Source organism: Flavobacterium pallidum, assembly GCF_003097535.1.
Taxonomy (GTDB): Bacteria; Bacteroidota; Bacteroidia; order Flavobacteriales; family Flavobacteriaceae; genus Flavobacterium; species Flavobacterium pallidum.
Window position 1 is genome coordinate 1,499,458 of record NZ_CP029187.1, and the last position, 230,686, is coordinate 1,730,143.

165 protein-coding genes, 8 tRNA genes, 3 rRNA genes and 1 riboswitch (2 of these 177 running past the window's edge) are annotated in these 230,686 nt (G+C 43.8%); of the genes, 93 read left to right on the forward strand and 83 right to left on the reverse strand.

Annotated elements, in window-relative coordinates; translation table 11 throughout:
• The 6 genes from HYN49_RS05990 to HYN49_RS15305 all read left to right on the forward strand — a co-directional run.
• Positions 1-340, forward strand: partial view of an electron transfer flavoprotein subunit beta/FixA family protein gene (locus tag HYN49_RS05990; RefSeq protein ID WP_108903272.1) — the 3' end only. The gene continues 407 nt to the left of window position 1, outside the view; the window shows 340 of its 747 coding nt (coding positions 408-747); its start codon lies beyond the left edge, outside the window; the stop codon is at positions 338-340.
• 133 nt (positions 341-473) lie between these two features.
• Positions 474-1,442 (forward strand): electron transfer flavoprotein subunit alpha/FixB family protein, encoded by a 969-nt coding sequence (locus tag HYN49_RS05995; protein ID WP_108903273.1) that lies wholly within the window; start codon positions 474-476, stop codon positions 1,440-1,442.
• 112 nt (positions 1,443-1,554) lie between these two features.
• A complete protein-coding gene (locus HYN49_RS06000) occupies positions 1,555-2,178 on the forward strand; it encodes a bifunctional nuclease family protein (protein ID WP_108903274.1) in 624 nt (207 codons plus the stop codon).
• Between the two features lie 41 nt (positions 2,179-2,219).
• Positions 2,220-3,044 (forward strand): thymidylate synthase, encoded by an 825-nt coding sequence (locus HYN49_RS06005; RefSeq protein ID WP_108903275.1) that lies wholly within the window; start codon positions 2,220-2,222, stop codon positions 3,042-3,044.
• Between the two features lie 51 nt (positions 3,045-3,095).
• Entirely contained in the window at positions 3,096-3,821 is a 726-nt protein-coding gene (locus HYN49_RS06010; protein WP_108903276.1) for a glycosyltransferase family 2 protein, read from the forward strand.
• Between the two features lie 461 nt (positions 3,822-4,282).
• Complete coding sequence (locus tag HYN49_RS15305) at positions 4,283-4,828, forward strand: LIC_10190 family membrane protein (protein WP_394336408.1); 546 nt, start codon at positions 4,283-4,285, stop codon at positions 4,826-4,828.
• A gap of 206 nt (positions 4,829-5,034) precedes the next feature.
• Here HYN49_RS15305 and HYN49_RS06025 read toward each other — a convergent pair whose 3' ends face one another.
• Positions 5,035-5,331 carry an isoamylase early set domain-containing protein gene (locus HYN49_RS06025; protein WP_108903279.1) on the reverse strand — a complete coding sequence of 99 codons (297 nt, stop codon included), beginning with the start codon at positions 5,329-5,331 and terminating at the stop codon, positions 5,035-5,037.
• 240 nt (positions 5,332-5,571) lie between these two features.
• Between HYN49_RS06025 and HYN49_RS06030 the strand changes: the two genes are divergently transcribed.
• The 4 genes from HYN49_RS06030 to porT are packed head-to-tail and all read left to right on the forward strand — an operon-like array spanning position 5,572 to position 7,875.
• The gene (locus tag HYN49_RS06030) at positions 5,572-5,901 is read left to right on the forward strand and encodes a 2TM domain-containing protein (RefSeq protein WP_108904976.1); all 330 of its coding nucleotides are present in this window, start codon (positions 5,572-5,574) and stop codon (positions 5,899-5,901) included.
• Between the two features lie 6 nt (positions 5,902-5,907).
• Positions 5,908-6,390: a dihydrofolate reductase gene (locus tag HYN49_RS06035; protein WP_108903280.1), complete on the forward strand. Its 483-nt coding sequence runs from the start codon at positions 5,908-5,910 to the stop codon at positions 6,388-6,390.
• A gap of 47 nt (positions 6,391-6,437) precedes the next feature.
• A complete protein-coding gene (ubiE, locus tag HYN49_RS06040) occupies positions 6,438-7,169 on the forward strand; it encodes a bifunctional demethylmenaquinone methyltransferase/2-methoxy-6-polyprenyl-1,4-benzoquinol methylase UbiE (protein WP_108903281.1) in 732 nt (243 codons plus the stop codon).
• A gap of 1 nt (position 7,170) precedes the next feature.
• The gene (gene porT / locus HYN49_RS06045) at positions 7,171-7,875 is read left to right on the forward strand and encodes a type IX secretion/gliding motility protein PorT/SprT (protein ID WP_108903282.1); all 705 of its coding nucleotides are present in this window, start codon (positions 7,171-7,173) and stop codon (positions 7,873-7,875) included.
• A 26-nt stretch (positions 7,876-7,901) separates the two neighbouring features.
• Here the strand turns inward: porT and HYN49_RS06050 are convergent, their stop codons facing one another.
• The gene (locus HYN49_RS06050) at positions 7,902-8,627 is read right to left on the reverse strand and encodes a TrmH family RNA methyltransferase (RefSeq protein WP_108903283.1); all 726 of its coding nucleotides are present in this window, start codon (positions 8,625-8,627) and stop codon (positions 7,902-7,904) included.
• 37 nt (positions 8,628-8,664) lie between these two features.
• Between HYN49_RS06050 and tamL the strand changes: the two genes are divergently transcribed.
• The 4 genes from tamL (at position 8,665) to HYN49_RS06070 (ending at position 15,147) form a co-directional block, all read left to right on the forward strand.
• Entirely contained in the window at positions 8,665-11,214 is a 2,550-nt protein-coding gene (gene tamL / locus HYN49_RS06055) for a translocation and assembly module lipoprotein TamL (protein WP_317045875.1), read from the forward strand.
• A 48-nt stretch (positions 11,215-11,262) separates the two neighbouring features.
• Entirely contained in the window at positions 11,263-12,330 is a 1,068-nt protein-coding gene (gene fbaA, locus HYN49_RS06060; RefSeq protein WP_108903284.1) for a class II fructose-bisphosphate aldolase, read from the forward strand.
• Positions 12,331-12,402: 72 nt separating this feature from the next.
• Positions 12,403-13,257, forward strand: a complete 855-nt coding sequence (gene accD / locus HYN49_RS06065) for an acetyl-CoA carboxylase, carboxyltransferase subunit beta (RefSeq protein ID WP_108903285.1) — start codon at positions 12,403-12,405, stop codon at positions 13,255-13,257.
• Between the two features lie 303 nt (positions 13,258-13,560).
• A complete protein-coding gene (locus tag HYN49_RS06070) occupies positions 13,561-15,147 on the forward strand; it encodes a beta-N-acetylhexosaminidase (RefSeq protein WP_245892270.1) in 1,587 nt (528 codons plus the stop codon).
• Here HYN49_RS06070 and HYN49_RS06075 read toward each other — a convergent pair.
• The gene (locus tag HYN49_RS06075; RefSeq protein WP_108903286.1) at positions 15,144-15,758 is read right to left on the reverse strand and encodes a deoxynucleoside kinase; all 615 of its coding nucleotides are present in this window, start codon (positions 15,756-15,758) and stop codon (positions 15,144-15,146) included. The genes HYN49_RS06070 and HYN49_RS06075 overlap by 4 nt on opposite strands.
• Positions 15,758-16,543 (reverse strand): hypothetical protein, encoded by a 786-nt coding sequence (locus tag HYN49_RS06080; protein WP_108903287.1) that lies wholly within the window; start codon positions 16,541-16,543, stop codon positions 15,758-15,760. Before HYN49_RS06080 ends, HYN49_RS06075 begins: the two co-directional genes overlap by 1 nt.
• 112 nt (positions 16,544-16,655) lie before the next feature.
• On the opposite strand from HYN49_RS06080, the gene HYN49_RS06085 reads away from it, so the two are divergent.
• The 3 genes from HYN49_RS06085 (at position 16,656) to HYN49_RS06095 (ending at position 22,650) form a co-directional block, all read left to right on the forward strand.
• Positions 16,656-17,558 carry a GLPGLI family protein gene (locus HYN49_RS06085; RefSeq protein WP_108903288.1) on the forward strand — a complete coding sequence of 301 codons (903 nt, stop codon included), beginning with the start codon at positions 16,656-16,658 and terminating at the stop codon, positions 17,556-17,558.
• Between the two features lie 25 nt (positions 17,559-17,583).
• The gene (locus HYN49_RS06090; RefSeq protein WP_108903289.1) at positions 17,584-20,256 is read left to right on the forward strand and encodes a TonB-dependent receptor; all 2,673 of its coding nucleotides are present in this window, start codon (positions 17,584-17,586) and stop codon (positions 20,254-20,256) included.
• A 102-nt stretch (positions 20,257-20,358) separates the two neighbouring features.
• Entirely contained in the window at positions 20,359-22,650 is a 2,292-nt protein-coding gene (locus HYN49_RS06095; RefSeq protein ID WP_146185057.1) for a tetratricopeptide repeat protein, read from the forward strand.
• Here HYN49_RS06095 and HYN49_RS06100 read toward each other — a convergent pair whose 3' ends face one another.
• Positions 22,651-24,024: a hypothetical protein gene (locus tag HYN49_RS06100; RefSeq protein WP_108903291.1), complete on the reverse strand. Its 1,374-nt coding sequence runs from the start codon at positions 24,022-24,024 to the stop codon at positions 22,651-22,653.
• 73 nt (positions 24,025-24,097) lie between these two features.
• A complete protein-coding gene (metK, locus tag HYN49_RS06105; protein WP_108903292.1) occupies positions 24,098-25,348 on the reverse strand; it encodes a methionine adenosyltransferase in 1,251 nt (416 codons plus the stop codon).
• A 238-nt stretch (positions 25,349-25,586) separates the two neighbouring features.
• Here metK and HYN49_RS06110 point away from each other — a divergent pair, with 238 nt between their 5' ends.
• From HYN49_RS06110 to metF, 4 genes are all read left to right on the forward strand, one after another.
• Positions 25,587-27,107, forward strand: coding sequence for a T9SS type A sorting domain-containing protein (locus tag HYN49_RS06110; protein WP_108903293.1), 1,521 nt, complete (start codon positions 25,587-25,589; stop codon positions 27,105-27,107).
• 143 nt (positions 27,108-27,250) lie between these two features.
• Positions 27,251-27,352: riboswitch (SAM riboswitch) on the forward strand.
• Positions 27,353-27,413: 61 nt separating this feature from the next.
• The gene (locus HYN49_RS06115; RefSeq protein ID WP_108903294.1) at positions 27,414-28,415 is read left to right on the forward strand and encodes a homocysteine S-methyltransferase family protein; all 1,002 of its coding nucleotides are present in this window, start codon (positions 27,414-27,416) and stop codon (positions 28,413-28,415) included.
• Complete coding sequence (metH, locus tag HYN49_RS06120; RefSeq protein ID WP_108903295.1) at positions 28,415-31,087, forward strand: methionine synthase; 2,673 nt, start codon at positions 28,415-28,417, stop codon at positions 31,085-31,087. Before HYN49_RS06115 ends, metH begins: the two co-directional genes overlap by 1 nt.
• 159 nt (positions 31,088-31,246) lie before the next feature.
• Positions 31,247-32,203: a methylenetetrahydrofolate reductase [NAD(P)H] gene (gene metF / locus HYN49_RS06125; RefSeq protein ID WP_108903296.1), complete on the forward strand. Its 957-nt coding sequence runs from the start codon at positions 31,247-31,249 to the stop codon at positions 32,201-32,203.
• 14 nt (positions 32,204-32,217) lie between these two features.
• Here metF and gldA read toward each other — a convergent pair whose 3' ends face one another.
• Positions 32,218-33,114, reverse strand: a complete 897-nt coding sequence (gene gldA, locus HYN49_RS06130; RefSeq protein ID WP_108903297.1) for a gliding motility-associated ABC transporter ATP-binding subunit GldA — start codon at positions 33,112-33,114, stop codon at positions 32,218-32,220.
• Between the two features lie 307 nt (positions 33,115-33,421).
• Between gldA and HYN49_RS06135 the strand changes: the two genes are divergently transcribed.
• From HYN49_RS06135 to kynU, 18 genes are all read left to right on the forward strand, one after another.
• Entirely contained in the window at positions 33,422-34,504 is a 1,083-nt protein-coding gene (locus HYN49_RS06135; RefSeq protein ID WP_108903298.1) for a bifunctional 3-deoxy-7-phosphoheptulonate synthase/chorismate mutase type II, read from the forward strand.
• A gap of 164 nt (positions 34,505-34,668) precedes the next feature.
• Positions 34,669-36,324, forward strand: a complete 1,656-nt coding sequence (locus HYN49_RS06140; RefSeq protein ID WP_108903299.1) for a hypothetical protein — start codon at positions 34,669-34,671, stop codon at positions 36,322-36,324.
• A 97-nt stretch (positions 36,325-36,421) separates the two neighbouring features.
• A complete protein-coding gene (locus tag HYN49_RS06145) occupies positions 36,422-36,622 on the forward strand; it encodes a hypothetical protein (protein ID WP_108903300.1) in 201 nt (66 codons plus the stop codon).
• 280 nt (positions 36,623-36,902) lie between these two features.
• On the forward strand, positions 36,903-38,855 hold the full coding sequence (locus HYN49_RS06150) for a T9SS type A sorting domain-containing protein (protein ID WP_108904979.1): 1,953 nt from the start codon (positions 36,903-36,905) through the stop codon (positions 38,853-38,855).
• 25 nt (positions 38,856-38,880) lie between these two features.
• Positions 38,881-46,020, forward strand: a complete 7,140-nt coding sequence (locus HYN49_RS06155) for a DUF6443 domain-containing protein (protein ID WP_108903301.1) — start codon at positions 38,881-38,883, stop codon at positions 46,018-46,020.
• Between the two features lie 21 nt (positions 46,021-46,041).
• Positions 46,042-46,644: a hypothetical protein gene (locus tag HYN49_RS15085; protein ID WP_146185058.1), complete on the forward strand. Its 603-nt coding sequence runs from the start codon at positions 46,042-46,044 to the stop codon at positions 46,642-46,644.
• A gap of 182 nt (positions 46,645-46,826) precedes the next feature.
• Positions 46,827-47,102, forward strand: coding sequence for a hypothetical protein (locus tag HYN49_RS15235; RefSeq protein WP_245892272.1), 276 nt, complete (start codon positions 46,827-46,829; stop codon positions 47,100-47,102).
• Complete coding sequence (locus HYN49_RS06165; protein WP_245892274.1) at positions 47,044-47,517, forward strand: RHS repeat domain-containing protein; 474 nt, start codon at positions 47,044-47,046, stop codon at positions 47,515-47,517. The genes HYN49_RS15235 and HYN49_RS06165 overlap by 59 nt, the downstream gene beginning before the upstream one ends.
• A 64-nt stretch (positions 47,518-47,581) precedes the next feature.
• Positions 47,582-47,983, forward strand: a complete 402-nt coding sequence (locus HYN49_RS06170) for a hypothetical protein (RefSeq protein ID WP_108903303.1) — start codon at positions 47,582-47,584, stop codon at positions 47,981-47,983.
• Between the two features lie 724 nt (positions 47,984-48,707).
• A complete protein-coding gene (gene rsgA / locus HYN49_RS06180) occupies positions 48,708-49,688 on the forward strand; it encodes a ribosome small subunit-dependent GTPase A (RefSeq protein WP_108903305.1) in 981 nt (326 codons plus the stop codon).
• Positions 49,685-50,137 (forward strand): D-aminoacyl-tRNA deacylase, encoded by a 453-nt coding sequence (gene dtd, locus HYN49_RS06185; RefSeq protein WP_108903306.1) that lies wholly within the window; start codon positions 49,685-49,687, stop codon positions 50,135-50,137. Before rsgA ends, dtd begins: the two co-directional genes overlap by 4 nt.
• 48 nt (positions 50,138-50,185) lie before the next feature.
• Positions 50,186-52,096 carry a DUF3857 domain-containing protein gene (locus tag HYN49_RS06190; RefSeq protein WP_108903307.1) on the forward strand — a complete coding sequence of 637 codons (1,911 nt, stop codon included), beginning with the start codon at positions 50,186-50,188 and terminating at the stop codon, positions 52,094-52,096.
• A 1-nt stretch (position 52,097) separates the two neighbouring features.
• A complete protein-coding gene (locus tag HYN49_RS06195; protein WP_108903308.1) occupies positions 52,098-54,113 on the forward strand; it encodes a DUF3857 and transglutaminase domain-containing protein in 2,016 nt (671 codons plus the stop codon).
• A gap of 1 nt (position 54,114) precedes the next feature.
• Positions 54,115-56,103 (forward strand): DUF3857 domain-containing protein, encoded by a 1,989-nt coding sequence (locus tag HYN49_RS06200; RefSeq protein ID WP_108903309.1) that lies wholly within the window; start codon positions 54,115-54,117, stop codon positions 56,101-56,103.
• A 3-nt stretch (positions 56,104-56,106) separates the two neighbouring features.
• Positions 56,107-56,433, forward strand: a complete 327-nt coding sequence (locus tag HYN49_RS06205) for a nucleotide pyrophosphohydrolase (protein WP_108903310.1) — start codon at positions 56,107-56,109, stop codon at positions 56,431-56,433.
• A 21-nt stretch (positions 56,434-56,454) separates the two neighbouring features.
• Positions 56,455-57,687: a 3-phosphoshikimate 1-carboxyvinyltransferase gene (locus HYN49_RS06210; protein WP_108903311.1), complete on the forward strand. Its 1,233-nt coding sequence runs from the start codon at positions 56,455-56,457 to the stop codon at positions 57,685-57,687.
• A gap of 130 nt (positions 57,688-57,817) precedes the next feature.
• A complete protein-coding gene (queA, locus tag HYN49_RS06215) occupies positions 57,818-58,867 on the forward strand; it encodes a tRNA preQ1(34) S-adenosylmethionine ribosyltransferase-isomerase QueA (protein WP_108903312.1) in 1,050 nt (349 codons plus the stop codon).
• A gap of 271 nt (positions 58,868-59,138) precedes the next feature.
• Complete coding sequence (kynU, locus tag HYN49_RS06220; RefSeq protein WP_108903313.1) at positions 59,139-60,413, forward strand: kynureninase; 1,275 nt, start codon at positions 59,139-59,141, stop codon at positions 60,411-60,413.
• 61 nt (positions 60,414-60,474) lie between these two features.
• Here kynU and HYN49_RS06225 read toward each other — a convergent pair whose 3' ends face one another.
• Positions 60,475-62,142 carry a T9SS type A sorting domain-containing protein gene (locus HYN49_RS06225; RefSeq protein WP_108903314.1) on the reverse strand — a complete coding sequence of 556 codons (1,668 nt, stop codon included), beginning with the start codon at positions 62,140-62,142 and terminating at the stop codon, positions 60,475-60,477.
• Between the two features lie 272 nt (positions 62,143-62,414).
• On the opposite strand from HYN49_RS06225, the gene HYN49_RS06230 reads away from it, so the two are divergent.
• A complete protein-coding gene (locus HYN49_RS06230) occupies positions 62,415-63,755 on the forward strand; it encodes an FAD-dependent oxidoreductase (protein ID WP_108903315.1) in 1,341 nt (446 codons plus the stop codon).
• Here HYN49_RS06230 and HYN49_RS06235 read toward each other — a convergent pair whose 3' ends face one another.
• Positions 63,756-64,118: a cupin domain-containing protein gene (locus HYN49_RS06235; protein WP_108903316.1), complete on the reverse strand. Its 363-nt coding sequence runs from the start codon at positions 64,116-64,118 to the stop codon at positions 63,756-63,758.
• A gap of 4 nt (positions 64,119-64,122) precedes the next feature.
• Positions 64,123-64,491, reverse strand: a complete 369-nt coding sequence (locus HYN49_RS06240) for a DMT family protein (RefSeq protein WP_108903317.1) — start codon at positions 64,489-64,491, stop codon at positions 64,123-64,125.
• Between the two features lie 396 nt (positions 64,492-64,887).
• Here HYN49_RS06240 and HYN49_RS06245 point away from each other — a divergent pair, with 396 nt between their 5' ends.
• The 8 genes from HYN49_RS06245 (at position 64,888) to HYN49_RS06285 (ending at position 72,568) form a co-directional block, all read left to right on the forward strand.
• The gene (locus HYN49_RS06245) at positions 64,888-65,742 is read left to right on the forward strand and encodes a MotA/TolQ/ExbB proton channel family protein (RefSeq protein ID WP_108903318.1); all 855 of its coding nucleotides are present in this window, start codon (positions 64,888-64,890) and stop codon (positions 65,740-65,742) included.
• Between the two features lie 37 nt (positions 65,743-65,779).
• A complete protein-coding gene (locus HYN49_RS06250) occupies positions 65,780-66,397 on the forward strand; it encodes an ExbD/TolR family protein (protein WP_108903319.1) in 618 nt (205 codons plus the stop codon).
• Between the two features lie 12 nt (positions 66,398-66,409).
• Complete coding sequence (locus tag HYN49_RS06255; protein WP_108903320.1) at positions 66,410-66,940, forward strand: ExbD/TolR family protein; 531 nt, start codon at positions 66,410-66,412, stop codon at positions 66,938-66,940.
• 33 nt (positions 66,941-66,973) lie between these two features.
• A complete protein-coding gene (locus tag HYN49_RS06260) occupies positions 66,974-67,771 on the forward strand; it encodes an energy transducer TonB (protein ID WP_108903321.1) in 798 nt (265 codons plus the stop codon).
• A gap of 220 nt (positions 67,772-67,991) precedes the next feature.
• Positions 67,992-68,930 (forward strand): PstS family phosphate ABC transporter substrate-binding protein, encoded by a 939-nt coding sequence (locus HYN49_RS06270; protein ID WP_108903323.1) that lies wholly within the window; start codon positions 67,992-67,994, stop codon positions 68,928-68,930.
• Between the two features lie 5 nt (positions 68,931-68,935).
• Positions 68,936-70,639 (forward strand): tetratricopeptide repeat protein, encoded by a 1,704-nt coding sequence (locus HYN49_RS06275; RefSeq protein WP_108903324.1) that lies wholly within the window; start codon positions 68,936-68,938, stop codon positions 70,637-70,639.
• A 107-nt stretch (positions 70,640-70,746) separates the two neighbouring features.
• On the forward strand, positions 70,747-71,379 hold the full coding sequence (locus HYN49_RS06280; protein WP_108903325.1) for a 7-carboxy-7-deazaguanine synthase QueE: 633 nt from the start codon (positions 70,747-70,749) through the stop codon (positions 71,377-71,379).
• Between the two features lie 34 nt (positions 71,380-71,413).
• Positions 71,414-72,568 (forward strand): aminotransferase class V-fold PLP-dependent enzyme, encoded by a 1,155-nt coding sequence (locus tag HYN49_RS06285; RefSeq protein ID WP_108903326.1) that lies wholly within the window; start codon positions 71,414-71,416, stop codon positions 72,566-72,568.
• On the opposite strand, the gene HYN49_RS06290 is transcribed toward HYN49_RS06285, so the two are convergent.
• Together HYN49_RS06290 and HYN49_RS06295 are read right to left on the reverse strand one after the other, a co-directional pair.
• A complete protein-coding gene (locus HYN49_RS06290) occupies positions 72,569-73,333 on the reverse strand; it encodes a membrane metalloprotease (RefSeq protein ID WP_108903327.1) in 765 nt (254 codons plus the stop codon).
• Positions 73,334-73,390: 57 nt separating this feature from the next.
• Positions 73,391-74,104 (reverse strand): class I SAM-dependent methyltransferase, encoded by a 714-nt coding sequence (locus tag HYN49_RS06295; protein WP_108903328.1) that lies wholly within the window; start codon positions 74,102-74,104, stop codon positions 73,391-73,393.
• 138 nt (positions 74,105-74,242) lie between these two features.
• On the opposite strand from HYN49_RS06295, the gene HYN49_RS06300 reads away from it, so the two are divergent.
• On the forward strand, positions 74,243-74,731 hold the full coding sequence (locus HYN49_RS06300; protein ID WP_108903329.1) for a YkgJ family cysteine cluster protein: 489 nt from the start codon (positions 74,243-74,245) through the stop codon (positions 74,729-74,731).
• 33 nt (positions 74,732-74,764) lie between these two features.
• Here the strand turns inward: HYN49_RS06300 and HYN49_RS06305 are convergent, their stop codons facing one another.
• Both HYN49_RS06305 and HYN49_RS06310 read right to left on the reverse strand, forming a co-directional pair.
• Positions 74,765-74,989: a hypothetical protein gene (locus HYN49_RS06305; RefSeq protein ID WP_108903330.1), complete on the reverse strand. Its 225-nt coding sequence runs from the start codon at positions 74,987-74,989 to the stop codon at positions 74,765-74,767.
• A gap of 128 nt (positions 74,990-75,117) precedes the next feature.
• Positions 75,118-76,266: an exo-beta-N-acetylmuramidase NamZ family protein gene (locus HYN49_RS06310; RefSeq protein WP_394336402.1), complete on the reverse strand. Its 1,149-nt coding sequence runs from the start codon at positions 76,264-76,266 to the stop codon at positions 75,118-75,120.
• 247 nt (positions 76,267-76,513) lie between these two features.
• On the opposite strand from HYN49_RS06310, the gene HYN49_RS06315 reads away from it, so the two are divergent.
• The 9 genes from HYN49_RS06315 to HYN49_RS06360 all read left to right on the forward strand — a co-directional run bounded on the left by HYN49_RS06315 (position 76,514) and on the right by HYN49_RS06360 (position 89,374).
• Positions 76,514-77,749, forward strand: coding sequence for an ABC transporter permease (locus tag HYN49_RS06315; RefSeq protein ID WP_108903332.1), 1,236 nt, complete (start codon positions 76,514-76,516; stop codon positions 77,747-77,749).
• A 709-nt stretch (positions 77,750-78,458) separates the two neighbouring features.
• Positions 78,459-79,972: ribosomal RNA gene (locus HYN49_RS06325) — 16S ribosomal RNA — on the forward strand.
• A 97-nt stretch (positions 79,973-80,069) separates the two neighbouring features.
• Positions 80,070-80,143, forward strand: a tRNA-Ile gene (locus HYN49_RS06330).
• 108 nt (positions 80,144-80,251) lie between these two features.
• Positions 80,252-80,325 (forward strand) — tRNA-Ala (locus HYN49_RS06335).
• Between the two features lie 101 nt (positions 80,326-80,426).
• A 23S ribosomal RNA gene (locus HYN49_RS06340) occupies positions 80,427-83,306 on the forward strand.
• A 100-nt stretch (positions 83,307-83,406) separates the two neighbouring features.
• Positions 83,407-83,516 (forward strand): 5S ribosomal RNA (gene rrf, locus HYN49_RS06345).
• Together the 16S, 23S and 5S rRNA genes with 2 tRNA genes alongside form the textbook arrangement of a ribosomal RNA operon.
• 405 nt (positions 83,517-83,921) lie before the next feature.
• Entirely contained in the window at positions 83,922-84,677 is a 756-nt protein-coding gene (locus tag HYN49_RS06350; RefSeq protein ID WP_108903334.1) for a hypothetical protein, read from the forward strand.
• 18 nt (positions 84,678-84,695) lie between these two features.
• Positions 84,696-85,934, forward strand: a complete 1,239-nt coding sequence (locus HYN49_RS06355) for a glycosyltransferase (protein ID WP_108904980.1) — start codon at positions 84,696-84,698, stop codon at positions 85,932-85,934.
• Positions 85,935-86,083: 149 nt separating this feature from the next.
• Positions 86,084-89,374: a T9SS type B sorting domain-containing protein gene (locus tag HYN49_RS06360; RefSeq protein ID WP_108903335.1), complete on the forward strand. Its 3,291-nt coding sequence runs from the start codon at positions 86,084-86,086 to the stop codon at positions 89,372-89,374.
• Here the strand turns inward: HYN49_RS06360 and HYN49_RS06365 are convergent.
• The 8 genes from HYN49_RS06365 to HYN49_RS06400 form a co-directional block, all read right to left on the reverse strand.
• A complete protein-coding gene (locus tag HYN49_RS06365) occupies positions 89,371-90,027 on the reverse strand; it encodes a hypothetical protein (RefSeq protein WP_108903336.1) in 657 nt (218 codons plus the stop codon). The two genes, HYN49_RS06360 and HYN49_RS06365, sit on opposite strands and share 4 nt — an antisense overlap.
• Positions 90,028-90,030: 3 nt before the next feature.
• Positions 90,031-91,065 carry an ATP-grasp domain-containing protein gene (locus tag HYN49_RS06370; RefSeq protein WP_108903337.1) on the reverse strand — a complete coding sequence of 345 codons (1,035 nt, stop codon included), beginning with the start codon at positions 91,063-91,065 and terminating at the stop codon, positions 90,031-90,033.
• A gap of 10 nt (positions 91,066-91,075) precedes the next feature.
• Positions 91,076-91,783 carry an NRDE family protein gene (locus tag HYN49_RS06375; protein WP_108903338.1) on the reverse strand — a complete coding sequence of 236 codons (708 nt, stop codon included), beginning with the start codon at positions 91,781-91,783 and terminating at the stop codon, positions 91,076-91,078.
• The gene (locus tag HYN49_RS06380) at positions 91,771-92,259 is read right to left on the reverse strand and encodes a hypothetical protein (protein ID WP_108903339.1); all 489 of its coding nucleotides are present in this window, start codon (positions 92,257-92,259) and stop codon (positions 91,771-91,773) included. Before HYN49_RS06380 ends, HYN49_RS06375 begins: the two co-directional genes overlap by 13 nt.
• A gap of 2 nt (positions 92,260-92,261) precedes the next feature.
• A complete protein-coding gene (locus tag HYN49_RS06385; protein ID WP_108903340.1) occupies positions 92,262-92,651 on the reverse strand; it encodes a DoxX family protein in 390 nt (129 codons plus the stop codon).
• A gap of 4 nt (positions 92,652-92,655) precedes the next feature.
• Positions 92,656-93,159, reverse strand: a complete 504-nt coding sequence (locus tag HYN49_RS06390; RefSeq protein WP_245892276.1) for a YHS domain-containing (seleno)protein — start codon at positions 93,157-93,159, stop codon at positions 92,656-92,658.
• A gap of 80 nt (positions 93,160-93,239) precedes the next feature.
• Positions 93,240-93,926 (reverse strand): Crp/Fnr family transcriptional regulator, encoded by a 687-nt coding sequence (locus HYN49_RS06395; RefSeq protein WP_108903342.1) that lies wholly within the window; start codon positions 93,924-93,926, stop codon positions 93,240-93,242.
• 177 nt (positions 93,927-94,103) lie between these two features.
• A complete protein-coding gene (locus HYN49_RS06400) occupies positions 94,104-95,246 on the reverse strand; it encodes an acyl-CoA dehydrogenase family protein (protein WP_108903343.1) in 1,143 nt (380 codons plus the stop codon).
• 100 nt (positions 95,247-95,346) lie between these two features.
• Here HYN49_RS06400 and HYN49_RS06405 point away from each other — a divergent pair, with 100 nt between their 5' ends.
• A complete protein-coding gene (locus tag HYN49_RS06405; RefSeq protein ID WP_108903344.1) occupies positions 95,347-96,408 on the forward strand; it encodes an anhydro-N-acetylmuramic acid kinase in 1,062 nt (353 codons plus the stop codon).
• A gap of 16 nt (positions 96,409-96,424) precedes the next feature.
• Here HYN49_RS06405 and HYN49_RS06410 read toward each other — a convergent pair whose 3' ends face one another.
• Positions 96,425-98,374 (reverse strand): tetratricopeptide repeat-containing sensor histidine kinase, encoded by a 1,950-nt coding sequence (locus HYN49_RS06410; RefSeq protein ID WP_108903345.1) that lies wholly within the window; start codon positions 98,372-98,374, stop codon positions 96,425-96,427.
• Positions 98,375-98,500: 126 nt separating this feature from the next.
• Here HYN49_RS06410 and HYN49_RS06415 point away from each other — a divergent pair, with 126 nt between their 5' ends.
• The 4 genes from HYN49_RS06415 to HYN49_RS06430 all read left to right on the forward strand — a co-directional run bounded on the left by HYN49_RS06415 (position 98,501) and on the right by HYN49_RS06430 (position 102,067).
• Positions 98,501-99,727: a Glu/Leu/Phe/Val dehydrogenase dimerization domain-containing protein gene (locus tag HYN49_RS06415; RefSeq protein ID WP_108903346.1), complete on the forward strand. Its 1,227-nt coding sequence runs from the start codon at positions 98,501-98,503 to the stop codon at positions 99,725-99,727.
• Between the two features lie 57 nt (positions 99,728-99,784).
• The gene (locus HYN49_RS06420; protein WP_245892278.1) at positions 99,785-100,714 is read left to right on the forward strand and encodes an energy transducer TonB; all 930 of its coding nucleotides are present in this window, start codon (positions 99,785-99,787) and stop codon (positions 100,712-100,714) included.
• Positions 100,714-101,934 (forward strand): bifunctional folylpolyglutamate synthase/dihydrofolate synthase, encoded by a 1,221-nt coding sequence (locus HYN49_RS06425; protein ID WP_108903347.1) that lies wholly within the window; start codon positions 100,714-100,716, stop codon positions 101,932-101,934. The genes HYN49_RS06420 and HYN49_RS06425 overlap by 1 nt, the downstream gene beginning before the upstream one ends.
• A gap of 58 nt (positions 101,935-101,992) precedes the next feature.
• A tRNA-Val gene (locus HYN49_RS06430) sits at positions 101,993-102,067 on the forward strand.
• A gap of 527 nt (positions 102,068-102,594) precedes the next feature.
• Here the strand turns inward: HYN49_RS06430 and HYN49_RS06440 are convergent.
• The 3 genes from HYN49_RS06440 to HYN49_RS06450 all read right to left on the reverse strand — a co-directional run bounded on the left by HYN49_RS06440 (position 102,595) and on the right by HYN49_RS06450 (position 105,720).
• A complete protein-coding gene (locus tag HYN49_RS06440; RefSeq protein ID WP_108903349.1) occupies positions 102,595-103,257 on the reverse strand; it encodes a hypothetical protein in 663 nt (220 codons plus the stop codon).
• 350 nt (positions 103,258-103,607) lie between these two features.
• Positions 103,608-104,519, reverse strand: coding sequence for a pirin family protein (locus tag HYN49_RS06445; RefSeq protein ID WP_108903350.1), 912 nt, complete (start codon positions 104,517-104,519; stop codon positions 103,608-103,610).
• Between the two features lie 142 nt (positions 104,520-104,661).
• Positions 104,662-105,720: an NAD(P)-dependent alcohol dehydrogenase gene (locus HYN49_RS06450; RefSeq protein WP_108903351.1), complete on the reverse strand. Its 1,059-nt coding sequence runs from the start codon at positions 105,718-105,720 to the stop codon at positions 104,662-104,664.
• A gap of 360 nt (positions 105,721-106,080) precedes the next feature.
• Here HYN49_RS06450 and HYN49_RS06455 point away from each other — a divergent pair, with 360 nt between their 5' ends.
• The 4 genes from HYN49_RS06455 (at position 106,081) to HYN49_RS06470 (ending at position 112,607) form a co-directional block, all read left to right on the forward strand.
• Positions 106,081-106,659 carry a TetR/AcrR family transcriptional regulator gene (locus tag HYN49_RS06455; protein ID WP_108903352.1) on the forward strand — a complete coding sequence of 193 codons (579 nt, stop codon included), beginning with the start codon at positions 106,081-106,083 and terminating at the stop codon, positions 106,657-106,659.
• A gap of 188 nt (positions 106,660-106,847) precedes the next feature.
• Positions 106,848-107,978: an efflux RND transporter periplasmic adaptor subunit gene (locus HYN49_RS06460; RefSeq protein ID WP_108903353.1), complete on the forward strand. Its 1,131-nt coding sequence runs from the start codon at positions 106,848-106,850 to the stop codon at positions 107,976-107,978.
• Between the two features lie 24 nt (positions 107,979-108,002).
• On the forward strand, positions 108,003-111,182 hold the full coding sequence (locus HYN49_RS06465; RefSeq protein WP_108903354.1) for an efflux RND transporter permease subunit: 3,180 nt from the start codon (positions 108,003-108,005) through the stop codon (positions 111,180-111,182).
• An 18-nt stretch (positions 111,183-111,200) separates the two neighbouring features.
• The gene (locus HYN49_RS06470; protein ID WP_245892280.1) at positions 111,201-112,607 is read left to right on the forward strand and encodes an efflux transporter outer membrane subunit; all 1,407 of its coding nucleotides are present in this window, start codon (positions 111,201-111,203) and stop codon (positions 112,605-112,607) included.
• 142 nt (positions 112,608-112,749) lie between these two features.
• Here the strand turns inward: HYN49_RS06470 and HYN49_RS06475 are convergent, their stop codons facing one another.
• From HYN49_RS06475 to HYN49_RS06505, 7 genes are all read right to left on the reverse strand, one after another.
• Entirely contained in the window at positions 112,750-113,913 is a 1,164-nt protein-coding gene (locus tag HYN49_RS06475) for a DUF3095 domain-containing protein (protein ID WP_108903356.1), read from the reverse strand.
• A 250-nt stretch (positions 113,914-114,163) separates the two neighbouring features.
• Positions 114,164-114,865, reverse strand: coding sequence for a fibronectin type III domain-containing protein (locus HYN49_RS06480; protein WP_108903357.1), 702 nt, complete (start codon positions 114,863-114,865; stop codon positions 114,164-114,166).
• Positions 114,862-118,137 (reverse strand): carbohydrate-binding protein, encoded by a 3,276-nt coding sequence (locus HYN49_RS06485; protein ID WP_108903358.1) that lies wholly within the window; start codon positions 118,135-118,137, stop codon positions 114,862-114,864. Before HYN49_RS06485 ends, HYN49_RS06480 begins: the two co-directional genes overlap by 4 nt.
• Positions 118,138-118,158: 21 nt before the next feature.
• Positions 118,159-119,619, reverse strand: a complete 1,461-nt coding sequence (locus tag HYN49_RS06490; protein WP_108903359.1) for a glycoside hydrolase family 30 protein — start codon at positions 119,617-119,619, stop codon at positions 118,159-118,161.
• 115 nt (positions 119,620-119,734) lie between these two features.
• Positions 119,735-120,631 (reverse strand): hypothetical protein, encoded by an 897-nt coding sequence (locus HYN49_RS06495; protein WP_146185059.1) that lies wholly within the window; start codon positions 120,629-120,631, stop codon positions 119,735-119,737.
• 18 nt (positions 120,632-120,649) lie between these two features.
• The gene (locus tag HYN49_RS06500; protein ID WP_108903361.1) at positions 120,650-122,155 is read right to left on the reverse strand and encodes a RagB/SusD family nutrient uptake outer membrane protein; all 1,506 of its coding nucleotides are present in this window, start codon (positions 122,153-122,155) and stop codon (positions 120,650-120,652) included.
• 16 nt (positions 122,156-122,171) lie between these two features.
• Complete coding sequence (locus tag HYN49_RS06505; protein WP_245892282.1) at positions 122,172-125,231, reverse strand: SusC/RagA family TonB-linked outer membrane protein; 3,060 nt, start codon at positions 125,229-125,231, stop codon at positions 122,172-122,174.
• Positions 125,232-125,583: 352 nt separating this feature from the next.
• Here HYN49_RS06505 and HYN49_RS06510 point away from each other — a divergent pair, with 352 nt between their 5' ends.
• Positions 125,584-128,454 (forward strand): triple tyrosine motif-containing protein, encoded by a 2,871-nt coding sequence (locus HYN49_RS06510; protein ID WP_108903363.1) that lies wholly within the window; start codon positions 125,584-125,586, stop codon positions 128,452-128,454.
• Here HYN49_RS06510 and HYN49_RS06515 read toward each other — a convergent pair.
• The gene (locus HYN49_RS06515) at positions 128,451-129,740 is read right to left on the reverse strand and encodes a UDP-N-acetylmuramoyl-tripeptide--D-alanyl-D-alanine ligase (protein ID WP_108903364.1); all 1,290 of its coding nucleotides are present in this window, start codon (positions 129,738-129,740) and stop codon (positions 128,451-128,453) included. The genes HYN49_RS06510 and HYN49_RS06515 overlap by 4 nt on opposite strands.
• A gap of 63 nt (positions 129,741-129,803) precedes the next feature.
• Complete coding sequence (gene gldJ, locus HYN49_RS06520; protein WP_108903365.1) at positions 129,804-131,522, reverse strand: gliding motility lipoprotein GldJ; 1,719 nt, start codon at positions 131,520-131,522, stop codon at positions 129,804-129,806.
• A 208-nt stretch (positions 131,523-131,730) separates the two neighbouring features.
• Between gldJ and porU the strand changes: the two genes are divergently transcribed.
• The 5 genes from porU to HYN49_RS06545 all read left to right on the forward strand — a co-directional run bounded on the left by porU (position 131,731) and on the right by HYN49_RS06545 (position 140,225).
• Positions 131,731-135,567, forward strand: a complete 3,837-nt coding sequence (gene porU, locus HYN49_RS06525) for a type IX secretion system sortase PorU (protein WP_108903366.1) — start codon at positions 131,731-131,733, stop codon at positions 135,565-135,567.
• 46 nt (positions 135,568-135,613) lie between these two features.
• The gene (gene porV, locus HYN49_RS06530; protein ID WP_108903367.1) at positions 135,614-136,792 is read left to right on the forward strand and encodes a type IX secretion system outer membrane channel protein PorV; all 1,179 of its coding nucleotides are present in this window, start codon (positions 135,614-135,616) and stop codon (positions 136,790-136,792) included.
• A gap of 72 nt (positions 136,793-136,864) precedes the next feature.
• Positions 136,865-137,347: a cytidine deaminase gene (gene cdd, locus HYN49_RS06535; RefSeq protein ID WP_108903368.1), complete on the forward strand. Its 483-nt coding sequence runs from the start codon at positions 136,865-136,867 to the stop codon at positions 137,345-137,347.
• 182 nt (positions 137,348-137,529) lie between these two features.
• On the forward strand, positions 137,530-138,528 hold the full coding sequence (gene pdhA, locus HYN49_RS06540; RefSeq protein WP_108370295.1) for a pyruvate dehydrogenase (acetyl-transferring) E1 component subunit alpha: 999 nt from the start codon (positions 137,530-137,532) through the stop codon (positions 138,526-138,528).
• Positions 138,529-138,536: 8 nt separating this feature from the next.
• Positions 138,537-140,225, forward strand: coding sequence for a pyruvate dehydrogenase complex dihydrolipoamide acetyltransferase (locus HYN49_RS06545; RefSeq protein ID WP_108903369.1), 1,689 nt, complete (start codon positions 138,537-138,539; stop codon positions 140,223-140,225).
• 279 nt (positions 140,226-140,504) lie between these two features.
• On the opposite strand, the gene HYN49_RS06550 is transcribed toward HYN49_RS06545, so the two are convergent.
• Both HYN49_RS06550 and HYN49_RS06555 read right to left on the reverse strand, forming a co-directional pair.
• On the reverse strand, positions 140,505-141,254 hold the full coding sequence (locus tag HYN49_RS06550; protein ID WP_108903370.1) for a LytR/AlgR family response regulator transcription factor: 750 nt from the start codon (positions 141,252-141,254) through the stop codon (positions 140,505-140,507).
• Positions 141,251-144,193: a sensor histidine kinase gene (locus HYN49_RS06555; protein ID WP_108903371.1), complete on the reverse strand. Its 2,943-nt coding sequence runs from the start codon at positions 144,191-144,193 to the stop codon at positions 141,251-141,253. Before HYN49_RS06555 ends, HYN49_RS06550 begins: the two co-directional genes overlap by 4 nt.
• A gap of 252 nt (positions 144,194-144,445) precedes the next feature.
• Between HYN49_RS06555 and HYN49_RS06560 the strand changes: the two genes are divergently transcribed.
• The 3 genes from HYN49_RS06560 to HYN49_RS06570 all read left to right on the forward strand — a co-directional run bounded on the left by HYN49_RS06560 (position 144,446) and on the right by HYN49_RS06570 (position 146,866).
• Positions 144,446-145,123, forward strand: a complete 678-nt coding sequence (locus HYN49_RS06560) for an SDR family NAD(P)-dependent oxidoreductase (protein WP_108903372.1) — start codon at positions 144,446-144,448, stop codon at positions 145,121-145,123.
• Between the two features lies 1 nt (position 145,124).
• Complete coding sequence (locus HYN49_RS06565; protein ID WP_108903373.1) at positions 145,125-145,724, forward strand: SprT-like domain-containing protein; 600 nt, start codon at positions 145,125-145,127, stop codon at positions 145,722-145,724.
• 77 nt (positions 145,725-145,801) lie between these two features.
• A complete protein-coding gene (locus HYN49_RS06570; RefSeq protein WP_108903374.1) occupies positions 145,802-146,866 on the forward strand; it encodes a mannose-1-phosphate guanylyltransferase in 1,065 nt (354 codons plus the stop codon).
• 49 nt (positions 146,867-146,915) lie between these two features.
• On the opposite strand, the gene HYN49_RS06575 is transcribed toward HYN49_RS06570, so the two are convergent.
• The 7 genes from HYN49_RS06575 to gcvP all read right to left on the reverse strand — a co-directional run bounded on the left by HYN49_RS06575 (position 146,916) and on the right by gcvP (position 154,613).
• Complete coding sequence (locus tag HYN49_RS06575) at positions 146,916-147,689, reverse strand: ABC transporter ATP-binding protein (RefSeq protein WP_108903375.1); 774 nt, start codon at positions 147,687-147,689, stop codon at positions 146,916-146,918.
• The gene (locus HYN49_RS06580; RefSeq protein ID WP_108903376.1) at positions 147,689-148,435 is read right to left on the reverse strand and encodes an MlaE family ABC transporter permease; all 747 of its coding nucleotides are present in this window, start codon (positions 148,433-148,435) and stop codon (positions 147,689-147,691) included. The genes HYN49_RS06575 and HYN49_RS06580 overlap by 1 nt, the downstream gene beginning before the upstream one ends.
• 175 nt (positions 148,436-148,610) lie before the next feature.
• Positions 148,611-149,480 (reverse strand): glycosyltransferase family 2 protein, encoded by an 870-nt coding sequence (locus HYN49_RS06585; protein ID WP_108903377.1) that lies wholly within the window; start codon positions 149,478-149,480, stop codon positions 148,611-148,613.
• On the reverse strand, positions 149,480-150,004 hold the full coding sequence (locus tag HYN49_RS06590; RefSeq protein WP_108903378.1) for a class I SAM-dependent methyltransferase: 525 nt from the start codon (positions 150,002-150,004) through the stop codon (positions 149,480-149,482). Before HYN49_RS06590 ends, HYN49_RS06585 begins: the two co-directional genes overlap by 1 nt.
• A gap of 141 nt (positions 150,005-150,145) precedes the next feature.
• Complete coding sequence (locus HYN49_RS06595) at positions 150,146-151,207, reverse strand: 3-oxoacyl-ACP synthase III family protein (protein ID WP_108903379.1); 1,062 nt, start codon at positions 151,205-151,207, stop codon at positions 150,146-150,148.
• A 151-nt stretch (positions 151,208-151,358) separates the two neighbouring features.
• Positions 151,359-151,724: a group III truncated hemoglobin gene (locus HYN49_RS06600; RefSeq protein WP_108903380.1), complete on the reverse strand. Its 366-nt coding sequence runs from the start codon at positions 151,722-151,724 to the stop codon at positions 151,359-151,361.
• Positions 151,725-151,763: 39 nt separating this feature from the next.
• Positions 151,764-154,613 carry an aminomethyl-transferring glycine dehydrogenase gene (gcvP, locus tag HYN49_RS06605; RefSeq protein WP_108903381.1) on the reverse strand — a complete coding sequence of 950 codons (2,850 nt, stop codon included), beginning with the start codon at positions 154,611-154,613 and terminating at the stop codon, positions 151,764-151,766.
• A 129-nt stretch (positions 154,614-154,742) separates the two neighbouring features.
• On the opposite strand from gcvP, the gene HYN49_RS06610 reads away from it, so the two are divergent.
• On the forward strand, positions 154,743-155,573 hold the full coding sequence (locus HYN49_RS06610) for a UbiA prenyltransferase family protein (protein WP_108903382.1): 831 nt from the start codon (positions 154,743-154,745) through the stop codon (positions 155,571-155,573).
• On the opposite strand, the gene HYN49_RS06615 is transcribed toward HYN49_RS06610, so the two are convergent.
• The 5 genes from HYN49_RS06615 to HYN49_RS06640 all read right to left on the reverse strand — a co-directional run bounded on the left by HYN49_RS06615 (position 155,564) and on the right by HYN49_RS06640 (position 160,613).
• Positions 155,564-155,911 (reverse strand): hypothetical protein, encoded by a 348-nt coding sequence (locus HYN49_RS06615; RefSeq protein ID WP_108903383.1) that lies wholly within the window; start codon positions 155,909-155,911, stop codon positions 155,564-155,566. The genes HYN49_RS06610 and HYN49_RS06615 overlap by 10 nt on opposite strands.
• A 50-nt stretch (positions 155,912-155,961) precedes the next feature.
• On the reverse strand, positions 155,962-156,465 hold the full coding sequence (locus HYN49_RS06620) for a GbsR/MarR family transcriptional regulator (RefSeq protein ID WP_108903384.1): 504 nt from the start codon (positions 156,463-156,465) through the stop codon (positions 155,962-155,964).
• Between the two features lie 227 nt (positions 156,466-156,692).
• On the reverse strand, positions 156,693-158,720 hold the full coding sequence (locus HYN49_RS06630; RefSeq protein ID WP_108903386.1) for a M3 family metallopeptidase: 2,028 nt from the start codon (positions 158,718-158,720) through the stop codon (positions 156,693-156,695).
• A gap of 247 nt (positions 158,721-158,967) precedes the next feature.
• Positions 158,968-159,447 carry a 5-(carboxyamino)imidazole ribonucleotide mutase gene (purE, locus tag HYN49_RS06635; protein WP_108903387.1) on the reverse strand — a complete coding sequence of 160 codons (480 nt, stop codon included), beginning with the start codon at positions 159,445-159,447 and terminating at the stop codon, positions 158,968-158,970.
• Between the two features lie 11 nt (positions 159,448-159,458).
• On the reverse strand, positions 159,459-160,613 hold the full coding sequence (locus HYN49_RS06640; protein ID WP_108903388.1) for a 5-(carboxyamino)imidazole ribonucleotide synthase: 1,155 nt from the start codon (positions 160,611-160,613) through the stop codon (positions 159,459-159,461).
• A gap of 298 nt (positions 160,614-160,911) precedes the next feature.
• On the opposite strand from HYN49_RS06640, the gene HYN49_RS06645 reads away from it, so the two are divergent.
• From HYN49_RS06645 to HYN49_RS06655, 3 genes are all read left to right on the forward strand, one after another.
• Positions 160,912-161,352 carry an SRPBCC family protein gene (locus tag HYN49_RS06645; protein ID WP_108903389.1) on the forward strand — a complete coding sequence of 147 codons (441 nt, stop codon included), beginning with the start codon at positions 160,912-160,914 and terminating at the stop codon, positions 161,350-161,352.
• A 69-nt stretch (positions 161,353-161,421) separates the two neighbouring features.
• Positions 161,422-161,503: transfer RNA gene (locus tag HYN49_RS06650), tRNA-Leu, on the forward strand.
• Positions 161,504-161,860: 357 nt separating this feature from the next.
• Entirely contained in the window at positions 161,861-162,835 is a 975-nt protein-coding gene (locus HYN49_RS06655) for a sugar phosphate isomerase/epimerase family protein (protein WP_108903390.1), read from the forward strand.
• A gap of 240 nt (positions 162,836-163,075) precedes the next feature.
• Here the strand turns inward: HYN49_RS06655 and HYN49_RS06660 are convergent, their stop codons facing one another.
• The 20 genes from HYN49_RS06660 to HYN49_RS06760 form a co-directional block, all read right to left on the reverse strand.
• The gene (locus tag HYN49_RS06660) at positions 163,076-163,387 is read right to left on the reverse strand and encodes a DUF3467 domain-containing protein (protein ID WP_108903391.1); all 312 of its coding nucleotides are present in this window, start codon (positions 163,385-163,387) and stop codon (positions 163,076-163,078) included.
• Positions 163,388-163,390: 3 nt separating this feature from the next.
• Positions 163,391-167,704: a DNA-directed RNA polymerase subunit beta' gene (rpoC, locus tag HYN49_RS06665; RefSeq protein WP_108903392.1), complete on the reverse strand. Its 4,314-nt coding sequence runs from the start codon at positions 167,702-167,704 to the stop codon at positions 163,391-163,393.
• A 223-nt stretch (positions 167,705-167,927) separates the two neighbouring features.
• Complete coding sequence (gene rpoB, locus HYN49_RS06670) at positions 167,928-171,740, reverse strand: DNA-directed RNA polymerase subunit beta (protein ID WP_108903393.1); 3,813 nt, start codon at positions 171,738-171,740, stop codon at positions 167,928-167,930.
• A gap of 246 nt (positions 171,741-171,986) precedes the next feature.
• Entirely contained in the window at positions 171,987-172,376 is a 390-nt protein-coding gene (gene rplL / locus HYN49_RS06675; protein WP_262497635.1) for a 50S ribosomal protein L7/L12, read from the reverse strand.
• 43 nt (positions 172,377-172,419) lie between these two features.
• A complete protein-coding gene (rplJ, locus tag HYN49_RS06680; protein WP_108903395.1) occupies positions 172,420-172,914 on the reverse strand; it encodes a 50S ribosomal protein L10 in 495 nt (164 codons plus the stop codon).
• A gap of 19 nt (positions 172,915-172,933) precedes the next feature.
• Entirely contained in the window at positions 172,934-173,623 is a 690-nt protein-coding gene (rplA, locus tag HYN49_RS06685) for a 50S ribosomal protein L1 (protein ID WP_108903396.1), read from the reverse strand.
• A 3-nt stretch (positions 173,624-173,626) separates the two neighbouring features.
• The gene (rplK, locus tag HYN49_RS06690; RefSeq protein WP_108903397.1) at positions 173,627-174,073 is read right to left on the reverse strand and encodes a 50S ribosomal protein L11; all 447 of its coding nucleotides are present in this window, start codon (positions 174,071-174,073) and stop codon (positions 173,627-173,629) included.
• A gap of 68 nt (positions 174,074-174,141) precedes the next feature.
• A complete protein-coding gene (gene nusG / locus HYN49_RS06695) occupies positions 174,142-174,693 on the reverse strand; it encodes a transcription termination/antitermination protein NusG (protein ID WP_108370319.1) in 552 nt (183 codons plus the stop codon).
• A gap of 15 nt (positions 174,694-174,708) precedes the next feature.
• Positions 174,709-174,903 (reverse strand): preprotein translocase subunit SecE, encoded by a 195-nt coding sequence (gene secE, locus HYN49_RS06700; protein WP_108903398.1) that lies wholly within the window; start codon positions 174,901-174,903, stop codon positions 174,709-174,711.
• Between the two features lie 13 nt (positions 174,904-174,916).
• Positions 174,917-174,987, reverse strand: a tRNA-Trp gene (locus HYN49_RS06705).
• A gap of 59 nt (positions 174,988-175,046) precedes the next feature.
• Positions 175,047-176,240, reverse strand: coding sequence for an elongation factor Tu (gene tuf, locus HYN49_RS06710; RefSeq protein WP_108903399.1), 1,194 nt, complete (start codon positions 176,238-176,240; stop codon positions 175,047-175,049).
• 55 nt (positions 176,241-176,295) lie between these two features.
• Positions 176,296-176,367: transfer RNA gene (locus tag HYN49_RS06715), tRNA-Thr, on the reverse strand.
• A gap of 225 nt (positions 176,368-176,592) precedes the next feature.
• Positions 176,593-176,673 (reverse strand) — tRNA-Tyr (locus tag HYN49_RS06720).
• Between the two features lie 49 nt (positions 176,674-176,722).
• A tRNA-Thr gene (locus tag HYN49_RS06725) sits at positions 176,723-176,799 on the reverse strand.
• A gap of 92 nt (positions 176,800-176,891) precedes the next feature.
• Positions 176,892-177,194: a ribosome hibernation-promoting factor, HPF/YfiA family gene (gene hpf, locus HYN49_RS06730; protein ID WP_108903400.1), complete on the reverse strand. Its 303-nt coding sequence runs from the start codon at positions 177,192-177,194 to the stop codon at positions 176,892-176,894.
• Positions 177,195-177,222: 28 nt separating this feature from the next.
• The gene (locus tag HYN49_RS06735) at positions 177,223-178,125 is read right to left on the reverse strand and encodes a tyrosine-type recombinase/integrase (RefSeq protein WP_108903401.1); all 903 of its coding nucleotides are present in this window, start codon (positions 178,123-178,125) and stop codon (positions 177,223-177,225) included.
• A gap of 71 nt (positions 178,126-178,196) precedes the next feature.
• On the reverse strand, positions 178,197-178,391 hold the full coding sequence (gene rpsU, locus HYN49_RS06740; RefSeq protein ID WP_108903402.1) for a 30S ribosomal protein S21: 195 nt from the start codon (positions 178,389-178,391) through the stop codon (positions 178,197-178,199).
• Positions 178,392-178,691: 300 nt separating this feature from the next.
• On the reverse strand, positions 178,692-179,861 hold the full coding sequence (locus tag HYN49_RS06750) for an acyl-CoA dehydrogenase family protein (protein ID WP_108903404.1): 1,170 nt from the start codon (positions 179,859-179,861) through the stop codon (positions 178,692-178,694).
• Positions 179,862-179,891: 30 nt separating this feature from the next.
• Positions 179,892-180,776: a ComEA family DNA-binding protein gene (locus HYN49_RS06755; RefSeq protein ID WP_245892284.1), complete on the reverse strand. Its 885-nt coding sequence runs from the start codon at positions 180,774-180,776 to the stop codon at positions 179,892-179,894.
• A gap of 17 nt (positions 180,777-180,793) precedes the next feature.
• On the reverse strand, positions 180,794-181,021 hold the full coding sequence (locus tag HYN49_RS06760; protein WP_108903406.1) for a PspC family transcriptional regulator: 228 nt from the start codon (positions 181,019-181,021) through the stop codon (positions 180,794-180,796).
• A 91-nt stretch (positions 181,022-181,112) separates the two neighbouring features.
• Between HYN49_RS06760 and HYN49_RS06765 the strand changes: the two genes are divergently transcribed.
• Positions 181,113-182,300, forward strand: a complete 1,188-nt coding sequence (locus HYN49_RS06765) for a hypothetical protein (RefSeq protein WP_108903407.1) — start codon at positions 181,113-181,115, stop codon at positions 182,298-182,300.
• Between the two features lie 5 nt (positions 182,301-182,305).
• Here HYN49_RS06765 and HYN49_RS06770 read toward each other — a convergent pair whose 3' ends face one another.
• The 11 genes from HYN49_RS06770 to HYN49_RS06820 form a co-directional block, all read right to left on the reverse strand.
• Entirely contained in the window at positions 182,306-183,574 is a 1,269-nt protein-coding gene (locus HYN49_RS06770; RefSeq protein ID WP_108903408.1) for a DUF2851 family protein, read from the reverse strand.
• A gap of 118 nt (positions 183,575-183,692) precedes the next feature.
• The gene (locus HYN49_RS06775; RefSeq protein ID WP_108903409.1) at positions 183,693-185,054 is read right to left on the reverse strand and encodes a pyridoxal-phosphate dependent enzyme; all 1,362 of its coding nucleotides are present in this window, start codon (positions 185,052-185,054) and stop codon (positions 183,693-183,695) included.
• Positions 185,055-185,225: 171 nt separating this feature from the next.
• The gene (locus HYN49_RS06780) at positions 185,226-185,420 is read right to left on the reverse strand and encodes a hypothetical protein (RefSeq protein ID WP_108370329.1); all 195 of its coding nucleotides are present in this window, start codon (positions 185,418-185,420) and stop codon (positions 185,226-185,228) included.
• Between the two features lie 82 nt (positions 185,421-185,502).
• The gene (locus tag HYN49_RS06785) at positions 185,503-187,266 is read right to left on the reverse strand and encodes a T9SS type A sorting domain-containing protein (RefSeq protein WP_108903410.1); all 1,764 of its coding nucleotides are present in this window, start codon (positions 187,264-187,266) and stop codon (positions 185,503-185,505) included.
• A gap of 7 nt (positions 187,267-187,273) precedes the next feature.
• Entirely contained in the window at positions 187,274-188,776 is a 1,503-nt protein-coding gene (locus tag HYN49_RS06790) for a hypothetical protein (RefSeq protein WP_108903411.1), read from the reverse strand.
• Positions 188,777-188,925: 149 nt separating this feature from the next.
• Positions 188,926-190,149: a cation:dicarboxylate symporter family transporter gene (locus HYN49_RS06795; protein WP_108903412.1), complete on the reverse strand. Its 1,224-nt coding sequence runs from the start codon at positions 190,147-190,149 to the stop codon at positions 188,926-188,928.
• 28 nt (positions 190,150-190,177) lie between these two features.
• Positions 190,178-190,738, reverse strand: coding sequence for a hypothetical protein (locus HYN49_RS06800; protein WP_108903413.1), 561 nt, complete (start codon positions 190,736-190,738; stop codon positions 190,178-190,180).
• On the reverse strand, positions 190,731-193,028 hold the full coding sequence (locus HYN49_RS06805) for an ATP-binding protein (RefSeq protein ID WP_245892286.1): 2,298 nt from the start codon (positions 193,026-193,028) through the stop codon (positions 190,731-190,733). Before HYN49_RS06805 ends, HYN49_RS06800 begins: the two co-directional genes overlap by 8 nt.
• Positions 192,991-193,611 (reverse strand): biliverdin-producing heme oxygenase, encoded by a 621-nt coding sequence (locus tag HYN49_RS06810; RefSeq protein WP_108903415.1) that lies wholly within the window; start codon positions 193,609-193,611, stop codon positions 192,991-192,993. Before HYN49_RS06810 ends, HYN49_RS06805 begins: the two co-directional genes overlap by 38 nt.
• A gap of 8 nt (positions 193,612-193,619) precedes the next feature.
• Positions 193,620-194,054, reverse strand: coding sequence for a response regulator (locus HYN49_RS06815; protein WP_108903416.1), 435 nt, complete (start codon positions 194,052-194,054; stop codon positions 193,620-193,622).
• A 141-nt stretch (positions 194,055-194,195) separates the two neighbouring features.
• Entirely contained in the window at positions 194,196-195,464 is a 1,269-nt protein-coding gene (locus HYN49_RS06820) for a PQQ-dependent sugar dehydrogenase (RefSeq protein WP_394336403.1), read from the reverse strand.
• A 363-nt stretch (positions 195,465-195,827) separates the two neighbouring features.
• On the opposite strand from HYN49_RS06820, the gene hpt reads away from it, so the two are divergent.
• From hpt to HYN49_RS06855, 6 genes are all read left to right on the forward strand, one after another.
• Positions 195,828-196,358: a hypoxanthine phosphoribosyltransferase gene (gene hpt, locus HYN49_RS06825; RefSeq protein ID WP_108903418.1), complete on the forward strand. Its 531-nt coding sequence runs from the start codon at positions 195,828-195,830 to the stop codon at positions 196,356-196,358.
• 69 nt (positions 196,359-196,427) lie between these two features.
• Entirely contained in the window at positions 196,428-197,000 is a 573-nt protein-coding gene (locus HYN49_RS06830; protein ID WP_108903419.1) for an adenylate kinase, read from the forward strand.
• Positions 197,001-197,029: 29 nt separating this feature from the next.
• The gene (locus tag HYN49_RS06835) at positions 197,030-198,307 is read left to right on the forward strand and encodes a hemolysin family protein (RefSeq protein WP_108903420.1); all 1,278 of its coding nucleotides are present in this window, start codon (positions 197,030-197,032) and stop codon (positions 198,305-198,307) included.
• A gap of 248 nt (positions 198,308-198,555) precedes the next feature.
• Positions 198,556-198,960, forward strand: coding sequence for a four helix bundle protein (locus tag HYN49_RS06845; protein WP_108903421.1), 405 nt, complete (start codon positions 198,556-198,558; stop codon positions 198,958-198,960).
• Between the two features lie 2 nt (positions 198,961-198,962).
• Positions 198,963-199,964, forward strand: a complete 1,002-nt coding sequence (gene obgE / locus HYN49_RS06850; protein WP_108903422.1) for a GTPase ObgE — start codon at positions 198,963-198,965, stop codon at positions 199,962-199,964.
• A 150-nt stretch (positions 199,965-200,114) separates the two neighbouring features.
• Positions 200,115-200,381 carry a hypothetical protein gene (locus HYN49_RS06855; protein ID WP_108903423.1) on the forward strand — a complete coding sequence of 89 codons (267 nt, stop codon included), beginning with the start codon at positions 200,115-200,117 and terminating at the stop codon, positions 200,379-200,381.
• 7 nt (positions 200,382-200,388) lie between these two features.
• Here the strand turns inward: HYN49_RS06855 and HYN49_RS06860 are convergent, their stop codons facing one another.
• Together HYN49_RS06860 and HYN49_RS06865 are read right to left on the reverse strand one after the other, a co-directional pair.
• Positions 200,389-201,573, reverse strand: a complete 1,185-nt coding sequence (locus HYN49_RS06860) for a hypothetical protein (protein ID WP_108903424.1) — start codon at positions 201,571-201,573, stop codon at positions 200,389-200,391.
• 7 nt (positions 201,574-201,580) lie between these two features.
• Positions 201,581-201,874: a hypothetical protein gene (locus HYN49_RS06865; protein WP_108903425.1), complete on the reverse strand. Its 294-nt coding sequence runs from the start codon at positions 201,872-201,874 to the stop codon at positions 201,581-201,583.
• 217 nt (positions 201,875-202,091) lie between these two features.
• Between HYN49_RS06865 and HYN49_RS06870 the strand changes: the two genes are divergently transcribed.
• Together HYN49_RS06870 and HYN49_RS06875 are read left to right on the forward strand one after the other, a co-directional pair.
• Positions 202,092-202,787, forward strand: coding sequence for a hypothetical protein (locus HYN49_RS06870; protein WP_108903426.1), 696 nt, complete (start codon positions 202,092-202,094; stop codon positions 202,785-202,787).
• A gap of 512 nt (positions 202,788-203,299) precedes the next feature.
• Complete coding sequence (locus HYN49_RS06875) at positions 203,300-205,444, forward strand: S46 family peptidase (protein ID WP_108903427.1); 2,145 nt, start codon at positions 203,300-203,302, stop codon at positions 205,442-205,444.
• A gap of 394 nt (positions 205,445-205,838) precedes the next feature.
• Here HYN49_RS06875 and HYN49_RS06880 read toward each other — a convergent pair whose 3' ends face one another.
• A complete protein-coding gene (locus HYN49_RS06880; RefSeq protein ID WP_108903428.1) occupies positions 205,839-207,632 on the reverse strand; it encodes a T9SS type A sorting domain-containing protein in 1,794 nt (597 codons plus the stop codon).
• Between the two features lie 205 nt (positions 207,633-207,837).
• Here HYN49_RS06880 and HYN49_RS06885 point away from each other — a divergent pair, with 205 nt between their 5' ends.
• The 4 genes from HYN49_RS06885 to HYN49_RS06900 all read left to right on the forward strand — a co-directional run.
• Positions 207,838-209,754, forward strand: a complete 1,917-nt coding sequence (locus tag HYN49_RS06885) for a putative porin (protein WP_245892288.1) — start codon at positions 207,838-207,840, stop codon at positions 209,752-209,754.
• A 68-nt stretch (positions 209,755-209,822) separates the two neighbouring features.
• Complete coding sequence (locus tag HYN49_RS06890; protein WP_108903430.1) at positions 209,823-210,551, forward strand: LytR/AlgR family response regulator transcription factor; 729 nt, start codon at positions 209,823-209,825, stop codon at positions 210,549-210,551.
• Between the two features lie 345 nt (positions 210,552-210,896).
• Entirely contained in the window at positions 210,897-222,773 is an 11,877-nt protein-coding gene (locus HYN49_RS06895) for an Ig-like domain-containing protein (protein ID WP_108903431.1), read from the forward strand.
• Positions 222,774-223,108: 335 nt separating this feature from the next.
• Positions 223,109-230,686 carry the 5' portion of a hypothetical protein gene (locus HYN49_RS06900; protein WP_108903432.1) on the forward strand. Its footprint extends 2,595 nt past the window's final position, so only the first 7,578 of its 10,173 coding nucleotides appear in the window; its start codon is at positions 223,109-223,111; the stop codon falls past the right edge of the window.

The following is a 230,686-nucleotide window of genomic DNA, read 5'->3' on the forward strand; positions in this document are numbered from 1 at the left end:
TTTCCTGAATTCCTGTATCGGGATTACGGTTGATGGAAACGCAGTAAAAGCTTCCCGCGAGATTGACGGCGGAAAAGAAACCGTTTCAACTTCTTTACCTTTAATTATAGGTGGACAAAAAGGTCTGGTGGAAGAAAAAGACCTGCGTATCCCAAACATGCGTGGTATCATGACAGCACGTACAAAAGCACTTACTATACTTGAGCCGGTAACTGCCTCAAGTGAAACCAAAGCGGTAAAATTTGAAAAGCCCGCTCCAAAATCAGCAGTGAAATTATACACGGTAGATCAATTGGACGAGTTGGTAAACGCGCTGCATAACGAGGCAAAGGTCATTTAACGAGATACTGCGTTAGGGATTGCAGCGGCATCCTTTTGCGGAGTTTACGAAGCAAAAGATAGAGCGGAAAGCCCGGGCCGAAGGCAACGCCCAACATTTAAAATTTAAAATATAACATTCAAAATAATTAAAGATGTCAATATTAATATACGCGGAATCAGCCGAAGGGAAATTCAAGAAAGTAGCTTTTGAGCTCGCATCCTACGCGAAAAAAGTAGCCGGAGATTTAGGAACAACCGTCACTGCGGTAACAGTTAACGCCGGAAATATATCGGAATTGTCGAAATACGGCGTGGATAAAGTCCTTAAAGTAAACAGCGATAAATTATCAGGTTTTAATGCTAAAGCTTATGCAGATGTAGTAAAACAGGCGGCAGAAAAAGAAAATGTAAAGCTTGTTTTGTTGTCATCAACTACAGACAGTTTGTATATGGCACCGCTTGTAGCTGTGGCTTTGAAAGCCGGTTATGCATCAAATGTTGTAGGATTGCCGGTAAGTACTTCGCCATTCCAGGTAAAAAGAAACGCGTTTTCTAATAAGGCGTTCAATATCACGGAAATTGCAACAGAAGTGAAGGTTTTAGGTCTTGCGAAAAACTCATATGGCGTTTATGAAAATGCTTCTTCATTGACGGAAGAGGATTTCAATCCATCGTTGAATGATGCAGATTTCAGCGTAAAAGTAGAATCAACTGAAAAAACAACCGGAAAAGTAACGATTGCCGATGCCGATATTGTGGTATCCGGCGGACGCGGACTGAAAGGCCCTGAAAACTGGGGCATGCTGGAAGAAATGGCATCCGTTTTAGGCGCTGCAACCGCTTGTTCTAAACCGGTTTCGGATTTAGGCTGGAGGCCACACAGTGAGCACGTAGGGCAGACCGGAAAACCGGTAGCAACGAATTTATATATTGCGGTTGGAATTTCAGGAGCTATCCAGCATATTGCGGGAATCAACTCTTCAAAAGTAAAGCTGGTTATTAACAGTGATGCGGATGCGCCTTTCTTCAAGGTCGCGGATTACGGAGTGGTTGGCGATGCGTTTGAAATCGTACCAAAACTGACTGAGAAACTGAAGGCTTTTAAAGCGCAGAATTCATAAAATTTTGTAGCATACAGATATAAAGGCTGTCTGGATAAACATTCAGGCAGCTTTTTTATTTTTAGTCAAAATTGTTTTCGGATTATATTATATAGATTGTATTTTTGCAGTTATGAGCTTAGTAAAATTAACCATAAAGGGCATCTCATACAGCCAGACACAAAATGGGGCTTATGCGCTGATCCTTAATGAAGTGGACGGCGACAGGAAATTGCCGATTGTTATAGGTGCTTTTGAGGCACAATCCATTGCCATTGCGCTGGAGAAGGAGATAAAACCACCGCGTCCGCTGACACATGATTTGTTCCGCAATTTTGCTGACCGCTTTGATATCGTGGTAAAACAGGTGATTATCCACAAATTGGTGGATGGTGTTTTTTATTCGAGCATCATCTGCGAAAGGGATAAGATTGAGGAAATCATCGATGCGCGTACCTCTGATGCGATTGCGCTCGCTTTGCGATTCAATGCACCGATATTTACTTATAAAAACATATTGGACAAAGCCGGAATTTACCTGAAAGTGAATCCGCTCGAAAGTGAAAAAACTTCCCATGATATGGACGATGTATTGACCACGCCAGAAACTTTCGGCCTTGAAGAAACCAATCAATCTGGGCAATATACAAAGCATAGTCTTTCCGAATTGCACGAAATGCTTGAAGGAGCAGTTCGTGAGGAGGATTATGAGAAGGCAGCGAAGATCCGGGATGAGATTTCGAAGAGGGAGAGTTAGTCGCAGTTGGCAGTCACAGTAAGCAGTAAAAACAGAACAAGATGAAGCAGTATTTAGACCTGGTAAAACATGTGATGAAGGACGGTGTCCAAAAAGGCGACCGTACCGGAACGGGAACGAAAAGCGTTTTCGGATACCAGATGCGTTTCGACCTGAGTGAAGGTTTTCCAATGGTGACGACAAAAAAACTCCACTTGAAATCCATCATATATGAACTGCTATGGTTTTTGAAAGGAGAAACCAATATTGGTTACTTAAACGAAAACGGCGTAAAGATCTGGGATGAATGGGCTGATGAAAAAGGTAACCTTGGTCCTGTGTATGGTCATCAGTGGCGAAACTGGAACAGTGAGGAAATCGACCAGATTTCTGAATTGATCGACACGCTGAAAACCAACCCAAACAGCCGCCGTATGCTGATTTCTGCGTGGAATCCTTCAGTATTGCCTGATACTTCAAAATCTTTTGCTGAAAACGTGGCGAATGGAAAAGTAGCTTTACCGCCATGCCATGCGTTTTTCCAGTTTTATGTAGCTGAAGGGAAGTTGTCGTGTCAATTGTACCAAAGGAGTGCTGATATCTTTTTAGGTGTTCCTTTTAATATTGCTTCCTATGCCTTGCTAACCATGATGATTGCACAGGTTTGTGATTTGAAGCCGGGTGATTTCATTCATACTTTCGGTGATGCACATATTTATAACAATCATATAGAACAGCTTGAACTGCAATTAAGTCGTGATCCAAGACCCTTGCCAACAATGAAGCTGAATCCTGGAGTGAAAAACATCTTAGATTTTACGTTCGACGATTTTACGCTTGAAAATTACGATCCGCATCCACATATTAAAGGTGCCGTAGCCATATAATAATAACTACGATAAAGCGCTGCATTTACGGTCGCAACAGTAAAATACAATATGATTGTAACTAAATTATCCATCATTATCCCGGCATATAACGAAGAGGCGACAATCCATTTGATATTAGACAAGATCAAAGCCGTAAATCTGACTTCCGGAATTGAGAAAGAAGTCATCATCGTAAATGACTGCTCAAGCGATAATACTGAAAATGCAATACTGCGATATATCTCACAGAATGCGGCGTTAGGAATTAAATACCTGAAACACGAACACAATAAAGGAAAAGGGGCGGCGCTCCATACCGGAATCAACAATGCAACGGGTGAATTTCTAATAATCCAGGATGCCGATCTAGAGTACGATCCTCAGGAATATAAAGATTTATTAGGGCCTGTTTTGAATGGGTATGCTGATGTGGTTTACGGTTCGCGATTTATTGGCGGCAGACCCCATAGGATATTGTTTTTTTGGCATACAATCGGAAATAAGTTCCTTACCCATATGTTAAACCTGTTTACCAACCTGAACCTGACAGACATGGAAACCTGTTATAAACTCTTCAATACAAAATTAATACAATCCATTCATTTAACGGAAAAGCGTTTTGGCTTTGAACCTGAAGTCACTGCGAAGATTTCCCGTGTTGAGAATATCAGGATTTATGAAGTCGGTATTTCATACTATGGGAGGACTTATCAGGAAGGGAAGAAAATAGGCTGGAAAGATGGATTCAGGGCGCTTTGGTGCATATTGAAATTTGGACTTTTCAAAGCAGCATAACAATGACGGCAATCCTGGTATCAGCGTTATTATCATTAGTTCTTTTCGTATCCCTTGGTATTCTTTTTTCCAGACTCATTAAAATCCGTTTCAGCCTCATTGAAACTTTATTGGTTGGATTTGTAGTTTGCAATACTCTTGCCACAAGTCTCTCTTTTTTCTTCCAAATCAACAGTTTTGTTTTAATGTCGTTACTTGGCCTTTGCCTGTTTTTTATACGAACTGTGAGTAAGGACACTAAAGGATATATCGATAGCCAAAAACAAGAAGGCTGTTTTTTACGCACTTCCTTTTATCGCAACCGCGTTTATTATTGCGCTAAATGCTCCCGAAAGTTATGACACCGGCCTATACCACTTACAGGCTGTGAAGTGGATAGAAGCACATCCGGTAGTCCCGGGCTTGGCAAACCTGCACTGCAGATTTGGATTTAATCCTAATGCTTTCAACTTTTTTTCTCACTGACTTCCCTTCATGATGTATTCGGGCAAGAGGTAAATTCATTGAGTTTTCTTTTGTTTTCTTTGTTTACAGTTTACTTTATACATAAAATATATGCTATTTATAAACAGGAAGGAGTTTCAAATTTGTTCGTTTTCTTTTTATTGATGTTCTTAATACTCTTAAGTCTGAATGATCTGTCCTCACCGTCGCCGGATTTTTTAGTGATAACATTTTTGCTTTTCATTTTTTCAAGGATCGTTGACCTTTCCTCACAGAAAGAAGAAGCAAATTTCGGCAATTATATTCCAATTGTAATTTTGAGTGTTTATTTGATAACTGCTAAAATGGCATCAATACCTGTTTTATTGTTATCTGTTTTTGTCTGCATAAAGTTTATAAAGGATTTTAAGAGAACAGTTTGGTTGCTGCCCTTCCTGATTTTGATAGTTATACCTTGGCTAGTGCGGAACATTATCCTTACAGGATTGTTGATTTATCCTTTCCCTTTACTGGACTTATTTGGCTTTGACTGGAAAATGCCATTAGAAAATGTAAATTTATAACTTTCAAAGCCGGCAACGAAGATATATACATTCCTGCTCACGGCGACAGGTGTTATGATCATAATTTATCCTGTGCACCTTACCGTGATACAACGCTGGTGTTGAGGAATGAAAAGATTGCTTCTGGTTTCAGATGTAAACGACCTGGAAGGGAACAATAAAAAAATCCGCTCTAAGGCGGATTTTGATTTTTTAAGCTAAATGAATTACAAAGCCAATACGCTGTTTTCAGCATTGGCGAAGTCATTCCACTGATAAGAATCAGCTTCAGTCTCGTTGATGAAAGTTCCATCAACCAAATACCTGAACTCGTAAGAAGCATCCTTCCCTAAATCGAAAGTACCTTTGAAAGTGCCGTTTTTCAGTTTGCTCAATTCGCCTTCAGCAGGATTCCAATTGTTGAAGTCACCAATTACTGCAGCAGTATTTGCCTCTTTAGCTTCCAGTGAAAAAGTAACTTTTACGACCGGTTTTGTTTTTATAACTTGTTTCTTAATTGCCATAACTTATTCTGTTTTAGAATTATAGCGCAAAGAAAATGAATTCATGTCAAAACGCAATAACACTGGTGCAGATTTGCCGCATTGGCAAAAACTATGTTATAAATAAAGTGTATTCTTAGTTTTTAGCGGTTTAAATTTAACATGTTAAAAACGAAAACCTTTGCACGGTAAATTATTGTCAGCGGCCAATTGTTAATTTTCAAAATTAATTTTACCTTTAAAAGCCAAAAATCGCCAAAAATGGAAAGAGACACGCACGAACAATATGAATATGCGCGAAGCAGGTTACGCCAGAAGAAATACCTGTTCTATCATTTTGTACTGTTTTTAATCGGAAGTTTGTTTATGTTTGTGGCCAATGAACTACTGAAGTTCGGTGAGCCTGAAGAGTGGGATATCTGGGCATCAACCATTTGGTTTTTCATCATTATCCTTCATTTTATAAAAGTATATATCATGGACCGGTTCATGAATAAGGAGTGGGAACGCGCACAAATTGACAGGCTCATGGCAAAACAGCAAAACCGTATACGACAGCTTGAATCCAAAATCGATACTGAGAAAAACTAAGTTCACATGATTATAATGATTGCCGCTGCCGCAGAAAACAATGCGCTGGGAAAAGACAACAACTTATTGTGGCACCTGCCTGACGATTTTAAAAGATTCAAGCAACTTACCTCGGGACATCATATCATCATGGGAAGGAAGACTTTCGAAAGTTTTCCGAAGCCACTTCCAAACCGTACCCATATTGTTATCACAAAACAAAAAGACTATCATCCTGAAGGCTGCATCGTCGTTGGAAGTATGGAAGAAGCGCTTTCCAAAGTTCCGCCAAATGAGGATACTTATATAATTGGAGGAGGACAGATTTATGAATTGGGGATGGCTTTCGCCGATAAACTGGATATTACAAAAGTCCATGCGCGTTTTGAAGCCGATACGTTTTTCCCTGAAATCAATCTGCATCTGTGGAAAATGACTGAAAATGAATTCCATCCGAAAGACGAACGGCACCAATATGATTTCAGTTTTCAGACTTTCGTCAGAAAATAAAAACCGGTTTTCCCGAAATCTCGTTTATCTTTGCAAAAATTTTATCTGTGCCGGAAAATATCACTCCTTACAAAGATTCGCAGCTGGGCAAGAAAGCCCAGGTCACCCAGATGTTTGACAATATCTCCGGCAACTACGACGGACTGAACCGCGTCATCTCGTTCGGGATAGATATCAAATGGCGTAAAAAGGTGTTGAAGATGGTGGCTGCCACAAATCCGGAGAAAATACTTGATATTGCAACAGGTACCGGGGATTTAGCGATACTAATGTCACAGACTGGTGCCAAAAAGATTGTTGGACTGGATATTTCTGCAGGCATGCTGGAAGTCGGGAAAAAGAAAATCAGCGACAAAAAACTCTCGGACAGGATTGAAATGGTCATCGGTGATTCAGAAAACATGGATTTTGCAGACAATACATTTGATGCCATTACAGTCGCTTTCGGTGTCAGGAATTTTGAAAACCTTGAAAAAGGCCTTGCTGAAATCCTTCGGGTATTGAAGCCCGGCGGGATTTTCGTCATTTTAGAAACCTCTCAGCCGCAAAAATCACCGTATAAACAATTTTACCGATTTTACTCTAAAAATATATTGCCGCTCATCGGCAGGATGTTCTCAAAGGACAATTCGGCGTATAAATATTTATCTGATTCCGCTTCCGTTTTTCCTTATGGCGCCGCGCTGAACAATATTTTAACGAAAACCGGGTTTATAGAAGTTCAGTCGCTTCCGCAGACTTTTGGCGTGGCAACGATTTATTCAGCATCGAAAAGTTAATATGAAAAAGTTTTTTTTCTTCCTTATATTGTTGGTAACGACGGTTTCGCAGGCACAGTTTGGCAGCCTCTTTGCGAAAAACCCCATCATCAACCTTGAGAATTTTGACAAGCAGCGTGTGCATTGGGGCTATTTCCTCGGCTTCAATTCCTACGATTTTAAATTCGATTATAAAACGACACCTGATGTAGATGTTTTGGTCGAATCCACGATCGGATTTAATGTCGGTTTGGTAGGAAACCTGCGCTTTAACGATTACTTCGACCTGCGTTTCGAGCCCGGATTGTATTTCAATCAAAGGAACCTGACATTTCCCGGTTTTACAAATGTATATGACGGGTTGCGCGAGGTGAAATCTACTTACCTGCATTTTCCGCTTTTATTGAAAATATCGTCTGTAAGGACCGGAAATATCAAGCCGTACCTGATAGGCGGTGTCGGGACTGCACTAAATCTTTCCAGCAACGCTACCGCTAAGGATGACAATTCGAATAACCGTTTCAGAATGATCAAATGGACGAACTTTTACGAAGTGGGTGTGGGGATTGATATTTATTTCGAGTATTTTAAATTCTCGCCTTCGATACGCGGGGTGTTCAGCCTGAATGACGAACTCGTGCGGGACAATGACCCTAACAGCCCGTGGACCTCGAATATTGAGAAAATGACAACGCGTGCCGTTTTTGTAAACTTTACGTTCCACTAAAAAAATTAGGAATTACGAATTACAAATCAATTCCTCCTGAATTCGCTCAGGATAATTGCGGTTGCCGTGGCTACATTCAGGCTTTCGGTTTGCTGTAGGGTTCCGAATCTCGGGATGGCAATCCGTCGTTTTGTAAGTTTTTCGATTTCTTTTGAAATGCCGTTCGCTTCATTTCCCATCACAATAATCCCTTCTGTGGCCAAATCGGTTTTATAAATGTTGTCGCCATCCATAAAAGTCCCGAAAACAGGAAGTTTTGTTTTGGCTAAAAAATCTCCAAGATTGACATAACCGACTTTCACGCGGGCCATCGAACCCATGGTAGCCTGTACGACTTTCGGATTGTAAAGGTCGGCGGTTTCCTGCGAGCAGACGATTTGCGCAATCCCGAACCAATCGCAAAGGCGGATGATCGTGCCAAGGTTTCCCGGATCGCGGATGTCGTCGAGCGCCACGATCAGGCCTGACGGCGTAATATCTGCGGAAGCGGGAATCTTAAAAACAGCCAGTGCATTGTTGGCAGTGGCGAGCGCACTCATTTTCTTAAGGTCGGTTTCCGAAATCATCGTTTTTCCTGAAACCGGAATTTCAGGGAAAAGAGGTTCTGTGACATACAAATGTTCCAGCTCGAACTGCGAGCCGATCAATTCGCTGATTACCTTTATACCTTCCGCAATGAAGAGGCCATGGACGGCGCGGAATTTTTTTTGGTGCAGCGACGAGATTAATTTTATTTGGTTTTTACTAACCATGGAAAAAATGTACTTTTGGATAAATTTCCGCGACCACTTGAGACACGCATTTGCAAAAATAGCTTTAATTATTATAATCGGGATTATTTATTCCGGATGCAATGCCGTCAAAAGGGTTCCCAACAGGAAAAGCCTGCTCATAGATAATAAAATCACAGTTGATGGTGAGAAGGACGGCGTGCTGAACGACCTTTTGTATCAAAAGCCGAACAGCTCTATATTAGGTTACCGCTTCCGCTTAAATTTGTACAATCTGGCCAAAAAAAATCCGGACTCTTCGTACAAAGCTAAATTTTTAAACAATCCGAAAAAATACAATCGCCAGGTCAAATTGCTTTCGGCGAAACAGGTGGCGCGCAAAGGGCAGTCTTTTTGGTATTTTGGGGTGCATAATTTCCTGAAGAAAATTGGTGAAGCGCCTGTGATTATTGATGAGACCAAAGTAAAGAAGTCCATTGCCAGGGTGAAAGCCTATTATTTCAATAATGGTTATTTCTATGCAGAAGGAACTTATAAAATTGATACGCTAAAAGGGAAAAAGGGGAAAGTCAGCTATGCGTTCACAAAAGGCAACGTTTCCAGGCTCGATTCGATCAGGACCAAAATTTATACGAAGGCGCTTGATTCCTTATACCAAAGCACCAAACAATTGTCGAATCTCAAAAAAGGAGAGGTCTTCAAAACAGAAAACTTTGATGCCGAGCGCAACAGGCTCAATACCTATTTCAGGAACAATGGCGCGTTTTATTTCCAGCAGGGCAATATCAATTTCAACCTCGATACGATCAAATCGACGAGCAGGACCAATGTGGAAATGGTAATCAGCGACCAGAATGTGCGCGTTGGCGATTCGAGCTATACAAAGCCGTTCAAACTGTATAAGATCAGCAAGGTGAACATTATCACCGACAATTCCAATGACGTGGACAAGACCAAGATCAGCGACAGCGTCGCATACAACAACTTTAACCTTTACAGTTACAAAAAACTGAAATACCGCCCGAAAGCCATTACTGATGCAGTCTTTATAGCGCCGGGAACGGTGTATTCCGATTTCCGTACCAACCTCACGGTGCGTTATCTGGGCAATCTGAAGATTTTCAATTATCCGTTGGTACAATATAAGGTGGATGAAAAAGATGAAAATTCGCTTATTGCCAATATCATCCTGACCCCTCGACCGAAATACAGTTTTGGTGCTTCGCTAGATTTTACACATTCAAATATCCAGGATTTCGGAATTGCCGCCACGACTTCGCTTACGATCCGCAATGTATTCAACCGTGCCGAAACGTTGGAAATTGCGGCAAGGGGAAATATAGGGTCTTCCAAAGATCTGGCGAATCCGGACAATACGTTCTTCAATATTTCAGAATATGGATTGGACACGAAACTGAATTTTCCGCGTGTGCTTTTGCCTTTCAATACTGAGAATATCATCCCGAAAAAGATGATTCCATCCACGACGCTGAGTTTTGGTTTTGCGAAACAACGAAACATTGGTCTGGATAAGGAAAATTTTACGGGTTCCATGACTTACAACTGGACACCGAAGCGAAACCACACGGCGCGTTTTGATTTATTTAATATTCAGTATGTCAATAATTTAAAGGTGGATAATTATTTTAAGGTGTACCGGTCTTCCTATGATGCGCTCAATGAATACGGGCAGCAGTACAATGTCAATCCGGCCAACTTAAATGAGGATGGCGATTTGAGCATTCCCGACGGAACCTCAGGCTTTGTGGGCGACGTATTGGGCGGACAAACCAGCCTTAACTCAAATGACAGGGATTTTAAATCCATCAGGAGTATTGAGGAAAGGCGAAAAAGGCTTACCGAAAATAACCTGATCCTGGCCTCAAGCTATAGTTTTTCGAAAACGACAAAGACATCGTTTACGGACAATGATTTTTACATTTTCAGGACCAAACTTGAGTCTGCCGGAAATGTATTGTCGCTTTTCGCCACCGCCACAAAAACCATCGACAACCAGATTTCAAAGAAGCGCGTTTTCGGGATTGAATATTCCCAATATTTTAAAACCGAACTGGAATATATCCGCCATTGGGATTTCAAGCGTGAAAAAGTGCTGGCGATACGCGGCTTTTTTGGGATTGCAATCCCATACGGGAATTCGACCAGCGTGCCTTTTTCGCGAAGCTACTTTGCAGGCGGTTCCAACGACATCCGTGCCTGGCAACCTTACAGCCTCGGTCCGGGACGCAGTGGGGCCATCAACGATTTTAACGAAGCCAACCTGAAGCTTACAACCAGTGCCGAAATGCGTTTCAAGATATTCAACAGTTTTAAAGGAGCATTGTTTGTCGATGCCGGGAACATCTGGAATATCTATGATGACGGGCCTTATGAAGCTGAGGGCGGGAACTTTGAAGGCATTCGTTCGCTGAAGGACATTGCCGTGGGATCAGGATTCGGATTGCGGTATGACCTGAGCTTTTTCGTTGTGCGTGTTGATATGGGTTTCAAGACCTATAATCCGGCGGACACCTCAGGTAAGAAATGGTTCAGGGAGTACAATTTTGGGAACTCGGTTTTAAATATCGGTATTAATTATCCGTTCTAAAATAAGAATTGTTATTTTTGTAGACTTAACTTTAAACAGACACACACTATGGGCCACAATATAAAACCGGGGGTTGCAACAGGCGATCAGGTACAGGAAATTTTCAGGTATGCAAAAGAAAAAGGCTTTGCCCTTCCGGCAGTAAATGTGACAGGTTCCAGTACGATTAATGGTGTTTTGGAAACGGCAGCGAAGTTAAAAGCACCCGTAATTATCCAGTTTTCAAATGGCGGTGCGCAGTTCAATGCAGGAAAAGGACTTTCCAATACTGGCGAGCAATCGGCTATTTTAGGGGCTATTGCCGGAGCGAAACACATCCATACTTTGGCAGAAGCTTATGGCGCTACCGTAATCCTTCATACTGACCATTGTGCCAAGAAATTATTGCCTTGGATTGACGGATTGCTTGATGCCAGCGAAGCATTTTTTGCTGAAACCGGAAAACCACTTTACAGTTCGCATATGCTTGACCTTTCGGAAGAGCCAATGCATGAAAATATTGAGATTTGTAAAAAATACCTCGAAAGAATGAGCAAGATGGGCATGACGCTCGAAATTGAACTTGGCATTACGGGAGGAGAAGAAGATGGCGTTGACAATTCCGGTGTGGATCATTCAGAATTATATTCTACGCCTGAGGATGTGGACTATGCCTATTCCGAATTGCTGAAGGTAAGTCCGCGTTTCACCATTGCTGCCGCTTTCGGTAACGTACACGGTGTTTACAAACCTGGCAATGTGAAGCTTACGCCAACCATTTTAAGGGATTCGCAGGATTATATCCAGAAGAAGCATAATACGGGCAAAAATCCGGTTGATTTTGTGTTCCATGGCGGTTCCGGATCGACGGTTGCCGAAATCAGGGAAGCAATCAGTTATGGTGTCATTAAAATGAATATCGATACGGATTTGCAATTTGCCTTTACGGAAGGGATCCGCGATTATATGACCGGAAAAATCGATTACCTGAAAACACAGATCGGCAACCCGGAAGGAGCTGATGCTCCTAATAAAAAACACTACGATCCAAGAAAATGGGTGCGTGAAGGAGAAGTAACTTTCAACACAAGGCTGGAGCAGGCTTTTGCCGATTTGAACAACGTAAACACTTTATAATTTCAATTACGGATTACGAATTGCGAGTGGTGACCATTCATAATTCCTAATTCAAAATTCATAATTTAAGATATGGCTTGGTTTAAAAGAACAGAAAAAGGAATTACCACCGCAACAGAAGATAAGAAAGATGTGCCAAAAGGCCTTTGGTATAAATCGCCCACAGGTAAAATTATTGATGCGGATGAATTGGCAAGAAATCTTTATGTAAGTCCGGAAGATGGCTTCCATGTAAGGATTGGCAGCAAGGAATATTTCGAAATCCTTTTTGATAACAACGAATTCAAGGAACTCGATGCAAAAATGACCTCGAAGGATCCGCTACACTTTGTCGATACCAAAAAATATTCTGACCGTCTTAAGGATGCCATGGATAAGACCAAGCTCAAAGATGCCGTCCGTACCGGTGTTGGAAAATCTAAAGGACGTGACCTGGTAGTTTGCTGTATGGATTTCGCGTTCATCGGAGGTTCGATGGGAGCAGTAGTGGGTGAAAAAATTGCGCGTGGGATCGATTATTCGATAAAAAATAAAGTGCCCTTTGTAATGATTTCAAAATCAGGTGGTGCCAGGATGATGGAAGCAGCGTATTCCCTGATGCAATTGGCAAAAACCTCTGCAAAATTAGCACAATTGGCAGATGCACAGATTCCTTACATTTCCCTTTGCACGGATCCGACCACAGGTGGGACGACCGCATCTTACGCCATGCTTGGTGATGTCAATATTTCTGAACCAGGTGCTTTGATCGGATTTGCCGGACCGCGCGTTGTGAAGGATACTACTGGTAAGGACCTTCCGGAAGGTTTTCAGACAGCAGAGTTCGTCCTGGAGCATGGATTCCTGGATTTTATCACACCACGTAAGGAATTAAAAAATAAAATAAATCTTTATCTTGATTTGATTTTAAATCAAAAAATAAGATAAATCTTACAAAATTTAAAGAAAGTGCCATAAAAATACCCCCTAGGGGGTATTTTTTTTGTCATATACCTTCGCCATCTTTGTATGTGTTCAAACCACTATAAGATTGTAACTGCGTCACCCGCCGCATAATTTATTTTTTGGGGGACATTGGGTAAATTATTTTCCGTAAAGCCGGTGACCGGTTACAGGTTTGCGTTTTTTATAAGCTTAGGGGGCTTACATTTAGAAAATTATCCCGGTTCATTTCATTCTTGATGAAATAATCGGGATATGTTTTTTTATCTTAGTCCCAAACTTCGAATCATGCTTAGAAAAATAGGCTTCCTTTTGTTTTTTATGCACCTGGCTTCAGCGCAGTCACCTTTGCCCTTAATCCCGCAACCGAAGCAAGCATTGATCGGGAAAGGGGACTTTACATTAGATAACGACACACGCGTTTTTGCTGAGGAAAATTCTTTCGAAGCAAAATTCCTTATTGATTATATTGAAAAACAATATGGGATAAAGCTCAAAAAAACATCAGTGATGCCGAAAGAGGACGTTCCTGTCATTGCTTTTAACCTTCAAATTCCGGATGCCACTAATTTCGACCGTGAATATTATACATTGGAGGTAAACCCAAAGCGGATCGATATATCGGCCGCGGCAACAAACGGACAGTTCTATGCAGTCCAATCCTTAATCGAATTGCTTCCAACGGCAAAATCAAAACCATTCAAAATACCCTGCGTTCAAATATCAGATGCACCAAAATTCAAATGGCGCGGGATGCACCTCGACGTTTGCAGGCATTTCTTCTCCGTTGATTTTGTTAAAAAATATATCGATTGCCTCGCTTTATACAAGTTCAATACATTCCACTGGCACCTGACCGATGACCAGGGTTGGCGTATCGAAATTAAAAAATACCCAAAACTGACCCAAATTGGTGGCTGGCGGAACGGTACGATGGTTGGGCATTATAACGAACAACGTTATGACACGATAAAATACGGCGGATTTTATACACAGCAGCAAATCAAAGAAGTTGTTGATTATGCACAGGAAAGGCACATCACGGTTGTCCCTGAAATTGAAATGCCGGGTCATGCATTGGCAGCACTTTCGGCTTATCCCGAACTGGCATGTACCAGCGGCCCATTTGAAGCGGCAAAAGGCTGGGGTGTGTTTGACGATGTATTTTGTCCAAAGGAAGAAACTTTTTCATTCCTTCAAAATGTGCTGTCAGAAGTGATGGATCTGTTTCCGTCGGCATATATCCACATCGGAGGCGATGAGTGCCCTAAAACACGCTGGAAGGCCTGTGCGCATTGTCAGGGGCTGATTAAGGAATTGGGCTTAAAGGACGAACATGGACTGCAAAGTTATTTCATCACAAGAATTGAAAAATATGTGAACTCCAAAGGCCGTAAGATTATCGGCTGGGACGAAATACTCGAAGGCGGGCTGGCGCCGAATGCCGCTGTGATGAGTTGGCGCGGTACCGAAGGGGGGACTGCAGCGGCGAAATTAAACCACAATGTTGTCATGTCGCCAGGTTCCCATTGCTACTTCGATCAATACCAGGCCGACCCGAAAACACAGCCGCTGGCTATCGGAGGGTTGATTACGCTGGAAAAAGTATATTCGTTTAATCCGGTGCCGGAAGCACTTTCGACCGAAGAATCACAATACATCCTCGGGGCGCAGGCCAATGTCTGGACAGAGTATATGCAAACTGAAGATGATGTGGAATATATGGTTTTTCCAAGGATATCAGCATTAGCTGAAGTGCTTTGGGGAACTGCCGATCCAACAAGATATGATGATTTTACGAACAGGCTTTCGCTACATCTAAGACTACTCGATAAATGGAAAGTGACTTATTGTAAAGTGCCTTTCAAAAACTAAAACAAACCGTTGATTTCAGCATTGATACGGTCCAGGATGCTTCCAAGGTCTTCAGGATTATTCACGAAATCAATATTATCCACGTCGATAATCAACAATTTCCCTTTATTATAAGTCTGGATCCACGCTTCATAACGCTCGTTCAGCCTGCTGAGGTAATCAATTGAAATTGAATTTTCATAATCACGGCCACGCTTATGAATCTGCCCCACAAGGTTTGGGATGGAGCTTCTTAAGTAAATCATCAAATCGGGCGCCTTCACCAGGCTTTCCATCAATTCGAAAAGCGAAGTATAGTTCTGGAAATCACGATTGGTCATCAGTCCCATGGCATGAAGGTTCGGGGCGAAAATATGCGCATCTTCATAAATCGTCCTGTCCTGGATGATTTTTTTACCGCTTTCACGAATTTGCAGGATCTGCCTGAAACGGCTGTTCAGGAAATAAATCTGGAGGTTGAACGACCAACGCTCCATCTGGTGGTAAAAATCATCCAGATATGGATTGTCAACCACATCCTCATAATGGGGTTCCCATTTAAAATGCTTGGCCAGCAAACGTGTAAGGGTGGTTTTTCCGGCGCCGATATTTCCTGCTACTGCTATATGCATTACGGTAAACTGATTTTGTAATTGATTATTTCGGGGCCTGTAAAAATAGATAAAATTTGGTCTTTCAGAAAAAAACTTTTGGGTAACACCCCATTATTTTCAAACAGGTAGCTTTTGGCTGTCCTGGAGTCGAAAATCGATATTTTATTTTTTTTCCGATAGGCAAACAGCGCGTTATCCGATAGCTGCCCATCGTCAAAATCAGGGACTTCTGCCACTGGAGCTATCTTGCCATAAATATTACACTCAAACCAATTGTTATGCTCATCTATCCATTGGAACGTATTGTAATCCGTGCCATAAATCCGGATGTTTCCCTGTAATGGCGGGGCAATATCCTTTAATGTATTGTTGAGGTAATCAAAAAGGATCAATTTTTGTGAAACCGAATCATACACCCAAAGCCGGTTTTGCGACGCAGTACCACAGGCAGCTACCGTTAGCGGTTCGGGCAAAGCTGAAAAACTGATCCGCTGCACTTCATTGAGCTGGTTGTCAAGCAGTACTGCGCTGTTGAAGTTTCCGTAAAACAACAGGATCTTTAGTGGGTTTTGAAGATCTACCCTGGTAATTTTACCCAATGAAACATTTTGGTATTCGGTAAATTTTCCATCCTTAACTTTAAAGAAAGTATTGCCTTGCCGGATTCCGTAATAAAAACCCAAATTATCCGATCCGCAATAAACATCAGCCCAGATCGAAATTTCTGATTCCGTTTCGAATTTCAGTTGTGCGTTGCAAATGTTTCCTGCCAGTAAGATAAAAAGTAAAAAAAAATGTTTCATCGTTGCGCCAAAGTACAAAAAAATAAAACAATCATAATCTGTTATTTAACAAAAAAAGTGTAACGAAAACAGTGCGCTTTCGCCATATTTGCAAACATTTTAAAACATTACCATGAAAATAAATCACGTCAAAAGCATTTTTGCAATCGTTTTATTCCTGGCGTTTAAGCCGGCTTTCGCCCAAAAGGAATTCCAGGGCATGGCGGTGTATGAATCCAAAACCAGCACTGCCGATTTCAAGTCGCGTATCAGTGATAACAAAGAGATCACGCCCGAAATGCAGAAAATGATCGAAGAGCGCATGAAAAAGATGTTCGAAAAGACATTCATCCTCAGTTTTGACAAGAACGCCTCCATTTATAAGGAGGAGGAAAAACTCGAAGCGCCTGGGCAAAACGGCGGGATGCGGATGATGAATTCGATGATGGGCGGCGGCGGAACTTATTACAAAAACATCAAAGAGAAAACCTATACGGTAGATAAGGAATTCATGGGAAAAGAATTCCTTGTAAAAGATTCACTGCCGAAACTGAACTGGAAAATGGAAAGCGAAACCCGCCAGATCGGTGGTTACACCTGTTATAAAGCAACTGCTTTAATGCCGGTGAGCAAGACCGATTTCAAGAATTACAGGCTCAAGAAAAAAGACGAAACCAAGAAGGAAGATGAAGCCAAAAAAGACGAGCCAAAGAAAACCAATTTCATGGATGATGTCGAAATCCCGACCGAAATCCTGATTACGGCCTGGTATGCGCCTGAAATCCCTGTAAGCCAGGGACCTGACAATTACTGGGGTTTGCCGGGATTGATCCTCGAAGTCAATGATGGCAAAACGATCATCCTTTGCTCGAAAATCGTCATCAATCCCAAAGAAAAAGTCGAAATTAAGGCACCCAAAAACGGCAAGGAAGTTTCCCAGAAGGAATATGATGAAACTGTCATGAAAAAGATGGAAGAATTCAAAGACATGGGCGGTCCGGGAGGCAACCGCATGCAATTCAGGATGCGCGATTAATTCCCAATTTCCCAAATACAAACCCATGAGAAAATTCCTGCTGCTGTTTGCGCTCATTTCTTTTAGCGCACAGGCACAAATCATAAAAATGGAAGGTTCTGTCACTGATGCTGCCGCCGTTCCTATGGAAATGGCTAATGTCATGGCCGTGAATTTAGAAACCAAAGCCATGGATTCCTATTCGATTACCAACGACAAGGGAAAGTTCCAGCTTGCCTTGAAACCGAATACCGCTTACAGCATTAAAATCAGCTATATCGGTTTTAAAGCGGTAGAAATGACCGTCAATACCACTACCGAAAACATCGTTAAAAATATCACGCTCGAAGAAGGCGCGGTGCTCGATGAGGTGGAGATTGTTCATGAAATGCCGGTTTCGATCAAGGGAGATACCATCGTTTACAACGCTGATTCTTTTACCAGCGGCACCGAAAAGAAACTGGAAGATGTGCTCAAAAAGCTTCCAGGTGTTGAAGTCAATGCCGATGGAGAAGTGGAAGTGGAAGGCAAGAAAGTCCAGAAACTGATGGTGGAAGGCAAGGATTTTTTTGACGGCGATACCAAACTCGGCGTGAAGAATATCCCGGCCGACGCGATTGACAAAGTGCAGGTTTTACGAAATTACAACGAAATCGGGGCGTTAAAAGGGCTTGAAAACAATGAGGAAAGTGTCGCGATGAACATCAAGCTTAAAGACGGTAAAAAGAATTTCTGGTTTGGGGATTTTACAGCAGCGGCAGGTCCTGACGAGCGTTACCTTGTGAATCCGAAATTGTTTTATTACAATCCGAAATACAGCATCAACCTGATTACCAATTTCAATAATGTCGGGGAACTGCCGCTTACTATGCAGGATTATTTCAAGTTTACGGGCGGTTTTCGGAACATGATGAAAAAAGGGGGCAGTAATTTTAATGTATCGTCAAACGATCTTGGGATTTCATTGCTGCGCAACAACCGCGCCAAGGAAATCGAAACGCGTTTCGGGGCGACGAATTTTTCCTATAATGCAAGTAAAAGCTGGAGTTTGAGCGGTTTCGCTATACTTTCTTCATCAACCACAGAAACGGAAACAAAATCGCAATCCGTTATCCTTGATACGAACGACCAGCAAAAAAGCGACGACAAATCGCTGCAGAAAAGTGACTTGGGATTATTCAAACTCAGCTCAAGCTACAAGCCAAACACCAAATTCCAATTTGATTACGACCTGCTTTCCAAATTGTCAAAACAAAAGGAATATGATGGGCTTTTCAGAGAATCTATTGTTGACAATGCAGCTTCTTCTGAAAATATTTATACCAATAAAAACCAAAGCCCGACATCGGTGAACCAGAACCTGAGCATGTATTACACCCAAAGCGATAAAAACGTTTTTGCGCTCGAAGTGCAGCACCTGTACCAGGATGAAGATCCTTTTTACAATGCGAACCTGCAGACGCAGCCTTTCAACCTGCTAGGGTATGTGTCAGGGCAAAACAGGAACGACATCAATCAGGAGCGATTTGTGAAAACCAATAAGCTCGATGCCAAACTGGATTACTATTACATGCTTACGCCGAAAAGCAACATCAACCTGACTTTTGGCGATACGTATTCGCACCAGGATTTCAACTCGCATATCTTCCAGGTTTTGGATGATAACTCCCGCAATGACCTTGATGAGCCGATCAATAATAACAAAGTGCGTTACAATTTCAACGATGCTTTTGTTGGGCTGCATTATAAGATACTGACCGGGAAATTCACGTTTACCCCGGGTTTCAGCGTGCATTCTTACACGATGAATAATGAGCAGTCAGGCAAGGAATACAAACAGGATTTCTTCAGGGTTTTACCGGATTTCTTTGCTTTGTACCAGATTAAGAAGTCGGAAACACTGACGTATAATTTTTCGGTCTCAAATGATTTTACGGATATCAGCCAGCTTATTGAAGGCAATGTATTTTCGTCCTACAGCGGCTTGTTTCGTGGTAACAGCACGTTGGAAAACGCCACTTCACAGGTGCATTCGCTGCGGTATTTCAAATACAATATGTTCAATTTTGAGAACATCAGCGGTTACCTTCAATATTCGAGGAAAGTCGATGCGGTTAAAACCAATGCGGTTTTTGACGGAATCAACCAGACTTCAAATCCATACAATTCCAATTTCGCTGATGAGAATTTTTCCGCTTTCGGGAATTATGGGCGTTCCTTCCTGAGGAATTATAAGGCCTCAGTCAATGCGAGTTTCAATTGGTCCAAATTCAACAATATCCAGAACGGCGTTTTGCGGGAAACGGAAAGCTTTACGCACAGCTATACGCTGAAGGCGGCTACAATTTATAAAAACCTGCCCAATATTGAAGTCGGGTACAACATCAGTATCAATGATTACAACAACTCGACATTTATTACGGACAGGCCGTTCGTAAACCTTGATTATTTTTTCATGAAAAGTTTTGCTTTTACGGCAGAATATGAATTTTACCATTACCGCAATGATGACAACACCGTCAGCAATGAATATGATTTCCTGACAGCCAGCCTGAGCTACCAAAGGGAAAACAGCAAATGGGAGTTTAAGCTTTCAGGCACAAACCTTTTAAACACCACTTCGCTGAATGATGACGGGTTTACGCAGTTTTCGACCAGGACTTCGCAATATTTTGTCCAGCCCAGATATGTATTATTTGGCATAAAATATGAGTTATAATGCAATAAAAAATCCGTCTTGAAGCGGATTTTTTTATGTGCTGATGTTTTGCCGAAATAAAAAAACAATATCTTTCTGCTTCAAAAAAAAACAATCACAAATATGAAAAAGCTATTGCTTTTAATGCTGCCTCTCTGTGGTGCTTTTGCCCAAACCAAAGATGTCAGGCCCGGCGTGTATGAGTCGAACAGTATGGGGACTAATTTCTTATTGCGTGTCAACGACAACAACACGTATGAACTGGTGTTCCTGCATGGTGATTTTGAAAAGGAGGGCGATACGCTCCGGCTGAAGACAAAAAAATCGACTGAAGGGGATTTTGCCGTCACGCCCGTGGCAACAGCTAAAAATGCCACTGCGCTGACACTTACTTTCCGGGGCATGACATCACGCTATTTTTTACGGAGTGTTTTCATCGGGACACAACACAGCGATTCGCGTCCGCCGGAGTATAAGAGCGCACGTGATTACATCAAGACCGCCAATGCAGAAACGGATGAATATACGAACAGTGAGCCGGTATCGATTAAAATCGACAGGACGAAATATTTGTATCTGCTGAACTACAAAAATTACTTCTCAAGGGGAAATACCGAAAACCCCACCATCATCTCTAAGTTTGAAATCCCTGACGACGTGTCCGAAGTGGATGTAGAGTTTGATGTCAACAAGATGGGCGACATGAATTTCAGGATTTATAAAAATGAAAAAGACCAGTTGGTAATGACGGAAGGTAAATCGCCGCTGGTTTTTGTTTTTAAGGAGGAGAATGGCCAGGCAAAAGCTTCGAATAAATTATCGGCGCAGTTGATTGAAGACAAGGATTTTGCCAAGAATGCCGGATTTGTACCCGATTCTGATGAAATCCTTGAAGGAGTGATTGAAGAAAACACGCCTTCATACACCTTTAAATACACTATCGACAAATCTTTTACAGAGGCGCAGAAAGCGATAGCCAAATCCAAAAACAAATTCCTTGTTGTGGATTTTGATTATGAAAATAAGAACAGCCAGGCGGATTTCGATAAATTCATAAAGCGTGCGGAAACGGAATTGGGCTACGCCATGAACTCAGAATACGTGGAAAGTGAAGACCATTTCAATTTTTACCATGCGTCAGATAAGGATAAAAATCAGCTTTCGAAAAATAAGCTTGACGCTAAAAAACCGCAAATCCTGATTTATAATGCCGATGGGGATCTGATTTACCATACGTCGTCAACCTTGAAAAAATCAGGGTATTTCAGTAGCTATAATTCCATTTACAGCGAATTGAAACAAGCTGATGACTACCTGAAATTCGACCGTGCGGTTTCTAACAAAAAGGCTACTGTGCCTGAATTGGCCAAAATCTTTAGGGCTGGAGTCCATATGGAAAAACCTTATGCCGCTTCAGGTGCGCAAACCACGTATATTGAGAATGAGGCTGTCGTGGAGGCAGTTGACACTACAACTGCCGTTTATGATTATGAGGTGCATGAAAGTGTCATCGGCGACAGGGAAAATCTCTACAAATTAAAAACAACGCCTGAAGCCGTAAAGGCAAAATGGGCACAAATCGTTGCGTTTTACAAGAAATCGAATGCTTACAATCAGGATTATATCGATGCAGGGCTTAATGAAATCAGCAACAATGGTTTGACTTCGAAGCTTTTCAGTGAAAGCAAAAATGAACTTTCCGGAGTCACGTTCGATTTCCTTGATTATGTTTTTGCGCACAGGGCAGAAATTAAGAAAGCAGAAGCGGGCTTCAGCGGAGAAGATGATACAGCATGGCATTATGACGGGAATGATGTCGATAGTTTGCTCAATGCGTTCTTCGGAGCGCAGGCTTATGCAGAATCCGTAGATAAGCCGCAGCAGGATAAATTGCGAGATTATTACAAAAAATATGTTGCGTTGTCAGGCGGGGATCCGCTTTTGCAGCAATCGTATTTTTACTTTGTGCAGAATGGGGTTTCACCCGAAACCGAGCGCGAGTATCTTGATGCTTACGCGAAGTTTTTTAACTCGGTAATCAAGTCGGACAGCAGCATTATTGAAAATCTGGACCGGGCTTTCAGCGATTCATTTTCAGGGAGTAACGACTGGCAGAGTTTTAAATATGAATTTGCCAACACGGCCAACAATCTGGCGTGGTATGTTGTAGAACACAGGCTGGGCCCTGCCGACCTTAAGGAAGCCATCCGTTGGTCCGAGGCAAGTTTGAGGATTGAAATTAAGAATGCCTATTACCTCGATACCTTGGCGCAACTGTATTACCTGAATGGGCAAAAGCAAAAAGCAATTTTTACCGAAGAGCGCGCCGCATCGGCCGCTGGGGAACTTGACGATCCCGAAATCAAATTAAAATATGAGGAGATCCTTCAAAAAATGAAACAGGGCACTTATTAATCACCAAAGGCATTTACAAGAGCCGTTAGGCTGTATTTTCCTGAAATTCAAATAGCGGTACCACCATTTTGTCCTGATAAAATCAGTTTTACTGAGGTCGGCAAACCTGGTGGTATCGCCTTTATAAACGAGGGTGCAGCTTATTTTCCATTTGGGGTGGCTTTTAACCCAATTGGCCGCACGATGACGAAATTCGGTTACAGGCAACATAAATCCTTCGACTTTTTCCTTTTGCAGCCGCTGATCTAATTTGAGGATGAGGAGATTGTCTTCTTCAAAATCAAAAATTTTGGTTTTACGGGTGTCAATCAGCAAATGATTGCTCCTGCTTTTTTCGGTAACCAGGTTGCTGAACATCGTGAGGTTTGCAGAATTTCCAAGACCGATGTAGGTTTTCATCGACCAAACACTAATCAGCAGGCAGCAACAGGCGGGCAATATATATTCTTTTCGGCTCAGCTTGCTGCCTGTGGGTTGATAATTTTTCAGGTAAAATATAAAAAACAATATGGCACCGATATTGAATATGGCACCGTGAATGTGCGGGACATGTTGGGCAACGATGTATTTGTCCAGAAAGGGTTTGAGTAAGTTCGTTGCGATGATGAGGAATAAATAAGTACGGATGTATTTTAATAGCCTGAAATCGAATTTTGCCGCTTCAAAATCAACAAGGCAGCCCAGGATCAGAAAACAGGCCAGCGCTGAAAAATCCCCGAAAACAGTCAGCCCAAGGTAAATATGGAATGACAGTAAAATGATGGCGCTGTATTTTCGGGTTTTTGTCCAAAGCAGGCCAAAAGGAACAATGATTTCTGTAAAAATGGTTGCGTATTGGAAAAAACCGGATATTCCTGAAGAAAGCGCAATCGGTTTTGAAGTGAGTATGGAAAGTGCATAAGTATTGATGTCATTGACGCAGCTCACATTGCTGTTGAAAAAATCGGTATTGAGTTTGTGGAAACCGGTGTAGAAATAGACTGTGATTAGAGAAAACCGGAAAAGCGTAGCTGCCATGTTGGGCGGTATTGAAAAACGCCGGTTTGCTATTTTAGCCAGCAGCAGCACCAGAATGATGATTTCTATGAAGAATTCGAGATTGGAATGGTTGGCCATTCTTGGGAATTTGCCGCCGAAATGCACCATCGTAAAAACACCATTCGCAACAGAGGCCCACCAATACCTGATATTGATCATGGAAATGATTCCAAAGAAAAGCAAGACTATGATAAAGCTGAGGTCTTTCCTGTAGATGGAATGGAAATTCATCAGTAGTGCGCCGTTGAAAAATGCAAGCAACATCAGGTAATTCGGATTGGAGATCAGTCCTGTTGCAGGTTGTATCAGTAAAGGGCGGATGAATTTATCGTACATCGTTGTTTTGTCTGTTGCAAAATAATAAAAAAAGCCCGACTAATGCCGGGCTCCTGTATTTATATTCTTCAGATTACAATCCGAAAACTGATTTTACTTTGTCAACGAAATCCAGTTTTTCCCAGGTGAATAATTCGACCGTTAATGATTTAGTCTCGCCTGTCGGGCTTTTAAAAGTCTTGGTTACGGTTTCCGGTTTCCTTCCCATGTGGCCGTAAGCAGCTGTTTCGCTGTAAATCGGGTTTCTCAATTTCAGCCTTTGTTCGATAAAATAGGGACGCATGTCGAAAATGTCCTCGACTTTTTTAGCAATTTCACCATCGCTCAGGCTTACTTTTGAAGTGCCATAAGTATTGATGTAAATACCCATTGGTTTGGCTACACCGATGGCATAGGAAACCTGTACCAGGATTTCATCTGCAATGCCGGCAGCAACGAGGTTTTTGGCGATATGCCTTGTAGCGTACGCTGCGCTGCGGTCAACTTTACTCGGGTCTTTTCCTGAAAATGCTCCACCACCATGTGCGCCTTTGCCACCATAAGTATCTACGATGATCTTGCGGCCTGTCAAGCCGGTATCGCCATGTGGCCCGCCTATAACGAACTTGCCGGTCGGATTGATATGGTATTCGATTTTGTCGTTGAACAAATGCGCGTATTGTGGATATTTCCCGATAATCCTCGGGATAAGCAGTTCAATAATGTCTTTCTTGATTTTTGAAAGCATCAAAGCTTCCTCGTCAAAATCGTCGTGCTGCGTTGATATTACAATCGCGTCAATACGTGAAGGTTTATTATTGTCGTCGTATTCCAGCGTTACCTGTGATTTTGCATCAGGCCGCAGGTAAGTGATTTCGGAATTTTCACGGCGCATTTCCGCCAGTTCCTGAAGTAATTTATGTGACAGGTCGAGTGCCAATGGCATATAATCTGCAGTTTCATTGGTGGCATAACCAAACATCATCCCCTGGTCTCCGGCCCCTTGATCCTCTTTGTTTGCACGGTCAACACCCTGATTGATATCTTGTGATTGCTCATGGATAGCAGATAAAACGCCGCAGGAATTGGCCTCGAACATATATTCACTCTTGGTGTATCCTATTTTCTTAATGACATCCCTGGCGATCTGCTGTACATCGAGATATGTTTTTGACTTTACTTCTCCGGCGAGGATTACCTGACCGGTTGTCACAAGTGTTTCACAGGCCACTTTTGAATCAGTGTCAAAAGCAAGGAAATTGTCAATTAAAGCGTCAGAAATCTGATCGGCAACTTTGTCGGGATGTCCTTCACTAACAGATTCCGAGGTGAACAAATAAGCCATAAAAATTGATTTTTTTATTTAATTCCGGAGGGTCTTGTCGATTGCGCAGGCTAAAGAAGGGAACTTGCTTTAGCATTTTTTCATGAGGTTGCAATCAGTCAAATTTCTCCTCTTTTTTAATTTTCGCCTGCAAATGTATGAAACCGTTTCTTAAAATTTACAAGGATTTGAAAATAAGTTTTTTTTATTTCAAAAAAGGATTACTTTTACCGTTCATTAAATCAATTAATTAAAAATTATGAAAAAACTATTACTATTATTTGGGATTGCCCTGACTGGTGCCGGTGCTTTTGCACAGGGTGCTTCGTGTGCGGCCGCCACTACAGTAACTTCGGGATCGACTTATGTTATGGCACCGATTGCTTCAGGTACGTATGTTAACGGATGTAATTCGGATACTGCACCTAATGGAAAGTGGTATAAATTTACCGCTCCTTCAGGAGGTATGATTAAGGTTGATGCGACCCTTGCTGTGAACCCTGGTGGAACTACCGGAGTGGATACTGCAGTTCACGTATTTTCAGGAACTTGTGGAACGCTGGCCTGCGTGGCTTTTAATGATGATTCTGCTGCGGCTGATTACAGGTCTTTGATTGCAGATTTAGTGGTTACTGCAGGAACGACTTATTATATCGAATGGGATAACAGATGGCAAGATAACGTAGGATTTTCATGGCAGTTTACTTTTACGCCTGTAAGTTGTTTTGCACCAACAGGATTCACTTATGTACCTCCTGCACCTACAACAACTTCGGTTGCTTTGGGATGGACGGCTCCTGCGCAGGGATTACCTGAAGGATATCAATTTGAATGGGGTCCAATCGGATTCACTCAGGGAACAGGTACTTTGATATCAACTACTGACACAAGCGTTGTCTTGTCTACTTTGAGCCCGAATTCAGTTTATGACTTTTACATCAGGACTGACTGTGGATTGGGTGACTACAGCATTTGGGAAGGGCCTATCTCTTTCTCAACTGAGTTTGACGTTGCTTCCGTACCTTACAACACAAGTTTTGAAGAGGCTAATTTTGGTTTCGTAGGCTGGACACAGGATGCTCCTACGGGCTATGCAGGTCAGGCATGGAGGGTTTATAATGCTGGTCCAAATACGCCATTGACTCAGGAAGGAGAGCGCTCTGCTTTGGTTTTTGCAGGTGCTGCAGCTGACGGAAATAATGATGTATGGTTGCTTTCAAGAGGACTTAACCTTGCTGCCAATTCACCGGTAACAGTTACTTATTATATAAGAAACTATTTGGCAACTGGAAGTACAGGTTCAACAACATATGAATTAAAAGCAGGTACAACACAGGATGTTGCAGGAATGACTATTCCAATCGCTGCTGAGACTGTAACAGACGTAGCTTTTGCACAGAAGACTTTTAACTTCACGCCAACTACAGCTGGAACTTATTTCTTAGGTTTCCACTCTACAAATGTTGTAAATGCAGGTACACAAGCTACTTTCCTTGACAACGTGACAGTTAGTCAGGTATTGGGTACTGAAGATGTTTTTGCATCGCAATTCGCAGTATATCCAAACCCTGCGACTAGCACTGTAAACATCAGCAACACTACTGATGCTTTGATTACCAATGTTAAAGTTACGGACTTGAAAGGACGCACAGTGAAAAACAACAACTTTGTGGCTTCTTCCAATATTCAAATCAATACCTCAGATTTGTCTTCAGGTGTTTACATGCTGAACATCACTTCTGATAAAGGTACTGCTGTAAAGAAAATCGTGAAAAAATAATTTTTTCCTTTCTTATAAACTAAGGCCCGCTATATAGCGGGCTTTTTTTTGGTTCGAACTAAAACGTTTTCGGAATATTTTGCCTGAAATGTTGCGGGAACAGTTTCTTATCACGTACTTTGCAGCGTTCATTACTTTATTGAAAGTTATCACGAAAGGCAGAGGGATTAGACCCGTTGAAGCCTTAGCAACCCTTTACCTATAAAGAAGGTGCTACATTCTACCGGTTTCCGGATAGATAACAACATAAATACTTTATTGTATTTTCTGCTTTCCTGATGACATTCATAAATATAAATTTATTGTATGTCAAGAATTCATGATATTATCCAAAAAAGAATCCTCGTGCTCGACGGCGCTATGGGCACCATGCTGCAACGTTACAATTTCTCTGAAGACGATTTCCGTGGGAGCCGTTTTAAAGATTTTGCATTTCCACTGAAAGGGAACAACGACCTTTTATCACTTACCCAGCCACAAGCTATTCGCGAGGTTCACAGACTTTATTTTGAAGCCGGGGCCGACATCGTTGAGACCAACACTTTTTCGTCAACTACAATTGGAATGGCCGATTATCACCTGGAGGATTTTGTTTACGAACTTAATTTCGAATCTGCTAAAATTGCGCGTGAAGTAGCCAATGAATTCACCGCTGCAAATCCTGATAAGCCTCGTTTTGTAGCAGGATCGATAGGGCCAACGAACAGGACTGCCAGCATGTCGCCTGACGTCAATGATCCGGGATTCCGTGCCATCACTTTCGACGAGCTCAGGGTGGCGTACAGACAGCAAACAGAAGCCTTATTAGACGGTGGCTGTGATCTTTTACTGGTCGAAACCATTTTCGATACGCTGAATGCCAAGGCTGCTTTATTCGCGATTGAAGAGGTCAAAGAAGAACGTCGATCTGACATCCCTGTAATGGTTTCCGGAACAATTACCGACGCTTCCGGAAGGACATTGTCCGGGCAGACCGTGGAAGCATTTCTAATTTCGATTGAACATCTACCTTTATTGAGTATAGGATTTAACTGTGCTTTGGGAGCAGATCAGCTCAAGCCTTATCTTAAAAGGTTGGCCAGGAATACCAGCCTGAATATTTCCGCGCATCCTAACGCCGGACTTCCAAATGCATTCGGGCAATATGATCAGACCCCGGAAGAAATGCAATTGCTTATCAGGGAATATCTGACCGATAATCTCATTAACATCATCGGTGGTTGCTGCGGGACAACGCCGGAGCATATCAAACTGATCGCCGAAGTCGCTGCACAATTTAAGCCAAGACCCATTTTAGAAAACGCCTGATGCCTCAAAACAAATATTTAAGATTATCCGGACTCGAGCCGCTGATTGTTACTCCTGAAACGAATTTTGTCAATATTGGTGAAAGGACCAATGTCACTGGCTCCAGGAAATTCCTGCGCCTCATAAAAGAGGAACGCTATGAAGAAGCACTTGAAATCGCCCGTACGCAGGTTGAAGGTGGCGCACAGATCATCGACATAAACATGGACGAAGGGATGCTTGACGGTGTTTATGCGATGACGGTTTTCCTGAACCTGATTGCGGCCGAGCCTGACATCGCCCGTGTCCCGGTGATGATTGACAGCTCAAAATGGGAAATTATTGAAGCCGGCCTCAAAGTGACCCAGGGGAAAAGTGTGGTAAACTCGATTTCGTTAAAAGAAGGGAAAGACAACTTTATCCGTCAGGCGAAATTGATTAAAAGATACGGCGCCGCAGTCATCGTAATGGCTTTTGACGAAAACGGCCAGGCCGATACTTACGAGCGCCGGATCGAAATCTGTAAAAGGTCTTATGATGTTTTGGTCAACGAAGTGGGTTTTGCTGCTGAAGACATCATTTTCGATCCGAATATTTTTCCAGTGGCCACGGGCATGGAAGAACACAAGCGGAATGCGCTTGATTTTTTCAACGCGACTAAATGGATCCGTGAAAACCTGCCACATGCCCATGTCAGCGGCGGTGTCAGCAACGTGTCTTTTTCCTTCCGGGGTAATGATAAAGTGCGTGAAGCGATGCACTCGGCTTTTCTGTATCATGCGATACAACATGGCATGACGATGGGAATCGTGAATCCGGAAATGCTGGAAGTGTATGATGAGATTCCAAAGGATTTGCTTGAACGCGTAGAGGATGTCTTGCTGAACCGCCGCGAAGATGCTACGGAAAGATTACTCGATTTCGCTGAAAATATTAAAGGAGACACCAAGAACACCGAAAAAGTAGTTCAGGAATGGCGTTCCGGTTCAGTCCAGGAAAGGATCACGCATGCTTTGGTAAAAGGCATTGATGAATTTATTGAAAAGGACGTTGAGGAGGCCCGTTTGTCAGCTGCCAAACCCATTGAAGTAATCGAAATCAACCTGATGACAGGAATGAATGTCGTCGGGGATTTGTTCGGGAGCGGAAAGATGTTTTTGCCGCAGGTGGTCAAATCGGCGCGGGTGATGAAAAAAGCGGTGGCATATCTGCTTCCGTTTATTGAAGCCAGTAAAAACAATGTAAAAAGCACCAACGCCAAAATCCTGATGGCCACTGTAAAAGGAGATGTCCATGATATCGGCAAGAATATCGTTTCAGTGGTTTTAGCCTGCAATAATTATGAAATCATTGACTTGGGTGTGATGGTGCCACCTGAAAAGATTATTGAAGCGGCTGTAAAAGAAAACGTCGATATTATCGGGCTTAGCGGTTTGATCACGCCTTCGCTCGATGAAATGGTGTACCTCGCCAGAGAACTCGAAAGCCGCAACATTAATATTCCTGTTATGATTGGCGGAGCCACGACTTCGCGTGCGCATACGGCGGTAAAAATCGCTCCGGAATACAGCCATACTGTAATCCATGTGAACGATGCTTCACGCGCGGTTACGGTCGCCGGAAATCTTATCAATGCTGCCGGGAAAGCGGAGTATGCCCAAACGTTACGAGCCGAATATGACGAACTCAGGGAAGGATACCTGAGCCGGGCACGCGATAAGCATTTCCTGAAAATTGAAGATGCCAGAAATAATAAGCTGAAACTGGATTGGGAAAACTTCGAGCCTGTCCTTCCAAAATTTCAAGGTGTAAAAACCATTGAAGTCGACCCGGAAATATTAATCCCATACATTGATTGGACACCGTTTTTCCGTACATGGGAATTGTTTGGGAAGTATCCGGCCATCCTGACCGATAAGATTGTAGGCGAGGAAGCTACAGCGTTGTTTAAGGATGCGAAACAGCTTTTATCCCAGATTTTTGAAGAAAAAAGATTTACCGCAAGAGGCGTGTTCGGTGTTTTTGAAGCAAACCAGGTTAACGATGATGATATTGAAATCCGTGATGTTAAGGGAAACATCGTCGATAAATTCTTAACCCTGCGCCAGCAGTCGCAAAAGACTAAAGGCGCACCGAATCTCGCTTTAGCCGATTTTATTGCGCCAAAAGCGTCAAACAAAAAAGATTTTATCGGGGCATTTTGCGTTACCACAGGTTTTGGCGTGGAAACATGGGCGGCGGAATTCGAAAAAGACCTTGACGATTACAACGCCATTATGGTCAAAGCATTGGCGGATCGGCTTGCGGAAGCTTTTGCGGAATACCTGCATGAAAAAGTCCGGAAGGAGTCCTGGGGGTACGCTTCCGATGAAAACCTGACAAACGAAGAACTGATAGAAGAAGAATATAAAGGAATACGCCCTGCGCCGGGTTATCCGGCCTGTCCTGACCATTTGGAAAAACCGACGATTTGGAAAATCCTCGATGTCGAAAGCCATATCGGGGTAAAGCTGACCGAGAATATGGCAATGTGGCCGGCATCGTCGGTGTCGGGATATTATTTTGCAAATCCGCAAAGTAAATATTTCGGGTTGGGGAAAATCAAGGAGGATCAGGTTCAGGATTACGCGAAACGCCGTGGGATTTCGACTGCCGAAGCACAGAAGTGGCTGGGCCCCAACATCGTCGATTGACGCAGGGACCGCGTGAGGGATTGCAGCAAGGTGCCGTGCACCGCGGAAAGCCCGACCCGCAGGGGCACGCCAAAAAAATAAAAATAATAATTGGTTCAAGGCGCAGGCTACAGGGTATAATTCCCAAGACCTAAACCCTGAACCCTGAACCCATATGAAATGAAAGTCACGCAACATATAGAAAACGCCCAGGGGAAATCACTGTTTTCGTTTGAAATACTACCGCCGTTGAAAGGGCAGAACATCCGTTCGATTTTTGACAGCATCGATCCGCTGATGGAGTTTAATCCGCCGTTTATCGATGTGACCTACCATCGCGAGGAATTCGAATTTAAGGAACTCGGGAACGGTTTGCTGGAGAAAAAAATCGTGAAAAAGCGCCCGGGAACTGTCGGGATTTGTGCGGCGATACAGAACAAATACCAGGTGGATGCGATCCCGCACATCCTATGTGGCGGCTTTACCAAAGAAGATACCGAGAATTTCCTGATTGACATCGATTTCCTTGGCATACAAAATGTCGTGGCTCTGCGCGGCGACGCGATCAAGAGCGAGATTTATTTCAGGCCGGAAAAAGAAGGGCATCATTATGCGTCAGAATTGGTGACACAGATTGACAACCTGAACAAGGGCATTTACCTCGATCCGGATTTGCAGAATTCGGCCCAGACGGACTTTTGCATCGGTGTGGCGGGTTATCCGGAAAAGCATATGGAAGCGCCGAGCCCGGACAGCGATATTTATTTCCTGAAGCAGAAAATCAGGAACGGCGCGGAATACATCATTACGCAAATGTTTTTCGACAACAAAAAGTACTTTGATTTTGTTGCGAAATGCCGTGCAGAAGGCATTACGGTCCCAATCATTCCGGGACTGAAACCGATTGCGACAAAGAAACAGCTTAATATGATCCCGCATCGTTTTAAAGTGGATTTGCCCGATGAGCTGATCATGTCGGTAGTGAAAGCCAAAGACAATGATGCCGTGAAGCAAATCGGGATTGAATGGTGCATTCAGCAAAGCCAGGAATTGCTCAAAGCCGGAATCCCGGTACTGCATTATTATTCGATGGGGAAAGCGGAGAATATCAAGGCGATTGCGAAGGAGGTTTTTTGATTAAAAATTACGAATTACTTCCCTGTCACATCCCTGAAAATCGCCTCCAGGTTTTTGTTCTTTTGGTTTAATTGCAAAGTACGCAATCCATTAGCGCTGGCGAAGTCGAACACCGCAGGCCTCATGTCCACTTCTGAACGGAAGGTAAGTTCCCATGTCATGTCGTGTATGTTTTTGTAAGAAACCAATTCCGGAATCGCAGCAATCAATTGTTCTTCGACCTTGAAATCGAATTCTACTTCAATGATCTGTTCTGCCCTTTCCTTGAGGTTGGTCAGTTTCTTGTCAGTAACGATTTTGCCTTTGTCGATTATGATCACGCGGTCGCAAATCGCTTCGACTTCCTGCATGATGTGTGTGGAAAGAAAAACGGTTTTGTCCTTCCCGACATTGCGGATGACATTGCGGATTTCGACCAACTGGTTCGGGTCAAGCCCGGTAGTAGGTTCATCAAGGATCAATACGTCCGGATTGTGTAGTAAAGCATTTGCAAGTCCGACGCGTTGCCGGTATCCTTTAGACAATTGCCCTATCTTTTTATGGCTTTCCGGCGAAAGTCCTGTCAGTGCAATCACTTCTTCAATCCTTTGCTTTGGCATTTTATAGACATCGGCGTTGAAAGCCAGATATTCCCGGATGTAAAGATCGAGATACAACGGATTATGCTCGGGCAGGTAACCTACGGATTGCTGTACCGCCCTCTGGTTTGTATTGACGTTATGCCCGTTTACCGCAGCGGTACCTTCATCAGCACTGAGGTAAGTGGTCAGGATTTTCATCAATGTCGATTTCCCCGCGCCGTTCGGACCCAGGAAGCCAACGATTTCCCCCTTGTTTACTGTAAATGAAATGCTGTCCAGTGCTTTCTGGGTTCCGTAGTGCTTTGAAATATTGCTGACTTCTATTGACATGACAAAATGGGTTTTGGCAAAAGTAAATAATTGCAGCGTTAAATTTTTTCAAAAAAAATAATTCTTTTGTCGAAACGAAACCAAATTTTTATATTTTAGCCCTGATAACAAAAAAGCCGTGTTTATTGATCGCTTTTTGTGGCACCAATCCGTTTGCTTTTAAGCATGGTTGCTGTACGGTTATTTGAAAATTATTAATTCAAGACAAATATAAATCCCGGTGTGAATCGGGATTTTTTTATGCCTTTATCTAAATTAAGACACGGATGGCATTATCTTTGCGATCGGGTTCCACGCTGCAACTACTATGAAGAATAACATTGAAATGAGGAAATGGCTTGATGATTTCAAACTCGATCATCCACTGGTGATTGCCGGGCCGTGCAGTGCTGAAACCGAAAAGCAGGTGTTAAGGATCGCACACGAGTTAAAGCACTCGGATGCCAGTATCTTCAGGGCAGGGATCTGGAAGCCCAGGACACGGCCCGGAGGCTTTGAAGGCGTGGGTGCGATCGGGCTGAAGTGGCTGCAGAAAGCAAAAGCCGAAACCGGCCTGTTAATGGCAGTTGAAGTAGCGAATGCGACGCATGTGAAACTGGCCATCGACCACGACATCGATGTGCTGTGGATAGGCGCCAGGACGACCGTCAATCCGTTTGCGGTACAGGAAATCGCGGATGCCTTACAGGGGACCGACAAAATCGTTTTGGTGAAAAATCCGGTCAATCCCGATCTTGCCTTATGGATTGGCGGCGTGGAAAGGCTTTACAATGCCGGGATTAAGAAACTGGGCGTGATACACCGTGGGTTTTCAACTTATGAAAAAACCAAATACCGCAACATCCCCGAATGGCAGATTGCCATTTCATTGCAGAGCCGCTTTCCTGATTTGCCATTAATCTGTGATCCCTCGCACATCACAGGCAGGCGCGACATGATCCTGGAAGTGTCGCAACAGGCACTCGACCTGAATTATGACGGTTTGATGATTGAAACGCACGACGATCCTGACCATGCGTGGAGTGATGCCGCACAGCAGGTGACGCCATCTGCGCTGAAGATGATCTGCCAGAACCTGAAAATCAGGAGGCAAACATCGGACGAGGATGATTTCAATATGGAGATGATCAAGCTGCGCGCCAATATCGATGTGGCCGACAGTAAACTCATCGAAATACTGGGCAGCAGGATGAAGGTTTCGGAACAGATCGGAGCATTGAAAAAAGCAAAAAACGTAGCGGTGCTGCAAAACAAGCGCTGGAATGAAATCCTTGGCAAAATGATTTTGGAAGGAGAGCAAAAAGGGCTTAGTGAAGAATTTATCCTCAAGATCTTCAAGGCGATCCATCAGGAAAGCATCAGCCATCAGGAGAAGGTGATGCGTTCTTAATTTGCAGTCTCATTTAAGCCCAATACCTGAATACTGAGCCCAAACCCCGCTTACTTTTAATCAGCTGGCTTACGTAGTTGCAACTGGGACTGAAAACTTGTGAACAACCACATTTTTTCGTATCATCGCAGTCCATAAAAAACAATAAAACATAACCCGTTACAATGAAAAAAACGCTTTACACTGCCCTTATGGGTATTGTTTTGTGCTGCTTTTCCGGCAATGCACAGACAAAAATCGACAAATTATCCATCAATTACGGAGAAGAAATTACAGATGATTCCGGGAAAATCGTAAAGATTATCGGTGAAGCCAACGACCACATTTATACGTTGGTCCTTAAAGGCAAAAGCGATTACTCACTGAAGATTTTCGATTCCAAAGCCATGAAGCTCACCTCGAACAAGCCAATCATTATGCCTGAAATCAAGGATAAGGATGTGGATTTTGAAGATGTGTTCCTGCTGAATGATAAGATTTATGTTATCGGAAGCGTATACCACCGCAAGGATAAAGTCTTTACGCTGGTGGCTATCGGGGTTTCTGACAAGGGAATCCTGTCCAAGGACCAGATCACGCTTTTTGAATCCAAGGTGGCCAGGAGCTCTGATCGCGGCGGATTCTACTTCAGGAAATCGCCCGATGAACGGATGCTGTTGGTGATGCATACCGCACTTTTTGATAAGGAAGATGCGATGAAGTATGAAATCAAACTTTTTGACGAAAACATGAATCAGGCTTTCTTTACAGAGGACAAAGTGTCTTTTGACGACAATAAGAAGGATTTCCAGTTTACGATTTCGGATTTCGACGTGAATGACAACGATGATGTTTTTTTGGTGGTGAACGAAGGTTATCGCGACAATAAAAAGAAAGAACATGTAGAGAAGTTTCAATTATTCCTGTTCAAAAACCAAAACAACTACACAAAAGAAGTAGTCAATATTGATGTAACCGACAAGGAAATCATCAACTGTAAAATGCTTTCTACCAACAATGGCATCGTACACCTCACCGGATTTTATTCAAGCGTCAGGGAAAGCGGGCGTGCCAACTGGGATTTGAAGGGCGTTTACAATGCGACGGTAAACCTTTCGGGAAACACCGTGGGCAACCTGGTATTTAACGAATTTGATTATGCTACTAAAGTAAAATTGCTTGGCGAAAGGAAGGCCAAGAAAGGCAGGGATGTCAAACCATTGTATAACATCCATTCCATTATCGAGAAAAATGACGGCGGCCTCATCGTGTTGTCAGAATACCAGACCGTATACGTCGGGCAGACGAGCGGTATCGGACCCCTCGGATTCACGCCGATCACCTACACCACCAATGAAATCATCGTGACCAGCCTGAAGCCCGACGGCACACTGGACTGGAGCAATGTAGTGCCAAAGGAGCAGTCTGCGAGCATCACCGTAACGAGTTTCAACCTGTTTGCAGTGGTTGGTTCTGGAAATTTCAGGGTTGGGGTCAGCCTTACTTTCCCGTTGGGCGTTATGGGCAAAGGGCCGGAATACCTGAGTGCCATCCCGATTTACAGCAATGGTGAACTCAACATCGTTTTTAATGACAATGCCAAAAACAAAGGTGTCACCGATATCGAGAAAATCAAGTCACTGGGCAACTACAACAACTCAGTGCCTACCTTATTCACTTTTGATGATAAAGGAAACATCACCAGGAAGGACCCTGATGAAATCGTGAAGCACCAGGTGGTGATCCGCCCGGGTGTGTACTGCAGGAAAAGTGCGAATGAATACATTATTTATGCTTCAAGGAAATCCCAGGATAAGCTGGGGCGGATGTTTTTGGATTAAGCTTTTTACAGAAATAGAGTGGGCAGTACGTGCAGGATTATATTGCACGACTGCCCATTTTTGTTTTATGAGCGATAATTATAGGTAACGCATTTCAATGCGCGCAGAATATGCTCCCCCTTCGGGCAATGAATTGAACTGGAAATTGCCTTTGCTGTTTGCGGTAAACGGCTCTGCATCGATGTTGATGGCGACGTGCTCCAGCGGGGCGGATGCACAGTCGTGTGCGCCGCGTGTACATCCATCCGGAACCCGTACACAGTCATCAGGAATGACTGCACGGCCGTTTTGGGATTGAAATGAACGGTGGGACGGTTACCATCTACACTACCGGGTAATTCATTATTCTGTTCAGTAACGACATTGTATAATCTTCATTAGATCAGTGAAATGATTGTTTTTACAGCATTAAACCAAGTATTTTTACGGTTATATTTTTGCGAAATCAGCAAGCGATTTTTTGATTTTGGTGTAGTAAATTTATCCTGTTCCCACATATGCCCTAAAGTAAAATGGGAAGAAAAGGACTGTTTCCCCAAGAGACTCCTCCAGACCGAAAACACTTAAAACACCATATCATGAAGACAACCGCCCTGTTTGTGTTGTTGCTGTTGCCTGTCTTTGCCGCTGCGCAGGACATCCAATGGGAACAGTCCTATGGCGGCCGCCAGGCCGACTATCTCTTCGATGTACAACCTACCGCCGATTATGGCTTTATCCTTGCGGGGAGTTCGCTGTCCACCGCCTCCGGCAATAAAGCCGACGGGCCCATTGGTGGCGACCTGGACTACTGGGTGTGGAAGATGGATGAGCGTGGCCGCGAAGAATGGCAAAAATCCTTCGGTGGCTCTGGCAGCGATTTATTGCAATCATTAAAATGTACCCCTGATGGCGGTTTTATACTCGCAGGCACCTCCAATTCCCAAAAGGGTAAGGGTAAAGCCAAGGAAGGTTTTGGCGGCAATGATTACTGGGTCATCAAGCTCAATGCCAAAGGCGAAGAAGAATGGCAGAAAACGTACGGCGGTGTCGGGCAGGACGATTTAATCACTGTCATTGCTACACGCGACGGCGGTTATCTGATCGGCGGCAACTCCGCTTCCTCGCGAATCAATGATGGTGCACAACCATTGCCCTGTTCCAAAAAAGAGGACAGCCGCGGCAATATGGATTACTGGATCATCAAGGTCGACAGTAAAGGCGAGGAACAATGGCAGCATACCTATGGCGGCAAATATGCAGACATGCTCAAAAGCATGGAGCAGACCACTGATGGAGGCTATATTTTAGGAGGATACTCCAACAGTCCAGCGGGTATTGGGCAGGCACTGTCAAAGCATGTAACATCAAGTGAAAAAGAAGCAGGCAACTTCGGCAAAGGAAATGACTACTGGGTACTGAAACTGGATAAGGACGGTGGTATCACATGGCAGCGCACACTGGGCGGGGATATGGACGACCAGTTGTTTGCAGTGCACCAGACTTATGATAAAGGTTATATCCTGGGCGGGAATTCGAACAGCAGCGCTACGGGAAACAAAAGTAAAACCAATGGTGACGGCACCGATTTCTGGGTGGTAAAACTCAATGAACAAGGCAATATTCTCTGGCAGCAGACCTATGATTTTGGCAAGGCGGACATCCTGACCTCCATTGTAGAAAATGAAGACCACAGCTTTGTGATTGGCGGTTTTGCACAGTCCGAGAAAGTGAAGGACAGTGAAGGCATCAACGACTACATCCTGCTCAAGGTTTCCGAAAAAGGAGACGTACTCTGGGATAAATCCGTCGGGAGTGATGGAGAGGACATCCTGCGTAAAGCCATCATGACGCGCGATGGCGGGTATTTGCTGGCAGGTACTTCAAATCCGGAACAAGTCAGGAAGTCCGCAAGACCGAAAGACAAAAAATTAGTGAACGGCGTGGATACTTCCGGACAGCTTGCCGGTGCCGAAAAAGCACAGAAAGCCATGGACGATGCTGTAAACGAAGGTACTGATAAGATAAACGATTATTATAAAGATAAAGTGGATGCCGGAGCCAATGCCATGAAAGAGGCACTGGGCCAAAAGGAGGATTCACGCGCTAAGGTGGGATTCGGCCAGGCTGGAAATGTATTGGGAACGGGACACGGAACGCAGAGTAACGGACACAATGGCGGTGCAGCCGGGCAGCAGCGAGGCCCTAAACAAGGGCTTGGCGCATCACGCGAGAAGAAAACCAACTATGGCGGCAAGGATTTCTGGGTCGTGAAATTAAAGGATAAAAATAAAGGCGAGGAAGAAAAAGCCAAAATCGAGGCATTCCCAAATCCCGCTGTATCGTTCACAAATGTGGTGATTGGTTTTGATTTTGACAGGGGCACCGCTGAGGTTTATGACTTATCCGGGCGGCAGCTGCAATCGTTTAAGATTGATAGTCGTACAGTACCGGTAAATTTATCCTCTTATCCGGAAGGGATTTATATTGTGAAGATATCTACAAACAAAGGGGATGCTTCCATGAAAATCATAAAAGGCATTACCAAATAGTTTCCCAACTCCAAAATCAAGAACAATGAAGACAATTCAATCCATCATACAAAAAGCGGCTTTAATAGCTGTGTTATTTACCACACTATTATCGAATGCGCAGGAATTGGCAACCATGCCTTCCCTTCCTTCCATTACACCGCCTTCACCTACGGTTGCGGGCCTGATGCACTTTGAAGAAGTGCCTGTCGATAAATACACAGGGCAACCGGATATTACGATTCCGCTGGTTTCAAAGAATTTAGGGTCAGGACTGACACTGTCGGCAACGCTCAAATACAATACGATGGGTGTGCGTGTCAACGAACGCTCGGGTTGGACCGGTACGGGTTGGTCGCTGGATGCGGGCGGGGTCATCTCAAGGACGGTCCGTGGCGTTCCTGATGAGGCAAAAAAACCCACTTTATATGATACCCATAAGATTGCAACAGGAATTTACCACCTTGATGTATATTGGAATTATAATTCTTATTCCGAAGCCCAAAGAAGTGAATTCAGGTGGAACGTTAACGGGACCAGGTTGAATCGCTACGACTGTGAACCGGATCTGTACCAGTTTAGCGTGCTGGGGTATACGGGACGATTTATCGTCGATAAGGTTGGCTCGATTTTGGTGCCAAAACTATTAACAAAGGATAATGCTGTCAAGGTTGTTTTAGCGCCCGGTGATTATGATATGAATTACAACATCATCAGGTTTAAGGTAATCGATGCCAATGGGAATTCTTACCTTTTTGACCAGAAGGAAACCATCACGTCCACTACTTCTGCGGTCGCTGTTCCTTATAATAGTACTGAACCCATCGCGCCGTCAATGGACCATCCCATCACGAGCTATACTTCGTCCTGGCATTTGTCTGAGATCAGGGGGGCTTTAGGGCAGTTGTTAGCCACTTTTACATATGATGATTCAACCGAAGCTTATGATGGGGTGCCCAGCATTACAATCAATAAGGTAACCAACCTTAGTGATGTGGAACTCCACAATCCTTACAACACTTCCATGATACGCCCTGAAAGGAGCACCGCCACTACGGCTATTGTTGCAGAAACAAAGAAACTGGCTGGTATCTTTTTTAAAGATGGTACCAGGCTTGCATTCACGGTATCGGCCGCACACAGCCATCCCGAAACAGATGGCGTTTACCTGACAAAAGTTGAATATAAAAAGGGCACTAATACCCTTATTAAGGAATTTGACCTTAATTACGATGGCATAAATAACGGCCAAAGGTTATTCCTGGTGAAAGTTACGGAAAACGGTACGCTCGGATATGATTTGAAATACAATAACAAACAATTGCTGCCTTCATTCGGGGATCAAGAAAACGAGGATGAGTGGGGATATACCCGTACTTTTTTCAAAGGACATGTACCCGGCCATACCTATAACGAATACAATTGGCAGGCTTCTTATTATGGATTATTGGAAAGTATCAGCTATCCTACGGGAGGAAAGACAACATTCGGGTTCGAACCACATACTTATTCCTTCAACGGCAGCACACCGATTACAGATTTTAAGGCAAATCCACGCAATTACAATTATGGAACAAGCTCGCAGCGTTTTCATGTCAATTCCAGTGCCTGCAGGACTTACGGGTTTGGCAACACAAATACCTGTACTTTAAACCCCGTCAATACATTTCCGGGTTTCTACCTAACCCATGAGCAAATAATATATGCCAGCTACAGCGATGCAAGTGAACACGATTGCGGTGGAGCAGTAGGGATACCTCCGATAGCACTTTATGATATCGAGTTCTATAATACTGATACAAATACCGGCTATAAATTACCTCTGGCAAATTCGGAAGGCCTCCAAAAATTACTGCCTGAAGGACATTATATTTATAAGTTAAAGCCGACTACCTATCAATCTCCTGGTTTAGATCCTGAGGATCCGGAGAATCCTGGTAATGGACCGGTTCAGGGTATCGACCTTTATATAAAAATCCGTCTTGAATTTGAAGAATATTTCGAAGCCTACAAACATCTTATCGGCGGAGGTGTCAGGATTGCCAATATCATGTTTTATGAAGGATCCGAACTGAAAAGGCGCGTTCAATACAACTATTCCGAGCATGGCCAGGAGTTTCCGGACCAGGATGGTTACATTGAAGGCTCAGACCTTAGCCCCTACTTTTTATCTTCGGGGGCTATTGACAGCAGGCTTGATCATATCAGGAAAACGTATGAATTCGGGGAGCAGAAACAATTGTTTTACGGAGGTACAGGTTCGATATTTTTTGGCGCTACAGGCGTGGGGTATGAGGTCACTACCAATGAAATCGGGGCGGAACTTTCGAAAGGGAACTATGTAGGTTACAAATCTGTACGCGTGAGTGAAACTGATAATGGGTTTACAGACTACACCTACAGTTCTGCAAGGGAATGGCCAAGCCCGCCGACGACATTCGTTTATCCATTCCGGCCATCTATGAATCTTGATTACAAACGCGGGCTGCTTTTCCGAACCAGCGTGTTCAGGAATGACGGTAAAAAGATTTCTGTAAATGACAATTCATATTGTTATCAGGAGGATGTGGTCGCCGTTACCCATACCATAGGCGAAACATCGTGCAGCTGGAAACAATTTTTCGATACCTATGATGACTACGCAAATATTACGGGTTATTTTGACAGGCATCCCGGTTGCTGCCTTCCCGGAGGCGTGCTTAACTGCGGTCCTTCAGCACCGTTCAGCTATGTTTCGGATGACCTGAAAGCAGGATGGGCAAAACTTACCGGAAGTGTGAAGAAAGAATACTTCTATAACGGTTCCTCTACAAATATGGTGGAGACCAGCGATTCATTTGTATATAATGATTTAAACTATCAGGTCAAGACTCAGGAGAGGCTTATCAAGGAAGGCAGTGTGATACAGCATTATAAGACAGCGTATGAATATCCTGTAGGTGATTATGATTTCGGCCTTTTTACGTCTTCTGAAAATGCCAGCATCACGGCCATGCGTAATGCCAATATCATCAACAGCCCGGTTACTGTAACTTATTCGAAAGATTCGGAACAGTTGCAGCAAGTGATCAATACTTACAGGTCTGACGGGCTTCCCGCAAGCGTACGTGTAAGCAAGGGGACGGGAACGCCTGAAACGCGGATCACCTACAACTCTTACGACGATTCAGGAAACATTCAGGATGTATCCATGCCCGGTGGCGCACATACTACTTATATCTGGGGATACAATAAAACGCTTCCTATTGCCAAGATAGAAAATGCTTCGTTTGATAAGGTTTATGGCGCGGTATTTCATCCAACGGGACCTCCACCGTATTTGGATGTCTTCAGTGAAGCTAACCTGCCAGCGATAAATGCGCTCAGGGATGCCCCGGCGTTTGATAAAGCGATGATTACTACGTTCGTGCATAACCCCGGAACCGGGCTGGTTTCATTAACCGATCCTAAAAAGGATTCACTTCATTTCTATTATGATACTTTTCAGAGGCTGATCGCCTCTACAGACAACCTCAATAATCTTGTAGGCATCAATAAATACCGTTACGCCAGCGAAGATGCTGCAGGTCACAATTGGGTTGAGACCACGCTGTTCAAAGAGGCGCTTCCGTATGATCCATTAGATGACTATACATCTGTTCCGGATGCAGATAAAACCGTCGGTATCACATACCTTGACGGTCTTGGCAGGCCTGTTCAGCAAATTGCAAAAGGGCAGTCGGGACTGGGACACGACCTCATTACTTTTATGAAATATGACATGCTGGGCAGGCAGCCTTTCCAGTACCTTCCATATGTCCGACAAGACAACAGTACCGAATTTGACACTAGTGCAGAATCAAACCAGGCCCTCTTTTATGCAGATACTTCCGGATCACTCACAGGCAATCCTGATTTCGAAAACACCACGAATCTTGGCGCTGAGACCAAATATGAAGCCTCACCCATGAAGAGGCCGATAGAACAGGCCGCACCGGGCAATGCCTGGGCAAGTGCTACAGAACACACACTGAAATCTGAAATCCTTAGTAACGATGCTAATGAAGTTAGGCTTTACAAGGTAACCGCCAATTGGAACCCCACTTTCGAAATCTATGATGCAACACTAAGCTACAGCAGCTATTATCCTCCAGGCGAGCTATACAAGTCGGTAGTGAAAGATGAAGACTGGAGAACTGGACAGCCCTATCCAAACGAGCATACTACCGCTGAATTCAAGAATCCGGAGGGCCGGGTAGTGTTGAAGAGGCGATATAAAGAAAATGAGACTTTCGATACGTATTATGTTTACGACCAATATGGCAACCTGAGCTTTGTAATCCCGCCTAAAGCAAACATCACTGAAGTCGCAACCTCTACGGATGCAATCAATGGGCTGTGTTACCAGTATCGTTACGACAGGCGAAACAGGCTTGCTGAGAAAAAGCTTCCAGGCAGGCAATGGGAATATATCGTATATGACAAACTGGACAGGGTTGCACTTACCGGCCCTGCTGCTTCCCCCTTTCTTGATGGCGGAACAGGATGGATTACAAACCGTTATGACGCATTGGGACGTGTTGTTTACACTGCGTGGAAAAGCCAGGCAGCAACTAGGGAAAACAGGAAATCACTTCAATTTGACCAGGATAATTCGTTTTTGCATGAGGTAGAGGCCGAAGCGCACAACATCAACGGTATCCTGGTTCCTTACAGTAACAATGTCAAGCCACAGGATGGGTTGCATATCCTGACTATCAATTACTATGACGATTACGACGAGACTCTGGCGCTGCCATTACCGACAGATATCGAGACCCAGCCCATACGGAACAACGTACACGGTATGGCTACCGGTAGCTGGGTGCGGGCGCTTGAAGGGGTCAATAATACGAATGGAACCAGTTCTTTTGTGCTGTATGACGAGAGGAGCAGGCCGGTAAGCACCTATTCCAAAAACTACATTGGCGGCCATACGCAGGTCAACACGCTGCTGGATTTTACGGGCAAGCCTGAATATACGCTGACGATGCACAGGCGTACCAATGCCGATGATGAAATCGTGTTGAAGGACAACTTTACATATGACGCGCAGGAGCGCCCTGTGTCGCACATCCACCAGATCGGCACAGGCACGCCCGAACTGCTGTCGTATAATCAATATGATGAACTTGGCCAGCTCATTGTAAAAAAGACCGGCGGACAGGATACTACCGGAAATACTTTTTACCAGCATATCGATTATTCGTACAACATACGCGGCTGGCTCACTAAAATTAACAATGTAAACGACCTGAACGATAGTTCCGGCATGCGCGACCTGTTTGCCTATAAGATCAATTACAACACCGTAGAACATACTATGCCCAACGTTACGAAACATTTTAACGGTAACATTGCCGAAACCTACTGGATCAGCGACAACGACGATACGCAACGCATGTACGGTTATGCGTATGATGTGCTGGACCGCCTTACCGATGCACATTATGCCAAGAATACCGATACCGGCACGCCTGTCATGATTGATTCGTATTACGAGCATGCATCCTATGACAAGAACGGCAATATAGGCACCCTGCAACGCAACGGGGAATATGACGACGATACCGATATCCTCCAGATCGACAGCCTTAGCTATACGTATAGCGAACAGAACCTAAACCGCCTGATCCGTGTTGACGATGACACTGATAACCCCAATGGCTTTAATGATGCGAATACGAACAGCAATGACTACGGGTATGACGACAACGGCAACATGACTTCAGACCTGAACAAGAACATCACGGCAATTACTTACAACCACCTGGACTTGCCGACGAAAGTGCAATTCGGTACAGGAGACAATTATATTACCTATCTTTACGATGCCACTGGCAATAAGCTAAAAAAAGTGGTTTACAAGATGGCGGACCCCGTCCCTGATCCGCCGTTGCCCAATGCGGAAGCGACGTATTACCTGGACGGTTTTCAGTACAAGAAGGGGATTTTGCAATTTTTCCCGACCAGCGAAGGCTATGTAAGGAACACGTTCTTTGATGATACGAACCATTTCAATTATGTGTATAACTATACGGACCATCTGGGGAACATCAGGCTGAGTTTTGGGTTTGATGATTATGATGCGACTGTGAAGATTCTGGAGGAGAACAACTATTACCCGTTCGGACTCAAGCATATGAACTACAACATGGGTAAGGTCGATTATGACAAGCTTTACCCTGATGGCGGGATCAGCCTGGTGCCACGAGCCCGCCTGCCTTACCAGTATAAATATAACGGCAAGGAACTGCAGACGGAGCTGGGATTGCAATGGTACGATTACGGCGCGCGCAACTATGATGCGGCGTTGGGACGTTGGATGAATATGGATCCATTGGCGGAGACTTCGCGACGATTTTCGCCGTATGCATATGCTTTGGACAATCCGGTGCGGTTTATTGATCCTGATGGTATGGAGGCGGATTCGACTGTGGATGCGGAGGTTGAAATGGGTGAAAAGAAGATTGATGGGGAGAGTGCTATTGAAGGTGATGACTGGATAAAAAGCCAAGAAACAGGTGCTTATGAATGGAGAAACGAAGTGACTTCTCAAAGTGACACCCCTGAGGGGTATTCTTATGTAGGGAAAGAAGATGTTGCGATAGTTCAGGATTTGTTCAACTCAGGCAATTCGTCAGTTTCTGACTGGGATACAGGATTGATTTCTACAGAAGATTTTGATAACCCCTATTCTGCAAGTGGTGCGGGTTTTAATAATATGAGTGCAAAGACTACTATGTCTGTAAATATTGCCGCCGATGTTACAACCACATATAATAGTGATGGAAGTATACAAAGCAAGCAGTTTAATGGCGTCAACATCAGTTCTTCTATTTCCGGAGAAGTGGTTGCTCCTTATCCAGGAGTAGAAATTAAGATGGTTGGCTTCAGTATGACATTGCAGGGGAATGAAATGAGTGCTTCCGTAATGAACAAGCAACCGGAGCTTAGGCGTGGTGGAGATGTGCCGACTTTAACATATTCAAGCCACTGGAATAGTACTTCAATACAAAACAACAGTGGAAAATCTTTTAATTTAAATTTTAACTTTAAAGGTCAATATTTTAATGGAACTTCAGGAATGTCACTCATAGGAGCATTCGGTAATACTGGTATTCCCAACACAACAAATTTATCAACATCAATTAAATTTTCTCACTAATCTCGTATTATCTTAACAGCAATGAAAATAATCTTTTGCATATTCTTTTTTACAATTTTGTCTTGTAATAGTTCAACAAGATATATATCAGATAGAGAATTAAATAATCTGGTAAATTCAGCGAATACTAAATTCTTTCAAACAAAGGATAGGGAGGTTTTATTAACGGTTTACAAAAAACTAAAATGTAATAAGAATTTTAAAAAGGAAGGTCTGACAGGAAATAATTCTTTACCAATCATAGCTCTTTTTATGAATTTGAACAAATATGATGAATTGGAAAAACTATTGATTGAAGATGAAAATATAAATACTTATTACAGGAAAAATACATTGAACGTTGTTCGTTACTTAAAGAATTTTAATAGGGATAAAGTGAAATCTCAATCATACATAAATGAGAATATTAATAGAATAACTGACTCAATCAGGAAGTCTCCAAAGGATTCGCTGCTATACGGTGATTATTTTGCTATGAGGATGTTTTTAAACGGAAAAGCAAAAACTCTTGTAGAAATTGACAGTATGCAGGCGGTGAATAAAAAATATTCTGAAATATTTTATGAATCGATTTTAAAGGACGCAGTAAAAGAATATCCGGATGATTATTTACCTGTAAAATAAGCAATAGCTGGTAATGTATCCGATCGCGCGGATGTTCAACGGTTAGATCGCGTGGATTTGCAATCCGTACCCACAACGCATATTAAAAAAGCTTTTCAGACTCATCCAGCAAAAACTGCAATCCGACGAGCGAAGGCTATGTAAGGAACACGTTCTTTGACGATACGAACCATTTTAATTATGTGTGTAACTACACGGACCATCTGGGGAACATCAGGCTGAGTTTTGGGTTTGATGATTATGATGCGACTGTGAAGATTCTGGAGGAGAACAACTATTACCCGTTCGGGCTCAAGCATATGAACTACAACATGGGTAAGGTCGATTATGACAAGCTTTACCCTGAGGGAGGAATCAGCCTGGTGCCGCGTTCACGCCTGCCTTACCAATATAAATATAATGGAAAAGGAACTGCAGAACGAACTGGGATTGCAATGGGACAATTACGGCGCGCGTAACTATGATGCGGCGTTGGGACGTTGGATGAATATAAATCCTTTGGCGGAGACTTCGCGACGGTTTTCGCCGTATGCATATGCTTTAGACAACCCGGTACGTTTTATTGATCCTGATGGTATGGAGGCGGATTCTACGGTGGATGCGGAGACGGATATTGGTTATGGGCGGAAAGTGGACATTAGAAACAATGTATCTGCTGTTAATTATTATGATTTTAGAGATGGGATTGGTGGGATTCGAGTGATGGAGACACTCATTACGAAGATGAAAATGGTAATACGTTGGCCAATACTAAAGATGGTAATAATGCAACAGTGGTTGTGTCAAACGAAAGAAGTGAGGCTTTCAAGAAAGAGTACGAAGGAACGTCAGTGCTCCTTCAGGATAGTGCGGCAAAAAATACTCAATGGATAGGTGAATATGGAGAAGGAATGGTTGCAGCACAGGGGCTACTGTTAAGCCTTGGGCGACTAAAGCAATGGGAGATAATACTGGAAGCCTTGTAAAGATTGGCATTGATCTGGGTATAACAGCAGGTTATGAAGGCCTAAAAGGAAAAACATTTAGAATCTTTAACAAAGGTGGAACGAATTTTAGCCCAAAAATTTATTCAGGATGGAAAGGCGGAAGTGCGGGGGAAATTAAAACTTATGGGCTTGGTGGTGCTACTAAATTACTTAACTATGCTGGAAAGGGTCTTGGATATTATGGTATGGCTGGATCAATATACGATACGGCAACTGGAAAATGTTCTATTGCAAGAGGTGGCGTTGATTTAGGTTTTGGCGCACTTGGAGTTTGGGGTGGCTGGCAGGGAGCACTAATATCTGCGAGTTATGAATTAGGTAAAGTTGCTGGTCCTAGTAAATGGTTTGACTAAATTATAAATTATGAAATTGTTTCTTTATCATTTTTTTTATAGGATGTATTGGTGGAATACTCAAATTGTTAAAGAGAAAAACTTTCCTGTCTTTTCTGCTTTGCTGGGCGTTAGCGTCTTCACTATGTTAAACATAACAACCATTATATTCGCCTATTTAGTTTTTGTCTTAAAAAATCCCCTCGCATATCCAAAATGGCTACATATAATCGTAAGTGCTTTTGCCCTCGTGTTAAATTATTTTATTTATGTTCACAAAAAAAAATATCTAAGTATTTTAAAAACCATGTCTGAAGTTGCCAAATCAAAGATTCGGGTTAGGGACGCATTATCAACTTTGTATATACTTCTCTCATTTAGCATGGTTGTTTGGATAGTGATATGCAGTAGGAATGCCTTAGGTATAAAGTAGACTACTGAGGTTTTCAACATCAAGACCCCGATCGCGCAGATTTGTACTCGAACGTAGCGAACAGACTGAAGGTAACCGTGCCCACGCTGCATCAAAATATAAAGCCACAACAACAGAGGCTTGAGGTTTATTCATCAAACATGTGGGTGGTTTTGGAAATGGTACGGGATCCCCAAAACGAACTAGGGCCCGCCGTGAAAAAGTTTACAGTAAGCAGTCACAGTTTGCAATTCACGTCCTGCACTGCTTACTGCCACTGCCCACTGAATACTGAACACTCCCCACTTCAACTGAAATCCCTATCTTTGCCGCATGACAGGAACGGTTTACAAATCGACGGGGAGCTGGTACACGGTAAAATCCGAAAGCGGGGATTTTATCGAATGCCGCATGAAAGGGAAATTCCGCATGCAGGGCATCAAGAGCACCAACCCGATTGCGGTGGGCGACATCGTGGACCTGGAGCTCGATGAGAAGTCGGATAAGACCACCGGTGTCATCCACCACATCCACGACAGGAAGAATTACATCATCCGCAAATCAGTGAACCTTTCCAAGCAGGTTCATATCATTGCGGCGAACATCGACCTGGTGTTCCTGCTCGTTACGATTGACAACCCACCTACCACCACTACCTTCATCGACCGTTTCCTGGTCACTGCCGAAGCGTATGATATCGAGGCGGTTTTGATTTTCAATAAAATCGATACGCTGACCGAACAGACGCTGGACGAGCAATTGTACCTGCAGCACATTTACCAGGAAATCGGGTACAAATGCCTGCGGATTTCGTCGACCGAAAAGAAAGGAATCGATAAGCTGCGCGACATGATGCTGGGGAAAGTAAGCATGTTTTCAGGGCATTCGGGTGTCGGGAAATCGACTTTGGTCAATGCAATCGAGCCCGATCTGAAACTGAAGACCACCGAGATTTCCGAGCAAAGCAAGCAGGGCCAGCATACGACGACTTTTGCAGAAATGTACGACCTTTCGTTTGATGCCACAATTATCGACACGCCGGGGATCAAAGGCTTTGGCATTGTGGATATGGAGAAAGGTGAAATCAGCGATTATTTCCCGGAATTCTTTAAGCTTAAAGAGCAGTGTAAATTCAACAACTGCCTGCACAAGGATGAGCCGCATTGTGCGATAAAAGCCGCACTGGAAGACGACCGCATTGCGTGGTCCCGCTATAAAAGCTACCTGCAGATCCTTGAAGGCGACGACGAGCATTACCGCACCGATATTTACAATGACGACCGCATGGCCAGCGACGAAACCCGCAAGTCATGAGGGTAGTCATTCAAAGGGTCTTATCGGCATCGGTGACGATTGATGGACAGGTTACCGCATCGATTGGCAGCGGACTGTTGGTGCTTCTTGGGATTGAAGAAACGGACAATAGGGAAGATATCAGTTGGCTGGTAAACAAAATTACCAACCTGCGGATTTTTGGAGATGAAAACAGTGTGATGAATCTTTCGGTGAATGACATCAAGGGTGACATCATTGTCGTAAGCCAGTTCACGCTTCATGCACAAACCAAAAAAGGAAACCGTCCTTCCTACATAAAAGCGGCGCGCCCGGAAACCGCCATCCCATTATACGAAGCATTTTTAAAGGAATTGCAGGCCGTTACCCCGAATAAAGTGCAAACCGGTACTTTCGGAGCCGACATGAAAGTGGCGCTGATTAATGACGGGCCGGTCACCATTTTGATTGATTCTAAAAACCGGGAATAAAGTTAAATATTTCTTAAAAAAGTTTACATTTGGTGAAATTGAAATCAAATGAAAGTGTATTTCCCGTGCGCTGTTTTTTTGCTTGTCTCGTGGGTAAGCTATTGCCAAAAAGAAAATTTTGCCGTCTCTCTGATTGCTGAAGAACTGAAAGAAAATGCCAATGCCGTGGTCCGTTTGTCTAAAACGGATATTGCCATAAATTCCCAGCGCAGCATGATCCTCACTGAAAAAAGGGCCGTTACTGTATGGAATGAATATGGGCTTGACGATATCAATGCGACAGCGTATTATGATTCCAAAAGGAAAATCAACAAAATCCAGGCTACTGTGTACGATGCTTCAGGAAAGGAAATAAAATCGTATAAGCGGAAGGATTTCAAGGATTTCAGCGCTGCCGACGGATTTTCGGTATTCCAGGACAACAGGCTGCTGCACCTCGATTATACTCCGGTACAATATCCGTTTACGTTCGTTTTCGAAAGCGAAGTGGAAACTTCCAATACTGCCTTAGTACCTTCCTGGGCACCCCTTGAGGGATATTATATCAGTACGGAAAAATCTGTAATAAATGTCACTTATCCCGAACCCCTGGGCTTTAAATACAAAGAGGACCATTTTTCGACGCAGTACGACCTGCAGCGTACTGAAAAACCAGGCAGCATCAGTTATACAGCCCAAAACCTGCGTGCGCTTAAGGGTGAAGAAAGCAGCCCCAAACTCACAGACATCGTTCCGGTCGTGTATATGAAAGTCGAGAAATTCAATCTCGAAGGTGTAGATGGTGCCGCAAAAACATGGGAAGAGTACGGGAAATGGTATTACGACAGCCTGCTTACAGGAACTGATGAGCTTCCGGAAGAATCCCGCGCCAAAATAAAGCAGCTCGTCGGGAATGAGAAGGATCCGCTTGAGATAGCCAGGATCGTCTATGAATATGTGCAAGGCAAAACCCGTTACGTCAGCATACAGGTGGGTATTGGCGGATACAAGCCCATGCTGGCCAAAGATGTCGATAAACTCGGTTATGGCGATTGTAAAGCACTGTCTAATTATACGCGGTCATTGCTAAAGGCGGTCAACGTCCCGGCTTATGATGTGCTTATCTATGGTGATCGGAACGTGCGTGGATTCCAGCCCGATTTTCCGGCGCTTCAGGGTAATCACATGATTTTATGCATCCCTGATGGCGACAAATTCATATGGCTGGAATGCACCAGCCAGACGACACCGTTCGGTTACCAGGGAACTTTTACCGATGGCAGGGAGGCGCTTGTCGTGACGCCTGAAGGGGGGCGTATCGTCAGGACACCGGATACCCCGGCGAGGGACAACAGCCAGATAAGTAAAGGGTCTTATAGCGTTTCTGCTGAAGGGAATCTTTCCGGAATGCTGCACATCAGTTCAAAAGGGACACAGTATGACAGCGTGTACCAGCATGAGGCTTTATCGGCGGAGGAGAAGGATAAGTTTTATAAAGAATATTTCCTTACCCTGAACAATCTCAAGTTAGAGAAGGTAAGTTACAAAAATGACAGGAAAGCAATCGATTTTGTACAGGACCTGCAGCTATCGGCAAAAGGATTTACGAGCGTTACCGGAAACAAAATGATATTTGCGGCGAATGTTTTCAATACCAATCCGAATACGCCGAAGCGCTATCGCAACCGCGAGAATCCTTTCCAGATTACACGCGGTTATTATGATTATGATGAAATTACCATCACACTCCCGGAAGGTTTTGACATAGAATTCCTGCCCCAGGATTTTGAATTGAAGAGCAAGTATGGCGAGTATCAGACCACGCTGAAGAAAAATACTGACGGAACGCTTACCTATACCAGGTCGGTGTTGATCAATAAAGGCCATTATGATAAGGCGGAATATGAACCGTACAGGCTTTTTCGTGAACAAATTGCAAAAAACGACAATGCTAAGATCGTACTAACCAAAAAACTATAACATGAATCAGAATGTAAAAATCCTTTTGCTTTTACTGTTTGCCATTTCCCCGGTAACGTCGCAAAAGTTCGAGATCGGGAAGGTATCCATTGAAGAACTGCAGCAGAAATCACATCCGGCGGACTCTTCTGCGGAAGCAGCCATATTATTCAAAACAGGCATAACTACCTTTGATTTTACTCCGGAGCAGGGCTTTTTGATGACAACCAAAGTAAAGACCAGGATCAAGATTTATAAAAAGGATGGATATGACTGGGGCAATTTCGAACAGGAATATTACAAGGAAAATAACAATTCGCGGGAAAAGGTCAGCTTTTCCGATGCCGTAACTTACAATCTGGAGAATGGGAAGATCGTCAAATCGAAACTCAAAAGCGAGGGCGAATTTGACGAGCAGGTCAATAAATTCTGGGGAAGGAAAAAAATCACGATGCCTAATGTAAGGGAAGGCTCTGTGATTGAATATGTATATACGATAACCTCGCCCAATATCACCAAACTTGACGATTGGGATTTCCAGACCTCCATACCGGTGAATTATTCAGAATATAAGACGGAATTTCCCGAGTATTTTGTTTATAAAATCAACCAACGCGGATTCATATTCCCAAAAGTAACCACTGAAACATTGCAGCGATCCTTTCTTATTCAGGGAAAGGACAGCTCTTCGAGGGGAATTGGCGGCGGTTCCGCATTTACGCAGGACAAAGTCGATTACCAGCTCAGCAGAACAACGTATGTGGCACAAAACCTCGGCGCAATGAAAGATGAAGATTTTGTAAACAACATCCATAATTACACGGCCGGCGTTTCACATGAGCTGTCAATAATCAAGTATCCGCAGTCGCCAGTAAAATACCTTTCAACAGATTGGGTTTCGGTGGCCAAAGCGATTTATGACAATGACAATTTCGGGGCTGAACTCAACAAATCAGGTTATTTTGAAGAGGATTTGAAAAGCCTGACCGCAGCGGCTGCAACAGTGGAAGAAAAAGTAGCGGCGATCTACAATTATGTAAAGCAAAATGTAAAATGGAACGGCTACTACGGTTATTCCTGCAATGATGGTGTGAAACAAGCCTATAAAAACAAAACTGGAAATGTGGCTGAAATCAACCTGATGCTCACAGCGATGCTCAGGGAAGCGGGATTTAATGCCAATCCTGTTTTGGTCAGTACGCGGTCCCATGGCATTTCATTTTTTCCGTCAAGAGCGGCATTCAATTATGTCATAGCTGCCATCGAGTACAACGGGAAGATTACTTTGCTTGATGCCACCGAGAAATATGCGCTGCCGGGAATTTTACCGACCCGCGACCTGAATTGGCTGGGAAGGCTTATCAGGAAAGATGGCACATCAATGGAAATCGACCTGATGCCTTCGATATTGTCCAAGGAAACGGTAAATATCATGGTGGGCATGGATGCTGCCGGTAGTATTTCTGGAAAAGTGAGGAGCACATTTACGGATTACAATGCCTTGTACTTCAGGCAAATGTACGGAGGAATGAAATCAGAGGAATACCTTGAAAAATTGGAAAATAACAATAATAAAATTGAAATTTCGGATTATAAAAGGGAGAATGAAGACGACTTTTCAAAACCATTATCTGAAACATATTCCATACATGATGCAAATGATACCGAAATCATTGGGGACAAGATATACATTACACCATTGCTTTTTATGAATACCAAAGTGAATCCGTTTAAACAGGAAGTGCGTGAATATCCGGTTGATTTTACTTTTCCATTTGAGAAAAAATACAGTGTAACCATAGATGTCCCGCAAGGATATACGGTGGAATCTTTGCCTCAGAACGCCAGCTTCGCTACAGAGAGCAAGTTTGGGGCATTCAAATATATGATAGTGAATTCAGGAAATAAAATTCAGGCGGTCATCACGCTTGACATCCTTGCTTCCATCGTAAGCAATGAGGATTATCCGGTGCTGAAGGATTTTTTCCAAAGAGTAATCGACAAGCAGAACGAAAAAATCGTATTTAAAAAGATTTAATATGCATACAAGAATATGGTTGGTCTTATTGCTGTCTGTCCAGTTTTCGATAGGCCAGAAATTTGAACCGGGAAAAGTGACCGTTAAAGATCTGGAAATAAAGCAGCATCCCAATGACAGCTCAGCAGTTGCAGCAGTGCTGTATAATAAGGGAATGACAAAATTTAACTATAGCGAAGCCAGGGGATTTACAGTGGAGCATACGTTTGAGATGCGCATCAAGATTTATAAAAAAGAAGGACTACAATATGCCAATTACGAAGTGCCGTACTACATCGGTTATGAAAACCTCAATCCTGATGTGCTTGACATTACCGATGCTGTCACCTACAACCTTGTGAATGGTAAGGTGGAGAAAACCAAAATTGGCAATGAAGGTAAATTCCGTGAGAAAGTCAGCAAGAATTGGAAAACGGCCACCATCACGCTACCCAATGTAAAAGTGGGTTCCATAATCGAATTCAGGTATAAGTTAAAAAGTGAGGATTTGATGAGCTTTCCCACTTTCGTGTTTCAAAGAAATATTCCTGTCGATTTTGTGGAATACACGACTGAAATTCCTGTTATGTACGGCTATAAGCAAGTTTTACAAGGGCTTTTCAAAGGAATAGCATCAAAAAGCATCGTCGAGCACAACGCCATTAACTTTAATAATTCCACCACTGCAAGGACAGATGCGTTGGAATTCAGCCAGGTCACCACAACGTTTACCGGTAAGGATATTGCAGCACTGAAGTTGGAGGAATTTGTAGATAATATTGAAAATTACCGCAGCGCGGTGGATTACGAACTGGAAGTCATTCGCGAAAAGGAGGAACAGGATAATAAGAATTTCTCAAAAACATGGGAAGACGTTGCGCAGAAGATATACAAACGGGATGAATTTGGCAAACAGCTCCAGCGCACCGACTATTTTGAAGCAGAGCTCAGGCAGCTTATAAACGGTATACAGGATCATGATGAAAAGGTTAAGGTCATTTATGATTACGTAAAATTAAAAATGAACTGGAATGGGGAGTTCGGATACCTGACTGATAAAGGCGTGCAAAAAGCATGGTTAGATAGGACCGGTAACGATGCCGAAATTAATTTTATCCTTATCGCGATGCTCAATGCGGCAGGGGTGGTCGCTTATCCGGTATTGGTCAGTACCGTAGAAAACGGGATTCCGGTTTATCCGAATCAAACCAGTTTTAACTATGTTGTAGCATCCTGCAATTTTAATGAAAAGCGTATATTAATGGATGCGTGCACTAAAAAAGCACCACCCGGAATCCTGCCGCTTTATGCGCTTAACTGGAATGGGAGGCTCATTGCTAAAGACGGCAATTCGGAAGAAATCGACATGCACCCGCCTTCGCCCTCAAAAAACAATACCACAATTGTGGCAGCACTGGACATGCAGGGCCATATCACAGGTCAGGTCAGGTTGTATAAGACGGATTATGACGCTTTTGTTTTCAGGCAAAAATATGCCGGCACCAATCGGGAGCAATACCTTGAATACCTCGAAAATAATTTCAATAAGATTTCCATAAGCGATTATACCATCGAAAATGAACAAAACCTCATGGAGCCTGTCAAGGAATCCTTTAATTTTTCTTCGGATGGCCTTGTGGAAACCATTGGAGCACGGATGTATTTGAATCCTTCCTTATTTTTGCAGCGGATAAAAAATGCTTTTACAAGTGAAGACAGGCAATTGCCGGTATTTTTTGGATACCCGAAGCAATCCAGGATCGTCATCAACTTACAGGTTCCTGAGGGATATGCAGTAGAGTCCATTCCTCAGCCCATAGCTGTTGCAACCCCTGAAAATGTTGCCGCTTTTAAATATGAAATCAAAGAAATGGCAGGAAAAATCCAGGTTTCCATAACAAGTGAAATCAATATGATGTTGGTTTCGCAGGATTTTTACCCGGTTTTAAAGGATTTTTTCCAGAAAGTGGCCGACAAGCAAAATGAGAAAATCGTCCTCAAAAAAATATAACCTATGAATATCAAAAATGCCCAACTCGATGTCGACAACTGGATAAAAGAACACGGTGTCCGATATTTCAATGAACTCACCAATATGGCGCAGCTGACTGAAGAAGTCGGCGAAGTGGCCCGTATCATCGCCCGCCGCTATGGCGAACAATCAGAAAAGGAAAGCGATAAAAATAAAGACCTTGGCGAGGAACTGGCTGATGTGGTTTTTGTAGTTTTGTGTCTGGCCAATCAAACCGGCATTGATCTTCAGGTGGCTTTTGACAAAAAGATGGACCTCAAATCCAACCGGGACCACGACCGCCACCACAATAATGAAAAATTAAAGTAGCACCCTTCCGGGTGAAAGCATATGGATATCCAACTTCGCCCACAGGTTATTTTTGACGGACTGCATTTCAAAATCACGGGCAGCAAATCCGAAACCAACCGCTTGTTGTTGCTCCAGGCGATTTTCCCCGAAATCCAATTGCAAAATATTTCAGCTTCTGATGATGCCGAAGTCATGGCCAAAGCACTGTCAGCGTCAGATCGAATTATTGATGTGCATCACGCCGGCACGGCCATGCGTTTCCTGACGGCTTTTTTCGCAGCTAAAGAAGGAAGCGAAGTTGAAATCACCGGTTCCCCCAGGATGAAGGAACGCCCGATCAGGATTTTGGTTGATGCGTTAAAATCCCTCGGTGCCGAAATCGAATATCAGGAAACGGAAGGCTTTCCGCCCTTACTTATCAAAGGTAAAAAGCTCACCGGAAGCAAAGTTTCACTACAAGGAAACGTGAGCAGCCAATATATTTCCGCTTTATTGCTGATTGCCCCAAAGCTTGAAAGTGGCCTTGAACTCGAACTTCTGGGTGAACTGACCTCAATTCCTTACATCAAAATGACGCTTTCCTTATTGGAAAAAATTGGTGTGAAAACTACTCTTATCGGGAATAGCATGATGGTCGCGCCAAAACCCCGTAGCCTGAGCCCTGAACACGTTACCCTGACCATCGAATCCGATTGGTCGTCCGCTTCCTATTTCTATTCCATCATCGCACTTGCTTCCGCAGGAACTTCGGTGACACTTTCGTCATACAGGCAAAACAGCCTGCAGGGCGATTCGGCTTTGGCGGAAATTTACAGCCCATTGGGTGTGGATACGATTTATTCGAACAATATGATTACGTTAAAGAAAAGGAAATGCGATCCGAAGCCATTGCTTCTGAATCTCAGCAACACACCGGACATCGCACAAACCCTCGCCGTCACCTGTTTCGGATTGGGGATTCCGTGTGCATTGACTGGCCTGCATACGCTTAAAATAAAAGAGACCGACCGATTGCAGGCACTCAAAAACGAACTTGAAAAGCTTGGAGCGGCGGTTTCCATTACAAATAACAGCCTGCAATTTCCAGCTTCCGCAGAAATCAATCAAAATATTGCCATTGAAACCTACAACGACCACCGTATGGCTATGGCTTTTGCTCCTTTATCCATAAAAATACCGATCATTATCAAAGACGCCGGGGTGGTTTCAAAATCATATCCCGGATTCTGGGATGATTTTGAACGTATCGGACTGAATGTCATCCGGTCTTAAATTACAACATCCGCGGGTATTGAAACGCCATCATCCTGAAACTTTGTTGCTTTGGAACTAAATAAAACGTAAAACACTTGACAACGCCTGTCCCGCAATCGTATATTTGCGGACTAAATAAAAAGCCCGAATGAAATTATCGCACTTCAACTTCAATCTGCCTAAAGAATTACTTGCCGAATATCCAGCTGAAAACCGGGACGAATCCCGTCTGATGGTCATCAACCGAAAAGAGAAAACCATTGAACATAAAATGTTTAAGGACATCATCGACTATTTTGATGAAGGCGATGTGATGATCCTGAACAACACCAAGGTTTTCCCTGCACGCCTCTACGGAAACAAGGAAAAGACCGGTGCGCGCATTGAAGTGTTTTTGCTGCGTGAACTCAACGCCGAGCAAAGGCTGTGGGACGTTTTGGTTGATCCGGCGAGGAAAATCCGTATCGGAAACAAATTGTACTTCGGTGACGACGATTCGCTCGTGGCTGAAGTGATTGACAATACGACATCAAGAGGGCGTACGCTACGTTTCCTTTATGATGGTTCTTATGAGGAATTCCGCAACAAACTGACAGAACTGGGTGAAACCCCAATCCCGAAATATATCAACCGGGAAGTGGTTCCGGAAGATGCGGAACGTTACCAGACCATTTACGCCAAGGAAGAAGGTGCCGTTGCTGCGCCGACTGCCGGGCTTCATTTTTCAAAACATTTGCTGAAAAGGCTGGAAATCAAGGGCATTAACTTTGCTGAGGTCACACTTCACGTGGGTCTTGGCACTTTCAATCCAGTCGAGGTGGAAGATCTGTCTAAGCATAAAATGGATTCCGAGGAATTGAAAATTACCCAGGAAGCCTGTGATGTCGTCAATGAAGCCAAATCGCAAAAGAAGCGTGTTTGCGCCGTTGGAACCACATCGATGCGTGCCATTGAAAGTTCGGTTTCGTCTGCAAAATTGCTGAATCCTTATGATGGCTGGACAAATAAGTTCATCTTTCCGCCGCACGATTTCAGTATTGCAGACTGTATGGTGACGAATTTCCATACGCCAAAATCCACCTTATTGATGATGATTTCCGCTTTTACAGGCCACGACCTGATGAAAAAAGCTTATGAAGAAGCCATAAAGGAAAATTATAAGTTTTATTCCTACGGCGATGCGATGTTGATTTTGTAGTCAAAAGTCGACCCGGGGCGCAGCCGAACGGAGCATAGCTAAAGCCAAAAAATAAATCCTGTCAGCAATGATGGGATTTTTTTTGGCGTGTCCCTGCGGGTCGGGCGCTCCGCTGTAGTCCTCGCTGCGCTGCGGGCTGCCGCTTCGATCCCTCACGCAGCCAGTCGTTCATATAAATTACCATATAAGTTTGAAATATCGGTTCCAATTGTCAATTTTCCATTGTCAATTATCAATTATCAATTAAATTTACGCCTCAAACAAAAACACCATGACCTTTCAAAATACACGCGATTTCGCAAAGCAACTCGATGCACAGGACCATTTGGCAAAATACCGGGACGAATTCATTTTTCCCAAAGTAGATGGCAAACAGGTGATTTACTTCACCGGCAATTCATTGGGATTACAGCCAAAACGTACCAAAGCCTACGTTGATGAAGTGATGGAAGACTGGGCAAACCTGGCCGTAGAAGGCCATTTCTATGCTGAAAAACCATGGTGGGATTACCATGAACGATTCGCTGAGCCCCTAAGCAAGATTGTTGGGGCAAAGCCTTCAGAAGTGACGGTCATGAATACGCTGACGGTCAATCTGCACCTGCTGATGGTTTCATTTTACAGGCCGCAAGCGAAGAGATATAAAATACTTTGTGAAGCCAAAGCGTTTCCAAGTGACCAATACATGATCCAAAGCCAGGTAAGGCACCACGGCTATGATCCAAATGATGCCATTGTGGAAATCCACCGTCGGGAAGGGGAACACAATATCCGTCTTGAAGACATCCTTGCAAAAATTAAGGAAGTAGGTGAGGAGTTGGCAATGGTGTTGATTGGCGGTGTGAATTATTACACGGGTCAGGTTTTCGATATCAGGAAAATTACCCGGGCCGGGCACGACGCAGGAGCAATCGTAGGCTGGGATCTGGCACATGCCGCCGGGAACATCAAACTGGAGCTGCACGACTGGGATGTCGATTTTGCGGCCTGGTGCAGTTACAAATACATGAATTCAGGGCCGGGAAATGCTTCAGGCTGCTTTATCCATGAAAGGCATCATGCTGATAAAGACCTGAATCGCTTTGCCGGTTGGTGGGGGCATAATAAAGCCAGGCGTTTCAAAATGGAGCCTGATTTTGATCCGGTCCAGGGTGCAGATGGCTGGCAGATCAGCAACCTTCCGATACTGACACTGGCGCCTTACCTGGCTTCAGTGGAAATGTTTGCAGCAGTGGGCATGGAAGCGCTTATCAAGAAGAGGGATAACATTACCGCTTACCTGGAATTTATCCTTCATGAAATCGATAAGGAAGTCGACAGCACTTTTGAAATCATCACACCATCAAACCCTGAGGAAAGGGCATCGCAATTGTCTGTTTTCCTGCATGGGGAAGGCCGTCCGCTTTTTGAATACCTGATGAAAAACGGGGTGATTACGGACTGGCGTGAACCTAATGTGATCCGATTGGCGCCTGTGCCATTTTATTGCTCTTATGAAGACATGTATGAATTCGGGCAGATACTTAAGAAAGGGATTATTGGTTGAAAAGAAAAGACAATAAAAAAGCCTGAAGAAATTCAGGCTTTTATTTTTTTAAGGGAAAAGATTATTCCCTGATAATTTTTAAGGAATTCACGCCTGCCTGGGTTTCGACCTTTACGATATAAGTACCATTAGCAAGATTTGAAGTGTCCATTGTCATCTCTTTGGAATTCATTCCGGCCTTATGGCTGATTTCCTGACCAAGCATATTGTATAATCTCACTTCGGTAATGTTCTCTTTTGCAGAAATATTTAAGGTGTTCTGTACAGGATTCGGGTAAACTGCAAATTTTTCAACAGCGGTATTCTCGGTATTCAACAGCGGTTCGTAAGTAATTGTCACTTTGAAAGTATCGCCTAAAACACGGTTCCACGTCGGATTGCAATCGGTGCCGCCATATGTTCTCCAGGCGCGCAGTTCGAATTCCACCGTTCCTGTCAGGTCATTGGCAATACTCAGCCCATCCCTGAAATAACTTTGCGTGCCGCCTGAACCACCAGTTCCCTGTGATATGCTGTCTTCCTTCAAGCCGCTGGTGTTGCAAACCAAGATTGAACGTTGTTCAGATTTCCAGCCGTTGCTTGCGGTTTGCATGTCATAAGAAACCGCAGTGGAAGTAATCTTGTAGCCTGGCGGAACATCTACGTATAATAAGCCAGGGCAGGTATTTTCAGATTCAGCGTTAACATCAGCTGCATCAATATACAAGGTATTGATGTCGCCATCTGGATAAGTCGTTTCCTGTTGACCGGTCGTAAATTCCACCAGCTGCCATAATCCCCTGTCAGAAGCGCTGCAATTGGAACGTACCCAGAAGTAGTAATGCTGCCCGGTCGCGAGTCCTGATAAGGAAACATAGGTAGTTGAAGCATTCACATTGCCACTTGGTGTCTGCGTATCTGAAGGTTCTGTAGAATCAGTGGTGTAATAATAATCATAGCCGCTGGCCGGAGCTATTGGTGCCGGAGTCCAGGATACGCCTGCGCCATCAGCAGTGCTCGAAGCAAAAAACTCAGTAGGGCTTGGGCAGGTTCCTAGGACATGGGCGCTTACGGCAAAAATGTTCACGATTCCCTGTGCAGTGGACGTTTTTGTAAAGTCCATACTGCTGATCAATTTACTTTGGTTCTCGGGTAAAATAGCAATTTCAACCTGATATAGCCTTGGATTTCCCACCGGGTTTTCGATGACATCATTAACACGGTTCACACGGCCGAATCCGGAAGTGATAACCGGTAATGCATTGCTGTAAAACCAATCAGGAACCACTACGGAGGCAATTTCCTGGTATGTCCCGTCAGAAAAATAAATATTCCCGATGATGGTACCCGAACCACTTCCGGTACAGGCCATGATATAAACGGTAGTAGCCATGACAGGATTTGCGAATGTGAGCGAGCCTACTTCATCCTGGCTTTCAATTCTTAACGAGTTGTTTTCGTAATATGGAGCGAATTGGTAAGTCAGTCCTGAAATGGCAGTGCTTTCAATCAATCCGGAAACAGGCAGTGCATATTCCGGCGGAGTGTCCCCGTCGTTGGCCTGGAAATCTGCGCTCATGAAATTAAAATCAGCGGCATCAACGGCAATGGTTGTTGAATTGGCAGACGGGCCAATCCCATCGGCAATGACATCGGCTGTAAATCCAGAAGTTACCTGCAGCGGAACGTAGTCCTGTGCATAAAGCCCGGACAAAGGAATCAGTAAAAAAAAGAGTAATTGTTTTTTCATTTCAAATCAATTAGGTTGGTTAAATGGTTTCGCATTTAAAAATAATTGTTTTTGTGATACAATTTTAAAAACCGACGTTTTTTAATAAATAAGTTTAAAAAGCACATAGATTTAACAAAAGTGCTATTTTGGGTGACAATTAATCCTGTAAAATTTCCCAGATATTAATAAAAAGCTTCCCGCAACATTTTTGAGATTCGAATATTTGACTGTTTTTTCAGGCAATTATGTTCATTATTATGTAATTTTGTAATCTCTTTTACAAATCCCTGATGCAGAAACCCCTTAAAATTGCAGTTGTAGGCTCCGGACTCGTGGGGTCCTTGCTTGCAATTTATCTTAGGAAAGATGGGCATATCGTACACGTTTTTGACCGCAGCCCGGATATCAGGAAAATACAATTCTCAGGGCGTTCCATCAATCTTGCCATGTCACAGCGTGGCTGGAAAGCTTTAGATACTGTAGGGATAGGCGATGAGGTCCGGGAAATTTCCATTGCCATGGACAAAAGGGCGATCCATGTCAAAGACAGGATCAGTTTCCAGAACTACGGACGCGAAGGGGAGAGCATCTATTCCATTTCCCGCGGAACATTAAACCGTAAAATGATTGACCTCGCAGAACGTGCCGGGGCCGAGTTTTTCTTTGAGCAACGTATCTGGGATGTTACCTTAGCGGATGCTACCCTGCATATCGGCGAAACTGAAAGGGGGGAATGGAAAGATCTGAAATACGACATGGTTTTCGGAGCGGACGGTGCTTTTTCAAGAATACGCCACAGGATGCAGCGCCAAAGCATGTTCAATTATTCGCAGGAATTCCTGAATACCGGTTATAAGGAACTTAATATCCCTGCCAATGCTGATGGCACGCATAAACTGGATAAGAATTCTTTCCACATTTGGCCAAGGGGCGAATACATGCTGATTGCATTGCCCAATCTCGACGGCAGTTTCACCTGTACGCTTTTTATGCCTTTTGAAGGAGAAAATTCTTTTGAAAAACTGACGACACATCAGGAAGTCGTGGCTTTCTTTGAAAAGAATTTCCCTGATTCCATAGATGTAATTCCAAAACTTGCGGAAGATTTCTTCAAAAATCCAACGAGTACTTTGGTAACGATGAAATGCTACCCCTGGACGTATGAAGACAAAATAGCATTGGTTGGAGATGCCTGCCATGCGATTGTGCCCTTTTACGGCCAAGGTATGAATGCCGGCTTTGAAGATATTTCGGTGTTGTATGAAATGATGCAGGAGTTCGGGAATGACTGGGAGAAAATTTTCTCAGAATACCAAAAATCAAGAAAACCGAATGCTGATGCCATCGCAGAATTATCATACAGGAATTTCATGGAAATGAGTTCCAAAACCGCTGATGAGCGTTTTTTGCTGCAAAAGAAAATCGAGAAGCGATTCTCTGAAAAGCATCCGGATAAATGGCAGCCTTTATACAGCCGCGTCACCTTCAGCCACAGGCCCTATACCGAAGCGCTGGCTTTGGGCGACAGGCAAAAGGCGATTATGGACCAGGTGATGCAGTTGCCTGATATTGAAAATACCTGGGATTCCGAAATGGTGGAAAACCAAATCCTATCGCTTTTGAAATCCTGATTATTCTTCCCGGTGTACTTTATTAAAGTCGAATGCCGGTAGGCAGATTGCAATGTATTCACAAGGTTCGTCAAACGGATTAGAATATTGCACCCTCGCGTTTTTTTCAATATGGATTGATTGCCCGCTTTCAAGGATGACGGTTTGATCTTCGATAATGAATTTCTTTTTTCCCTTTATAATATAGGTGTACTCGTCGAATTCTGGAGTCTGGAAAGGTTCGCTCCAATGTGGCGGTGCAATCATGTGGGCGATGGAAATATCGGTATTTTGCGTAGCGGCCGCTCCGTGGTGTTCTTCAATTACTTTTCCATCTTCGGTAGGCACTGCAAAAGGTGTTTTTTGGATAAAATATTTTTTCATGGTATTATTTTTTAAATATAAAATACACTGCAAGTATCAGGAATATGAACCCTAAGGCATGATTCCAGCGGAAACTTTCATTTTTGAAGAACAGCATCGAGAACACAACGAAAACTATCAGTGTAATCACTTCCTGGATGACTTTGAGCTGTAATAACGAAAATGGTCCGCCATTGCCATCGAAACCAATCTTGTTGGCCGGCACCTGGAAGCAATATTCGAAAAAAGCCAATCCCCAGCTTATGAAAACGATGGCGATCAATCCGGCGTTTTCAAACCAACGGAGTTCTTTGAATTTTAAATGTCCATACCACGCCAGTGTCATGAAAATATTAGACAGGACAAGCAATCCTATTGTAAGGTAACTTTTCATTCGTGTTTTTATGTAAAATTAAAAATCAAAAACCAGCAATAAAAGCTTTTGAATGTAAATTTAAAGTTACGTTATTGGAAATTAACAGGAAAGTATGCGTGAAACTGTAAACAATATGGTGTTGCCATATTAGCAATAAAAAAGTCGATATTGGATAATGTGTTATTGATAATTCGGCATTTTATCTTTATGAAAATCATATTTACAAAAAAACACTCGTTTCCCTTGGTTTTACTGGCATTTAACATAGATAAAAATTACTGTTAATAAAGGACAAAAAGTTAAAATATATTTTTTTTTCTCCACTAAAAATATAAATTTGTCGTTCTTATAAAAAGAGATTTACGACTATTAAGTATTAAAACTATTAAATTTCAAAAACTAAAATTTTAAAAAATGGCAACACCAAATGTAGCAGCTAAGAAAGAAACCGGATCAAACGGTGGGAACTTATTTACCGGAATCGTAATTGTAGCTTGTATTGTAATTGGGATAATTATCTGGAAATTTGTAATGGGAGCACCGGGGAATTTTGAAAATGAAAAGGAAATGATCAGTTCAGGTGCTGAAGCGGGACATCCAAAGCCGGGCAATTACCTTGCTATGGTTTACAAAGGAGGAAAAATCGTTCCTGTGTTAATGGGATTGCTGTTAATGGTAGTTGTGTTTTCAATTGAGCGTTTCTTCGTGATCTCTAAAGCTGCCGGAAAAGGAAGCCTTGATAAATTCATGAAAAATGTTCAGGCTAACATCAAGAATGATAATATTGATGCTGCTATCGCTGATTGCGACAAGCAGGAAGGTTCTGTAGCCAACGCAATCAAAGCCGCTCTTGTAAAATACAAAGAAGTGAAGAAAGAAGGTTTTGACAGTGAAGCTGCTGCAGATACGATCCAGAAAGAAATTGAAGAAGCTACTTCATTGGAAATGCCAATGTTAGAGAAAAACCTTACTATCATCTCCACTTTGGTATCTTTAGGTACGCTTGCAGGTCTTTTGGGAACAGTAACAGGGATGATTACGGCGTTTGGTGCCTTGGCAACTTCAGGTACGCCTGACCAGGCTGCACTTGCAAACGGTATCTCTGAAGCACTTATCAACACCGCGACTGGTATCTCGACTTCTGCTTTGGCAATCATTATGTATAACTTCTTTACTTCTAAAATCGATACGCTGACGTACTCTATCGATGAGGCAGGTTCTACAATCGTTGGGACTTACAGACGTTTGAGAGGAAGTTTAAGAGGTTAATAATTTAATCGGAAGCGATTCCGTAAAAAAATACAAAATGGCTAAAGTAAAAATGTCTAAAAAGGCTACGTCCATCGACATGACGGCGATGTGTGACGTTGCTTTCCTTTTGCTGACTTTCTTTATATTGACAGCAACAGCAAAGCAGCCGGAACCGTTGCCTGTAGATACGCCGAATTCAACAGTACAGGACAAACTTCCGGAAAAAAACCTTGCCATTATCACTATTGGTGATAGCGGAAAAGTGTTCATGGGGATTAAAGAAATTCCTGTAAGAAGAAAGACGTTGGAATTCATGTCTACTGAAAAGAAAATCAATTTTACAGAAGACGAAATCACTAAATTTGGATTAATTGACGAATTCGGTGTGCCGTTTGCACAGGTTAAGGCTTTAATCACAATGACTTCAACGCAAAGAAACGTAAAAGGCCAACAAGTGGGTATCCCTCATGATTCACTCAATAATGAGTTATCTGATTGGGTATTGCAAGCCAGGAACGCTAATGCATTGCTTAATAACGAGCAGCTTAACTTCGCTATCAAAGGCGATGCCAAGGAGCAGTATCCTCAAATTAAGAAAGTGATGGATATCCTGCAGAAACAAAAAGTAAATAAATTCTACCTGGTCACCGGACTCAGGAGTGATAAATTCTAAAAACATACTGAAATGGCAGAATTAAATACCGGCGACAGTGGCGGTGGTAAAGGCAAAGTAAGAAGTAAGAAGGCAAATGCAAAAGTCGATCTTACGGCCATGGTGGATTTGGCATTCCTCCTGATTACTTTCTTTATGCTTACAACTTCATTGTCAAAGCCACAATCGATGGACTTGCCGATGCCTGATAAAGATCCAACAGTAAAGCCTGTCCTGATAGCTGATGCACGGACATTAACAATATTGGTTGGTCCTGATAATAAGTTGAAATACTACATGGGGCAATTTGCCGATCCACTCGAAGGTCCTGAAGATATTGCTTATGGTGGAAAAGGAATCAGGAAGAAAATATTGGAAAAGAAAGCTTCTGTTCCAATTACAATGGGTAAGGCAGATCAAGGCGTAATTGTGTTGATTAAAGCAAGTAAAAAATCAACTTACAAAAATTTAGTTGATATTTTGGATGAAGTTGCAATTACAAAAGCGCCTACTTACGCGATTGTAGACATCACCAAAGAAGAAGAAAATCTATTTGAAAAGTAATTGTTGCTTTAAAACAATAACAACATACAAAATATGAAACTGGATTTATTTAAACAGAAATGGATTGATATGGTTTTCGAAGGCCGTAATAAAAGTTACGGGGCCTACGAATTGCGTAAAAAAAATCCTAAAACGACACTGATAGCACTTGTTATCGGAGCATTTATTTTTAGCAGTCTTTTAGCACTTCCGCTGATTGACTGGGGTAAAGGCAAAGATGACGATCAGGATAAGGTAAAGATGGTCGATATGGCGAAAATCCTAACGCCGCCGCCGCCGGATAAGCCTTTAATCCCACCACCGCCACCACCGCCACCGGCACCTAAAATTGATGAAGTAAAATTCGTTCCGCCTAAGGTGGTGAAGAAGGAAGAAGTGGTTGAGGAATTGGCTAAAATCGAAGATCTTAAAGACAAAAACGTTGGTACTAAAGATATCAAAGGTCAGGAAGATGGAAGGATTGTTGTTGACGAGCCATCAGGAGATGGACCACCGGAAACGAAAATTATCGATGACAACCAAATTTACAACAGCGTAGAAGTACAGCCTGAATTCCCTGGAGGAATGAAAGCCTTTTACAAATATGTACAGGACAAGTTCCGTGTGCCGGAAGGAGAAGCATTGAATGGAAACATTTATGTAACCTTCGTTGTTGAAAAAGATGGATCGCTGACCGATATCAAAGTGGCAAGGGATCTAGGATACGGTACTGGTAAAGAAGCTGAAAGACTCCTCAGGGCTTCTCCTAAATGGAAAGCCGGTGTTCAAAACGGACGTTCAGTAAGAGCCAGGTTTTCCCTTCCGATTAAAATTGTTTCATCAGGAGATTAATGCACAGGCACGATACAAATCAAAGAATCCAGAAATCGCTTAAAGGGCGATTTCTGCTCTTTATAGGAATACTGTTTTTCCTGGCCTATCTCATATTGGGCCTGCTCATTATCTTCGCAAAAAAAATTCCTTTCAATTTACCTGATAATTACAGGATATTTTTGGGCATTATCCTCATTGTCTACGCATTTCTTCGTTTCATCAGACTTTTACAGAAAAAATGAAGTATTTTTTAAACTACCGAACACTGACAGCGATTGCCTTTTTCGGATTATTGGCTCTTGGGGTCGTTTGCTGTAAAAGACAATCGGAACAACTTAAAGAAACGATTCTCGAAGGAACCGCTACGTTTTACGTTGATGAATCGATATTGCCTATAGTCGAAGAGGAGCTGGCTGTTTTTCAATCGGAATATAAAGCCAAAATAAACCTTGTTGCTAAACCGGAGTCTGAGGTTGTGAACGCACTTTTAAGTGATAAAACAGCTGTCGTGATCTTGTCAAGGAATCTTTCGGAAACTGAAAAAACAGCATTAGCAAAAAAGCAGATTAATCCTAAAATCACTCCGTTTGCTACTGATGCAGTTGCCTTCATTACCAATAAAAAAGTAAAGGACACGTTACTCGATTTACAGGAAGCGGTAAACCTCATGCAGGGCAAGTCTTCGAAAATAAAGAAGCTTGTTTTTGAAAACCCGAATTCAGGGACCGTAAATGCAATGAACAGATTGGCCAAAACCGATAACAGAACCAAACATGAAGGCGTTTATTCTATGAATTCCGCTGTAGAAGTGATGAAATATGTAACAGAAAACACCGATGCGGTAGGTGTAGTAGGTTTAAATGTATTGCTTGAACCGGATTCCCAATGTCAGGATCTGGTTGGCAGTGTCAAAGTAATGGCTGTCAGAAATGTTAAAAATCCGAAGTCTGACATGAATTATTATAAACCGAACCAATCTAATCTGGCGTTAGGTTTATATCCGTTGCGACGGGATTTACATATGTTAAATTTTCAAGGCTCGGCTGGACTAGGCATGGGTTTTGCTTCCTTCATCGCCGGTGAAAGAGGCCAAAGGATCATCCTTAAATCTGGGTTGTTGCCTGTAAGGATACCATCAAGGAATATTACCATCCGAAAGGAGATAAATACTAAATAAAAATTATGAAAAAGCTAAAAATCTTCAGTATTGCTTTGTTTGTTTTTGGAACTGCCACTTACGCGCAGGATCTTGATCAGGCCAAAAAAGCAATTGATGCTGAACAATACGAAAAAGCAAAGAAAATTTTAAAAGGGCTCGTTGCCACAAAACCGGAAAGTGGAAAGAATTATTTCATCTTAGGAAATTTGTACCTTACCCAAAAACTCCAGGACTCTGCAACAATCACATATCAAAAAGGATTGGCTGCAAAGGCTGAGGCCGACTTTAATTATATTGGATTGGGGCAGATTGATCTTGAAAATGGAAATGCTGCCGGTGCATCTTCAAATTTCGATAAAGCTGTTGCGAATATTAAAAAGAAAGATTTCGAGGAATTGATGTATATCGGGAAGGCTTACCTGAATCCAACCAAGCCCGATTACAAAAAAGCACTGGAATATCTGAACAAAGCCAAAGCAGTGCAACCAATGAATGCGGAGGTGTCTTTGTATCTCGGCGACGCCTACTATGGTGACAAAAATATAAATGAAGCCTATTCTGCTTACAGGAATGCTGCTGATGCTGATAAAAATTTGCTTCGTGCTTCCTTGCAGCAAGGTGCAATCACCAAAAGTGCCAAAGCATTTACAGAAGCCAAGGCCATCTTTGACAAAATCCTCGCCGCCAATCCAAATTATGGCCCTGCTTACAGGGAGCTTGCAGAAACCTATTACGTTTGGGGTCTGAATGACAAGGCAAAATATACTGAATACAATACTACAGCCATCCAGTATTACGAAAAGTACATGGCAATGACTGATTATTCTCTGGATTCACGTATGCGCCACGCAGATTTCCTTGTATTAACTAAAGATTATAAAGCGCTTGAGGCCGAAGCTACTGCCATGCAGAAACTCGATAAAGTAAATCCGAGGATTTTACGTTATTTAGGATATTCTGCATACCAGAACGGAAATTCTGATGCTGCAATCAAGGCGCTGGATGAATTCCTTGCCAAGCCAAATGTAAAAATGATCGGCCGTGATTACCTGTATCTAGGTTTGGCAAAAACCCAAAAAGCTTTGACAATGGGTACCGACGCTGAAGGAAAACCAACAGGTACTGTGGATAAAGTACTTTTTGACAACGGTGTAGCTGATATTAAAAAAGGAGTTGAGCTGGATCCGGGAATGGCTAATGAACTGAATGATTTCGGTAAAAAGTTCTTCGACCTTAAATTGTATAAGGAAGCTTCGGCGATTTACGAAATTGCAGTGACCAATCCCAATTCAAGAAATTTCCTTTATGATAATTTCTATTTGGGTTATGCGTTGTATTTTGACAATGCGAAAGCTGAAAAACCTAATGTGACCGATATTCAAAAAGCCAATGCCGCATTCGATGCCGTAATCAAATCCTCGCCGACAACCCAGGATGCCTACATCTATAAAGCACGTCTGAACAGTTTGCTTATGGATGATATGGCTGCAAGGGCTGAAATGGCGAAATATTATGAAGAATACATTCGCGTGGTAACTGAAAAAGGCGAAACGGAACTTGCTAAGCCTGCAAACAAAACCAAGTTTGTCGAAGCTTACAATAACATCGCCATCCACTATGCGAAACTCGGTGACAAAGTAAAAGCAAGAGAAAACGTAGACAAGGCCCTCGCCATAAATCCTGCTGATGAAACCGCCTTAAGCACTCAGAAGATGATTAAAGGATAATATGTTAAATAACAAAACCGGTAACCAAGTTGCCGGTTTTTTTCTTTCTATAACGACATTTTTATCTCGGTTTCAAAATCACTATCTTTGCGCCTTATTTAACAAGCATGCTTTCTAAAGAAATACAATCGGCAGTAGAGAAAGGGATAATGCTTCCGCTTATGGAAGAGTTTTATACCATTCAGGGAGAAGGATATCACACAGGCACGGCTGCCTATTTTATCCGTGTCGGGGGGTGTGATGTGGGCTGTCATTGGTGTGATGTTAAGGAAAGCTGGAACGCCGACCTGCATCCACCGACGCATGTAGACCATATCGTAGAAAATGCCAGCCGTTTTTCAGAGACCGTAGTGGTCACCGGTGGTGAACCATTGACATGGGATATGAGTGAATTGACTACAAGACTAAAATCCGCGAACCGCAGGGTCCATATTGAAACTTCTGGTGCGTATCCATTATCAGGGTATTGGGATTGGATTTGCTTATCGCCAAAGAAATCAAAATTGCCCGTACAGGAAGTCTACGACAATGCAGACGAGCTAAAAGTTATCATCCACAACAAGCACGATTTTATCTTTGCCGAAGAACAGGCGCAAAAGGTAAATCCTAAAGCAATCTTGTTCCTGCAACCCGAATGGAGCAAAAAAGAGGAGATGACACCACTGATTGTCGATTATGTAATGAACAATCCAAAATGGCGCGTTTCCCTGCAAACCCATAAATACCTTAATATCCCGTAATTTCTACGGGATTATTTTTTTAACCAAACCAACTATGAAAGAAAAGTTCCTGCTTAATCCTGAAATCACATTCCTGAACCACGGTTCTTTTGGCGCATGCCCGAAGCCGATTTTCGAAAATTACCAGCACTGGCAACTCGAATTGGAAAAAGAACCCGTCCAATTCATTACCAAAAAACTGCCGGCACTCATGCGTGAATCACGTGAAGCACTGGCGGATTTCATACATTGTGATGCCGATGATGTTTACTTCCTGTCCAATCCTACTACTGCCATCAATACCATTATGCGGAGCCTGCCGCTGCAACCTGGCGACGAAATCCTCTCCTCAGATAATGAATACGGCGCAATGGATCGCACGTGGAATTTTTACTGTAAAAAATCAGGAGCGAAATATGTACGCCAACACATTTCAATGCCCGTTGTTTCTAAAGAAGAAATGATTGCCGAGTTTTGGAAAGGATATAATTCCAATACAAAAGTGATTTTCCTGAATCAGATTTCCAGCGCTACGGCACTGATTTTTCCTGTAAAGGAAATTTGTGATAAAGCACAGGAACTCGGCCTGATCACTATTGTTGATGGTGCCCATGTTCCCGGCCATATCGATTTAAATATTTCTGAATTAAATCCTGATTTCTACACCGGGACACTCCATAAGTGGATGCTGGCACCGAAAGGATCGTCTTTTTTATACGTGAAAAAAGAATTTCAGGACCGCATCGATCCATTGGTGGTCAGTTGGGGTTATGAAAGCGAAATGCCCGGGCAAAGCCAGTTTCTCGATTATCATGAATTTCAGGGAACGCGTGATATGTCGGCATTTTTATCGACAAAGGCAGCCATCCGGTTTTTGATTGAAAATGGCTGGACACAAAAATCAGCGGAAAGCAAACAACGCATACTGAATCACTACAAATTCTTCTGCGATTTGCTCAAATCTGAACCAATCTGCCCTGTAACTCCTGAATTTTTAGGACAAATGTGCAGCGTCCCAATCAGTACCAAAAAACCGGTGGAACTGAAGGAATTGCTTTTCAGCAAATACAAAATAGAAATTCCGGTTACGAAACTCAATGGCAATTTCTACCTTAGGATTTCATTAAATGCCTATAATTCAAAAGACGATCTTGATAAACTGGCTGAAGCGCTAAAAGAAATCATGGAGCAAACCGATTTGCTGCAATAATCATTTTCCGCCATTCGCCAGCAAATCGGACATGCAGTTTGCGTCAAGTGTAGGCATGCCCGAATTCATCATCGCATTGATGTTGCTTTCCGTCTGGTAATACATCAGGCAATTTTGATTGATGCAATGTTTGCCATGAGCGCTGTCCAGGTGGTTGGTCTGCATCGGTGAACCAAGATCCACCAAGCCTAACATATGGCACAATTCATGTTCAATCACAATGGTTTCAAGATCAGTGCGATTTGGCTCTGTTGGAGCATCGCTCAACGCATGTATGGAATCTTCAAAAAGTACACAGGAAGTGTTTCGGTAAGCAGCGCCTAAAGTCAGCGTTGTCGTGGTATCGCTTGAAAAATTCCCGTCTACGAAAAGAATGAACAAAGCCAAAGTGTCCTCAGTGTTGTATTTTGTCCTGATGTCACTTTCAATATCGGCAATTTCATTGATGGTGTAAGGGGTTCCTGCCGGACTTGCAATCTGTTTTTGGGTAATGGTAATGCCTCCCGGTTTGTGCAGCCGCGCTTCCATAAACGATTTGAGGTTTTGCAGCGTTTGTGTATTGGGCTGGAGGTTTCCGACATAAAATACTTCAATCGCCAGCGCCTTGTATTTGTCTGCAGAGAGGAAGTCGTGGGCGCTGCTGCCGACAGATTTCAAATTTGGTGCGGGATTTGTGCCATCTTCGATTTCATTGGTGCTGTCTTCATTGGAACAGCCCCAAACAAACAATAATAAAAATATAGAAAGTAATTTTAGCTTTTTCATCTTAAGATTTTTCCTAAAAATACGAAAAGCACAGCTACATTGGTTTTCAAGATTTGCTTAATCTTTTATAGTCAGGCGGGCGAGATAATCGTAATGTTGTCCTTCCTGCACCATTTCACACTGCAATCCGTTGGCTTCAGCGGCGTTGTATAAAGTATTGTAATCGATATACATCCAGTCAAAAGGTTGCTCTTTTTCTCCTTTATATTGGATTTTGAAAACCACTTCGCCGTAATATTCCGTATCGGTTGGAATCCATTTTCCTCCGTCTTCATCTTCGTCAAACATATAAATGATGTCGGAGCTGTCTAATAATATTTGGCCGGTCGGATTGAGCAGGGATTTTACCTTTTGCAGAAATGCAGCAATCCGCTTCAACCTGCCACACATTCCGGCACCGTTCATCAGCAATAATATGGTGTCGTATTTTTCATTGTCCAATGCCATGATGTCCATCGCACGTGCCTTTTGGAGTCCGCGTAACTTACAGGCTTGTATCGCATTTGCCGAAATATCAATCGGATGGACATCGAGATTTTTTTCAGCCTGCAGATACAAACTATGGCTTCCGGCACCGCACCCCACGTCGAGGACTTTTCCGTTTGCCATTTGTAAAGCCTTTTGCTCGATTTTGGGCATTTGGCTGAAAGAGCGGAAAAGGTACGCGACAGACATCTCATCTTCTTCTGAAATCGTCGTTTCTGTGATCAGATTTTGTGGATCGTTTCCCGTTTGATAATCGAGGATGGCTTTTCCGAAAAGGTCTTTCATTCGTCTTATTTATTGTTCTTTTAACGTCTCATGCAGTCGCTTCGCTCGTGTCATTTTTTTGAGTTGCAAAGTGCCAAAGTAACAAAGTAAAAAAGTTCCGGAAGTTGCTTAACTTTGCAACCTTGTTACCCTGCAACTTTGAAACTATCAGAACTGAAATTACTGGCCAAAGATAAGCATATCGAAAACAAAAAGTATTTCGATAAGCTTAAAAAGAAACCGCCGAAAAATCTCGATTATGTGATGCAGGAATTGCACAACGCCGAGTTTAAACGGACGGATTGCCTGAAGTGTGCCAATTGTTGTAAAACGACCGGGCCTTTATTTACGGCAGCCGATATCGAGCGTATCTCCAAACACCTGCGCCTGAAGCCACAACAATTTATTGAAAAGTATCTGCGTATTGACGAGGATAAAGATTATGTACTGCAACAGGTCCCTTGTACATTTCTCGATACTGAAAATTATTGCATGATTTATGAAGTACGCCCGAAAGCCTGCCGGGAATTCCCGCATACAGACCGGAAAAAGTTCCAGCAGATCAGCGACATCACATTAAAGAATGTTCCCATATGTCCAGCGGCTTACAATATCGTCGAAGAAATGAAAAAGCGGATTCCTTTATAAATGAAAAAGCCTCCGGGACGGAGGCTTGATTTTTTAAACGAAAAGATCATCTTCATGAAAGTGAAGGAAATCTTCCTTCCTGCCACCGACAGCGCTTACGAGCCTGTCAATCCCCATTTCAATATAACCGATAATTTTCACGAACCAGTCCCTGATCTTGTGGAAAATTTCGATACCTTGTTCAATATATTCGTTGATGACCTGCATGAACTTTTGTAATTTATCCATCACTGTCAGTAAAATCTGTGCTCTTTCCATAGTAATTGTTTTAATTATTCTGTCAAAAAAATTCTGATACTAATTTAAGCAATACTATTGAATCCCATAGAGAAGGCTGTTATAAATTTTTCTTATTTTTTTGTAATCAGGACCTTCCTTCGGAAAAGTTATTCCGGATAGATCAGGTATTTTCTGCGTATTTCACGGAATTCAATCAAACCGGTTTCCCAGCTCGCCCTGATCTCGGCAGCGGTCATTCCCGCTTCAATCTGTTCGCGCAGTTTTTTGGTTCCGGCTAATTTGGTGAAATAGGAGTTGAAGAATTTGGTTTTGTCTTCGGTCTCATTGTAGGCCTTGATCAGCCATTTCAACTCGAGGCGCTCAATCTTCGGAATGCCTGAAAGATCCTCGCCGAAACATGGACGTCCGTTATATAAAGGATCTTTTGCGCCTACGTTTGGTTGTGGTACAAAACAGAAATCAATATTCGGTAAATACGGCGAACCGTAAATCTGGAATTGCTTATCGGTACCACGGCCAACGCTCACATTTGTGCCTTCGAAAAAACAAAGGCTTGCGTATAAGTTGATTGCCATGTCATTTGGTAAATTCGGTGAAGGTTTTACCGCAATGCTGTAGGACATATCCCGTGTATACATCGAACAGGCAACGATTTTCAAATCACACTGCACGCCATTTTTCAGCCACTTTTCGCCATTGATCATTTGCGCATATTCGCCAATCGTCATGCCGTGCATTACCGGAATTGGATGCATCCCGACGAAACTTGAGAATTCAGGTTCCAAAACCGGTCCATCTACAATACCGCCATTAGGATTTGGGCGGTCCAGTACGACAACGGGAATGTTGTTTTCTGCGCAGGCTTCCATTACATAATGTAAGGTAGAAATGTAGGTGAAAAATCGCGCGCCCACATCCTGCAGGTCAAAAAGCATAATGTCAATGCCCTGCAATTGCGCCGAAGTCGGTTTTTTATTGTCTCCGTAAATGGAAACGATGGGAAGTCCTGTTGCAATGTCTTTGCCGTCAATGATGGTTTCGCCTGCATCGGCCGTCCCCCGGAAACCATGTTCCGGAGCGAATATCTTCACAACGTCCATGTTTTCAGACAAAAGGAAATCGACCACATGGCTGCTGTCGCCTAAAAGGCCGCTTTGATTTGTAACGATGCCCACTTTTTTATTCGCCAATAAAGGAGCATATACGCTGAAATTGCCGGAACCTGTCGCAAATGTTGTCGCATTCGGATTCCGCATGACCATCGATTTCTCACTTGGGGTATTTTTCGCTTCCATCGAATGGCTCACAGGAATGGGCCTTACAACCGCCTGGGCCGGCTTGCATGAAAACAGGAAAACACAAAATAATATAGGTATAAAATATTTGGAATGCTTTTGGACCGCTGGGGAAAAGCCGCCTTTTTTTAAACAATTGCCGTAAACCATAATGCTGCTATCTCGATAATTAATTAGGCCAAATCAGTGAAATTCATTCTAAAAAACGGTACTTTTGGGAACTCATACTCAAAACCGCGAGCCCATTTTGAACCTGGAATATTTCATTGCCCGAAGGCTGATCAATGCCAATGGCCGTAAAAGTAATATATCTGCGCCAATAATAAAAATTGCCATTTCCGCTATCGCCATCGGGATGGTAATGATGATTATTTCGGTGGCGACAGGTTTGGGGCTGCAGCAAAAAATACGTGAAAAAGTATCGGCATTCAATGGGCATATCATTATTTCAAATTATGATGAGAATACGTCCGATGTCAGCGTAAAACCCATTTCGATCCATCAGGATTTTTACCCCAGATTCAAAAACGTCAACGGCATCCGCCACATCCAGGCGGTCGCTTCAAAAGCCGGGATCATCCGCACCGAAACCGCTTTTGAAGGCATTATACTGAAAGGTGTCGGCAAGGACTACGATTTCAGCAACCTCAGGGAATTCCTGATTTCCGGCAAATTGCCCGATTTCTCCGGCAATCTCAATAACGAGATCCTGATTTCAGAATATCTTGCCAAACGCCTGAACCTTAAAACCGGTGACAAATTCAGTACATATTTTATGAAGGATGGCGGCAACGGCCTGCCCAACCTTCGCGTATTCCATGTTTGCGGAGTGTACAATTCCGGTTTCCAGGAATTCGATTCCAATTATATCATAGGCGACATCCGCCACATCCAGCGCCTTAATAAATGGGGTGCGGATCAAATCGGCCAGTTCGAGGTGTTCCTTGATGACTTCAACCGGATTGAAACCAAAGGCGACGAAGTTTACAAACAAACGCCTTCCACCTTAAATACCAAAACGATTGTCCAGAAATATTATTACATCTTCGAATGGCTCAAGCTGTTCGATTTCAATATTTTCGTGATCCTGATCGTGATGATTGTCGTTTCTACCATAAATATGGTTGTTGCACTTTTGGTGCTGATCCTGGAACGCACCCAAATGATCGGAATCCTCAAAGCGGTTGGCGCGGCAAACTGGTCTGTACGCAAAATCTTCCTTTATAATGCATTTTACCTGATCCTTCGCGGGCTATTCTGGGGTAATTTGATCGGCATCAGTATGATTTTGGTGCAGCAGCATTTCGGCATTGTCAAGCTCGACCCGGCAAGTTATTATGTTACGGAAGCTCCGGTATACCTCAGTTGGGATTATATCCTGCTGCTCAATCTGGGCACGATCATTATCTGCCTTGTGGTGCTTTTAATTCCTTCTTATATTATTACCAAAATCTCTCCGGTAAAAGCCATACGTTTCGATTGACGTCCTCACTGCCAGCTGCTACTTTCTGCTGATTGCTTTTTTTATGGCGTGCCGGCTCCGCAAGCTCCGCCGTCGGGCTTTCCGCTTCAATCTTTTATACATTCGCTGCGCTTCGGATAAAAAGGATTTCCGCTTCAATCCCTCACGCAGCCCCAGGTCCGCTTCACGGATTTGGTATCCCGGGAAAAACTTTCCCGCCCAACAATCCCGTTCCCAGCGCATTAGCGCAATGGATTTAATTTTCTTTAAAAAAAGGTTATAAAAAGTTTGCTAAACTGAAAAAGGGGGTTACTTTTGCACCCGCATTAGCAAAGAAGTTCTCTTGATTTACTGTAAGGTGGTGTTCGAAAAAAGTTTGCAAAAACTTCGGGAATAATTTGCCTGAAAGGAAATAAGTTTTACCTTTGCCGTCCCGAATAGGTGGATACAGGTTCATAAAAATATTGGTGTTAGGTTTGAAGAAAATAAACTTTAAAAATTATTTTCAAAAAGGCTTGCACGGTAAAAAAGAAGTTGTACTTTTGCACCCGCTAAACGAAAGAATAGCGGATTAGAAAAGATTGACACGTTCATTGATATATTGGATTGACAGCACTTTCAAAGAGATTTGGAAGTAAGCAGAGAGTAAGGAAGATCGATTTGGATTTTCGAAAAAATAATACGTTAGAATTCGTCTAAAATAAAGCCTGAGCAATCAGGCGCACAATATACGATGAAGAGTTTGATCCTGGCTCAGGATGAACGCTAGCGGCAGGCTTAACACATGCAAGTCGAGGGGTAGATGTCTTCGGGCATTGAGACCGGCGCACGGGTGCGTAACGCGTATGCAACCTACCTTGAACAGGGGGATAGCCCAGAGAAATTTGGATTAATACCCCATAGTATTATAGAATGGCATCATTTTATTATTAAAGTCACAACGGTTCAAGATGGGCATGCGTCCCATTAGCTAGATGGTAAGGTAACGGCTTACCATGGCAACGATGGGTAGGGGTCCTGAGAGGGAGATCCCCCACACTGGTACTGAGACACGGACCAGACTCCTACGGGAGGCAGCAGTGAGGAATATTGGTCAATGGGCGCAAGCCTGAACCAGCCATGCCGCGTGCAGGATGAAGCATCTATGGTGTGTAAACTGCTTTTATACGGGAAGAAACCCCGCCTCGTGAGGCGGATTGACGGTACCGTAGGAATAAGGATCGGCTAACTCCGTGCCAGCAGCCGCGGTAATACGGAGGATCCAAGCGTTATCCGGAATCATTGGGTTTAAAGGGTCCGTAGGCGGGCCTGTAAGTCAGTGGTGAAAGCCCATCGCTTAACGATGGAACGGCCATTGATACTGCAGGCCTTGAATTATTGGGAAGTAACTAGAATATGTAGTGTAGCGGTGAAATGCTTAGATATTACATGGAATACCAATTGCGAAGGCAGGTTACTATCAATATATTGACGCTGATGGACGAAAGCGTGGGTAGCGAACAGGATTAGATACCCTGGTAGTCCACGCCGTAAACGATGGATACTAGCTGTTGGGCGCAAGTTCAGTGGCTAAGCGAAAGTGATAAGTATCCCACCTGGGGAGTACGGGCGCAAGCCTGAAACTCAAAGGAATTGACGGGGGCCCGCACAAGCGGTGGAGCATGTGGTTTAATTCGATGATACGCGAGGAACCTTACCAAGGCTTAAATGTAGATTGACAGGTTTGGAAACAGACTTTTCTTCGGACAATTTACAAGGTGCTGCATGGTTGTCGTCAGCTCGTGCCGTGAGGTGTCAGGTTAAGTCCTATAACGAGCGCAACCCCTGTTGTTAGTTGCCAGCGAGTCATGTCGGGAACTCTAGCAAGACTGCCAGTGCAAACTGTGAGGAAGGTGGGGATGACGTCAAATCATCACGGCCCTTACGCCTTGGGCTACACACGTGCTACAATGGCCGGTACAGAGAGCAGCCACCACGCGAGTGGGAGCGAATCTATAAAGCCGGTCACAGTTCGGATCGGAGTCTGCAACTCGACTCCGTGAAGCTGGAATCGCTAGTAATCGGATATCAGCCATGATCCGGTGAATACGTTCCCGGGCCTTGTACACACCGCCCGTCAAGCCATGGAAGCTGGGGGTGCCTGAAGTCGGTGACCGCAAGGAGCTGCCTAGGGTAAAACCGGTAACTAGGGCTAAGTCGTAACAAGGTAGCCGTACCGGAAGGTGCGGCTGGAACACCTCCTTTCTAGAGAAAGACGCAATTTGGTTACGTTTAGGGAAGATTTAGAAAGAAATTCATTACTCTCGCTGTTGGTTCAAATACATATCCAAGAAACAAACAGAGTCTCGTAGCTCAGCTGGTTAGAGTACAACACTGATAATGTTGGGGTCCCCAGTTCGAGTCTGGGCGGGACTACTATTTTGTTTTATTGGAAAAGGAAATTCTGGAAGTTGAGATTGTCACGTTTAGTGGGCGCGTTATCAAACTGCAAACTGCGACTGATAACTGCTACTACGGAAAGACGGGGGATTAGCTCAGCTGGCTAGAGCGCCTGCCTTGCACGCAGGAGGTCATCGGTTCGACTCCGATATTCTCCACGATCGATCCATTGGATTGAAAAAGTTCATTGACATATTGGGATAAGAAAATACAAAAAGTAGAAAGAACACGTCTTGTTTTAATTAGCAAGGCAAAAGTACAATAAGCAAAATAAGGGCGTATGGGGGATGCCTAGGCTCTCAGAGGCGAAGAAGGGCGTGATAAGCTGCGAAAAGCTCCGGGGATCGGCACACACGAGTCAATCCGGAGATTCCCGAATGGGGCAACCCAATACATTGAAGATGTATTACTCCGATAGGAGGGCAAACCCGCTGAACTGAAACATCTAAGTAGGCGGAGGAGAAGAAAACAAAAGTGATTCCGTAAGTAGTGGCGAGCGAACGCGGATTAGCCCAAACCAATGTTGTTACGGCAAGATTGGGGTTGTAGGACCACGATATTTCATGCAAAGTGAACCGGAAGGACCTGGAAAGGTCTGCCATAGAGGGTGATAGCCCCGTATGGGTAAGCGATGTAATGGATAGTGGTATCCTGAGTAGGGCGGGGCACGTGAAACCCTGTCTGAATCTGGCGGGACCATCCGCTAAGGCTAAATACTCCTGAGAGACCGATAGTGAACCAGTACCGTGAGGGAAAGGTGAAAAGAACCGTGAATAACGGAGTGAAACAGATCCTGAAACCATACGCCTACAAGCGGTCGGAGCCCTTTCGTGGGGTGACGGCGTGCCTTTTGCATAATGAGCCTACGAGTTAACGTTGCCGGCAAGGATAAGGTATTAAGTACCGGATCCGTAGCGAAAGCGAGTCTGAATAGGGCGCTTTAGTCGGTAGTGTTAGACGCGAAACCGTGTGATCTACCCATGGGCAGGATGAAGCTGTGGTAACACACAGTGGAGGTCCGAACCGGTTGTCGTTGAAAAGACTTCGGATGACCTGTGGGTAGGGGTGAAAGGCCAATCAAACTCGGAAATAGCTCGTACTCCCCGAAATGCATTTAGGTGCAGCGCTGGATATAGTTATATAGAGGTAGAGCTACTGATTGGATGCGGGGGCTTCACCGCCTACCAATTCCTGACAAACTCCGAATGCTATATAATGTTTACCAGCAGTGAGGGCTTGGGTGCTAAGGTCCAAGTCCGAGAGGGAAAGAACCCAGACCATCAGCTAAGGTCCCAAAATCTACACTAAGTTGAAAGAACGAGGTTTGTCTGCCCAGACAGCTAGGATGTTGGCTTGGAAGCAGCCATTCATTTAAAGAGTGCGTAACAGCTCACTAGTCGAGCGGACGAGCATGGATAATAATCGGGCATAAGTGTAGTACCGAAGCTATGGATTTACAGTAATGTAAGTGGTAGGGGAGCATTCCAGCGGGGCTGAAGGTGTGGCGTGAGCCATGCTGGACCTTCTGGAAAAGAAAATGTAGGCATAAGTAACGATAATGCGGGCGAGAAACCCGCACACCGAAAGACTAAGGTTTCCTCAGCTATGCTAATCAGCTGAGGGTTAGTCGGGTCCTAAGGCGTACCCGAAGGGGGAAGTCGATGGCCAACGGGTTAATATTCCCGTACTTGTATTGATTGTGATGGGGTGACGGAGTGATGAAAGCGCCGCGAACTGACGGAATAGTTCGTTGAAGTACCTACCTATAAGAGCCGCAGGCAAATCCACGGCTTTTGGGGAAATACGATAGTACACGGAGTCTTCGGACAAAGTGATAGTGCGCCTAAGGGCTTCCAAGAAAAACCTCTAAACTTCAGATCGATACAACCCGTACCGTAAACCGACACAGGTAGTCGAGGAGAGAATCCTAAGGTGCTCGAGAGATTCATGGCTAAGGAATTAGGCAAAATAGACCCGTAACTTCGGGAGAAGGGTCGCCAGCAGCAATGCTGGCCGCAGTGAAGAGGTCCAGGCGACTGTTTATCAAAAACACAGGGCTCTGCAAAATCGTAAGATGAGGTATAGGGCCTGACACCTGCCCGGTGCTGGAAGGTTAAGAGGAGATGTTATCTTCGGAGAAGCATTGAATTGAAGCCCCAGTAAACGGCGGCCGTAACTATAACGGTCCTAAGGTAGCGAAATTCCTTGTCGGGTAAGTTCCGACCTGCACGAATGGTGTAACGATCTGGACACTGTCTCAGCCATGAGCTCGGTGAAATTGTAGTAACGGTGAAGATGCCGTTTACCCGCAGTGGGACGAAAAGACCCTGTGCACCTTTACTATAGCTTAGTATTGACTTTGGACAAGTGATGTGTAGGATAGGTGGGAGACTTCGATCCAGCGTCGCCAGGCGTTGGTTAGTCATTGTTGAAATACCACCCTTTGCTTGTCTGAAGCCTAACCCCATAATGTGGGGGACAGTGCTTGGTGGGTAGTTTGACTGGGGTGGTCGCCTCCAAAAGAGTAACGGAGGCTTCTAAAGGTTCCCTCAGCACGCTTGGTAACCGTGCGTAGAGTGCAATGGCATAAGGGAGCTTGACTGAGAGACATACAGGTCGATCAGGTACGAAAGTAGAGCATAGTGATCCGGTGGTTCCGCATGGAAGGGCCATCGCTCAAAGGATAAAAGGTACGCCGGGGATAACAGGCTGATCTCCCCCAAGAGCTCATATCGACGGGGGGGTTTGGCACCTCGATGTCGGCTCGTCACATCCTGGGGCTGGAGAAGGTCCCAAGGGTTGGGCTGTTCGCCCATTAAAGTGGCACGCGAGCTGGGTTCAGAACGTCGTGAGACAGTTCGGTCTCTATCTACTGCGGGCGTTAGAAATTTGAGTGGATCTGATTCTAGTACGAGAGGACCGAATTGGACTGACCGCTGGTGTATCTGTTGTTCCGCCAGGAGCATCGCAGAGTAGCTACGTCGGGAAGGGATAAGCGCTGAAAGCATATAAGCGCGAAACCCACCACAAGATGAGATTTCTTTTAAGGGTCCTGGGAGATGACCAGGTCGATAGGCTATAGGTGTAAAGGCAGTAATGTCATAGCCGAGTAGTACTAATAACCCGTAAGCTTATGTACGCGCTTCCGGGCCGCAAGGCCCGGAGCAATCTTTCAAAAGTAACTTTTTTATCCCAGTGTGTTAATAATATAATGTGATCAACCCGATCATGTAACGACTTAAGGTGGTTATTGCGGCGGGGCTCACCTCTTCCCATCCCGAACAGAGAAGTTAAGCCCGCCTGCGCAGATGGTACTGCAATTTTGTGGGAGAGTATGTCGTCGCCTTTCTTTTTAAAATCCTCATCAGTAATGATGGGGATTTTTTGTTTTATATGGATTACTGAGCGGATTTTAGGACTATGAGATTTCAAGACTGTAAGACTATAAAATTGCAGGATTTTGAGACTGTAGGATTTATTGGAGGGCAGGGATGTCTTATAATCTTACCGCCTTACAATCCATTTTATACAATGTGCTTTCATTGACGAACATGGCCGCGTGAGGGATGGCAGCGGCAGCCCGCACCGCGAGGTACGAGCGGGAGGACTACAGCGGACAGCCCGACGGCGCCGTGGGAATGCGCCAGGCAACGAAGGGATCCGACGGCGGCGGCACGCCCAAAATAAACTGTAATTCCGATGGTAATATCTTTTAAATTTTATATATATTGCCTTAACAATTTTAGAAATTATTATGAAGAAATGTATGCATTATGTGATGCTATTTTTGTTTTTAGCAGTTGCAGGCTGTAAGGATACACATGAAAAAGCCAAGGATTTTGTTGACGATTATAATGCATTGGCTCCGAAAATGGCAAGCCAGAGCCTGCAGTCAACAATAGCGGAGTTGCAGCCTGACAATACTATACACATTATTATGGTGTCTAACGTTTTACAAAACGAAGAGACAAAAGGGGCGATACGCCAGGCGTTGCCTACGATTATGGCAGAAGTGCTCGGCAGGGTGAGTACTTTTAATGAATTGGTTGCAGAAGGTGTTAAATTTAAGGTGGAGTATCGTGCAAGCGACAATTCGGTACTTGCATCGACCATCCTGGACGCGGCAGCTGTAAAGGTGTTGAAATCTAAAAATGGCGATAAAGCCACCGCAAAATACAGTACTTCGAATCCGAAAGCGCAGGAAATGCTGGCTTTAGTCAATAAAACTTTGCCCATTACAGATAAGAAGGCCGGGACAACGATTACGAAAATAGATATCATAGGTGAAGACCTTGTTTACTTTGTGGAAGTCGATAACGAATTAAAGGAGGCGCTTAAAGATCCCGAAGCAGTGGCAATAATGAAGACTGAAATCAGCCACAACCCTCAGATTATGGGTTTCCTGCAAAGCGGAAAAGGTTATGGGATCCGGAAAGTACGCATCAAATACCTCGGGTCCGATGATAAGACAGTAGCCGAAGTGTTATTGGATAAAGACGATATGCGATAGTTGGAATTGGTAAACAGCATGCATCAAAAAATATTAATCATTGGGCTTGTTTGGCCGGAATCGCAATCGTCAGCAGCAGGAAGCCGTATGATGCAGCTTGTAAAGCTTTTTTTGGAAAGCGGGATGGAAGTTGTTTTTGGCAGTGCCGCCCAGCGAAGTGATTTCTCTGATGTACTGGATTTACCGGGTTTGAGCACACAACAATTGCTGTTGAATGATAGTAGTTTTGATGACTTTGTCACAGCACTTCATCCTGATATTGTCTTGTTTGACCGCTTTATAAGTGAAGAACAATTTGGATGGCGCGTGGCAGCGCATTGCCAGCAGGCATTGCGGATTTTGGATACTGAGGATTTGCACTGCCTTCGGTTGGCACGGCAACTTGCGGTAAAGCAGCAGCGTGATTTTACTATAGATGATTTGTTTTCAGATACTGCAAAGAGAGAAATATCCTCAATTTTGCGCTGTGACCTATCGCTGATTATTTCAGAATATGAAATGCAGCTTTTGCAAAAAACCTTTAAAATTGATCCAATCCTATTGTACTACCTACCATTTTTGCCGGATGTTGTTGAAGGAAATACATGGCCTGGATATAAGGAAAGGTCAGGGTTCATGTTCATCGGGAATTTTTATCATGAGCCAAACAAGGATGCCGTCAGGTATCTTAAAGAGCAGGTTTGGCCGGCGGTTAGGGTAAAAATGCCCGAAGCTGTTTTATTTGTTTATGGCGCTTATTTGCCTGCAATGATCCAGCAAATGCATGATCCTAAAACCGGATTTATTATTGCAGGAAGGGCAGTTTCGGCAGAAGAGGCAATCAAATCTGCAAAAGTGATGCTTGCACCATTAAGGTTCGGCGCAGGGATGAAAGGCAAGCTGCTTGAGGCGATGATTTGTGGGACACCAACGATTACGACATCAATAGGAGCGGAAGGGATGCCATACCAAAATCTCTGGAATGGTTTTATAACCGACGATGTGATGGAATTTGCGGACTTTGCTGTAAAGCTTTATGAGGATGCGGAACTTTGGACTGTTGCGCAAAGTCAGGGAACGGTAATTTTGAAAGGAAAGTTTGATAAATCGATTTATGAAAAGGATTTTTTAAATCATATTTATTTTATAATCAATAATTTGAAAGAGCACAGGCGCAATAATTTTATAGGTTCGGTGTTGTTATATGATGCCTTTTCCGCAACTAAATACATGTCACGCTGGATTGAAGAAAAAAACAAAAACAATTATAAACATTAAATTTAATTGGTGGGGGAAAAGGCTTTTATTTTATACTTTGAGCGTCAGTAATTTATGTTGCCTAATAGTTTAAATAGTATCTTTGCCCAATCGCTTTATGGTTTTAGGATCTATTCCCCTGAGACTTCAACCATATCAAAGACCTACATATGAAATTCAGGATACTCTATATTGTCTTATTTATGGCAATTGCAGGTCATGCACAATTGCCTACGTTCACTTTGGATATTGAGCCTATCAATATGACTTGCAATAGTAACGGTGGGGTTACATTGACTCCGGGCAATCTTACTCCTTTAGCTATATTAAATTACAAAATTTATAAACTACCCAATATTGCTACGCCTATTGCCGCCTTTACCAATAATACTTATATAGGTTTGGATGTTGGAGATTATAAGGTCAGGGCCGAACAGGTTTTAGGTACCGATGCATCGCCGCCAATTGAATTGCAGTTTACAATAACCAATGTATTTGAAGAAACTGTCATGAGTGTTGCACAATTGCCTCCCGGAAGCTGTGACCAATCGGGGACTGTAGTGGTTACTGTCAGTCAGGGGTCGGGGCCTTTTTTCTACCAGGTAATTACAGATGGTGTACCAGGAACACCACAATCTTCCAACATTCTTACGGATGTTACTGAAGGAGAGCATAACATCCGCGTGTTTGATGTTTGCGGAAACGGGGCGGTGAAAACGATCACCGTATTGCTCACAGCCAATGACCTGTCTATTAGTAGTACCGCTGTTCCTCCCATTGCCACATCATGTGCCACCATGACACTTAATAATGAAGTGACACCAAATTCGGGCAATATTTATTATCCGGTGAAAGCCACCTATACCGTTCATTTTCCTTCAGGAAACCAGGTTATTGAACAGTTGCATGCCACTGGCCCGCCCGATTCGCTTTCTTTAGAGTTGCAGGTGCCGGTACAAAATACACCATTTACTTATGATTTAGTGGTATCTGACGATTGCGGCCATTTTTTTTCGACTTTTGACAATGATATTAATCCTAACCCGGAGGTGGCAATTAATGAAACCCCGAATGAATGTGGAGATAAATTCATTACGGTTACAGTGGCCAATGTCATGCCGCCCTACACGATGGTTTTTGATACCTTCCCCGCAAATTTTGATCCGGGCGCTTTGAATCCGGCTTATATGGGTCCGTTGAATGGAGATACACTATCTTTGACTTTCGGAAGCGATACCAATCCGGTTCCTGAGGGTATCTACCATGTCACTGTTTCGGATTCCTGCGGAAGGATAGCAGGAGCCGATAAGGAAGTCAAGAAAGAAGAGCTCCATCCTGATGTTACTATTGTTGAGGCCACTTGCACCACACCTGCCAGAATCCAGATTAAGCTGCAGCAGACGCCAAGGAAAATAAAAACTGTCATCGTTACTGTTGCGCCACCTGAATATGCTGCGACACACCCGTTGCCGTTTAATGCATCGCCAGCTCAACCTCAGGAAACCGTAACCATTATAAATGCGTCAACGGGTCATTATGAAATTTCCCTGATTGACATTTGCGATGTTCCATATACGGCGCAAGCAGAAGTTCAGCCCTTTTCAGGCCAGTCGCGTTTGCAGGTCAACGCCAGGGCAAGTTGCGATGAAGGTTTGGGTTCGCTACGTGTACGATCTCCAAATGGCGGCGGATTGGTAACCCTAACCATGATTTCGGCACCTCCTGAATTTGGCGCGACCATGCCTTTGGATCTTAGCGGTTCATTGTCAAACGGGAGTTATTTCAATCCTGCTCTTGCTGCGGGATTCTATGACTTTGTAGGAACCGATGCCTGCGGCGCAACGCTGACACTTCAAAGTCCAATAGAGGTAATAGGATATGATAATGGTGTAAATAATTTTAATGTGGATCCCAACTGCGGGACGTTTAATCTTAGCCTTCATGACCATGCCAACATCACAGGGAGCTATTGGCTGCAGAAGAAAAACCCCACCACCGGACTATACGAACATCCTGATACTGGTGTAGTATACCCTGACCAGACAGTGCCTACCTCGGATAATTCCATACAGCTGACCAATAACGAAACAATGTATAATATCGACAATACCGGAACATTCCGTATTGTCAAGATATACCAATCCTTTAGTGATGTGGGAAGCGTTATCTGCCCTAAATATTATGATGATTTTGTATTTACCGGTGATCTTAAAATACTAAAATCATATTCCCTCGATTGTGAAGACGGGGAAGGACCGGGAAGTGTATTTGTAGATGTAGTAGGCGTGCCGCCCTATACTTACAGGATAACGGAAAAGAACGGACAGCCATTTGTTGTCGAAAACGGAACGGATGCCATTTTTCAGGGACTCGAACCGGCATTGTATGAAATTGAGGTCGAGGATTCCTGCAACCGTATTGAAACCACTACCGTAAATGTCGCGACATTGCTTCCCCTCGTGCATGCAACGACTCCCGGAACCAACGGAGGGCCTGGAGAGCAATTGTATTGCAGCAACAGTAATGAAACGAGCCATCCTTTCGACCTGACGGCGTTCAATTCGGAAATCCTGGGCAACCAGCCTGCTGATTTGTATACGATTTCATACCATTTGTCTGAAGCAGATGTCCGTACTGGTGCAAACCCGATTACGTCAGATGTTACTCAGTATGTAAACACCTCCAATCCGCAAACAATATGGGCGCGCGTGGTACACAATTCGATTTCCCTTTGCTACGATTATACCTCATTCCCGCTTTTTGTAGGTACGGAGCCGACGCTTACCTTATTGCCTGATATTTACCTGTGCGAAGGTGATGAGCAGCACGTATTGGCAGATTACGGTTTTGATGCCTATGAATGGTCCACCGGTGATACCACGCGTGGCATTACCATCGATACGCCGGGAACATACACGGTGACGGTGAAGAATGCTTATGGTGGCTCGTTTTGTGAAGCAACACAAACCATTACGGTAACCAATACAGAAAGCGCCCATATCGACTCGATAGATATTACCGACTGGACCGATGACGACAACAGCTTTACAATGCACGTCAGCGGTGATGGCGACTATGTATTTTCAATAGATAGACAAAACTACCAGGCAGATCCAACTTTTACCGGCCTCGAACCAGGCATTTATACTGTTGATGTAAAAGACCTGCACGGTTGCCCCGGTGTTAGTAAAGAGGTACTGATTTTGAATTACCCGAAGTTTTTTACACCAAACGGAGACGGCTACAACGACAAATGGAAAATCAAAAATTCTGTATTTGAACCCGGAATGATGACATACATTTTTGACCGCTACGGGAAACTCATTACCGGCTTGGAACACGACAGCCCGGGCTGGGATGGCACTTACAATGGCCAGCCATTGCCGTCGACAGATTATTGGTTTATGGTCCAGAGGGTCGATGGTAAAGTGCATCGCGGGCACTTTGCGATGAAACGTTAATCGGTTTTTTGTTTCTTCCGAAAGTATTTTTTCCAAAACTTGTACGCCTGAAACAATCCCATGCACAGGAATAAAAGCGGAATGACGCCCGACATCAGGTAGTTTGAAACGAAATCATTCTTTTTGGTAAGCCAGTCCAGGCACAAAATCAATGTCAGCATGCCGCAAAAAGTCCCGGCCAGGGTTCCGTTAAGATAGGTGTATTTGCCTGAATTATTTACCGAAATATAATGGGCATTGATCAGGTATAGATTCCACGCCGTCCAAAAAGGAATCTGGATGAAATTCAGGCTGCTGTACTTAACTCCCGTCCAGAACGGTGAATATCCGTCGGCAAGCCGGAATATGGTCGCGGAAGCATCGGGGTCGCTGTGGGCCGTATGAAATGACCAGGCCAGCAGGAACATAAAAAAGATGGAAAACAGCTCGATATATTTGATCAGCTTCTTATTGTGCATCAGCCTGTCGGCAAAAATCAGCGTGGCAAAAATGACCACGGCTTCAATGACAATGACGCCCGCCAAATAAATCAAAGTACTTTCAATACCAGATTTCTGATACACATCATACCCAATCACATTCAGATAACCCAAAGGAATCGACCCGATATAACTCACTAAAAAACCGACAGCGATGTTCTTTAGCGCTTTCATATTTTAGAAGTTGACGATTTTTGTACAATGCAGGTTATGCAGTCGATATTGCTCCATTCCTTTCTTATGGCTTAAATAAGGCGCACCGTTCTTATGATTTTCAACGCTGATTTCATACATATACCTGATGTGCCTGATGAGTTCCTTCCATGCAAAAAAAAGAGAATGCTCGGGATCGTAAATGTGCGTTGGCTCACTCGCGGCACCGTTTAATTCGACAATCGAGAATTTCTCGCCACGCTCCAATGCTTCAAGCGATTCATACATCAGGTCAATCCGCCCGAAATAAAATCCGTCTATTTGAAGGCAAATACCGTTCATCACCTTGTTAAGAGCCGGCGTGGCCCAAACCGTACGGTCAATGAATTTCGCACCGCGTGCATGGTTTCCGTAAGGGACAAGGTTTACTTTTTCGCCTACAGCGGGGATTTCATCGAGTTTGCCGCCGTATTCCTTACGAAGCACTTTCAACTGCAATTCATAACGCGGATTTTCCTTAATCAGTGCTTCCAGAGTTGATTTGCCATCACCGGTCACAATCAGGAATTCTTTAGCCACAATTCCGGTAATCCGGCCTTCATTCTCATGCGGATATCTTACGTAAAAAATTCCAATCTCATTTTCATACGGAATCAAATCCTGTACGATACAGTCGAAATCGGCTTTGTCGACATACGATTCGAGGTCGGCAGCATTGTCGATTTTCTTTACTGCCGAACCGCGTAATCCGATGTCCGGTTTGATAATCAGTGGATATTGGATGCCGTGATCCTTTGCTTTGACGATAATATCTTCCGAGGTCGTTCCGGCTTTCGCCAAAATCGTTTTTGGGTAATATTGCTGCGGAATCAGGTCGTAGATTTCCTTTTTGGATTCCATCATAAATCCCCCGTTGGTGATTGTCGGGTTCGAAGCATTGAAGAAGAAAATGCTGCGTTGCCGTAACGCATAGTATGCCCACAAAAAATAAATGGGAATGTAGACGATATAAAACGGCCAGTATTCCCAATGCAGTATTTTATGTAATAACAACCTCAATAGTCAGGATTTACAGGGTGATGCATGAATTCGCAGATTCGTTTTCGTTGATCAGATCGGTATAAGTGAGCGACAATTTATGCTGCTCAATCACGGCCTGTGTAATGCTGAGGGTTTTCAATTTACCATCCCTGTTGATGACCAGGCCGTTTTCTGCATTGTCATTTTCGGTGTACCGATGGAAGTGCAGCATTTCGCCTGCGGTAATGTCAGGTTTCGCATCCAAGAAATTGTAAAACCAGGCAGCTCTGGTTTCCCTGACTTCTTTCGGGTATAAAGTAGAAGAAGACCAGATATGGTTTTTGTTACTGTCCAAAGGCAATGTGGTTTTTTCCATACCATCCCAACGCAATTGATACAATGTTTTATGGTAAAACAAAACCAATGTAAAAGGTTCGACGTTTTTCAAATCGATTTTATCCCAGGTTTCAATTGCGGAATCGCTTCCCAATACATCCAAAACGATCAGGCCACGGCTCCTGCGGTAAGGAGGAAGGTGTTTGTGCTTTTCTGCAGCACCGTTCAGCAGTACCAGCACATTCGCATTTTCATCAACGGCATACCAGGTCCCGCCGGCTTTCGGGTCTTTCGGGAAAATGAGATTATGGTTATTGATGTGGTAATTCGTCGGCGGAATCGCAGGCCTTAAAACCTGTTCGTCACGGTTTGAAGTGATGATCATCCTGCCATGGGCATGGACAAAACTTACTGTGCACATTGATTGCGGTATTCAATTGTAGAACGTGCCACGCCGAAATTGGCATCAATCTGTACATCTTTACAATCGTGTATCGCCACTTTTATCAATGCCTGGTGGTGGATGCAGTGTTCAAGGTTATACAGCAGTTCGCGGAAATAATTGCTGTCAATCAGGATTTCCTCACCATCGATGATTTGCTGCAATTGTATGGCCTTGTTTTCTTTATCGAGGTTGCCATGAATGGTATTCAGTGACTCCATTGCAAATTCCGTACTCGTCTGGATCAGGATATTGCGCGCCCTTTTATCATAGTTTACCAGGCCTGAATCATAATTATTTTCAAGGCATTGGAACATCTCAATAATATGCCTGGTATGCTCACCGATGGTGGCATTGCTCAGCGCTTTGCATTGATTGGTATAGTCCCTGTCGGAAAGCTGCTGCAGTAACCCAATCATTTCATTAAGGCTATGATGTATTGAAGGTAGGAGCATGTTTATGTTTTAAATCGGATGAGTGCCGGAATTTTGTCCCGGTCCATATAAATTAGTATCGTACTGCAAATAAAGGTTATTACTGCCAAAATAAAAAGTTCCCCGCCATCATTTTTTACTTCGATTCCCAAAATAAACAGGTGCGAAAGCAGCGCTCCGGCGATTACTCCGGCTGATAATAACGCGCCTATCAGCGTTGTTGACGGAATCAATATCAGGATGGCAGCGAAAAGTTCTACGATTCCCGATCCAATCCTGCCGTACGGTTCCATGCCCAGTTTGGTGAAAATATACACGCTTTCATCGGCAGCGGTAAATTTAAAAAATAATGTCTGAAGTAATATCACCGCAGCGATGATTCTCAATGCCCATGTAAAAATCGTTTTTGCCATGATATCAGTTTAAGATTTTTTTCCAGTTCGCATCTGCTTTTTTCTTCAGGCCGGCTTCCTCCTTATTCCAGCTTTTCAGCGTATTATTGAAAAAGGCGTTGTAAAATAAGTAGAGTTTGCCCTCGACGATCTTGAATGTCTCGGGATTGATTTCTACCTTTTCGCCTGAATATCCCATCGCATAAGCGCACCATCCCCCGTATTGCGGCTCATAAGCGGCAGGCGTTTTCAGGAAGGCTTCCTTGTTGGCTGCGGATGAAAAATAGTACGTCACGCCCTGATGCGATACTGCCATGTCCTTCTTTCCTTTTACCGCTTTATTTTGCTTAAAATACGAAACCGGGTCAAAGCCCTGTATGGCCAGTTTGTTTTCCAGATTGAATAAAGCGGTCCTTTTACTTTCGCTTTGCGCAGATACGACCAGTCCGGCACATAAAAACCATACTGAAATTAAGATACGGGTTTTACGGGTTGCAGGTTTTCTTTTTTTGAAATTCATTGTTATCATAAATTTGTATTTAAATTGATGAAGCAAAGGTATCGCAGCCTGAATTATTGATTTGTCGCCTGCCTGACACTTTCTTTACATTAACCGATAAAAAGCGCGTTGATGTCAGGGATAACGATTTCTTTGCGGCTGTAACGGATTTTTCCATCCGCTTCCATTTCGTTCAGCAATTGCGTGGCGGTCTGTCTTGAAGTACAGATGATTTGCCCGATATCATTTTGTGTCAGGTAATTTTCAATCGTAATATGTCCGTCTGCAGCAATGCCCTCGCGCTCCGCCCAGTCTTTAAGGAACTGGTACAGTCGTGTTCTGGCATCTTTGGAAACCAGGTTGCTGTAATTGTTGCGGATGCGTTTCATCTTCAGCCCGACAAATTTTGTGTAAGACAATGCCAGTCCGGGATGCTTAAGCAAAAGGTTTTCAAAGTCGGACATCAGGAAACTGCAGATTGATACTTCGTCTGAAAGTACTTTCGCATATTCGTTGGCTTGTTTATCGGTTTCCAGTGTCAGTTCCCCGAAAAGATCGCCTTTTTGTATGATGTCCTTAATGGTTTCTTCCCCATTTTCATCAACCGAAACAATTTTGATCGCTCCTCTTTTAAGCAGGAAAATCCGCGGCACCTCTGAAGAAGAAAAATAAATGATTTCCCCTTTGGCGGCTTTCTTAAACCCTGTGATAATGCACAACTGCCGGATCTGGCTGAAGCTCAGTATGCGGAATAGCTTATGATCGCGCAGGTACCAGTATTTGAGTTCGTCGTACATAAAGTAAATGTATGAAAAAAGGAAACGCTTCGCTATAGAGACGGCTAACGCCGTTAGAAACGCTTCGTTTTAGAATTAAGGACTTAGGGTGAAAAGAAAACGCTGCGCTAAGAAAGTCGGAACATTCTAAAGCGCAGCGTGTCTGAAAATCTATAGCCGCAGGGCGTGTCTGATCATCTAATCCTTCAATATACTTCTCGAAATCACAATCTTCTGGATCTCAGAAGTCCCTTCGTAAATCTGTGTGATTTTCGCATCGCGCATCATGCGTTCTACGTGGTATTCGGCTACATAGCCGTTTCCGCCGTGGATTTGTACCGCTTCAATGGTCGTATCCATGGCCACTTGGGAAGCATACAATTTTGCCATCGCGCCGGATTCTGAAATGTCCATACCCTGGTCTTTCTCGGAAGCCGCCTTCAGGCAAAGCAGTTTCGCGGCCATGATGCTCACGTGCATGTCGGCCAGCTTGAATGCGATGGCCTGGTGTTTTGATATTTCCTTTCCGAAAGCCTTGCGCTCTTTCGAATATTTTAAAGCCAGTTCGTAAGCGCCGGTCGCAATTCCCAAAGCCTGTGAGGCAATCCCGATCCGTCCGCCGTTCAATACCGACATGGCGAAATTGAACCCGAAACCTTCGGCCCCGATGCGGTTTTCCTTAGGGACTTTTACATCCGAAAACATGAGTGAATGGGTGTCAGACCCGCGGATTCCCATTTTCTTTTCTTTTGGCCCGATGTCAAAACCAGCCCAGCCTTTTTCTATGATAAAAGCGTTGATGCCTTTGTGCCCTTTTTCGATATCTGTCTGCGCAATCACCAGGTAAGTTGAAGCCGTGGCACCATTCGTAATCCAGTTTTTGGTTCCGTTTAAAAGATAATGGTCACCCTTATCAATCGCTGTGGTTTTCTGTGAAGTCGCATCCGATCCCGCTTCAGGTTCTGAAAGGCAGAACGCGCCAATCACTTCGCCTTTCGCCAAGGGCACAAGGTATTTCATCTTCTGTTCCTCGTTGCAGTATTTTTCCATTCCGGCACACACCAGCGAATTGTTTACGGACATGACCACTGCTGCAGAGGCATCTACTTTTGCAATTTCGGTCATGGCCAATACATAGGATACGCTGTCCAGTCCGGAGCCGCCGTATTTTGGATCAACCATCATTCCCATAAAGCCAAGGTCGGCCATCATTTTGACCTGCTCCGTTGGGAATTTAGAGTGCTCGTCTCTTTCAATGACGCCCGGTAGCAATTCGTTTTGAGCGAAATCCCTGGCCGCCTGCTGTATCATTAAATGCTCTTCTGTAAGGTTAAAATCCATAGTTTATGTGAATGATGTGTTACTTTTTGTTTTTTTGTCAGCGTCCAAATGTAACTATTTCTTAGGATATTTTTAACACCAATTCCGTATTTTTGGGCTAATGAAAAAAGAAAACTATAACGTTATCGGGGTGATGTCCGGAACGTCATTGGACGGTGTCGACCTGGCCCATATATTTTTTGAGGAAGAGGACGCGAAATGGCGGTTTGAGATCCTTGAATGCGAAACGGTTGCTTATGATTGTGCATGGGTTTCAAGATTAAAGGCGGCTGTTGATTTCAATACTTCGGAATTGGAAAACCTCAATAGGGACTATACCGGTTTACTCGGAAAAATCATTTCCGATTTTATATCCAAAAACAAACTTACTCCGAATGCTGTCTGTTCCCATGGGCATACGATTTTACACCAGCCTCAAAATGGATTCACGCTGCAAATCGGTAACCTGCCTGAAATTGCTGCGGTTTGCGGGCAGAAGGTAATCTGTGATTTCCGCGTACAGGATGTCAGATTGGGAGGGCAGGGAGCGCCATTAGTGCCGATTGGCGACCGTATTTTATTTTCGGATTATGATTATTGCCTGAACCTCGGCGGATTTTCCAATGTATCGTTTGAGGAAAATGGAAAGCGGATCGCGTTTGATATTTCGCCGGTAAACACGGTATTGAATTTTTATGCGAACCGTTTTGGAAAAGATTTTGATGATCGGGGTAAGATTTCGGCTTCAGGAGAAATAGATGAAGATTTGCTGGAAGCGCTCAACAACCTGGATTTTTATAAAAAGGCCTACCCCAAATCACTCGGATTTGAATACGTAAAGCAAACGGTAATCCCGTTAATTGAAAGCTTTCCCATTTCCGATGAAAATAAAATGCGGACATTTTCTGAACATATCGCGTTCCAGATTGCATCGGCTTTACCTCAAAAAAACGGAAAGTTGCTCATCACCGGCGGAGGCGCTTACAATGATTTCCTTGTAAAGCGGATGCAGTATTTTTTGCCGGAAATGCAGATCATTATTCCCGATAAAAAAACATTGGAATTCAAGGAAGCGTTGATCTTTGCTTTGCTTGGCATCTTGAAACTCCGGGGCGAAATCAATGTTCTTTCCAGTGTAACCGGTGCCGCGCATGACCATTGCAGCGGGGTGGTTTTCAGCTGATTCCTTTTTGCAGAACTCAGGGCAAAGGAATTTCAATAATGGTCCGTGCGCCAGCTCCCGGCATCGAATCAAATTCGGCAGTCCCGCCAACTGATTCAGCCCTCTTTTGAATGTTATCCAAACCATGCCCGCGGTGTATTCTGGTAATGTCATATCCGATTCCGTCATCTTCATACATCAGGACAATCTGCCCGTCACGTTTTAAGATGTCCAGCGATACGTTTTTGGCCTGCGCATATTTAAGCGTGTTGTTGATGAGTTCCTGCGTGATGCGGTAGAGTTGGTGTTCTACATTTGCATCGCCTATTTTGTCTATTTTATGATGTGTCAGCGTGAATTTAATAACGTGTAACAAATTGACTTTATTCACAAGGATTTCAGTAGCGGCAAGATATCCCTTCTCCATCAGGATCGGGGTGTGCATGTCGCCCATGATTTTCCGCAAATCAGCAATTGAGGAATCCAGGAGTTCTAATGATGTGCTGACGGTTTGCGTAAAGTCGCCCGGAATCTTATTCGCATTTAAACTGCTCAGGAACATCCGCGCCGTCGAAAGTTGTGCGCCCAGATCGTCATGTAATTCCCTGCTGATCCGGTTGCGTTCTTCTTCCAGGGCTTTCTGCTTTTTAATTTGTGCGATTTTATTCCGTTGAATCATCAGCACAATCAGGAAAAGTACTACCACGCTCATCCCGATCATTATCGAATTCCTGATGGATTTTTGGTAACTGACTTCCTTTTTTGCAATGAGTTCTTTGCGTTGGTGTACCGCCCTGATCGAATCCTGGACGATCCTGAAATCATAACTCATCTGCAGCTGCGTAAACTTCTTCTCCTTTTCATAATTGAAAATCGAATCGGCGGTTTGCTTGAAAAGCATTTGATTTTCATAAGCGGACTTATAATTCCCTAGCGCCTTGTAAATCATTGAGTTCAGTTCGTAAGCCCGTTTGGTCAGGTCAAGCTCCCCGTTTCTAAGCGTCATCGGAAGGCTTCTCCCGACGTAACGGAGTGCATTTGCATAATCGCGCTTTCCAAAATAATCGTTCGCAATGTGCAGTAAAACACTTGAAATGCCGTATGCGTCCTGAATTTCCTGGCAAATCTTAAGCGCTGTAAGATGGTTTTCAAGTGCTTTGTCATTCTCGTGTTTTGTATTGTAGATTTTCCCAATCCCGATATAACTCAGTGCAGCCGTCTGCTTATTGCCATACTTTGCAGCAATGTCGAGCGCTTTTTTAAAATAGGACATTGCTTGAGCAGGTTTATTGCAGTCGAAATAGCTGTCGCCGATATTCTGGTAACTGGTACTGCTGTTATAATAGTCTTTCGTTTTTAACTGCACTTTAAGGCACTCGGCATAGCTTTTTAGTGCCTCTTCATATTTTCCCTGCTCGCTGTACATCACACCGATGTTATTATAATTGCCCGCGATAGAAAAACTATCGTTGCGGCGTTTGGCAATTTGCAGCGACTTCATCATGTAACTAATGGCTTCCGGATACTTGGATAATTTTGCATAAAACATCCCGATGTTACCGTTATAATCTGCCTGTCCCTGTAGATCATTGGTTTCTTCTGCAATTTTAAGTGCCCTTTGGATGTATTGCATCGCAAGAGGGTAATTGCTTTTCATCGCTTCTTCATTGCCCAACAGGTTTAGGGCTTGCGATATGCCTTTGCTGTAACCGATTTTTTCGGATAATTGCAGGCTTTTCTGTCCATAAACACCAGCCTGAGGCGAAAACAGGTTGCCGTAATTGACTGCCATACTGTATAATATGTCCGCCTTTGTCGTATCGGCCATAGCGCCGTATCTGGAAGGATCTTTGCTTTTACCGGCCTCATATTTTATCAATGCGGCCTTGAGGCTGTCGATTTTTTTCTCGAATTGAGCCGAAGCAGCATGCGTGCCAAAAAGCAATAAAAAAGGGATGACAAGTATATCAATGTGATATCTTTTCATAAAGAGGGTGTTGGTGATACAATATTAGGGTAAATTTTCAAGAAATATTAAGGCGCATCAATTTCGTATCGTTTGCAATATTTCGGAAGATAGGATTTATCTTTGCGCCACAAACTAACATTCGACATGACAGACTTAATTAAGAAATTTGAAGATAAATCACCTGAAATCGTATTCAACTGGAAAGATTCCGAAACCGAAGCCGAAGGCTGGACGGTGATTAACTCGCTTCGCGGCGGCGCTGCAGGTGGAGGGACAAGGATGCGTAAGGGACTCGATATGAACGAGGTTTTATCATTGGCCAAAACGATGGAAATAAAATTTTCCGTTTCAGGGCCTGCCATCGGCGGTGCCAAAAGCGGTATTAATTTTGACCCGAATGATCCGCGTAAAAAAGGCGTTTTGCAACGTTGGTACAAAGCCGTTTCGCCGTTGCTGAAAAGCTACTACGGTACAGGTGGCGATTTAAATGTTGATGAAATCCACGAAGTCATCCCTATGACAGAAGAATGTGGCGTGTGGCATCCGCAGGAAGGGGTCTTTAACGGCCATTTCAAACCTACGGAAGCCGATAAGATCAACCGCATCGGCCAATTGAGGCAGGGTGTTGTAAAAGTGATTGAGAACCCATTTTTCTCACCGGATGTCGCACAGAAATATACCGTTGCCGATATGATTACCGGTTATGGGGTAGCCCAGGCGGTACGTCATTATTACGATATTTTCGGTGGAAATATAGAAGGCAAGAAAGCCATTATCCAGGGATTCGGCAATGTAGGTTCGGCAGCGGCATTTTACCTTGCGGCGATGCATGTGAAGATTGTCGGGATCATCGATCGTGAAGGCGGTGTGATCAACCCGGACGGATTTTCTTTTGAAGAGATCAAAAACCTGTTCCTTAATAAGGATGGTAATAAACTGGTGGCTGAAAATATGATTTCATCAGAAGAAATCAATACCCAGATCTGGAACCTGGGAGCCGAAATTTTCGCGCCGTGCGCAGCGTCAAGGCTTGTTACACAAGATCAGGTTGACAACATGATTGCTTCCGGGCTTGAAGTCATTTCCTGCGGCGCCAACGTGCCTTTTGCAGATAAGGAAATTTTCTTCGGACCGATTATGCAAAACGTTGACAGTAAAGCAAGCCTGATTCCGGATTTCATTTCGAACTGCGGAATGGCCAGGGTTTTCGCCTATTTTATGGAAAAGAAAGTACAGATGACCGACGAGGCCATTTTCCTTGATACTTCGGAGACGATCAGGAAAGCCATTGCCAATGTGCATTCGAAGAATCCCCGAAAGACGAATATCAGCGCTGCCGCATATGAGATTGCGTTGTCGCAGTTGCTTTAACAGGAACAATTTTTTATACCTTTAGGCGTTTTATGTAACGAATAAAAGCATACCCGGATGAATAATACCCAAAACCTTATCGCAGAAACGGATTCTGTTTCAAACAAGAAGAAATCCTTGATTTATACGGGAATTTTATTTGCGGCATTTTTTTTACTGCTTTTCTTCCTGCACATGACTTCTGCTAAAATGCAAGAAATCGAAGGCGGAGGCGGTGGTGGAGGCGGTGAAGTGGCCGTAAATTTCGGGAACAGCGATACGGGTGCAGGAGACAATTATGAATCCAAAGACCTAGATTTGCCTGCTTCGAAGCCGGTGAAGGAACAAACCACGGCACAGGAAGACATCGTCACCGATGACACTCAAAATGATGTTCCAGCCGTTGTTACAGTAAAAAAACCTAAGGACGAACCTAAGAAGCCGGAAGCAAAACCAGTCGAAACGCCGAAGCCAAAACCTTCAAAAGCCACGAATGACGCGCTGTCAAATCTGTTAAACGGCAACAGCAAAGGTGGTGACGGTGATGACAAATCAGGAGGTAACAAAGGAAGCAGTAACGGTACTGCGGATTCACGGGGCTACAGTGGCTCAGGCGGTAGCGGTACGGGAACCGGCGGTGGCAATGGCAGCGGGGACGGAATAGGCAATGGCTCCGGTTATGGTCCGGGTTCAGGCTCAGGTTCCGGTGGTGGTGTTGGTAGTGGTGTCGGAAATGGCAATGGAAGTTGGAAATTGGCTGGGCGTAAACTCAGCAGCAGCAATAAGATTGCGCAGGATTGCAATGAATATGGAACAGTTGTAGTTGAAGTCACTGTTAACAAACAAGGCAACGTTATCGGATGTAAATATGTAAAAGGAACCACAAATACCGATCCCTGCCTTATTCAACCTGCATATAAAACAGCCAGGACTTACAAATGGCTGCCTAAAGATGATGCGCCAGAGAAACAGGTCGGAACTATCGTTATCAATTTCAAACAGAGTTAATGGATTACCGCCAAACGGTAGACTGGATGTTCAGACAGCTCCCTATGTACCAGCATCAGGGCGCTTCTGCCTACAAAGCGGACCTTGCCAATACCATTTTATTATCAGCACATTTGGGTTTTCCTGAAAGAAATCTGAAATGCATCCATGTAGCCGGGACGAATGGCAAAGGCTCGACCTCACATTTACTGGCTTCCGTGTTCCAGGAGGCGGGTTATAAAACCGGTTTGTATACTTCACCCCATTTGAAGGATTTCCGCGAACGGATTAAGATCAACGGAATCGAAATTCCAGAATCCTTTGTTGTGGATTTTATAGCAGCTAACAGAACTTTTTTTGAATCCCATTCGCTGAGTTTCTTCGAAATGACTGTCGGCCTGGCTTTGGATTATTTCAAAAAAGAGCAAACCGATATCGCCATCATTGAAGTGGGTATGGGCGGAAGGCTTGATTCCACAAATATCATTACGCCGATGGTTTCCGTCATTACAAACATTGGTTTGGACCACATGCAGTTTTTAGGAGATAGTATTCCAAAAATTGCTTCGGAAAAAGCCGGAATCATCAAACACAATATTCCTGTTGTTATTGGGGAATATACCTCAGAGAGCAGGGCTGTTTTTACAGGCAAAGCCAAAGAAATGCAATCGGATATTTATTTTGCGTCCGATGCCATTATGAAAGATTACCCGTCCGCACTTTTGGGTGACTACCAAAAGCACAACAAAAAAACGGTACTGCAAACACTGGAAGTCGTAAACGGAATAGGCGATTTTCCTGTTTCAGAGGAGCAAATCAAAAAGGGATTTATAAATGTCATTGCAAATACCGGGTTGCAGGGAAGATGGCAGCAGCTCGGAGAAAAACCACTCATCATTGCCGATACGGCACACAACAGCCACGGGTTGGAGATTGTAATGCAACAGGTTTTGAGGCAGCAATACCAGCGATTGCATATCGTGATGGGTGTTGTAAATGATAAGGATCTGGATTCCGTTTTGCCATTATTCCCGAAAACGGCAGTGTATTATTTTACAAAACCAAACATTCCCCGTGGCCTTGATGCTGGTGTCCTTCAGGTAGCTGCGTCCAAATTCGGCCTTATCGGGAATGTATATCATTCTGTGCAAGGAGCTTATGAAGCGGCTTTACATGCTGCTGATCCAGAAGATTTCATTTACATAGGCGGCAGTACTTTTGTCGTCGCCGAAATTTTATAAAAAAAGCAATATTTATTTGCAGGTATGGAAAAACGGCCTATATTTGCACTCGCATTCAGGGCGATTAGCTCAGTTGGTTCAGAGCATCTGGTTTACACCCAGAGGGTCGGGGGTTCGAATCCCTCATCGCCCACAAAAAGCAGAAACGAAAGTTTCTGCTTTTTTTATTTCCGGCAGCATCGGAAGCTTTGCTTCCGTAAGCTTATGGACATAAAAAAAGTAAAGCCGTGCCAACGGCTTTTTGCTTTTTGTGCAGGCTCCCCCAAAAAGGATCTGCGAAGCTAATCCCGTCAAAGCTTTGCTTCCGTAAGCTGATGGAAAAAAAAAGTGAAGCCGTGCCAACGGCTTTTTGCTTTTTGTGCAGGCTCCCCCAAAAAGGATCAGCGAAGCTAATCCCGTTAAAGCTTTGCTTCCGTAAGCTGATGGAAAAAAAAGTGAAGCCGTGCCAACGGCTTTTTGCTTTTTGTGCAGGCTCCCCCAAAAAGGATCAGCGAAGCTAATCCCGTCAAAGCTTTGCTTCCGTAAGCTGATGGAAATAAAAAAAAGTGAAGCCGTGCTAACGGCTTTTGTTTTCGTGAAGACAACTCCACGTGGGATCAACGCAGTTAATCCCTGTAAAAGCACTGCTTTTGTGAACTAATGCACCTATCACTTGTTTTCCTATTTCGAAAAATAAAACTTCTTCAAGATTTCATACTGATAATCCAACATCTCATTAGCCATTGCAGAAGTAACCTGATATTCATTAGCCCCTGAAGAAGTTATTTTGCTTATAGAAAAATGCCCTGATAAATTTGGTGTTTTGTTATCGAACGAATAAGGCAGATTTAACATGAATTCTTCCGTGAAAAGTAAAATGTCATCGCTAAAAACGGATTTTGGTTTCATGCCTGAGGCATATATCTCGGTGTTTCCGTCAAAATTTTTAATAATCACAGCATTGCTATTTATAATCTCGTCACCGCTTAACTGAATACTGATGATGTAAATTTCATCGACTTTATTCGAATTCTTCTTTTTTGCGATAATTTCTCCCCACATTGACTCATTAATTCCAGGTACAAATAATTCATCCATTAAAACCAGCGCATCGAGCAAGTCCTTATATTGGTTATCTTGAATCTTCAAATCAATAAATCGTTGCGTCTCTTTGTTTAAGGCAGCTTTTTGGGCGATAATAATTTTTGATTTTAAGTTCCGCACAAAATCGGTATCTATCGAAATAAATTTTTTCGTATCGTAATACGGCTCTGAATTAGTTATGTGCTGCCCTCTACAAGTTGCTATCAACAACAGGCCAAATAAAATTATTATATTTTTCATTTCGACTATTTAAAAATCTTAAGACCATTAAATATTGCCTTTCAACAACACCTTGCTCTTTCCTGATTTCATTTTCAAAATTGCTTTGTGTTTATTAAATTCATCAATGTCTATCGGCGACTCATTTCTTTAATTATTATCAGCAGGATTAGGGTTTCCATCTGGATTAATGATTTGCTCCGCAGTTTCATATTTTCTGGCGTTTATAAATATTTCGGCATTTATAAGTCATGCGCCAAACCCATTTCAGCAGCGAAGTTACTCTCTTATCTTCCAAAACAATATTGCTAGAAATAAAGAATGCGAAAAAAGATCACTCCTGAATTCGTAAAAAAAATATTGGGGAACATTCACGACAGCGGATCCGGCCTTGGTCCGCCCGCCGGTTTCGAAGGGTCATCGGGTAACGGAATGTATTCCAGGTTGTCATTTGGGGGCAATACGATACGCCCCTGTTTCCAATCTTCTTTTGCCTGTTCTATGCGTTCTTTTCGGGAGGATACGAAATTCCACCAGATGTAACGGTCGCCCAAAGGCTCGCCGCCAAGCAGCATCAGTGTAGCGGTTTCCAACGCGATGATCAGTGGATCGACCCCTTTGGTAAAAACCAGCATCTGGCCTTTGCTATACTTCACGCCCGATACTTCCACACTGCCATTCACGATATAAAACGATCTTTCGGAATGTTCTTTGGGTAATCCGAATCTTGCGCCCTGCTGCAATACAACATGAAGATAAAACATGGGCGATTTTGTTTTAACGTCGTTTTTTAAACCATATGCTTCACCGGCAATGAGGCGCATCCAGATGCCTTTATCAGTAAAAACAGGAAGGCGGTCTGCGCTGTAATTATCAAACTCCGGATCGGCTTCCTCGTCTTTTTCAGGCAGAGCAACCCAGGTTTGTATCATTTCCAGTCCACCGACCAGAGCCGCAGGATCTTCAAACCTTTCGGAATGGGAAATGCCGCTTCCTGCAGTCATCCAATTGACCTCTCCCGGACGGATGATCTGCTTTACGCCGAGGCTGTCGCGGTGTGTGACCTGTCCACCAAATAAATAACTCACCGTTGATAAGCCGATATGCGGATGGGGCAGTACATCGAGTGACTTAGGGTTAGCAGGCAGGTTTGAAACGGGTCCTGCATGATCCATGAAGATAAAAGGCCCGATCATCCTTCGTTGCCGGAATGGCAGGATCCGCTGCACTTTCATGGATTCGCTGATCGCTGCAGTCCGGGACTCAATTACGATGTCTAACATGATTATATTTTAATGATTATCGAAAAGCATTATACCAAATTTAACCACTGAGGAAATAAGAAAAATTCCTTAATGGTTAAATTTATCTCAAAAGAATTCATTCTGCTTTCCTTCTTTTTTTAAAGTTTCTGGCCAATTAATGTTAGCTTTTTAAGGATGCCATATCAATCACAAAACGGTATTTCACATCCGCTTTTAAAAGCCGCTCATAAGCTTCATTGATATCCTGCATCTTAATCATTTCAATTTCTGAAACGATGTTATGCTCCCCACAGAAATCAAGCATCTCCTGGGTTTCCTTAATCCCTCCGATCAATGAACCCGCAACGGATTTCCTTCCCAAAATCATAGGGACAGAATTTAAGATTGGGTCCAAACCGCCTAAATAACCCACTAGCACTAATGTTCCGCTGATATTTAATGTGGCAACGTACGGATTGATGTCATGTACATACGGTACCGTATCAATGATCACGTCAAATTTTCCGGCAACGGATTCCATTTGGGAATCGTCGGTAGAGATGATGACTTCATCAGCACCAAGCGATTTGGCTTCTTCGATTTTACCCGGGGTTCTCGAAAATAAAGTGACCGATGCGCCCAGTCCTTTTGCGAGTTTGATGGCCATATGGCCTAAACCGCCCAGTCCAACCACCGCCACTTTACTGTCTTTGCCAACGTTCCAGTGCCTCAACGGCGACCATGTCGTAATACCGGCGCAAAGTAACGGTGCCACAGCGGCAAGGTTTAAATTTTCAGGGACTTTTAAAACAAAGCCTTCTGTGACAGTAATGCTTTCAGAATAACCGCCGTGTGTAGGCTGGTCAAGGTATTTATCGTGTCCGCCGTAAGTGCCCACCCAACCATTCTGGCAATATTGCTCCAGGGATTGTTTACAGCTGTTGCAGGTTTGACACGAATCAACGAGGCAACCGACACCGGCTAAATCGCCGACCTTGAATTTGGTCACTTCACTGCCTACATTGGTAACACGTCCAACGATTTCATGGCCCGGAACTACCGGATATGTTGTCCAGCCCCAGTCGTTGCGGGCCGTGTGCAAGTCGGAGTGGCAGACACCACAGTAGAGTATCTCGATTTCAACGTCGGTCGGGTTTACGGTGCGGCGCTGGATGGTCAATGGTTTTAGGTCTGCTTCGGGTGCATCGGTGCCGAAGGCTTTTGTGCTTTTTGTTTCCATAATTATTTGAGTGGTTATTTTAAATTAGGTACCGACGCTGCGGTTTGCGGCGTTGGCAGGATTGTAAATTTAATCAATTTATGAATTGACGTGATTAATATATTGTAATGAAATTCGGTTACTTCAAATATCGGTGTTGCCGGTTTCGAAGCGGTAGCTGCGTGAGGGATGGAAGCGGCAGCCCGCAGCGAGGTACGAGCGAGGACTATAGCGGACAGCCCGACGGCAGCTGCGGGAAGCGTTAATTTTACTTAGGTTTTGATACGCTGCCGGCACGCAAAAAAAAAATAAAAAAAATATTTCATTTTGGAATGGTTGTTCCAAAATAGTTTTTATCTTTGCCAAAGAAATTTCCACATCATGGCACGCACTGTAGAATTTAATGAGGCTGAAACAATCGAAAAGGCGATGAACGTCTTTTGGGAGAAAGGCTATCATGGTACTTCAATGCAGGATCTGGTGGAAGCGATGCAGATCAACCGCAGCAGTTTATACAATACGATAGGCGACAAGCACTGCCTGTTCCTGAAATGCATCAGCAATTATGCAGAAGCCGGAATGGCGGAAGTGAAGGCGAAAGCGGCCAGGGAAACTTCGGCGTTGCAGGCAATCATTAATATAATCCGTGACAAGGCGGCGTGGGTGGTGGATTGTGAGAAAGGCTGCCTGGGTGTAAAGACCATTTTTGAAATTGCCCCGGAAGATGCACAGGTGCGGAACCTTTTGAACAAGAACAATGAGATGTACCTCGAATTCCTGACCAGCCTGGTCCAGAAAGCCATCGATGATAAGGAATTGGACAGCAGGGAGGATGCAGCACTGGTTGCAGAATATATCATGACGACATTTACGGGATGGAAGCAGGCCTATATTTTACACGGCAACCCAATATCGATTAAGAAGATGTCGGAATTCCTGATTAAGAGTATTACCAAATAGTTTTTTTACCCTTTTCTGGAACGTTTATTTCAGAAAAGATAACAAAATGATAACATCGGGCAGCAGCTTTTCGGAATAAGTATTTCAGGAAAACGCTGTAAAATTAACACTAAAATGCTGACAATCAGCTATAATTTTGAAACAATCATTCCAGAATAATAAATTAGAAATCACAAATCAATAATCATATGAAAACAATGCTTTCCTTAAGCCTGATGGCTTTAATCTTAATCGGTTGTGCCAATAAAAATGAAGACGCACCAACTGCTCCCCCGGCGACGCTGCCTGTTTTGGACGTGGCGCTCCAATCGGCTTCGACCGATACTGAATTTCCTGTGGCCATACAGGGTAAAAACGATGTGGAGATCCGTCCGCAGGTTAATGGTACTTTAGATAAAATTTATGTTGATGAAGGGGCGTATGTAAACCAGGGATCACCTTTATTCAAGATCAATGACAATGTTTACCGCCAGCAACTCAATAATGCGGTCGCCGGTTTAAATGCTGCCGAAGCTGCTTTGGTAAATGCTCAATTGGAAGTCGATAAACTGACGCCTTTGACACAAAATAAAGTCGTTTCCGATTATCAATTGAAAACTGCCAAAGCCAATGTAGGTATTGCCAAAGCCAATGTGTCTGCAGGAAAAGCCGCAGTGGCCGCTGCACAAATCAACCTGGATTATACCTTGATTAAAGCGCCGGTAAGCGGTTACATCGGAAGGCTGCCGAAGAAACAGGGAAGCCTTGTTGGGACTGCCGATCCGGAAGCCTTGACAAGGGTTTCGGATACAAAAGAAGTGTACGCCTATTTTTCTTTGGGTGAAAATGACTTCATCAACTTTAAGTCAAGCCACAACGGCGCGACCATTAATGACAAGTTGAAAAACCTGCCGCCGGTTTCGCTGGTGTTGTCCGATGAATCAGTTTACCCGCAAAACGGGAAAATCGACATGGTCGACGGGCAGTTCGATAAAACGACCGGAGCGATTACATTGCGCGCCAAATTCCCGAATGCAAACGGATTGCTGCGTTCCGGAAATACCGGAAAAGTTAGGATCAGCATGGCCCAGGAAAACACGATTGTGATTCCGCAGGATGCCACCGTGGAAATACAGGACAAATTGTATGTATTTGTCGTTGATAAAAAGAACGCCGTAGCCAGGCAACCGATCAGTATTTCAGGTAAAAGCGGAAATAATTACTTGGTAAAAGACGGGATCAAGAGCGGTGACCGCATAGTGTTAAAAGGCTTCGAAAATTTACCTGACGGGGCCGTAATTAATCCTGAAACACCTAAAAAATCAGTAGCCAAAATATAAGCTAACTCACTAAAAACCATACACATGTTACAGAAATTCATTGACAGGCCAGTACTGTCGACAGTCATCGCTATTCTTATAGTGATCCTGGGAACCATAGGGCTTACCACGCTCCCTTTACAACAATTCCCCGATATTGCACCGCCGGCGGTACAGGTGGTGGCCCTTTATCCGGGTGCGAATGCTGAAACCGTATTGCGCTCTGTGGCGCCTTCGCTTGAAGAAGCCATTAACGGCGTGGAAAACATGAGCTATATGAGTTCTACCGCGAGTAATGACGGTTCGTTAGTGATTACCGTAAACTTCAAGCTTGGTACCGATCCGGATCAGGCGGCTGTAAACGTACAAAACCGCGTGTCACAGGCTACAAGCCAATTGCCCGCCGAAGTCGTCCAGGCGGGAATACAAACCACCAAAAAGCAAAACAGCCTTTTGATGGTAGTCGATCTGTATTCAGATAATGAAGCACAATACGACCAGACGTTCCTGAACAATTATGCGCAGATCAACATCATCCCTGACATCAAGAGGATTCCGGGAGTAGGGCAGGCCATCATCTTTGGAGGAAATAAGGATTACTCCATGCGGGTATGGCTGAATCCGGCCAAAATGGCGAATTACAAAATAAGCGCGCAGGAAGTCCTTGCAGCCATCCAGGACAAAAACCTTGAAGCGGCTCCAGGCCGGTTTGGCGAAAGTAGCAAACAGGCGTTTGAATATGTGATAAAATACAAAGGAAAACTGAACAATCCGGGCGAATACGAAAACATCGTAATCCATTCCGATGCCGATGGTTCTGTGTTGAGGTTGAAAGATGTCGCCCGCATCGAATTCGGTTCGTATTCCTATGGAAGCGGTACGCGCATCGATGGGAAACAAGGCCTGAATATTGGTATTTTCCAGTTGCCCGGCTCGAATTCCAGCGACGTACAGATTGCCATTCGTGAGATGATGGAAAAGGCTTCGAAGGATTTTCCGAAAGATGTGAAGCACCTGATCCTTTACAATACGAAGGATTCGTTGGATATGTCCATCTCTCAGGTAAAATCAACTTTAATTGAAGCCTTTATATTGGTATTCCTTGTCGTGTTCCTGTTCCTTCAGGATTTCAGGGCAACTTTGATTCCTGCCATCGCGGTTCCGGTTTCGATTTTAGGAACGTTCTTCTTCATGCAGATTTTCGGGTTTTCGGTGAACTTACTGACGTTATTCGCTTTGGTTCTGGCCATCGGAATTGTAGTCGATGATGCAATTGTAGTCGTCGAGGCGGTCCATGAGAAAATGCACAGCAAAAGGCTCTCAGCCAAAGCGGCGACGACTTCTGCGATGAGCGAAATCACCGGAGCCATCATATCGATAACCTTGGTGATGTCGGCGGTATTCTTGCCTGTTGGTTTTATGGAAGGCTCTACCGGTGTGTTTTACCGACAGTTTGCCTTTACACTGGCCATTGCGATCGTCATTTCCGCAGTCAATGCACTTACCTTAAGTCCGGCACTCGCAGCCTTGTTCTTAAAAGACTTGCCTCATGATGGGCACGCTTCTGAAGGGCATGCGGAACCGAAACCAAAAAGTTTCAAAGAGAAATTCTTTATCGGATTCAACAGCGGCTTCAACAAACTGACGGACAAATACGTTAAAAGCCTTCGTTTCCTGATCAAATATAAATCAATCAGCCTTGGTGGATTGGCAGTAATCATTTTAGCCACCGTATATATGGTGAAAACCACGCCAACAGGATTCATACCATCTGAAGACCAGGGGTTCATCGCCATATCGATGTCGATGCCTGCGGGAGCATCTTTAGACAGGACCCAGACTGTGATGAAGGAAGTCGAAGGGACCTTAGGCAATCTGCCATCGAAAAAAGTACTGAACATCATTTCAGGTTTCAACATGCTCACAAGTTCTACAAGTTCCTCAGCCGGAGTTGCATTTATCCTGTTAAAGCCAGCAAAAGAGCGTGGTGAACTCCAGGACATCAACGACATCATGAACGATGTGCGCGGCAGGCTGGCTGGGGTGAAAGGTGCCAATTTCTTCGTATTCACGTTCCCGACCGTTCCCGGTTTCAGCAACGTCGATGCCCTCGATATTGTATTGAAAGACAAAACAGGCGGAAGCATCAGCAAATTCAGCGGTGTCAGCAATGCGTTTATAGGCGAATTATTCAAACGTCCTGAGATTGCCGTCGCCTTCACGAGTTTCAAGGCAGATTTCCCACAATTGGAAATGGAAGTGGATGATGTAAAAGCAGAACAACTCGGCGTGCGCGTCAGGGATATCCTGCAAACCATGCAAACGTATTACGGTAGTGCCCAGGCGTCGGATTTCAACCGTTTCGGGAAATATTACCGCGTCATGGTACAGGCCGATGCTGCAGCAAGGACATCGCCTGAATCGATGAATAATATTTTCGTCAAAAACAAATTCGGCGAAATGGTGCCGGTAAGTTCCCTGGTGACGCTTAAACATGTCAACGGTCCGGAAACTGCTTCAAGGTACAACCTGTTCAGTTCCATCGGGATCAATGCCATCGCCAAACCGGGTTTCAGTTCGGGAGCTGCCATTAAAGCCGTTCAGGAAGTGGCCGAAACCAAATTGCCTAAAGGGTATACGATTGAATTTTCAGGCTTGACCAACGAAGAAATCACCTCTTCAGGTCAGTCGGCAATGATATTCGGGCTGAGCTTACTGTTTGTGTTTTTCCTTCTGGCGGCACAATATGAAAGCTACATCCTGCCTGCCGCGGTCATCCTGTCTATCCCGACAGGTATCTTCGGGGTGTTTGCAGCCATTGGCATGACCGGGATCGAGAACAACATTTATGTACAGGTCGCTTTGATTATGCTCATCGGGTTGCTGGCGAAAAATGCCATCCTTATTGTAGAATACGCGCTGCAAAGAAGACGTGCAGGTAAATCACTGCTGGCATCAGCACTTGAAGCTGCCAAGCTCCGTTTGCGCCCGATTATCATGACCTCCTTCGCGTTTGTCGTCGGGTTGATACCGATGATGCGCGCCACAGGGCCGTCTGCCTTAGGGAACCATTCGATCAGTATCGGTGCTGCGGGCGGCATGATTTCAGGAGTAGTCCTCGGGATCTTCATCATCCCGGTATTGTTCATCATTTTCCAGTATTTACAGGAAAAAGTGACCGGGGTGCCATTGGCAGTATTGAACAACGAAAAGCATTCACATTAATAAACCAAAATCATGAACTTGAATTTCAATATAAATATCAAAAGGAGTATTTTATTGCTTTTGCTGGCCACGACGGCAAGTAGCTGGAGCCAGGATAATACGGTTGCCGTTCCGGATAACTTCAGGAATTACGCTTCCGCAGATACTACCAACATCGCCGACATCGGATGGAAGTCATTCTTCCGGGAGAATGACCTTACCCAACTGATTGACGAAGCTTTGGCAAAAAACAACGATTTACAGATTGCCGAAAAGAACATCGAAATTGCAAACCTGCAATACAAGCAGGCGCGATTGGGCAATATTCCACAAGTCAATGCATATGCCAATGCGGCTACAAACCGGCTTTCAGAAAATAGTTTAAACGGACAGAGTACGAACGCGCTTTTAGGCAAGAAGCATCTTGAGGATTATTCCGCCGGGCTGAACCTTTCCTGGGAAGCCGATATCTGGGGTAAGATTAGAAACCGCAAAAAAGGTGGCTTGGCAGGATATATGCAAACCAAAGAAGCGAAGAAAGCATTGCAAACAGCCGTTGTAGCTAATGTCTCCAATGGATTTTACGACCTGTTGATGCTCGATGCCCAGCTCGAAATTGCAAGAAAAACACTGACCTTGAGTGACAGTACCGTCTTTGTCGTAGGCCTGCAATACGATGCCGGGCAGGTGACGCTTCTGGCAAAACAGCAAACCGAGGCGCAACGCCTTGTTGCCGCGCAGCTTATTCCGCAAATCGAACAACAGATACAGATCCAGGAAAATGCGCTCAGCGTATTGGCAGGAAGGTTTCCGCAATCGCAGGAACGCAGCAGCCTATTGAACAATCTAGCCATACAGGAAAACCTTTCAGCAGGGATCCCGGCGCAATTGCTCAGCAAACGCCCTGATGTGAAAAGTGCGGAACTTGCAGTAGATGTGGCCAATGCTAAAGTGGGTGTTGCAAAAGCAAGCCTGTATCCGTCATTGAATATCACCGCTGCCACCGGCGTCAATTCGTTTGAACTGAACAATTGGTTTAATATTCCGGCCTCACTCTTTGGGACTGTAGCCGGTGGTTTAACCGCGCCATTGTTTAATGGCAAAAGGCTGAGGACACAATACGAAGTGGCCAAGGCCGAGCGCGAACAGGCGATTTTAAATTTTAAGCAGACGGTTATCGTGGCCGTGAGCGAAGTCTCCAACGCTTTGGTGAGCATAGATAAACTGGAGAAAGAATATACCATCGCCGACGAGCGCGTCGGCACATTAAAGAAATCAATCACAAATGCCAATTTGCTTTTCAAAAATGGCATGGCGACTTACCTTGAAGTGATTGTGGCGCAAAGCAACCTGCTGCAGGCGGAGTTGGAACTGGCTGCGATCAGGAAAGAAAGATTGTCTGCCAATGTCGGGCTTTACCGGGCCTTAGGCGGCGGCTGGCAATGATTGTGATTTGTGTTTTTGGTTTGCCCCGTTTTGTGAAAAGCGGGGCTTTTTTTGTTATAGTCGGGAAAGTTAGAAAAGTCCGGAAGACCGAAAGTTGTAATTTTTAGTTTGAAGGGAGAAACCAGTCCTCCTTTTTTATGCTTCAAGCTTTCGGTCTTTCGGACTTCCCTAACTTTTCTTTCAACATCCTCGCAGCCTGTGTATATCCGCCATCAGAACCATCTACAAAATGTATATGGTCGTCCTTGACATCCCGGACATAACAGGACATAATCGAGGCATTGCTTAGATGCATGCCGTAAACAATTTCATTGTTCGCTTCCATGTGGTCCAATAATTCCTGGAGCGACTCCCTTTGTTTCCTGGTGCCTGAAATTACAGTGTTGATCTTGCCGTCCATAACAAGGGTGTCCGACATTTCGACGAGGCTTTTGAGGTATTTTTTTCCGTTCCGGGTCTTGAAATAAAAGTATATGAAGCCTGTAAAAATCCAGTGCTGTATCAGCTCAATGATTTTAATGCGCCCGATCCTGAGACGCATCTCCATGCCCAGGCGGTTGAAGGTGGTCTTCAGCCTGAGTTTGGCGATGGATATCGGTTGGCGCTTTTCGGGATCACCATAAAGTTCGTCGATTTTATTCAGGATGCGCTTAAATATTTCTGCCTGTTGGGAGACTTCGCGCGCGATGATGAGCAGCGTTACGATTTCTTCCTTGTCCTCCGGTGGCGGAATCTTGTCCCAACGGCATTGCATGCCATTAAGGTCCAGGTCTTCTTTTCCGACATCGGGATGATTAAAAATGTAATGGTCGCCTTTGATGAGTTGTTCTGCGTAATTCAATCCGTTGCCTAAAACAATCGGAATGGCAAAATTGGCCGAACTGCTGAACCGTGCAATCCGGATCTGATGCCCATCCGTATGCAGTTTTTGAACCGGGACACTACTGGCACGCAGTTCGAGGTTGAAATTTTCGAGCGTATTGTTCTTATAAACCGTAAGCGCTTTCATGATCCTGTCGATCATGCTGTCCGGGATAATAAAAGTGGCCCCGTCACCGCCAAAGAAAAACGGGATGGTAACATTCATACTGAAAGCGATATTCAGTACCGTAACGATGCTGCCCGTGGCAATGAAATTAACCTGCTCATGCCGGTTGTCCATTACTGCCTGCGTACTCCCTTTGATATCGGTAATCACGACGTGCCAGTCTTCGGGAACGCTGCTGAACAGTGTTTCATCGCCGAGCAATTCAGAGATGCCTGATTGGTGTAATTCCAGCCGGGAATAGAAATGGTTGTTTGCCATGTGTGACGGATGAGATGTAAAGTTACGAAGTTTAGGTTTTGAACAGCGACATCATCTTGAACGGATCACCGCGTGAGGGATGGAAGCGGCAGCCCGGAGCCTGTAAGGCGAGGACTATAGCAAACAGCCCGACGGCGCTGCAATTGCCCGAAGGCAGCGGAAGTGTTTCATAGCGCCGGCACGCCATAAAAATGCACAAAAAAGCCCCACTTTTCAGCGAGGCTCCAAAACAAAAAAATAAAAATCTCAATTATAAAGCCTTAAACTGGAATATCGGCGAGTCTGACGTATTGCCTGACTGGTCTTTAGTAACCACTTTCCAGTAATAGGTAGTGTTCCCGGAAACCGGAATATCATTCAGGTTTTGTGTGGAAGTCGTGCCTTTTAAGGTCGACGGATTGTTGTTAGTATCCAGGTACAGTTTGTATTCCACGATATCATTGTCGACATCGCTGCCGCTCCACTGGAAATTCACCGTTGGTCCGGGAACCGAGCTGCTGTTGCCCGGGGCGATGGCTTCCGCCGGGAAAGGTGCGTAGTTGACCACGCCATCGCCGGCATTGTAAAACTTCCTTTTTTCGCTGATGGCGGTCTGGCTGCTGGCTGTAGATTTCGAAATCACCCACCACGAGAAAGGCGTGCTTTTAGGCAGTGTGACATCGAGCGTCGTACCTGCGCCGGCTTCATACTGCGTTGTGAGTTGTGTGTTCAGGTTTTTGACGTAAACCGAATAAGCATCGGTGAAGTCGGATGCGTTCCATTCAAAGGTTATTTTGCTTTGCGTATCAGATACATTTTGACCCGAAAGGCATTCTGAATTGTTGATGGGTGAAATGAGTATGGCGGCAACGGGGTTTTCCCCTTCGCTTTCTCCGCCTCCGCCACCTCCGCCACCGCAGCTTAACAAGGAAAAGCAAGCGGCTGCAAATATATATTTTGATATTATTTTCATTGCCTGATGAATTTAGAATTGTAAATCGAATTGCCTGAAATGACTTTTATCGTATAAGTCCCTGCGGCAAGTGCACCGATATTGGCTGCGTATTGGCTTTCGCCTGAAGGGAACGTGCTGTCAATGACGCGTTTGCCGATCATCGAATATACCTGTAGGCTGACTTCCTGGTTTTGCTGTGGCGGAACCGAAAAATACAGCAATCCGTCCTTCACCGGATTTGGATAGACCAATAGCGTATCATCCACCATAAATTCCTGACGGAATACGCCCTGGCAATCCTTATCGGTTTTTACTTCAAGTATGTTCAGGCCTGGTTTTACGTTTAGGGTAATGGCATTTTCACTTGTGGCATAAACGATGCCATTCAGATTGATGCGATAAGCACTACCTCCTGCCAGATCAATGGTAACGCTATAGTCTTCTGCAGACGGCCTTGACAGTACAGCAAGATCCGTAGGTTCCTGCACAACAATGGAGTAACATCTTTTAAAAGTGGGGATGGTTGGAATGGTGATGCAAAGCGAATAGGTGCCTGCGGAAAGGTTTTCGAAAGCCGTATTTGCAGTGAAATTGGTAGTATTATTCACAACGCCACTTAAGGTAGCCAGAAATGGATGATTTGCTACAGATGTGATGCTGATGCTGCCGTTGTTGGCACTGCGGCAGGTTTCAGCTGTGTTTTGTATGGAAAAATTGTTGAAAGGCAGACTGAAAATCGTGCAGCCGTTGAAATCCACCACATCCGTTTCGGGCGTATTCGGGCAGTTGTCGTGGTTATTGGATACGTTGTCGTTATCATCGTCGGCAAGGATCAGGTTCAGGTTTACCCAGTTGAAATTGAAGCCGGGATCGACGACCGTAAACCGTGCCATATAACGCCCGGCAGGAAGTGCCGCCTGTGAGGCCACCGTATTCCAGGTTTGCCAGCCGCCGGTAGGAGGAAGGGTAACGGTTTGGATGTCAGTTGTTGTTTCATTAATCAGTTGAAATTTGATTTTTCCTGTAGCCGATTCTCCCGAAGTGCGGTAGTCGATTTTGTAATTTCCCGCCTCTCCGATATTGACAAGGTATTCGAGGTAGTCACCGCTGTCGGTATATCCCATATCAGAGCCACCGCCGGTATCGGTTGTGGTTTCGATCGTGAGTCCGCTGTTTGAAAAAAAATTCTCAGTTTCGATTTTCCCGGAAATCCCGATGATGTTCCCAACATTGTTTTTGACCGGTTTATCTGTAAAAACAGTTTGTGGTGAATTGTCTGTTGAAATAATGTTGGTGCCATTGTACGATATGGTAATCACATCTGAAGCATTTACTGCCGTTGCAGGTTTGATGCTGATTGTTGTGGTGCTTCCTGGTTTGAAAGCAATGGAAGCAATGGCTGCGGCATTTCCGTTCACTTTCAGCTGGAAATTGCTTTGGGAAAAATCGATTCCCGTAACGAGGCTTTTATTAAAAGCAACGTTTATTTTATCGCCTAAGATATTCGTGGCAGCATCAATGGTCTTTAACGCTACTGCAGATGGACTGTGCGGATTCTTAAAGTCGAGGTAATTCAGGTTAAAATTCCCGCTTTCGAAGTATACTTTGATTTTGTTAACGCCTTGTTTCAGGATGACATCCGTAAGCGTCACCATGCCCCAAGTTGCAAAGCCACCGGTTCCGGGAAGCGTGATGCTTTCAGAAATGCGCCCTGCAGCATCTTCAAGATAAATTTTGCCGGTTGATGACGGTGTGGCATAACGGATATCAATATCATAAGCGGTATCTGCAGCAACATCCAGCGTATAAAGCAGCCATTCATTCGTTTCCAGGAAGCCGACCTGGTAGCCATTTGAAGGACTGTCTGTAGCAGGCTGAATATCCACAGCGTCGTTGCGCATGCTCCAGCCCTGGTTCCAGGCCGCAAAAGTACCCGTATCGGTACGGTAGTTTGCAATGTCTTTGTCAAAATAGGCCACGCCATTGTGCCCCATGTCAAACTCGGTAGCAAAGACTTTTCCCGGCAGCGGATGGTTGCGGTATTTTTTGGTTTCTGAAGTCTGTACCTGGCGGAACATGGCATCGATCACATCGCGGCGAAGGGTGACGTTCTGCATCTTAAAATTCTCAGCGATTTGCATCAGCGCATTTTTGGCGTAAGTTACGGTAGGTGCTGTGCCGCCATTTTGCCAGTAATTGAGCAGTACGCCATATTCCGGGGTTTTTGTAACCGAAGCGGGCCCGGCGATATTGTCGATTTTTTTCATTGGCCACCAGGCCCAGCCAATGTTATTTGATTCCATCAGTGAAATGGCATCTTTAAACCAGACGTTCGAGTTTTCGCCGCTTTCGCCAAGCCAAATGGGAACGTTGAGCTGCGTCCTGTAATTCAGCATGCCCTGGATCGATGCCTGGGTGTTGTAATTCCAATATTTATGGAAACTCAGTGCCATATTATTATCCCATAAGCCGCTGCTCAGGATGCCGTTGTAGTTGTTCCCCCAGCAATTTCCTTCGATAAAAATCAGGTGGTTCGTATCGACCTGACGGATGGCCTGAGTGATTGCGACCATCAGGTTTTTCAGTGGGATGTTGTTGTTTTCTGCACAGCCATTCGCGTTCGCGCCTTCGAAATTCCAGTTAGGCTCATTGATGATGTCATAAGCCCCGATCCACGGACTGTCTTTGTAACGCAAGGCCAGTTTTTGCCAAAGCGCGATCATCTTATCCTTATTTGCCTGACTTTCCCACAGCGAAGGTTTCGTATCATCATAATCTGAAATATTGGCATCATGTCCTTGTCCGCCCGGAGCAGCATGCATGTCGAGGATGAGGTACATATTGTTTTCGGCACACCAGTTTAAAAGGTTGTCGGTCATCGTAAAACCTTCGTCAAGCCATGTATTCTGGCCGGCAACCGGTTCCTGCTCAATCGGTAAGGTATACAAATTATAATGCATCGGCAAACGGATGGAATTGAAGCCCCAGGCCGCCAATGAGTCGATGTCGCGTTTGGTGATACCGTTGTCGCGGTATGCCTGGTAGAATTCTTCCGTATTTGCAGCCCCGATGAGGTCGGTGATCTTCTGTTTGATCTTATGCTGCGACCCGGCAAAAGCATCGGTTTGCAGCATATAGCCTTCCTGGACCATCCAGCCGCCGAGTCCGAGGCCGCGCAGGATGACGTTCTGCCCACTCCCATTGACAATATTCTGTCCGTCGCGGTGCAAAAATTGCCCGAACGAGAAAGTGCTAACGGAAATGAGAAGTATTAAAAATATCTTTTTCATAGTAGTTGGTTGTTGTAACGATTAATACACCAGTGTCTGGATGCCGTGTGCAGGAATGGTTACCGATGCTTTTTTATTTTCGACGCAAAGATTGTAGGTGACTTCGGCGGCACTTTGGTTCATGACCACGGTGATCATCTTGCCATCGGTGTTGAGGAACGACGTGCTTAAAAGCTGGCTGCGGCTCGCTACCGTACTGATCCTTTTGGCATCCGGCCTGATAAATTTTGAAAAGTGCCCGATGTAATAATATGATGGCGTATAAATCAATTCGCCTGTGGTCGTATCGGCATGGATAGGGGCCAGGCAGAAATTGCCTACATGGTTCGGTCCGCCGGTCTGGTCCAGAAGGATGTTCCAGTCGGTCCAGCCTACGGTCCCGTTATTGAAGTCGTTGATCATCGAGGCACCGTACCTTTCGCCATTTGCCCAAAGCTGGTATTTTGAAGCATCAAATTTTTCAACGCAGCCTTCAGTGAAAATCAGGTTTTTGGTAGGATAAGCCTCATGTACTTTTTGCACATTGTCATACATCGGTTCGCCGCCCGCCCAGGTTTCATACCAGTGGAATCCCATTCCCCACGCATATTTTGTGGCTTCCGGATCAGAGAAAATCACATTGGCACGGTGGTTCATCAAATCGCGGTTGTGGTCCCAGACGATGATTTTTTTGCTGCCCAATCCTTCCCTGGCCATGGTTGGCCCAAGGTAATTTTTCAGGAAATCGCGTTCCGCTTCGGCAGTGAAGATGCAGGATTCCCAGGTTTGCGTTGCCATAGGCTCATTCTGCACGGATATTCCCCAAATCGGCATGCCTTCTTTTTCATAAGCCTTGATGAATTTCGTAAAATAATTGGCCCAGGCCTGATCGTATTCGGGCAATAAGGTGCCGCCCTGGAGCATGGTTTTGTTGCTTTTCATGAATGGCGGCGGGCTCCACGGGCTTGCGTACAGCAATAGCTTTCCGCCGGCGGTTTCGGTGGCTTTTTTAATCAGCGGGATCCTGAATTGCCTGTCGTGGTCGATGCTGAATGTTTTCAGGTCCTTGTCGCCTTCCTGTACGTACGTATAACTTCCGCTGCTGAAATCAGAGCTGTGTATTGTGGTTCGCATCAGCGAATAACCGATGCCTTTGTCTTTAGAATAATACGCATTGAGGAATTCCTGTTGTTTGTCTTTAGGTAATTTGGCAAAAACTTCGGCGCTGGCATCAGTAATGGCACCGCCAATCCCCATAAAAGTCTGGAACTGTTTTTTGGGTTCCACAAAAACGGAAATTTCCTTTTCTACAGGTTGTTCTGCTTTTGTAAATTCCAGTTTTTGGGTTTCTGATAATTTTGAACTGGAATTTTCAGCGGTCGTATACACAGTGATGCTTCTTCCGGCTGTAGAGAAGGCTTTGATTGATTGCTTTTTCTTTGGCTGCGCGAAAGCCATAGCCGAAAATAAAAGGCACAATATTTTAATATGGTCTTTTCTCATTCGTTTGTTTATTGATGATGGTTTTAAGATGATTGTATTGCGGGAGTAATTTTTAAAAATAGCCCATAACCCGGAAAGGTTACAGGCTATTTTAAACTAACTCAAACTTAACTTATTAATTTGCTTTTCCGCGCAGGGAAATATTGGTTGCCGATATGACCGAATTTGTATCACCCCCTGATTTGATAAGGAAATAATAGTCACCTGTGGTTTCCACCTTAACGATTCCTTTTTTAGTGGCCGTTCCCGAATCGTTTTCACAGTTTAAGGAGGAAAGCGTGCCATTAAAAGGAGAAGGGACGTTGTTGCCGCAATCCCAACTGCTCAGGCGTAAAATTTTATCCCCTCCATAGTCGTGGTTGTCCATAGGCTGTTCGTTCAGGATATAAATTTCAAACCAGGTATAACTGATGCCTGCGTCGCTTTTGACCACCATATCTACATTATATTCCTTACCACCCTGCAGCGTTACTTTTTGGTAAATTCCTTTTTGCTGGTAGTTGTCGCCGATAAAAGTGGCGCTACCAAAGCTGCCGTTGGTTCCCGGAGTAAGGGTAACGCTTGCATCGGCAGCGCTGATATTTACAATGGTCCATTTGTCGATATCGGCCTGTGTCTTGAATTTTCCGCCCAAAAGCAGGTTTCCTGAAACAGGATCCGGTGTTGTAACAACAATCTGCTGGCTTATTGAAGCCGTTTTGCCTCCTATACCACCGGCAGTATGCGTAATGATATAAGTGTCGGCATCAGGGAAAAATACATCTTCCCTGTCCGAACCGATAGAAGGAGGAACTCCATCGTCAAAATTCCACTTGTGAGAGATCGCTTGTAAATCTGCTGCCTGAAATGAATAATGATTCGCAGAAGGATTCGTAATCGTAAATGAGGCATCGGGAGTGGTTTCAACCAAGCTATTTCCGCTTCCTGTTTCATCAGGGGAGCATCCGGAAAATGATCCGATTGCCATAGAAGCGAACATCAGGAACGATATTTTTCTTATTGTTATTTTCATTATCTGATATATTAATGATTAATAATTTGGATTTTGGAGGATTTTGGTGTTCCCGATTTCTGTCAATGGAATCGGCCAGATTTCGTTCTTATTCGCAGTGAAACCTTTTGCAGGTCCTAAAACCGCAGGTCCTTGTCCCGTGCGTACTAAATCGAACCAGCGGTGGCCTTCACCTGCAAGTTCCAAACGCCTTTCGCTCATGATTGCAGGTATGGAAACAGGTACAGAAGTTAATCCTACCCTAGCGCGTACGGCATCCAGCAAGGCCTGTGCACGTTGGCCAGATCCGCCCAGAGCCTCAGCCTCCATAAGATAAGTGTCGGCAAGCCTGATGATGTATGAATCGATACCATAGTTCAGTTCTATAGTACCGCCTGAAGTACTGCGATCCGTAGTCAAAGGAAGGTACTTTTTCAGGAAGTGCCCGGTATCCATGTAACCTGGAGAATAGCCTGCAGCACCTGCTGCTGATAACGCTTCCATATCAAGGATAGTGTATTGAAAACGTGGGTCTCCTTCCATAGCATTGTAAAGGTCATCGGTCACGGTGTTAAAACTCCAGCCGCCGGCAAGATCAGGAGCGACATTTGTAATCCTTTGGAAACCACGTGGTCCGATCATTTGTGACATAGAGTTGCCTTCGTCTGATCCGGATCCCCAATTGTCCCATGTGGCACGGCTGGTAGATACGTGTACGGCTTCAAGGATGGATTCTGCATTGAATTTGTTTGCAGGATTCCAAAGATCACCATAACTGGCAAGTAAATGATATCCATAAACGCTGGTTCCGCCAGGGGTTCCGTTTACCACTGCAAACTGCTCTGCAGCCTGGCTGTTTTTCCCTTCATACAAGTATACTTTTCCAAGTAATGCCTGTACGGCACCTTTTGAAAGTCTGCCGCCCTCACTAGCGATATTCAGGGTCGCAGGCAATACGTCCATGGCTTCTGTAAGGTCTGTCTCAATCTGAGCATAGACTTCTTCCGGAGTAGCCTGTTCTACATCATAAATCGTGAGAGGATCAATAGGTGCCGTGAACAAAGGAACATTTTTAAATGTCCTTACGAGTTCGAAATAATAATAAGCCCTTAATCCTTTCGCTTCAGCGATAAATCTCGCTTTTTTATTTTCGTCCATTGTAATTCCGGTAATTTTCGAAAGGAAAAGGTTGGCACGGAAAATACCCTGGAAATAATCGCTCCAGTAGCTTTTTGGCATTGTAGCAGGGCTCAGGCTGTAGTTCGAAAACGACTGGATTCCGGTACCGTCATTGGCGCCGCCGCCGCCTGCGTAGAAATCATCTGACCCTGCATTCAGGAATGTTACCATATTTTCGAAACCTCCGGTATGCTTCTTCATGATGTCATAAACGGAAATCAAAGCGGAATAGGCTTCTGTTTCGTTAGTATAGTAACTGGTTTCAAGTTCTGAACCCTCAGGCTGTAGCGTAATAAAATCTTCGCTGCAGGAAAATGCCACCCCAATAAGGGCTGACATGGCTAAAAAGTATTTTAATTTTTTCATTTTCACAATTTTTATTTTAGAATTGAAGGTTCACACCAAACATGAATGACTTGGCCTGTGGATAGTATCCGCGGTCGATACCGTATACATTTCCACCGATTTCAGGATCATATCCTGTGTATTTGGTGAAAGTAAAGAGGTTTTCCCCGGTAACAAACAGCCTGACTTTGTCCAGCCCAGCCTTGCCTATAATGTCATTAGGCAGTGAATACCCTAATTGTATTTGCTTGATCCTGAAATAGTCACCGTCCTGAAGGTAGAAATTGGAAGGATTTGTGAAGTTTCCGTTTTTGTCGTCACTGGTTAGTCTCGGATACGTGTTTGAAGTGCCTTCTCCTGTCCAGCGTCCTAATGCGGCTGTCTGGAAGTTTGGTGCCATCCCCAGATCCAATCTGCGTAATCCCTGATAAATCTGGTTTCCGCCTACACCTTGTCCAAAAACAAGTAAATCGAAACCTTTATAAGCCACATTCAGTGTCAGTCCATAAGTAATATCCGGGAACGGATTGCCTATGTAGTCACGGTCTTTATCATTGATGACACCATTGTCGTCAAGATCTTTCCATTTGAAATCCCCAGGAACCGCATTTGGCTGTATCATTACTCCGGCAGAGTTGGTGTAAGCATCTATTTCCGCCTGGTTTTGGAATATACCATTGGTTTCAAAGCCGTAAAAAGCGTTGTATGGCTGTCCTACTTCCACCCTTGTGATGTTGTATGCGGTGCCCTGAACCCTTTCGCCGTTCAGGAAGTCGATACCCGGACTGATTCCAGTGACTTCATTTTTCAATGTAGCCATGTTACCGCTTAGGTTTACTGTCCAATCTCCAAACTTTTTGCGGTAGTTCATTTCCAACTCAAACCCCCTGTTTGTCATTGAGCCCACATTGCCTACTGGATTCACTGTGGCTCCCACATAACCAGGTAGTTCGATATCACGCAAAATGCCTGTCGTTTTCTTGTAGTAATAATCCAGGTTGATATAAAGGTTGTTGAACAGGGTGAATTCCAATCCTAAATCGGTTTGTGTAGTTTCTTCCCAGGCTAATCCAGGGTTAGGGATTGAAAGCGGTGAGCTTCCTACAATGACGTTTCCATCTGAACCAACAGGGTAATTATTCGAGGATTGTATGATTGGTGCATAGGCAAAATCCCTCAATACATCGGTACCGGTTACACCCCAGCTCCCTCTTAATTTCAACTGTGTCAATACTTTGTTTTCAGGCCAGAATGCTTCTTTGGTAGGTACCCATCCAAGCGAGAAAGAAGGGAAATTACCGTATTTATGGTCTGAACCAAACCTTGTCGAGCCGTCCCTCCTTATGGTAGCGGTCAAGAGGTACTTTTCATTGTAATCATAGTTAATCCTTGCGAAAAGAGAAGCCAACTTATGTGATGTGAATGTATATCCCGCAGCTTCAATATCAGCGGGTAGTGTGGTCCAGCCAAAGGAAGCTTCCTTATAGTCATTTGTAGGCTGATTGTTGTACCTGACCCATTGGCCGCCACCCTTACCATATTGATAGGCACCCTGACCAGCCAATATTGTAAAGTTGTGCCCTTTTATGTCGTTAGAGTAGGAGATGGTGTTTTCGATCTGGTAGTCTTCAGTGGTGTTTGTCGACTTGAACAGGTTGTTTCGGGGTGTTACCCATACAGCAGAAAGATAATACATTGGTGTAAAACTGTAATCCCCATAATTCGCTTTCTTGTAGGTGTAATTTGTTTTCAATTTCAAACCTTTGACAGGCTCCATTTGAAGGTAGGCGTTTCCTACAATATTTTCGGCCCAGCTATAGTTACCCAGGCGTGTTTTTTGGTAAGCAACAGGATTGGTGATTTCATTTCCTACGTAAGGAGAAATTCCATAAGCATTCCCATTTTCGTCTCTGACAACCGTTGCGATTGTATATGGGCTCTGTGCTAATTCTGCTGGATCAGTTTGTATTACCGGTGTTACAGGGTCAAGGTTGATAGCGGAAGCAAGAGGACCGCCATATTCACTATTCGTATTTCCCAATCCGACTGTTTTTTCCCGGGCATAGCCGAAATTTTCGCCGAATGTAAAAATCTTCCCGAATTTGTGTTCTGAATTAATCCTGAAGTTTTTACGGTTGTAGTTTGAAATCGCTGTAGAGACAATTCCCTCCTCATCACGGATACCATAAGAAAGATAGAAATTCGAATTGTCATTGCCACCGCTCAGGCTCACTTCATGAGAGGTACGTTGTGCACTTTTGTTAAAGATCTGTTCCTGCCAATCAGTTCCTTCCCCCAAGGTAGAAGCATTAGGATACCTGATGTCGCCGCCTCCGTTGACAAGGGCTTCATTGATGAGTGTCGCATATTGAGTCGCGTTAAGCAGGTCGAGCTTTCTTGCCGCTTTAGACGTTCCGGCGTAACCATTATATCTTACGGTCAATTTGCCGCTTTTTCCTTTCCTGGTGGTAATCAGGATAACACCGGATGCGCCTCTTGTACCGTAAATTGCAGCTGATGCGGCATCCTTAAGTACTTCTATTGACTCAACGTCGGATTGATTGAGATAACTTACCGCGCTGGCCTCAAGTACCACGCCATCCACCACATAAAGAGGGTCGTTACCACCGTTAAGTGTAGTAATACCACGTATACGCACTGTAGATGCAGATCCAGGTTGTCCGGCATTTTGTGAAATCATCACGCCGGCAACACGTCCTTGCAGGGACTGTTCAATCCTTGTGATCGGCAGGTTTTCAATATCTTTTGCTTTTACACTGGAAATTGCACCAGTAACAACGCTTTTTTTCTGCGTTCCATATCCCACAACGACCACTTCGTTAAGACTTTGGGCTTCCGGTTCCATTTTAACATCAATGGTAGTACGTCCATTAATGTTTTCCGTAACACTACGGTAACTGATAAAGGTAAAAACCAGAGTGCCTTTTGAATCGGCCTTGATTTGGAATTTACCATCCATGTCCGTGGCTACTGTCCGCGAACTTTGCTGGTCTAAAACTGTGACACCTGGCATGGGCAGGCCACCTTCATCATACACTTTTCCCGAAATAGACACTTCCTGAGCGTGTGTGGCCATCGAGAATAGAATTGACAAAAAACAAAAGAATCGTAGTTTTGTAAATTTCATATTTCTGAAAATTTTGGTTAGTTAATTATTGATTCATGACAATATTAAACTTATTTTTTTTGTATCAATAATTATCTGTTATTACAAAAACCCATCATTATGTAGTTTTTAATTATACAAAAACCCATCAAAAAAATCATAAATTATTGATTTTTAATTTTTTAATTTTTTATTTTAACTGTTACGAAAACGTTAACTTAATAAAACAAACACTACATTTATGTCAGATTCGGATTTTGATTAATTGTAAGTTTTTTAACTCCTCATCATTAGTACATTATTATCATAAATTAATTATAATATGCGCGTTTTTAGTTCGATACCTTATGTAATTCTTCTCTTTGTTTTTTTTGAATGCTTCGGACAGGTAAAAAATATCGGTCTCCCTGAATTACGCAATTTCAAGAAAAATGAATACAAAGGAGGAACACAGAACTGGGGCATCGATGAAGATCAAAATGGTAATCTGTATTTCGCTAATAATAATGGCCTATTGCAATTCGACGGTACTTCATGGTATAAATACACTATTCCTAACCAATCGCTGATCAGGACGGTTAAAGTAGCAAATGATGGGAAAATTTATGTAGGCGGTTATAATGAATTCGGATATTTTCTTGCAAATCAAAAGGGGAAACTCATATACCATTCGGTTTCGCGACTGGTTGACAGGAAAAAAATCAGCCTGATTGATTTTATCTGGAAACTGCATGTAATCAACGACCAGGTTTTCTTTCAGTCGTTCGGACGGCTTTATGTTTTTAAGAATGGAAAACTACATGTTATTGAGGCGCCCAGCCGTTTTCAGTTTTCATTTAGCGTTAACAATGAACTTTATCTGCAGGATATGTCAAAAGGCCTGATGGTATTTCGTAATGGTAGCCTTGTTGCCTTGCCCGGCACGAGAGTTTTTAACAATACAGAAGTTTGGGGCATGTTAGCGTTGGACAATCAGCAATTCCTGATTGCTACATTGGACAAAGGGCTTTTTCTTTACCGTAATGGCGTATCAAAACCCTGGCTGAATGAAGCGAATAATTTTGTGCTGAAAAATAGCTCACTGGGTTGTATATTGATTAAAGATAAATTTATTGTCATCAATTCTGTTTTGGATGGCATTGTCATTTGCGACAAGTCCGGCAATATCATCCAGCACCTGAATCGTAAAAAGGGGATGCAGAACAATACTGTGCTGTCTTCATTCATTGACAACAAGAGCAATGTGTGGCTTGGCCTCGATAATGGCATAACATTCGTTAATGAGAATTCACCATTTACCTATTTTGGATTCAGTTACGAACTGAGTACCGTCTATGCTTCAGTATTTCATGACGGATATTTGTATGTCGCCACTAACCGGGGTTTGTTCTACCATTCTTTGAGTGGTCCTTTTAAGGAAGATATGTTTACTTTGGTTGAAGGTACGACGGGGCAAGCTTGGAATGTACAGGTGATTGATGGGCAGTTGTTTTGTGGTCATAACCGTGGCGCGATGCTTATCGATAAAGGCAGGCTGTCGGGAATCATGCATTCGAACGGCTATTGGGGCTTTAAGAAAATCCCCGGCAGGCCCAATTTTTTAATAGGGTCAAACTATAACGGATTTGGTATTTTCGAAAAAAAAGCTTCCGGCTGGGCCTTCAAATGTGTTTTATCCGGGATTCAAACTTCCTCCAGCACTTTTCAGGTTGACGAACAGACGGTGTGGCTAAAGAAAGACAGTGACGTATATCAGTTGACGCTTTCGCCTGATTTGAGTAGATTCAGCAATGTAAAAAAATACAGCAGCCTGGTGCCTTCCCTGAAAGGAATCGGAAGTATCCAAAGCATCAACGGCAAAGTGTATTTTCAAACCCAGAATCGGTTCTTTAAGTATTCCTATGAGCAGTCGCTCTTTTATGAAGATGTGAAATTAAGCCGGATTTTTGCAAATGTGCCTAAATTCAGGCATGTAGTGGAAGACAGCCAGGGAAATTTTTGGTATACCTTTAATGAATCAATAGGGGCCTTGATGAAACAGCATGACGGAACTTACAAGAACAGCATAGCACCCTTTTCAAATCTTACCGGAAATCTGGTAAGCGATTATCCATCTATAAATACGGTGAACCAGAATAATATTTTTATTGGACTCACAGATGGACTAGCCCATTATGACCTTAGCGCACAAACTGATTTTATCACCAGGCCAAAGGCATTCATACGAAGTTTTTCTTTTCCCGGAGATACGCTTTTCATAGGAAACGGGAAAATCAGCAAAAAGGGTTGCAATGTCCCATATAGCACCAATAACGTAAAGTTTACATTTTCATCACCGACCTATGAGAACCTGGAGCATGTTGAGTACAGCTACCAATTGGAAGGGTTTGATGATCAATGGAGTCCATGGTCTACCATATCAATGAAGGAATATACCAACCTGCATGAAGATGATTACCGTATGAAGGTCAGGGTCAGGAACAGTTACGGGGTGGAGTCTGAAGCGGCAGTGTTTTCATTTACTGTGGCACCACCTTTTTACAGGCATCCATTGGCATACATCTTTTACATTTTGCTCATAGCAGTTTCTGTTTACCTCATAAGACAGAGGATCAGGATGAAAATCCGTAAAAACAAATATTATGAAACTATTGAGCAGCGCAGATTATATCTGGAGCGCGAAGCCAAAATACGCCAGGAACAGTATGACCTTGAGAAAGAAATTGAAAAGCTTAAAAACGACAAACTGCAGATACGGATCCTTGCCAAAGACAAGGAATTGGTCAACAACTCACTGCAGGTGGTTAAAAAGAATAAGATACTCAACGGCATTATCAACAAACTTAAGGATATCGATGCTGAAACGCTGGATGACTCAGTGAAATTCCAGTTCAATAAACTCAACAAAAGCATTGTTAAAGAAGTAAATACTGATAAAAGCTGGAAAGATCTTGAAAAACATATTAAGAACGTCCACTTTGACTTCCTGAAAAGGCTGAAGGAAAAATATCCGACGATTTCCCCGCGTGAAATGGATCTTTCCACTTACCTGCTGATGAATATGTCAACCAAGGAAATCGCCGAAATTATGAACATTTCCGGCGGCGGTGTGGAACTCGCACGTTACAGGCTCCGTAAAAAACTGGGGCTTAATAAAAAGGAGAACCTGATTGGATTCCTGATGAGTATTTAAGACGGTAGCAATTCCAGGATCCTTTCCAGCGCCATGCCGCGTGATCCCTTAATCAGGATTAAGCTGTCGTGTATTTTACGGAATTTTTTGTTTGCCGCCAATGCTTCAAAAGTTTCAAAAAAGTGGAAGTTGGATTGTTCGGACCTGCTGGCATAAAAATCATGTCCTATGAAATAACAGGCTGCTTTCGTGTTTCCTTCGAGCAGTGAAACTATGTTTTTATGTTCATTGAGGCTTTCTGAGCCCAATTCGAACATGTCGCCAAGGAACATTATTTTGGATGGTTTCTCAAGCTGTATAAAGTTTTCGATAGCCACTTTCATGCTGCTTGGATTGGCGTTATAGGCATCAAGGATGATTTCGTTGGTTTCCTTAATGATGATTTGAGAGCGGTTATTTTGCGGAATGTAATTTTCAATCGCTTCGCGTATTTCTGAATCGCTTACGCCAAAATATTTCCCGATGGCAATGGCGGCATAAAGATTGTTTGCGTTATAAAGCCCAATAAGATGTGATTGGATCTCAGTCGCATTATAATTGATTTTAACCAAAGGATTGGCGATGGTTTTGTCAATGTTTAAAAAGGCATCAGGCCGGTTCATCCCGAAAGTGATTGCAGCGATATTTTTGCTGCGTTGTACCTGCAATGCGTCGTCCAGATTTACAAAAGCCGTTTTTTTATTAGACAGCAGGTAATCATACATCTCGCTTTTGCCTTTTATAACACCTTCAAAGCCTCCAAAACCATCCAAATGCGCTTTCCCGAAATTAGTGATGTAGCCATAGTCCGGAGTGGCAATAGTACAAAGAAATGCAATTTCCTTTTGATGGTTGGCACCCATTTCGACGATGCCCATTTCTGTATTTTCATCAAAAGAAAGGATGGTCAAAGGCACGCCGATGTGATTGTTCAGGTTTCCAGCCGTGGCTTTGGTATTGAATCTTTTTGAAAGCACGACATTAATCAATTCCTTTGTCGTGGTCTTGCCGTTGCTTCCGGTTAATGCCACTATAGGAATCCCTAGAAACCGCCTGTGGAATTTAGCCAGCTCCTGTAAAGCTGATAGCGTATCATCAACGAGGATGGTCCTGTCATTGATGTAATAATCCTTATTGTCGATCAGTACGTACAATGCGCCTTTCTCCAGGGCTTCAGCGGCAAATGTATTGGCATCGAAACGTTCTCCTTTGATAGCGACGAAAAAGCAATTGTGCTCGATTTTTCGGGTGTCGATCGATAAGGAACTGCATTGTAAAAAAAGCTGGTGAATATCCTGAATGTCCATTACGTAAATTTAAAAAAAAATAAAGCCCTTATAATAAGGGCTTTAAAATATTGTGGAAGAAAATTAATTTCTCGCTCTTTTCTTTTTGTCTGATTTAGGACCAACCCTTGACATGGCACATCTGAAACCGATGTAATCTGTAGCCAGATCTTGTGGGTAATATCTCCTTTGCGCAGGATCAAGCCAGTAAGCCCTGTCTCTCCATGAACCACCTTTGAAAACCCTTGAGTCATCATTTACCAAAGTAGTTCTTTTGTTGGATTTGTCAAACTTACGAACCATGGTTCCTAAACTGTCAGTACTTACATTGTTCATAGGAGAATCATACATCCTTTTGCCATCAGCACCTTTTTTGGTAGTAGCTTCATCTTCCTCAGCACCAAAATCGAAATATCTTGTGGATTGTTTGTCACCATCACGATAGTTCCTGTTGTCGCTTGTAGAGAAGTTTTGTCTCAGGTAAGTTTCTTTTTCATCAACCGGTACCTGTGCAATCTGGCCTGGGAAATTCCTTGCCATGATCCTGCCGTTGCTTACAGTGTCATACTTGATGTTATCGCTTTTTACCAATTCGATTTTACCATCTTCACCAATTTTATTTTTGGTGTACACGTTACCCCTGTAGTAGTTGAAGTCGTTTGCTTCATCATCTACGATTGGACGATAGACATCAGCAACCCATTCAGCAACGTTTCCGGCCATGTCATACAATCCGAAATCGTTTGGCGGATAAGATTTTACAGCATTTGTAATATCAGCACCGTCATCAGACCATCCTGCAATTCCGCCGTAATCTCCTTTTCCTTGTTTAAAGTTAGCCAATTGATCGCCTCGAACCTGTCTCTTGCCGGAACGTGTGTATTGGCCTTTCCAAGGATATTTCTTTTGTCCTTTGTAATTGTTGTATTCCCTGTTTCCTACATCAGAAGCTGCAGCATATTCCCACTCTGCTTCAGTTGGAAGCCTGTACTCAGGATTGATAAGCCCTGAACTTCTTTGGGCATAAATATTGGTTGGTTCTTTTGTAGTTCCAGGCTGGCCTTTTGAACCCTTAGTCTTGATTGGTTTGGCTTTACCATTCTTTCCTTTTAATACAACATCTGAATTACCGCCGAAAGTTTCTGTCGGGGCATTAAGATAAGTTTCAGTGCTAAAAGTAGATTCAGCGCTTACATCATTAATCTTCGCATCTTTTTTAAGGTACCCCTGTTTTTCAAGGATGGCTTCGTTCACACGATCCGTTCTCCATTTTGCAAATTCAGTAGCCTGGATCCAGTTAACACCTACTACAGGATAGTTTGCATAAGCAGGGTGCCTAAGGTAGTTATTGGTCATGGTTTCGTTATAACCTAACCTGTTTCTCCATACTAAAGTATCAAGAAGTGCTCCTTCATAAATGTTTTTGTAGTTTTCCTCTGTTGGTGGGAAAACTGTTTTTATCCAGTAAAGGTACTCAGCATACATCGCATTGGTTACCTCTGTCTCATCCATGTAGAATGACTGTACGTGTTGTTGATTTGGAGTGTTGTTCCAGTCGTGCATCACATCATCCTGTACTTTACCCATGGTAAATGTACCACCTTCAACCAAAACAAGTCCCGGGGCTGGTGCCTGTTTTTTGTATTTGGTATTCAATTGGAAACCACCTTTTTTGTCGTTGATTTTCCATCCGGTTGCTGCAGAACCCCCTTTAGAGCTTGAGCTTTTGCTGCAACTGGCAAATCCAAATACCAATGCTAGCGAGAGCATCAGTTTAATTGCAATAATTTTGTTTACTTTCATACTTTAAGTAGGTAAAAATTTCGTGGCGCAATATAATAATTAACCATTAGATTGCAACAACTTTTTTTAAATAATAACAAAAAACCGGTTTGTCGCGCCGGATTCAGGAAAAGAACGCAAATTTAATTCAATTATTATTCCCTGTACGGCCTAAAATAAATATTTTTACCGTTCGTAATAATTATACTTTCCAAACGTTTATCATTGGATGAAAAAAGCAGTACTGACTTTTCTTTTGTGTTTTCCTTTTGCGTTTTATGCACAGATAACTGGTTCATTTACATTAAACTGGAAGGACAATGTGAATGTTTCGACTGATGTTTCAAATTATATGCTTCCTCAATTCCAGTTAGAGAATTTCTGCTTTAATGATATTAATAAAACTGTGTCATTGGCGCTAAACCTGCCTTCTGCGGTTCCGGTTGATGAAAGTTCGGTGAAAATTTCCGATGCTGTTTATGAAAATATTTCCGCTTCGCAACTCGGTGTTATATCCAAAAAAAACCTCCCGTCTTCTTTAAATGTCCTGGTAAGTAATGTAAATGCGCGTAATGTCCTGAGCGCTTCATTGATTTTATCTCCTATAATTAACGAAAATGGCAATCTGAAGCGATTGAAATCCTTCACCTATTATATACGTCAGGATAACAACAGCAATATTCAGGCCCGTGACGGTTTTAACGGCATTTCGCATTCCGTACTTGCATCGGGAGACTGGTATCGCTTTTATGTAGAGAAATCCGGGGTGTACCGTATTTCAAAATCGTTCCTGCAAAGCCTTGGAATGAAACTTAACAATATCGATCCAAGAAAAATTGCCATTTACGGAAACGGGGGCCGCATGTGCCCTTTAAAAAATGCAGTCGATTATCCTGCAGATGTTGCAGAAAATGCCATTTATTTTGATGGTGAAGCTGATGGCATTTTCGATAGCCAGGATTATATATTGTTTTATGCGGAAGGTGTCGATAACTGGAGTGATGAAAATCAGACCAGCAATAACCTTTATGCGGATAAGTCCTATTATTATGTCACGATCCAGGGCGGCAACGGGAAAAGGATTTCGGCAATGCCTGCTGCAACAGGACCAGTTACGCCAATAACGGCTTTTGATGATTTCCAGTTTCACGAACTCGACCAGACGAATATAGCGCGTTTGGGGCGCAAGTGGTTCGGAGAGGATTTCAGCGTCAATAACGAGTACAGCTTCGATTTCAAGTTTCCTAATATTGTAGCCGGTTCAACCATGAAGGTCTTTGCTTCAGCAGCAGCCGTAGCGAATACCGCTACGAATATGCAGGTCGATGTCAATGGCGCTGCCATCGGCACCATTCCATTTACCTCTATTGTTGTCCTCGATAACCTGGGAGACAACCAGGGACTTACGGCAACTACGGCTGCCGCGGAAGATGTCACGGTGAAGTTTACCTATAATAATAATGGCGTGCCTACCGCCAAAGCGTTTTTGGATTATGTGAATATTAAAGCCAAACGCAGCCTGACGGGTTATGGAAAGCAATTCCGTTTCCAGGTTGATGATGCCGCGACAATGAATGGCTCGGGCGAATTCCGGTTTACAAATTCGGCAACCATCGCGCAGGTTTGGGACATTACGGATATTTATAATACTACTGCCGTTGTAAACGATAACCAGGCCAATTTTTCTTTTCAGGCTGATTTAGGAGAAATACGTAAATATATTGCTGTTGATAAGCAGGATTATTATTCGCCAAAAAAAGAATCCAAATCCAAGGTGGCCAACCAGGATTTAAAAGGGACAATCTTTAATAATGCCCAGGGGCAGTTCCAGGATATCGATTACCTCATTATAACCCCTGCCTCACTACACAGTGCTGCCGAAAAACTGGCAAACTTCCACCGTTCATTCCAGGGGATGAATGTGAAGGTTGTGGATGTGGAAAGCATTTATCCTGAATTCTCTTCGGGGAAACAGGATATCGGCGCCATCAGGAATTTCGTCAAATATGTTTACAACAACGCCTCTACAGCCGCCAAACGGGTGAAATATCTGAATCTTTTCGGTGATGCCTCATTTGATTTAAAGGACAGGATCTCTAACAACACAAACCTTATTCCGATTTACCATGCGTTATATAGTTTCTCATTGTCAGCTTCTTATATTTCGGATGATTTCTTTGTGCTGATGGATGACAATGAAGGCGATATGACTTCAGGTACATCGAGGGGTCTTGATATCGCCGTAGGCCGCATGCCTGTTAAGAATACTGCTGAAGCCGAAGAAATGGTAAACAAGGTAATTGAATATCATGATATTAAATCTTTCGGGCGCTGGCGGAATAATTTTGTGCTGATTTCAGACGATGTGGATAAGCTGGGAGAAAACAGTCTAGAGTTCGGGATTGATCATCTAGGGGACCAGATTTTTGCGCAAAAGCCTTTTATCAATGTCAAAAAAATCCACTCGGATTCTTATAAACAGGAAACTTCTGCGGGAGGAAACCGCTACCCTAAAGTAAGGGAGGATTTCGTAAGTGCTTTTGAACAGGGCGCTTTGGTTTTTAATTATTTCGGTCACGGAGGCGAAGACAATCTGGCACATGAACGCATCCTTGAAAAAACCGACATCCAGAATTTCGGAAACCGATACAAATACCCGCTTTTCGTAACAATTACCTGCGAATTTACCCGTTTCGACAATCCATTCCGTCCGACTGCCGGAGAGTTCATGTTCCTGAATCCCGCCGGCGGAGCCATAGCTTTGGTAACTACCACCAGGCAGATCACGATCTCGACCGGGCAGAATATCAATGAGGCATTCTCGGGCAACTTATATGGGTTTAATTCCAATTCGCTGGTTTCGATAGCGGAAGCCTTAAGGATTTCGAAGGCTGGCTCCGGCAGCAATCCATTGATGGTCTTTTATATAGGCGATCCTGCCATTACGCTGGCCATTCCCAAGCCTAAAATTGTGCTGACCAAAGTGAACGACCAGCCTATTACTGGTGTTGTAGACGATTTTAAGGCATTAAGCGCCATCAAGATTTCTGGTGAAGTGCGCGATGAAACCGGCGCCAATATCCTTTCGGATTACAACGGCGAGTTAGCGGTGAATATTTTTGACAAACCCATTGAAAGGTCAACATTAGGAAATGACGGGACGCGCTACAGCAACGGACAGCTCATTATTATGGATTTTACGATTCTCGGGGAAACGATTTTCCGCGGAAACGCCACCGTGACCAATGGGAATTTCGACTTCAATTTTGTAGTGCCACGCGACATCAGGGTACCACTCGGGAATGGGCGCGTCAGCTTTTATGCCAAAAAAACCGGACAGCTTGTCGACCAGACCGGATATGATACCACGATAAAGGTAGGTGGTATAAATCCCAATCCTGTCGCAGATGAGATTGCGCCAAGGGTTAAATTATATATGAATGACGAGAGTTTCGTTTCCGGCGGCATTACCAATGAATCGCCCATTTTACTGGCATTCCTTGAAGATGAAAACGGAATCAATACGGCAAGCGGCATCGGCCATGATATCATAGCGATATTGGACGGTGACGAAAGCAAGCCTTATGTCCTGAATGATTATTATGAGGCTGTGGCAGATGACCATTCCAAAGGAAAACTGCGCTTCCCGTTCCGTAATCTTGAAAAAGGCCTGCATACGATCACCTTCACTGCCTGGGACGTTTATAACAACCCGATTACCGCTGAGATACAATTTATTGTTGTTGGGGATGAAACCCTTACGTTGAAAAATGTGTTGAATTATCCAAATCCCTTTGTAAATTACACCGAGTTCTGGTTTACCCACAACCGCCCGTTCGAACCACTTGAGGTTCAGGTGCAGGTCATGACCATTACCGGAAAGGTGGTCTGGACCAAAAACCAGACCGTGACCACCGATGGGTTCCTGTCCAGGGAAATCACGTGGGACGGTAAGGACGACTTCGGTGATAAAATAGGAAAAGGCGTGTATGTCTATAAACTGACAGTGAAATCGACGCTGAGCAACAAGAAAACCGAAAAGTTTGAAAAACTTGTAATCCTATAAGAAAGTACTATATTTGTCTGTTTAATAAAATTTTGAAAAAGAAAGAATGAGAAAAGTTTCGTTATTGCTGATTTGTATTTTTGCTGCTCAGTATACTAAAGCCCAGGACGGTAACAGGGTCATTACAACCGGAGTGCCGTTCCTTTTAGTTGCAGCCGATGCCAGGTCAGCAGGTATGGCAGATCAGGGAGTAGCTACTTCACCCGATGCCTATTCCCAGCAATACAATCCTGCCAAATACGCCTTTTCTATAGAGAAACAGGGTTTTTCGGTTAGCTATACGCCTTATCTTACGGACCTTGTAAACGACATTTCATTAGGTCAGGTTACGTATTTTAACCGTTTTGGTGATGAAGGACGTCAGGCATTTGCAGGGAGCCTCCGCTATTTTGGTCTGGGAGATATTGAATTGAGGGATAGTTTTGATGCCACACCCGTAATTGTCTCGCCAAATGAATTTGCCCTTGACGGTTCTTACGCGCTGCAATTGAGTGAGAAATTCTCGATGTCCGTTGCCGGAAGATACATCCGTTCTTCGCTAAGGATTCCTGATGGTACGACAGATGCTTCGGCGGCCAGTTCGTTTGCAGTAGATGTTGCAGGTTATTATCAGTCGGAAGAACAGGCTTACAGTGACTTTAACGGAAGATGGCGCGCAGGTTTCAATTTACAGAATATGGGACCGAAAATCAGTTATGATTCCGATGAAGTCAGCACGAATTTCCTGCCTGCCAATATGAGGCTTGGTGCCGGATTTGATTTCATTTTTGACGATTATAATAAAGTTGGGGTAGGAGTGGAATTTGCCAAACTATTGGTACCAACGCCACAGGACCCGAAAGATATTGACGGTGACGGAACCATCAGCCAGGAAGAAAGGAATATAAACAATGATGAATACCGCTCCACAGGATGGGTTGAAGGCATGTTCAAATCTTTCGGTGATGCACCTGGTGGTTTCAGTGAAGAACTTAAGGAATTCACTTATTCGGTTGGTGCGGAATACCTTTACCAGGACTCTTTTGCCATGCGTCTGGGTTATTTCAATGAAAGCCCGGAAAAAGGTGCCAGGAAGTTCTTCTCGCTTGGAGCCGGTTTCAAGTACAATGTGGTGAAAGTGGATGTATCGTATTTATTCTCTGCATCAAAAGTGAAAAACCCGCTGGAGAACACCTTACGATTTTCCCTGACGTTTAATTTCGGAGACAATTATGATCAATATTAAAATCATTATAAATTAATTAAGGATCCAAATTTCAGTAAAATGAGATTTGGATTTTTTTTCCCTTATAAACAAATGAAACAAATCGACTTTACAACAAGTTTTACCGTTTTTGAAAACGCTTCAGAACTGCCGCCTGACATGCAGTCATTAATGCAAAAAGCCGTTGAAATCAGGAAGAAGGCTTACGCTCCGTATTCGCAATTCCGTGTGGGTGCCGCGCTTTGGCTCGATAATGGGCAGATTGTCCTCGGTTCCAATCAGGAAAATGCCGCTTATCCTTCAGGGCTTTGTGCTGAAAGGGTTGCGGTATTCCAGGCCGGTGCGGTGTATCCTGAAGCCAAAATCCTGAAAATGGCGATTTCAGCAGCATCGGACAACAATCCGACAACTGCCCCCATTCCTCCGTGTGGTGCCTGCCGCCAGTCGATTGCAGAGTACGAATTCAAGCAGGATTCCCCAATTGAAATCTACTTTATGGGAGAAACCGGAGCAGTATATCAATCGGATTCGCTTAAAAATTTACTGCCGTTTATGTTCGATAAGAACTTCCTTTAAAAAAGCAAAAATCACGTTTTTAAATTTCTGTGGTTACGCGGAATGTCTTATTTTTGCGTTCCGGCTATCCGGTACGCAAATGAATGTGTGAGGAAACTGTTTTTGCGTCATAAACCTTTATTCAAATAACTTTAGCAAAAAATCCGGTTCAACCGAATCCGGAGTATTAAATTAAAAGACTCATGAAAGAAGTTACAAAAGACGTTTATCTCAAATGGTATGAGGACATGCAGTTCTGGAGGAAATTCGAAGACAAGCTTGCAGCCCTTTATATCCAACAAAAAGTAAGAGGGTTTCTTCACTTATACAACGGACAGGAAGCTGTTTTGGCCGGTGCCCTGCACGCCATGGATCTGTCCAAAGACAAGATGATTACGGCATACAGGAACCACGTTCAACCCATTGGTATGGGCGTTGATCCAAGAAAAGTCATGGCGGAATTGCTTGGAAAAGTCACCGGGACTTCCAAAGGAATGGGCGGTTCGATGCACATTTTCTCTAAAGAACATGGTTTTTACGGCGGACACGGTATCGTTGGGGCACAGATTCCCGTAGGTGCCGGTATCGCTTTCGCAGATAAATATTTCGGTCGTGATGGTGTGACTTTAACTTATTTTGGTGATGGTGCCGCGCGCCAGGGATCTTTACACGAAGCGTTCAACATGGCGATGCTGTGGAAACTCCCGGTCGTTTTTATTGTTGAAAATAATGGTTATGCGATGGGCACTTCCGTAGAAAGGACTGCCAACCACACCGATATCTGGAAACTCGGCCTTGGCTACGAAATGCCTTGCGGACCGGTTGACGGGATGAATCCTGTAAAAGTCGCCGAAGCGATGCATGAAGCGATTGACCGCGCCCGCCGTGGTGACGGACCGACTTTCCTTGAATTGAAAACATACCGCTACAGAGGACATTCGATGTCTGATGCACAATTGTACAGAAGTAAGGAAGAAGTTGAAGAATACAAAAAAATTGATCCGATTACACAGGTTTTAGATGTGATCAAAGAAAATAATTATGCTACCGAGGCTGAAATTGAAGCCATCGATGAGCGTGTGAAAAATTTGGTGGAAGAATGTGCCACTTTTGCTGAGGAATCTGAATTTCCGCAACCGCAACAATTATATGATGTGGTTTACGAACAGGAAAACTATCCTTTTTTACCTCATAAATTATAATTCGGAGTATGGCAACAGTAATCACAATGCCGCGTTTGAGCGACACGATGACGGAAGGAACAGTAGCTACATGGCTTAAGAAAGTGGGTGACAAAATCAATGAAGGCGATATCCTTGCTGAAATTGAAACCGACAAAGCCACTATGGAATTCGAATCATTCAATTCAGGAACTTTACTCCATATAGGAATCCAGGAAGGAGAATCGGCCGCGGTGGATTCGCTCCTGGCCATTATAGGAAAAGAAGGTGAGGATATTTCTGATCTGTTAAACGGAAAAGCTGCTCCTAATGAAGAAGCACCAAAAACTGACGCTCCAAAAACAGAAGAAAAATCAGCTGAACCTGCACAGGCTGAAACCAAGCGGGAGGCTCCAAAAGCTACTCCATCCGAATTGCCAAAAGGTGTTGTCGTTGTAACAATGCCGCGTTTGAGCGATACCATGACCGACGGAACTGTAGCAACCTGGCTTAAAAAAGTTGGCGATAAAGTAGCCGAAGGCGATATCCTTGCTGAAATTGAAACGGATAAAGCCACCATGGAATTTGAATCTTTCAACGCCGGTACATTATTGTTTATCGGTGTGAATGAAGGAGAATCTGCACCGGTAGACAGTGTGCTAGCCATTATCGGGCCGGAAGGAACTGACATTACCGGTATTGCCGAAAATTATAAAAAAGGTGGTGCTGCGCAGGTTGAAGCCACAGCATCGTCATCTGCGGACGCGAGTGATAGGGAACAGGCGAAGCAATCGAATGAAAAAAAATCTGAAGAAACCAAAGAAACAGTTGAAACGGTATCAGACGGCAAAAGGATTTTCATTTCTCCATTAGCCAAAAAAATAGCCGAAGAAAAAGGCATCAACATTTCCCAGATTAAAGGAACCGGTGAAAACGGGCGTATCATCAAAAGCGATGTGGAGCACTTTACGCCATCAGCGGCACCGGCTTCCACTCCTGAGACGGCTAAGACTGAATCTGCAGCAACACCGGTAAGGCCATTTGTTCCTGCCGGAGAAACTTCTTCAGAGGAAATTAAGAATTCACAGATGCGTAAGGTAATTGCCAAGCGCCTGGCTGAATCGGCATTTACAGCGCCACATTTCTATCTGACCATCGAGGTTTCTATGGACGAAGCAATGAAATCCCGCGGTATTATCAACAATATCCCCGATACGAAGGTGTCATTCAACGATATGGTGATCAAAGCCTGTGCCATGGCTCTGAGGAAACATCCGAAAGTGAATTCGCAGTGGAAAGAAGAAGCGACCATCATCAACCACCATATCAATATTGGCGTGGCTGTAGCAGTAGAAGATGGACTTTTGGTTCCGGTTTTGAAATTCGCCGACCAGATGAGCCTGTCTCAGATTGGCGCGAGCGTGAAGGATCTGGCCGGAAAAGCCAAAAACAAAAAAATACAGCCAGCTGAAATGGAAGGCAGTACTTTTACGGTTTCCAATCTTGGGATGTTTGGAATCACCGAGTTTACTTCTATCATTAACCAACCAAATTCTGCCATACTTTCTGTTGGCGCCATCATCGAGAAGCCGGTAGTGAGAAGCGGGCAGATTGTTGTCGGCAATACGATGAAGGTAACGCTTGCCTGCGATCACAGGACTGTCGACGGTGCTACCGGAGCGCAATTCCTGCAAACGTTGAGGCAATATCTTGAAAATCCCGTGACGATGCTGGCTTAAGCCAAATCCATATGTTAAGGAATCCCGCGCTACAGCGGGATTTTTTTTAAAACATCATCTGGAAAAAACTGAAAATAGGGTTTCAAAATTTAACAATTGGTGTGGTTTTCACGTACAATAATACTTCGAAAAAAATGTATATTACCTTCAGGGAAAGGGAAATTGCATCCCTACAAAAACCGTGTTTTTTTCCATTATGGAAAATCCACACCAATTGTTAAAATTTAATGTGCTGCTTTTTGAAGGATTTTAATGCCCGAATATTGTGAGTATATTGTATTAGAGATTATTGAAATTGTCCAGTATTTTCAAGAGCTGTACTTTCTTCCTTGAAGAAACCGGTAAAGTGGTTTGATCCGTCAGCACCACATAACCACCATCCTTATTGAGGTAACTTACCAAATGATTCAGGTTGATGATGTGCGAATGGTGTATTCTTTCAAAACCAAACGCACAGAGCATGTCCTCGAATTCCTTCAAAGGTTTCGCAATCAGTAGTTTTTTGCCGTTTGTAAAATAAATCGAAGTGTAATTCCCGTCGGCATTGCAGCGTAAAATGCTTTGCAGTTCATGCAGGAAAATCCCCTGCGAAGTTTGCAGCACAATTTTCTTATTGGGGTTCAGCAGGTTTTGGTTCCTGATGAAACTTTCAATCCGGAAATCACTATTTTCATTTTTCAGGGCAATGGCTTTGGCGACGGCCGACTTCAATTCATCTCCATTAATCGGTTTAAGTAAATAATCCAGCGCACTGAATTTTATCGCCTTAATCGCATATTGACTGAAAGCGGTCGTGAAAATGACTTTAAAAGCATGAGCCTTAGAGGCTTCCAAAATGCTGAATCCCAATCCATCTGCGAGTTGGATGTCAAGGAACACCAGTTCAGGGGAAGCGTTTTTTATAAGCGCAATCCCTTCTTCAACGGTACCCGCAGTTCCCGCTATTTCCAATTGTGGGCAGTGGCGGTAAATTTCCGAAAGCAATGCTGAAATGGCCTGGGTTTCGTCTTCAATAATAATTGTTTTCATTGCCAGATATTTTTAAATGGGATTGCAATTGTAACCAGCGTCCCGGCGGCATGCTCATTGTCATTGTAAAGATCCTCTATCACGAATTTTTGCCTGCCATTGGCTTCAGTTTCCAGTAACGCAATACGCTCTTTGATAATGTCGATCGCTTTGGATTCATGTTGCTTGTGTCTCTGGTTTTCGGCTGCCGCTTTCCTCCCGATGCCATTGTCTTTTACAAGGCAAATCAACATATTGCTTTCCCTTTGGAATGAAATCGTCAGCAAACCGCCCTGTTTTTTAGGCCCAAGCCCATGAATGATTGCATTTTCTACAATCGGTTGGAGCAGGAATGTCGGGACGGCGATGTCGTCAGGATGTATCAGAGGCCCGATTTCAAAGGTATATTCAAAGGAATTCCGGTACCTGATTTTTGTCAAATCAATATAAAGCCGCAACATTTCAATCTCATTGGAAAGCGGATTGAATTGGTCAGTATTTTCCAGAAGCATGCGCAATAATTTCGAAAATTTTGAAATGTAATCACCGGCTTTCTCATCATTACCTTCACTGTAATACCCTTTAATGGTGTTGAGCGCATTGAATATAAAATGCGGATTCATCTGCATCAGCAAAGCCTTTTGCTCCAGTTCGATCATCTGCTTTTCGAGGTGGGCTTTATCCCTTTCATTCTGGATGCTCTTGCGCTCCATTTCAAATTTGGCCTTCACTGTTGTTAACCTTTTCCGCCAAAGCAGAAACACGAGCAATAAAAGCACCATCGCCATCAGGATAAGGAACGTCCAGGTTTCCCAAAAAGGCGCTTCAATCGAAAATACGATCGACACCGGCTTGCTGCTGATGCCCGCCGCATTTACCGAGAAGACCAGAAACTCGTATTTACCGGCCTTGAGCGCTTTGTAATTAATCTCACTGGATCTTGTTATTGTCCAGTGGTCATCGTGGCCCCTGAGCATGTATTTGTAAATGATGTTTTTCTGCGAATTATACGACAGTCCGATAAAATCGATGGTGATGTCATTTTGGTCATAATTGAAAACCGATTTCCTGTTAAACGGAATCTTTTTGCCCTTCACTTCAAAGTTCTCAATCAATATCTTTGGCGCGATCGTATTGGGTTTCAGCTTGTCATATCGAAGTGCAAGGAGCCCGCCGTCTGAAGCGATATACAGGCTGTCGCCGATAATTTCGATGTCATTGATCTTAATGTCCTGTATGCCGATGGCGCTGTTCAGGTTTTTAACGTTGTAATTTGTGCCATTCCAGGTCAGTAAATCCAGGCCAGAGTTGTTTCCCACCAATATGGTATTGTCTTTAAAGCCTTTCTTAATTGAATAGATGAAGTTGCTTGTAAGTCCGTTTTTACTGGATATTTGGTATTTAAACCGATCGTTTTGGAATACAAAAAGCCCTTTTGAATTGGATGCTGCAATCAGGTTGTTGTTCTTTTCGTCATAATACAACTCGGAAAGCGTGGTCTGTGTTACAGGATATTTTTCTGAAATATACTTTGGGACATCATTTTCGATCGTATAAAGGCCGTATTTGTTTGCCGCCCAAAAATGGCCATTTCGTTTCAAAAGCGCATAAGTGGCATTTGGAATTTTCAGGTGGTCGTTGTTTGTGTCCAGCGGAGCACCCTTGTGCAGCGTACTTTCGAATTCATTTAATCCGTATTTATACAATGACGCGCCGCCAATCCAGTATTCCCCGTCATCGCTTTCGGCCATGATCTTGAGCCCGATGAAATCATAGTCGGTGATGTGCCCTTGCTTTACTGCCTGAACAGAATGGTCGCCAATAACGACAGTCTGGGTCGAAAAATGGATGATGCGCTTGATGATGTTCTTAAGGCGTTTTGACTTCAGCCCAAACGTAGTCTTTTTATTATTTTCAAATATGTAATAGCGGTCATTCATTGATCCTGCCCACAGGGCGTTTCCTTTTTTTGAAAGACAATTGATGCTGAGCTGGTTTTGCTGACTGTCGGTTAATGTGATGGTATTTTTCTGCGGAATAAAATAGATTCCGTTGTTTAGCGTCGAAATCCACATATTCTTCTCGAAGTCCTCCCTGATTCCGGAAACCACGTTCCCTTTGAAAAAACACACCGCTTTTGAATTTTTATCCGAAAGGTTTTTACGGTAAAGCCCGTTTCGTGTGCCAATCCAGAGTTGTGAATCGTTATCAATAAAAAGCGCAATAATGTCATTATCACTGCTTTCACGATTAAGGTCTGTAAAAGTATGCAGCGCTGTGCCGTCAAAAACATAAACGGTGTCAGAAGTCGAAAAATAAATGTGGTTTCCGTGTTGCAGGACACGATAAATTGCAGTCGCAGAATTTCCGGCAAGCCCGATGAATGGCAACACCGTGTTTCGGTTCATATCCAAAATTCCTGATGCTGTCAATGCCAGATCCCTGCCGTTCAGCCGTAGGATATCATAAACTGTCCCTCCGGGGTCCAGAAAGGAATAGTAGCTTTTGGAGGCTTTATGGTCAATTGTAAAAATGCCGCCCTTATAAATTATACAGGTCCTGCCTTGTGAATCGGCATTGATCTTGATAATCATCCCGAATTTTTTATCGGCTTTCAACAACCTGTCGTTAGCCTCATTGTAGAATTTGTTGTTGTAGAAGTAGGAAATCTTGCCGTTATAAGTAGCGAACCAAATCCTGCCATCCGCATCCTGGTGGAAATTGAAAACCTCGTTGTCCGCAAGCCCGTCGTCGCTGTTATACTGTGTGAAAGTAAATCCGTTGTAGCGCAACACGCCCATATCAGTCGCAAACCACATATACCCATCGCGATCCTGGAATGAATTGTAAATGTTCGTTGTGGGCAGCCCGTCTTTACGTGTGATATTTATGGAATACGGCTCCTGCCCGAAAACGGAAACGCAAAAAAGCACCATAAAAAACAGGAATATCCGAGGCATTTTAAAATGATATTGGCAAATGTAGGATTTAAATCACGCATTCAACTTTTTGGTCACAGCAATTATAACAGGGTAGCCAGCAGTTTTAAGGCTCATTTTACAAATGGATAAGTGCTTTAATACAGTTGTCATAAAAGTTGAAATCACAGGCATAAAACATAGTGCTTTGCAAAGTATAGTTTTTGAGGGTTTTTACATACGGGCATCTTTCGGGATGCTTTTTTATTTCTTATTTTTACCGAAAATCCTCTTTTGAAAAATATCATCATCACAGGGACTTCACGGGGCATCGGACTTGAGCTCGCCTTAAAATTTGCTCAAAACGGGCACCGTGTCTTGGCGCTTTCGCGTAAAGTATCCCATAAACTTCTCGGCCATCCGAACATCACCTGCCTCCAGGCGGATATTTCCGTTGCAGGTGATTTAGAGGAAATTTCGGATTTCCTCCAGTCTTCCTGGAAGCACGCCGATGCTTTGATCCACAATGCAGGTGCTTTGGTTTCAAAGCCTTTTGCGGAGCTGACTTTTCAGGATTTCGAAAACATGTATAAAGTCAATGTCTTTGCCGTAGCGATGCTTACGCAAAAGGTATTGCCATTCCTGCAGAACGGAAGCCATGTCGTGACCATCAGTTCGATGGGTGGCATCCAGGGCAGCATGAAATTTCCAGGCCTTACGGCTTACAGCTCGAGTAAAGGCGCTGTAATTACCTTATCAGAAGTTTTGGCAGAAGAATATAAAGCGCAGGGTATTTCATTTAATACACTGGCCATCGGTTCTGTGCAGACAGAAATGCTCGCTGAAGCTTTCCCAGGTTATCTGGCACCGTTGTCAGCTTATGAAATGGCGGATTATATCTATGATTTTACGTTAAACGGAAATAAATATTACAACGGAAAAGTGTTACAGGTTTCCTCCACAACGCCATAAGATGAGCGATGTTTTAAACAAATATCTTCCCGAACACGCCGTCAGTACGGTGTTTGATCTCATTGTAGCCAACCAGGTACACCTTAAAATCGTGAATGAGCGTAAAACGCGCCACGGCGATTACCGCAAAGGCCCAAATGGCAAGCATGAAATTACGGTCAATGCGAGTTTAAACAAGTATAAATTCCTTATTACACTCGTGCATGAAATTTCTCATTTGGTGGCGTTTGAACAGTTTGGCAGGAACATCAAGCCACATGGCGCTGAGTGGAAGTATACTTTTCAAAGGCTGATGGTGCCATTTATAAGACCTGAGATATTTCCGGGACAGGTGTTGCCTTTACTGGCAAGACATTTTAAAAACCCTTCAGCAAGCAGCGATACCGATGCGACTTTGGCATTAGCGCTAAAACAATTCGATCCGCAGAATGACAAGAATTATGTTTTTGAAATCCCATATGGCAGCATTTTCAGGATCCATAATGGCAAGATTTTCAAAAAAATTGCTTTACGCGTGAAGCGCTATGAATGCCTTGAAATCAATACCGGGAAAACGTATTTATTCAATCCGAATGCGGAAGTGGAATTGCTTCCGGGGTAGTTTAAACACAAAAAACCACTGAAATTTCTATATCCAAAACCTTAAAATCTTATTATCTTAGCGTTTTACCAATAAAAATGAATACAAATTACTACGCAATATTAATGGCCGGTGGTGTCGGTTCCAGGTTTTGGCCTGTAAGTACCACGGAATTCCCAAAGCAGTTCCATGATATGTTAGGCTCAGGCGAAACGTTGATCCAGAAAACCTTCAGCCGCCTCGCAAAACTGATTCCTGCCGAGAATATCCTGATCCTGACCAACGAAAAGTACAATCAGATTGTCCTGGATCAGCTCCCCAATGTAAAGCAGGAAAATGTGTTGCTCGAACCAGCGATGCGCAATACAGCGCCCTGCATTTTATATGCTTCGCTGAAAATCCGTAAGCAAAATCCCGATGCGCTCGTTGTCGTGGCTCCAAGTGATCATTGGATTGAGGACGAAAATGCGTTTCTGGATGACCTTAAAACCTGTTTTAACTTCTGCGATTCGAACGATGCGCTGATGACATTGGGCATAAAACCCACGTTCCCGAACACAGGTTACGGTTATATCGAATACGACAAATCAGATACAAACCCGATAAAAAAAGTCAGCCAGTTTCGTGAAAAACCGGATTATGATACGGCGAAATCTTTCCTGGAAAGCGGCAATTTTGTTTGGAATGGCGGTATTTTTATCTGGAGCGTAAAGTCGGTATTGATGGCTTTTCATACTTTTCAACCAAAAATGAACGCGCTTTTCATGCAGGGTTATGAAGATTATAACACGATAAAGGAGGTTAGTTTCATTAATGAGAATTACGCTTCTGCAGAAAACATTTCGATTGATTATGCACTGATGGAAAATGCCGAAAATGTATATGTACTTCCTGCCTCCTTCGATTGGAATGACCTCGGCACCTGGGGTTCGTTGCATGAAAAATTGCCAAAAGACGATTTCAATAACGCCGTTGTCAATGCTAAAGTAGTTTTGGAAAACGCTTCGAACAATATCATCCGGAGTGATGCCAAAAAACTTATTGTAATTGACGGCCTTGACGACTACATCATTGTCGACCGCGAAGATGTGCTGTTAATTTACCCGAAAGGGAAGGAGCAGGACATTAAAGCGATTGTGGCGAAAATAAAACCGGGGAATTAAGAATGACAAATTATGAATTTCAATGCTAACGTAATTCATAATTCGTCATTCATGATTTTTTGTCGTCTTTCAAATAAGCTTCCCTTACTTTCTTAAATAAATTCGAAGAATACACGAAATCGGTAACCGCTTTATTGTCGGTCCGGAAAATCTCTTCTTTCGTGCCCTGCCATGCTTTGAGCCCATGTTTCAGGAATACGATATTTTCCCCGATTTCCATCACCGAGTTCATATCGTGCGTGTTAATAACGGTTGTAATGTTGTATTCTTTCGTAATTTCGAGGATCAGGTTGTCAATCAAGATGGACGTATTGGGATCGAGCCCGGAATTCGGTTCGTCACAAAACAAATATTTCGGGTTGTTTACAATCGCGCGTGCAATTGCAACCCTTTTTTGCATTCCGCCCGAGATTTCTGAAGGCAATTTTTTATGCGCATCAACAAGATTGACACGTTCCAGAACAAAATCAACACGTTCCTTAATTTGCGCACGCGAACTTTTAGTAAACATCCTTAGCGGAAATGCTACATTTTCAGCCACGGTCATCGAATCGAACAAGGCGCTGCCCTGGAATACCATCCCGATTTCGGTACGCAATTCGCGTTTTTCATCTTTCGTCAACTCACCGTAAATCCTGCCGTCAAACGAAATCGTGCCGGAATCGGGCGTAAAGATTCCCAATAGCGATTTCAGCAAAACCGTTTTGCCGGATCCACTCTGCCCAATAATCAGGTTGGTTTTCCCGGTTTCAAAAACCGTAGAAATCCCTTTTAGGACCTGGCTTTCGCCAAAAGCTTTCTTCACATCTTTTACTTCAATCATCAGGTCAGCAATAATTGGGTTAAAATATAATTCACGAGAATGATTGTCACTGAAGTCCATACGAACGATACCGTACTGGCCTTACCCACTTCGAGAGCGCCGCCTTTCATATAATAACCATGGAATGACGGGATTGTCGCCAGCAGCAATGCAAATATGAATGTCTTGATAAACGCATAAGTAATATGGAACGGAATAAATTCCATCTGGATTCCCGATACAAAATCGGTGCTGTTCCCGAATCCGCCGTAAACGCTCGCTACAAATCCGCCTAAAATCCCTAAAAACATCGCAATCCCGATCGCAAACGGATACAGCAACAGCGCTATCAATTTCGGGAATACGAGGTAATTCAATGAATTCACACCCATTACTTCCAAAGCATCGATCTGCTCGGTAACCCGCATCGTCCCAATGCTTGAGGTAATGAACGAACCCACCTTTCCCGCCATAATGATCGAAATAAAAGTTGGGGCAAACTCCAGGATGATCGATTGCCGCGTCGCAAACCCGATCAGGTATTTCGGGATTAAAGGATTGGTGAGGTTCAGCGCCGTCTGTATCGCCACAACGCCACCAACGAAGAACGAAATGAACATCACGATGCCCAGCGAACCGATAATCAGGTCGTCAATTTCCTTCAGGATCAGGCCTTTCATCACGGACCATTTGGTCGGCTTGTTGAAGATTTCCTTGATCATCAGGAAATACTTTCCCATTTGCGATAAGTAACGGACGAGCATCATAAGTTTTTAATATACGCGAAAATAACGATTAGTTTGCAGTTTACTGTTTAGCCCTGACAGTTTTATTTGTAAAATTTGGGCGCGCCCTGCGGGCCGGGCTTTCGGCTGTAGTCCTCGTCTCGCCAGGATGACGAGACTGCGGGCTATCGCCTCTATCCCTCGCGCGGTCCCGTGTTCAATTGGCGTTGGTGGACTTTCCGGACAATTTGCCTTTCATCTTCGCCAGGCGGTATGCCCTGATAAACTTCGCCTGTTGTTTGGTCACAAGCCATGGTTTTCCGGCTGATTTTGCCTTTACAAATCCCATCATATAATCCAGGAACAATAGCGGTTTTTTCTTCATCATCGCCAGTTTCGCCGACGCTATCGCTGTAATCAGAAAGCCATATCCAAGGCTGTAAAACGCCTCGCCCTGTTTATAACGCGCGGCTTTATTATAATTGGCACCGGTAGTTTTTAGGTGCTTTACCTTAAGTGAGGCATCGGTGACGACTTTCCAGCCGTAGAATTTCGCCAGCAATTCATCCACTGTGTCCCAGCCCATAGCCGGCTTTAATTTCCCAATCTGCAGGAAACATTCTTTTCGGTAGGCTTTGAATGCGCCACGGATGTGGTCTTTGTCGGTTAGGTTTTCAAGGATCCATTCGCCATTTTTTTCGATATAAGCGAATCCGCCGGCCATCCCGGTTTTTACATCCGATTCAAAAATGGAAAGGATCTTTTCGAAATAATTTTCGGGTAAAACCAGATCGGCATCGAGTTTTACAATCACATCATAATTTTCATCCAGCGTTTCATAACCCTTTTCGAACGCCCGGATCACTTTACTGCCCGGTAAATGCAACGCATCGGATACCGCATTGACCAAACTGATAAACGGATATTTTTGAATATAACTGTTAACGATTTCAGCAGTTTTATCAGTAGAATTGTCATTCACCACAACCACTTTTGTGGGTAAAAGCGTTTGCTTCACAATCGATTCCAGCGTTAAGCTGATGAAAGCGGCTTCGTTATGTGCCGGAATGACGAGGTAATAAACCATTATTTTTTTTTTTCGGCGTAGACGATGTAATACCGATCCGTAAATTGCCTCAACAAAGGCCTGATCCCGAATTTTTTCACCGGATTCGTCCACTTTTCCCTTGCGACAATTTTCCATCCCGTTTTTTCCAAAAGCCAATCCAGCTGCCAATCCTCAAATTCATGGTAATGGCGGTCCCACATATCGGTTTTGCTGCGATAAGCCGAAGAAAACCAAAGCCGTAGGGGGATTGAAATGAATATTTTATCAGATGTGACTGAGTTAAGGATTGTAAAAGGATTCAAGAGGTGTTCGAAGATTTCAAAGGCGGTTACGACCGAGGCATCTGAATTTTTAAGTGCCTCCTGATTCATGTCAAGGTCTTCTCCGGTGGTGTTCGTAACCGAAAACCCTTCCTTTTTCATAATGTCAGAAAACGGATTTTCGACACCCAGGTCCAGAATGGTTTCTGAAGTACCGATGTGTTTTCTCATAAACTCTAAGGTATGCCTGAATCTTTTATTTGGAAAAACTTCTTCGTACATATTGATGCGGATTAGCGGCTGTAAATATAGTAAGATTGTTGTTTTGGAGCGTGATTTTTAGCCCGGATCGAAGCGGTATCCTTTTTATTTTTTCTTAAAAATAAAAAGATATAGCATAGAGCCGGAATAGCTGCTGAAAACTTAATAACGATACACAATCGCGTTCACATTCATGCCCGCGCCAACAGAGGCAAAGATGATCACTTCGCCTTTGTGCAATTGTTGTCCTTCAAGTCGCCCTGATGTCAATAGGTCGAAAAGGGTAGGAACCGTCGCCACACTGCTGTTGCCAAGTTTGTGGATGCTCATGGGCATAATATTTTCGGGCGGGTTTTGTCCATAAAGCTTGTAAAAACGGTTAATGATGGCTTCGTCCATCTTTTCATTGGCCTGGTGGATCAGCACTTTTTTGATGTCATTAATCGCAATACCGCTTTTATCGACACATTCTTTCATGGCCTTTGGGACCTGGTTGAGGGCGAATTCATAAATTTTACGCCCGTACATTTTGATATACCGTACATCCGGATCGAGGTCTTTGTTATAGGAATTCCCGAAATAAAGGAAACCGGCTTCTTCATAAGCAAAGGTGGCGCTTTCATGGGCAAGGATTCCTGAATTTTCATCCGAAGTCAGTTCAACAATGGTAGCACCCGCGCCATCAGCATAAATCATCGAATCGCGGTCGTGTAGATCGACAACCCTGGACAGCGTTTCTGCTCCAATCACAAGGCATTTTTTAGCCATACCCGCTTTGATGAATGCATAAGCCTGTATCATGCCTTCCACCCAGCCCGGGCAGCCGAAAAGAATGTCGTACGCGACGCATTTCGGGTTTTTGATTCCGAGTTTTTGCTTGACGCGGCTGGCAAGGCTTGGCACGGAATCCGACTGGATAGCGCCTTTCCTGACATCGCCGAAATTGTGCGCAAGGATAATATAATCAATTGTTTCAGGATCTATTCCTGCATTTTCAATGGCTTTCTGTGATGCGAAAAATGCCATGTCTGAACTTAGTATGTTATCGTCAGCATATCTTCTTGAAGAAATTCCTGTAATATCCTTAAATTTTCCAATCACAATATCATTTGTGTGTGGTAATGTGGTACCATCATCACTTAAAAAATGATGCTGTGCGAAATCCTCATTCGTGATTTCATTTGCAGGGATGAAACTTCCTGCGCCTGTTATTTGTATTGACATATTGGTTTTTTAAGAATTGGAATCGGGATTTTAAGATTTGATGTTTGGAGAATTTACCCCTAATTTAACAAATTAACGCATTGATACCGGAAATTGAAAGCCATATTGTCGAAAATGGGTTCATTTCCGGATTTTTTTAGGATATATTTTTTTATCGTAGCTTCAATTGCATTATTGTAACAATTGATAATGCTGAAGTTTTTACTTTCTCTGCTTTTTCTCCCTGAAAATGACTGTCAGTTGTGCGGTTCAAATGATTAAGCCATGTTGAAAAATGGTCTTTCTCCAATGCGGATTTTAAATGCAGGTTTTTATGGATTTCAAAAACATTGCTTTTGTAAGTATGGGTATTGAAAAGCATTTGCTCCCAAAAATCAACAATCAGCGGAAGGTGCGCTGTAAGATTTATCCTCGCCACATCAGTAAATACATAATTTACCGCCGGATCACGGAGCAGTTCAGAATAAAATGCACCCATCAGCAAGTCAAGGTCGGCGCGGTTTTCAATGTCTTTCATAAAAAGAAAGTCCCGCGTTTAAAGCGGGACTTTAAATTTTTAATTTTCCATATACGCTTCGATCGGCGCACACGAGCAGATCAGGTTTCTGTCTCCGTAAGCATCGTCTACGCGGCGTACGCTTGGCCAGAATTTATTTTCAGAAATATATTCCAAAGGAAATGCTGCCTGTTCCCTCGTATATGGCAAGCTCCAACTGTCTGCAGTAAGCATGGCCAAAGTATGTGGTGCATTTTTAAGGACATTGTTCGTGTCTTCAGCGTTGCTGTTTTCAATCTCTTTCCGGATGGAAATCATCGCATCGCAAAAACGATCCAGCTCTGATAAATCCTCACTCTCTGTCGGTTCCACCATTAATGTCCCTGCAACTGGGAAAGACACGGTCGGTGCGTGGAAACCGTAATCCATCAAACGTTTGGCGATATCGCTCACTTCGATGCCGTTTTGCTTGAAAGACCGGCAATCCAGGATCATTTCGTGTGCAACCCTGTTCCTTTCGCCTGTGTAAAGGATAGGATAGTAGCTTTCCAGTTTCGTTTTGATATAATTGGCATTCAGGATGGCGTGTTTTGTAGCACTTGTCAATCCTTCTGCACCCAACATTGAAATGTATCCATAAGAAATGAGGCACACCAATGCAGAACCCCATGGTGCTGCAGAAATCGCCGTAATAGCAGCATTTCCTCCGGTTGGAATTACCGGGTTGGTTGGTAAGAATGGAACCAGGTGTTCCGCAACACAGATTGGCCCGACGCCCGGTCCGCCACCTCCATGAGGAATTGCGAACGTTTTATGTAAATTCAGGTGGCATACGTCAGCACCAATCGTTGCCGGATTCGTAAGCCCGACCTGTGCATTCATATTCGCGCCATCCATATAAACCTGTCCGCCATTGTCGTGGATAATCTGTGTAATTTCGCGGATGGCACTTTCATAAACGCCATGCGTAGAAGGGTAAGTTACCATCAGGCAGGACAAATCATCTTTGTGTTCGATGGCTTTTGCACGAAGGTCTTCGACATCCATATTGCCGTTCTCCAAAGTCTTCGTGACTACGATTTTCATGCCCGCCATCGCTGCTGAAGCCGGATTGGTTCCGTGAGCCGATGATGGAATCAAACACACATTCCTGTGGTGGTCTCCTCTTGAAAGATGGTACGCACGAATCACCATTAAACCGGCATATTCGCCCTGGGCACCTGAATTAGGTTGTAGTGTGGTGCCTGCAAAACCGGTCACTACGTTGAGCTGGTGTTCCAGTTTCTTGAGCATGGTTTGGTATCCTTCGGCCTGGTTTAGTGGTGCAAATGGATGGATGTTATTCCACGTGGCCATGCTCAGCGGAAGCATTTCTGCGGCAGCGTTCAACTTCATTGTACACGAACCCAGAGAAATCATGGAATGGTTCAGCGACAAATCCTTTCTTTCGAGCTTTTTGATGTAGCGCATCAATGCCGACTCTGAATGGTAGCTGTTGAACACATCGTGCTGCAGGAAAGTGGATTGTCTTTCCATGCCATCGCCGTAATTTTTATCTGCCTCCAGATCCTTGATTGTAATGGATTCTTTTCCGACAGCTTCCGCAAAGATGCGGATGATTTTGTTGATGTCGTCAGTTGAAACCGTCTCGTTAAAGGCAATCTGTATCGAATTGTTATCCGGATAATAGAAATTGACTTCATTCTTTTCGGCAATGGCTTTTACTTTTTGGGCATCTGCCTTAAGCAAAATCGTATCGAAATAAGCCGTATTGGATTGGTAAATGCCTAACTTGTTCAATGCTTCCACTGTTGTAACTGCTGAAGCGTGTACTTTTTCAGCGATATACTGCAAACCTTTCGGTCCGTGATATACGGCATACATTCCAGCCATTACGGCTAGTAAAACCTGGGCAGTACAAATATTTGACGTGGCTTTGTCGCGTTTGATATGTTGTTCCCTTGTCTGAAGCGCCATACGCAAAGCGCGGTTTCCATTTACATCCTGAGTCACGCCGATAATCCTTCCGGGCATGCTGCGTTTGTATTCTTCTTTGGTGGTAAAAAAAGCGGCGTGAGGTCCGCCGTAACCCAATGGAATTCCGAAACGCTGCGACGTTCCAACCACCACATCGGCACCCATTTCTCCCGGAGAAGTCAGTTTTACAAGGCTTAAAATGTCTGCAGCAACGGCTGTTTTTATTTCCTTTTCTTTTGCTTTGGCGATAAATCCGGAATAATCATGAACCTGTCCGTGTTTGCCGGGATATTGCAACATCGCTCCAAAGAATTCAGCAGAAAAATCAAATGTTTCGTGATTTCCGACCACCAATTCGATTCCGATGGGTGTCGAACGCGTTTGCAATACCGATAAAGTCTGCGGCAGGATCTCTTCAGAAACGAAGAATTTATTGACGTTGTTTTTCTTTTGGTCGCGTGTACGCACATCAAACAGCAACGCCATGGCTTCTGCGGCAGCGGTACCTTCATCCAAAAGTGAGGCATTGGCGATTTCCATTCCCGAAAGTTCAATGACAACGGTCTGGAAATTCAGGATTGCTTCAAGCCTTCCCTGTGCGATTTCGGCCTGATAAGGCGTGTAAGCGGTATACCAGCCCGGGTTTTCGAGGATATTCCTTTGGATAACGGCTGGCACAATCGCGGCATGGTAGCCCAGACCGATATAAGTACTGAAAACCTTGTTCTTCGCACCAAGTTTTGTGATGTGGTCCATGAATTCGAATTCGGTCATGGCCGGATCGAGATCCAGTGGTGCTTTAAGCCTGATGTCATCCGGAATTGTTTCATAAACCAACTGGTCTAAATCGGATGCGTTGATGGTTTTAAGCATCTCAGGAAGTTGACTTTCCCTTGGCCCGATGTGTCTTAAAGCGAATGCGTCTGTTCTCATATTTCTTTTTAAGTTGTGTAAAATCAGACCGTAAAATTAAATATAATAAACGGGGATTCCAAAGCCTGTTTTTTGGTAAATTTTCAACTATAACCGATTCTTATTAACACATTGACTAAATTTGTGCTTATGGGGTTTTTAAAGAAACTTTTTGATTTTTATCTAAGTGCGAGCCTCCATGTGGCGCTTTCCAGCATGGCTTTGGTATTGATCACAAGGCAGATGTTTGGATTTGAAATGGCTTCTTCCGTACCGCTTTTTGTCTTTTTCGGAACGGTTGCCGGATATAATTTCGTAAAATATGATGCGATTGCGCGAACGGCAAAAAAGGAACCGGTATTCAGGGTGAAAGCCATTGCGTTTCTTAGTTTGGCCTCACTGCTTGCGGCAGGGTATTTTTTCCTGCAATTGCAAAGAACGACCCAGGCTGCCTGCACCTTCTTTGCGGCGTTGACGATTTTGTATACTTTGCCATTTTTTCCAAACCGGAAGAATGCGCGCAATTGGGCTGGCGTTAAAATTTACATCGTCTCATTGTGCTGGGCGGGTGTCACGGTGCTGATGCCTGTTCTTGACGCCGATGCCTCGCTGCATCATTTTATGGAATGGGACGTGTACCTGAAATTCGTTCAGCGGTTTGTGCTGGTTTTTGTGTTGGTACTGATTTTCGAGATTATCGATTTGGCGAAAGATGATCCGCATCTGCATACCGTGCCACAGCAAATAGGGGTGAGGCGTACGAAATGGCTTGGATTCGGGTTGCTGATCCCATTTTACCTGCTCGAGCTTTTGCAGCAGCGTGTCGATGCGGGCAGGCTTTGGATCAACCTCGCCATGGTTTTGATTCTGGTATTATTCCTGGCTTTTGCCAATGAAAAAAAATCGCGGTATTATGCTGCTTTTTGGGTAGAAGCCATTCCGATTTTGTGGTGGGTGCTGATTTTTTTGTTTCAGTTTTGAAATGTCTCGCTGGATGTTGCATTTTCCGTTTCACCTGAATCAGTGTAAATAATAAAACTAAGATACAGGAATAGTACGGGTGGCATAAACCAAATCCCATCTGTATCTGTTGTGGTGAGCAAAATAAAAAAGACTGCATAAAAGAAAAAATATATCCAGATGTACCATGAGCCCGGCTTTCTCATGGCAAACAAAACCGCGGCAATGGTTTGAAGGAATCCGGTGGCCATCGTAGCGATGATAGCTAGAAATACACCTTGAGAAATAATCAACTCGATTGCCGCGATACAAAGCGGAATCATGAATGAAATGGTATTGATGCTCCTGATCGTTTTCATCGTATAATTTTAAACTTTCAAAAAATATTGAAACATAGTAATAAATTTTTTTATTTCATCAGTTTTATGACCAACCTGCCCAACCAATTGTCTTTAATTTCAGTCACTTTGTCCAACATATTGTCGGCACGAAGCACGAAATCATAGAGTTTTCCGGTTTGTTCCACAAAATGTTTTTGGGCTTCTGAATGGTCAGGCTCCTGTGATGACACTTCTTTTAGGACTTTAAGCGCAGGCTTGATTTCGCGTTTGCTGCGTTCCTGTGCAATTTTGACGGCGAGTTCGTCTAAGTCTTTTTCGGCGATGTAATATTCGCGGCGTTCCCCTTGCTTGTATTCCTTAAACACGATACCCCAATCCATTAACGCACGGATGTTCATGCTGGCGTTGCCTCGGGAAATCTGAAGTTCATGCATGATTTCTTCCATTGAAATGGGATCTGGGGAAACCATAAGCAATGCGTGTATTTGCGCCATGGTTTTATTGATGCCCCATTGTGAGCCTAATGCGCCCCAGGTTTGTATGAATTTATTTTTTGCTTTCCCGAATTCCATGTGGTAAAGATAATAAAAGTTTTTAAAGTTTCAATAAAAAGTGAAAGTTAAATTTTGCGGAGACTTTTCTTGATTTTTACGACTGTGCCGCGCTAGGGATGGAAGCGGCATCCTTTGCATAGTGCAACGGAGCAAAGATATAGCGGACAGCCCGGGCCACAGGCAGCGCCCACGCGAAATCCGAACTGAACGAAAAAAAACCGAAGCAGGAAACTTCGGTCTTGGTTTTATAATAATCCGGCGCGTTTGAGCAACGCATCAGGTTTTGGTTCCTGGCCGCGGAATCGTTTGTAAAGCGTCATGGGATGTTCGGTACCGCCCTTGCTTAATACATTTTCCTTGAACCGGTCGGCGATTTGCTTGTTGAAAATGCCGTTTTCACTAAAATAAGCAAACGCATCCGCATCAAGGACTTCCGCCCATTTGTAACTGTAATATCCCGAGGAATAGCCCCCGTTGAAGATGTGCGAAAACGACACGCTCATGCAGTTTTCAGCCACATCAGGAAATAAGGAAGTCTTGTCAAAAATGGATTTTTCAAACGATTTAATGTCGGTAATAGAAGTCGGATCACTGCCGTGGAAAGCCATATCGAGCAACCCGAAACTGAGTTGGCGCAGCGTGGCCATGCCTTCAAGGAAGCTTGCACTTTCACGGATTTTATCGACATATTCCTGCGGGATGATTTCGCCGGTTTCATAATGGCGAGCAAATAACGCCAGTGCTTCGGGTTCGTAACACCAGTTTTCCATGACCTGGCTCGGCAGTTCGACGAAATCCCAATACACGCTGGTTCCCGAAAGGCTTGGGTAGACCGTATTGGCAAGCATGCCGTGCAGTGCATGCCCAAATTCATGAAATAGCGTCATAACTTCATTAAATGTCAATAATGAAGGTTTGGTTCCCGTTGGTTTTGTAAAATTGCACACAATGGAAACATGCGGCCGTTCGTTGATTCCGTTTTTAATATATTGTGATTTATAGGACGTCATCCAGGCCCCGTTGCGTTTTCCTTTTCGAGGGAAAAAATCGGCGTAGAATACTGCGATAAAGTTTCCGGTATCGTCATGCACTTCAAAAGTCTGAACATCTTCATGATATTTGTCGATGTTTGTGACTTCTTTAAATGCCAGCCCGAACAATCTTTTAGCGACCTCGAAAGCACCATTCAGGACATTCTCCAATTTAAAATATGGTTTCAGCATTTCATCATCAAGGCGGAACAATTGCTGTTTCAGTTTTTCAGAATAATACGATCCGTCCCATTTTTCAAGTGTTTCAATTCCGTCCAGTTCACTTGCAAAAGTCGAAAGCTGGGCGAATTCACGCTCGGCAGCGGGTTTGGCTTTGGCTAAAAGTTCGTTCAGGAATGAGGTCACTTTTGCAGGATTTTGGGCCATTCTTTCTTCTAAAACAAAATGGGCATGGGTTTCATATCCGAGTAAATTGGCGCGTTCATGACGAAGTTTTGCAATCCTCAACGTCTTTTCGCTGTTGTTGAAATCATTGTCGCGGAATGCTTTTTGTCCGGCCGCGACGGCAAGTTGTCTGCGTAATTCCCGGTTTTCTGCGTAAGTTATGAAAGGGAGGTAACTAGGCATGTCCAGGGTAAAAATCCAACCCTCATGGCTTCGCGATTCCGCAAGCTGTTTCGCAGCTTCAATTGTGCCTTCAGGCAATCCTTTTAAATCTTCCGGATCGGTAATGTGTAAGGCGTAATCATGGGTCTCAGCGAGTACATTTTCACCGAAAGTCAGTTTAATGGAAGCCAGTTCGGTATCAATTTCGCGCAGTTTATTCTTATTTTCCTCAGATAAAAGCGCGCCATTGCGTGAAAAGCCTTTAAATTTTTTATCGAGAAGCGTCGCCTGCTCTGTGGTCAGGTTGAGGCTTTCCCTTTGCTCGTACAGTGCTTTTATTTTTGCAAAAAGTGTTTCATTCAGTGTGATGTCATTGCCGAAAGCGGTCAGTATCGGTGACACTTCCTGAGCGATTTGTTGCAGCTGGTCGTTGGTTTCCGCGGAGTTCAGGTTGAAAAAGATATTCGAAATGCGGTCTAAAGCTTCGCCGGAGAAATCCAACGCTTCAATAGTGTTTTCGTAAGTGGGAAGGTCAGTGTTTTTTACGATGGCATCGATTTCATTCCGTGCCAAAGCGATGGCTTCTTCAAAAGCGGGTTTATAGGTTTCGTCTTTAATTTTTGAGAACGGGGCAGTACCGTGCGGAGTATCAAATGGATAGGGAATATTTTTCATTTCAGATGTTAATGATGCTTTTTCAAAAGCATAAAAATTTATAACAATTTAATTCTTTTTTGTTAAAAAGTGCAAAAAGATGCATTTCAACGGATTTTTGTGTATATTTGTCGAGTAGATTTTATTTTTTTTCAGAACCGAATTACTGAAATTTTTCCTTTTTTGCCCCAAATCAAAAAAACCTACAAAGATTTCGTAATTCAAGATTTTAAATTTAAGGAAGCCCTGAGGAGGGCTTCCTGTTTTTTTATTGCAATCCTTCGGACGACTTGTGGACGGCTTCTTTCAGGCTTTCCTTGTATACAATAATCTTTTGTAAAACGGTGGGATCATGTGATCCGATAATCTGTGCGGCAAGAATTCCGGCGTTTTTGGCACCGTTTAATGCCACAGTGGCTACGGGAACGCCTCCGGGCATCTGAAGGATGGAAAGTACACTGTCCCAGCCATCAATGGAATTGCTTGACTTCACTGGTACGCCGATGACCGGTAATGGCGAAAGTGATGCTACCATACCAGGTAAATGTGCAGCGCCACCCGCTCCGGCAATAATTACTGAAATGCCTTTAATATGTGCATTTTTGCTGAAATCGAATAGTTTTTCCGGCGTGCGGTGTGCGGAAACAATATCAGTTATGGTTTCAATCCCAAAAGATTTCAGGATATCAATGGCTTCCTGCATGACGGTCATGTCGGAAATGCTTCCCATTATAATGGCTACTTTCATTTTTTTTTGAATTATTTACTAATCACCTTAATTGTCTTCTTTACTTTTTCCGCAATTTTTCTGGCTTCTGAAATATCTTCATTAACAATCGTGACATGCCCCATTTTACGGAACGGTCGCGTTTGCCTTTTTCCATAAATGTGCGGCGTGACACCATGCCAGCCTAAAATCGCTTCCATGTTCTCGTATAAAACATCGCCAGAATGACCTTCTTCACCCACCAGGTTCACCATGATCCCGGCCACTTTACTTCCCGTGTCGCCCAATGGCAAATCAAGAATGGCACGCAAATGATTTTCAAATTGCGAGGTATAACTGGCTTCAATAGAATAATGTCCGGAGTTATGCGGCCTTGGTGCTACTTCGTTTACCAAGATCTCATCTGATGTGGTCTGGAACATTTCGACGGCGAGCAAGCCTACATGCTCAAATGCTTTTGAAACCTCAAGCGCCAGTTTGCGCGCTTTTTCTGCAACGGCATCATCGATACGTGCCGGACAAATCACATATTCCACCTGATTGGCTTCAGGATGAAATTCCATTTCAACTACGGGATACGTTTTGATTTCCCCGGAAACGTTGCGGGTGACTATCACTGCGAGTTCATTTTTAAATGGGATCATTTCTTCGGAGATGCATTCCACATTTGGCAACAAATCGCAATCTTCCGTTTTGCGGATTACCTTTACCCCGTTGCCGTCATAACCAAATTCGGTACATTTCCATACGAAAGGCAATAGTACCTTATTTTCAGAAATAGCAGTTTTTAAAGCATTAGCATTCTCAAATCGCTGGTATGGAGCCGAGGCAATATTATGGGTTTTATAAAAATCTTTTTGAATGCCCTTATTCTGGATACGCTTAAGTGTTTTGGGAGAAGGGTATATTTTGATTCCTTCCGATTCCAGTTTTTCAAGCGCAGCAATGTTAACGAGTTCAATCTCAAATGTCAAAATGTCGACCTGCTTCCCGAAATTGTAAACCGTTTCGAAATCCATCAGGTTTCCTTGCTGGAACACGTTGCAGGCCAGTCTTCCCGGCGCTTCCGCAGAAGGGTCAAGCACATAAGTTTGGATATCGAATTTTCGGGTTTCGGCCAAAAGCATCTTACCCAGCTGCCCTCCACCAAGGATACCCAATTTAAAGCCTGAAGAAAAGTAGTTCATGTTGTTGTGTTGTGGCTGTTAAAAGGTTTGGCAAAGATAAGTAAGAATTGTAGAAATTGCCCGGCTAAAGTGCATTTCGGTTTTCGATATTTTGATAAATTCTTACAATGTTACTACCTGCTGAGCGTGAATTCAAATTTAGCCATTGCAAAAATGCGTTTATTGATGCGGCTTCAGCAAGAATGGATGTGTAAAATAAATTCCGTGACAATTATTGTCCTGAATTTTAGCAACGCCGGAGGTTTTAATACCCATCCGATATTTCGTAATTTTATCCGTCAATAAAAAAAGTGTAGCCATGAAAACAATGCATAAATCAATAGAGATTACGGCACCAAAAGATAAGGTCTGGGCCGTGCTGATGGAAGAAGCCTATATCCAGGACTGGTACAAATCCTTTGGGCAGGGCATTACTGCTGAAACCGATTGGATTGAAGGGCATCGTGTTACCTTCAGCGACGGCTCCAATAATGGTATTACGGGAATAATTGCAGAAAAAAGGCCATACGAGAAACTTTCATTCCGTTTTGACGGGATTGTGAAAAACAACGTGGAAGACCGTGAAAGTGACATGGCCAAGGCCATCGAAGGAAGCCACGAAACCTATACACTCTCAGAAGAAAACGGCAATACATGGCTGTCAGTTACCTGTGATATGAACGACAGCGATTACGACCAGATGTCGGCAGCCTGGGAAGTGGCTTTGCAACGCATCAGTGAATTGTCACATGCTGTATAACTTTTGCCAAATATTTCCCCTTAGCATTTGCGCAATCCAAAAAACATCTTACTTTTGCTGTCCCTGAATGCCTCAGTGGCGAAATTGGTAGACGCACTGTGTTCAGGTCGCAGCGCCCCCGGGTGTGCTGGTTCGAGTCCAGTCTGAGGCACGTTAAACGCAATCAATACGATTGCGTTTTTTTTATCTGTAAATTCTGTAAACTTCAAAAGCAATACTATAACACAGTCGCCGTGTTGCTGGTGTATCTTTACATTAATAAACTTACTTACTGAGTTTTGTAAATTTTATCACGCGTGATAAGATTTTCATGATGATTCGGTTATTGGTTAGGTTAGGAGGGGACAGCTTAGGCTTCCCCTTCTTTTTTTGTTTTTCAGGAGCTATTTCCGGCTCTACACTGCAATCTTTTTATTTTTAAATAAAAAAATAAAAAGGATTTCCGCTACGATCCGGGCTAGGGTGTCGTGTAAAATGAAAAATCTTACCTTTAAGGAAAATATCTCAGATGAACCGTCGTCATTTCCTTAAAAGCGCCACACAATTTGCCATGGCAGTTTCCGCTGCCAACCTGATTTACAACGAGGCAACGGACTTCCTCCTCACCACCGAAAAACCTTTTTTCAAATTATCATTGGCACAATGGTCGCTGCATCGCGCCATAAGCGAAAATAAAACCCTTAACCCACTTGATTTTGCGGTAAAAGCGAAGTCTCTTGGTTTTGAAGGCTTAGAATATGTAAGTGCGTTGTATTCCCTTGAAAATAGCAATGAGAATAAAACAGCTGCTGCACTGGCAAAGGAACTAAAGTTACGCAGCATAGACAACGGTATAAGCAACGTGTTGATTATGGTGGATGGAGAAGGGGAATTGGCAGCTTTGGAAAAAAAGGATCGCGACCAGGCAATCGATAAGCATAAAAAGTGGATTGATGCCGCTGCTGAATTAGAATGTCACTCCATCCGTGTAAACCTATTCGGCGAAGGAGCTGAAAACGACTTTAAGACCTGGAAAGAAACTGCGGTTGATGGTTTGGGCCGATTGGCTGAATTCGCGGCAGGATCCAAAATGAATGTAATCGTCGAAAACCACGGCGGGCTATCGTCAGATATTGCAAAGCTCACAGCAGTTTTTAAGGAAATAAACATGAAAAATTGTGGTGCGTTACCGGATTTCGGGAATTTCTGTGTGCGCAGGCGTGATGGTGATCGTTGGGCCTCTCCGTGTGTTGAAACTTACGATAAATACAAAGGTGTTGCGGAAATGATGCCGTTTGCTAAAGGGGTCAGTGCTAAGTCGTATGACTTTGATGCCGATGGCAACGAAACAACAATTGACTATCTAAATATGTTGCAAATCGTCAAATCGGCCGGTTATAAAGGTTTTATCGGAGTGGAATATGAAGGAAACCGATTGAACGAAATCGATGGGATTTTGGCGACGAAAAAATTATTATTGGATACAGCTGCGAAATTAAGGTAGTGTATTTTAAAATCCCTCAAAATTTAACATTTGAGGTAGATTTTGCGTAATAGCATGTTTTGTGAAAATCGTACCTTACTTTCAGGGGAAAGGGCCATTGCATCCCTACGCAATCACAACGTATTTTCGTTATGTAAAATGTATACCAAAAGTTAAATTTTAATAAGTGATTGCCTGAAAGTTATTGGTGATTTATGCTGGATAATTAAAAAAAAACCTCCCAATTGGGAGGTTTTTCTATTAAGCTTGTCCCGTAGGACCAAAGTTCAATGGAATGGCGGGTTGTTCCGTATCTTTGATTTCGCCATGGGCTGATTCAAATCTGTGGATGTTTTCCCCCATCGCTTTCAGGAGCCTTTTGGCGTGCTGTGGCGTCAGGACAATCCTTGACTTCACTTTTGCCTTTGGGGTTCCCGGCATGATGCATACGAAATCCAATACAAATTCTGATGCCGAGTGATTGATTATCGCAAGGTTTGAATATGTTCCTTCCGCAGTTTTCTCGTCCAGTTCAATATTGATTTGCCCTGGTTGTTGATTGTTATCACTCATATCTTAATAGTTGTATTCTTCTTTAGTAGCCATCATTTCGTTGAAATCCTCTTTAGAACCTACGATCGTATGGTCGTACTCCCTCATACCGGTTCCGGCAGGGATTCGGTGTCCGACGATCACATTTTCCTTAAGACCTTCCAATAAATCTACTTTCCCTGCTACAGCAGCTTCGTTTAGTACTTTAGTAGTTTCCTGGAACGACGCAGCAGAGATGAATGACTTCGTCTGAAGTGAAGCCCTTGTGATACCCTGAAGTACCGGAGTAGCCGTTGCAGTGATCACGTCACGTGCAGAAACAAGGTTCTTATCTGTACGTTTCAGGATAGAATTCTCATCACGCAATTGGCGTGGAGAAACAATCTGTCCTGGTTTCAGGGTGTCAGAATCACCGGCATCCTCGACCACTTTCATACCGTAAAGCTTATCATTTTCAACAATAAAGTCTTTAGTATGAATCAATTGGTCTTCAAGGAATAAGGTATCTCCCGGATCCTGGACCTGTACTTTACGCATCATCTGGCGGATAACCACCTCGAAGTGCTTGTCATTGATTTTTACCCCTTGCAGACGGTACACTTCCTGGATTTCATTCACAAGATATTGTTGTACCGCGGCAGGTCCCTGGATTCTCAGGATATCTTCAGGAGTAATAGCTCCGTCAGACAATGGCACACCCGCACGGATGAAGTCATTTTCCTGCACCAGGATCTGGCTCGATAATTTGACAAGGTATTTCTTAATCTCACCAAATTTGGATTCGATGATAATCTCGCGGTTACCACGTTTGATTTTTCCAAAAGTAACCACACCATCGATTTCAGAAACTACCGCCGGGTTTGAAGGGTTACGTGCTTCAAGAAGCTCTGTAATCCTTGGCAGACCTCCGGTGATATCCCCGGCTTTTGAAGAGCGGCGCGGAATCTTCACAAGGATTTTTCCAGCTTTGATCTTCTCGCCATCGTCTACCATAAGGTGTGCACCAACCGGTAAGTTATAAGAACGAATCAGTTCATTGTCTTTTCCGTAGATCAATAAGGTAGGGATCAGTTTTTTGTTCCTTCCTTCAGAAATTACTTTTTCCTGGAATCCGGTCTGCTCATCAATCTCAACAACGAACGATTGTCCCTGTTCCAAATCTTCGTAAGCAATTTTTCCGGTAAATTCAGAAATAATAACCCCGTTATATGGATCCCATTTACAGATTACGTCGCCTTTCTTAACAGACTGTCCGTCTTTTACGAAAATGCTTGAACCGTAAGGGATGTTATGTGTATTCAAGACAATTCCTGTCTTCTCGTCGATCAGTTTCAATTCGGTAGAACGTGACACCACGATGTCTACGGTATTGCCTTCGTTGTCTTCACCTTTCACCGTTTTAAGATCTTCAATCTCAAGACGACCGTTGAAACGTACTACGATGCTGGATTCTTCAGAGATTCCTCCGGCCACACCACCTACGTGGAATGTACGAAGTGTCAGCTGAGTTCCAGGTTCACCGATGGATTGAGCAGCGATTACACCGACAGCTTCTCCACGTTGTGTCATCTTACCTGTAGCAAGGTTCCTTCCGTAACATTTAGCACAGATTCCTTTGATAGCTTCACAAGTCAATGGAGAACGTACTTCCACTCTTTCGATTGGAGACGCTTCGATAACCCTCATCACGTTTTCAGTAATCTGCTTACCGGCTTCGATGATGATTTCGTTGGTCAATGGGTTGATGACATCCTGTAAAGCCACACGGCCAAGGATCCTTTCTCCCAACGATTCCACTATTTCTTCGTTCTTTTTCAATGCTGAAACTTCAACACCCCTCAATGTACCGCAATCGTCAAGATTTACGATAACATCCTGGGAAACGTCATGGAGCCTTCTGGTAAGGTAACCGGCATCCGCAGTCTTCAAAGCGGTATCGGCAAGACCTTTACGGGCACCGTGCGTAGAGATGAAGTATTCAAGGATCGAAAGACCTTCCTTAAAGTTAGAAAGGATCGGGTTTTCGATAATCTCACCACCACCGGCAGTAGATTTCTTAGGCTTGGCCATCAAACCACGCATACCTGTAAGCTGACGGATCTGCTCTTTGGAACCCCTCGCTCCTGAATCAAGCATCATGTATACCGAGTTAAACCCTTGCTGGTCTTCACGGATATTTTTCATCGCCAATTCAGTAAGCTGTGCATTCGCCGAAGTCCAGATGTCAATAACCTGGTTATAACGCTCGTTATTGGTGATAAGACCCATGTTATAGTTCATAAGGATACCATCAACCTGCTCATTGGCATCGGCGATCAGTTTTCCTTTTTGCTCCGGAATACGGATATCACCCAAACTGAATGACAATCCGCCTTTGAATGCGAATTTGTAACCCATGTCTTTCATTTCGTCAAGGAAAGCGGCAGTGGTTGGTACATTGGTCACACTTAAGATGTGTCCGATGATATCACGCAGGTTCTTCTTGGTCAAAACGTCATTGATATATCCTGCTGCTTCAGGAACTACTTCATTAAACAGTACACGTCCTGCAGTGGTCTGGATGATTTTCCAAACCAATTCTCCGTTTTCGTTGAAATCTTTCGCACGGATTTTCACTCTTGCGTTCAATTCCAGACGGCCTTCGTTCAAGGCGATATTTACTTCTTCTGCAGAATAGAAAGTCAGGCCTTCGCCTAAGATTTTCATTTCCGGAGTCGACAATCTTTCTTTGGTCATATAATACAGACCCAAAACCATGTCCTGGGAAGGAACCGTAATCGGTGCGCCATTCGCAGGGTTCAGGATGTTGTGTGATGCCAGCATCAAAAGCTGCGCTTCAAGGATCGCTTCAGGTCCAAGTGGCAAGTGAACCGCCATCTGGTCACCATCGAAATCCGCGTTGAAAGCCGTACAAACCAATGGGTGAAGCTGGATCGCTTTTCCTTCAATCAGTTTCGGCTGGAACGCCTGGATACCCAGACGGTGCAGGGTAGGAGCACGGTTAAGCAATACAGGGTGTCCTTTGATTACATTTTCAAGGATATCCCAAACTACAGGCTCTTTCTTATCGATGATTTTCTTGGCAGATTTTACCGTTTTTACAATACCTCTTTCGATAAGCTTACGGATAACGAAAGGTTTGTAAAGTTCAGCAGCCATGTCTTTTGGCAGACCGCATTCGAATAATTTCAATTCCGGTCCAACGACGATCACCGAACGCGCAGAATAATCGACACGTTTTCCAAGCAAGTTCTGACGGAAACGCCCTTGTTTTCCCTTAAGGGAATCAGAAAGCGATTTCAATGGACGGTTTGATTCTGTCTTAACGGCAGAAGCCTTTCTCGTGTTATCGAACAAAGAATCTACCGATTCCTGCAACATACGCTTTTCGTTACGAAGGATCACTTCAGGAGCTTTGATCTCCATCAGACGCTTCAAACGATTGTTACGGATAATCACACGACGGTAAAGGTCGTTCAAATCCGACGTTGCGAAACGGCCACCATCAAGCGGCACTAACGGACGCAATTCAGGCGGGATAACAGGAACCACTTTCATGATCATCCATTCCGGACGGTTCTCACGATTGAGGTTTGATTCGCGGAAAGATTCCACAACCTGTAATCTTTTTAAAGCCTCTGTTTTACGTTGTTTCGACGTTTCGTTGTTGGCACTGTGGCGCAAGTCGTAAGACAGACTGTCCAGATCAATCCTTGCTAACAGGTCCATAATACATTCAGCACCCATTTTGGCGATAAATTTATTAGGGTCATTGTCGTCAAGATATTGGTTTTCCTGAGGAAGGCTGTCCAGAATGTTCAGGTATTCTTCTTCGGTCAAAAAGTCCAATCTCTTCACTTCATCACCTTCGGCATTTTTTGCAATACCAGCCTGGATCACCACGTATCTTTCGTAGTAAATGATCATGTCTAATTTTTTAGACGGCAATCCAAGGATGTATCCGATTTTATTCGGAAGCGAACGGAAATACCAGATGTGTGCGATGGGCACGACAAGGTTGATATGCCCGACACGGTCACGACGTACTTTTTTCTCGGTTACTTCAACACCGCAGCGGTCGCAGACGATGCCTTTGTAACGGATCCTTTTATATTTACCACAGGCACATTCGAAATCCTTTACAGGTCCGAAGATCCTTTCACAGAAAAGACCGTCGCGTTCCGGCTTGTGCGTCCTGTAGTTGATTGTTTCAGGCTTTAAGACTTCACCCCTTGATTCCGCCAGGATAGATTCCGGAGAAGCAAGACCGATAGAAATTTTGTCAAACCTTTTTATTTGGTTTTTGTCCTTATTGTTATTATTTCTATTATTCATCATAGTTTCTACTATTGATTTATTTGCAATTAAAAAATTGAATCCGTTTATCTTTGCGATAAACACTACCTCGGGTTACTTCTCTAAACTTCAGGTCTTTCCTGAAGTGCTAATTATAAAAACAATGTTTCTATAAAAAATCGGAACGGTTTACGGGTATAAATCCTGAAAACTAATTAAATTATAATCAGCGTCCGACCTGAGCCGGACACGGATTACTGAATATTTATTCTTCTAAACGAATGTCTAATCCAAGACCTTTAAGCTCGTGCATCAATACGTTAAATGACTCAGGAAGTCCCGGTTCCGGCATGGATTCACCCTTAACGATCGACTCGTAAGTTTTCGCCCTTCCGATCACGTCATCCGATTTCACGGTGAGGATTTCACGAAGTGTGCTGGACGCACCATAAGCCTCGAGTGCCCAAACCTCCATCTCTCCGAAACGCTGTCCACCGAACTGTGCCTTACCTCCAAGAGGCTGCTGCGTAATAAGAGAGTACGGTCCGATAGAACGTGCGTGCATCTTATCATCAACCATGTGCCCCAGTTTCAGCATATAGATCACACCTACGGTTGCAGGCTGGTGGAAACGCTCTCCGGTTCCTCCGTCATACAGGTACGTGTGTCCGAAACGTGGAATTCCGGCTTCGTCTGTCAGTTCGTTGATCTGGTCAAGTGTTGCTCCGTCGAAAATCGGCGTTGCAAATTTCTTGCCAAGGTTCATACCGGCCCATCCAAGTACAGTTTCGTAAATCTGTCCGATGTTCATACGCGAAGGTACACCCAGCGGGTTCAATACGATGTCTACAGGCGTTCCGTCTTCAAGGAATGGCATGTCTTCGTGACGAACGATACGCGCAACAATACCTTTGTTACCGTGACGTCCCGCCATTTTATCACCTACTTTCAGTTTACGTTTCTTAGCGATGTATACTTTAGCCAGTTTCAGGATTCCTGCAGGCAATTCATCACCTACGGTAATCGTGAATTTCTCTCTTCTCAAAGCACCCTGAAGGTCATTCAGTTTGATTTTGTAGTTGTGGATCAGGTCGTTTACCATTTTATTGGTTTCCTCATCTGCAACCCATTGTCCTTTACTTAAGTGAGCGAAATCTTCTACAGCGTTCAGCATTTTCTGAGTGTATTTCTTACCTTTTGGCAATACTTCTTCACCCAGATCATTCATGACACCCTGAGAGGTTTTCCCATTGACAATCAGGAATAATTTGTCAACCAGTTTGTCTTTCAATTCCACAAATTTGGTTTCGAACTCCATTTCAAGGGAGCCCAAATCATCCTTGTCTTTGGTACGTTTTCTTTTATCTTTTACCGCTCTTGCGAACAGTTTTTTGTCTAATACAACTCCATGCAGAGATGGAGAAGCTTTCAATGACGCATCTTTCACATCACCGGCCTTATCACCGAAGATCGCGCGAAGCAGTTTTTCTTCCGGAGTAGGATCTGATTCTCCTTTAGGCGTAATCTTTCCGATAAGGATGTCACCAGGCTTCACTTCAGCACCGATACGGATCATACCGTTTTCGTCAAGGTCTTTGGTAGCCTCTTCAGAAACGTTCGGGATGTCGTTGGTTAATTCTTCATTACCCAGTTTCGTATCACGTACGTCCAATGAATAATCATCGATGTGGATTGAAGTAAAGATATCATCGCGAACTACTTTCTCAGAGATTACGATCGCATCCTCGAAGTTGTATCCTTTCCATGGCATAAACGCCACTTTAAGGTTTCTTCCAAGTGCAAGCTCTCCGTTTTGGGTAGCGTAACCTTCAGACAGCACCTGACCAGGAATAACACGGTCGCCTTTTCTTACGATAGGCTTCAGGTTAATCGAAGTACTTTGGTTGGTCTTTCTGAATTTGATCAGATTATAAGTCTTCTCATCAGCATCAAAACTTACCATTCTTTCTTCTTCCGTACGGTCATATTTAATAGTGATGATGTTTGCATCAACATATTCTACCGTTCCATGACCTTCAGCATTGATCAACACACGGGAATCAGAAGCCACCTGTCTTTCAAGACCTGTACCAACGATTGGAGCTTCAGGACGTAACAATGGTACGGCCTGGCGCATCATGTTTGATCCCATCAACGCACGGTTCGCATCATCATGCTCCAAAAACGGAATCAATGAAGCGGAAATCGACGCGATCTGGTTTGGCGCAACGTCAGCATAATGAATGCTGTGTGGATCCACCACAGGGAAGTCACCTTCCTCACGGGCAATTACTTTATCAGCAAGGATGGTTCCGTCAGCACCCACTTCAATGTTGGCCTGGGAAATCAATTTGCCTTCTTCTTCTTCTGCACTTAAATAAACAGGATCGGAAGTAATGTCAATTTTACCATCAGTTACTTTACGGTAAGGCGTTTCGATGAATCCCATTCCGTTTACTTTCGCATAAACCCCAAGTGAAGAGATCAAACCGATGTTTGGTCCTTCCGGTGTTTCAATCGGGCATAAACGGCCGTAGTGTGTATAGTGAACGTCACGTACCTCGAAACCGGCTCTTTCACGGGAAAGACCACCAGGTCCAAGGGCAGACAATCTTCTCTTGTGAGTAATCTCGGCCAATGGATTCGTTTGATCCATGAACTGAGACAACTGGTTTGTTCCGAAGAAAGAATTGATTACAGACGACAAAGTTTTCGCATTGATCAAATCGATCGGCGTAAATACTTCATTGTCACGAACGTTCATCCTTTCACGGATCGTACGTGCCATACGGGCAAGTCCAACGCCGAATTGTGCTGAAAGTTGTTCACCAACAGTACGTACACGACGGTTTGACAAGTGATCGATATCATCAATCTCTGCTTTAGAGTTGATCAATTCGATTAAGTATTTCACGATAGTGATGATATCTTCTTTGGTCAAGACCTGCTTTTCCATTGGGATATCAAGGTTCAGTTTTTTGTTCATCCTGTAACGACCTACTTCACCTAAGTTATAACGTTGGTCAGAGAAGAACAATTTATCGATGATACCACGTGCAGTCTCCTCATCAGGTGGTTCTGCATTACGCAGCTGACGGTAGATGTGCTCGACGGCTTCTTTTTCAGAGTTGGTCGGGTCTTTTTGCAGTGTGTTGTGGATGATGGCATAATCAGCCTGATTCGCATCTTCCTTGTGCAAAAGGATCGATTTTACATTGGCGTCGATGATTTCCTCCACATTATCTTTGTCGATGATGGTATCACGATCAAGGATAATCTCGTTACGTTCGATAGAAACTACCTCGCCGGTATCCTCGTCCACGAAATCTTCGTGCCATGTATTCAATACACGGGCTGCTAATTTGCGTCCGATGTATTTCTTAAGTCCTGTTTTAGATACTTTGATTTCCTCAGCAAGGTCGAAGATTTCAAGGATATCCTTATCTCTTTCAAAACCGATAGCACGGAATAAAGTGGTTACCGGTAATTTTTTCTTACGGTCGATATACGCGTACATGACGCTGTTGATATCGGTTGCGAATTCAATCCATGATCCTTTGAATGGGATGACACGGGCAGAATATAATTTGGTTCCGTTGGCGTGGAACGACTGTCCGAAGAAGACACCAGGTGAACGGTGCAACTGCGACACTACTACACGCTCGGCGCCATTGATGACAAACGTACCGCTTGGCGTCATATAAGGAATAGTACCGAGGTACACATCCTGTACAATAGTTTCAAAATCCTCATGCTCGGGATCTGTACAATACAGTTTTAACCTGGCTTTTAAAGGCACACTGTAAGTAAGTCCTCTCTCAATACATTCCTGAATGGTATAACGTGGCGGATCAACAAAATAATCAAGGAACTCCAGTACGAATTGGTTTCTGGTGTCAGTGATTGGAAAGTTCTCCATGAAGGTGTTATAAAGCCCTTCGTTGCCCCTCTCGTCAGATTTGGTTTCCAGTTGGAAGAAATCTTTAAAAGATTTGACCTGAATATCTAAGAAATCCGGATAGTCCGGGATATTTTTGGTCGAGGCAAAATTCAATCTTTCAGTCTGATTTGTTATCATCAATGAACAAAATTTTGATTAAAAAAAAGTAATTTTTGTGTGAAACACTATGGTATCCATACTTTCTTTTTAAGATCAATACATCTTTAAAAATAAACCAAGTAGGAGTTCATTTCTTTCTTCGTATTGATTAAAAGATTTTCGTATTTATCAATAAAATCGGATATAATTTTATTATACGAAAAATGGTTTAGGCCTTTGGATGCGTATCCAAGACCTAAACCTAGTTTTCAAAACCGAGTTTTACTATTTAAGCTCAACAACAGCTCCGGCTTCTTCTAAAGCTTTTTTCAGGCCTTCAGCCTCTTCTTTAGAAACACCTTCTTTAACTGAACTTGGAGCGCTGTCCACTACTTCTTTAGCTTCTTTAAGACCTAAACCGGTAAGTTCTTTTACCAATTTCACTACAGCTAATTTAGAAGCACCTGCATCTTTAAGGATTACGTTGAATTCAGTCTGAGCTTCTTCAGCAGCAGCTTCGCCACCACCACCTGAAACTACTACTGCAGCTGCAGCAGGCTCAATTCCATACTCATCTTTCAATATTGTTGCTAAGTCGTTAACTTCTTTTACAGTAAGGTTAACTAATTGTTCTGCGAATTGTTTCAAATCTGCCATTTTTCTATCGTTTAAAATGATTTGTAAAATATAATTTATTATTGTGCGCTTGTGAATGTGCTTACGCTGCGTCTTCGTCCTTGAACTGGTTCTTAAGAGCTGAAATAACTCTTTGAGCAGGTGACTGAAGTAATCCGATGATTTCGCCGATAACTTCTTCCTTGGATTTAAGCGATGCTAATGAATCCAGTAAGTTGTCACCGATGTAAATTTCGGCATTGATGTAAGCTCCTTTAAGGACTGGTTTGTCTGATTTCTTACGGAATTCCTTGATGATCTTTGCAGGTGCGTTAGCAGTTTCTGAAAGAAGGATCGCGGTGTTTCCTTTTAAAATCGTTGATAAATCCTCATAGTTGTTCTCAGATGCTTCCATTGCTTTTTCAAGCAAAGTGTTTTTAACCACTTCCAATTTGATGCCTGCTTTAAAGCAAGCCCTTCTCAAGTTTGAAGTCGTTTCAGCATCAAGTCCTGAAATATCTGCCATATATACGGTATTGCTACCGGCTAACTGTGCAGTTAAATTTTCAATTGCGATTGATTTTTCTTCTCTAGTCATATTAAAAATCTTTTACTGCTTAGACTGCTTTGGGATCAAGTGCAATCGCAGGACTCATTGTGCTTGACAAGTGAATGCTTTTGATGTATTGACCTTTTGCCGCAGTTGGCTTCAGTTTAATTAATGTTTGAATAATCTCATGCGCATTGTCCACGATTTGATCTGCCCCGAAAGAAACCCTTCCGATACCTGCGTGAACGATACCTGTCTTATCTACTTTGAAATCAATCTTACCGGCTTTTACTTCAGCTACAGCTTTTGCTACATCCATAGTAACTGTTCCGGTTTTCGGGTTTGGCATTAAGCCACGTGGCCCAAGGATACGTCCTAATGGTCCCAATTTACCCATAACAGCAGGCATAGTGATGATTACATCAATATCAGTCCAGCCGTCTTTGATTTTCTGAAGATAGTCATCTAAACCTACGTGGTCTGCACCGGCAGCTTTAGCTTCAGCTTCTTTATCCGGAGTTACAAGAGCCAAAACCCTTACATCCTTACCGGTTCCGTGTGGAAGTGTTACAACACCTCTTACCATCTGGTTTGCTTTTCTTGGGTCAACGCCTAATTTCACGGCGATATCCACAGACTCATCAAATTTTGCAGAAGCGATTACTTTAACTAATGCAGAAGCATCTTTTAAAGAATACATTTTGTTCTTCTCAATTTTTGAAGCAGCCTCTTTTTGCTTTTTTGTCAATTTTGCCATGTCTTAAGCTTTTTTAAGAGGAGATTCTCCTGATACAGTTATACCCATAGATCTTGCTGTACCAGCAATCATACTCATTGCAGACTCCATAGTGAATGCATTTAAATCAGCCATTTTGTCCTCTGCGATCGCTTTGATCTGATCCCAGGTAACGCTGGCAACTTTTTTACGGTTTGGTTCTCCCGAACCTCCTTTTAGCTTTGCAGCTTCCATTAACTGGACGGCAGCTGGTGGAGTTTTTACGACGAAATCGAATGATTTGTCTTTATACACAGTGATTTGCACTGGGCATACTTTGCCGGCTTTATCCTGGGTTCTCGCATTAAATTGCTTACAGAATTCCATGATGTTCACACCAGCAGCTCCAAGAGCAGGTCCAACCGGCGGCGATGGATTCGCGGCGCCTCCCTTTACTTGTAGTTTAACTACTTTACTAATCTCTTTAGCCATTGTGTTTTAAAAATTTGCATCAGTCTGTGGAAGCAGACCTCCGCGGTTATATATAATAGTGTAACAAATTATACTTTTTCAACCTGCATAAAGCTCAGTTCCAAAGGTGTTTTTCTTCCGAAAATCTTCACCATGACTTCGAGTTTACGCTTCTCGTCATTTATTTTCTCAACAGTTCCGTTGAAACCATTGAATGGACCGTCAATAACTTTGACCGTTTCACCCATATTGAAAGGAATTGCGTGTGAATCAGTCTTAACAGCCAATTCATCCACTTTTCCAAGCATTCTGTTTACCTCTGACATACGCAAAGGCACCGGATCACCGTTTTTAACTTCGCCTAAGAAACCGATAACGCTTGTTATGGATTTGATAATGTGCGGAATTTCGCCGGTAAGGTTTGCTTCAATCATCACGTATCCTGGAAAATATACTTTATCCTTGGTGATTTTCTTGCCGTCTCTTACCTGTACAATTTTTTCGGTAGGAACCAAAACCTGAGAAATATAATCTCCCATACCCAACCTGTTGATTTCAGTCTCGATATAGTTCTTTACTTTATTCTCCTGGCCGCTTACCGCTCTGACAACGTACCATTTTTTCACATTATTTTCTGACATCGCCAAAATATTTATTTATTTAACGACGCTGAAAAAAGCGCTTAGTAATTTCGTGAAACCTTGGTCAACTCCCCATGTGGCGAGTGAACACAAAACTGAAAAAACAGCAACTACAATTGTAAGGCGTTGTACTTCTGCCCATTCCGGCCAGGTTACATTCGTTCTTAACTCTTCAAACGCCTCTGATATATAATTAGTAACTTTCATTATATTTTGTTTTTTGCACGGGCGGAGGGATTCGAACCCCCATCAACGGTTTTGGAGACCGCTATTCTACCCTTGAACTACGCCCGTTTATTAAAAACCAGTGTCGTTATTTTACGACACTGGCTTTTTAAGTATTATGAATAAAATTATTCTACGATTTCAGTTACCTGACCAGCACCTACTGTTCTACCACCTTCACGGATAGCAAAACGTAAACCAACGCTCATCGCGATTGGGCTTAACAAAGCTACATCGATAGTCAAGTTATCACCTGGCATAACCATCTCTACACCAGCTGGAAGAGAAATAACACCTGTTACGTCAGTTGTACGTACGTAGAACTGTGGACGGTAGTTATTGTGGAATGGCGTGTGACGTCCACCTTCTTCTTTTTTAAGGATATAAACCTCAGCTTTGAATTTAGCGTGTGGCTTAACAGATCCTGGCTTAACGATTACCATTCCTCTTTTGATGTCTTCTTTAGCAACACCTCTCAAAAGGATACCAGCGTTATCTCCAGCCTCACCTCTGTCAAGGATCTGACGGAACATCTCGATACCAGTAATAGTAGAAGTCAATTTCTCAGCACCCATACCGATGATTTCAACAGGATCACCTGTGTTACAAACTCCAGTTTCGATACGACCTGTAGCAACAGTTCCACGACCTGTGATTGTAAATACGTCCTCGATTGGCATAAGGAATGGCTTCTCTGTATCACGGATTGGCTCCTCGATCCAGTTGTCAACAGCTTCCATCAATTCCATGATTTTAGGAACCCAGTTTGGATCAGCATTCAATCCACCCAAAGCAGAACCCTGGATAACCGGTCCATTATCTCCATCATACTCGTAGAATGACAAAAGGTCACGGATTTCCATTTCAACAAGCTCTAAAAGCTCAGCATCATCAACCATATCCACTTTGTTCATGAATACAACGATTCTTGGAATACCTACCTGACGACCCAAAAGGATGTGCTCACGTGTTTGTGGCATTGGTCCGTCTGTAGCAGCAACCACAAGGATAGCACCGTCCATCTGGGCAGCACCTGTAACCATGTTCTTTACGTAATCCGCGTGACCTGGACAGTCTACGTGAGCGTAGTGACGGTTAGCTGTTTCATATTCTACGTGTGAAGTATTAATGGTAATACCTCTTTCTTTTTCTTCAGGTGCGTTATCAATCTGGTCGAAAGATTTAGCAGCGGTTTTAGAGAAACCAGCTTCAGCCATTACCTTTGTGATAGCAGCAGTCAAGGTAGTTTTTCCGTGATCTACGTGTCCAATAGTACCGATATTCAAGTGCGGTTTGGAACGATTAAAATTCTCTTTTGCCATTTTACTTAATTTTTAATCTTAGTTATATAATAATATTAGTGTTCTTACTAAATTGAGCCAACTACGGGAATTGAACCCGTGACCTCTTCCTTACCAAGGAAGCACTCTACCCCTGAGCTAAGTCGGCAAGGATGAAAAGAAATTCCAATATTGAAATTCCAAATCCAATATCTTATCAGAAGCGTTCACATCGACCTTCGGGTTATGAGCCCGACGAGCAGAAAACATATTCCTGAGGCGACAGGATTACCGAGCGTAGCGAGGTAATCCGTGAAGGTGAAGCTTCACCAAATTTTTTTTTTCGCCAGCTTACGAAAGCAAAGCTTCGACGCTGTCTCAATCAAAAATTTTGTGGGGAGAGCAGGATTCGAACCTGCGAAGTTCTCACAGCAGATTTACAGTCTGCCCTCGTTGGCCGCTTGAGTATCTCCCCGTTTTTAACCAATATTTAAATGAACAAATCCCGAATTTATCTGGGAAAATGGAGCCGATAGAGGGACTCGAACCCACGACCTGCTGATTACAAATCAGCTGCTCTAGCCAACTGAGCTACACCGGCATTAACAATAAAAAAAGTCCGCTATTTCTAACGGACTGCAAATGTATATGTTTTTGTTTGTTAATCAAAACATTTTTCAAAAAAAATTCAGATTAACTAAACGTTCGGATTTTCTCCTTCCTTTTAACTAATAATCGCTCTGCTGCTTCTATGGAAAGGTCTACTGCCTCTTCAAATGTTTTACATTGTTTCTTCACGAGGAATTCGTCTCCGGGAACATGTATTTTCAATTCTGCTACCTTGTTTTCCTTGTCGCTTGTTTTCTCTACTTTGAGGAAAACATCGGATGAAACCACCTTGTCATAATACTTTTCCAATTTATTCATTCGCTCCTGAATGAAATCTACCAGCTTTCTGTCAACAGTAAAGTTAACTGCATGAACATTTACCTTCATAAATCTAAAATTTAATAGTTAAACATTGTCAGGATTGCCGTTGGTTCCTCGGATGGGCTTCCCCATATACTTTTTTCAGTTCTGCCAAACTGTTGTGGGTGTATACCTGCGTTGAGGCAAGACTCGAATGACCGAGCAATTCCTTGACCGAATTTAAATCCGCCCCGTTGTTCAGCAAGTGAGTCGCAAACGTATGTCGTAGGATATGCGGGCTCTTTTTTACCTTTTCGGAGACATTACTAAAGTAGTTATTTATTAATCGATACACAAGCGAATCGCTCATTTTAATACCTTTTAACGTTAGGAAGAAAAAATCGGAATCCTTAATTTGTTCTAAACAAGCACGTTCCTTTATATAGGTTTGAAGTTGTTGGGAAATAATTGGCAAAATCGGGATGATGCGCTCCTTGTTTCTTTTTCCTAAAACCTTCAGCGTCTGGTTCGAAAAGTCAACATTATAAGTTTTTAACGTGATTAATTCCGCACGCCGGATGCCTGTGGTGTAAAACAAATCAATAATCAACCGATCGCGAATACCTTCATAACCTTCGGGATATTGGATCTGGTTCAGCACCGCATCGAGCTCTTTTTCCGAAAAAGGGATCTGGAGCTTTTTTGGTGTTTTCAAAGCTTTGTGCTTCAGCAACGGACTCGTCTCGATCTGTCGTGTTTTCAGCAGGAATTTATAAAAAGCTTTCAGTGAGGATATTTTTCTGTTCACGGAATTATTGGAGACCCCGGAATCTACTAATGAAACAATCCAGCTGCGTATCTGGCTGTAATTGACATCAACTAAATCATCCTGTTCAAAATGGGCCAGCAGGAAATCGCTGAAAGCCTGCAGGTCGCGGTCATACGCTAATAATGTATGTGGCGAGTAATTCCGTTCCTTCGACAAATAATCCGTAAAAGCCTCCCTGATTTGTGGCATAAAAAAAACCGTTAGCCTCAAAAGTATTAAACTTTGATGACTAACGGTAATATATTTTCAGAATCGGGATATTAACTCTCTAAGTTATCTCTCATGTTCTGGATGTAAGCTGCTTTCTGGATTTTCATCCTATGCGTTACAGAAGGTTTAATGAATGCTTGTCTTGCGCGCAACTGGCGTACAGTTCCGGTCTTGTCAAACTTTCTTTTATAGCGCTTTAATGCTCTATCGATATTTTCTCCGTCTTTAATTGGTATAATTAACATAATATAGACACCTCCTCTCGTTAAGGCTGCAAAGGTAAAAATTATTTTGAATTATGAATTATGAATTTTGAATTATTTTTTGGGCGTGCCGGCGGCAGGAACGTTTGCAGTAAGCCGTGGCAGTTTGACCGTGCCGCCGTCGGGCTGTACACTGCAATTCCTCGCTCGTTCCTCGCTGCGGGATTTCCGCTGCCATCCCTCACGCGCACAAAACTTCAAAATCAAAATTCCAATCAACATGCATCAATTGGAATTTGGAGTTTTGTTAATTCACTGCTTACTGTGAACCGCGACTGACTGCTATTTCACTGCCGGCTCATACTTCCGTTTATCAAAAATCATTTTCGATAAAATCTCCCTCATGATTTCTGAAGTACCGCCACCAATAGGTCCCAGGCGGCTGTCACGCATCAGGCGTGCCAATGGGTATTCTTCCATATAGCCGTAACCGCCAAGCATTTGCAGGCAGCTGTAAATCGTGTCATCCGCTACTTTGGTGGATTTTAATTTGGCCATGCTGGCTTCCATGACGACATATTCTTTTTTGTCCAATCGGGCGACCGTGGCATAATTAAATAATTTGCAGTGTGCGGTTTCCGTGGCATGGTCTACAATGGTGTGCCTTAATGCCTGGAATTTGTCGATCGTGGTGCCAAATGCTTCACGGCTCGACATATAATCTATCGTATAATCAATCGCATATTCGGCACGAGCATGCGCATTTATAGCCATGATCAATCGTTCCAGGGCAAAATGCTGCATCATGTAAGCAAAACCTTTTCCTTCCTCACCCATCAGGTTTTCTTCCGGGATTTCCACATTGTCAAAAGCAATTTCTGCCGTGTCCGATGCCCTCCAGCCTAATTTATCGAGCTTGGTCGCCGAAATCCCTTTCAGGCTGGTGTCCATCACAAAAATGCTAATCCCTTTATTTCCGAGTTCAGGGCTTGTTTTTGCGGCAACGACATAATAATCAGCATAAACGCCATTGGTAATAAACGTTTTCGATCCGTTCAGGATGTAAGTATTGCCTTTTTTTGTCGCTGTTGTTTTCATGCCTGCCACATCGCTTCCCCCGAAAGGCTCGGTAATGCACAGTGCTCCGATCTTGTCGCCCGAAATGCTTGGTGCCAGGTATTCCTGCTTGATCCTTTCGTCTCCTTCGGCATTCAGGTGTGTCATGGCCAGATAAGCGTGGGCCCACATGGCAGCGGCAAAACCTGATGACCTTATTTTCTGGAGTTCTTCGAGTAAGATCACGGTATAAAATAAATCTAGGTCCATGCCGCCATAAGCTTCAGGATAATGGATGCCAAAGAAGCCCATTTCGCCAAATTTCTTCCAGATAAAACGTTCAATTGTTCCTGTCGCTTCCCATTTTTCAATATGTGGCACGACTTCCTTTTGTAAAAAGTCCTGTAAACTTTTCCTAAATAGGTCATGCTCTTCTGAAAAGTACATCGAATTCATATATAATACTATGTTTTTTAGGTGATTTTTTTAGAATCCCAAATATAGGGCAATTATTTTGAATTTTTCAACCGGAAAATCTTTGATTTTTGTCAAATCCTCAGCGTTGCGGATTTCGCCATTCATACTCCTGAAAGTTACAATGGCTTTTGCGCTGTAATAATTCAGGTACGGTACTTTCGACAATTCCTTAATGGTGGCGGTATTGACCGGAATCTTTTTGATCGCAGGCAAACTTTCAATGCGGAACGATTGTTTCAGCTTCTCGATCACATCCGGGGAAAGTCCCCAGATGAAATCCATTTGTTCCATCGAGACGAATCCACCGAGCTTCTCTTTTTCCTTCAAAATCCTTTCAGAAAGCGCAGGCCCGATGCCATAAACATCCATCAGATCCTGCTGTGTTGCCAGGTTGATATCTTTTATGACAGCTGGTTTCTTCTTTTCTGCAGAAGCGAAAGAAAAATTTTGCCGGCTGAAATCCTTTTTGTTTTTTACCCAATCCGGGAATTTGAAGTAAGGTGAAATCTTTGCCAGCAGCGAATCGGAAATTTTAGTAACCTGCTGGAATTCCTCCGCCGAGTTAACATATCGGTTTGTTTTGCGGAACGCCAGCAAACGGTCAATTTCGGCTATCGACATGCCAAGTTTGTACCCTTTGAAATCCGTAATGAAATTCGGGTTGAACGGATAGATTTTCGGTTTGGTGTTTTTAGAAACCGCTTTGAGCGAATCGATTTTGCCCTGCAGGGCGAGCCATTGTTTTTGTTCTGCAGGATTGATTTCCGTTGGTGTGAAATCCATAAAAACGTAAAACAGCTGCAGCAATATAACCAGCGTAAGCAGCAGGATCAGTGAAAAACGTTGGGCGGCATTGAATTGGAAAAATGATTTGATTGGCGTAGATAACATCATATTTGGCGTTTAAAGTTTCAGAGGTCGAAGACAGACGTGCGCTTTGCCCGGATCAGGTCCTTGAGCCGGATCCAGAAAGCGAGTGTCAGGTATACGCCGAACCAAAGCCCGGCGGTCACAAACGAAATGTAAATGAAAAACAGGCGTACGCTGCTTGCGCGCATCCCCAGTTTGTCGGCGAGGCGTGACGCGGCATTGAAGCCGTGCTTTTCGAAAAAATATTTAAGCCTGATAACGATTGACATTCCGATTGGTTTGAAAACAAAAATAAGGTTTTTTCGATACCCCCGATAAATCACCGATTAAGATATTTCATAAAAAGCTACATTTACAGCCATGAAGAAAATCCTGCTGCTTTTCATTTTGTCTTCAGCGCTTTTTAGCTGCGTGGACAAAGATGCAGAATATTTCGATCCGCGCGGTACTGATTATGCCGGGTCGCAAAGCTGCATACAATGCCACAAGGCGACCTATGAATCGGAACTGGCGCATGCCCATTACAGCGCGACGGCTCCGGGTACGCCCGAAAATGTGCTGGGCAATTTCTCCGAGGGGCACAATGCATTTGCGTATGAAAACGGGGCGAAAATCGTCATGGAAAAACGCGGTGACAGTATTTACCATGTATTGTATAAAGATGGAAAGGAACAGAAAGCTTTCAACGTGGGGATTGTTTTCGGGTCCAGGAATGCGCAGACATCGGTGTATTGGGAAAATCACAACACCTATGAATTGCCGGTTTCCTATTATACTTCGGCGCGAAATTGGGGCACCAGCCCGGGATTTTCGTCAACAGAACCCCTTTTCAGCCGGAAGGTCATCAAGGATTGTTATGCCTGCCATAGTTCGAATGCGAGCAGCAACGTGATGAAGGTTTCTTCTGAAAAGACCAATTTTATGACTGTAGATGTTGAAGATATTATCGACCCGAAAACCATCGTATTCGGAATCGATTGCGAAAGATGCCACGGCCCGGCCAAAAAACATGTGACCCATCATTTGAAGTTTCCGGAAGAAAAAGCTGCTTTTGCGATGGTAAAATACGCTTCATTAAATAATCAGCAGAAACTGGATGCGTGTGCGATCTGCCATTCAGGTGTAAGTGGTATTAAGGTGAAATCCATTTTTACGTTTAAACCCGGGGATCAGTTTTCTGATTATTGGCTTAAGCCACAATCCGGCCATTACGATGTGCATGGGAACCAATATGGGTTGTTGTCGCAAAGCCAGTGTTTCATCAAAAGTGACAACCTGAATTGCGTGAGCTGCCACAAACCACATGACGGGAAGAAACAAAATCCGGAATATTTTACGCCAGTGTGCGTGGATTGCCATAAGACAATGTCGCATACACCGGCAACATCCAAAAACATTTCGCTGAAACACCTTGAAAAGAATTGTGTCGATTGTCACATGCCGAAACAGGCATCAGGTGCGATTATTTTCCAGCAATATAAAAATTCGGAATTCTCAAAATACTTACTGCATACACATAAAATTGGGGTTTATCCGTCAACACCTTAACTTCATTAGTATTTGAGTAATGTTGTTCCAATGGCACATTCCAGGCAACGGCCCTTGTTGCAGTAATCGTTTTTCAATTCTAAAAGAGCCTGTGATTCAAACGCATTTTTCGGTTTGATCCCGAAACTGGTGAAATGATCCAGGATGCTGTTACTTTCTGCCGGAATGGATTGCAAAAGCGACATCAGGTTTTCGATGGTCTCTTTTCCCTGGTTTTTGACATAAGCAAACCGGAAAGGAATAATCGTATTAATAATCACCAAATCAATAAAGGAATGTGTCAGCGTTCGTTTTTTCAACTGATTTTCACGGTCAAACTGATAATGTCCCTGCCAATAGGATGAAACGGATACATTGAACAGGTTGTAGATCTCATTAGTGCTTTCAGAATGTATGATAGACGTAAAAAGATTTTCCTTCTGATGGTACAGCATGGCGAGTTGTGCAAGCCGTATAGTAGGAAAGTTATCGGGGCGCAGCCTGAAGAATTGCAGTGGCGTAATTTCAGGTTTTTCGAATCGGTACTTCTCCGCAAGGTAGTGGTAAGCGGATTTTAATTCCACAAAATATTGATCTTGTTTTTCGCCTTCCAACAAACCGCAACTGCCGAAAAACAGGGCTTCGAGGTTGGTGATTTCGAAATGTTCCTTACGGATGATCGAAAAGGGCAGGCATCGAGCCATTTCCATAAACGACATCCCGTTCGTATTCAATCCGAAATTTTTGGCCAATAAGCAAAACAATACTGCTTCCCAATCGCCGGTTTGATGCTGCAGTAAGGTGAGTATGGCCTCTGACTTTCTTTCGAGCCGTTCCAGGAAAAGCCGTTCCAGCCAGTTTTGTAGGGTAAAACTGTCGATTGAAGCCAATTGCTTTTCGCAATAAATCCAGGATTTCGGACGTATTAAGGCTTCGTAATTTTGTATTAAACCTGGAGAAATGAAATGGTGTAGTTCCAGCGTATGAATTTCGGTATTGTCTTTTCGGAAAATAGGGGCATCATGGTTCCAGACCACGTGCAGCACGACATTGTCATAAGCCGGATCGTGCTGGTGGTTGTGGATATACCAGTCCGTAGAACTTAAATGAATTTCGATATTTCCGGCCCATTTTTGGTTGCCGATGACAATTTGTGCGTTGAAAAAATCGGGGCCGGAGCGCTGCAGGTATTGTCCTGTGTGCAGGATTTGAAGGTTTTCACCGGAAGTGGTCGTAAGACCGGTCAATGGAAATTTCTTGAATCTCCACACATAATGCAGGAAATCTTCTTTCATCTGGATGGCGGATAAGTTTGTAATTGGCTTTAGATAGCTAATTTACAATAAAAAAATTCCAAATTCCAAACTTGAGCGGTTAGGAATTTGGAATCTGGAATTTGAAATTTTGGGTTTATTATTTTATCGACCCGATGATATCGTATTTTGTAATGATATGGTGCTTGCCATTTCCAAGTTCAAGTAAAACCGCCTGGTTTTCCTTATTGATCAGTTTGGAAACTTCTTCAATTGGGGTGCCTGCTTTTACAATCGGGTAAGGTTTGCCCATGACCTCCTTAATTGGTTTTTCAGCAACGTTCTTATCGGCGATGTAACTTTGGAACAAATCCGTTTCATCGACTGAGCCCACAAATCCATTGATGTCGATTACAGGGATTTGCGAGATTTTGTATTTACGCATCCTTTCGATGGCATGCGAAACGAGTTCTTCAGTACGCACGATCACCAGCGGTTTGTCGATGTGGTCTTTGATCACGTCTTCGGCTTTGGTGATTTCCTCGTCAAGGAAACCTCTTTCGCGCATCCAATCGTCATTGAACATCTTGCCGACGTAACGGCTTCCGGAATCGTGGAAAAGCACTACGACTACATCGTCCGGCTTAAAATGTTCTTTCAATTGCAATAAGCCTTTGATGGCTGAACCGGCAGAGTTTCCTACGAATATTCCCTCTTCCAGTGCCAGTTTGCGTTGATATACGGCCGCATCCTTATCCGTCACTTTTGTAAAACCATCGATAAGCGAAAAGTCGACATTCTTTGGTAAAATGTCTTCGCCAATACCTTCAGTGATGTATGAATACACTTCATTTTCGTCAAAAATGCCGGTTTCATGGTATTTTTTGAAAACCGAACCATAGGTGTCGATTCCCCAGCATTTGATGTTTGGATTTTTTTCCTTTAAATATTTTGCAACACCCGAAATTGTTCCTCCGGTACCCACACCCACCACAAAATGCGTCACTTTACCACCGGTCTGTTCCCAGATTTCCGGACCGGTCGATTCATAATGCGCGAGTGAATTCGATAAATTGTCATATTGGTTTACGTACCAGGAATTCGGGGTTTCTTCGCCGAGCCTTTTGGACACCGAGTAGTAAGAACGCGGATCCGATGGCTCTACATCAGTGGGGCACACAATCACTTTTGCGCCAACCGCACGCAGGATATCCATTTTTTCTTTCGATTGCTTGTCGGTGATGACACAAATTAGTTTATAGCCTTTTATGATGGCTGCCAACGCCAGACCCATTCCGGTATTTCCGGAAGTTCCTTCGATAATGGTGCCGCCTGGCTTGAGCCTTCCGTCGGCTTCAGCATCTTCGACCATTTTCACGGCCATACGGTCTTTTACCGAATTGCCCGGGTTGAAGGTTTCCACTTTGGCCAACACCAGCGCATCGATTTCAGCGGTTACTTTATTGATTTTTACCAAAGGCGTATTCCCGATTGTGCCCAGTATATTTTCTGCGTAATTCATAATGATCGTGTGTTTATCCGAATTTATATTTGGCGATAAGCCAAAAAACGGATGTAAAGATATTGATTATATAAATGTCTGCAAGGGAGGAAGGCATTATTTGGAATTAAAAAAAACCATCAGCAGGCAATGTCCTCTTGATGGTTTCTCTGGTCCGGGCATAACGGTAAGTTATGATTCGTCTTTTGTGGTTTTTACCAGCCCGATGCCGGCAATGAAAAAAACGATTCCCAGAATGCCGTAAATTGTAAGTGCCTTAATATCGCGCACGCCGCCGCCAGTATTGGCAAAGACAACCGCCGCATAAATAAGCCCGATTATCCCCAGGATGGTCAGGATGGTTCCGAAGAGTCTTTTAACATTCATAATATTTGGATTTTAGGTTTGGTAAAATTCCGTTTTTTTTATAAAGTCTGCGTTACAGCTTTCAGGTTTATAGTTGTAAGATTTACTGAACAGAGGAGGTGACCATAATTTTCTGTGTTTGCACAGCCTGACGGGAATTGAGGATTTTCACAATGTAAATGCCATCGCTTAAACCTTCCGTAGATAGTATGAAATACGCCGCGCCTGTACCTGAGGTATTTATAATAAGCCTGCCGCTGATGTCGTAAAGATTTACGGCATCATAAGGTATCATTTCCGGATTCGCAATACGCAATACATGCGATTTATTGTCCTGCGTGATTAAAAAGTTGTCTGTATCCTGGTTCTTAATGCCGAGGTTGGTGCTGGCAAATGTAACCTCGAACCTTTCAGCGGATACTCCCGCGGTCAGGTTTGCTTCATAAAAATCATTCCTGATGTCATGGTACGACTGGTCCAAAGCATCGTAAATGTAAACCGGCTGTTCCGGGTCGAAATTATAAATTTCAGGAATATAAAACTTTATAGCGCTTAACGCGGAAGATTTCACGCCGACCTTGACCCTTTTATTGATATTAAAATCGATGCCTTCAATCGCATAGGGGTTATCGTTAATCAGGAAATAGGCATCGTCAGGAAGATCGGCGGCTAATGGAGCATCAATTCCCCAATCCACGCCATCCGTGGCTTCAGGAATAAAAGCGAGCGCTAACTGCCTTGATGAACCATTCTCCAGCATGATGTTTAATTTGAAGTGCGATACGGGCTGCAATGCAGTGCTGTCCTGCACCGCCAACGCCATTCTTTCGAAATCCGACAAGCTTCCGCTTTCTTTATAATAAGTTCTGTGCGTATTTTTGAGTGTTACGGTGCCATTGCTGTTCCCCTGGATCATGAAACCCTGGCCCACCGGAGCATATTTCCTGGGGTATGTCTGCCCCGAGGAAGTTCCCGTGGTGTTCAGGCTCCCGTCGGGATTGTAAGTGTTGAAAGTAGCCGATACATATATTCCTGATGACCCAAGCGAAACGGGAGAATAGGTACCGTAACCACCCCGATATTGCCCGATATTGTGTGTGTTTAGTGTTTTGTCCTGTTCCCAATAATAAGCAATTCCGGTGCAGGCCGTATTGGATGCATCAAGCAGGAAAGCATTGACGTGCAATGCGGAAGGGTATGGGTTTCCGGTGAGCGTAAATTTTCCTGTGTCCACCGCAACCGAAATATTTCCGTCATTCGGTTTTCCCGAAAAATCATAACGCTGTGCGCTTCCAGGATTGTTTTGTATGCCGTTTCCTTCTACAATATTGGTGTCGCTGCCTGAAGTTCCTTTCATTGTAAAACCTTCTCCCGGGCCTATTGTGGAAGCGCTTCCCGCAGTAATCCAGGATGATGATACCGTTGGAAGGTACTTGTAAATCCAATATGTCGAAATGGTTAAGGGATTTGCAAATCCATCGGAGTCAGTGGTCAGCATGCTGGCCGGCGTACTCGAAATATTGTTGACAGGACGGCCCAGCATCGTAATGCCGAAGTTTTCATTTCCAACAGTATTGCTGGCATTCCCTACCGGAGAACACCAGTAATTGAATTCGTAATTGTCAGAAGTGCCTTCCTGGTACAGTGATAGTTTTCCGGGCCCTTTATTTGCGGAACCTCCCGTTGTACCCTGTACCAGTTGTGCTTCATTTCGAAGGTAGATGTTGCCGCTTGACTGCAGGTTTACATCCTGTTTTACAAAGAGCACTTCACCTTTGACATACATATAATAGTTCGGGCTTACATATATTTGGGCCAAGGCCGGCATGGTGGCCAGAATTAATACTATGGTGGCAAGTTGTTTCATAATGATACTATTTCATTGTCATACTGAAAGTACGCACCTTAAAAGTCTGCGAGTTAGCATTCACACGCCTGATCCATATCTCGATGGAATCTCCGGAGTTCAGGTAAACGGCACCCTGTATCGGGAATGCCTGGATATAACCTGCATTGGTATCTATGATGGTTTCACTAGGGACCTGCGGATCTGTTCCGCCGGCCGCCGGGATCCGCATTACGAAAAACGCGTATTCGGTATTTCCGGTGCCGGAAACATAATCAAACGCTACGGCACAATTCACCTGGAAAATCCTTCCCTTTTTTCCAACATAAGTAATCCTGTTATTGGTTGTAGCTGTGGTGCGGAATAAATTGGCCGTCAAACCGGCTGTAATGTTCAGTTTCGTATTCACGCCCTGTGTTCCGAGCGGCGTGGCTGCCTGTGCCGTTCCGGATTGATTCAGGTAAACGGTTCCTGTGGACTGTGCATCGCCTTCGGTGGGGATACCTGGGGAGTTTACATACCAGTTGTTGTTGAAGTTAAATCCGGTATAAACCGCCGGATTGTAGCCATTAACATATTTCCCTGTAGTTACTGTTCCTGTAAAAACGACCCCGTCAAGCACCGCATCACCGTTGATGACCGGGTTTGAGGATACATCAAATCCGATTTTTGTACCAATGACTTCACTGAATCCGCCTTGTTTTTGTACCAATCCGAACGTACCCTGCAGGGTTTCATAAGTCCCGGAATTGTTGCCAAACCAGGCAGCGTTGCTTAAAAGCAATTTGTTGATGTCTTTGTAAATAATTCCGGTGGTATTCCCGATGTATTGTACAATGCTTGCAAAAACGAGCGCGAAATTCTCCAGCTTTCCCACATTTGCGGAAGCGTTTATGATACAATCCCGTACAATAAAGCTCTGTGTTTGTGTTCCCGCGCCAATTGACCCCGTTCCCATTACATTGAATACATTTCCCGTAGTTGCGGTTAAAGTTAATATTTTGATCGAGCCGCCAGTGGATCCCGTAAATAAGTCCCCGGTAGCCCTGATTAATTTGTCTTCACCGGCATCCTGCCCAATAATGTAGCAATTGTTCAGCTCGATGGGTAAGTCAACATTGATCGTCCCATTGATCTCATAAAGGGTATTGACATCCATCATATACTTTGTATTGCTTCCCGCGGTTTTTTCGGCTGCCAAAACTGTAGCCAGTACATCGGTCGATTTGATGAGTTTGTACTTGATGCGGCCTTCCTTTTCACCACTGATTTTAATCCACGACGTGGTCAGTAAATCGTAATGGTATAAAGAGCCAAGTGTTGTGTCAAAAACGACAAGGCCATTTGCCGGTGATGCGATGGCTGTCCTTTGTGACGTAGTCATCCGTGGCGGAAGCAATCCCTGGGTGCTAGACTGGATGTCTAATATTGACGAAGCATCCGGGGTAGTGGTTCCGATGCCAATTTGCGCAAAACCTATGGCGCAGGTCATCGTCAAAACCCAAAATAAGGTAATCTTCAAAAGTTTCATGATAATAGATTTAAGGTATGTAAATATCTGCAAAAAATTACGCAAAATGTTATATGATGCTTTTAAAAAGTATCATTTTGTCAATTTTAAATCTAATTAAAAATGAAATAATGAGAATTATTAATCTATTTCTTATGTTTTTAAAAAAACTACTCTATATTCAACGAATGTTCCCTATCCACAAAGTCCCCTTCGTTTTTGGAAATAGCAATGGTGGCTACCGCATTTCCCATGAAGTTGGTCACAGCTCGCGCCTCGCTCATAAATTTGTCAATCCCGATAATAAATCCCAAACCTTCCATTGGGATGCTGTGTATGGCTGTCATGGTCGAAGCCAATATCACAAAACCGCTGCCGGTAACGCCTGCCGCACCTTTCGAAGTTATCATTAACAACCCTACGATGGTAAGGATTTGCGTAAACGACAGGTGTACGTCATACAATTGCGCCAGAAAAATCACGCTCATCGAAAGGTATATCGAAGTGCCGTCCAGATTGAACGAATAACCTGTAGGGACTACCAGCCCGACCACAGGTTTGCTGCATCCCATACGTTCGAGTTTATGTATTAAATTCGGTAATGCGGGTTCTGATGACGAAGTGCCAAGTACAATCAGCAGTTCCGGCTTCAGGTATCGGATCAGGTCCATTATCCTGATTTTGTAAAATCGCAAAATGGCTCCCAGAATTAAAAAAATGAAAATAGCCATTGTCAGGTACATCGTCAGCATCAGTTTGCCTAAAGGCAATAATGATTGCAAACCGAATTTCCCGACCGTATATGCCATGCCGCCAAAGGCCCCCACCGGCGCGAGCCACATGATGAGTTTTAGCAATTTGAAGACAAATCCGGAAATTTTATACAGCGTAGCAACGATGCGCTCCCTTTGGCTGAAATAATTCAGTGCAATCCCGACAATAATAGCAAGTATCAAGGCCTGTAAGGTAATGTTCGTTTTAAAGAATTCCCACCAGTCGAAGGCCTGTTGCGCTTTGGAAGTATAATCTGATGCATCGTTGATGTCTAGACCTGCACGGCTGATGTGCCCCGGTCTGATGATGATGGCCGCCGCAACCCCGATACCAAGCGCGAAAGTCGTCACGACTTCAAAATACAGCAATGCCTTAAGGCCGATGCGGCCAACCTTGCGTAAATCGCCCATGCCGCCAATACCGAGAACGATGGTCAGGAAAATAATCGGGGCGATGAAAACCTTTACGATACTGATGAAAATATCCCCCACGACCTTCATTCCCTTGCCTGTTTCGGGAGTAAAATGCCCCACTAAAACACCGCTGATGATGGCAATCAGCACCCAGAAAGTGAGGTTCTTGAAAACGGCTGGAATGAATGCGGTTGATCTTACGGACATACAACTGGCTTTGCGCTAAAGTACCATTTTAATCTTTGCCGATTTTTTTCAATATATCTCTTGCTGCGCCCTGGTATGCCGGAGAATGCTTGTGGAAATCGTCACTTAAAATCGTTTTGAGGTCACCATAAATCCATGCTTCCGATTTGCCCAACTCAAATAGTGCACGCATGGCATAAGCTTTCGTAGCGACCTTTGCGTGTCCGATAAGCCAGTCAAAACAGGTTTCAGACATTATTTTAATGTGTTTTTCTGATAGGAAATGATCTTTATTTTTTGCTTTCCGCGTATGTTCCTGCGCCGCCATCATGCTTATTTTCGCAGCAGAACGTACCGCACCATCAGCATGCCATTGCGGAAGATATATACAAAAATTATCGAGATGCATGGTAAGCAGATTGATGTCTTCTTCAATAATCAATTCCAGTATCCAACAGGCTTTATGGTGGTTTTTGTCGGAAATGCGGTAAGCAATGCTGAACAATTCAGGCAATAATTGTAAATCAAGCCGGACCAGCCGCGCATGGTCCTCACGGCTTTGCCTGTGTGCGGTACTTTTTGCAACAGTGTTGTAGAACGCGCTACTCACTCGGGCCAACAGGAAAATACAATGTAAAAGTGCTGCCTTCGCCCGGCGTGCCTGTTGCGGTAATGTTTCCGCCATGCGTCTGCATGATTTTCTTACATAGGGCCAGTCCCACACCAGAACCTTTATACTCTGACACGCTGTGAAGCCTTGTGAAAATATTGAATATAGAATCGGCATATTGCGGTTCAAACCCGATGCCGTTATCTGTAAAGCTTACTGCGTAAGACAACCTGTTTTTTGAAGCGGCATTTTTTACCGGTTTATCGGAAGCTGAAATCACAATCTGAGGGTTCCGTGCTTCATCTGAATATTTCAGTGAATTCAGGATGATGTTTGAAAAAAGCTGCTTGATCAGGAAAGGCACACCGTATACCGTGGGTAATGACGAAGCGGTAATTGTTCCATTTTTTTCATGGAATGCTTCACGTGCTTCATCTGCGATTTCATTCACTATTTCGTTCAGGCTGACGGGTTCAAAACTGTCTTCGGAGTTTTTAATCCGCGTGTATTTCAGGATGTCTACCAACAATGTTTGCATACGATCTGCGGAAACATTCATCCGTTTGAGCGAATCCATCACGTTTTGAGGAATCTGTTCTTCGTGTTCGCTATACATCAATTTTGAAGAAATCAATTGTATTTTGCGCAGCGGTTCCTGCAAATCATGCGTACTGATCCAGTTGATGTTTTCCAGCTCCGCATTGGCCTCCTTCAAGGTCTCGTTCAGGTTGCGGTATTTTTCCTCTTCCTGGCTCAGGAGCAGCATACTGATCTGCTTTTGCAGCGCATGCGCATAATTCGCAGCGGCATTGAGCTCGGGCTGCAGCCATTCATTGCTGCGGCATTTGATGATCTGTTTCCAGAGGTTGAAGGAATTTCTTGGATGTAAACCCTTACTGTCCTTTACGATGGCTTTGTCCGGATTTCCAGCCCAGTGCACTTCCGACAGCGTCTCGGGACGGTACCAGATGATACTGTTGTTATTGCCAAGGGAATGGTAAATGACGCCAGAGATATTTTCGCAAAGCTCCTTGAGGTCGCCCACGAAATTGATGAGCTTGTCTGTGTAAAAAGTGCTGTCATTGCTGTAATCGCGCAACAATTCAGATAGTATTCTCACATTTTCATCGGATGGTGATAGTCCGTTTTTGAAAACCTGTCCGCTGATTAATAATGACACCCCTGTGGCATTGCAAAGTTTCAGCAGTTCCGGATTTACGCTGATGATTTTAAATGATTCTATTAAAGGCGGCAGTTCACTGGAGTTGAGTTTTTCCAGAGCAATGTTCGTGCGCCGTGCCAGATCGTATTCTTCGTTCGATTGCCTTACATCAATCTGAGAGGTGATGAATTGCCCTTGTAATTGTGAGGCCAGCCTGATTTCGGGAGTAAGGTTTTTGTAAGAATAGTGATGGCAGGCAATCAATCCCCAAAGCCTTCCGCGATGGATCAATGAAATCGTCATTGTAGCACCCACGCCCATATTCTGTAAATATTCCACATGGATAGGGGAGGTGCTTCGCAGTATGGACAGGCTCAGGTCGAGATTCTTATCGGTACCATCATCGATCGTGAAAATCGGAACTGGCTTGTAGTTGATATCTACGATAAGGCGCAATAAATTCTTCAGGTACAGTTCCCTTGCCTGCACCGGTATGTCAGTATGCGGGTAATGCAATCCAAGGAAGGGCTCAATGTTATCGGCACAGGCTTCCGCAAAAACTTCACCGTTGTATTCCTTATCAAACCGATATACCATCACGCGGTCATATCCCGTAATGTCGCGTGTGCCCTGTGCAATCAACTGGCAAAGCTCCTGGAGCGTGGAGGTATTGTTCATATACGACAGGAACGATGCTGTCTGGTTGTACACATCAGTAATGTCTTTGACGCTGTTGGTGTCCGGTTCGGCTTCCAGCACGTAATTATCTCCGCTGAGGTGGAGTGTGCACTGGAATGGTTGCCCCTGTAAATTTAGCTTCAGGATCGAAGTGTTTGTTGACGCAAATGATCTGATATATTCCTGTAGTATGCCGTCTGCCAAATCTCCGAAAACGGCCTTAAATTCCTTTCCGAGTAGCTGTTCGTGTGATAATTCAATAAATTCATGGGAATTGGCGCTGCAGAAATTAATCTTAAAATCTTCCTTGCCCAAAGCAATCATAAATCCATGTGGCTGAATGCTGCCGGGAATATGTATCGGCTCATGCTCGCAATTCGTAAGATTGACGATGTCGCGATTGACAATATCCTTAATCTTCATGTCCTGAATGGCTTTTAAGGTGGTCATAAATGGCTGTGAATGCATAATCGGCACCTTTAATGATCTCTTCCATATGGCCATTTTTGGCTTCATAAGAGGTCAATGCATCAAGGAAATGTTTCCAGGAACTGCCCGTTTTGTTGCCGTAGCCTGAAAAATATTGCGTGCCTTCCTGCTCGAAACCCAACGCCTGCTGAATGTTCTTCAGTATGAAGCGGCCGCCTAGAGTAGAACCTTCAACGACATACATGATTCCAAGCGCAAAAGCTTCAGAATCAATATTCTTTGTGAAAGGAGGTGGGAATGATTTTAAATCGTAGCCCATAAACTTTAAATCAGCTATAATCGATTTTGATTTATGCCTGTTGTCAATATCGGGAACGGCATGTGCCAGTTTCGGAAATATTGCAGATTCCGTTTGATGTATCACGGCGCCCATCAACTGCAGATAATGCGCATACGAAGCCTTTGTAATATTAGGGGAAGTAATTGACGTGGAGACGGGAAGTTCCTCAAGCCGTTTGTGGGAATCGGCGGTCCTGCTGCGCAACTGATGTAAAAAGTGATCGGCGTGCGTGTGTTCCTGCACGTTTAAATCGTTTTGGGTCATTGTAAAAATTAATTTTGGTATTTAAAACCGGAAATTGTCGGGTTGAAAGTTTTCCAGTTTATGGTCAGCGTATATTCAATCGATTTTTTAAAATCGTCGTAAGAACTCAGTTTCGGGAGGTAAAAATTGGCACCGAGTTCATGGCTTTTCGCTACATTCTTATCGTCATTTGAGGTGGAAAACATCACAATAGGAACATTTTTATAATCCATATTATTCCTGATCTCCGTAAGCAAATCGAAACCGTTTTTTCCAGGCATGTTCAAATCAAGGAAAATAATTTGTGGCGATGGCGGCGGGTTTTTTAAATCTGAAAGTAATTTTTCCGGTTTGTCCTGCATCACTACGTCGATCGGACGGCCAAATGATTTAACAACATCCCTGAAAAGTTCCAAATCGTCCTGGTCATCATCGGTGTAAAATATAGTAAGTGGACTGTTCATAGCTGTTGAAATTTTAAGAAGTCATTATCAAAGTTACGGAGATTATGCTTTACGAAAAACAAATTTTAGCCTAAAAGTATCCTAAAAAACACTTTTGAAAGAAAAATCCCAACAACTTATTGATGGCATTTCGCTATGATATCAGTCATTGGCGCTTATCCTCCAAATGGTGTTTCCGGAATCATCATTAACCAACAGCGAACCGTCATGCATCACCGTTACATCCACGGGCCGGCCATAAACTTCGGCTTTGCCTGCATTCGCAATAAAGCCCGTCAGGAAATCCTGCGGCGGCCCCGATGGTTTGCCATCGTTAAACGGAATGAAAATCACTTTGTACCCCACAATCTTTGAACGGTTCCACGAGCCATGCTGTCCTGCAAAGATGCCATTTCGATATTTGGCAGGAAAATTCCATTTATTGTAAAATGCCATGCCGAGTGTGGCTGTGTGCGCGCCGACAGGGACATCAGGAACGAGCGTTTTGTCATTCCTGCCCGATGTTTTTCCTTTTAAACGCGGGTCCGGAATGTCTCCGAAATAGGTGTAAGGCCAGCCGTAAAATCCGTTTTCGGTAACACTTGTAACGAAGTCCGGAACCAGGTCATCACCCAGTTCGTCACGCTCATTCACCGCAGTCCATAGTTTCCCATTTACCGGATTCCAATCCATCCCGACCGGATTCCTTAAACCTGAAGCATAAACCTTTTCTCCCGTACCGTCAGGATTCACCTCCAGAATGTTAGCGCGTCTGGTCTCCTGTTCGATGCCATGTTCTGCAACATTGCTTCCTGACCCGACAGAGATGTAAATTTTCGTGCCGTCAGCATTTGCCAGTATATTACGCGTCCAGTGGTTGTTGTAGCCGCCTGCAGGCAGGTCGACGATTTTTTCAGGTTTTGATTTCAGTTCCATTTCCCCGGTTTTATAGGGGTATCGATACAAGCCGTCGGTATTGGCGACATAAAAATAATTATTCAGGACCAGCATGCCGTATGGACGGTTGAGGCCTTCAAGAAATATTTTGCGCGTTTCAAATTTGCCGTCATTGTCCGTATCGCGAAATACAGTGATTCGGTCGGCGCTGCTCCTTGTGCCGCTTTCCGCAACAAATATGTCATTGTTCGGCCCGATGTAAGTATTGCGCGGATTTTCAAGTTTGTCGGCAAATGCGGTTACTGTAAACCCTTCAGGTGCCACAGGCGTTTGCCCTTTTGGCCAATCCACCATTTTACTTTGTACCGCTTTTGATGCTGTCGCATAAGGTGGCGGTAAAATAATGTCGCCGATAGCCGTTTTTACAGTATGATCCGGCGTTTTTGCCAAAGCTTCTTTTTCTGATTTTTTGACCTGGCCTTGGCACGAAATCATCAGAAAGGCAAAAAATGGAAGAAAGTATGTTGTTTTCATAACCATGATTTTCAGTTTAGTAAACAATTTAGGCAAAATTAAAACAGCCAGGAAATCACGGGTGGAATATTATATGATTTTTAACAACCCGTACTGTACTCTTTTTAATCAACGGCGTCAGTAGGGTTTTGGTCATGTTTTGTTCGGGAGCGCTTCGGGCACTCCCGAACAAAGGGGTGCATTTCCCGAACGAAACCCGAACGAAACCATACCAAAACCCGAACGAAGGTTTAGTAAGTGGCCGCAGCCGAAGGTTTCAGTTCGGGGATGTCAAACTGCATGCTAAGACTGCCGGTTGCGACTAAAAAAATAAACTTCCAACAGAAATAAGTATATTTGCAACTTATTTAAAATCCTAAAAAAGTGTTACAACTCCACGATAAACAATTCGAACCGTTCATTTCGGCAGAAGAGATCGACTTTGCTATCGCTTCCATGGCAGCTCAGGTTGAAGCCGATTTTGCAGAAGAAACCCCAATCTTTGTAGGCGTGCTCAACGGTGCGTTCATGGTGGTTTCGGATTTTATGAAGCACTATAAGTCACCTTGTGAAGTGAGTTTCATCAAAATGGCTTCGTATGAGGGTACCGAATCCACGAATGAAGTGAAACAACTCATTGGGATCAACCAGGATCTTACCGGAAGGACCGTTGTCGTGATCGAGGATATCGTGGATACGGGCAACACTTTAGCCGAGCTTAAAGCGCTTTTCAAGCAACAGGACGTGGCGCATTTCAAGATTGCTACGCTGTTTTTCAAGCCTGAAGCGTATAAGAAAGACATCAAGATTGACTACGTCGGCATCCGCATCCCGAACAAATTTATCGTCGGTTTTGGCCTCGACTACGATGGCCTGGGCAGGAACCTGCCTGAAGTATATCAATTGAAAGAATAAGTCAAAAGTCGAAAGTTGAAAGGCCGGCGGCTAATATTTAATATCTAATATCTCAATTCTAAATCTCCAATGATTAACATCGTTTTATTCGGAAAACCCGGAGCCGGCAAAGGAACGCAGGCTGAATTCCTCAAAGAAAAATACAGCCTGACGCACATTTCAACCGGCGATTTATTCCGCTATAACATTAAAAATAATACGCCGCTGGGGCTTGAAGCCAAATCATACATAGACCGCGGGTCTTTGGTGCCTGATGCCGTGACCATTAAGATGCTTGAAGATGAAGCAGCCAAACATCCGGACACGAAAGGCTTTTTATTTGACGGTTTCCCGAGGAATATTGCCCAGGCCGATGCTTTGGAGCAGTTCCTTGAATCCAAAGGCTGGTCGACAACAGCAACGATAGCGCTCGAAGCTGACGATGAGGTACTGGTGCAGCGCATCCTCGAACGCGGAAAAACTTCAGGGCGGGCTGATGATAATGATGAAAGCGCCATCAGGAACCGTTATGTGGTTTATGGCAATGAAACCGCACCATTGATTGATTATTACAAACAGAAAGGAAAGTTCCATCCGGTAGATGGAATTGGTTCCATCGCTGAAATAACGACGCGTTTAAGTAACGTGATCGACAGTTTATAAAAATACTTCGGCTTTGGCCGTAAAACATTATGGAGATATTGATCATCCTTTTCCTGATTATCCTGAACGGCGTATTTTCAATGTCGGAAATCGCATTGATTTCAGCACGGAAAAGCCGTTTGGAGAATGCGGCGAAGAAGGGAAATAATAGTGCGAAAGTAGCTTTGGATTTAGCCAATTCGCCAAATAAATTCCTTTCCACCGTACAGATCGGGATTACCCTGATCGGGATTTTAACGGGTATATTTTCAGGCGACAAGATTACGACTGACGTGCGCCTGTTTTTCGAAGGCTACCCCATGCTGAAGCCTTATGCAGACTCTATTGCTGTAGGGGTTGTGGTGGTGGTTCTGACATTCTTTTCGCTGGTCTTGGGTGAATTGCTCCCGAAGCGTATCGGACTGAATTATCCTGAAAAGATTGCCAAATCGGTTGCCATCCCGATGAAGTTTGTGTCCGTCGTAACGGCACCATTCATCTGGTTGCTGACCATTTCTACAGAAGCTTTGCTAAAGGTGCTCATGATAAAACCATCTACCGACGGCAAGGTGACCGAGGAAGAGATCAAAGCCATTATCAAGGAAGGAACCGAGGGCGGAGAGGTACAGGAAATCGAGCATGACATTATGGAGCGCGTGTTCCATATCGGCGACAGGAAAGTGAATTCGCTGATGACACACCGAAAGTCCGTCGTGTTCCTGCCTGCCAATTCTGATAAGCAGAAAGTCAAGGAGTTGATGCTTAAGGAGCTGCATTCGATTTATCCGGTATATGGTGAAAATCACGATGATATCGTCGGGGTGGTGGATTTGAAAACTATCTTCGCGCATTTTGAGGATGACAGCTTCAATCTGGAAAGCATCATGACCGATCCGCCATACATCATGGAGCAGACTACGGCTTACAAAGCTTTGGAAAACTTTAAGAAGAGCGGCGTGCATTATGCGTTCGTGTCTGATGAATACGGTGTTTTCCAGGGGATTATTACGCTGAACGACATTCTTGAAGCGCTGGTCGGAGATGCGTCGGATTTTTATAAAGACGATTTCAAGCTGATTGCAAGGGAAGACGGTTCCTGGATGGTCGACGGTTTATACCCGCTGCATGATTTCCTGACGTATTTCGAATTGGACGAGTTGACGACAGATTACGAAGTGAATACCGTCAGCGGATTGATCATGACCGAATTGTCATACATCCCAAAAGAAGGCGAAAAACTGATCTGGCACCATTATGAACTGGAAGTAATGGATATGGATGGCGTGAAGATTGATAAGGTGCTTGTGAAGGAGAGGAAGGAGAAGTAGTTTGCAGTCGCAGTCGCAGTCGCAGTCGCGGTCGCGGTCGCGGTCGCGGTCGCGGTCGCGGTCGCAGTCGCAGTCGCAGTCGCAGTCGCAGTCGCAGTCGCAGTCGCAGTCGCAGTCGCAGTCGCAGTCGCAGTCGCAGTCGCAGTCGCAGTCGCAGTCGCAGTCGCAGTCGCAGTCGCAGTCGCAGTCGCAGTCGCAGTCGATATAAAATAAAAAGATATAAATATACGCCAAAATGATCAAATATTATGGATTTCAGGAACTTATACGCCTATCAAAAATCGTTTGAGCTAGCAATGGAAATATTTGAACTTTCTAAAATATTTCCGAAAGAAGAGAAGTATTCGCTCACCGATCAGGTTCGGCGATCTTCAAGAAGTGTCTGTGGCAATATTGCGGAAGCTTACAGGAAGAGAATTTATCCGAACCATTTTATCAGTAAATTAACTGACAGTGATGCTGAAAATTCGGAAACCAATGTTTGGCTTGAATTTGCTTTAAAATGCGACTATATCAGTAAAGATTCATACGATGCATTGTTGCTGAAAAATATAGAAATAGGAAAACTAATTAATTATATGGTTTCTAATCCTCAGAAGTTCGGGTGCGTGGTGGGTCACTCACCGAAAACTGAGACTGAGACTGAAAACTAAAAATGACAGAGGGAAATTTCGTAGACTACGTAAAAATATACGTCTCATCCGGAAAAGGTGGGCGGGGCTCGACGCATTTGCATCGTGAGAAATTCATTGAAAAAGGAGGACCGGACGGCGGTGACGGCGGCCGTGGCGGCCACGTGTACCTCGTCGGGAATAAAAGCCTTTGGACGCTTTTCCACCTGAAATTCGCAAGGCACATCAAAGCAGGACATGGCGGCGATGGCGGTAGCGACAGAAGTACCGGTGCTGATGGCGATGATAAATATATTGAAGTGCCCCTGGGGACGGTGGTGCGCGATAAGGACTCGAATGAAATCCTTTTTGAAATCACGGAAGACGGCGAAAAAAAGATTGTGGCACAGGGAGGCAAGGGCGGATTGGGCAACTGGCATTTCCGCAGTTCTACCAACCAGACACCTCGATATGCACAACCCGGATTGCCATCGGTTGAGGCGGACATCGTACTGGAACTGAAAGTTCTGGCGGATGTCGGGCTGGTAGGTTTCCCGAATGCAGGGAAATCAACACTTTTATCCGTGTTGACATCTGCGAAGCCAAAAATTGCGGATTATCCTTTTACGACCTTAAAACCCAACCTCGGGATTGTGGCTTACCGCGATTACCAGTCGTTTGTAATTGCCGATATTCCGGGAATTATTGAGGGTGCTGCAGAAGGGAAGGGGCTTGGGCATTATTTCCTGAGGCATATAGAACGCAATTCGACCTTGCTGTTTCTCGTCCCTGTGGATACGCCGGACATCAAGGCAGAATATGATATCCTCGTCAATGAATTGACCAAATACAATCCTGAAATGCTTGATAAGGAACGCATCGTAGTGATTTCGAAATGCGATATGCTCGACGAAGAACTCAAAGCGGAACTGAAAACACAATTGGATAAGGATTTCGGGGACACGCCGTATATGCTGATTTCATCAGTGGCACAGCAGGGATTGACGGAGCTGAAGGATAAACTTTGGCAGATGCTCAATACATAATGGCCATGGCATAATTCTGTTCCGGTACATTCAGTTACTTTACAGACGGGCTTGCCTATAATCGGTAATATCCTTATTTATAACCTATTTGCGCAATTTTGTAAACATTCGTTTGCAGGCTGGTGTATTTTTATCAAAAATAAATTAGTTATGATACACCAGCTTAAACCTTCCATACTTGTTGAAACGCCTCTAGGAACCGGGCAGGCTATTTTCCTGATAGATTACGGCATGCACCAGAATACGTGCTGGGTCGTAGCGCTGCAAAAAGATGGCGTCATCAAACATTTCGACTGTAACGATGTGATCCTTTCTACAAATTACACTTATGGCATGAACTTGCGAAAAAACAAGTTTGTCGAAAAGCAAAAGCAAGCGCCGGAAAGTGAAAGCAACCTGAGCGTAATTGCAGATTAAATTCGGGCTATGGACTCCCCGGCGATTTCCCCGACACCGAATCGAAATTATACGAGATATTCAAAAAACCCAGGAAACTCGATTTCTCCACGTCATATTTAATCGTAAGGGGCAGCCAGAGGGCGTCAGTAATCCGCAGGCGAAGGTCGCCATTGGCCAGGAATGTATTGCGCTTTTCATCGGGAAGCAAATCCTTGAAGACATTGTCATATTCAGCATAAGCCTTAAACTCCACGAGGCTTTTACTCTCGGTTTTTGATTTCAGCAAAACAAAGTTGAAACCGAGGGTGCTTTTAAGCGTAGTGCGTCGCAGTGTTGCGGTAACAAGCGTATCGCCGTAAGCAAAAGTGCTCCTGATATCCAGTTCGGACGGGGCGCGCTTCCCGAAAAGGTTGCCTTTTAAGAATACCAGCCCCAAACGCCCGCTGCTGATATTTCCTTTGTCATCGGCCACGCCGTTCGCCGAGAACGTGAGCAATGGCGCCTTGGCAATCTCGTCGTAAGCCTCGTCCATCAACCTTTTAAATGCCACCATCGAAGAATCGAGCCGCGTATTTAGTTTTGGCATGAAGCCGGCCGGGAACTTATTGGTTTTCCCATATCGGTGTAACGTGTCCAGGCCTTCCTGTATCTGAAGCAAAATTGTGGGCAGATTGCCGTTGGGATTCCGGGTAATGGAGTCAATGTATTTATTGGCATCAGCATCTATATCGGCATTGAGTTTCTTATAGGCATTGAGCAAGGTGACGTCATGGAATTTCACTGCTTTATTGTCGCGTCCATTAATTATGGCATAAGTAAACCCGCCTGTGAAACCGGTATATTTATAATCTTCGTTGAGGTTCAGGTCGAAATTGAACTCGAAATTCCTGGAGAATTTTTCCTTTATGAAATTCCTGTCGATGCGTAAATCCGGATCGGCTTCGGCTTTGATGGCAAAAAGCGTCCCGTTGAATGCAATGCTTTTCTGTGCGCCGGTCAGGTTATGGGTCGTCATTTGGTAAAGCCGGCTCAATACATCGAGGTAATTGCCGGTTTTGGTATTTTCAAGTTTTTTATAAAGTGCGCCTGTAATGTCACTGATGGCCGTGTTGATGTCATCGACCTTTGCAATGGCGGGATTTGCAGGGGCCTGGCTAAAACCCAAGTGGAAACAAAGTAAAATGAATATACTGGTGTAAAATTTCTTCATGTTGCGCTTAGATTACGAAATAAAACAATGCGGTGTATATTGAAATCGCTGAAGTGTATTGTGCTTTGGGCACCGGACCGGTCTGGAAGGTACCTGTGAGGGTCACTTCCGAATTTCCGCCCGGCGCGTTACTGCCATGAACAATCAATGTATATCGCCCCGGTGCCAGGTCGAAATCTTTAGTGAATCCAAGGTCGCTTTGATAATTCTGGTTGTTGGCAGCGTTGTCAAGGCAGGTGATGTCTACAGAAAGCGGCAATGGCGGGATGCCATCTTGTACGGTTACGTCAAGGGTGATCATGTTATTTTCGGTTTTTGCGGTTCTTGGTTTATGTGGTAATAATAGAATTCAAACTTAACGATTTCAGGCGTTTGGTCAATGCGTATATTTACCTGATTTGTATTCAGCGTCAGAATGTTGATGCCTTATATAATGAAAAACAGGTAAATATACGCATAGGCAAATGGTGTTTTGTTTTTAGTTTTACCATGCTACTAACCAAAAAAAACAGCTCATTATGCAGGCAGACGAAACCACTAATGTTATTGGCATCATACTTGCCATTGTTTCATTCTTATTGATTTCCGGGATTGGATTGATGTCGGACGTATTGAAAGAAACCCCTCATCCCGATAATCCGGGCCTTCCGCCATACAGCCTTTCGAGGCTGCAATTGTTCCTCTGGACACTGATTATTGCTCCGATTTTTGCATTGCACTGGGGATCTACCGGAGCAGTCACCCTGAATGATACTGGATTGATCCTGCTTGGGATTTCAGCGGCCGTGATGGTGACCGCGTCGGCGATCGGCGGGGCACAGCAAAGTACACAAACCGCTGCGCCGGTAACCACGACTACAATAGTTACGCCGGCTCCTGACGCAGTGCCCGCAGTGGGTGATGATGGCACAGTCGCTGCAGCTCCGGTTCAGGTGGCAACCACAACCACAACTACGGTTACGCCACCTGTTACATGCCTGAAGGCAAAATTGCCGAGCAAACGTTTTTGGGTCGATATCATCATGGATGACAATGGGCAGCTCTCGCTGGCACGGTTGCAGCAATTGGTGTTTACGGTGATTTATGCGACGGTGTACATCACGACATTCTTCGGGGATGCGATGAAAGTTTATCCTGATTTCCAGGCGAATGCTTACATCCTGATGGGGATTTCCAGCGGATCGTATTTGTTGGGAAAATCGTTGAATAAGTAATTTTATTGATTGTCAGAAACTTTGCGCCAAATTTGATGAACCCTTTTTTTTCTTCTTCTTTTGTCTTGAAACAAAAGAAGCAAAAATTCAAGCATGCCTCTTCTCGGCGACCTGCTATCTCTCAATTCCTAAATTAAACAAACTCGCCTACGGCTCAAACAGTGTTTAATTTTACGGAATCTTCGGAATGCAGGTGCCCGCCTGCGAAGCGGAATGCGGAGTGACATACTTAAGAACCACTTGATATAAAGTTCCCAATGTTTACCACTTCATAATATAACATCATACAATAATGCCGCACCAAACCGCGACAGGGATGGGAGCGGCATCCTTTTTTTAACCTGCTAAGGTAAAAAAAGATAGAGCAGACAGCCCGGCCGTTCGCCCAAATCAATCAGCCATGACTGCAGATTGCCATTTGCCAACCCAAACTTTATCGTATCTTCGCAAACGGTGTAACAAACACAACCAAAATAAGACTACTAGTCACTAACTTTTCAAAATTTACCAAAATGAAAAAAATTATTTTATTCTTTTTGCTGGCCTTATCGGCATTCCCGATGCGCGCCGACGAAGGGATGTGGTTCCTGATGTTTATCGAGCGGCTGAACCACCGCGACATGGAGAAGATGGGCCTCCAGCTTACCGCCGATGAGATTTACAGCATCAACCACCACAGCCTCAAGGACGCCATTGTCCAGTTTAATGGTGGCTGTACGGCTGAAATCGTTTCGAAGGATGGTTTGGTTTTGACGAACCACCACTGCGGATATGATGCGATTGCAGAGCTTTCCACTGCCGAGCAGAATTACCTTAAAAACGGTTTCTGGGCAAAAGACCGCAAGTCGGAAATGAAGCCAAGCTCCCTGTTCGTGCGTTTCTTCGTGCGAATGGATGATGTTTCGAAAAGGATTTTGTCCAAACTGAACGACAAAATGACTGAAGCCGAGCGCGACAAAGCCATCGCCGCTGAAATCGCTTTGATTGAGAAAGAAAACAACGAAGGTGGGAAATACACCGTTTCCGTACGTTCGTTTTTCCAGGGCAACGAGTTTTACTATTTCGTGTACCAGGATTATAAAGATGTGCGTTTGGTGGGTACTCCGCCGGAAAGCGTGGGTAAATTCGGAGGAGACACAGACAACTGGGAATGGCCTCGCCACACCGGGGATTTCTCTATGTTCCGCGTTTATGCTGACAAGGATGGAAATCCGGCCGACTATTCTGATAAGAATGTTCCATTGCAGCCAAAACATTACCTGCCTGTAAGCCTGAAAGGGGTTCAGGAAAATGATTTTGCGATGATCTTAGGATATCCGGGCCGTACAAACCGCTGGATGCCTGCGGGCGGAATCGAGCAGAACGTGAAATTTGCTTACCCAGCCTGGGTTGAAGGAGCTAAAACCGGAATGGACAATATGAAGAAATACATGGACCAGGATGCCACCATCCGTTTGATGTACGCGTCTAAATATGCTTCGACCGCGAACTACTGGAAAAACCGCCAGGGAATGATCGATGCATTGTCGAAATTCGGGACTGCAAAGACCAAAGCGGCGCAGGAAGCGAAGTTTGACAAGTGGGCAAACAAACCGGAAAACAAAGCGAAATACGGTAACGTAATCACAAACATCAACAAGTTTTATGGCATGACGAATGAAAAAGCACGCCATGACAATTACTTGCAGCAGTTGCTTCGTACGAGTTCTTACGGTACGATTGCAAGAGGAATAGGAAAACAGTTCGAGGCTTACGCCAAAGCCGATGCCAAAGACCGCGCCGAGATGAAGCCGGATATGGTCCTGATGATCGATGAGTTCTTCAAGGAAGTTTATATCCCTGCAGAAAAGGACATCCTTGCGGCACAATTGCATTTGTATGCTACAAAATCAACGGGTTATAAAATCGCGCCTATGGTGGAAACGCTTGGCGCTGCAAATAACAATGATTTCAAGACTTATGTCACCAGCGCTTTTGAGCTGAGCATGTTCTCTTCGCCTGAAAGGATGAAAGCGTTCCTTGAAGTGCCAAATGCGGCGATGGTTACTGGCGATCCGCTTTATACCTTGTCCAATGATTTATTGACACACCTTGCGGCAAAATCGGATGATATCGCCAAGGCACAGAATGATTACGGTGCAGCATTCCGAAACCTGGTTGACGGATTACGGGTTTCCAAAATGGCTCCGATCAAATATCCGGATGCGAACTCTACTTTGAGGCTGACTTACGGAAAAGTACGCGCGCTTCCTGCGGACAAACGCAATGATGCGAAAATCAACAATTATACCACAATGGAAGGTATGATCAAGAAGTATAAGGCTGGTGACGAAGAGTTTGACCTTCCGGCACGGCTTATGGAACTGAACAAGAAGAAAGACTACGGTCAGTATGCTGACAAAGCAGGCTATATGCCGATAAACTTCCTGACGGACAACGATATTACAGGTGGTAACTCAGGTTCACCGGTATTGAACGGTAAAGGTGAACTTATCGGGATAGCGTTCGATGGAAACATCGAGGCCATGGCCGGCGATGTGATCTTCGACCCGAAACTGCAAAGGACCATCAACGTGGATATCCGTTATGTGCTTTGGATCATCGACAAATATGCCGGTGCAAAACATATTGTAGATGAGATGACGATTGTGAAATAACAACAGGCAACAGTCAAAATATAAACCGCTTCAGTAATGGGGCGGTTTTTTTATTTGCTCCAAATTGAGCGCGAAACGCAGTGTTGTATATTAGAAATATTGTTTTGTATATTAAAAGTACACGATTATGCATTAGAAGTACACGGTTGTACATTAGAAGTGCAGGGTTGTACATTAGAAGTACAGCACTGTCCATTAGAAGTATACCGTTATCCATTAGAAGTACACGGTTGTATATTAGAAGTACATGGTTGTATATTAGAAGTACATTTTGCGCTATAAAACATGAAATCCACGAGCCGGCAATCGTAGACCATGTCAGGATAATAAAAAAAACCGCCCAATACCATGGGCGGTTTTTTTATTTGTTAAGTTAAGCGGCAGGCCGCTAAAATTATTCCTTCACAATCTTTACGGTCTTAACCCTATTTCCTGCACCGACCTTCATCAAGTAAGTCCCTGCAGCAAGAGAAGAAAGGTTGATTTGTGCCTGAGGTGTGTTTGGCGACGCATTTAAGACGCGTTGGCCGATTAAATTGTAAACCTCCAGCGAGTAGATGCTTTGTGGTGCATTTACGCTTAAAATGTCTTTAACCGGGTTTGGCGCAACGGAGAATTTACTGCCTGTCCACTCAGGAGTGCCCAGGGCAATTTGTGTAACGGTTACGGCAAGCCTTTCGGCAGCCATCCTGTTCTCTGTATTCGGACAGCCATTCTCGTTTTCTGACTCTGCGTAGTAAGTCGTGCCATCAACAAGTGGCGTGGTTGCAGGCAGCTCATTTCCTGCTTGCGGAGCATCCCACCAGCTTACGTTCTCGCCATCGACTTCAAGGTCCTCCAGGGTATCTCCTGCTTCAAAATCCTGCTCGGTATCGCCTTCGGGAGTTACGGTGAAAGGTTCGATTTCCAGGGTGAAAGACTTAACTACGGCACAGCCCGGACCGGTAATATCTGAAATCCTTACGTATATCTCTTCGCCGTCAGTGCCCATATAGGATGCCAGCGCACTGTTGCTGATATTACTGTTGTTCCAATCCAGGGCGTCCTGATAGGAGTTATAGTAATTTACTTCATAGTTCATAGGGTCAACAGCTCCCAATATTATAGCAGTATTCGAGCTAAGGTCAAATATCGCCGTTTCTACATCAGTACATATTGACAAATCCACAGGCTCCGCGAGGGCTTCCAATACGACACTGTCGTCTTGAATCGAACTCGTAGCGGTTACACTTCCGGCGATACCGGCGCAATCCGTATAGGTTATGGTAACATCGTAGGTGCCCGGAACATCTTCACATACCGTAAGCGAATTTTCGATTGCACTGTCAATTACTACCCCATTTTTGCTCCATTGGAATGCCGTAGCGCTCAGGTCGTTTCCATTAGGGAGAAATCTCCATGCCTCATTTGTGATACTCCACGCGCCAGTGTTTCTGTTTGTTGGGACTGATGCCAATGTACCCTCAGCATTCTGTATGCCGATAAGGCCATTTCCCTGGTTCCAATTATCGCAACTGACGCGGCTTTTAACATATACATCAATGATGTTCGAAGATTCATGCAGGACGATCTGGCTGGTCTGCAGGTTTGCGATACCACAACTATATTGGGGTAACTTATTGAAATTCACTACCAGGTAACGGTTTGGTGCTGTGCCTCCCGTATAATAATTTACGTTTTGCGTATTGGTATCGATCGTATAACTACCGTTAATACCGTCGCCCGAAGGAAGGATATAAGTGTCCTGGTACACACCGTAAATCGCATTCCGGATTGGGAAGGCCGCATCGGGAATGGCCGTGTTAAACTGCCATGGGCAGAAATTGCCCGTAGCAGGCGCATTGAAGCTGATGACACCATTGGTTCCGATGTATACCGAAGAATAGGTATTGCCGTAAAAGCAGAAATTAAATCCCAATGGGAATGCCGGCCCGAATACATCATCGTCCACTGGCGGAATGACGGTCCCGCCATCATATGGGTATAGGTTTTGATAAGTGATCTGATTTACATCATATCCGGTCGTTTCCTTAATATTTTCCAGGGATGCCGTCAGCGTGATACAGGCCTCAGGGTCGCACACACCGTAAGGGGAATCGACATTTGCGTGTACCAAAGGCGCGTCCTGGGAAAATGCTTTGGCGCTTATTGCCACCAGGGCAATAGACAATAGGTATTTTTTCATCATGGTTTTATTTTTGGCAAATATATAAATAACAGCCTGACTGTTAACGTTACGGGATATTATTTCTCGTGCGCTATTTTTGCCCCGGACGGTTTCCGTTAGGTATATTGCGGCTGTATTTTAAGTTTTTTTTCTGTTTAAAAATGCTACCTTTGCGCCATATCCGGCTAGTGCAATGACAAAGAAGCTTTTCGTTTTTTTAATTTTTATGATGGGCATTTCTGTTTTTGCGCAGAAGACGCTGAATAAAACCGACCAGAAATTGCAGCCGCTTCCGACCGGGAACACTGCCGACACTTCTTCAAAAAATTCTAAGAGTACTGCTGATAATGGACCGAAGGCGACCATCGATATGTATAAGGTCATTACGCTCGAACGTGATACGACAGCAATCGATACTTCGCTGACGATTTACAAGGATTACATCTTCAATTATTTAAGAAAAGACAATTTCGGATTGTTGCCCTTTGCTAATGATGGGCAGACTTATAATACCTTGCAATACAGTCTGAAGGCGTATTCACCATACCCGGAATTCGGTTTCAGGGCGAAGCATTTCAATTATCTAGAGGTGAATGACATCCGTTATTTTTCGGTCCCTACACCGCTCACCGAACTTTATTTTAAAACGGTGCAGGAGCAGGGGCAGTCGCTCGATGCATTCATTACGCTGAACACGCATGAGCGCCTGAATTTTTCGATTGCTTATAAAGGCTTGCGTTCCCTGGGCAAATATGTTAACCAGCTAGCCAGTACGGGGAATTTCAGGTTTACTGCGAATTATGTCACTAAAAGCGGTCGATATGTGTTGAACGCCCATTTCACGGGGCAGGACTTGCTAAACCAGGAAAACGGGGGAATCATCAATACGCAGGATTTTGAAAGCGGGAATGATGACTTTAAGGACCGTGCCAGGCTCGAGGTGTATTTGAAGGATGCTGAATCATTCCTGAAAGGCAACCGTTATTTTATCGACCACGCTTTCAGGATCAATCAGAATGACAATGAGAATAACTTATACCTCACGCATCAGTTTAATTTTGAAAACAAGATATTTGAGTTCAGGGAGCCTACCGTCAGCGACCGTTTTGGAGATTCTTATGTTGCCACCGGCATCAATGATAAGACAAGTTATAGCAGGCTATATAATAAGGTAGGTGCCATTTATGAAAATAAGACGCTGGGGCAGATCGGATTTTACCTTGATGATTTCAATTACAACTACCATTACAACACCATTATCGTAAACAGTGCCGGGATTGTGCCGTCGCAAATAAAAGATGGGATCAATACCTTTGGCGCGCAATATGCATATCGCAAAAAAAGCTGGAAAGGGAAAGCGCTGTATTCAAATTCCATTACAAACCAGGGACTTTCCAATATCGATATTTCCCTGAGCTGGCAGCCTGATGATTACAACACCGTTTCGTTCCGGGTACAGAAAATGAACAAGCTGCCGGATGTGAATTATAATTTGTACCAAAGCAGTTACGTTGCTTACAATTGGAGCAACGATTTTAAAAATGAGAAAATCAACAACCTTATTGTAAAAGCCGATACGCAATGGGCTGCTGCCGAACTGCAGCTTTCGGTTTTCAAGGACCAATTGTATTATAGTAATGACAGTGCGGATCCGAAAGTGCTGCTCGTGTCGCCGAAGCAGTATGGCAATACGATCAACTATCTTTCATTGAAGGTTTCCAAAGAAATACAATATGGTCGTTTTGCGCTGGATAATACTTTACTATACCAGAAAACCGCGCAGGATGATGACGTCCTGAATGTGCCGCAGTTGGTTACCCGCAATACCTTATATTATAGCGGTTATTTTTTCAAAAAGGCGATGTTCGTGCAGACCGGTTTTACCTTCAGTTATTTCACGAAATATTTTGCCAATGATTACAATCCTGTTCTTGGCGAATTTTACGTACAGAACCAGAAAGAGATCGGCAATTTCCCGATGGTGGATTTCTTCGTGAATGCCCGCGTGAGGCAAACGAGGATTTACCTCAAAGCGGAGCACTTCAATTCGGCCATGACGGGAAATGATTTTTATTCGGCGCCCAACTATCCTTACCGCGACTTCGTGATCCGTTTTGGATTGGTCTGGAATTTCTTCCAATAGTCTTTCAATTAATTTGCATTTCGCCTGTTCATTCAAATTGTATTATATTTGAACAAGACTTGTAAGCTATGGTGCGCATCCTGATTGTTGAAGACGAGCTGATCATATCTCAGGATATGTGTAATATGCTGTCCAATATGGGCTATCACGTTATTGGCGACGCTATGGATTATGACGAGGCGGTCGATTTGCTCAATAAGGAAACCCCGGACCTTATTTTGCTTGACGTAAACCTGAACGGTCGCAGGGACGGGATTGATCTGGCGATTGAAATCAATAATACTTATAAAGTCCCGTTTATTTTTACCACCTCCTATTCGGATGCTAAAACGCTGGAAAGAGCCAAAAAAACCAATCCGGTGAATTATCTCGTGAAGCCGTTTAAATCGGAGCAGCTTTTTACGGCTATTGAAATGGCGCTGCATAAGCTGGCCAACACTTCGGCGACTGTAAGTACACCCCAGCAGGAAGATACGCTGCTGATCAAAGATGCCATTTTTATAAAGGACAAATTCAAATATTCCAAAATTGTCATTGCTGATATCCTCTGGATCAAATCTGAAGGGAACTACCTTGAAGTGCATACGGTAAATCGTGATGAGGTGATCCGTGCTTCGATGAATAACTTTATAGAACGGCTGGATCATAAGGATTTTTTCAGGACGCACAAATCTTATATAGTGAACCTGAACTATGTTACACATTTTGAAACCTCGAATGTCACGATCATCGATACGAAAATCCCCATCTCGAAAACGTACATTGATGGCCTTGTGAGGCGTCTTAATATCATATAATATATTAAGGAATGTTTTTACTTTTTCTTAACGCAATGTTTCAATTGCCGTAACAGGTATTTGATTATTGAGAAAAACGCGGCCTGGCTATGAAAAATCTTATTAAACCTGTGTTAACTGCATTTTTAGGAAATTGGAAATGACGCTTTTTGCTTACAAAATGCTTTGAATTTGTCAAAATATTATTAAAAAAGCAACAAATTCAACCTTTGGGAGAGGTGTGTTTTATCGGTGAAATGCGCCTTTTTAACTGTTTTTTTCAAATTTAGAATCAATTTAATGTAATTATTAGGATATAGTTAACTTTATTTTATAACTTTAGACGTTATTAATTAATTATAAACTATGTATAAAAATTACGATTCTTTGAGATCGGGTAGGGATACTTGGCTCAAAAATGACGTAGGGGATTCAATCGGATCTCCACCTACTGCGTCGACGAAGAAAGCTTTTCGTTATTTGATGACTGCGTTTGCAATGTTGTCCTTCTTATTTTTAGGTGGGGCTGCATTTGCACAAACGACGGTTATCAGTGCGTCCGGAAGCGGAAGTTTTGAAGGTGCAAACTTTGCAGCGGACGGCTGGACCCTGGTTCAGGGAACTGCGGCTGCAAACAACAATTTTCTTACCGGGAATGCCGGTGCTGTAGGATTTACGCCTACGCACGGTACGAAAGGGGTTTTCGTGACCACTAACGGTACTTCCAGGGGATACAACACCGGGGCAGGGTCTTGGATATGGATGTACAGGGATGTTACGCTCAATGCCGGAGAAACGGTAGCGAGTGTGACTATGGACATGTTTGGAAATCCTGGCGATACCGGTTTTGACGGAATCGTGGTTGGATTAACAGATCAGACATTCACGGCAAGCATCGCTACTGGTGCAACGGGTACGATGTCGGGCACGGTTGTTCCGGGGATGACGTTTGCTACAACGGCAACCAGTAACGGATTTATTGAAGATGGTAGCTATGCTGTTGCAACGAACCGTACTTTTACGGTAAGTGCAGTGGCAATGGGTAATACGCTGAGTTCATCAGCGAAAAGGCTTTGGATTGGATGGAGATGTGATGGTTCGGTAGGAAACCCTGCTACCCCAATGTCTTTTGACAGGGTGAATTTTGTCACTGCAGCTCCTGCTAACTTCACTGCTGTTCAAAGCGGTCTTTTCTCTTCACCTGCGACATGGGGAGGCGCAGTGCCAGCTCCGGGAAATAATATTGTTATTCCGGCAGGAACTACAGTGACGGTAGATCAGGCGTTAAACTATAGTAGTCTAACCATTGATGGAACTTTGCAGTGGGGAAGCTCAAGTAATACTGTTACTTTAGGGGGTAATGTGCTTATTGGTTCAACCGGTAGGCTATTGGCATATACTGCAGCTACAACGCCTGTGGGTATCACATTAACTATTGGTGGTAATTATACCAATAATGGTTATGCAAATCATGCGGTTGGAACGGGTACATTAGCTACGCTGACCTTTAATGGTAGTGGCTCGACGCTGGGAGGTACCGGTACTTTTGCTGGTGATGGAACGCGCGGTATTATCCGTCAGTTGTTTTTCCAGAATAACGGATCAAATACCATTAATACGACTCAAAATCTTACTACTTATAGTTTAGGCCATACAGGAGCAGGTAATTTGAATACTAATGGCAAGCTTATGGTGGATAACACTGCTCAATATTATGGCCTGGCTGAAAATATTCAGGTGGCTAACGTGGCGGTGACCAATATGGGTTCAGGATATACTTCGGCTCCAATTCCTTCTTGCTCGGGAGCTTCACTGTGGACAGCGGCAGCTGCGCTGAGTGTTGGTAATGTCAGGATTACTGCCAGTGACATTTATGTAGTAAGTGTAGCGGGTACTTCAGGAACCACTGCTCCAGCTCATACAAGCGGGGCTGCCACTGCTACCGGAGGTACTGCTGAATTCCTTTGGGTAGGGCCAGCAGGTACTATTGGTACACCTTATACCCCTGCGGCTTTGACTGTGGGTACTCAATATTTTTACGGAGGGAACCTTTATACGGCTGTTGCAACTACTGCAATGGGTGTTGCTGGTGCTCCGGTACATACCAGTGGAACTGTAGGCAGCCTTCGTTATGTTGGTACGCCTGCAAAAGTTTCTGCAAGCTGGGATGCAATAACTTCTACTTTGAGGAGTTTAAATCTGGTTACTGCGGGAACTGGTTATGCTTCCTCAACGGCTCCTGCAATTACTATTATTGCTAATGCTGCCGGTACAGGAGCTTCAGCTTCTGCTGTAGTGTTGTATACTCAAAATGGGCCTACAAGCAGTTTGTTTCAAAAGAGTGGTGGTGCCGCTACCATTTCTGGAGGTTTGACAATTAACAGTGATGCGGGTGCAGGTTTGCTTACCGGTGATGTTCAGGCATCTTCAGGGGTAGCTACGCTTTCCACTACAAATGGTGGTAACAACTATACTGTGGCGCCTACTGTAGGTTTTGCAGGACCAACGCAACTCAACCTTGTCACGAATGCCGGTACAGGATTTACCTCTGCACCAACAATTACCGTAACAGGTGGTAATTTGGTTACAGGTACTGCATTGACGAGTTCAAACTTTACGATTACTGTGGATAATGGTAACGTAGCGTCTGTTTACCTTAATACTGGTACTACAGCAACTTATAGCACTCCGCCGACGCTTTCCTTTACAGGAGGTGGTGGTTCAGGCGCTACGCTGGCTTTCCCTTCGGGTTCATGGCCAACAGCAACTGCTAACATAGGAACCAACGGACAGTTGACTAGTTTTACAATGACAAATTCAGGATATGGTTATGCTGCTGCTCCTACAGTGGGAGTTGGTACAACTACTGGAACGGCTAATGGTGGTACATTTACAAGCGTAGCTGCAGCTCCTGTTGCAAGAGTCGCTTTGTATAACCTTACGCTGAATTTCTTCGCTCCGGCTACATCAGCTATTGTGAATGCTGATGACGCTTCAATACCAACAAACCGTAAAATCAATACTTTATCTTTAAATGGTAATGGTAATGGTTTGAACCTGGCTAGTAACCTTGTTTTGTATGGTACTACGCCATTGGCTCTGGTAGCAAGTGGAAATACTCCGGGCAACATCCTTAATATGGGTGGAAATACAGTGACCTGTACAACCAATGGTTTCGGAGGTCTGGCAGGTACGATAGGTGCAACAAACTCATTTGTTAAAAATGGCTCTTTCGTACTTACAGGCCGTGGAGGTGGAAGTACCTTTAACTTCCCATTTGGCGGAACTTTTACCTGGTTTGCGGGTAGTGGCAGTAATGCAACGGGTTCTAATACCTTAACAGTTAAAGTAACAGATACTGCTGCTCCAACCAACGCTGTTACAGGCGGCACAGGATTGGCTATGGGTACACGTGCTTACAGGGTGCAGACAGCTACTACCTTAGGTGCTGCTGCGACTGCTGGTACAAACCCAACCATCTTGATGAGTTTCAATGGTGTTGATGGCTTGACTACAACTCAGGACCAGACTTTCCTTTCTGATGGTACTTCCCTGACAGGTCCATGGACTACCAGGAGTACTGCATTTGGTGCTTCAGGAGCTTTACCTGCAACGGGTACAAAGACTACTGCAACTGTAGCTCCGGGACCAATTGTAATCACAGGAGATAATTACTATGCGTGGTCGACACCGGCTTCAACAATTGTAGACTTTTCTCCTTTGACAGTTTGTGCCAGTTCAGGAACATTTACAATTACTGGAACTAACTTTACAGGGGTAACCGCGGTTTCTATCGGAGGCACTCCTGTTACTTCATTTACGGTTGTAAATGCTACTACTATTACAGGTGTTGCAGGAAGCGGTACTACAGGATTTGCTTCTGTTACTAAAAACGGTGCAACAATATCTGGCGTGCAAACTGTTACTGTTACAGGTTCAGCAGCTGCACCTGGCGTAGCTCCTGCTTCAGCCAATATTATTCCTGGTGGTGCTGTGTCATTTACAGCTACTGGTGCTGGTGGAACTATGAAATGGTATGATGCTGCTACTGGTGGTACATTATTATTTACAGGTAACACTTACAATGCGAACATATGTACTTCAAGATCAATATATGTTGCTGAAGACAACGGTTCCTGTGAGGGAGCAAGAGCTGCAGTACCAATTACTGTTCAGCCAATTGTTATCACACCTACTGTTGCCAGTTTCTGTGGTACAGGAGGAACTACAACACTTAACGTGACACCAACAGATCCATCTATTACTTATACATGGACTGCTTTGACACCAACAGCATCTTTTGTAAGCTCAAATGTCGGAAACTCTGTTGATGTGAATTTGACTGAAACATCAGACTTTAAAGTTACAGCTACAACTGCTTTAGGAGGCTGTAGCATCGATGCATTTATTTCGGTTGGGGTTTATCCTCTGCCAACAGCTACAGTTACTACAACTGCGAGTGGCGTTTGCCCTGGCACAAGTGCTACAATCAACTCTGGTTTGAGTGCCGGTAACTTTACAAGTTCATCGATTACTTTTGCACCACATACTGCTCCTGGTACTGCGACTACACTTGTAACAGGTGGAGCTGCTGTTGTACCTGTTTCAGGAGGTACTTCTTTACCGCTTGATGATGTGGGTTGGGGAGGTCTTCCAATCGGATTCAACTTTAACTTCTTCGGAACCAATTATTCAACGATCAATGTTGGATCTAACGGAACTGTTCAGTTTGGTGCGCTTAACCTGACAAATACTACAGGTTTGGCTGACTTTAGCTTTACAACTTTGCCAAGTGCTTCTGAGCCTTTCAATATGGTTGCTATCTTGGCAATGGATAATGATCTATCTACTTCCGGAGCCTTTAACGGTGCTATTAAGTACTGGACTGAAGGTTATGCTCCAAACAGGAAGTTTATTGTAAGCTATGAAAACGTACGCGAATTTGGTGATACCAAAATAAGTACTGCTCAAGGTATCTTCTACGAAACAACAGGTGTAATTGAAGTACATGTTACTTCGTCTACAAACGTTGACCGTGTTAAACTTGTTGGGGTAAACAACGGTAATGGTACAATTGGTGTTTTGGCTTATGCATCAGGAACTTCGGCATCTGCCAGTCCTCAAAACCCTATTTCAACTTCTTTTGCTTTCAGATTCTCACCTCCATCAAACTATACTACAACATGGTTTGCTAACGGTGTTCAGTTTGCAACAGGAACAAATCTTTTCAGCCAAGTAGTCTCTCCGGCTGTGACAACTACTTACTCTATTACTTATACGAACCAGACTACTTTATGTACTAATGCTCCGGGTTCTGCACAAGTTGTAATGTCAGTATTAGGTAATACAGCACCAACGGGTGTAAATACTTTATCGAGTTCTCCGTCAGTATGTGCTGGCTTCACTGCAACGTTAAGTACTGATTATGCTGGTTCTACAGCGGGTCTTACTTACCAGTGGCAATCTTCGCCTGCTGGTATGGGAACCTGGTCAGATGTTTCTGGTGCAACAGCTGATACCATGATTTCAAGCCCAATAAATGCGCCAACGGATTTCAGGCTTGGTATTGCATCTTGTGGAGGAACAGTGGGGTATACAAACCCAGTTACTGTTAATCTTACAAACAGCATTTCTTCAACAAGTGGCGCTACGCGCTGCGGTGTGGGTACTGTAAGCCTTACTGCTTCAGGTACACCGGGAGCTAGTATCAATTGGTATGCTGCTTCATCTGGTGGAACAGCCATATTTACAGGCTCTCCGTATACACCGTCAGTATCAAGCACAGTTACTTATTATGTGGCCGCTGAAACTCCAGGTTGTACAAGTCCTAGGGTAGCGGTAACTGCGACAGTTAATCCCGCGCCTGCTTTGACTTTGAGCAGTTCGTCTGCGAACCTTTGTGTAGGCCAGACAAGCGGTACTGTTACAATCACTTCTAATGTAGCTGATTATAATAGCTACATATGGAATCCTTCTACTGGAGTTTCCGGTAGTGAAATAACAGGATGGACATTTACTCCTTCTACTACAACAGTGTATACGCTTACGGCTACTGAACCGGGAGGTTGTACCAACCAAGCCACTTTTACGGCTAACGTTGATGTACTTCCTGTCGATGCAACAGCGGATTTTACTACAGTTTGTGCGGGATCTCCAGTTTCTCTGTCAGCTTCTACAATCGTTCTTTCACCTGGCCCGGCTGTATTGCCGACTGGATATTGTTCTCCTGATAGTAGCGGCGGAGCCGGTTCAAACCCGATCACTTCAGTAGCATTCAATACTTTATCTAATACTGGTATTGTGCAAACAACACCGTTTTATGATACCTATCCTGCTACAGGAACTACGACGACTACAGTAACAGCCGGTCAAACGTACAACCTTACAGTAAGTGCTGCTACCAGTATATTATCTGTATGGATTGACTGGAACAGGAATGGCGATTTAGAAGATTCTGAATGGCAACAAGTCTGGACGAGTGCTTCTTCAGGTACATTGCCTATTTTAGTTCCTTCCAATGCAGTTGGTGGTTACACGAAAATGAGACTTCGTAGTCGTGGAACCGGTAACACTAATGGTGCTTCAGATGATTGTACTGCCTTCTTTAGCGGTACTTCACAAGACTATACGATTAATGTAATTGGAGCGGTTGAAAAAACAGGCCTGAATTATAGCTGGTCACCGGGTGGCGCTACAACTCAGAATGTTATCGTCAATCCAACTTCGACTACAACGTATACTGTAACGGCAACCAACCCACTTACAGGTTGTTCCAATACTGATAGTATATTAATTAATGTTAATCCTTCCCCGATTGCTCCTACAGGTGTTGATTCTTCACAATGTGGAAATCAAATACCAACAGCTTCGGTATCGGATAATAATGCGTTTGCTACACCAACATTCAAATGGTATGCTGATAACGTAACGACTACAACTTTACAAAGCAGTACTTCTACAACTTACACCACTGCCATCAATACTACAACAACATTCTATGTATCTGTAGTAAATCCAGGCACTGGTTGTGAAAGTAGCAGGACTCCGGTTACAGTTACTGTAAGTACAGCTGATGCTATTATGGCATCTCCAAGTTCTTCGACTATTTGTCCTGGAACCAGTGTTTCTGTAAGTGTATCAAGTATAAACACTAATTATGTGTACACCTGGACCGCATTGCCTTCAACAGGTAGTGGTATTACAGGTTCACTTTCAGGAACAAGCAATAGTATTACACCAACTCTTCCTGGTACATATACTTATACAGTAAATGCTGTAGATGGACCATGTTCTACATTTACAACATTCACCATTACAGCAAGCAATAATCCATTGCTGACTGTCGGCGCTTCACCTACGACTGTATGTAACGGTGGTATCAGTACACTTACTGCAAGCCATCCGGCTTATATTTTCTCTACATCTACAGGAGCTGCTTTAGATCCTATGGTAGGAGCTACGGATGCATTGACTACTGGTAATGATGACACTCCTAGTGATAACCCTACACCAATAGGGTTTACATTCAACTTTGATGGTGTTAACTTTACAGATTTCTCTGTATCACCTGATGGATGGATTTTACTGGGTACAGATTTTGGTATTGATGAGTTCACAAACACAACTGTTGCTACTGATAATATTCCTAAATTATATCCTTTCTGGGATGATTTGGCTACAGGTACAAATGGAAGTGTGAAAACATTAGTTACCGGGTCAGCTCCAAACAGGATTTTCATCGTTGAATGGAATGTAACTGTGCCTAGAAATACAACAGGTGCTGTAAACTCTAAATTCCAGGCTTGGTTATACGAGACCAGCAATAAGATTGAATATCGCTATGGCGCTATGGGTACACCAACCAGCGGAAGCATTTCTGCAGGTTATACAGTAGATGCGACTCACTTCAGCAGCATTACTTTCAGCAATAATACTGAAAGCAAAACGACTGCAAATGACTCTAACAGTACTAAACCAGCAAGTGGAAGAATGTTCACTTATACTCCGGTTACATCAACTGTTACCTGGTCTCCATTTACAGACCTATACACCGATGCTGGTGCAACGATTCCTTATGCAGGTCAGCAACTTGATGTAGTGTTCTCTAAGCCAGCCGCTACTACAGTTTATACGGCGACAGCTACTACGGCTGCAAGCTGTACAACTACTCAGAATGTTACGGTTACCAACAACTCAATCAATATTGCTGCTATTACTGGCGGTGCTAATGATTATTGTATTGGTTCTCCTGCGCTTGATTTTGATACTGCAACGCCAGGCGTTACCTGGACTTCATCTAATCCTTCAGTTGCCACTGTGAATTCTAGTGGGGTGATGACTGCTTTGACTGCAGGAACAACAATCATCAGCGCTACAATTACAAACGCTGGTTGTACTACTGTGGCTCCAAACCCACAGACAGTTGTAATCAACGACCAGGTACAGATTGTATCTTACACTGCTTCACAAACTGTTGTAACTAATGGAAATACTTCATTCACAGTTAATGCAACAGGTACTGGTTTGACTTACCAATGGCAAGTTAACGAAGCGCCTGCATTTGCAGGTTTCGTAAACGTTGTTGATGGTGGTGTTTACAGCGGTGCTCAAACAAGCACGCTGAACCTTACTACAGTGCCGGATTCAATGAATGGAAACTTGTACCATGTAATTGTATCAGGTCAGGGCGTTTGTACTTCGAAAACTACTAATCCTGATTCACCATTGACTGTAGGTAGCACCGGTATCGGTTCTCACCCTGCTGATGTAATAATCTGTGAGACTACAACAGTAGCTTCATTCAGTGTTGTTGCAACTGGTGATGATACAGGTGGTTATCAATGGCAAGAGCAGGTAGGTGGAACGGGACCATGGTCTAATATCACTGATGGTGGTATATATTCGGGTGCTACTACTCCTACTTTATCGCTTTCAGGTTTGACTTTGGCTCAAAGTACTAATAAGTACAGGGCTGTGGTTACAGGCGCTGTAACTTCGGCTACTTCAAATCCTGCTACACTTACAATCAACCAATCTGTTACTGTAACTGCAAACCCGGCTAACGCCAATGTTTGTTTCTCAGGTGGAGCTGCAAGTTTTACCTCAACAGCTACAGGTTTGATTACTTCACGTCAGTGGCAGTATTCTACCAATGGTGTAAGCGGATGGGCTAGTGTTGTAAACGGAACTCCTACTGGTGCTACGTATACAGGTAATACTACAGGAACATTGAGCGTTACTACAACTGCTGCTACCCCTGCTACAGGCCACTATTACAGGTTGTTCTATGATGCTCCTCTTTGTACTGATGTTGCTTCATCAGCAGGACAAATGATCATCTTTACACCTAATGCTACATCTCCTGGAACACAGAATTTCTGTGCAGGTGTTGCTACTTCGGCTATTCCTATTACAGGAACTGGTACGACTTACAACATCAGTGGTGGTGCAGCGATTGGTTTAGCTAATCAAACTGGCGTGACTTCAATCCCGTCATTTACTCCAATAGCCGGAACAGCAACTATTACGTTGACTCCGATTGCAAGTGGTTGTACAGGTCCTAACACTACATTTACGATCAACGTGAATGGATTGCCAGGTACACCAACAACAGGACCATCTTCTCCTATTTGTGAGGGATCTCCTTTGAACCTTACTTCGTCAACGATTACTATTCCTGGATATACTATGAATGGTAACAGTGGTGTAAGTTTTATTAATATCGCTGCAACAGGTACATCTGTTCCTGGAGCACTTGATGATGATAGTGAGCACAATATCACAATCCCATCATTTGTTTTCAACGGTACTACATTTACTACCGCGAGAGTAGGTATGAATGGTGCCATTGTACTAGGATCCACAACAGGAGAAGTTTCCTTCTCTAATGCTGCGCTTCCAAGTACGGCTCATTCTGCAGGTAACGTATTCCTGGCTCCTTTCTGGGATGACCTTGATATACAAAGTGCTCCTACTATTAAGACACAGACTGTTGGTAACAACTTCATTATCCAGTATACTTCAGCGGATCACAATGATGTAGGTTTGGCAGATGGTATTACTTTCCAGGTACAGTTGAACTTAACGTCAGGTGCTATTACGTATGTTTATCAGGATGTTAGTTTTGGAGCTGGAGCTACAGGTCAGAATGCTGGTGCATCTGCAACTATAGGTATCCAAATGAGCAGCTCAAGTGCTGTCCAGTTCTCTAACAATACTGCTAGCCTTACAAATGGCCAAAGTATTACGTTCACTCCAAACAGTGCTTCTTACAGCTGGACTGGTCCTAACGGATTCAGCTCTAGCCAACAGAATCCAACTGTTACTGCAACAGCATCAGCTGCAAATGCAGGAACATATACTTTAACAGTAACCAATGTGGCTACAGGTTGTCAAAAAGTTGTTACACAGAATGTAACAGTTACTCCTGCTCCTGCCGGAGGAACACTTGGCAGCCAAACGGCTTGTTACAATTCTACTCCTGACGACATCCTGCTTTCAGGAAGTGTTGGAAGTGTAGTGAAATGGCAAAAAGCATCTGACATGGCTTTCACCAGCCCTCAGGATATTGCCAACACAACCACTACATTGACAGGTGCTCAGGTGGGTAACATTACTACAACTACTTACGTAAGGGCTGTTGTCCAAAGCGGAAGCTGTGGAACTGTTAATTCTACTGTTGCTACAATCACTCCAGGAAACCAGACTACATGGACTGTAGCTGGCGGATGGAGCAATGGAGCTCCTACTTCAACAAGTGCTGCTACCATCAACGGTAACTTCACCGCTGTAGCAGATCTTAACGCTTGTTCATTGACGATCCAGAGCGGAACAGTTTCTGTTGCGTCAGGATTTGATTTCTACGTAAGCGGTAAAGTAACCGTAAGCGGAGGTACTGTTACCTTCGAAGATGGTTCAGACCTTGTACAAACACGTAATGATGCCAACACAGGTAACATCAAATACAAGAGGACGGCGAACCTGATCCGTCAGGATTATGTTTACTGGTCTTCCCCGGTATCAGGACAGTTGCTGCAACCGTTCTCACCGAACACGCTTAACACGCGTTTCTACAACCTTGACGAGCCAACGAACGCTTTTGTTCAGATCGCTTCGCCATCAACCACTTCGTTTGATGCTGCCAAAGGTTACATGATCCGTTCTGCGAACAACCACCCAACGACACTTACCCCATGGACAGGAACGTTCACCGGAGTGCCTCGCAACGGTGAGTACACGATCCCGGTAACGGTGAGCGGCCAGGGCTACAACATGATCGGTAACCCTTACCCGTCTACTGTTGATGCTGACCTTTTCCTTGCCGAGCCAGGAAACGCAGGTACGCTTTACTTCTGGACGCACATCAGCCAGGCTGCTGCTTCAGGAGCGAACTATGCTACCTACAACACTTTGGGAGGAACTGCTGCACAATCAGGAGGTACTGCGCCTACAGGCGCCATCCGCGGAGGACAAGGTTTCATCCTGCTGAAATCTTCAGCAAGTACGGCTAAGTTCACCAATGCGATGAGGACTGCTGAAGGTGGTGCTTTCTACAGAAGTGCACAGACGGCTGAGAAACACCGTATGTGGTTCAACCTGAACACACCGGCACACGCGATGAACCAGATCCTTGTAGGTTACGCCGAAGGCGCTACGATGGGTGAGGATGTCGCTATGGACGGTAGGTCTATCGAAGGCGGTTCGTCGATCTCGAGTTTGATCGGTAATGACAATTATGTCATCCAGGCCCGTCCGCTTCCATTCGTGGATACCGACGTGGTGCCATTAGGCTTCAATGCTGCTACGGCCGGAACTTACATCATCGAGCTGGATCACATGGACGGTTTGTTCTCAGGGGACCAGAATGTTTACCTTAAGGATAACCTTCTCGGGGTAACACACAACATCAAGCAGGGGGCTTACAGCTTCGCTTCAGCTGAAGGCTCATTTGCCAACAGGTTCGAAGTGGTGTACCAGTCTTCACCGCTTGGGGTTGACACGCCAACATTTGATGCGAACAGCGTAGTGGTTTACAAAGACCAGGGCATGCTTCACATCAATTCAGGTAAAGTCGTGATGTCAGGGGTTAAGATCTTCGACATCCGCGGCAGGCTGATTTATGAGCGTGGTGCGATCAATGCTTCAGAGGCCGTGTTGAACGACCTTAGGGCAGAGGAGCAGGTATTGCTTGTTCAGATCACTTCGGTTGACAATGAGGTGGTGACCAGGAAGGTCGCTTACTAAGTTTCACTGAAACATCAATAAAAGAAACCTCCTGAGCAATCAGGAGGTTTTTTGTTTTTGTTACTGATCACAATTTCTTTTACGCAACCAAATCTAACTTGTTAATCTTCTCAAAACCAGTATTACAAATATTTCGTTAATACTTTAAGTGCATTTGGTCGATTATATTTGCATGTGTTGGTTGATAAATACTATTTTGTTAACACGAAAACGTTGTAGTTAAGTAAATATAACACGAATGTTAAATTATGTTAAAAAACATTATACATTTACATGCTTACGAATTGATGGATTTTTTTAATAATTCCCCTTATTAATTCAAATTAAATGACGTTATGAAAAAAGAACTACAAAATTTAACAGAAAAAGCGGCGCATTTCTTAAGTGTCGCATTGATGATTGTCATGTTGGCGGGATTCAGTACCCCCTTATTTGCACAACCGGCCTCGATGTCCGTCAACCAGGACGTAAGTGGTACTTACACGAACACAACCATGACGCTTAAAGGTGGTGTGTTTCAGGCACGTTTCCAAGAAAACGGATCAGGGACTTCAGCCGGGACAAGAAACTGGCAATTCAACACCGACGGTTATTTTAATACCTGGGGTGTGAAATCTACCAACGGCGCTTCAACCGTAAATCTTTCCGCTTACAATACCACAATCCAGCCGAATGCCGCTACAGCATCGGGAAACTTTGAAGGCGGTCCAGGTTATAACAACAAAGGAAGGCTTCCGGCAACGCAGGCCAATTATTATTACACTTATAACTTAATGAAGGGGTCATCTTATGCTGACCAACTCATGAGTGTATTGGAAACCAGCTACAACCCTGTAACACTTTCCTCAGTCGCGCAAAGCGGTGGGACGTTTGGGGGCAGGACGGTAACGATTACTACAAGCGGTACGCCGAATGCTTCGGAAAATATTTATGTAAGGTACTCGACCAACAATTTTTCGACTTCAGCATTGGTATTGGCAACAGGTTCAGGAACAACCTGGACAGCAACTATTCCATGGCAGTCTGCCGCGGTAAGTTTCTATGTGTATTCAAGTCCGAGAACTTTATCTGCAATTAATGCCGATGTAACTGCTAATGGACAACAGGTGCATGATACTTCAATGCTTAACCTAAACAATAATAGTGGTTCCAATTATTCCTGGACACCTGCAACAGGAGCCATCATTGTTTCGAGTACCGGTGGTACGGGATCAGCAGGAACAGGATATTCCACTTTTACGACAACGACAACCGGCGTATTTGCAGCATTGAACGGCGGTGCAGTGCATACCGGGACAGTAACGGTACTCATTACTGCTGATGTGACAACAGAGCCGGGATCTGTAGCTTTAAATAATTCAGCGGCATGGACTGCCATGACGGTTAATCCCAGTGGTGCGAGAACTGTCAGCGGAACTTTAGTCGGCGCGCCACTCTTTGATTTTAACGGTGCGGATAATGTTACGGTAAATGGCTTGAATTCGGGTGGGAATTCACTTACAATATCCAACCTCAGTACGTCTTCAACTTCGGGAACATCGACGATACGTTTCCAGGCAGATGCTACAAGCAACACCATTACCAACTGTTCCGTACTTGGATCATCGACTATGCCAGTGGGTACAAATGGAGGAAATATCTGGTTTGGCTCGGGAGCAACGACTACAGGTAATGATACCAACACGATTTCGAGTTGTAACATCGGCCCGGCGGGAGGTAATCTTCCATCTAAAGGAATTTACTTCTCAGGTACGACCACAACTACGACATTAAACAATAGCGGAAATACGATCACAAGCAACAATATCTTCGATATTTTCAATGGAGGTGTGGAAAGTGCTGGAATTTATTCGACAACGGGTGCGACAGCCAACATTTTTACGAACAATAAGTTTTACCAGACTGCTACAAGAACGTTTACAACAACAGTGCTTCACAGTGCGATTAAAGTGACCAATACCACGAGTGCTGCAGGGTTTACCATAACAGGCAACACCATCGGATTTGCAAGTAATACCGGAACAGGTGTTTACACGCTAACCGGCTCTACAGGAAGGTTCGCAGGAATTGTATTCAACGGATTAAACGGTGGTACTGTATCGAACATTGACAGCAATACCATAGCCGGAATAAGCATGACCGGAGTGACTTCCAGTGGGACGACCACTTCAAGTCCGTTTACAGGGATTTTGATTAATGAAGGTGTTACGACATGTAATACCAATATAATTGGCAGCCAATCGACAACCGGCTCAATCGTGTTTTCAACCAATACAACTACAGGAACTGATATTTACGGAATATTGAATTTTGGAAGCAATTTATGGACTTCAAACAGCAACCAGATTGGTAGTATGACCATTACAAATGCTGGGGCAAGTGGTGCTTTCATTGTTTACGGAATAAGATGCTGGACTGGTTCAGGTGTTACGTGGATAGCCAGTTCAAACCTTGTCGGGGGGACTGTGGCCAATTCGATTCAAAACAATTGTACGTCCACTACCGCACAGTTAATCGGAATGAATGGCAATGCACCAGCTTCAACACTGACCAACAATACCGTCCGTAATTTGGTTGCAACGGGAGGAACGGGTACAAGTACTACCGCTTCGGTTATTGGGATCTCTTCAACCGGAACAAGTGCGTCGCATACTTTAACTTCAAACACTATTTATACATTATCAAATACAAATACAACTGCAGCTTCTAACGTGGCTGGTATTCTTTTTGGCGGTTCGACAGCCAACACTGTTGAAAGGAACTTTATGTATGATCTTACTGCGACGACCAATAGCGCTTCTGCTGAAATCAGTGGAATCAAGGTGTCAGCAGGAACGACTACTTTTAAGAACAACATGATTGCTATCGGAGCAGGTGTATCCAACGCAATACAGATTAATGGTATCAGCGAACCGTCATCCACCGGGACGGATAATTTTTATAACAACAGTGTGTACATTGGAGGGACAGTTACTGCAGGAACGGCGAATTCATTTGCGTTTAACAGTACACAGACCACTGTCACAAGGGCATTCAGGAATAACATCTTTGTAAACGCAAGGAGCAACAGTGGCGCTACAGGTAAGAACTACATCGTAAGGGTTGGAGGCACTACTGTAAATCCGGGTGGGCTTACCATTAATAACAATATTTATTACGGAACGGGAACCGGTAGTGTTTTTGGATTTTTCAACTCGTTGGATGTGGCGAACCTCGGTGCGTGGCAGACCGCAGTGGGGCAGGACGCAGCAAGTCTTTATGGCGATCCAAAATATATAAGCCCCGCAGGCGGTGCGCCGGATTTACATATCAGTGCTGTATTGGTGACGCCCGCTGAAGGAACTGGTGCTGCCATTGCAGGGGTAACCGATGATTATGACGGACAGACCCGTTCAGGCTTAACGCCGACTGATATCGGTGCCGATGCAGGAAACTTTACAACCGGGGATTTCACTGCGCCGACAATTTCCTATACGACACTGACCAATACGACTTCAACGGCCAACAGGACTTTAGCTACAGTAACCATCGCCGATGCCGTGGGTGTTCCTACTGCGGGTGCCTTACAGCCAAGGATTTATTTCCGTAAAAATGCCGGAACATGGTTCTCAACACAAGGCACACTGATGACCGGTACAGGAACCAGCGGTACGTGGGATTTCATCATCGACAATTCGCTGATGGGTGGTGTAGCTATTTCAGATGTGATACAATATTATGTCATTGCCCAGGATGCAGCAGCTAATATTACAACCAATCCATCAGGAGGCGCTGCCAGTGATGTGAACACGGTTACATCGGCTCCGACTGCAAATTCATACCTCATTGTTTCCACACCTTTGAGCGGAACGTATACTGTAGGCTCAGGCGGAAGTTTTGCTACAATCACTGCTGCGGTTGCGCAATTCAATGCAGCAGGCGTGAGCGGACCAGTGGTATTTTCGCTAACCGATGCTTCTTATGGCAGTGAGACTTTTCCAATTACCATTGGTGCTCCTGCTGGTGTAAGTGCAGTAAATACTTTAACAATCCGTCCGGCTACAGGCGTCAATGTTGCCATTACAGGAAGCAGTGCTACGGCATTGTTTACAATGAATGGTGCAGATTATGTTATCATCGACGGGTCGAACAATCCGGTAACCAATACGATTTGTCCTGCGGTAACATCAAGCAGGAACCTGACACTGACCAATACCAATACCGGTACGACAAGTGCAGTAGTCTGGCTTCAGACCAATGCTGCGGATGGTGCTACAAATAATATCGTTCGCAATGCCAACATTCTTGGTAGTGGCAATACGCAAACGCTGTTTGGAATTGGATCGGGCAGCAGCACAATCAGCACCACTTCTTTAGGAACAGGAAACAACAATAACACGATTGAGAATAACAATATCTCAAAAACACAATACGGTATTTATTCAGCTGGAGCAAGTGCTGCAAGCAAAAACAGCGGCACGGTGATTAACCAAAACCTGATCAATACGGCTTCTCCGGATAACGTTTTGAAAACAGGGATTACGGCAGCTTTTGAGAATAACCTTACCATTTCCGGAAATAATGTGGCCAATATGAATTTTACAAGTGGCGATACTGCAGGAATTAGTGTGGGATATGTAATTGCATCTGCTTTTTCGACCACAAGCTTCGGGACACAGGAAGCCTCAAATGTGACTATTGCCAATAACGTTGTCAATAACGTTGTCAATACAGGTGCGTTTTCGGCAGTTGCGATTGCAGTAGGGCAATCAGCAACAGGAACTACAAATATCAATAATAATGCTGTGTTGGCCATTAATTCTAATGGTACCAGTGGTGATTTCGGCGCGGGTATCTTCATTAACAGTGCTGCGGGATCTACATTGAATGTGTATTTTAACTCAGTATACATGTCGGGAGGAACAACTGCGTCAGTGGTTACGGCAGGAGGAAATTATGCCATGGCTATTGGAGGAAGCGGAGCAGGTACAGCGACGAATGTCAGGAATAATATTTTTGAGAACACAACAACAACCAATATGAATGGTTATACTGTGGGTATTGCCTATTCCACCTTTACAGGGCTTACTTTAGGAAACAATAACTATTTCAAGCCTGCAACAGGAAATTTCATTTATGGAAGGACCGGAGGTTTGAATAGCGGAACGAATGTTACTACGGTGCCAATTATTGCAGGGGAGACGGGATCGATTACTACAGATCCGCTTTACAACAGTACTACTAATTTAGTGCTACAGATAGGTTCTCCGGCCGTAGGTGCAGGAGCATCAGGTTTGGGGATCACAACGGATATTGTTTGCGCTGCAAGAGCTGGTTCACCTTCATTGGGTGCTTATGAAACACCCTCTGATTTAAGTGGACCAACCATAAATTACACCCCATTGGCATCAGCCTGTACTGGCGGGGCCAGAACCCTTACCGCAACTATCAGTGATCCAAGCAATGTAGGTACGGGTGCCGGTTTGCCGGTGGCTTACTATAAGATTAATAATGGTACATATACTGCGGCAACAGGAACATTTGTTTCGGGGAATACTTATAATTTTTCTATCGGTACCGGAAGTGTTTCAGGCGATGTTGTGTCTTATTATATAGTGGCACAGGATCAGAATGGTACGATAAATGTGAGTGCTTTCCCGGCGGCGGGCGCAACAGGATTTACAGCCAATCCGCCAGCAGCTTCAACACCACCGACTACGCCGAGCAGCTATACTGTAAATTATACGCTTAACGGAACCTACACTGTAGGAACAGGCGGCACCTTTGTTACTTTGACAGCGGCAGTTGCTGCTTATAACGGCGGGTGCAGTATTACAGGGCCGGTGGTATTCAGCCTGACTGACGCTACTTATGCTTCGGAAACTTATCCGATAACAATCAATTCAAACGCTGGTGCCAATGCTACAAATACACTGACGATTAAGCCGACACAAGCCAATACAGTCTTTACGGGAACAAGTTCCTCAGCATTGGTTGTCATCAACGGTGCTGATTATGTTACGATTGACGGATCAACTTCGGCAACTGCAAATACGGTTTGCCCGGCTTCTGCGGCAAGCAGGAATATTACTTTTACAAATAACAGTACAAGTACAACAAGTGCCGTAATCTGGCTGCAGACTGCAACCGGTGATGGTGCGACAAACAATACCGTGAAAAACTGTAACCTGACTGGCAGCGGAAATACACAAACATTGTTTGGTGTCGGATCAGGATCGTCAAGCATCAGTGCTTCATCGAGTGGAACAGGAAATAACTCCAATAGTTTTGTAAATAATAACATCAGCAAAACTAAAAATGGAATCTATTCTAAAGGCTTAAGTGCTGCCAATAAAAATACCGGAACGATCATCAACCAAAACGTTATTACTGCTGCTTCACCAAATAACATAGCGACAGCGGGTATCCTGGTGGGTTTCGAAAACGGCATTACAGTGTCGGGAAATAATATCGGCAACGTCCAGAGCCCGGACGATGATGCGTTTGGTATCGCTTTGGGTGGAACAGCAATTTCAACGACAACGTTTACCGGTAATGAAGTGATTAACGCAACAGTGACCAACAATACGATAGGCATTATCAGGGGAGCCGATACCTTCTCTTCTATCGGTGTGTATATTCCTACTACGACCAATACAGGAACTACACTGATCGCTAATAATATGATTAGCGGTGCCAATTCAAATGGTACCAGCCCGGATCTGGGTGCCGGTATTTTCCTTGGAAATGTTGTTGGGACAGTGAATGTATTTTACAACACCATTACCGTGACCGGCTCTGTTTGGACGAGTACTGCAACATGGCCATCACTTGGATTGGCTTCGACAAGCGCTGCAACTGTGCTTAACATCAGGAACAACATTTTTACGTCAACCGGATCAACAGGTGCCAACCTGAACAGGGCGATGGGATTTGCATACAATACATTTACAAACCTGACTTCCGATAATAACGACTTATTTGCCAATGGCACCGGTGCTGCTGTTGTGCAGACAGTAACATTGACCAATGCCGGAGCAACTTCCTATACTAATTTAAGCGGTGCCGGAAGCTGGAATGCTTTTAGTGGTAAAGACGGGAATTCAGTGAGTTATCTTCCGACATTTACTTCTGCAACCGACCTGCATATTAATAATACCGTGGCTGCGAACAGTACGAGTTTGAACGCAAAAGCGGCTGTGGTTTCAGTAACTACAGATTTTGATTGTGCAACACGCGATGCGGCTACACCGGATATCGGTGCAGATGAATTTGTAGGCTGTACGGTACCTACTTCTTTCAGCTATACAACGAGTACTGTTGTGGCTTGTACCAATAATGCCATTGCGGCCAATAATCCGTCATTTACGGGAAGTGCAGCAACGTCTTATTCCATACTTCCTGCATTGCCATCAGGATTGTCCCTCAATACCAGTACAGGTGTAATTTCGGGAACACCGACGGTAGCTGCCGCTGCTGCAAATTATACGATTACGGTAAACAACACCTGCGGAAGTACTACTGCCGTGGTCAACCTCACTGTAAACAGTCCTGTCGATTATGCGAATTTACAGTATCCTGCTACAGGCCATATTTGCACTTCGGGTAATTTTGATGCTTATGGACAAGTGTATAAGTCAGGTGTAACCGAAGCTGCGGGACAAGGCGCAGGTATTATTGCCGAACTGGGTTACAGCACTTCAAATACAGATCCTGCAACATGGACGAATTGGATTGCGGCGACTTTCAATACGCAGTCAGGCAATAATGATGAGTATATAGCCAACCTTTCAGGATTATCTTCAGGAACTTACTATTATACTTTCCGTTATCATACTAATTCTTGCAATTACCAATACGGCGGTTACAGTGCAGGAGGCGGAAACTTCTGGGATGGAGTGACTTATGTCAGCGGTGTGCTGACGGTCGATCCG

Coding starts and splice junctions, on each gene's coding strand:
- HYN49_RS05995 (WP_108903273.1), top strand. CDS start 474: ATGTCAATATTAATATACGCGGAATCAGCCGAAGGGAAATTCAAGAAA.
- HYN49_RS06000 (WP_108903274.1), top strand. CDS start 1,555: ATGAGCTTAGTAAAATTAACCATAAAGGGCATCTCATACAGCCAGACA.
- HYN49_RS06005 (WP_108903275.1), top strand. CDS start 2,220: ATGAAGCAGTATTTAGACCTGGTAAAACATGTGATGAAGGACGGTGTC.
- HYN49_RS06010 (WP_108903276.1), top strand. CDS start 3,096: ATGATTGTAACTAAATTATCCATCATTATCCCGGCATATAACGAAGAG.
- HYN49_RS06025 (WP_108903279.1), bottom strand. CDS start 5,331: ATGGCAATTAAGAAACAAGTTATAAAAACAAAACCGGTCGTAAAAGTT.
- HYN49_RS06030 (WP_108904976.1), top strand. CDS start 5,572: ATGGAAAGAGACACGCACGAACAATATGAATATGCGCGAAGCAGGTTA.
- HYN49_RS06035 (WP_108903280.1), top strand. CDS start 5,908: ATGATTATAATGATTGCCGCTGCCGCAGAAAACAATGCGCTGGGAAAA.
- porT (WP_108903282.1), top strand. CDS start 7,171: ATGAAAAAGTTTTTTTTCTTCCTTATATTGTTGGTAACGACGGTTTCG.
- HYN49_RS06050 (WP_108903283.1), bottom strand. CDS start 8,627: ATGGTTAGTAAAAACCAAATAAAATTAATCTCGTCGCTGCACCAAAAA.
- fbaA (WP_108903284.1), top strand. CDS start 11,263: ATGGGCCACAATATAAAACCGGGGGTTGCAACAGGCGATCAGGTACAG.
- accD (WP_108903285.1), top strand. CDS start 12,403: ATGGCTTGGTTTAAAAGAACAGAAAAAGGAATTACCACCGCAACAGAA.
- HYN49_RS06070 (WP_245892270.1), top strand. CDS start 13,561: ATGCTTAGAAAAATAGGCTTCCTTTTGTTTTTTATGCACCTGGCTTCA.
- HYN49_RS06075 (WP_108903286.1), bottom strand. CDS start 15,758: ATGCATATAGCAGTAGCAGGAAATATCGGCGCCGGAAAAACCACCCTT.
- HYN49_RS06080 (WP_108903287.1), bottom strand. CDS start 16,543: ATGAAACATTTTTTTTTACTTTTTATCTTACTGGCAGGAAACATTTGC.
- HYN49_RS06085 (WP_108903288.1), top strand. CDS start 16,656: ATGAAAATAAATCACGTCAAAAGCATTTTTGCAATCGTTTTATTCCTG.
- HYN49_RS06090 (WP_108903289.1), top strand. CDS start 17,584: ATGAGAAAATTCCTGCTGCTGTTTGCGCTCATTTCTTTTAGCGCACAG.
- HYN49_RS06095 (WP_146185057.1), top strand. CDS start 20,359: ATGAAAAAGCTATTGCTTTTAATGCTGCCTCTCTGTGGTGCTTTTGCC.
- HYN49_RS06100 (WP_108903291.1), bottom strand. CDS start 24,024: ATGTACGATAAATTCATCCGCCCTTTACTGATACAACCTGCAACAGGA.
- metK (WP_108903292.1), bottom strand. CDS start 25,348: ATGGCTTATTTGTTCACCTCGGAATCTGTTAGTGAAGGACATCCCGAC.
- HYN49_RS06110 (WP_108903293.1), top strand. CDS start 25,587: ATGAAAAAACTATTACTATTATTTGGGATTGCCCTGACTGGTGCCGGT.
- HYN49_RS06115 (WP_108903294.1), top strand. CDS start 27,414: ATGTCAAGAATTCATGATATTATCCAAAAAAGAATCCTCGTGCTCGAC.
- metH (WP_108903295.1), top strand. CDS start 28,415: ATGCCTCAAAACAAATATTTAAGATTATCCGGACTCGAGCCGCTGATT.
- metF (WP_108903296.1), top strand. CDS start 31,247: ATGAAAGTCACGCAACATATAGAAAACGCCCAGGGGAAATCACTGTTT.
- gldA (WP_108903297.1), bottom strand. CDS start 33,114: ATGTCAATAGAAGTCAGCAATATTTCAAAGCACTACGGAACCCAGAAA.
- HYN49_RS06135 (WP_108903298.1), top strand. CDS start 33,422: ATGAAGAATAACATTGAAATGAGGAAATGGCTTGATGATTTCAAACTC.
- HYN49_RS06140 (WP_108903299.1), top strand. CDS start 34,669: ATGAAAAAAACGCTTTACACTGCCCTTATGGGTATTGTTTTGTGCTGC.
- HYN49_RS06145 (WP_108903300.1), top strand. CDS start 36,422: ATGCGCGCAGAATATGCTCCCCCTTCGGGCAATGAATTGAACTGGAAA.
- HYN49_RS06150 (WP_108904979.1), top strand. CDS start 36,903: ATGAAGACAACCGCCCTGTTTGTGTTGTTGCTGTTGCCTGTCTTTGCC.
- HYN49_RS06155 (WP_108903301.1), top strand. CDS start 38,881: ATGAAGACAATTCAATCCATCATACAAAAAGCGGCTTTAATAGCTGTG.
- HYN49_RS15085 (WP_146185058.1), top strand. CDS start 46,042: ATGAAAATAATCTTTTGCATATTCTTTTTTACAATTTTGTCTTGTAAT.
- HYN49_RS06165 (WP_245892274.1), top strand. CDS start 47,044: ATGGAAAAGGAACTGCAGAACGAACTGGGATTGCAATGGGACAATTAC.
- HYN49_RS06170 (WP_108903303.1), top strand. CDS start 47,582: ATGGGAGATAATACTGGAAGCCTTGTAAAGATTGGCATTGATCTGGGT.
- rsgA (WP_108903305.1), top strand. CDS start 48,708: ATGACAGGAACGGTTTACAAATCGACGGGGAGCTGGTACACGGTAAAA.
- dtd (WP_108903306.1), top strand. CDS start 49,685: ATGAGGGTAGTCATTCAAAGGGTCTTATCGGCATCGGTGACGATTGAT.
- HYN49_RS06190 (WP_108903307.1), top strand. CDS start 50,186: ATGAAAGTGTATTTCCCGTGCGCTGTTTTTTTGCTTGTCTCGTGGGTA.
- HYN49_RS06195 (WP_108903308.1), top strand. CDS start 52,098: ATGAATCAGAATGTAAAAATCCTTTTGCTTTTACTGTTTGCCATTTCC.
- HYN49_RS06200 (WP_108903309.1), top strand. CDS start 54,115: ATGCATACAAGAATATGGTTGGTCTTATTGCTGTCTGTCCAGTTTTCG.
- HYN49_RS06205 (WP_108903310.1), top strand. CDS start 56,107: ATGAATATCAAAAATGCCCAACTCGATGTCGACAACTGGATAAAAGAA.
- HYN49_RS06210 (WP_108903311.1), top strand. CDS start 56,455: ATGGATATCCAACTTCGCCCACAGGTTATTTTTGACGGACTGCATTTC.
- queA (WP_108903312.1), top strand. CDS start 57,818: ATGAAATTATCGCACTTCAACTTCAATCTGCCTAAAGAATTACTTGCC.
- kynU (WP_108903313.1), top strand. CDS start 59,139: ATGACCTTTCAAAATACACGCGATTTCGCAAAGCAACTCGATGCACAG.
- HYN49_RS06225 (WP_108903314.1), bottom strand. CDS start 62,142: ATGAAAAAACAATTACTCTTTTTTTTACTGATTCCTTTGTCCGGGCTT.
- HYN49_RS06230 (WP_108903315.1), top strand. CDS start 62,415: ATGCAGAAACCCCTTAAAATTGCAGTTGTAGGCTCCGGACTCGTGGGG.
- HYN49_RS06235 (WP_108903316.1), bottom strand. CDS start 64,118: ATGAAAAAATATTTTATCCAAAAAACACCTTTTGCAGTGCCTACCGAA.
- HYN49_RS06240 (WP_108903317.1), bottom strand. CDS start 64,491: ATGAAAAGTTACCTTACAATAGGATTGCTTGTCCTGTCTAATATTTTC.
- HYN49_RS06245 (WP_108903318.1), top strand. CDS start 64,888: ATGGCAACACCAAATGTAGCAGCTAAGAAAGAAACCGGATCAAACGGT.
- HYN49_RS06250 (WP_108903319.1), top strand. CDS start 65,780: ATGGCTAAAGTAAAAATGTCTAAAAAGGCTACGTCCATCGACATGACG.
- HYN49_RS06255 (WP_108903320.1), top strand. CDS start 66,410: ATGGCAGAATTAAATACCGGCGACAGTGGCGGTGGTAAAGGCAAAGTA.
- HYN49_RS06260 (WP_108903321.1), top strand. CDS start 66,974: ATGAAACTGGATTTATTTAAACAGAAATGGATTGATATGGTTTTCGAA.
- HYN49_RS06270 (WP_108903323.1), top strand. CDS start 67,992: ATGAAGTATTTTTTAAACTACCGAACACTGACAGCGATTGCCTTTTTC.
- HYN49_RS06275 (WP_108903324.1), top strand. CDS start 68,936: ATGAAAAAGCTAAAAATCTTCAGTATTGCTTTGTTTGTTTTTGGAACT.
- HYN49_RS06280 (WP_108903325.1), top strand. CDS start 70,747: ATGCTTTCTAAAGAAATACAATCGGCAGTAGAGAAAGGGATAATGCTT.
- HYN49_RS06285 (WP_108903326.1), top strand. CDS start 71,414: ATGAAAGAAAAGTTCCTGCTTAATCCTGAAATCACATTCCTGAACCAC.
- HYN49_RS06290 (WP_108903327.1), bottom strand. CDS start 73,333: ATGAAAAAGCTAAAATTACTTTCTATATTTTTATTATTGTTTGTTTGG.
- HYN49_RS06295 (WP_108903328.1), bottom strand. CDS start 74,104: ATGAAAGACCTTTTCGGAAAAGCCATCCTCGATTATCAAACGGGAAAC.
- HYN49_RS06305 (WP_108903330.1), bottom strand. CDS start 74,989: ATGGAAAGAGCACAGATTTTACTGACAGTGATGGATAAATTACAAAAG.
- HYN49_RS06310 (WP_394336402.1), bottom strand. CDS start 76,266: ATGGAAGCGAAAAATACCCCAAGTGAGAAATCGATGGTCATGCGGAAT.
- HYN49_RS06350 (WP_108903334.1), top strand. CDS start 83,922: ATGAAGAAATGTATGCATTATGTGATGCTATTTTTGTTTTTAGCAGTT.
- HYN49_RS06355 (WP_108904980.1), top strand. CDS start 84,696: ATGCATCAAAAAATATTAATCATTGGGCTTGTTTGGCCGGAATCGCAA.
- HYN49_RS06360 (WP_108903335.1), top strand. CDS start 86,084: ATGAAATTCAGGATACTCTATATTGTCTTATTTATGGCAATTGCAGGT.
- HYN49_RS06365 (WP_108903336.1), bottom strand. CDS start 90,027: ATGAAAGCGCTAAAGAACATCGCTGTCGGTTTTTTAGTGAGTTATATC.
- HYN49_RS06375 (WP_108903338.1), bottom strand. CDS start 91,783: ATGTGCACAGTAAGTTTTGTCCATGCCCATGGCAGGATGATCATCACT.
- HYN49_RS06380 (WP_108903339.1), bottom strand. CDS start 92,259: ATGCTCCTACCTTCAATACATCATAGCCTTAATGAAATGATTGGGTTA.
- HYN49_RS06385 (WP_108903340.1), bottom strand. CDS start 92,651: ATGGCAAAAACGATTTTTACATGGGCATTGAGAATCATCGCTGCGGTG.
- HYN49_RS06390 (WP_245892276.1), bottom strand. CDS start 93,159: ATGATAACAATGAATTTCAAAAAAAGAAAACCTGCAACCCGTAAAACC.
- HYN49_RS06395 (WP_108903342.1), bottom strand. CDS start 93,926: ATGTACGACGAACTCAAATACTGGTACCTGCGCGATCATAAGCTATTC.
- HYN49_RS06400 (WP_108903343.1), bottom strand. CDS start 95,246: ATGGATTTTAACCTTACAGAAGAGCATTTAATGATACAGCAGGCGGCC.
- HYN49_RS06405 (WP_108903344.1), top strand. CDS start 95,347: ATGAAAAAAGAAAACTATAACGTTATCGGGGTGATGTCCGGAACGTCA.
- HYN49_RS06410 (WP_108903345.1), bottom strand. CDS start 98,374: ATGAAAAGATATCACATTGATATACTTGTCATCCCTTTTTTATTGCTT.
- HYN49_RS06415 (WP_108903346.1), top strand. CDS start 98,501: ATGACAGACTTAATTAAGAAATTTGAAGATAAATCACCTGAAATCGTA.
- HYN49_RS06420 (WP_245892278.1), top strand. CDS start 99,785: ATGAATAATACCCAAAACCTTATCGCAGAAACGGATTCTGTTTCAAAC.
- HYN49_RS06425 (WP_108903347.1), top strand. CDS start 100,714: ATGGATTACCGCCAAACGGTAGACTGGATGTTCAGACAGCTCCCTATG.
- HYN49_RS06440 (WP_108903349.1), bottom strand. CDS start 103,257: ATGAAAAATATAATAATTTTATTTGGCCTGTTGTTGATAGCAACTTGT.
- HYN49_RS06445 (WP_108903350.1), bottom strand. CDS start 104,519: ATGTTAGACATCGTAATTGAGTCCCGGACTGCAGCGATCAGCGAATCC.
- HYN49_RS06450 (WP_108903351.1), bottom strand. CDS start 105,720: ATGGAAACAAAAAGCACAAAAGCCTTCGGCACCGATGCACCCGAAGCA.
- HYN49_RS06455 (WP_108903352.1), top strand. CDS start 106,081: ATGGCACGCACTGTAGAATTTAATGAGGCTGAAACAATCGAAAAGGCG.
- HYN49_RS06460 (WP_108903353.1), top strand. CDS start 106,848: ATGAAAACAATGCTTTCCTTAAGCCTGATGGCTTTAATCTTAATCGGT.
- HYN49_RS06465 (WP_108903354.1), top strand. CDS start 108,003: ATGTTACAGAAATTCATTGACAGGCCAGTACTGTCGACAGTCATCGCT.
- HYN49_RS06475 (WP_108903356.1), bottom strand. CDS start 113,913: ATGGCAAACAACCATTTCTATTCCCGGCTGGAATTACACCAATCAGGC.
- HYN49_RS06480 (WP_108903357.1), bottom strand. CDS start 114,865: ATGAAAATAATATCAAAATATATATTTGCAGCCGCTTGCTTTTCCTTG.
- HYN49_RS06485 (WP_108903358.1), bottom strand. CDS start 118,137: ATGAAAAAGATATTTTTAATACTTCTCATTTCCGTTAGCACTTTCTCG.
- HYN49_RS06490 (WP_108903359.1), bottom strand. CDS start 119,619: ATGAGAAAAGACCATATTAAAATATTGTGCCTTTTATTTTCGGCTATG.
- HYN49_RS06495 (WP_146185059.1), bottom strand. CDS start 120,631: ATGAAAATAACAATAAGAAAAATATCGTTCCTGATGTTCGCTTCTATG.
- HYN49_RS06500 (WP_108903361.1), bottom strand. CDS start 122,155: ATGAAAAAATTAAAATACTTTTTAGCCATGTCAGCCCTTATTGGGGTG.
- HYN49_RS06505 (WP_245892282.1), bottom strand. CDS start 125,231: ATGGCCACACACGCTCAGGAAGTGTCTATTTCGGGAAAAGTGTATGAT.
- HYN49_RS06510 (WP_108903363.1), top strand. CDS start 125,584: ATGCGCGTTTTTAGTTCGATACCTTATGTAATTCTTCTCTTTGTTTTT.
- HYN49_RS06515 (WP_108903364.1), bottom strand. CDS start 129,740: ATGGACATTCAGGATATTCACCAGCTTTTTTTACAATGCAGTTCCTTA.
- gldJ (WP_108903365.1), bottom strand. CDS start 131,522: ATGAAAGTAAACAAAATTATTGCAATTAAACTGATGCTCTCGCTAGCA.
- porU (WP_108903366.1), top strand. CDS start 131,731: ATGAAAAAAGCAGTACTGACTTTTCTTTTGTGTTTTCCTTTTGCGTTT.
- porV (WP_108903367.1), top strand. CDS start 135,614: ATGAGAAAAGTTTCGTTATTGCTGATTTGTATTTTTGCTGCTCAGTAT.
- cdd (WP_108903368.1), top strand. CDS start 136,865: ATGAAACAAATCGACTTTACAACAAGTTTTACCGTTTTTGAAAACGCT.
- pdhA (WP_108370295.1), top strand. CDS start 137,530: ATGAAAGAAGTTACAAAAGACGTTTATCTCAAATGGTATGAGGACATG.
- HYN49_RS06545 (WP_108903369.1), top strand. CDS start 138,537: ATGGCAACAGTAATCACAATGCCGCGTTTGAGCGACACGATGACGGAA.
- HYN49_RS06550 (WP_108903370.1), bottom strand. CDS start 141,254: ATGAAAACAATTATTATTGAAGACGAAACCCAGGCCATTTCAGCATTG.
- HYN49_RS06555 (WP_108903371.1), bottom strand. CDS start 144,193: ATGCCTCGGATATTCCTGTTTTTTATGGTGCTTTTTTGCGTTTCCGTT.
- HYN49_RS06565 (WP_108903373.1), top strand. CDS start 145,125: ATGAGCGATGTTTTAAACAAATATCTTCCCGAACACGCCGTCAGTACG.
- HYN49_RS06570 (WP_108903374.1), top strand. CDS start 145,802: ATGAATACAAATTACTACGCAATATTAATGGCCGGTGGTGTCGGTTCC.
- HYN49_RS06575 (WP_108903375.1), bottom strand. CDS start 147,689: ATGATTGAAGTAAAAGATGTGAAGAAAGCTTTTGGCGAAAGCCAGGTC.
- HYN49_RS06580 (WP_108903376.1), bottom strand. CDS start 148,435: ATGATGCTCGTCCGTTACTTATCGCAAATGGGAAAGTATTTCCTGATG.
- HYN49_RS06585 (WP_108903377.1), bottom strand. CDS start 149,480: ATGGTTTATTACCTCGTCATTCCGGCACATAACGAAGCCGCTTTCATC.
- HYN49_RS06590 (WP_108903378.1), bottom strand. CDS start 150,004: ATGTACGAAGAAGTTTTTCCAAATAAAAGATTCAGGCATACCTTAGAG.
- HYN49_RS06595 (WP_108903379.1), bottom strand. CDS start 151,207: ATGTCAATACAAATAACAGGCGCAGGAAGTTTCATCCCTGCAAATGAA.
- HYN49_RS06600 (WP_108903380.1), bottom strand. CDS start 151,724: ATGAAAGACATTGAAAACCGCGCCGACCTTGACTTGCTGATGGGTGCA.
- gcvP (WP_108903381.1), bottom strand. CDS start 154,613: ATGAGAACAGACGCATTCGCTTTAAGACACATCGGGCCAAGGGAAAGT.
- HYN49_RS06610 (WP_108903382.1), top strand. CDS start 154,743: ATGGGGTTTTTAAAGAAACTTTTTGATTTTTATCTAAGTGCGAGCCTC.
- HYN49_RS06615 (WP_108903383.1), bottom strand. CDS start 155,911: ATGAAAACGATCAGGAGCATCAATACCATTTCATTCATGATTCCGCTT.
- HYN49_RS06620 (WP_108903384.1), bottom strand. CDS start 156,465: ATGGAATTCGGGAAAGCAAAAAATAAATTCATACAAACCTGGGGCGCA.
- HYN49_RS06630 (WP_108903386.1), bottom strand. CDS start 158,720: ATGAAAAATATTCCCTATCCATTTGATACTCCGCACGGTACTGCCCCG.
- purE (WP_108903387.1), bottom strand. CDS start 159,447: ATGAAAGTAGCCATTATAATGGGAAGCATTTCCGACATGACCGTCATG.
- HYN49_RS06640 (WP_108903388.1), bottom strand. CDS start 160,613: ATGAACTACTTTTCTTCAGGCTTTAAATTGGGTATCCTTGGTGGAGGG.
- HYN49_RS06645 (WP_108903389.1), top strand. CDS start 160,912: ATGAAAACAATGCATAAATCAATAGAGATTACGGCACCAAAAGATAAG.
- HYN49_RS06655 (WP_108903390.1), top strand. CDS start 161,861: ATGAACCGTCGTCATTTCCTTAAAAGCGCCACACAATTTGCCATGGCA.
- HYN49_RS06660 (WP_108903391.1), bottom strand. CDS start 163,387: ATGAGTGATAACAATCAACAACCAGGGCAAATCAATATTGAACTGGAC.
- rpoC (WP_108903392.1), bottom strand. CDS start 167,704: ATGATGAATAATAGAAATAATAACAATAAGGACAAAAACCAAATAAAA.
- rpoB (WP_108903393.1), bottom strand. CDS start 171,740: ATGATAACAAATCAGACTGAAAGATTGAATTTTGCCTCGACCAAAAAT.
- rplJ (WP_108903395.1), bottom strand. CDS start 172,914: ATGACTAGAGAAGAAAAATCAATCGCAATTGAAAATTTAACTGCACAG.
- rplA (WP_108903396.1), bottom strand. CDS start 173,623: ATGGCAAAATTGACAAAAAAGCAAAAAGAGGCTGCTTCAAAAATTGAG.
- rplK (WP_108903397.1), bottom strand. CDS start 174,073: ATGGCTAAAGAGATTAGTAAAGTAGTTAAACTACAAGTAAAGGGAGGC.
- nusG (WP_108370319.1), bottom strand. CDS start 174,693: ATGTCAGAAAATAATGTGAAAAAATGGTACGTTGTCAGAGCGGTAAGC.
- tuf (WP_108903399.1), bottom strand. CDS start 176,240: ATGGCAAAAGAGAATTTTAATCGTTCCAAACCGCACTTGAATATCGGT.
- hpf (WP_108903400.1), bottom strand. CDS start 177,194: ATGAAGGTAAATGTTCATGCAGTTAACTTTACTGTTGACAGAAAGCTG.
- HYN49_RS06735 (WP_108903401.1), bottom strand. CDS start 178,125: ATGCCACAAATCAGGGAGGCTTTTACGGATTATTTGTCGAAGGAACGG.
- rpsU (WP_108903402.1), bottom strand. CDS start 178,391: ATGTTAATTATACCAATTAAAGACGGAGAAAATATCGATAGAGCATTA.
- HYN49_RS06750 (WP_108903404.1), bottom strand. CDS start 179,861: ATGAATTCGATGTACTTTTCAGAAGAGCATGACCTATTTAGGAAAAGT.
- HYN49_RS06755 (WP_245892284.1), bottom strand. CDS start 180,776: ATGATGTTATCTACGCCAATCAAATCATTTTTCCAATTCAATGCCGCC.
- HYN49_RS06760 (WP_108903406.1), bottom strand. CDS start 181,021: ATGTCAATCGTTATCAGGCTTAAATATTTTTTCGAAAAGCACGGCTTC.
- HYN49_RS06765 (WP_108903407.1), top strand. CDS start 181,113: ATGAAGAAAATCCTGCTGCTTTTCATTTTGTCTTCAGCGCTTTTTAGC.
- HYN49_RS06770 (WP_108903408.1), bottom strand. CDS start 183,574: ATGAAAGAAGATTTCCTGCATTATGTGTGGAGATTCAAGAAATTTCCA.
- HYN49_RS06775 (WP_108903409.1), bottom strand. CDS start 185,054: ATGAATTACGCAGAAAATATACTGGGCACAATCGGGAATACGCCTTTG.
- HYN49_RS06780 (WP_108370329.1), bottom strand. CDS start 185,420: ATGAATGTTAAAAGACTCTTCGGAACCATCCTGACCATCCTGGGGATA.
- HYN49_RS06785 (WP_108903410.1), bottom strand. CDS start 187,266: ATGAAACAACTTGCCACCATAGTATTAATTCTGGCCACCATGCCGGCC.
- HYN49_RS06790 (WP_108903411.1), bottom strand. CDS start 188,776: ATGAAACTTTTGAAGATTACCTTATTTTGGGTTTTGACGATGACCTGC.
- HYN49_RS06795 (WP_108903412.1), bottom strand. CDS start 190,149: ATGTCCGTAAGATCAACCGCATTCATTCCAGCCGTTTTCAAGAACCTC.
- HYN49_RS06805 (WP_245892286.1), bottom strand. CDS start 193,028: ATGACCACCTTAAAAGCCATTCAGGACATGAAGATTAAGGATATTGTC.
- HYN49_RS06810 (WP_108903415.1), bottom strand. CDS start 193,611: ATGACCCAAAACGATTTAAACGTGCAGGAACACACGCACGCCGATCAC.
- HYN49_RS06815 (WP_108903416.1), bottom strand. CDS start 194,054: ATGAACAGTCCACTTACTATATTTTACACCGATGATGACCAGGACGAT.
- HYN49_RS06820 (WP_394336403.1), bottom strand. CDS start 195,464: ATGAAAACAACATACTTTCTTCCATTTTTTGCCTTTCTGATGATTTCG.
- HYN49_RS06830 (WP_108903419.1), top strand. CDS start 196,428: ATGATTAACATCGTTTTATTCGGAAAACCCGGAGCCGGCAAAGGAACG.
- HYN49_RS06835 (WP_108903420.1), top strand. CDS start 197,030: ATGGAGATATTGATCATCCTTTTCCTGATTATCCTGAACGGCGTATTT.
- HYN49_RS06845 (WP_108903421.1), top strand. CDS start 198,556: ATGGATTTCAGGAACTTATACGCCTATCAAAAATCGTTTGAGCTAGCA.
- obgE (WP_108903422.1), top strand. CDS start 198,963: ATGACAGAGGGAAATTTCGTAGACTACGTAAAAATATACGTCTCATCC.
- HYN49_RS06855 (WP_108903423.1), top strand. CDS start 200,115: ATGATACACCAGCTTAAACCTTCCATACTTGTTGAAACGCCTCTAGGA.
- HYN49_RS06860 (WP_108903424.1), bottom strand. CDS start 201,573: ATGAAGAAATTTTACACCAGTATATTCATTTTACTTTGTTTCCACTTG.
- HYN49_RS06865 (WP_108903425.1), bottom strand. CDS start 201,874: ATGATCACCCTTGACGTAACCGTACAAGATGGCATCCCGCCATTGCCG.
- HYN49_RS06870 (WP_108903426.1), top strand. CDS start 202,092: ATGCAGGCAGACGAAACCACTAATGTTATTGGCATCATACTTGCCATT.
- HYN49_RS06875 (WP_108903427.1), top strand. CDS start 203,300: ATGAAAAAAATTATTTTATTCTTTTTGCTGGCCTTATCGGCATTCCCG.
- HYN49_RS06880 (WP_108903428.1), bottom strand. CDS start 207,632: ATGATGAAAAAATACCTATTGTCTATTGCCCTGGTGGCAATAAGCGCC.
- HYN49_RS06885 (WP_245892288.1), top strand. CDS start 207,838: ATGATGGGCATTTCTGTTTTTGCGCAGAAGACGCTGAATAAAACCGAC.
- HYN49_RS06890 (WP_108903430.1), top strand. CDS start 209,823: ATGGTGCGCATCCTGATTGTTGAAGACGAGCTGATCATATCTCAGGAT.
- HYN49_RS06895 (WP_108903431.1), top strand. CDS start 210,897: ATGTATAAAAATTACGATTCTTTGAGATCGGGTAGGGATACTTGGCTC.